This is a genomic window from Aeromicrobium tamlense, assembly GCF_013408555.1.
Taxonomy (GTDB): domain Bacteria; phylum Actinomycetota; class Actinomycetes; order Propionibacteriales; family Nocardioidaceae; genus Aeromicrobium; species Aeromicrobium tamlense.
Genome location: NZ_JACBZN010000001.1, coordinates 2,408,571 through 2,637,054 on the forward strand (window position 1 = coordinate 2,408,571; position 228,484 = coordinate 2,637,054).

General features: G+C 71.8%; 210 protein-coding genes, 2 tRNA genes and 1 riboswitch (2 of these 213 only partly in view). Of the genes, 89 read left to right on the plus strand and 123 right to left on the minus strand.

Annotation, left to right across the window (positions count from 1 at the left end; all coding sequences use genetic code 11):
• The 5 genes in view from BJ975_RS11965 to BJ975_RS11985 are tightly spaced (at most 52 nt apart) and all read left to right on the plus strand, a layout consistent with a single transcriptional unit that may run on beyond the window.
• On the plus strand, positions 1-623 hold the end of the coding sequence (locus tag BJ975_RS11965) for an acyl-CoA carboxylase subunit beta (protein ID WP_179426190.1). The gene continues 982 nt to the left of window position 1, outside the view; only the last 623 of its 1,605 coding nucleotides appear in the window; its start codon lies beyond the left edge, outside the window; the stop codon is at positions 621-623.
• Entirely contained in the window at positions 620-868 is a 249-nt protein-coding gene (locus tag BJ975_RS11970) for an acyl-CoA carboxylase subunit epsilon (protein ID WP_218845867.1), read from the plus strand. Before BJ975_RS11965 ends, BJ975_RS11970 begins: the two co-directional genes overlap by 4 nt.
• Before the next feature lie 52 nt (positions 869-920).
• Positions 921-1,580 carry a hypothetical protein gene (locus BJ975_RS11975; protein ID WP_179426192.1) on the plus strand — a complete coding sequence of 220 codons (660 nt, stop codon included), beginning with the start codon at positions 921-923 and terminating at the stop codon, positions 1,578-1,580.
• Positions 1,577-2,155 carry a Maf family protein gene (locus BJ975_RS11980; protein ID WP_179426194.1) on the plus strand — a complete coding sequence of 193 codons (579 nt, stop codon included), beginning with the start codon at positions 1,577-1,579 and terminating at the stop codon, positions 2,153-2,155. Before BJ975_RS11975 ends, BJ975_RS11980 begins: the two co-directional genes overlap by 4 nt.
• A 47-nt stretch (positions 2,156-2,202) precedes the next feature.
• A complete protein-coding gene (locus tag BJ975_RS11985) occupies positions 2,203-4,074 on the plus strand; it encodes a vWA domain-containing protein (protein WP_179426196.1) in 1,872 nt (623 codons plus the stop codon).
• Here BJ975_RS11985 and BJ975_RS11990 read toward each other — a convergent pair whose 3' ends face one another.
• A complete protein-coding gene (locus BJ975_RS11990) occupies positions 4,075-5,016 on the minus strand; it encodes an SPFH domain-containing protein (RefSeq protein ID WP_223303427.1) in 942 nt (313 codons plus the stop codon). It abuts the gene before it with no gap.
• A 129-nt stretch (positions 5,017-5,145) separates the two neighbouring features.
• Here BJ975_RS11990 and BJ975_RS11995 point away from each other — a divergent pair, with 129 nt between their 5' ends.
• Complete coding sequence (locus BJ975_RS11995; RefSeq protein WP_179426200.1) at positions 5,146-5,367, plus strand: hypothetical protein; 222 nt, start codon at positions 5,146-5,148, stop codon at positions 5,365-5,367.
• Between the two features lie 6 nt (positions 5,368-5,373).
• Here the strand turns inward: BJ975_RS11995 and BJ975_RS12000 are convergent, their stop codons facing one another.
• Positions 5,374-6,540: an acyl-CoA dehydrogenase family protein gene (locus tag BJ975_RS12000; RefSeq protein WP_179426202.1), complete on the minus strand. Its 1,167-nt coding sequence runs from the start codon at positions 6,538-6,540 to the stop codon at positions 5,374-5,376.
• A 99-nt stretch (positions 6,541-6,639) separates the two neighbouring features.
• On the opposite strand from BJ975_RS12000, the gene BJ975_RS12005 reads away from it, so the two are divergent.
• The gene (locus tag BJ975_RS12005) at positions 6,640-8,406 is read left to right on the plus strand and encodes an acetyl/propionyl/methylcrotonyl-CoA carboxylase subunit alpha (protein WP_317628330.1); all 1,767 of its coding nucleotides are present in this window, start codon (positions 6,640-6,642) and stop codon (positions 8,404-8,406) included.
• Positions 8,407-8,627: 221 nt separating this feature from the next.
• On the opposite strand, the gene BJ975_RS12010 is transcribed toward BJ975_RS12005, so the two are convergent.
• Complete coding sequence (locus BJ975_RS12010; RefSeq protein WP_179426204.1) at positions 8,628-9,017, minus strand: carboxymuconolactone decarboxylase family protein; 390 nt, start codon at positions 9,015-9,017, stop codon at positions 8,628-8,630.
• Between the two features lie 94 nt (positions 9,018-9,111).
• Here BJ975_RS12010 and BJ975_RS12015 point away from each other — a divergent pair, with 94 nt between their 5' ends.
• Both BJ975_RS12015 and BJ975_RS12020 read left to right on the plus strand, forming a co-directional pair.
• Complete coding sequence (locus BJ975_RS12015; protein WP_179426206.1) at positions 9,112-9,534, plus strand: DUF302 domain-containing protein; 423 nt, start codon at positions 9,112-9,114, stop codon at positions 9,532-9,534.
• Positions 9,518-9,778: a metal-sensitive transcriptional regulator gene (locus BJ975_RS12020; RefSeq protein ID WP_179426208.1), complete on the plus strand. Its 261-nt coding sequence runs from the start codon at positions 9,518-9,520 to the stop codon at positions 9,776-9,778. Before BJ975_RS12015 ends, BJ975_RS12020 begins: the two co-directional genes overlap by 17 nt.
• A 7-nt stretch (positions 9,779-9,785) precedes the next feature.
• On the opposite strand, the gene BJ975_RS12025 is transcribed toward BJ975_RS12020, so the two are convergent.
• From BJ975_RS12025 to BJ975_RS12060, 8 genes are all read right to left on the minus strand, one after another.
• On the minus strand, positions 9,786-10,223 hold the full coding sequence (locus BJ975_RS12025) for a phage holin family protein (RefSeq protein WP_179426211.1): 438 nt from the start codon (positions 10,221-10,223) through the stop codon (positions 9,786-9,788).
• A gap of 26 nt (positions 10,224-10,249) precedes the next feature.
• A complete protein-coding gene (locus tag BJ975_RS12030) occupies positions 10,250-13,213 on the minus strand; it encodes a SpoIID/LytB domain-containing protein (RefSeq protein ID WP_179426213.1) in 2,964 nt (987 codons plus the stop codon).
• Between the two features lie 162 nt (positions 13,214-13,375).
• On the minus strand, positions 13,376-14,746 hold the full coding sequence (locus BJ975_RS12035) for an NAD(P)H-quinone dehydrogenase (RefSeq protein ID WP_179426215.1): 1,371 nt from the start codon (positions 14,744-14,746) through the stop codon (positions 13,376-13,378).
• Between the two features lie 46 nt (positions 14,747-14,792).
• On the minus strand, positions 14,793-15,452 hold the full coding sequence (locus BJ975_RS12040) for a biliverdin-producing heme oxygenase (RefSeq protein ID WP_179426217.1): 660 nt from the start codon (positions 15,450-15,452) through the stop codon (positions 14,793-14,795).
• Between the two features lie 49 nt (positions 15,453-15,501).
• Complete coding sequence (locus BJ975_RS12045; protein WP_179426219.1) at positions 15,502-16,293, minus strand: heme ABC transporter ATP-binding protein; 792 nt, start codon at positions 16,291-16,293, stop codon at positions 15,502-15,504.
• Positions 16,290-17,330 carry a FecCD family ABC transporter permease gene (locus BJ975_RS12050; RefSeq protein ID WP_269305457.1) on the minus strand — a complete coding sequence of 347 codons (1,041 nt, stop codon included), beginning with the start codon at positions 17,328-17,330 and terminating at the stop codon, positions 16,290-16,292. Before BJ975_RS12050 ends, BJ975_RS12045 begins: the two co-directional genes overlap by 4 nt.
• A 7-nt stretch (positions 17,331-17,337) precedes the next feature.
• Positions 17,338-18,444 (minus strand): heme/hemin ABC transporter substrate-binding protein, encoded by a 1,107-nt coding sequence (locus tag BJ975_RS12055; protein ID WP_179426223.1) that lies wholly within the window; start codon positions 18,442-18,444, stop codon positions 17,338-17,340.
• On the minus strand, positions 18,441-21,311 hold the full coding sequence (locus tag BJ975_RS12060) for an HtaA domain-containing protein (protein ID WP_179426225.1): 2,871 nt from the start codon (positions 21,309-21,311) through the stop codon (positions 18,441-18,443). Before BJ975_RS12060 ends, BJ975_RS12055 begins: the two co-directional genes overlap by 4 nt.
• Positions 21,312-21,436: 125 nt before the next feature.
• On the opposite strand from BJ975_RS12060, the gene BJ975_RS12065 reads away from it, so the two are divergent.
• The gene (locus BJ975_RS12065; RefSeq protein WP_179426227.1) at positions 21,437-23,125 is read left to right on the plus strand and encodes a hypothetical protein; all 1,689 of its coding nucleotides are present in this window, start codon (positions 21,437-21,439) and stop codon (positions 23,123-23,125) included.
• Positions 23,126-23,334: 209 nt separating this feature from the next.
• On the opposite strand, the gene BJ975_RS12070 is transcribed toward BJ975_RS12065, so the two are convergent.
• Positions 23,335-23,898 carry a TetR/AcrR family transcriptional regulator gene (locus BJ975_RS12070; protein ID WP_179426229.1) on the minus strand — a complete coding sequence of 188 codons (564 nt, stop codon included), beginning with the start codon at positions 23,896-23,898 and terminating at the stop codon, positions 23,335-23,337.
• Positions 23,899-24,019: 121 nt separating this feature from the next.
• On the opposite strand from BJ975_RS12070, the gene BJ975_RS12075 reads away from it, so the two are divergent.
• The 3 genes from BJ975_RS12075 (at position 24,020) to BJ975_RS12085 (ending at position 27,834) form a co-directional block, all read left to right on the plus strand.
• A complete protein-coding gene (locus BJ975_RS12075) occupies positions 24,020-24,820 on the plus strand; it encodes a purine-nucleoside phosphorylase (RefSeq protein WP_442864685.1) in 801 nt (266 codons plus the stop codon).
• A gap of 105 nt (positions 24,821-24,925) precedes the next feature.
• Positions 24,926-26,182 carry an HNH endonuclease signature motif containing protein gene (locus BJ975_RS12080; protein ID WP_179426233.1) on the plus strand — a complete coding sequence of 419 codons (1,257 nt, stop codon included), beginning with the start codon at positions 24,926-24,928 and terminating at the stop codon, positions 26,180-26,182.
• Entirely contained in the window at positions 26,179-27,834 is a 1,656-nt protein-coding gene (locus tag BJ975_RS12085; RefSeq protein WP_396336578.1) for a phospho-sugar mutase, read from the plus strand. The genes BJ975_RS12080 and BJ975_RS12085 overlap by 4 nt, the downstream gene beginning before the upstream one ends.
• A 175-nt stretch (positions 27,835-28,009) precedes the next feature.
• On the opposite strand, the gene BJ975_RS12090 is transcribed toward BJ975_RS12085, so the two are convergent.
• Genes BJ975_RS12090 through BJ975_RS12115 form a run of 6 tightly spaced genes read right to left on the minus strand, consistent with a single transcriptional unit; the run spans position 28,010 to position 34,259 of the window.
• Positions 28,010-29,074 (minus strand): Gfo/Idh/MocA family protein, encoded by a 1,065-nt coding sequence (locus BJ975_RS12090; RefSeq protein ID WP_179426236.1) that lies wholly within the window; start codon positions 29,072-29,074, stop codon positions 28,010-28,012.
• On the minus strand, positions 29,071-30,477 hold the full coding sequence (locus tag BJ975_RS12095) for a xylulokinase (RefSeq protein ID WP_179426238.1): 1,407 nt from the start codon (positions 30,475-30,477) through the stop codon (positions 29,071-29,073). Before BJ975_RS12095 ends, BJ975_RS12090 begins: the two co-directional genes overlap by 4 nt.
• Before the next feature lie 10 nt (positions 30,478-30,487).
• Positions 30,488-31,399 carry a sugar phosphate isomerase/epimerase family protein gene (locus BJ975_RS12100; RefSeq protein ID WP_179426240.1) on the minus strand — a complete coding sequence of 304 codons (912 nt, stop codon included), beginning with the start codon at positions 31,397-31,399 and terminating at the stop codon, positions 30,488-30,490.
• A complete protein-coding gene (locus tag BJ975_RS12105; RefSeq protein WP_179426242.1) occupies positions 31,396-32,178 on the minus strand; it encodes an ATP-binding cassette domain-containing protein in 783 nt (260 codons plus the stop codon). The genes BJ975_RS12100 and BJ975_RS12105 overlap by 4 nt, the downstream gene beginning before the upstream one ends.
• Positions 32,175-33,152 (minus strand): ABC transporter permease, encoded by a 978-nt coding sequence (locus tag BJ975_RS12110; protein WP_179426244.1) that lies wholly within the window; start codon positions 33,150-33,152, stop codon positions 32,175-32,177. Before BJ975_RS12110 ends, BJ975_RS12105 begins: the two co-directional genes overlap by 4 nt.
• Positions 33,153-33,212: 60 nt before the next feature.
• Positions 33,213-34,259 (minus strand): substrate-binding domain-containing protein, encoded by a 1,047-nt coding sequence (locus tag BJ975_RS12115; protein ID WP_218845880.1) that lies wholly within the window; start codon positions 34,257-34,259, stop codon positions 33,213-33,215.
• A gap of 164 nt (positions 34,260-34,423) precedes the next feature.
• On the opposite strand from BJ975_RS12115, the gene BJ975_RS12120 reads away from it, so the two are divergent.
• The 7 genes from BJ975_RS12120 (at position 34,424) to BJ975_RS12150 (ending at position 43,021) form a co-directional block, all read left to right on the plus strand.
• A complete protein-coding gene (locus tag BJ975_RS12120; RefSeq protein ID WP_179426246.1) occupies positions 34,424-35,617 on the plus strand; it encodes an ROK family transcriptional regulator in 1,194 nt (397 codons plus the stop codon).
• 50 nt (positions 35,618-35,667) lie between these two features.
• On the plus strand, positions 35,668-36,819 hold the full coding sequence (locus BJ975_RS12125) for an ROK family transcriptional regulator (RefSeq protein ID WP_179426248.1): 1,152 nt from the start codon (positions 35,668-35,670) through the stop codon (positions 36,817-36,819).
• Positions 36,820-36,887: 68 nt separating this feature from the next.
• The gene (gene tkt / locus BJ975_RS12130; RefSeq protein ID WP_179426250.1) at positions 36,888-38,996 is read left to right on the plus strand and encodes a transketolase; all 2,109 of its coding nucleotides are present in this window, start codon (positions 36,888-36,890) and stop codon (positions 38,994-38,996) included.
• The gene (gene deoC / locus BJ975_RS12135) at positions 38,993-39,898 is read left to right on the plus strand and encodes a deoxyribose-phosphate aldolase (RefSeq protein WP_179426252.1); all 906 of its coding nucleotides are present in this window, start codon (positions 38,993-38,995) and stop codon (positions 39,896-39,898) included. Before tkt ends, deoC begins: the two co-directional genes overlap by 4 nt.
• A 6-nt stretch (positions 39,899-39,904) precedes the next feature.
• On the plus strand, positions 39,905-41,344 hold the full coding sequence (locus tag BJ975_RS12140) for an aldehyde dehydrogenase family protein (RefSeq protein WP_179426254.1): 1,440 nt from the start codon (positions 39,905-39,907) through the stop codon (positions 41,342-41,344).
• 76 nt (positions 41,345-41,420) lie between these two features.
• Positions 41,421-42,275 carry an aldehyde dehydrogenase family protein gene (locus BJ975_RS12145; RefSeq protein ID WP_179426256.1) on the plus strand — a complete coding sequence of 285 codons (855 nt, stop codon included), beginning with the start codon at positions 41,421-41,423 and terminating at the stop codon, positions 42,273-42,275.
• Between the two features lie 170 nt (positions 42,276-42,445).
• A complete protein-coding gene (locus BJ975_RS12150) occupies positions 42,446-43,021 on the plus strand; it encodes a uridine kinase family protein (protein WP_179426258.1) in 576 nt (191 codons plus the stop codon).
• Positions 43,022-43,039: 18 nt separating this feature from the next.
• Here the strand turns inward: BJ975_RS12150 and BJ975_RS12155 are convergent, their stop codons facing one another.
• From BJ975_RS12155 to BJ975_RS12195, 9 genes are all read right to left on the minus strand, one after another.
• Positions 43,040-44,125 (minus strand): adenosine deaminase, encoded by a 1,086-nt coding sequence (locus BJ975_RS12155; protein WP_179426260.1) that lies wholly within the window; start codon positions 44,123-44,125, stop codon positions 43,040-43,042.
• A gap of 1 nt (position 44,126) precedes the next feature.
• Positions 44,127-44,582: a MaoC family dehydratase gene (locus BJ975_RS12160; RefSeq protein ID WP_179426262.1), complete on the minus strand. Its 456-nt coding sequence runs from the start codon at positions 44,580-44,582 to the stop codon at positions 44,127-44,129.
• Between the two features lie 64 nt (positions 44,583-44,646).
• Entirely contained in the window at positions 44,647-45,933 is a 1,287-nt protein-coding gene (locus BJ975_RS12165) for a thymidine phosphorylase (protein WP_179426264.1), read from the minus strand.
• Positions 45,934-46,006: 73 nt separating this feature from the next.
• Complete coding sequence (locus tag BJ975_RS12170) at positions 46,007-47,185, minus strand: cytochrome P450 (protein WP_179426266.1); 1,179 nt, start codon at positions 47,183-47,185, stop codon at positions 46,007-46,009.
• Positions 47,182-47,604, minus strand: coding sequence for a cytidine deaminase (locus BJ975_RS12175; protein ID WP_179426268.1), 423 nt, complete (start codon positions 47,602-47,604; stop codon positions 47,182-47,184). Before BJ975_RS12175 ends, BJ975_RS12170 begins: the two co-directional genes overlap by 4 nt.
• Positions 47,601-48,863, minus strand: a complete 1,263-nt coding sequence (locus BJ975_RS12180; RefSeq protein ID WP_179426270.1) for an ABC transporter permease — start codon at positions 48,861-48,863, stop codon at positions 47,601-47,603. Before BJ975_RS12180 ends, BJ975_RS12175 begins: the two co-directional genes overlap by 4 nt.
• Positions 48,860-49,960: an ABC transporter permease gene (locus BJ975_RS12185; RefSeq protein ID WP_179426272.1), complete on the minus strand. Its 1,101-nt coding sequence runs from the start codon at positions 49,958-49,960 to the stop codon at positions 48,860-48,862. The genes BJ975_RS12180 and BJ975_RS12185 overlap by 4 nt, the downstream gene beginning before the upstream one ends.
• Positions 49,957-51,519 carry an ABC transporter ATP-binding protein gene (locus tag BJ975_RS17140; RefSeq protein WP_269305416.1) on the minus strand — a complete coding sequence of 521 codons (1,563 nt, stop codon included), beginning with the start codon at positions 51,517-51,519 and terminating at the stop codon, positions 49,957-49,959. The genes BJ975_RS12185 and BJ975_RS17140 overlap by 4 nt, the downstream gene beginning before the upstream one ends.
• A 98-nt stretch (positions 51,520-51,617) precedes the next feature.
• Positions 51,618-52,664, minus strand: a complete 1,047-nt coding sequence (locus tag BJ975_RS12195) for a BMP family lipoprotein (RefSeq protein ID WP_269305414.1) — start codon at positions 52,662-52,664, stop codon at positions 51,618-51,620.
• 161 nt (positions 52,665-52,825) lie between these two features.
• Here BJ975_RS12195 and BJ975_RS12200 point away from each other — a divergent pair, with 161 nt between their 5' ends.
• Complete coding sequence (locus BJ975_RS12200) at positions 52,826-53,299, plus strand: universal stress protein (RefSeq protein ID WP_179426274.1); 474 nt, start codon at positions 52,826-52,828, stop codon at positions 53,297-53,299.
• Positions 53,300-53,318: 19 nt separating this feature from the next.
• Here the strand turns inward: BJ975_RS12200 and BJ975_RS12205 are convergent, their stop codons facing one another.
• Together BJ975_RS12205 and BJ975_RS12210 are read right to left on the minus strand one after the other, a co-directional pair.
• Positions 53,319-54,485, minus strand: a complete 1,167-nt coding sequence (locus BJ975_RS12205; RefSeq protein ID WP_179426276.1) for an amidohydrolase — start codon at positions 54,483-54,485, stop codon at positions 53,319-53,321.
• A 129-nt stretch (positions 54,486-54,614) separates the two neighbouring features.
• Entirely contained in the window at positions 54,615-55,160 is a 546-nt protein-coding gene (locus BJ975_RS12210; protein ID WP_179426278.1) for a CGNR zinc finger domain-containing protein, read from the minus strand.
• A gap of 38 nt (positions 55,161-55,198) precedes the next feature.
• Here BJ975_RS12210 and BJ975_RS12215 point away from each other — a divergent pair, with 38 nt between their 5' ends.
• A complete protein-coding gene (locus tag BJ975_RS12215) occupies positions 55,199-56,203 on the plus strand; it encodes an EamA family transporter (protein ID WP_179426280.1) in 1,005 nt (334 codons plus the stop codon).
• Here BJ975_RS12215 and BJ975_RS12220 read toward each other — a convergent pair.
• From BJ975_RS12220 to BJ975_RS12265, 10 genes are all read right to left on the minus strand, one after another.
• The gene (locus tag BJ975_RS12220; RefSeq protein WP_179426282.1) at positions 56,135-57,433 is read right to left on the minus strand and encodes an MFS transporter; all 1,299 of its coding nucleotides are present in this window, start codon (positions 57,431-57,433) and stop codon (positions 56,135-56,137) included. The genes BJ975_RS12215 and BJ975_RS12220 overlap by 69 nt on opposite strands.
• Positions 57,430-57,846 carry a MarR family transcriptional regulator gene (locus tag BJ975_RS12225; RefSeq protein WP_179426284.1) on the minus strand — a complete coding sequence of 139 codons (417 nt, stop codon included), beginning with the start codon at positions 57,844-57,846 and terminating at the stop codon, positions 57,430-57,432. The genes BJ975_RS12220 and BJ975_RS12225 overlap by 4 nt, the downstream gene beginning before the upstream one ends.
• Before the next feature lie 102 nt (positions 57,847-57,948).
• The gene (locus BJ975_RS12230; protein ID WP_179426286.1) at positions 57,949-59,280 is read right to left on the minus strand and encodes a hypothetical protein; all 1,332 of its coding nucleotides are present in this window, start codon (positions 59,278-59,280) and stop codon (positions 57,949-57,951) included.
• A gap of 4 nt (positions 59,281-59,284) precedes the next feature.
• Positions 59,285-60,619, minus strand: coding sequence for a hypothetical protein (locus tag BJ975_RS12235; RefSeq protein ID WP_179426288.1), 1,335 nt, complete (start codon positions 60,617-60,619; stop codon positions 59,285-59,287).
• 73 nt (positions 60,620-60,692) lie between these two features.
• Entirely contained in the window at positions 60,693-62,036 is a 1,344-nt protein-coding gene (locus BJ975_RS12240; RefSeq protein ID WP_179426290.1) for a hypothetical protein, read from the minus strand.
• A 16-nt stretch (positions 62,037-62,052) separates the two neighbouring features.
• A complete protein-coding gene (locus BJ975_RS12245; RefSeq protein ID WP_179426292.1) occupies positions 62,053-63,423 on the minus strand; it encodes a hypothetical protein in 1,371 nt (456 codons plus the stop codon).
• 16 nt (positions 63,424-63,439) lie between these two features.
• Positions 63,440-64,531, minus strand: coding sequence for a hypothetical protein (locus BJ975_RS12250; protein WP_179426294.1), 1,092 nt, complete (start codon positions 64,529-64,531; stop codon positions 63,440-63,442).
• A 130-nt stretch (positions 64,532-64,661) separates the two neighbouring features.
• Positions 64,662-65,402 (minus strand): succinate dehydrogenase/fumarate reductase iron-sulfur subunit, encoded by a 741-nt coding sequence (locus BJ975_RS12255; protein ID WP_179426296.1) that lies wholly within the window; start codon positions 65,400-65,402, stop codon positions 64,662-64,664.
• On the minus strand, positions 65,399-67,351 hold the full coding sequence (locus tag BJ975_RS12260; RefSeq protein ID WP_179426298.1) for a fumarate reductase/succinate dehydrogenase flavoprotein subunit: 1,953 nt from the start codon (positions 67,349-67,351) through the stop codon (positions 65,399-65,401). The genes BJ975_RS12255 and BJ975_RS12260 overlap by 4 nt, the downstream gene beginning before the upstream one ends.
• A gap of 13 nt (positions 67,352-67,364) precedes the next feature.
• Positions 67,365-68,036: a succinate dehydrogenase cytochrome b subunit gene (locus tag BJ975_RS12265; RefSeq protein ID WP_325064614.1), complete on the minus strand. Its 672-nt coding sequence runs from the start codon at positions 68,034-68,036 to the stop codon at positions 67,365-67,367.
• Between the two features lie 126 nt (positions 68,037-68,162).
• On the opposite strand from BJ975_RS12265, the gene BJ975_RS12270 reads away from it, so the two are divergent.
• On the plus strand, positions 68,163-69,041 hold the full coding sequence (locus BJ975_RS12270; protein WP_179426300.1) for a LysR family transcriptional regulator: 879 nt from the start codon (positions 68,163-68,165) through the stop codon (positions 69,039-69,041).
• 1 nt (position 69,042) lies between these two features.
• On the opposite strand, the gene BJ975_RS12275 is transcribed toward BJ975_RS12270, so the two are convergent.
• Both BJ975_RS12275 and trpS read right to left on the minus strand, forming a co-directional pair.
• Positions 69,043-69,555, minus strand: a complete 513-nt coding sequence (locus tag BJ975_RS12275) for a 2'-5' RNA ligase family protein (RefSeq protein ID WP_269305393.1) — start codon at positions 69,553-69,555, stop codon at positions 69,043-69,045.
• Positions 69,552-70,571 (minus strand): tryptophan--tRNA ligase, encoded by a 1,020-nt coding sequence (gene trpS / locus BJ975_RS12280; protein WP_179426302.1) that lies wholly within the window; start codon positions 70,569-70,571, stop codon positions 69,552-69,554. The genes BJ975_RS12275 and trpS overlap by 4 nt, the downstream gene beginning before the upstream one ends.
• Before the next feature lie 42 nt (positions 70,572-70,613).
• Here trpS and galK point away from each other — a divergent pair, with 42 nt between their 5' ends.
• From galK to BJ975_RS12305, 5 genes are all read left to right on the plus strand, one after another.
• Complete coding sequence (gene galK, locus BJ975_RS12285; protein ID WP_218845883.1) at positions 70,614-71,717, plus strand: galactokinase; 1,104 nt, start codon at positions 70,614-70,616, stop codon at positions 71,715-71,717.
• A 132-nt stretch (positions 71,718-71,849) separates the two neighbouring features.
• Positions 71,850-72,704 (plus strand): DUF559 domain-containing protein, encoded by an 855-nt coding sequence (locus tag BJ975_RS12290; RefSeq protein WP_179426306.1) that lies wholly within the window; start codon positions 71,850-71,852, stop codon positions 72,702-72,704.
• Between the two features lie 124 nt (positions 72,705-72,828).
• Positions 72,829-73,659 (plus strand): prephenate dehydratase, encoded by an 831-nt coding sequence (locus BJ975_RS12295; RefSeq protein ID WP_269307020.1) that lies wholly within the window; start codon positions 72,829-72,831, stop codon positions 73,657-73,659.
• Positions 73,656-74,765 (plus strand): GNAT family N-acetyltransferase, encoded by a 1,110-nt coding sequence (locus BJ975_RS12300; protein ID WP_179426310.1) that lies wholly within the window; start codon positions 73,656-73,658, stop codon positions 74,763-74,765. The genes BJ975_RS12295 and BJ975_RS12300 overlap by 4 nt, the downstream gene beginning before the upstream one ends.
• Before the next feature lie 86 nt (positions 74,766-74,851).
• Positions 74,852-76,264: a DHA2 family efflux MFS transporter permease subunit gene (locus tag BJ975_RS12305; protein WP_179428282.1), complete on the plus strand. Its 1,413-nt coding sequence runs from the start codon at positions 74,852-74,854 to the stop codon at positions 76,262-76,264.
• A gap of 54 nt (positions 76,265-76,318) precedes the next feature.
• Here BJ975_RS12305 and BJ975_RS12310 read toward each other — a convergent pair whose 3' ends face one another.
• Complete coding sequence (locus tag BJ975_RS12310) at positions 76,319-78,535, minus strand: NADP-dependent isocitrate dehydrogenase (protein ID WP_179426312.1); 2,217 nt, start codon at positions 78,533-78,535, stop codon at positions 76,319-76,321.
• 176 nt (positions 78,536-78,711) lie between these two features.
• Here BJ975_RS12310 and BJ975_RS12315 point away from each other — a divergent pair, with 176 nt between their 5' ends.
• The 4 genes from BJ975_RS12315 to BJ975_RS12330 are packed head-to-tail and all read left to right on the plus strand — an operon-like array spanning position 78,712 to position 82,502.
• Complete coding sequence (locus BJ975_RS12315) at positions 78,712-79,788, plus strand: sulfate ABC transporter substrate-binding protein (protein ID WP_179426314.1); 1,077 nt, start codon at positions 78,712-78,714, stop codon at positions 79,786-79,788.
• Complete coding sequence (gene cysT / locus BJ975_RS12320) at positions 79,785-80,630, plus strand: sulfate ABC transporter permease subunit CysT (protein ID WP_179426316.1); 846 nt, start codon at positions 79,785-79,787, stop codon at positions 80,628-80,630. The genes BJ975_RS12315 and cysT overlap by 4 nt, the downstream gene beginning before the upstream one ends.
• Positions 80,623-81,453, plus strand: a complete 831-nt coding sequence (locus tag BJ975_RS12325; protein WP_179426318.1) for a sulfate ABC transporter permease — start codon at positions 80,623-80,625, stop codon at positions 81,451-81,453. Before cysT ends, BJ975_RS12325 begins: the two co-directional genes overlap by 8 nt.
• A gap of 14 nt (positions 81,454-81,467) precedes the next feature.
• Positions 81,468-82,502: a sulfate/molybdate ABC transporter ATP-binding protein gene (locus BJ975_RS12330; protein WP_179426320.1), complete on the plus strand. Its 1,035-nt coding sequence runs from the start codon at positions 81,468-81,470 to the stop codon at positions 82,500-82,502.
• A gap of 75 nt (positions 82,503-82,577) precedes the next feature.
• On the opposite strand, the gene BJ975_RS12335 is transcribed toward BJ975_RS12330, so the two are convergent.
• Complete coding sequence (locus tag BJ975_RS12335) at positions 82,578-83,777, minus strand: MFS transporter (protein WP_317628278.1); 1,200 nt, start codon at positions 83,775-83,777, stop codon at positions 82,578-82,580.
• Between the two features lie 97 nt (positions 83,778-83,874).
• Between BJ975_RS12335 and BJ975_RS12340 the strand changes: the two genes are divergently transcribed.
• From BJ975_RS12340 to BJ975_RS12350, 3 genes are all read left to right on the plus strand, one after another.
• The gene (locus tag BJ975_RS12340; protein ID WP_179426322.1) at positions 83,875-84,450 is read left to right on the plus strand and encodes a dihydrofolate reductase family protein; all 576 of its coding nucleotides are present in this window, start codon (positions 83,875-83,877) and stop codon (positions 84,448-84,450) included.
• A 116-nt stretch (positions 84,451-84,566) separates the two neighbouring features.
• The gene (locus tag BJ975_RS12345) at positions 84,567-86,033 is read left to right on the plus strand and encodes a gamma-glutamyltransferase (RefSeq protein WP_179426324.1); all 1,467 of its coding nucleotides are present in this window, start codon (positions 84,567-84,569) and stop codon (positions 86,031-86,033) included.
• 26 nt (positions 86,034-86,059) lie between these two features.
• Complete coding sequence (locus BJ975_RS12350) at positions 86,060-87,127, plus strand: glycerophosphodiester phosphodiesterase (protein WP_179426326.1); 1,068 nt, start codon at positions 86,060-86,062, stop codon at positions 87,125-87,127.
• Here BJ975_RS12350 and BJ975_RS12355 read toward each other — a convergent pair.
• Genes BJ975_RS12355 through BJ975_RS12365 form a run of 3 tightly spaced genes read right to left on the minus strand, consistent with a single transcriptional unit; the run spans position 87,045 to position 88,758 of the window.
• Positions 87,045-87,311: a PspC domain-containing protein gene (locus BJ975_RS12355; RefSeq protein ID WP_179426328.1), complete on the minus strand. Its 267-nt coding sequence runs from the start codon at positions 87,309-87,311 to the stop codon at positions 87,045-87,047. The genes BJ975_RS12350 and BJ975_RS12355 overlap by 83 nt on opposite strands.
• Complete coding sequence (locus BJ975_RS12360; RefSeq protein WP_179426330.1) at positions 87,308-87,493, minus strand: hypothetical protein; 186 nt, start codon at positions 87,491-87,493, stop codon at positions 87,308-87,310. Before BJ975_RS12360 ends, BJ975_RS12355 begins: the two co-directional genes overlap by 4 nt.
• Positions 87,490-88,758, minus strand: coding sequence for a PspC domain-containing protein (locus BJ975_RS12365; RefSeq protein WP_179426332.1), 1,269 nt, complete (start codon positions 88,756-88,758; stop codon positions 87,490-87,492). Before BJ975_RS12365 ends, BJ975_RS12360 begins: the two co-directional genes overlap by 4 nt.
• A gap of 132 nt (positions 88,759-88,890) precedes the next feature.
• On the opposite strand from BJ975_RS12365, the gene BJ975_RS12370 reads away from it, so the two are divergent.
• The 3 genes from BJ975_RS12370 to BJ975_RS16995 all read left to right on the plus strand — a co-directional run bounded on the left by BJ975_RS12370 (position 88,891) and on the right by BJ975_RS16995 (position 91,240).
• Positions 88,891-90,171, plus strand: a complete 1,281-nt coding sequence (locus BJ975_RS12370; protein ID WP_179426334.1) for an ATP-binding protein — start codon at positions 88,891-88,893, stop codon at positions 90,169-90,171.
• Positions 90,168-90,812 carry a LuxR C-terminal-related transcriptional regulator gene (locus BJ975_RS12375; protein ID WP_179426336.1) on the plus strand — a complete coding sequence of 215 codons (645 nt, stop codon included), beginning with the start codon at positions 90,168-90,170 and terminating at the stop codon, positions 90,810-90,812. Before BJ975_RS12370 ends, BJ975_RS12375 begins: the two co-directional genes overlap by 4 nt.
• Positions 90,813-90,988: 176 nt before the next feature.
• On the plus strand, positions 90,989-91,240 hold the full coding sequence (locus BJ975_RS16995) for an excalibur calcium-binding domain-containing protein (protein WP_218845886.1): 252 nt from the start codon (positions 90,989-90,991) through the stop codon (positions 91,238-91,240).
• Between the two features lie 6 nt (positions 91,241-91,246).
• Here the strand turns inward: BJ975_RS16995 and BJ975_RS12385 are convergent, their stop codons facing one another.
• Positions 91,247-93,382 carry a DUF4185 domain-containing protein gene (locus BJ975_RS12385; protein ID WP_179426338.1) on the minus strand — a complete coding sequence of 712 codons (2,136 nt, stop codon included), beginning with the start codon at positions 93,380-93,382 and terminating at the stop codon, positions 91,247-91,249.
• 97 nt (positions 93,383-93,479) lie between these two features.
• Between BJ975_RS12385 and pcrA the strand changes: the two genes are divergently transcribed.
• Positions 93,480-95,813 carry a DNA helicase PcrA gene (pcrA, locus tag BJ975_RS12390; protein ID WP_179426340.1) on the plus strand — a complete coding sequence of 778 codons (2,334 nt, stop codon included), beginning with the start codon at positions 93,480-93,482 and terminating at the stop codon, positions 95,811-95,813.
• A gap of 73 nt (positions 95,814-95,886) precedes the next feature.
• On the opposite strand, the gene BJ975_RS17145 is transcribed toward pcrA, so the two are convergent.
• Complete coding sequence (locus tag BJ975_RS17145) at positions 95,887-96,849, minus strand: M23 family metallopeptidase (RefSeq protein WP_218845888.1); 963 nt, start codon at positions 96,847-96,849, stop codon at positions 95,887-95,889.
• 376 nt (positions 96,850-97,225) lie between these two features.
• Here BJ975_RS17145 and sucC point away from each other — a divergent pair, with 376 nt between their 5' ends.
• Positions 97,226-98,389, plus strand: a complete 1,164-nt coding sequence (sucC, locus tag BJ975_RS12400; protein ID WP_179426342.1) for an ADP-forming succinate--CoA ligase subunit beta — start codon at positions 97,226-97,228, stop codon at positions 98,387-98,389.
• Between the two features lie 9 nt (positions 98,390-98,398).
• On the plus strand, positions 98,399-99,295 hold the full coding sequence (gene sucD, locus BJ975_RS12405) for a succinate--CoA ligase subunit alpha (protein WP_179426344.1): 897 nt from the start codon (positions 98,399-98,401) through the stop codon (positions 99,293-99,295).
• A gap of 225 nt (positions 99,296-99,520) precedes the next feature.
• On the opposite strand, the gene BJ975_RS12410 is transcribed toward sucD, so the two are convergent.
• Positions 99,521-101,335, minus strand: coding sequence for a SigE family RNA polymerase sigma factor (locus BJ975_RS12410; protein WP_179426346.1), 1,815 nt, complete (start codon positions 101,333-101,335; stop codon positions 99,521-99,523).
• A gap of 73 nt (positions 101,336-101,408) precedes the next feature.
• Between BJ975_RS12410 and BJ975_RS12415 the strand changes: the two genes are divergently transcribed.
• From BJ975_RS12415 to purH, 3 genes are read left to right on the plus strand one after another with little or no spacing between them, the layout of a single operon-like run.
• Positions 101,409-102,533, plus strand: coding sequence for a cell division protein PerM (locus BJ975_RS12415; protein ID WP_179426348.1), 1,125 nt, complete (start codon positions 101,409-101,411; stop codon positions 102,531-102,533).
• The gene (gene purN, locus BJ975_RS12420; RefSeq protein WP_218846786.1) at positions 102,508-103,152 is read left to right on the plus strand and encodes a phosphoribosylglycinamide formyltransferase; all 645 of its coding nucleotides are present in this window, start codon (positions 102,508-102,510) and stop codon (positions 103,150-103,152) included. The genes BJ975_RS12415 and purN overlap by 26 nt, the downstream gene beginning before the upstream one ends.
• The gene (gene purH / locus BJ975_RS12425; protein ID WP_179426352.1) at positions 103,149-104,705 is read left to right on the plus strand and encodes a bifunctional phosphoribosylaminoimidazolecarboxamide formyltransferase/IMP cyclohydrolase; all 1,557 of its coding nucleotides are present in this window, start codon (positions 103,149-103,151) and stop codon (positions 104,703-104,705) included. Before purN ends, purH begins: the two co-directional genes overlap by 4 nt.
• Here purH and BJ975_RS12430 read toward each other — a convergent pair.
• Together BJ975_RS12430 and BJ975_RS12435 are read right to left on the minus strand one after the other, a co-directional pair.
• Positions 104,677-105,357 carry a TetR/AcrR family transcriptional regulator gene (locus tag BJ975_RS12430; protein WP_179426354.1) on the minus strand — a complete coding sequence of 227 codons (681 nt, stop codon included), beginning with the start codon at positions 105,355-105,357 and terminating at the stop codon, positions 104,677-104,679. The genes purH and BJ975_RS12430 overlap by 29 nt on opposite strands.
• Positions 105,358-105,405: 48 nt before the next feature.
• Complete coding sequence (locus BJ975_RS12435; RefSeq protein ID WP_179426356.1) at positions 105,406-106,023, minus strand: hypothetical protein; 618 nt, start codon at positions 106,021-106,023, stop codon at positions 105,406-105,408.
• 102 nt (positions 106,024-106,125) lie between these two features.
• On the opposite strand from BJ975_RS12435, the gene BJ975_RS12440 reads away from it, so the two are divergent.
• Together BJ975_RS12440 and BJ975_RS12445 are read left to right on the plus strand one after the other, a co-directional pair.
• Positions 106,126-106,989, plus strand: a complete 864-nt coding sequence (locus tag BJ975_RS12440; protein WP_179426358.1) for a bifunctional methylenetetrahydrofolate dehydrogenase/methenyltetrahydrofolate cyclohydrolase — start codon at positions 106,126-106,128, stop codon at positions 106,987-106,989.
• Positions 106,986-107,252 carry a DUF3017 domain-containing protein gene (locus BJ975_RS12445; RefSeq protein ID WP_179426360.1) on the plus strand — a complete coding sequence of 89 codons (267 nt, stop codon included), beginning with the start codon at positions 106,986-106,988 and terminating at the stop codon, positions 107,250-107,252. The genes BJ975_RS12440 and BJ975_RS12445 overlap by 4 nt, the downstream gene beginning before the upstream one ends.
• Positions 107,253-107,318: 66 nt before the next feature.
• Here BJ975_RS12445 and BJ975_RS12450 read toward each other — a convergent pair whose 3' ends face one another.
• From BJ975_RS12450 to BJ975_RS12485, 8 genes are all read right to left on the minus strand, one after another.
• Positions 107,319-108,308 (minus strand): malate dehydrogenase, encoded by a 990-nt coding sequence (locus BJ975_RS12450; RefSeq protein WP_179426362.1) that lies wholly within the window; start codon positions 108,306-108,308, stop codon positions 107,319-107,321.
• 77 nt (positions 108,309-108,385) lie between these two features.
• Positions 108,386-109,033, minus strand: a complete 648-nt coding sequence (locus BJ975_RS12455; protein WP_179426364.1) for a hypothetical protein — start codon at positions 109,031-109,033, stop codon at positions 108,386-108,388.
• 9 nt (positions 109,034-109,042) lie between these two features.
• Positions 109,043-110,296 carry an RNA polymerase sigma factor gene (locus BJ975_RS12460; RefSeq protein ID WP_179426366.1) on the minus strand — a complete coding sequence of 418 codons (1,254 nt, stop codon included), beginning with the start codon at positions 110,294-110,296 and terminating at the stop codon, positions 109,043-109,045.
• Positions 110,297-110,298: 2 nt separating this feature from the next.
• Entirely contained in the window at positions 110,299-110,664 is a 366-nt protein-coding gene (locus tag BJ975_RS12465) for a YciI family protein (RefSeq protein WP_179426368.1), read from the minus strand.
• A 56-nt stretch (positions 110,665-110,720) separates the two neighbouring features.
• Positions 110,721-111,128, minus strand: coding sequence for a DoxX family protein (locus tag BJ975_RS12470; protein ID WP_179426370.1), 408 nt, complete (start codon positions 111,126-111,128; stop codon positions 110,721-110,723).
• A 123-nt stretch (positions 111,129-111,251) separates the two neighbouring features.
• A complete protein-coding gene (gene guaA, locus BJ975_RS12475) occupies positions 111,252-112,838 on the minus strand; it encodes a glutamine-hydrolyzing GMP synthase (RefSeq protein WP_179426372.1) in 1,587 nt (528 codons plus the stop codon).
• Positions 112,839-112,889: 51 nt separating this feature from the next.
• A complete protein-coding gene (locus tag BJ975_RS12480) occupies positions 112,890-113,921 on the minus strand; it encodes a hemolysin family protein (protein WP_179426374.1) in 1,032 nt (343 codons plus the stop codon).
• Complete coding sequence (locus tag BJ975_RS12485) at positions 113,918-115,279, minus strand: hemolysin family protein (protein ID WP_179426376.1); 1,362 nt, start codon at positions 115,277-115,279, stop codon at positions 113,918-113,920. The genes BJ975_RS12480 and BJ975_RS12485 overlap by 4 nt, the downstream gene beginning before the upstream one ends.
• Positions 115,280-115,353: 74 nt before the next feature.
• Here BJ975_RS12485 and BJ975_RS12490 point away from each other — a divergent pair, with 74 nt between their 5' ends.
• The 3 genes from BJ975_RS12490 (at position 115,354) to mscL (ending at position 116,767) form a co-directional block, all read left to right on the plus strand.
• Complete coding sequence (locus BJ975_RS12490; protein WP_179426378.1) at positions 115,354-115,623, plus strand: FmdB family zinc ribbon protein; 270 nt, start codon at positions 115,354-115,356, stop codon at positions 115,621-115,623.
• A gap of 67 nt (positions 115,624-115,690) precedes the next feature.
• The gene (locus BJ975_RS12495; RefSeq protein ID WP_179426380.1) at positions 115,691-116,278 is read left to right on the plus strand and encodes an SAF domain-containing protein; all 588 of its coding nucleotides are present in this window, start codon (positions 115,691-115,693) and stop codon (positions 116,276-116,278) included.
• A gap of 51 nt (positions 116,279-116,329) precedes the next feature.
• Positions 116,330-116,767 carry a large conductance mechanosensitive channel protein MscL gene (mscL, locus tag BJ975_RS12500; RefSeq protein ID WP_179426382.1) on the plus strand — a complete coding sequence of 146 codons (438 nt, stop codon included), beginning with the start codon at positions 116,330-116,332 and terminating at the stop codon, positions 116,765-116,767.
• A gap of 3 nt (positions 116,768-116,770) precedes the next feature.
• Here mscL and BJ975_RS12505 read toward each other — a convergent pair whose 3' ends face one another.
• Positions 116,771-116,965: a hypothetical protein gene (locus BJ975_RS12505; protein ID WP_179426384.1), complete on the minus strand. Its 195-nt coding sequence runs from the start codon at positions 116,963-116,965 to the stop codon at positions 116,771-116,773.
• Positions 116,955-117,848, minus strand: a complete 894-nt coding sequence (locus tag BJ975_RS12510) for an NAD-dependent epimerase/dehydratase family protein (RefSeq protein ID WP_179426386.1) — start codon at positions 117,846-117,848, stop codon at positions 116,955-116,957. Before BJ975_RS12510 ends, BJ975_RS12505 begins: the two co-directional genes overlap by 11 nt.
• A 123-nt stretch (positions 117,849-117,971) precedes the next feature.
• On the opposite strand from BJ975_RS12510, the gene BJ975_RS12515 reads away from it, so the two are divergent.
• The 6 genes from BJ975_RS12515 (at position 117,972) to BJ975_RS12540 (ending at position 123,354) form a co-directional block, all read left to right on the plus strand.
• Positions 117,972-118,044 (plus strand) — tRNA-Arg (locus BJ975_RS12515).
• 242 nt (positions 118,045-118,286) lie between these two features.
• Positions 118,287-119,057: a 23S ribosomal RNA methyltransferase Erm gene (erm, locus tag BJ975_RS12520; protein ID WP_179426388.1), complete on the plus strand. Its 771-nt coding sequence runs from the start codon at positions 118,287-118,289 to the stop codon at positions 119,055-119,057.
• Between the two features lie 91 nt (positions 119,058-119,148).
• The gene (locus BJ975_RS12525; protein WP_179426390.1) at positions 119,149-119,850 is read left to right on the plus strand and encodes a hypothetical protein; all 702 of its coding nucleotides are present in this window, start codon (positions 119,149-119,151) and stop codon (positions 119,848-119,850) included.
• A gap of 68 nt (positions 119,851-119,918) precedes the next feature.
• On the plus strand, positions 119,919-121,964 hold the full coding sequence (locus tag BJ975_RS12530; protein WP_179426392.1) for a histidine kinase: 2,046 nt from the start codon (positions 119,919-119,921) through the stop codon (positions 121,962-121,964).
• Positions 121,961-122,617: a response regulator transcription factor gene (locus tag BJ975_RS12535; protein ID WP_179426394.1), complete on the plus strand. Its 657-nt coding sequence runs from the start codon at positions 121,961-121,963 to the stop codon at positions 122,615-122,617. The genes BJ975_RS12530 and BJ975_RS12535 overlap by 4 nt, the downstream gene beginning before the upstream one ends.
• Before the next feature lie 359 nt (positions 122,618-122,976).
• Entirely contained in the window at positions 122,977-123,354 is a 378-nt protein-coding gene (locus BJ975_RS12540; protein ID WP_179426396.1) for an SHOCT domain-containing protein, read from the plus strand.
• Between the two features lies 1 nt (position 123,355).
• Here the strand turns inward: BJ975_RS12540 and BJ975_RS12545 are convergent, their stop codons facing one another.
• The 4 genes from BJ975_RS12545 to BJ975_RS12560 all read right to left on the minus strand — a co-directional run bounded on the left by BJ975_RS12545 (position 123,356) and on the right by BJ975_RS12560 (position 127,298).
• Positions 123,356-125,005 (minus strand): cation:proton antiporter, encoded by a 1,650-nt coding sequence (locus tag BJ975_RS12545; RefSeq protein ID WP_179426398.1) that lies wholly within the window; start codon positions 125,003-125,005, stop codon positions 123,356-123,358.
• Between the two features lie 28 nt (positions 125,006-125,033).
• On the minus strand, positions 125,034-126,080 hold the full coding sequence (locus tag BJ975_RS12550; protein ID WP_179426400.1) for an LLM class flavin-dependent oxidoreductase: 1,047 nt from the start codon (positions 126,078-126,080) through the stop codon (positions 125,034-125,036).
• Between the two features lie 18 nt (positions 126,081-126,098).
• Complete coding sequence (locus BJ975_RS12555) at positions 126,099-126,542, minus strand: PGPGW domain-containing protein (protein WP_179426402.1); 444 nt, start codon at positions 126,540-126,542, stop codon at positions 126,099-126,101.
• A gap of 69 nt (positions 126,543-126,611) precedes the next feature.
• Positions 126,612-127,298 (minus strand): metal-dependent transcriptional regulator, encoded by a 687-nt coding sequence (locus BJ975_RS12560; RefSeq protein ID WP_179426403.1) that lies wholly within the window; start codon positions 127,296-127,298, stop codon positions 126,612-126,614.
• Positions 127,299-127,417: 119 nt separating this feature from the next.
• On the opposite strand from BJ975_RS12560, the gene BJ975_RS12565 reads away from it, so the two are divergent.
• Together BJ975_RS12565 and BJ975_RS12570 are read left to right on the plus strand one after the other, a co-directional pair.
• Positions 127,418-128,761, plus strand: coding sequence for a cryptochrome/photolyase family protein (locus BJ975_RS12565; protein WP_317628277.1), 1,344 nt, complete (start codon positions 127,418-127,420; stop codon positions 128,759-128,761).
• A 9-nt stretch (positions 128,762-128,770) separates the two neighbouring features.
• Entirely contained in the window at positions 128,771-129,490 is a 720-nt protein-coding gene (locus tag BJ975_RS12570; protein ID WP_179426405.1) for a hotdog family protein, read from the plus strand.
• A gap of 134 nt (positions 129,491-129,624) precedes the next feature.
• Here BJ975_RS12570 and BJ975_RS12575 read toward each other — a convergent pair whose 3' ends face one another.
• Positions 129,625-130,890 (minus strand): MFS transporter, encoded by a 1,266-nt coding sequence (locus BJ975_RS12575; RefSeq protein ID WP_218845896.1) that lies wholly within the window; start codon positions 130,888-130,890, stop codon positions 129,625-129,627.
• Between the two features lie 157 nt (positions 130,891-131,047).
• Between BJ975_RS12575 and BJ975_RS17150 the strand changes: the two genes are divergently transcribed.
• Positions 131,048-132,949 (plus strand): acyltransferase family protein, encoded by a 1,902-nt coding sequence (locus tag BJ975_RS17150; RefSeq protein ID WP_179426407.1) that lies wholly within the window; start codon positions 131,048-131,050, stop codon positions 132,947-132,949.
• Here BJ975_RS17150 and BJ975_RS12585 read toward each other — a convergent pair.
• On the minus strand, positions 132,946-136,203 hold the full coding sequence (locus BJ975_RS12585; protein WP_179426409.1) for a CDP-glycerol glycerophosphotransferase family protein: 3,258 nt from the start codon (positions 136,201-136,203) through the stop codon (positions 132,946-132,948). The genes BJ975_RS17150 and BJ975_RS12585 overlap by 4 nt on opposite strands.
• 99 nt (positions 136,204-136,302) lie before the next feature.
• On the opposite strand from BJ975_RS12585, the gene BJ975_RS12590 reads away from it, so the two are divergent.
• Positions 136,303-136,893, plus strand: a complete 591-nt coding sequence (locus tag BJ975_RS12590; RefSeq protein WP_179426411.1) for an acyltransferase — start codon at positions 136,303-136,305, stop codon at positions 136,891-136,893.
• A 13-nt stretch (positions 136,894-136,906) separates the two neighbouring features.
• Here BJ975_RS12590 and wecB read toward each other — a convergent pair whose 3' ends face one another.
• The 8 genes from wecB to BJ975_RS12630 are packed head-to-tail and all read right to left on the minus strand — an operon-like array spanning position 136,907 to position 146,569.
• Positions 136,907-137,962, minus strand: coding sequence for a non-hydrolyzing UDP-N-acetylglucosamine 2-epimerase (gene wecB, locus BJ975_RS12595; protein ID WP_179426413.1), 1,056 nt, complete (start codon positions 137,960-137,962; stop codon positions 136,907-136,909).
• A 1-nt stretch (position 137,963) separates the two neighbouring features.
• Positions 137,964-139,247: a nucleotide sugar dehydrogenase gene (locus BJ975_RS12600; RefSeq protein WP_179426421.1), complete on the minus strand. Its 1,284-nt coding sequence runs from the start codon at positions 139,245-139,247 to the stop codon at positions 137,964-137,966.
• Entirely contained in the window at positions 139,244-140,083 is an 840-nt protein-coding gene (locus BJ975_RS12605) for a hypothetical protein (protein ID WP_179426423.1), read from the minus strand. The genes BJ975_RS12600 and BJ975_RS12605 overlap by 4 nt, the downstream gene beginning before the upstream one ends.
• On the minus strand, positions 140,080-141,594 hold the full coding sequence (locus BJ975_RS16825; RefSeq protein ID WP_218845898.1) for a glycosyltransferase family 4 protein: 1,515 nt from the start codon (positions 141,592-141,594) through the stop codon (positions 140,080-140,082). The genes BJ975_RS12605 and BJ975_RS16825 overlap by 4 nt, the downstream gene beginning before the upstream one ends.
• Positions 141,591-142,580, minus strand: coding sequence for a Gfo/Idh/MocA family protein (locus BJ975_RS12615; RefSeq protein WP_179426425.1), 990 nt, complete (start codon positions 142,578-142,580; stop codon positions 141,591-141,593). Before BJ975_RS12615 ends, BJ975_RS16825 begins: the two co-directional genes overlap by 4 nt.
• Positions 142,577-143,680 (minus strand): DegT/DnrJ/EryC1/StrS family aminotransferase, encoded by a 1,104-nt coding sequence (locus tag BJ975_RS12620; RefSeq protein WP_317628276.1) that lies wholly within the window; start codon positions 143,678-143,680, stop codon positions 142,577-142,579. Before BJ975_RS12620 ends, BJ975_RS12615 begins: the two co-directional genes overlap by 4 nt.
• A gap of 10 nt (positions 143,681-143,690) precedes the next feature.
• Positions 143,691-145,322, minus strand: coding sequence for a glycosyltransferase family protein (locus BJ975_RS12625; protein ID WP_179426429.1), 1,632 nt, complete (start codon positions 145,320-145,322; stop codon positions 143,691-143,693).
• Positions 145,319-146,569, minus strand: coding sequence for a hypothetical protein (locus BJ975_RS12630; protein WP_179426431.1), 1,251 nt, complete (start codon positions 146,567-146,569; stop codon positions 145,319-145,321). The genes BJ975_RS12625 and BJ975_RS12630 overlap by 4 nt, the downstream gene beginning before the upstream one ends.
• Before the next feature lie 78 nt (positions 146,570-146,647).
• Here BJ975_RS12630 and BJ975_RS12635 point away from each other — a divergent pair, with 78 nt between their 5' ends.
• Positions 146,648-147,730, plus strand: a complete 1,083-nt coding sequence (locus BJ975_RS12635; RefSeq protein ID WP_179426433.1) for an acyltransferase — start codon at positions 146,648-146,650, stop codon at positions 147,728-147,730.
• A gap of 116 nt (positions 147,731-147,846) precedes the next feature.
• Positions 147,847-150,492, plus strand: a complete 2,646-nt coding sequence (locus BJ975_RS12640) for a glycosyltransferase family A protein (protein WP_179426435.1) — start codon at positions 147,847-147,849, stop codon at positions 150,490-150,492.
• Position 150,493: 1 nt separating this feature from the next.
• Here BJ975_RS12640 and pdxH read toward each other — a convergent pair whose 3' ends face one another.
• Positions 150,494-151,129: a pyridoxamine 5'-phosphate oxidase gene (gene pdxH / locus BJ975_RS12645; RefSeq protein ID WP_179426437.1), complete on the minus strand. Its 636-nt coding sequence runs from the start codon at positions 151,127-151,129 to the stop codon at positions 150,494-150,496.
• A 201-nt stretch (positions 151,130-151,330) separates the two neighbouring features.
• Between pdxH and BJ975_RS12650 the strand changes: the two genes are divergently transcribed.
• The 3 genes from BJ975_RS12650 to BJ975_RS12660 all read left to right on the plus strand — a co-directional run bounded on the left by BJ975_RS12650 (position 151,331) and on the right by BJ975_RS12660 (position 154,888).
• Positions 151,331-152,446 carry a citrate synthase 2 gene (locus BJ975_RS12650; protein ID WP_179426439.1) on the plus strand — a complete coding sequence of 372 codons (1,116 nt, stop codon included), beginning with the start codon at positions 151,331-151,333 and terminating at the stop codon, positions 152,444-152,446.
• A 118-nt stretch (positions 152,447-152,564) separates the two neighbouring features.
• Complete coding sequence (locus BJ975_RS12655) at positions 152,565-153,551, plus strand: D-glucuronyl C5-epimerase family protein (RefSeq protein WP_223303231.1); 987 nt, start codon at positions 152,565-152,567, stop codon at positions 153,549-153,551.
• An 80-nt stretch (positions 153,552-153,631) separates the two neighbouring features.
• Entirely contained in the window at positions 153,632-154,888 is a 1,257-nt protein-coding gene (locus tag BJ975_RS12660; RefSeq protein WP_179426443.1) for an HNH endonuclease signature motif containing protein, read from the plus strand.
• Positions 154,889-154,890: 2 nt separating this feature from the next.
• On the opposite strand, the gene BJ975_RS12665 is transcribed toward BJ975_RS12660, so the two are convergent.
• The gene (locus BJ975_RS12665) at positions 154,891-158,220 is read right to left on the minus strand and encodes a CDP-glycerol glycerophosphotransferase family protein (protein WP_179426445.1); all 3,330 of its coding nucleotides are present in this window, start codon (positions 158,218-158,220) and stop codon (positions 154,891-154,893) included.
• 148 nt (positions 158,221-158,368) lie between these two features.
• On the opposite strand from BJ975_RS12665, the gene BJ975_RS12670 reads away from it, so the two are divergent.
• Positions 158,369-160,438: an acyltransferase family protein gene (locus tag BJ975_RS12670; RefSeq protein ID WP_179426447.1), complete on the plus strand. Its 2,070-nt coding sequence runs from the start codon at positions 158,369-158,371 to the stop codon at positions 160,436-160,438.
• Between the two features lie 170 nt (positions 160,439-160,608).
• On the opposite strand, the gene BJ975_RS12675 is transcribed toward BJ975_RS12670, so the two are convergent.
• Genes BJ975_RS12675 through BJ975_RS12695 form a run of 5 tightly spaced genes read right to left on the minus strand, consistent with a single transcriptional unit; the run spans position 160,609 to position 167,730 of the window.
• Entirely contained in the window at positions 160,609-161,403 is a 795-nt protein-coding gene (locus tag BJ975_RS12675) for a transglutaminase-like domain-containing protein (protein ID WP_179426449.1), read from the minus strand.
• A 43-nt stretch (positions 161,404-161,446) separates the two neighbouring features.
• Positions 161,447-162,430, minus strand: coding sequence for a methylmalonyl Co-A mutase-associated GTPase MeaB (gene meaB / locus BJ975_RS12680; protein WP_179426451.1), 984 nt, complete (start codon positions 162,428-162,430; stop codon positions 161,447-161,449).
• A 28-nt stretch (positions 162,431-162,458) separates the two neighbouring features.
• Positions 162,459-163,805, minus strand: coding sequence for a non-ribosomal peptide synthetase family protein (locus BJ975_RS12685; protein ID WP_179426453.1), 1,347 nt, complete (start codon positions 163,803-163,805; stop codon positions 162,459-162,461).
• Positions 163,806-163,837: 32 nt separating this feature from the next.
• Positions 163,838-165,949, minus strand: a complete 2,112-nt coding sequence (scpA, locus tag BJ975_RS12690) for a methylmalonyl-CoA mutase (protein WP_179426455.1) — start codon at positions 165,947-165,949, stop codon at positions 163,838-163,840.
• Entirely contained in the window at positions 165,946-167,730 is a 1,785-nt protein-coding gene (locus tag BJ975_RS12695; RefSeq protein WP_179426457.1) for a methylmalonyl-CoA mutase family protein, read from the minus strand. The genes scpA and BJ975_RS12695 overlap by 4 nt, the downstream gene beginning before the upstream one ends.
• A 74-nt stretch (positions 167,731-167,804) precedes the next feature.
• Here BJ975_RS12695 and serC point away from each other — a divergent pair, with 74 nt between their 5' ends.
• Entirely contained in the window at positions 167,805-168,914 is a 1,110-nt protein-coding gene (serC, locus tag BJ975_RS12700; protein ID WP_179426459.1) for a phosphoserine transaminase, read from the plus strand.
• A 6-nt stretch (positions 168,915-168,920) separates the two neighbouring features.
• Here the strand turns inward: serC and BJ975_RS12705 are convergent, their stop codons facing one another.
• Positions 168,921-169,439: a gamma carbonic anhydrase family protein gene (locus BJ975_RS12705; RefSeq protein ID WP_179426461.1), complete on the minus strand. Its 519-nt coding sequence runs from the start codon at positions 169,437-169,439 to the stop codon at positions 168,921-168,923.
• Between the two features lie 22 nt (positions 169,440-169,461).
• A complete protein-coding gene (locus BJ975_RS12710; RefSeq protein ID WP_179426463.1) occupies positions 169,462-170,493 on the minus strand; it encodes an SdiA-regulated/phytase-like domain-containing protein in 1,032 nt (343 codons plus the stop codon).
• 41 nt (positions 170,494-170,534) lie between these two features.
• Between BJ975_RS12710 and BJ975_RS16580 the strand changes: the two genes are divergently transcribed.
• The gene (locus BJ975_RS16580; protein WP_218845900.1) at positions 170,535-170,975 is read left to right on the plus strand and encodes a DUF2530 domain-containing protein; all 441 of its coding nucleotides are present in this window, start codon (positions 170,535-170,537) and stop codon (positions 170,973-170,975) included.
• Positions 170,976-171,012: 37 nt separating this feature from the next.
• On the opposite strand, the gene BJ975_RS12720 is transcribed toward BJ975_RS16580, so the two are convergent.
• From BJ975_RS12720 to cysC, 10 genes are all read right to left on the minus strand, one after another.
• Positions 171,013-171,735, minus strand: a complete 723-nt coding sequence (locus BJ975_RS12720) for a DUF3027 domain-containing protein (protein ID WP_179426465.1) — start codon at positions 171,733-171,735, stop codon at positions 171,013-171,015.
• 65 nt (positions 171,736-171,800) lie between these two features.
• A complete protein-coding gene (locus tag BJ975_RS12725) occupies positions 171,801-172,718 on the minus strand; it encodes an AEC family transporter (protein ID WP_179426467.1) in 918 nt (305 codons plus the stop codon).
• 3 nt (positions 172,719-172,721) lie between these two features.
• Entirely contained in the window at positions 172,722-173,117 is a 396-nt protein-coding gene (locus tag BJ975_RS12730; protein ID WP_179426469.1) for a cold-shock protein, read from the minus strand.
• Positions 173,118-173,192: 75 nt separating this feature from the next.
• Positions 173,193-174,167, minus strand: a complete 975-nt coding sequence (locus BJ975_RS12735; RefSeq protein WP_179426471.1) for a YihY/virulence factor BrkB family protein — start codon at positions 174,165-174,167, stop codon at positions 173,193-173,195.
• Positions 174,164-174,670 carry a type II toxin-antitoxin system PemK/MazF family toxin gene (locus tag BJ975_RS12740; protein WP_179426473.1) on the minus strand — a complete coding sequence of 169 codons (507 nt, stop codon included), beginning with the start codon at positions 174,668-174,670 and terminating at the stop codon, positions 174,164-174,166. Before BJ975_RS12740 ends, BJ975_RS12735 begins: the two co-directional genes overlap by 4 nt.
• Positions 174,671-174,674: 4 nt before the next feature.
• Positions 174,675-176,279 carry an AMP-binding protein gene (locus tag BJ975_RS12745; RefSeq protein WP_179426475.1) on the minus strand — a complete coding sequence of 535 codons (1,605 nt, stop codon included), beginning with the start codon at positions 176,277-176,279 and terminating at the stop codon, positions 174,675-174,677.
• A 151-nt stretch (positions 176,280-176,430) separates the two neighbouring features.
• Positions 176,431-176,859 (minus strand): DUF779 domain-containing protein, encoded by a 429-nt coding sequence (locus BJ975_RS12750; RefSeq protein WP_179426477.1) that lies wholly within the window; start codon positions 176,857-176,859, stop codon positions 176,431-176,433.
• Between the two features lie 17 nt (positions 176,860-176,876).
• A complete protein-coding gene (gene exaC, locus BJ975_RS12755; RefSeq protein WP_179426479.1) occupies positions 176,877-178,400 on the minus strand; it encodes an acetaldehyde dehydrogenase ExaC in 1,524 nt (507 codons plus the stop codon).
• A gap of 94 nt (positions 178,401-178,494) precedes the next feature.
• Positions 178,495-179,790, minus strand: a complete 1,296-nt coding sequence (locus BJ975_RS12760; protein ID WP_179426481.1) for a GAF domain-containing protein — start codon at positions 179,788-179,790, stop codon at positions 178,495-178,497.
• 58 nt (positions 179,791-179,848) lie between these two features.
• On the minus strand, positions 179,849-181,039 hold the full coding sequence (gene cysC / locus BJ975_RS12765; protein WP_179426483.1) for an adenylyl-sulfate kinase: 1,191 nt from the start codon (positions 181,037-181,039) through the stop codon (positions 179,849-179,851).
• A gap of 176 nt (positions 181,040-181,215) precedes the next feature.
• Between cysC and cysD the strand changes: the two genes are divergently transcribed.
• Complete coding sequence (cysD, locus tag BJ975_RS12770) at positions 181,216-182,136, plus strand: sulfate adenylyltransferase subunit CysD (RefSeq protein WP_179426485.1); 921 nt, start codon at positions 181,216-181,218, stop codon at positions 182,134-182,136.
• Positions 182,136-183,380, plus strand: coding sequence for a sulfate adenylyltransferase subunit 1 (locus BJ975_RS12775; RefSeq protein WP_179426487.1), 1,245 nt, complete (start codon positions 182,136-182,138; stop codon positions 183,378-183,380). The genes cysD and BJ975_RS12775 overlap by 1 nt, the downstream gene beginning before the upstream one ends.
• 78 nt (positions 183,381-183,458) lie before the next feature.
• Here the strand turns inward: BJ975_RS12775 and BJ975_RS12780 are convergent, their stop codons facing one another.
• The 9 genes from BJ975_RS12780 to BJ975_RS12820 form a co-directional block, all read right to left on the minus strand.
• Positions 183,459-184,907: a sugar transferase gene (locus BJ975_RS12780; RefSeq protein ID WP_179426489.1), complete on the minus strand. Its 1,449-nt coding sequence runs from the start codon at positions 184,905-184,907 to the stop codon at positions 183,459-183,461.
• A gap of 406 nt (positions 184,908-185,313) precedes the next feature.
• Positions 185,314-186,063, minus strand: coding sequence for an acyltransferase (locus BJ975_RS12785; RefSeq protein WP_179426491.1), 750 nt, complete (start codon positions 186,061-186,063; stop codon positions 185,314-185,316).
• 68 nt (positions 186,064-186,131) lie between these two features.
• Positions 186,132-187,769: a chaperonin GroEL gene (groL, locus tag BJ975_RS12790; RefSeq protein WP_179426493.1), complete on the minus strand. Its 1,638-nt coding sequence runs from the start codon at positions 187,767-187,769 to the stop codon at positions 186,132-186,134.
• A 117-nt stretch (positions 187,770-187,886) separates the two neighbouring features.
• Positions 187,887-188,090, minus strand: a complete 204-nt coding sequence (locus BJ975_RS12795) for a cold-shock protein (protein WP_179426495.1) — start codon at positions 188,088-188,090, stop codon at positions 187,887-187,889.
• A gap of 99 nt (positions 188,091-188,189) precedes the next feature.
• Complete coding sequence (locus BJ975_RS12800) at positions 188,190-188,468, minus strand: MoaD/ThiS family protein (RefSeq protein ID WP_179426497.1); 279 nt, start codon at positions 188,466-188,468, stop codon at positions 188,190-188,192.
• A gap of 32 nt (positions 188,469-188,500) precedes the next feature.
• Entirely contained in the window at positions 188,501-189,766 is a 1,266-nt protein-coding gene (gene thrC, locus BJ975_RS12805) for a threonine synthase (protein ID WP_269305220.1), read from the minus strand.
• Positions 189,767-189,774: 8 nt separating this feature from the next.
• A riboswitch (SAM riboswitch) is annotated at positions 189,775-189,887 on the minus strand.
• A 73-nt stretch (positions 189,888-189,960) separates the two neighbouring features.
• Entirely contained in the window at positions 189,961-190,734 is a 774-nt protein-coding gene (otsB, locus tag BJ975_RS12810; protein ID WP_179426508.1) for a trehalose-phosphatase, read from the minus strand.
• A 30-nt stretch (positions 190,735-190,764) separates the two neighbouring features.
• The gene (locus BJ975_RS12815; protein ID WP_179426510.1) at positions 190,765-191,325 is read right to left on the minus strand and encodes a LytR C-terminal domain-containing protein; all 561 of its coding nucleotides are present in this window, start codon (positions 191,323-191,325) and stop codon (positions 190,765-190,767) included.
• A gap of 1 nt (position 191,326) precedes the next feature.
• Positions 191,327-191,617, minus strand: coding sequence for a DUF3263 domain-containing protein (locus tag BJ975_RS12820; RefSeq protein ID WP_179426512.1), 291 nt, complete (start codon positions 191,615-191,617; stop codon positions 191,327-191,329).
• A gap of 112 nt (positions 191,618-191,729) precedes the next feature.
• Between BJ975_RS12820 and BJ975_RS12825 the strand changes: the two genes are divergently transcribed.
• The 4 genes from BJ975_RS12825 to BJ975_RS12840 are packed head-to-tail and all read left to right on the plus strand — an operon-like array spanning position 191,730 to position 196,457.
• Positions 191,730-193,154 carry an alpha,alpha-trehalose-phosphate synthase (UDP-forming) gene (locus tag BJ975_RS12825; RefSeq protein WP_179426514.1) on the plus strand — a complete coding sequence of 475 codons (1,425 nt, stop codon included), beginning with the start codon at positions 191,730-191,732 and terminating at the stop codon, positions 193,152-193,154.
• Positions 193,144-194,457, plus strand: coding sequence for an MFS transporter (locus BJ975_RS12830; protein ID WP_317628275.1), 1,314 nt, complete (start codon positions 193,144-193,146; stop codon positions 194,455-194,457). Before BJ975_RS12825 ends, BJ975_RS12830 begins: the two co-directional genes overlap by 11 nt.
• Positions 194,447-195,856, plus strand: coding sequence for a pyridoxal phosphate-dependent decarboxylase family protein (locus tag BJ975_RS12835; RefSeq protein ID WP_179426518.1), 1,410 nt, complete (start codon positions 194,447-194,449; stop codon positions 195,854-195,856). Before BJ975_RS12830 ends, BJ975_RS12835 begins: the two co-directional genes overlap by 11 nt.
• Positions 195,857-195,860: 4 nt before the next feature.
• Positions 195,861-196,457 (plus strand): GNAT family N-acetyltransferase, encoded by a 597-nt coding sequence (locus BJ975_RS12840; protein WP_179426520.1) that lies wholly within the window; start codon positions 195,861-195,863, stop codon positions 196,455-196,457.
• Positions 196,458-196,515: 58 nt separating this feature from the next.
• On the opposite strand, the gene BJ975_RS12845 is transcribed toward BJ975_RS12840, so the two are convergent.
• Complete coding sequence (locus tag BJ975_RS12845; RefSeq protein ID WP_179426522.1) at positions 196,516-197,766, minus strand: MFS transporter; 1,251 nt, start codon at positions 197,764-197,766, stop codon at positions 196,516-196,518.
• Positions 197,767-197,820: 54 nt separating this feature from the next.
• On the opposite strand from BJ975_RS12845, the gene BJ975_RS12850 reads away from it, so the two are divergent.
• The 3 genes from BJ975_RS12850 to BJ975_RS12860 are packed head-to-tail and all read left to right on the plus strand — an operon-like array spanning position 197,821 to position 200,819.
• Complete coding sequence (locus BJ975_RS12850) at positions 197,821-198,966, plus strand: MFS transporter (protein ID WP_179426524.1); 1,146 nt, start codon at positions 197,821-197,823, stop codon at positions 198,964-198,966.
• Positions 198,963-199,634 carry a uracil-DNA glycosylase gene (locus tag BJ975_RS12855; protein ID WP_269305206.1) on the plus strand — a complete coding sequence of 224 codons (672 nt, stop codon included), beginning with the start codon at positions 198,963-198,965 and terminating at the stop codon, positions 199,632-199,634. The genes BJ975_RS12850 and BJ975_RS12855 overlap by 4 nt, the downstream gene beginning before the upstream one ends.
• 9 nt (positions 199,635-199,643) lie before the next feature.
• On the plus strand, positions 199,644-200,819 hold the full coding sequence (locus BJ975_RS12860; RefSeq protein ID WP_179426526.1) for an AI-2E family transporter: 1,176 nt from the start codon (positions 199,644-199,646) through the stop codon (positions 200,817-200,819).
• A gap of 27 nt (positions 200,820-200,846) precedes the next feature.
• Here the strand turns inward: BJ975_RS12860 and purU are convergent, their stop codons facing one another.
• The 4 genes from purU to BJ975_RS12880 are packed head-to-tail and all read right to left on the minus strand — an operon-like array spanning position 200,847 to position 203,365.
• On the minus strand, positions 200,847-201,713 hold the full coding sequence (purU, locus tag BJ975_RS12865) for a formyltetrahydrofolate deformylase (RefSeq protein WP_179426528.1): 867 nt from the start codon (positions 201,711-201,713) through the stop codon (positions 200,847-200,849).
• Positions 201,714-201,726: 13 nt separating this feature from the next.
• Positions 201,727-202,662, minus strand: coding sequence for a sodium:calcium antiporter (locus BJ975_RS12870; protein WP_218845902.1), 936 nt, complete (start codon positions 202,660-202,662; stop codon positions 201,727-201,729).
• An 8-nt stretch (positions 202,663-202,670) separates the two neighbouring features.
• On the minus strand, positions 202,671-203,030 hold the full coding sequence (locus tag BJ975_RS12875; protein WP_179426530.1) for a DUF488 domain-containing protein: 360 nt from the start codon (positions 203,028-203,030) through the stop codon (positions 202,671-202,673).
• Complete coding sequence (locus tag BJ975_RS12880; RefSeq protein ID WP_179426532.1) at positions 203,027-203,365, minus strand: cupin domain-containing protein; 339 nt, start codon at positions 203,363-203,365, stop codon at positions 203,027-203,029. Before BJ975_RS12880 ends, BJ975_RS12875 begins: the two co-directional genes overlap by 4 nt.
• Before the next feature lie 60 nt (positions 203,366-203,425).
• Here BJ975_RS12880 and BJ975_RS12885 point away from each other — a divergent pair, with 60 nt between their 5' ends.
• Positions 203,426-204,358, plus strand: a complete 933-nt coding sequence (locus BJ975_RS12885; RefSeq protein ID WP_179426534.1) for an MBL fold metallo-hydrolase — start codon at positions 203,426-203,428, stop codon at positions 204,356-204,358.
• 8 nt (positions 204,359-204,366) lie between these two features.
• Here the strand turns inward: BJ975_RS12885 and BJ975_RS12890 are convergent.
• Both BJ975_RS12890 and BJ975_RS12895 read right to left on the minus strand, forming a co-directional pair.
• A tRNA-Thr gene (locus tag BJ975_RS12890) sits at positions 204,367-204,439 on the minus strand.
• 34 nt (positions 204,440-204,473) lie between these two features.
• Positions 204,474-205,253: a hypothetical protein gene (locus BJ975_RS12895; RefSeq protein WP_179426536.1), complete on the minus strand. Its 780-nt coding sequence runs from the start codon at positions 205,251-205,253 to the stop codon at positions 204,474-204,476.
• Between the two features lie 24 nt (positions 205,254-205,277).
• Here BJ975_RS12895 and BJ975_RS12900 point away from each other — a divergent pair, with 24 nt between their 5' ends.
• Positions 205,278-206,456, plus strand: coding sequence for an amino acid deaminase/aldolase (locus BJ975_RS12900; RefSeq protein ID WP_317628274.1), 1,179 nt, complete (start codon positions 205,278-205,280; stop codon positions 206,454-206,456).
• Positions 206,453-207,736, plus strand: coding sequence for a D-arabinono-1,4-lactone oxidase (locus BJ975_RS12905; RefSeq protein WP_179426540.1), 1,284 nt, complete (start codon positions 206,453-206,455; stop codon positions 207,734-207,736). The genes BJ975_RS12900 and BJ975_RS12905 overlap by 4 nt, the downstream gene beginning before the upstream one ends.
• 1 nt (position 207,737) lies before the next feature.
• Here the strand turns inward: BJ975_RS12905 and rlmB are convergent, their stop codons facing one another.
• Positions 207,738-208,682, minus strand: a complete 945-nt coding sequence (rlmB, locus tag BJ975_RS12910) for a 23S rRNA (guanosine(2251)-2'-O)-methyltransferase RlmB (RefSeq protein ID WP_179426542.1) — start codon at positions 208,680-208,682, stop codon at positions 207,738-207,740.
• Positions 208,682-210,088, minus strand: coding sequence for a cysteine--tRNA ligase (cysS, locus tag BJ975_RS12915; protein WP_179426544.1), 1,407 nt, complete (start codon positions 210,086-210,088; stop codon positions 208,682-208,684). The genes rlmB and cysS overlap by 1 nt, the downstream gene beginning before the upstream one ends.
• 103 nt (positions 210,089-210,191) lie before the next feature.
• On the opposite strand from cysS, the gene BJ975_RS17155 reads away from it, so the two are divergent.
• Positions 210,192-211,340, plus strand: a complete 1,149-nt coding sequence (locus BJ975_RS17155) for a peptidase C39 family protein (protein WP_179426546.1) — start codon at positions 210,192-210,194, stop codon at positions 211,338-211,340.
• Positions 211,341-211,359: 19 nt separating this feature from the next.
• Positions 211,360-211,830 carry a 2-C-methyl-D-erythritol 2,4-cyclodiphosphate synthase gene (gene ispF / locus BJ975_RS12925; RefSeq protein ID WP_179426548.1) on the plus strand — a complete coding sequence of 157 codons (471 nt, stop codon included), beginning with the start codon at positions 211,360-211,362 and terminating at the stop codon, positions 211,828-211,830.
• Positions 211,831-211,839: 9 nt separating this feature from the next.
• Here the strand turns inward: ispF and BJ975_RS12930 are convergent, their stop codons facing one another.
• Complete coding sequence (locus BJ975_RS12930) at positions 211,840-213,024, minus strand: oxygenase MpaB family protein (protein ID WP_179426550.1); 1,185 nt, start codon at positions 213,022-213,024, stop codon at positions 211,840-211,842.
• A gap of 44 nt (positions 213,025-213,068) precedes the next feature.
• Between BJ975_RS12930 and BJ975_RS12935 the strand changes: the two genes are divergently transcribed.
• Entirely contained in the window at positions 213,069-213,665 is a 597-nt protein-coding gene (locus tag BJ975_RS12935) for a TetR/AcrR family transcriptional regulator (RefSeq protein WP_218845904.1), read from the plus strand.
• 58 nt (positions 213,666-213,723) lie between these two features.
• Here the strand turns inward: BJ975_RS12935 and BJ975_RS12940 are convergent, their stop codons facing one another.
• Complete coding sequence (locus BJ975_RS12940; RefSeq protein ID WP_179426552.1) at positions 213,724-214,209, minus strand: CarD family transcriptional regulator; 486 nt, start codon at positions 214,207-214,209, stop codon at positions 213,724-213,726.
• A gap of 93 nt (positions 214,210-214,302) precedes the next feature.
• Here BJ975_RS12940 and BJ975_RS12945 point away from each other — a divergent pair, with 93 nt between their 5' ends.
• The gene (locus BJ975_RS12945; protein WP_179426554.1) at positions 214,303-214,875 is read left to right on the plus strand and encodes a hypothetical protein; all 573 of its coding nucleotides are present in this window, start codon (positions 214,303-214,305) and stop codon (positions 214,873-214,875) included.
• A gap of 63 nt (positions 214,876-214,938) precedes the next feature.
• Here BJ975_RS12945 and phoU read toward each other — a convergent pair whose 3' ends face one another.
• On the minus strand, positions 214,939-215,586 hold the full coding sequence (phoU, locus tag BJ975_RS12950) for a phosphate signaling complex protein PhoU (protein ID WP_179426556.1): 648 nt from the start codon (positions 215,584-215,586) through the stop codon (positions 214,939-214,941).
• A 133-nt stretch (positions 215,587-215,719) separates the two neighbouring features.
• Here phoU and BJ975_RS12955 point away from each other — a divergent pair, with 133 nt between their 5' ends.
• Positions 215,720-216,853: a sensor histidine kinase gene (locus tag BJ975_RS12955; RefSeq protein WP_317628273.1), complete on the plus strand. Its 1,134-nt coding sequence runs from the start codon at positions 215,720-215,722 to the stop codon at positions 216,851-216,853.
• On the plus strand, positions 216,850-217,527 hold the full coding sequence (locus tag BJ975_RS12960) for a response regulator transcription factor (RefSeq protein ID WP_179426560.1): 678 nt from the start codon (positions 216,850-216,852) through the stop codon (positions 217,525-217,527). Before BJ975_RS12955 ends, BJ975_RS12960 begins: the two co-directional genes overlap by 4 nt.
• A 79-nt stretch (positions 217,528-217,606) precedes the next feature.
• Here the strand turns inward: BJ975_RS12960 and BJ975_RS12965 are convergent, their stop codons facing one another.
• Genes BJ975_RS12965 through mshA form a run of 4 tightly spaced genes read right to left on the minus strand, consistent with a single transcriptional unit; the run spans position 217,607 to position 220,698 of the window.
• On the minus strand, positions 217,607-218,350 hold the full coding sequence (locus BJ975_RS12965) for a phosphoglyceromutase (protein WP_179426562.1): 744 nt from the start codon (positions 218,348-218,350) through the stop codon (positions 217,607-217,609).
• A gap of 34 nt (positions 218,351-218,384) precedes the next feature.
• Positions 218,385-218,957, minus strand: a complete 573-nt coding sequence (locus BJ975_RS12970) for a DsbA family oxidoreductase (RefSeq protein WP_179426571.1) — start codon at positions 218,955-218,957, stop codon at positions 218,385-218,387.
• 32 nt (positions 218,958-218,989) lie between these two features.
• The gene (locus BJ975_RS12975; protein WP_179426573.1) at positions 218,990-219,475 is read right to left on the minus strand and encodes a type III secretion system chaperone family protein; all 486 of its coding nucleotides are present in this window, start codon (positions 219,473-219,475) and stop codon (positions 218,990-218,992) included.
• Positions 219,472-220,698: a D-inositol-3-phosphate glycosyltransferase gene (mshA, locus tag BJ975_RS12980; RefSeq protein ID WP_179426575.1), complete on the minus strand. Its 1,227-nt coding sequence runs from the start codon at positions 220,696-220,698 to the stop codon at positions 219,472-219,474. Before mshA ends, BJ975_RS12975 begins: the two co-directional genes overlap by 4 nt.
• Before the next feature lie 26 nt (positions 220,699-220,724).
• Here mshA and BJ975_RS12985 point away from each other — a divergent pair, with 26 nt between their 5' ends.
• A complete protein-coding gene (locus BJ975_RS12985) occupies positions 220,725-221,465 on the plus strand; it encodes an SDR family NAD(P)-dependent oxidoreductase (RefSeq protein WP_179426577.1) in 741 nt (246 codons plus the stop codon).
• 20 nt (positions 221,466-221,485) lie between these two features.
• On the opposite strand, the gene BJ975_RS12990 is transcribed toward BJ975_RS12985, so the two are convergent.
• Together BJ975_RS12990 and BJ975_RS12995 are read right to left on the minus strand one after the other, a co-directional pair.
• Entirely contained in the window at positions 221,486-222,298 is an 813-nt protein-coding gene (locus BJ975_RS12990; protein ID WP_179426579.1) for a hypothetical protein, read from the minus strand.
• A 71-nt stretch (positions 222,299-222,369) separates the two neighbouring features.
• Entirely contained in the window at positions 222,370-223,263 is an 894-nt protein-coding gene (locus BJ975_RS12995; protein ID WP_269305188.1) for a sterol desaturase family protein, read from the minus strand.
• Positions 223,264-223,305: 42 nt separating this feature from the next.
• Here BJ975_RS12995 and BJ975_RS13000 point away from each other — a divergent pair, with 42 nt between their 5' ends.
• From BJ975_RS13000 to BJ975_RS13010, 3 genes are all read left to right on the plus strand, one after another.
• On the plus strand, positions 223,306-224,127 hold the full coding sequence (locus BJ975_RS13000) for an SDR family NAD(P)-dependent oxidoreductase (RefSeq protein ID WP_218845915.1): 822 nt from the start codon (positions 223,306-223,308) through the stop codon (positions 224,125-224,127).
• An 87-nt stretch (positions 224,128-224,214) separates the two neighbouring features.
• Complete coding sequence (locus BJ975_RS13005) at positions 224,215-225,291, plus strand: Glu/Leu/Phe/Val dehydrogenase dimerization domain-containing protein (RefSeq protein WP_179426581.1); 1,077 nt, start codon at positions 224,215-224,217, stop codon at positions 225,289-225,291.
• Between the two features lie 69 nt (positions 225,292-225,360).
• Positions 225,361-227,412 (plus strand): MMPL family transporter, encoded by a 2,052-nt coding sequence (locus BJ975_RS13010; RefSeq protein WP_218845917.1) that lies wholly within the window; start codon positions 225,361-225,363, stop codon positions 227,410-227,412.
• A 97-nt stretch (positions 227,413-227,509) separates the two neighbouring features.
• On the opposite strand, the gene BJ975_RS13015 is transcribed toward BJ975_RS13010, so the two are convergent.
• Both BJ975_RS13015 and purM read right to left on the minus strand, forming a co-directional pair.
• Positions 227,510-227,686, minus strand: a complete 177-nt coding sequence (locus tag BJ975_RS13015) for a DUF3073 domain-containing protein (RefSeq protein ID WP_179426583.1) — start codon at positions 227,684-227,686, stop codon at positions 227,510-227,512.
• Positions 227,687-227,810: 124 nt separating this feature from the next.
• Positions 227,811-228,484: the 3' portion of a phosphoribosylformylglycinamidine cyclo-ligase gene (gene purM / locus BJ975_RS13020; protein ID WP_179426585.1), read on the minus strand. 370 nt of this gene lie beyond the right edge of the window; only the last 674 of its 1,044 coding nucleotides appear in the window; its start codon lies beyond the right edge, outside the window; its stop codon occupies positions 227,811-227,813.

Below are 228,484 nucleotides of genomic sequence, written 5' to 3' on the forward strand. Positions count from 1 at the left end.
TCATCGGCTTCGGCCGCGTGGAGGGCAAGAGCGTCGGCGTCGTGGCCAACCAGCCGATGCAGTTCGCCGGCTGCCTGGACATCGACGCGTCCGAGAAGGCCGCGCGCTTCGTGCGCACGTGCGACGCGTTCAACATCCCGGTCCTGACCTTCGTCGACGTGCCCGGCTTCCTGCCCGGCACCGACCAGGAGTGGAACGGCATCATCCGCCGCGGCGCGAAGCTGATCTACGCGTACGCCGAGGCCACCGTCCCGCTCGTCACGATCATCACGCGCAAGGCCTACGGCGGCGCCTACGACGTCATGGGCTCGAAGCACCTCGGCGCCGACATCAACCTGTCGTGGCCCACCGGCCAGATCGCCGTCGTCGGCGCGTCGGGTGCGGTCAACATCCTGTACCGCCGCGAGATCGCCGCGGCCGACGATCCCGAGACGCTGCGCGCGGACCTGATGACCGAGTACGAGGACACGCTCTGCAACCCGTACGTGGCGGCCGAGCGCGGCTACATCGACGGCGTCATCAAGCCCAGCCAGACCCGCGCCGAGATCGTCAAGGCGCTGCGCCTGCTGGCGACCAAGCGCGAGACGCTGCCGCCCAAGAAGCACGGGAACATCCCGCTGTGAGCGACGCCGTGGACGAGACCACCGAGACCCCGGAGAGCAAGCCCGTGCTCCGGGTGGTCAAGGGCGACCCGACCGCCGAGGAGCTGGCGGCACTCGTCGCGGTCGTCGCCGCGCGCAACGCCGCCGCGGCCGCCGCGGCTGCCGACTCGAAGCCGAGGCCGCGCAGCCAGTGGGGTCACCCCACGCGCCAGCACCGCACGCCGCACCGCTTCGGCCCCGGCCAGTGGCGCGCCTCCGCCTTCTGACGCACGACTGACGGGGACCGTGTTCTCCGGGCACGTGTGGAACGATCGAGGCATGACCCTGCGACCCGAGCCCGACGTGTCGCACGCCGACTGGTTCACCGGTGCGGCCGAGGGCTGGCCGATCCTCGCCATGCAGGGCCCGCCGGGGTTCGAGGCCTACGCGACCGTCCCGTACGACGACGGCGAGTCCGAGACCTACCGCAGCGACGACGCGATCATGGCGATCGTCGTCGAGATCGCCGCACGGCACACGCGCACCCCGGACGACGTCTTCTTCGGCCTCTGGGACGGCTGGGGCGAGCTGACCGACGCCGGCCGCGCCTACACGACCCTGCGCGGCAACTGGCTGCGCGACCTGTGGTTCCGCCCCACCCCGCCGCGCATCAGGCCCGCGTTCGACGACGACGTCCTCGACGCCCCGAAGGTCGACCTCGAGGGCGAGCGCTCCTACCTGCTGTTCCGCGGCCCCGCTTCGGACGTGGGCGACTGGGGCGCGCGCCCGTACGGCACCGACGTCGAGCGCACCCTGCCGTCCGCCTCGCTGACGTGGCCCGCCGATCGCGCCTGGTTCGTCGCCGCCGACGTCGACCCCACGTGGCTGTGCGTCGGCGGGTCGCAGCGACTGATCGACGAGGTGCTGGCCCACCCCGACCTGAGCGCCGAGGTCGCCACCCACGGCGCCGTGCCCGCCCTCGACCCGGAGGACCGATGAGATTCGTCCTGGCCTCGCAGTCCCCCGCCCGACTCAGCACGCTGCAGCGGGCCGGCATCGACCCCGAGGTCGTCGTGTCGGGCGTGGACGAGGACGGCATCGCCGCCACCACCCCGGCCGAGCTGTCCACCGAGCTCGCGCGCCTGAAGTGCCGGGCCGTCGCGCCCGACCACCCCGATGCCCTCGTGCTCGGCTGCGACTCGGTGCTGGAGTTCGACGGGCGAGTCCTCGGCAAGCCCCACGACCCCGAGGTCGCCCGGCGCCGCTGGTACGAGATGCGCGGCAACGTGGGTGTCCTGCACACCGGGCACTGCCTGCGCCTGGGCGACGACGAGGTCGTGCGTCACGCCGCCACGCGCGTGCACTTCGCGCACGTCACCGACGAGGAGATCGAGGCCTACGTCGCCACCGGCGAGCCGCTGCACGTCGCCGGCGCCTTCACGATCGACGGCCTCGGCGCGGCGTTCGTGACCCGGATCGAGGGCGACCACCACAACGTGGTCGGCGTCAGCGTCCCCGCGGTCCGCGAGATGGCCCGGGACCTCGGAGTGGAGTGGACCGACCTCTGGCGCTGAGCATGGCACGATGGCGGCGTCACGCCGCTCGTCTCGGGGAGAGAACGTTGATCAAGATCGTCGCCTGCGCCGGCTCCGTCCTGCTCGCCATCACGGCCCTCAGCTGGCCCTCCACTGCCGAGGAGCCCGCGGCCGACACCGCGATGATGCTCGTCATGGACGCCTCGGGCTCGATGGCCGAGCGCACCGGCGGCGGGACCACACGGATCCAGGCAGCGAAGGATGGCCTCGAGGCAGTGATCGACGGCCTGCCGGACGAGCAGCGGGTGGGCTTTCGCGTGTACGGTGCCAGCGACGTCGCCGAGGACGACCCGGCGGCGTGCACCGACTCCGAGCGCATCGTCGACCTCGGCACCGACAACCGCGACGACCTGCGCCGGGCCGTGGCCGACTACGAGCCCGTCGGCTGGACGCCCACGAGCCATGCGCTCCGCGAGGCGGCGAAGGACCTCGGCGACACCGGCCAGCGCACGATCGTGCTGGTCTCGGACGGCGAGCCCACCTGCGACCCCGACCCGTGCGTGGTCGCTCGCGAGATCGCCGCGAACGGGATCGACATCCGCATCGACGTCGTGGGCTTCGACGTCTCCGGCAGGGCCAAGAAGACGCTCCAGTGCGTCGCGGACGAGGGCAACGGCACGTACTACGACGCCGACGATGCCGAGAGCCTGACCGACAGCCTGCGCGTCTCCTCCGTGCGGGCGGCACGCCCCTTCGACCTCACCGGCACGCCCGTACAGGGGACGCCCGGCGAGGACGGCGCGCCGCTGCTCGAGCGCGGCCAGTACACCGACACGATCGCGGCCGACGGCGCGGCGCACTACCGCCTCGCGCGCACGGCCCCGGACTCGACCCTCCACGTCGGCGCGGTGATCCGAGGCATCAGCGGCGACCTCGGCGCCGCCGCCACGCTGCGCGTCCAGCGCATCGCCGGACTCATGTGCGCAGCGTCCACCACCTACGGCCTCGACATGGCCAGCCGGGCTCCGGTCTACTACGGCGGCGTCGCGAGCTGGGTCAAGGACCCGGAGTCGCAGTGCCGCACGGACGAGGAGCTCGGCCTCCAGGTCGACCGCACCGTCGGCAACCTCGAGGGCCGCCCGATCGAGCTGTCGGTCTACGAGGAGCCGCCCATCACGTCCGACCTGGCCGCGGGGACCGCCGGCGACGAGCCCGGCTGGAAGGCACCGACCCCCGGCACCCCCACCGAGGCCGTCCCCGGCACGAGCATCGCCAACGCCCCCGAGGTCGGACCCGGCACGTACCAGCTCGACATCAGTGCGGGTGAGACCCAGGTCCTGGCCGTCCCCGTCGACTGGGGCGAGCAGGTCCGTGCGCAGGTCGACGCCCAGCTCACCGACGAGGTCCGCGAGGCAGCCAGCATCGGCAGCGGCCTGGAGGTCACGGTCATCAATCCGCTGCGCCGCGACGTCACGATCAGCCAGTACGCCAAGTGGCCCGGCGACTGGACGCGCGACCCGTGGGCGAACCTGCGGGAGAACGTCGCGTTCCGCACCGGCGCGATGTCGTGGCCGCTGCACCCGGCCAACCGCGCACAGAACGACCCTCGCCGCCAGGGGGCGTCGCTCGCCGGGATGCACTACGTCCTGGTGAGCCTCAAGCTCCGCGGCGACGAGACGAACCTTCCGTACACGCTGACCCTCGGCCGCGAGAACGTGCTCGGCGACGTGGCGCCCACCTACGCCGAGGTCGACGGCCTCACCGCGCCGGAGGCCGGCTCGCGACTCGTCGACTCGCCCGTGACGGCAGCCGACGACGAGCCCGCGGACGGAGCGGACGACGCACCGGACACGGCGTCCGACGAGTCGGGCTCGATCATCGGGTGGGTCGTCGGCGGAGCGGTCGCCCTCGGCGTGCTCGCCGCGGTGGTCGTGCTGGTCGCGCGTCGCCGCCGCTGATCAGCGGTCGTCGCTGGCGGCGGCCCTCCCGGCCTGCGGCAGGACCACCGAGGTGCCGGCGGATCCCGGCCAGCAGGAGAAGCCGATCGGCACCTCCTGGCCGGCCTTGACCATCTCCTCGAGCGTGTCGAGGCACTTCGAGACGAGCACGTTGGGATCGCGCGAGACCGAGCCGGCCAGGTTCTTGTTGGCCTGGGCCTGCGCCTTCGCGGTCGCCTCCCGCTGCTCGGCGATGCGCGTGTTGGCGACCTCGGCCTGGTAGGCGTTGATCTTCTCCTGCGTCTGCTGGTCGAAGCGCACGATCGGCAGGATCACGGACTTGACCTCGACGTCGTCGCCGACGCGCTTCGCGAGCGCCTCCTGCACGAGCTGGGAGAACGCGTTGAGGTCCACGCCGGCCGAGGTCGTGGTGCCGTCGGCCGACGTCCCCTGCTTGACCGAGGCCAGCGGGTCGTAGTCGCCGAGCACCTCGTTCAGCGCGGCCTTGAGCTCACGCGTGACGAGCGAGTCGCGGATGTTCTCCATCTGTCGGTAGTCCTGGTAGAGCTCCTTGCCGGCGTCGAGCTTGATGCGCCACCGGATCGTCGCGTCGACCCCGGCCGTGGACCCGTTGCCGATGCGCACGTCGATCGCGTGGTCCTGACCGGTGAAGTTGTCGGTCTGGATCGTCCCGTCGAGCTTGTTGACCTTCTCCCACGGCGCCTTGAGGTGCAGGCCGTTCGACAGGACGTCGACCGGGCGGCCGAACGAGGTGACGACGCCGATCTCACGAGTCGGGACGATCGCGGTCATCGACACGAACGCCACGACGAGCGCCAGCAGCCCGAGGCCGAGCGCGGTCCACGTGGCGGGAGCCGCGGACCTCCCGGACGACCGCAGCTGGCGACGCACCAGCAACGACACCACGAATCCCACGACCAGGACCACCAGCACGAACACCATGAACACCGCGAGACCTCCCGAGACGGCACGAGACAGAGCGCCCCACCCTATCCACGACGGGCCGCTGACCGGGCGAGGGACGGTCAAGTGGCCCACAGGTCATGGTCGACGTGGGACCATGGAGACATCATGGCTACGTCACAGCGTCCTCGACGCCACCTCGCAAGCAGCCCGTTCGCGCCCAAGCCGGTCGTCGTCGACGAGGTCTACGAGGCGGGCGCCCGCGTCTCCCACGACTCGTTCGGACTCGGCCGCGTGGTCAGCGTCCAGGGGTCCTCGTCGGTCCAGGTCGACTTCGGCTCCGGCGCCAAGCACGTGCCGCTGCCGTGCCGCTCGATGACCGCCCTCTGACGGTCCCTACTCCACCGGCAGGCCGAGCGAGCGTGCGATGAGCATGCGCTGCACCTCGCTCGTGCCCTCGCCGATCTCGAGGATCTTCGCGTCCCGGTAGAACCGGGCCACGGGGTACTCCTCCATGAAGCCGTAGCCGCCGAACACCTGAGTGGCCACGCGGGTCGCCGTGACGGCGGCCTCCGAGCTGTAGAGCTTCGCCACCGACGCCGCCTGCTTGAAGCGCTGGCCGGTGATGCCCGCGTCCTTCATCGCCGCGGCCTGGTAGGTCAGCGCGCGCGACGCGTCCGCCATCACCTTGAGGTCGGCGATCTGGAACGCCACGCCCTGCTTGCGGCCGATGGGCCCGCCGAACGTCTGCCGCTCCCCCGCGTACCGCACGCACTGCTCGAGGCACGCCTCGATGAGGCCCACCGCGAGGGCCGCGATCGCGACGCGACCGTCGTCGAGCGTCGCGAGGAACTGCGCGTAGCCGCGGCCCCGGTCGCCGAGGAGGTGGTCGGCCGGCACGCGCACGCCGCTGAAGCTGAGCGCGTGGGTGTCGCTGATGTGCCAGCCGAGCTTGTCGTAGCCGGCCTCGGCCACGAACCCGGGCGTGCCCGCCGGCACGACGATCGCCGAGATCTCCGGACGGCCGTCCTCGCGGGTGCCCGTGCGGGCCGTGACCGTGACGAGCGAGGTGATCTCGCTGCCGGAGTTCGTGATGAACTGCTTCGCGCCGTCGACGACCCACGTGTCGCCGTCGAGCACGGCCTTCGTCGCGGTGGCGCCGGCGTCCGACCCGGCCCCGGGCTCGGTGAGGCCGAAGCCGGCGAGCGCGCGGCCGGCGACGAGGTCGGGCAGCCACCGCTCCTTCTGCTCGGTCGTGCCGAAGGTCTGGATCGGGTTGATGCCCAGGCCGACGCCGGCCTCGAGGGTGATGCCGATCGACTGGTCCACCCGGCCGAGCTCCTCGATCGCCAGGCACAGGCTGGTGAAGTCGGCGTCGGAGCCGCCGTACTCCTCGGGCGCTGTCAGGCCGAACAGGCCGAGGTCGCCCATCGCGCGCACGACGTCGACCGGGAAGTGGTGGTCCTTGTCCCACTGCGCGACGTGGGGAGCGATCCGCTCGGCGGCGAAGTCCCGGACGACGCGACGGAAGTCCTCGTGCTCGCGTGACAGTTCGAAGTCCATGACCGAAGGTTAACAGGCGTTAACCTCGCTGGGGCGACGAAATGGCCTGCACCACACTCCCTTAGACTCGCGACTGCCGTTCAGACGCGAGGAGTATTCGTGAGCAAGCCCCTGCAGAAGGTCCTGGTCGCCAACCGTGGTGAGATCGCGGTCCGTGTGATTCGAGCCGCGAAGGATTCCGGCATCGGGAGCGTGGCGGTCTACGCCGAGCCCGACCGCGACGCGCTCTTCGTGCGTCTCGCCGACGAGGCCTACTCGCTCGAGGGTTCCACCCCGGGCGACTCGTACCTGTCGATCGAGAAGATCATCGCCATCGCGCAGCGCAGCGGCGCCGACAGCGTGCACCCCGGCTACGGCTTCCTGGCCGAGAACGCCGACTTCGCCCAGGCCGTCATCGACGCCGGGCTGATCTGGATCGGCCCGCCGCCGGCCGCCATCGAGAGCCTCGGCGACAAGGCGAAGGCCAAGCACATCGCGCAGATCGCCGACGCGCCGCTCGCGCCCGGCACCAAGGACCCGGTCAAGGACGCCGACGAGATCGTCGAGTTCGCCAAGGAGAACGGCCTGCCGGTCGCCATCAAGGCGGTCTTCGGCGGCGGCGGTCGCGGCCTCAAGGTCGCCCGCACGCTCGAGGAGATCCCCGAGCTCTACGACTCCGCCGTCCGTGAAGCCGTCAGCGCCTTCGGCCGCGGCGAGTGCCTCGTCGAGAAGTTCCTCGACAAGCCGCGCCACGTCGAGACCCAGTGCCTCGCCGACAGCCACGGCAACGTCGTGGTCGTGTCGACCCGCGACTGCTCGCTGCAGCGTCGCCACCAGAAGCTCGTCGAGGAGGCCCCCGCGCCGTTCCTGAGCGAGGACCAGCTGGCGCGCCTCTACTCGTCCTCCAAGGCGATCCTCAAGGAGGCCGGCTACGTCGGCGCCGGAACCTGCGAGTTCCTCGTCGCCCGCGACGGCACCATCAGCTTCCTCGAGGTGAACACCCGCCTCCAGGTCGAGCACCCGGTCTCCGAGGAGGTCACCGGCATCGACCTCGTCCGCGAAATGTTCCGCATCGCCGCCGGCGAGGAGCTGGGCTACGACGACCCCGAGATCATCGGCCACTCGATCGAGTTCCGCATCAACGCCGAGGACGGCGGCCGCGGCTTCCTGCCCGCGCCCGGCACCCTCACCAAGTGGGCTCCCCCGTCAGGCCCCGGCGTCCGCCTCGACGGCGGCTACGAGGAGGGCGAGACCGTCCCCGGCGCGTTCGACTCCCTCGTCGCCAAGCTGATCGTCACCGGCCGCACGCGTGAGCAGGCCATCGAGCGCTCGCGCCGCGCGCTGGACGAGTTCGTGGTCGAGGGCATGCCCACGGTCATCCCGTTCCACCGCGACGTGCTCGACAACGTGGCGTACAACGCCTCCGAGGGCTCGTTCGACGTCTACACGACGTGGATCGAGACCGACTACGACAACCAGCTCGAGCCGTACTCCGGCCCGCTGGCCGACACCGACGAGCCCGCCGAGCGCGAGCGCGTCACCGTCGAGGTCGGCGGCAAGCGCGTCGAGGTCGTCCTGCCGGGTGGCCTGGGCGCCAGCGCGGCGGCTGCGGGCGGCGCGAAGAAGGCCAAGCGCAAGGGCGGCAAGTCCGCCGGCGCGGCCGCCAGCGGCGACTCGCTGACCTCGCCGATGCAGGGCACCGTCGTCAAGCTCGCCGTCGAGGAGGGCCAGGAGATCGCCGAGGGTGACCTGGTCGTCGTCATCGAGGCGATGAAGATGGAGCAGCCCATCAACGCGCACAAGGCGGGCACCGTCACCGGCCTGTCGGCCGCGATCGGCGAGACCATCGGCGCCGGTGCGGTCATCTGCGACATCAAGGACGCCTGAGTCCCCACCACCGCATCGCGACGCCCCGGCCGAGGGCCGGGGCGTCGTGGCGTTCCGGGGTCAGCGGCCGAGGATGCGACGCAGCCAACCGTCGTTGTTCGGGTCGTCGTGGCCTCCGCACCACTGGCCCGGGGGCGTCGCCGCCTTGACCGCGGCGACGTGCTGGCCGCATCCGGCCCAGGTGGTCTTGCCACAGGTCCGGCATCGCGTCGGTCGGCACATCAGGACGCCGCCTCCCCCGCCTCGAGCGCGTCGGCGAAGTCGCACACCGCGCTGTAGGCGCGCGCGCCGTGGATCGTCGCCGGACCACCGTGCATGAGGAAGGTGACGCCGATGGCCTCAGCCGCCTCCTGGCGCGTCGCACCGGCCCGGACGGCCGCCTGCGCGTGCGAGGCGATGCAGCCGTCGCACCCTTCGACGACGCCGATCGCCAGCGCGATCAGCTCCTTCGTCCTGCGATCCATGGCGCCGTCGGCGAAGGCGGCGCCCGACAGCTCGCCGAAGCCTCGGTAGACGTCGGGGATCGCCCGGCGCAGCTGACGGTGCAGTGGCGACAGCTCCTTCAGGACGGCCGGGCCGTGCTGGCCGGGCTCGGGGGCGGGGTGGGTCATGTCGGTCCTCTCATGGGTTTGGTTCGATCCCCCCAGGGGGTTACGATGAAGCGTAACCACATCCCCCCAGGGGGTTCAAGCGAGAGGCCGCGACATGACGGACTTCACCATCGGCACACGCGTGCCGACGCCCTACGAGCAGACGGTCGAGCGCGTCCGCTCCCTGCTTGCCGACGCCGGCTTCGGGGTGCTCACCGAGATCGATCTCCGCGCGACGCTGATCGCCAGGCTGGGCGTCGAGACCCCGCCCCGCGTGATCCTTGGTGCGTGCAGGCCCGAGCTCGCCCACCGCGCCCTCGCGACCGACCCGCGGATCGCGACGCTGCTGCCGTGCAACGTCGTCGTGGCGCAGGACGGCGACGGCAGTCGGGTCGACGTCTTCGACCCGGCCGTCATGACCGAGCTGGGATCGTCACCCGAGCTGGCCGAGGTGGCCGCCGAGGCGCGCCGCCGCCTGACCGGCATGATGGACGCACTGGTCCACCACGAGGAGGTCGACGATGCAGCTCGAGCCTGACGAGGTCAAGGCGATCGCCACGCGCCTGAAGCGCGCGAACGGTCACCTCGCGTCGGTGATCCGGATGCTCGAGGAGGGCGCCGAGTGCGAGGACGCACTCACCCAGCTCGCCGCGGTCAACAAGGCGATCGCGCGCGGCGGCTACGCCCTCGTGGCGACCGGGCTGCAGAAGTGCCTCGCCGAGGAGGGTCCCGACAGCGTGGACGCCAAGAAGCTGGAGAAGCTCTTCCTCGCGATGGCCTGACCCGGGATCAGGAGGCGCGGCGGTCGCCCTCGCGCGCCGCGGCGCGGATGTCGGGCGACAGGCCCGGCGTGGCCGCCGGTGCGTGGTGGTCGACCTCGCCGAACGCGACGCCGGTGGCCCACACGATGAGCGTGACCACGACCCACGTTCCCCAGCCGTCGATCTCGAAGCCGGAGTCCGGCACGATCAGGTCGGTCAGCACGAGGGCGATCGCGGTGAGCGCCAGTCCCCCGGTGATCGTGTAGACGCGCAGCCACTTCGCGCCCATCATGCGCAGCGCCAGGGTGCGCAGCACGACGCTCAGCACCGTGAAGAGCGCGACCGCCGCGACCCACCAGCCGACCGTGAGGTCGAAGCCGTCGAACAGCCACGCCGCGACCCCGAGGGAGACGGCGTTGGCCAGGGCGGCCGAGACGATCGTGAGCCAGAGACGGGGGCTGCGCATGGGACCGATCATCCCATCCGCGACCCTCAGAAGCCGAACCAGTCCGACTTGAGTCCGAACGCCCAGCGCGCGTCGACGCCGGTGATGGTCCTGTTCGCCTTCGAGCCCTTGAGGGTGAGCGAGACGACGCGACCGCCCTGCGTGCCGTGACCGTTGCGCTTCGTGATCGAGATCGACTTCAGCGTGCCGATGTTCGGGTACTTCTTCTGGATCGCCGAGGCGGTGACGGTCTGGCTCCAGGCGTGGTTCTTGTTGCCCGACCAGTTGTCCCACGGATCGCTGACGGCCTTGAGGTAGGCCGTGGAGCCCTGGTTGGTGAAGCCGCCCGACGAGCTCGAGAACTGCGTCAGCGCGGGCGCGCCCTGGTAGGTCAGGATCTTGCCCTTCGTGCCCAGGATCGCGTCGTTCGTCCGCTTGGTCTCGTCGGCGTAGCCGCCGTAGACCTGGCACGAGACGGTGTCGCAGATGTCGTAGTGACGCGACGAGCCGAGGTAGCGCGAGCCGAACGTGCGGGCCGCGACGGACTGCGCCTTGAGCGCCTCCATGCTCCAGCTGGACGGCATCTCGCGTGCGACGACGCCGCGCGTGTAGGCCTCGAGACTCAGGACGTTCACGGTGTCACGCGTGGTCGTCGACGGCTTCGTCGAGCGCAGGGCACCTCGATAGGCCCGCGTGCTGCCGTTCGGCATGACGAGGCGGATCGTGGCCGGGCCCTCGAACTGGGCGTCGGTCTTGAAGGTGCGGAACGCGTACCACTTCGACCCCGACTTGTACGAGACTTGGTTGAGGCCGCGGTTGCTCGGCGAGGTGTCGATGGTCCAGTCCGAGACCGTGCGGCCGCTGACGCTGTTCGGCAGCGTCTGGACGGCGTTGTTCGCCAGCGTGCGCAGCTTGAGCCCGCTCTGGTGCTTCACCTGGACCGAGTTCGTCGTGTCGGCCGAGATCTGCACGCGGATCGTGGCGGACTTGAAGCTGAGCTTCGTGCCCGGGTAGTACTTCTTCAGGATCGCGTCGTACTTCGCGCCGGCGCGGGCGCCGCCCTCGGCGCCGTACTGGCTCATGCCGATGCCGTGGCCGTAGCCGTGGCCCTTGAACGTCACCTTGCCCGCCGAGGGCGTGACGGCGTTCTTCGCGCTCGGCGCGGGCGCCGGCTTGGGGGCGGGCTTGGGCGCGGACGGCTTCGGCGCCGGGGCGGGCGCCGAGGCGCCCTGGTAGCCCACGGTGGCACCGGCAGCGTACGGCTTGCCGGAGTAGGCGCTCACGCGCTCACGGGTCGGCGTCGACCACACCGAGACGCGCACCTGGTACATCGTGCCGCGCTTGAGGCCCTTGATCGCGACCGCGTTCTTGTAGGCCGTGACGTAGCGCTTCTTGCTGCTGCCGGACTCCCAGTACATGATCCGGTAGGCCGGAGCGCCCGACTGCGCCTTCCAGGCGAACCGCAGGCCGGTGGCCGTGCGCGTGGTCAGCTTGACGCCCGTGGGGGCCGTGAACGCGCGGGTGCGGGCCGTGGGCATGGGCTTGCCCGTGTAGGGGCTGACGCGCTGCTTCACGGTCGGGTTCCACACGGACACGCGGAAGACGTAGGTCCGGCGCGAGTTCAGGCCGTAGACGACGGCCTTGGTGCCCGAGACGTTGTAGTACTTCGCACCGGCCGAGCTGCCCGTCGGCGAGACCATGACGCGGTAGCCGGGGGCACCCGAGACGGCGCTCCAGCTGATCGTGGCCGCCGTCGTCGCGGGGGCGACGCGAACGTTCTTCGGGGTCGCGAACTGCTGCGGGGCGGTCGGCGTGGGTGCGCCCGCCGCCGAGGTCGCCTTCGAGATGTAGGTGGCCACGCGGTCGCGCAGGCCTCCCACGGCGCCGATCCAGGCGTAGCCGTACTTGCCCGGGCACGCGGTGGACTTCACGTCGCGGTGGCCGTTGATGACCGAGTACTTCTTGCCGCCGGCGGAGTAGGTGCCCTTCGGGTTCGCGCCGAAGTACTTCACGCGCCAGCCGACCAGCCGCACGACGGCGCTCTTCATCGCGTCGCTGGGCTTCACGTAGTCGAAGTGGCCCATCATCGAGACGCCCGTGGCGTACTGGTTCACGGCGTCGACGCCGGAGTGCGCGGCGCGGACCTGCTTGGTCATGCCACCCTTGCGGCCCTCGAAGATCTGGCCGAAGCGGTCGACGAGGAAGTTGTAGCCGATGTCACACCAGCCGTGGCCCTTGACGTGGTACGTCTGGTAGCTGCGCACGAGGCCCGCCGACTCGGACTTGCTGTAGGTGTTGGAGCCCGCCGTGTGGTGGATGACCACGCCGAGTGCCTTGGGGCGCGTGACCGGGGCGCTGCAGCTGGTGCCGGCGCCGGCCTTCCACTGCGCGCGCGTGATGATCGACGGCATCGGCACGACCTTGGGCGTGCCGTCGGCGGCGACGCTCTCGGTGGTGACGTCGTCCTCCTCGCCCTCGAACAGCGCCGGGCTGACGGGCGTGACGACCTCGGGCTTGCCCGGGTCGATCGTGGTGACCTTGACGTCCTGCGCGGCGCCCGAGGCGGCCTTCACCTCGACGGCGACGCCGTCGGAGGGAGCCGAGGTCCACAGGGGCGAGGTGCCGGGGCGGCCGCCCTCGACGCTGTCCTCGACGTCGAGCGTCTCCCAGTCGCTCCACTTCCCGTCCGTGCGCACCTGCACGCGCACGGTGACGTCGCTGGCGTCGGAGTCGGCGCTCCAGGTGACCCCGACCATCCGGAAGGGGTCGACCGACGTGCGCTCGACCGCGTCTCCACCGGCCTCGGGGTCGGGCTCGACCGCGGTCTGCTCGACCTCGACCTCCTCGGACACCGGAGCCGTCGTCGCGGCCTCCTCGGTGGAGGCGGAGGCATTCGGGCGCGACTCGACGATGTCGGTGCCCGCGGCCTGCGCGGGGGCAGGCAGCAGGAGAGCGCCGGCGACGGCGAGTGTGGTCAGACCGATGCTGCAGCGGGTCAGCCAGGAATGCATGGGGGAAGTCCATTCTGTGGCGTTGTACATCTGTTGCTCATGTTGCTGGGGAGCACAGGCATCAGAACACATATCTCGAGGCCGTTCCAGCAGTTCCGGTCTGACCTGCGAAACAACACGTGTGTGATTACAGCCGTGACGACCCGAAATTCAAGTACTGCTTCAGACTTGGCGGTGCAGCCGCCGCGCGACCTCGCCGACCGTGCCCGACATCGACGGGTAGACGCTGAACGCGTCGGCCACGTGGTCGACGGTGAGCGACGCCGAGACGGCGACCGACACGGTGTGGATCAGCTCGCTCGCTCGCGGGCCCACGACGACGCCCCCGATGAGCGCGCCGATGCCCTGGCGGGCGTACAGCTTCACGAAGCCGTCGTGCACGCCCTGCATCTTCGCGCGCGGGTTCGCCGCGATCGGCAGGATCGCCGTGTCGACCAGCAGGCCCTGCTCGTCGATCTCGCGCTGGCCCACGCCGACGGTGGCGATCTCGGGCGAGGTGAAGATGTTGCTCGAGACCTTGCGCAGGTCGAGCGGGTGCACGGCGTCGCCCAGCAGGTGCGCCATCGCGATGCGGCCCTGCTGGGCGGCGACCGAGGCCAGCATGAAGACGCCCGTGCAGTCGCCCGCCGCGTAGACGCCGGGGATGTTCGTCCGGGAGACCTTGTCGACCGCGATGAAGCCGCCGGCGTCGGTGTCGATGCCGACCTCCTCCAGGCCGAGGTCGGCCGTGTTGGGGATCGAGCCGAGGGCCAGCAGGCAGTGCGAGCCGGTGACCGTGCGCCCGTCGGTGAGCGTCACCACGACCTGGTCGCCCTCGCGGCGAGTGGACGCCATGCGGGACTTCCCGAGCACATTCATGCCGCGGCGGGTGAAGACGTCCTCGATGAGGTTCGCCGCGTCGGGGTCCTCCCCCGGCAGCACGCGGTCGCGGCTGGACACGAGCGTGACCTCGGCGCCGAGGCCGTTGTAGGCGCTGGCGAACTCCGCGCCGGTGACGCCGGAGCCGACGACGATCATGTGCTCGGGCAGCTCGCGCAGCGCGTAGACCTGCTCCCACGTGAGGATGCGCTCGCCGTCAGGCTGGGCGTCGGCGCTGACCCGCGGGTGCGCACCGGTGGCGATGAGGATGCCGTCGGCCGCCAGCCGCACCTCGCCGTCGGGCGTCTGCGCGATGACCGTGCGCGCGTCGGCGATGCGAGCGATGCCCGAGAGCACGGTGACGCCGGCCGAGACGACGCGCTCGGCGATGTCGTCGGACTGCGCCGACGCGAGCCGCAGGACACGGTCGTTGACCGCGGCCAGGTCGGCGCGCGGCGCCTTCGGGACCTCGACGCCCAGCTCGGCCGAGCGGCTGACCTCGTGCAGCAGGTCGGACGTGGCGATGAGCGTCTTGCTGGGCACGCAGTCGGTGAGGACCGTGGAGCCGCCGAGCCCGTCGCGCTCGACGAGCGTGACCTCGGCGCCCAGTCGCCGGGCGACCAGCGCCGCCTCGTAGCCGCCGGGTCCGCCACCGATGATCACGACATGGGTCATGACCCGATTGTCCCGCATGTGGGCGTCACCGCCCGCGGCGAGGGTCTCAGCGGGCGAAGCGCGGGAGCTGCGTGGACAGCTCCTCGAACAGGGCGCCGTTGAGGCCGAAGACCACCTTGACCTCGTCGACGACGCGCTGCTGGTCGCGCGGGGTCAGCGGGAGGGAGTCGAGACGGGCACGGTACGCGTCCTTGTACGGCTTGGGCTTCGGCACGGCGTCGAACTGGTAGAACGCGATGCCCTGGCCCTCGGGCAGCTCGAAGGTGCGCGCCAGGATCCGGCCGATGGCCTGGCCACCCGACAGGTCGCCGAGGTAGCGCGTGTAGTGGTGCGCGACGAACAGTGCGGGATCGGCGGCCGAGGCCTCGATGCGCGCGACGTAGCGGTCGACGGCGGCACTCTGCACCGGCGGCACGCCCGCGCCGCCGGACCAGTACGCGAGGTCCCGGTCGATCGCGTCGAGGCGGTTGATCGCCGGGTCGATCACGGCGCCGGCGATCGGGTCGTCGGCCAGGCGCGCACCCACGGACTCGAGCGCGGCGTAGATCGGTCGCAGCATCGCCAGGTACTCGGTGTAGCCGGTCTCGTTCACCTGGCCGTCGAGCAGGCAGGACATGAAGCTCGAGCCCTCGGCGTCCTTGTGCTCGGCCTGGGAGCCGTCGCGCATCTGGACGGACAGTCCGGTCTCGGTCGGCAGCACGGTCATGGTCGCGCCTCTCTGTGGGGGTGGGTCAATGATATGACACGTTGTCAGATCAAGGTGACACAGTGTCTGAAAGACCACGATGTGGGACGACGATCAGGTGGCCGTCGGGCGCCGGCAGCACGTGCACGCCGATCCCGTAGACCTCCTCGACCCGCTCGGGGGTCAGCACCTCGGCCGGTGTGCCGACGCTGACGATGCGGCCGTCGTGCACCATCGCGATGCGGTCGGCGCGGGCCGCGGCCAGCGAGAGGTCGTGCAGCACGACGACGACGGCACGGCCGGTGGCGGCCAGGTCGCGGGCGACGACCATGACCTCCTCCTGGTGGCGCAGGTCGAGCGCGGCGGTGGGCTCGTCGAGCAGCACCACGTCGGTGCGCTGGGCCAGCACGCGCGCGAGCGACGCCCGCGCCTTCTCGCCACCCGAGAGCGCCGTGAACGGCCGGTCGAGGAGGTGGGCGACGTCGCTGCGGTCGATGGCCTCGGCGATGGCCGCGTCGTCGTCCGCGGCCGAGGCGTGTCCGGTCCACGGGTTGCGGCCCATCTCGACGACCTCGCGGACCGTGAACGGGAAGCTGACCTGGTTGGCCTGCAGCAGCACCGCACGGGTGCGGGCGAGGTCGCCGGCGGACCAGTCGCCCAGCGGACGGCCGTCGAGGCGCACCTCCCCCTCGGCGATGGGCACGTCGCCCGTCAGCGCGCCGAGCAACGTGGACTTGCCGGCGCCGTTCGGGCCGACGAGCGCCAGCACCTCGCCGTGCCGGACGTCGAGGTCGACCCCGCGGACGATGGCACGCCCGCCGAGCCGGCAGACCAGGTCCCGGACCTCGTACGCCGCCGTCATGCCCAGCCTCCGGCCTTCGAGCGCGTGGCGCGCACCAGGTAGAAGAAGAACGGACCACCGATGAGCGACGTCAGCAGACCGATCGGGAGGTCGGACCCGGACACGAGGGTGCGGGCGAGCAGGTCGGCCCACACCAGCAGGGCGGCGCCGCCGATCACGCTGGCGAGCAGCAGGGTGCGGTGCGACGGCCCCAGCAGCATGCGCACGAGGTGCGGCACCACGAGGCCGACGAACGAGATGATGCCGGCGAACGCCACGGCCACGCCGGTGAGCAGCGCCACCAGCAGGATCGAGCCGATGCGCAGCCGCTCCACCCGCAGGCCGAGGTGGGCCGCGGTGCGCTCCCCCAGCGACAGCAGGTCGTAGCGACGCGCGAGCAGGCAGGCGACGACACAGGCCGGGAGGCCCACGGCGGCGACGATGAGGACCTCGCTCCAGCGCGAGCCGTTCATCGAGCCGAGCTGCCAGAAGACGATCTGCTCGCGCGAGCCGGTGTCGGACGCGAACATCACGAGCGCCAGGCCCGCCCCCGCGAACGCGTTCACGGCGATGCCGGTGAGCAGCAGGGTGACGACCTCGGTGCGGCCGCCCACGCGCGCGGTGGCGTAGACGAGGACCGTGGCCGCGAAGCCGCCGACGAACGCGAGGACCGCGACGCCCCAGCCCGCGAAGGCGGTGATGCCGAACGCGATCGCGATGGACGCGCCGAGGGCGGCACCGGCCGAGACCCCGACGACGCCGGGCTCGGCCAGCGGGTTGCCGAAGATCGCCTGCATGACGGCGCCCGCGACGGCCAGCGTGGCACCCACGAGGATGCTCATCGCCACGCGCGGGAAGCGAATCTGCAGGAGCGTCTGCTCGATGATCGTGTCGTCGGGACGCCACGAGGTGTCGATCCCGATGCCGTGCAGCATCGCCCCGGCCACGTCGCGCGGCCCGACGGGCAGCTGGCCGACCGAGGCCGAGACGAACGTGCCGACCACGAGGAGGACGGCGAACCCGGCCAGGACCAGGGTCCGCCGGCCGGTGCTCACCACGCCCGGATCACTGGTCCGCCTCCGGCACGTAGATCGCCCGGGCGAGCGCCTCGACGACACCGGCGGAGCGCGGGCCGAACGACAGGACGTCGCCGTCGGACATGTCGACGAAGCGCTTCGACTGGCCCGCGGGCGTCAGCGCGATCGCGGGCTTCTCGGCGAGCAGGCCGTCGACCCCACCGGTGGACTCCAGGCCGTGCGTCATCACCATGATGAGGTCGGGCTTGGCCTTCACGAGCGCCTCGTCGGTGAGCGGCTGCATGCCCTTCCAGCCCATCTCGCGCGCCACGTTGACGCCGCCGAGCGACTCGACGAGGTCGCCCACACCCGAGTCGTCGGCGAACAGGTAGTACACGCCGGAGTTGCCGCGCAGGTAGAGGAAGACCATCCGGAGCCGGTCGGACTCCCGCTCCGGGACGAACCGCTTCACCTCGGCCTGCGCGGCCGCGACATCGGAGGTGATGCGCTCGGCCAGCGCCTCGCCGGACTTCGGCAGGCCGACCGCGGCGCCCACGTCGCGGGCGAGCTGGGCGGCTCCCTCGAAGCTCGAGTCGTTGTCCAGGAAGACGACGGGCACGCCGGTGTCGGCGAGCTGCTCGACCACGTCGCGCGGGCCCATCGAGCCGTCGGTGATGATCACCGTGGGCTTCTGCGCCATGACGGCCTCGGCGTTCACGGCGTGGCCCTCCGACGTGATGAGCGGCAGGTCCTCGGCGCCCGGGAAGTCGGTGGACACGCCACGCGCGACGAGGCGGTCGCCCAGGCCCAGGCCCCACAGCGACGCCGCGATCGAGCCGGACATGTCGAACGCGACGATGCGCGAGGTGTCGGTGACGGTGACCTTCGTGTCGCCCGAGCGCACGTGCGAGACGACCGTGGCGGGCAGGCTGGCCTGCTCGTCGACGTCGACCGGCTCGATGTGGCGGTCGGTGAGCTTCGCCGTGCTGGGTCCGGTGATCTCCTTCGGGGCCTGCGAGGCCTCGAGCTCGGACAGGGGCGGCAGGTCGGCGCCGGAGCCGGGGTCGCTGCCCTCGCTGCCGGAGCCGCACGCGGCCAGGAGGGTCAGGCACAGGGCGGTCAGCAGCGCGGCGGCGCCGCGGGCGGGCCGCCTCATGCGTCGACCCCGGACGTCCGGCGGCGCATGACGAGCACCGTGCCGCCGATGGAGACGAGCACCGCCAGCACCGTGCCCGCGAGCCACGGCAGCCACGTGGTGGCCTCGGTGGGCGTGATCGGGTCGAGCACCACGGCGGCGGCATCGTCGGCACTCGCCGCGGGCGCGGCGGCGGGCGCCGCGCAGTCGCTGGCCACTGCGTAGGTGAGCGTCACGGGGTCGAGCGCGGCACCGGTCTCGTAGTTGGGGAACGCGGCGCTGCCGGCGCTGGTCAGGGTGGTCGGGACGTCGGAGATGGTGACCGTCTGACCCTCCTTCGAGACCGTGCCCGCGCTCAGGTCGAGATCCGCGAACGGCACGGCCGCGATCGTGCGGCGGTCGTCCTTGCCGGCCATCGCGGCGTCCATCGTGCCGCCGGTGTAGTCCACCGCGAGCGTGGCCTTGCTCTCGTCGACGATCGTCACGACGGGGTTCGCGATCGTCGTGTCGAGGGCGCCGTCGTGGCCCGTGAACTCGACGCCGCCCTCGAAGGAGAGCTCGCCGGCACCCGACTCCTCGTCGAGCACGCCCGTGCCCTGCGACCAGGAGAACTGCGGGGTCTCGTAGCCCGCGTTGCCCGTGGTGGTCCAGTCGCCGTTGGCGATCGAGCCGGAGACGTAGGCGCGGAACGACTCCTTGAAGCCCCAGTCGAGGCGGGCGTCGCTCAGCTCGCAGCCGACGATCGCGTCGGCGGCGGCGACGTCGATGACGACACCCCGGTCGACCGATCCCTGGAACGTGAGCGTGTGCTCGCCGGGCGCGATCGTGGGCGGGATGGCGCCCTTCCACGTGGCACGGCCGGTCGCGTCGGCCGTGACGTTCTCGGCCAGGACCAGCGGGGTCGAGTAGAGCACGACGCGGATGCCGGACTCGTTCGGCAGGAAGCCCGTGCCCGAGGCGGTGACCTCGTCGCCCGCCTTGACCTCGTCCTGCTCGAGCACGAGGCCGGTCGTCGCGGGCGGGGCGGTCGGCGGGGTCCACGCCGTCGTCGGCGTCGTCGAGCCGGCGACGGACGTGGCGCCCGAGCCCGAGCCGGCGGCGGCCGTGGAGCCGACCGAGAACGTGACGGGGTCGACGACCGTGCCGGCCGGGTAGAAGGCGTTGCCGTTGTAGGAGAACATCCCGGCGCCGGCCGACGTCAGCGCGGCGGGCGCGTTCGCGTACTGCGCCCAGCCCGTGTCGGTCGACCGCGAGGCGCGGCCGAGGTCGATGACGGCGACGTCGATGCGCCCGCGGCCCGTGACCTGGGCCGAGAGCGTGGCCGTCGTCGCCGAGGTCACGCGCACCGAGGGCGCGGTGAGGGACATGTCGAGCTGGCCGTGATGCCCGTGGAAGCGGACGGTGCCGCGGTAGCCGGTGGTCCCCTGCGCGCTGGGCGGCGTGGCCGACGTGGTGCTCTGGCCGAAGCGGTAGCCGCCCGACACGGCGGTGGCGCCGCCGGAGACGCTGACGGATCCCTGCGCGATCGGGCCGGTGATGTACGACCGGAAGCTGGCCTTGACGCCCCACGTCAGGTCACCGGCGCGGCCGGTGGTGGTCGAGGACTTCGCCGGCTTCGGGTCCTTCGGCGTCTTCGTGGGCTTCGTCGTCGGCTTCGGCGTGGGCTTCGTGGCCGGGGGCGTCGTGGGCACGACCGCACCCTCGACGGAGAGGGTCGCGCTGACGGGGTCGAGCTCGGTGCCCGCGGGGTACATGGCGCTGCCGCTGTAGGAGAACAGCGCGGTGCCCGCCGAGGTGAGCGTGGCCGGAGCGTTCGCGATCGTCACCTTGCCGCTGCCCGCGCTGATGCGGCCGGACAGGTCGAGGGTGGCGACGGCCAGGCCCGAGTGGGTGCGGCCGTCGCTGGTCCTCGCGTCGACGAGCAGGCGCGCGCCCGAGGCGTTGAGGACGACCCGCGGCGACGAGATCGTCAGGTTGAGCTCACCGTGGTGCCCGGTGAAGTTCACGCCGCCCGAGGCGCGCACGTCGGCGGCCTTGTCCGACCACGTGCCCTTCGCGCGGGCGAAGGTGGTGCGGGTGCCGTTGTCGGCGGCCGGAGCGGTCGTCGTGATCCTGCCGCCTGCGATCGGGCCGCGGATGTACGTGCGGAACGAGGTCTTCAGGCCCCAGGAGATCGAGCCGCCCGTGATCTGCGACGGGTCGGTCGTCGGCTCCGTGGTCGGCTCGGTCGTCGGCTCCGTCGTCGGCTCCGTCGTGGGCTCGGTCGTCGGCTCGGTGGTCGGCTCCGTGGCGGGCGTCTCGACCTGCAGGCTCGCGTCGAGCGGGTCGACCTCCTGACCCGCGCTGTAGGAGCCGCCCATGAACCCGGCTCCCGCGGCCGTCAGCGTGACCGGCGCCTTGTCGATCGTGACTGTGGTGCCGCTCCAGTCGACGCGACCGTCCAGCGCGACGTCGGCGAAGTGCACGCCGCTCGTGGTGCCCGACGCGTCGGTGACGTCGAGGACGAGGCGACCGCTGGTCCCGCTGACCTCGAGCCGCGGGTCCGCCAGCGTCAGGTCGAGAGCGCCGTGGTGACCCGTGAAGTTCACCGAGCCGCGGGCCGCGACGGTGGACGACTCGCTCCACTCCCCCGACGCCTGCGGGAACGTGGTCCGGGTGCCGTCGTCGGTGGCCGGCGCGGCCGGCGTGACCTTGCCGCCGGCGATCGGACCGGTGAGGTACGACCGGAACGAGGCCTTGAGGCCCCACGAGATGGTGCCGCCGGTGACTTTTGTTCCAGCCGGTGCAGCATCCGCACGGACGTTCGGCACCGCGAGAGCAGCCAGCGCGGCCACCATCAGCAGGACGAGGACACGCACGGGCATCGAGCGGTGGGCGTGGTCGATCACGGAGACTCCCGTCGGGATTCGGTCAGGATGCGGACCCGGTCAGGGCACCCTTACTCGCCGAGTATAAGGTGTGCCTTACCTACCGAGGTCGCCGGGTCGGCGACTTCTTTTCCGAAAGGATCTGCATGTCTCCCCAGACCCTGGTTCGCGGGCGTCGCCTGCTCGCCGGGACGACCGCCGCGGCCCTGTCCGCGGGCGTCCTCGCCCTGACCCCCACCACCGCACAGGCGGCCGACGACGTCGTCGCCCCCACGCTGCAGTGGAAGATCTCCGACCAGTTCGCGGCGCACTTCACGCCGAACCCCGCGTTCTCGCCCTTCACCACGCTCGAGGCCGCCGACGGCGCGACGATCGACCCCACCACGAAGGTCACGACCTTCGGCGGCGGCGTCGGCACGTTCGACTCCGGCAACGGCGCCACGTCGGTGGCCTACGAGGGCTCCATCACCGGCTCCTTCATCACCGGCACCACGGCTCCGGGCACGCTGCAGTACTCGCTGACCATCGCCGATCCCACCGTCACGGTGAACGCGGCCGGCGAGGGCAAGATCACCGCCGACGTCGCGTGGAACGTGCCGACCGCGACCACCACCACCGGCAGCACCGACGACGTCACCGTGGTGGAGTTCGACGCGACCGCGTCGGACTGGAGCACCGACGGCTCCGTCGCCTCCCTGACCGAGACGCCCGACTTCCTCGGCGTCCTCCAGCCCGGCTCGGCCGAGGCGCTCGACCTGGGCCTGCCCGCCGGCCGTCCCACCGACGGCGGCTCGTTCCACCCCGACTTCCTGCGGGCGCTGGACTCGGGCCTGCGCGCGCACTTCTTCCTGTCGGGCTCGGCCAGCGGCGATCCCCGCAAGCCCGCCTCGCCGTTCACCGCCACCGCCCCGCGTCCCCGCGTGACGGTCGACTCCCGTGCGGGCGCCACCGTGAAGGTCTCGGGCACCGGCTTCACGTGCCTCACCAACACCGGTGACGCCGGCATCTACGTGGGCGTCGCGCCGTCCGGCGAACTGCCCGACGTCTCGTCGCCGACCGGCACCGCGAACTTCGTGGGCGTCGCGGCCAAGTTCTGCTTCCCGCCGACCCCGTCCATCTCCGGCCCGGCCGGCACGTGGGACGCCACGCTGAACCTCGACCTCGACCAGGTCACGCCGGGCACCAGCTACTCGGTCTACACGTGGCGTGCGCACACGCACTCCACCACCAGCCAGGACACCGAGACCCCGCTGGGCGTGCTGAAGGAGAAGGCGGTCGCCCCGGCCGTCACCGTCAAGAGCCTGTCGACGAAGTACGGCAAGGGCGGCACGGTCGGCGTGACCTCGCCGACCGCCGGCTCGGTCACGGTCGCCGGCCTCGGCACCAAGACGGTCGCCGCGCGCGGCACCGCCTCGTTCGCGATCTCGAAGCGCCACGCCGTCGGCACGAAGTCGTACCGCGTGACGTTCGCCCCCTCGGACACGGCGGTCACGGCCCCGGCCGCCACCGCCGTGACGGTGAAGGTCGCCAAGACCGCCGCCTCGAAGGGCCGCGTGAAGGTCACCCGCAAGCCGACCTCGAAGAAGAAGGGTCTCGCGGTCGTCTCCGTCAAGGGCGCCTCGGGCGCCGCCGCGCCCACCGGCAAGGTGAAGATCAAGCTCACCCAGGGCAAGAGGAGCAAGTACGTCACCGCCAACCTGTCCGCGGGCAAGCGCACGGTGAAGCTGCCGAAGCTGGCCAAGGGCACGTGGGTCGTCCGCGTGGCCTACTACGGCAACGCCAACTACACGAAGCGCGGCTACGTGAAGGCGGGATCCCTCAAGGTCGCCAAGTGACCTGAGCTCCTCCGGCCACGGCCCCCGTCACCTCGGTGACGGGGGCCGTGGCGTTCCGGGGCGCGCCTCGTCGCCGCCTCCGCACCACTCCTCGGGACGCCGACTGGCGCAAGCCCGGGTCGCGAGTGGCGCGAAAACGCCCGCCACTCCTCGAGTGGCGGGCCGCTTTGCGCCACTCGCGAACAGGGAGGCGGCGGTGCAGTTGCGGGTCAGGAGGGGGAGACGGCGGCGAGGACGAAGCGGGTCGTCGTGTCGGCCGAGGCGTGGCGGGCCGAGAGGGTCGCGTGCAGCAGCGAGACGGTGGCGTCGACGTCGTCCACCGTGAACTCGCCGGAGGCGACGCCGTCGATCAGGATCTGCCGCAGCACCTGCTCGACCGCGACGACGTGCTCGCGCATCGCGGTGACGGACTCCGGCGACAGCATCGCGCGCAGCTCGGGGCCCAGGCCGATGTGGAAGTCCTTCGACGTGTCCACGTGGTGCCGCACGTAGGTCTCGAGGCGCTCGGTCGGCGTGGTCCGGTCGGCGAGAGAGGCGTTCAGCTGTTCGAGGTAGCGCGAGGTCTCGTCCGTCGCGAAGGCGACGACGACGGCCTCCTTGTCCTTGAAGTGGTTGTACAGCGAGGACCGGCCCACCCCGGCGTGCGTGGCCAGGTCGGCCATCGTGATGAGGTCGAACGGGCGCTCGCGCAGCAGCTCGACGAGGGCATCGAAGACCCGGCGACGCATCGTCGCCCGGTGCTCCTCCAGGGAGTCCCCGATGATCTTCGGCACGTCCGTAGAGTACGCGCCCTCCCCCGCGGGCGCCCTCCGCGGCGCAGCGCGCGAGCGGCCGCCGAATCGCAACCATTTCGTCATCGTCGGGCGTCTCCTGCGCCCGAACGCCGTCGGTAGGGTGACTCGGGTGAACGCCTACGACCTCGCCCGCGAAGCCGCCGACGCCCTGCGTGACCGCACCGGAGGCGGCGACCACGACGTCGCTCTCGTGATGGGGTCGGGCTGGCTGCCTGCCGCCGACGCGCTCGGCGAGCCCGAGTACGAGGTCCCCACCGAGGAGCTGCCCGGCTTCAGCAAGCCGGCCGTCGCCGGTCACGGCGGCACGATCCGCTCGGTCCGCGTGGGCGACCTGCGCGCCCTGGTCTTCCTCGGCCGCACCCACTACTACGAGGGCAAGGGCGTCGAGGCCGTCGTGCACGGCGTTCGCACCGCGGCGGCCGCCGGCGTGCGCACGATGGTGCTGACGAACGGCTGCGGCGGCCTCAACCCGGCGTGGACCCCCGGCACCCCCGTGCTCATCCGCGACCACATCAACCTCACGGCCACGTCGCCGATCGTCGGCGCGAACTTCGTCGACCTCACCGACCTGTACGCGCAGCGCCTGCGCGACCTCGTGCGCGAGGTCGACCCGTCGATCGACGAGGGCGTCTACGTGCAGTTCCCCGGTCCTCATTACGAGACGCCGGCCGAGGTGAGGATGGCCGGTGTCATGGGCGGCGACCTCGTGGGCATGTCCACCACGCTCGAGGCGATCGCCGCGCGCGAGGCCGGCATGGAGGTGCTCGGCATCTCGCTGGTCACGAACCTCGCCGCCGGCATCTCGGACGAGCCGCTCAACCACGAGGAGGTCCTCGAGGCCGGCAAGTCCGCCGCCACGCGCATGGGCGCACTGCTCGCCGACCTGCTCCCCCGCGTCTGATCCGGATCCGTCCCACATCCCGAAACGGCGCTCCTCAGGGCCCACTGCACATGGCCCAATGCGGTAGGCTTCGAACATCGGTTCGGAGGGGTTCGGGGGGATCTGGTGGACGTCGTCGGTGGGCTCAGGTCGGGGCAGCGGTTCCTCGCCGACGCGCGCTCGCGCGACCTGTCCGCCTTGTCGTCCGAGCAGCTCGCTGCTGAGGTGGCGGCGGTGCAGGCCATGCGTCGCGAGGCTGACGCACTGCACCTCGCGCTGGTGGCCGCTGCCGACCGGAGCGACGCCCACCGCGCGACCGATGCCGCGAGCCTGACCGCGCTGGTGGCGACCGGGTCTGGGGTGACGCGGCGCGAGGCCGCGCGGGAGATCCGCCTGGCGAACCGGATCGAGGCCGCCCCGCGGGTGCGTGAGGCGCTGGCCGAACCGGGCATGTCCACCACCAAGGCCGCGATCGTCACCGACGCGCTCGAAACGCTCCCGACCAACCTGACGACCGAGCAGCGTGACCTCGTGGAGGCCGACATGGTCGCGGCGGCGCGGGTGATGACCGCTGACCAGCTGCGTCGCAAGGCCCGCCGCGCGATCGAGGTCGTTGACGTCGCCCGGGCCGATCGGATCGAGAACGACCAGCTCACCCGCGAGGAAGCCGCCCAGCGGCAGCAGCGTGAGTTCTGGATCGGCCGTCCCGACCAGACCACCGGGCTGGTGCCGTTCGGCGGCAAGACCGACGCCCTCACCGCCGACATGCTGCGTGCCGTCGTGGAGTCCAAGACCGCCCCGCGCGCCTCGGCTGCCGAGAGCGCTGAGCTGAAGCCGCAGGAGAAGGCGGGCGAGGCATTCGCCGAGATCGTCCGCCACCTGCCGCGTGACGGCTACGGCAACCACGGCGGCGTCGCCGCCACCCTCGTGGTCACCGTCGACGAGCAGACCCTCCGAGGCCAGACCGACCGCGCCGGCGTCACCGAACTCGGAACACCGGTCTCGGCGGGACAGTTGAGGAAGCTGTCCTGCAACGCCGGCATCCTCCCAGTCGTGATGAACGGCCAGTCCCAGGTCCTCGACGAAGGCCGCGCCAAACGCCACCACACCGCCGCCCAACGCATCGCGCTCGCCCAACGCGACCAGGGCTGCGCGTTCCCCGACTGCGACCGACCACCCGGCTGGACCGAAGCCCACCACGTCATCCCGTGGAGCCACGGCGGACCCACCGACCTCACATCAGGGGTACTGCTCTGCGCGCATCACCACCACCGCGTCCACGACGCCCACATCGCCATCCGGTTCGGTCACGACGGCACGCCCGAGTTCCGCCTCCGCGACCAATGGCGCCGCAACCACCGCTACCGACCCGAGGCCGCCTGACGGGCGTCGATCCATCCCCCCGCTACGGTGGGCGGATGGACCCGATCCTTGCTGCCCGGGACTGGATCTCGCAGGATCCTGATGCACAGACCCGGAACGAGCTGACCGCCCTGATCGACGCCGGAGACGAGGCCGAGATCGCGGCCCGCTTCGCCGGCCGCCTGCAGTTCGGCACGGCCGGACTGCGCGGCGAGCTGGGCGCCGGCCCCATGCGGATGAACCGCGTGACCGTGGCGCGTGCCGCCGCCGGACTCGCCCGCCACCTGCTCTCCGAGGACCCCCATCCCAGCGTGGTGATCGGCTACGACGCCCGCACGAACTCCGACGTCTTCGCCCGCGACACCGCCGAGATCATGCAGGCCGCCGGCGTGCGTGCCATGCTGCTGCCCGAGCACCTGCCCACGCCCGTGCTGGCGTTCGCGATCGGTCACCTGAGCGCCTCCGCCGGCGTCATGGTCACCGCGTCGCACAACCCGCCCCGCGACAACGGCTACAAGGTGTACCTCGCGGACACGAGCCAGATCGTGCCGCCCGCGGACGCCGACATCGCGGCGCAGATCGACGCCGTCGGCCGGGTCGACGAACTGGCGCGCGACACCGACTACACGGTCCTGGGCACCGACGTGGCCGAGGCGTACCTCGACGCCGTCGCCGACCTCGTGCCGCCGGGCCCGCGCGAGCTGACGGTGGCGTACACGCCGATGCACGGGGTGGGCGGCCAGCTGCTGACCCATGCCGCCGAGCGCGCCGGCTTCCCCGCGCCCCACGTGGTCGAGGCCCAGGCCGACCCCGACCCTGCCTTCCCCACCGTCGCCTTCCCGAACCCCGAGGAGCCCGGCGCGATGGACCTGGCCCTCGCACTGGCGAAGGACCTGGACGCCGACATCGTCATCGCGAACGACCCCGACGCCGACCGGTGCGCCGTGGGAGTCCGCACCGTCGGCGGCCACCGGATGCTCACCGGCGACCAGGTCGGCGCGCTGCTGGCCGAGGCGCTGCTGCGCCAGGGCGTCGAGGGCACGTACGCCTCCTCGATCGTGTCGTCCGACCTGCTGGGGCGCCAGGCCGCCGCGCACGGCCAGCCGTGGCAGCAGACGCTCACCGGCTTCAAGTGGATCGGCAAGGTCGACGGGCTGGTCTACGGCTACGAGGAGGCGCTCGGCTACTGCGTGGCACCGCACATCGCGCGTGACAAGGACGGCATCTCGGCGGCGCTGCTGATCATGTCGCTGGCGTCCACCCTCCAGGCCGAGGGCCGCACGCTGCTGGACCTGCTCGACGACATCTACCGCCAGCACGGCTGGCACGCCACCGGCCAGCTCGCCGTGCGGGTCGAGGACCTCGCGATCATCGCCGAGGCGATGGAGCGGCTGCGGTCCGAGCCGCCCACGTGGCTCGCGGAGACCGAGGTCACCACGGTGGACGACCTCGCGAAGGGCTATCAGGGCCTGCCGCCCACGGACGGCATCCGCCTCGGGCTGGAGGGCGGCAGCCGGGTCATCTGCCGTCCGTCGGGCACCGAGCCCAAGCTCAAGTGCTACGTCGAGGCCGTCGTCCCGGTGGGCTCGTCACTCGAGGACGCGCGCACCCGTGCGGCCGACACCGTGCGAGCGATCATCGGCGACCTCAGGAGCTACCTCGGCGTGGAGTGAGCACGGAACCGCCGCCGAGGCGTCGGAGCCGGCGGCAGAGGAGCCGAGGGAGTGCGACTTTGCCGCGCTCACGACGAGGGAGTCCCCGGCGGCGGCGTCCATGGGCGAGCCGTGCGGCCCGCTGGGCGAAACGTCGTCGCCTTCCCATCCAGCGTCAGCGCCAACCATCGACCTGTCAATTCGAAATCGCCGTCGCCACGTCGATCCAGCGACCCTCCTCGGCGCTGCGTCGGGCCGCGTCGAAGATCTCCGCGACGTGCACGGCGTCCGCCGGCGGGACGGGCGGTGGTGTCCCCGTGCGGACCGCGGCGGCCACGGATGGGTAGAACGTGTCCCATCGCCCACGAGCCAGGGGGCGGCGTGCAGGGCCGTCGCCCTCCCAGTGCGCCGCGCGGGCGGGATCGTCGCTCCCCCATCGCTCGCCGAGGCTCGTCGGGGTCGCCCCCGCGAAGAGGTCCGCCTCCTGGGGGTCGAAGCCCTCGATGCGCAGCCCGCCCCGGGTTCCGGACACCCGGAACCGCGGTCCCTCAGCGGCCGCGTGCACCGACGCGACGATCGTGGAGCGGCTGCCGCTCGCGTGCCGCAGCATGACGACCGCGTCGTCCTCGCTGCGCCGGTCGTCGCCCAGGACCGCGAGGTCGGCGAAGACCTGCTGCACGGGTCCGAGCAGGTGCACGGCCTGGTCGATGAGGTGGGGGCCGAGGTCGACCAGGACGCCTCCGCCGTGGACCGAGTCGCGGTCCCGCGTCCAGCGCGGCAGCTCGGGGCGGAAGCGCTCGATCCGCGACTCGAGGCGGTCGACGCGGCCCAGCTCGCCGGACTCCACGAGCTCTTGGATCGTCAGGAAGTCGCCGTCCCAGCGGCGGTTCTGGTAGACGGTCAGCACGGTGCCGGGCGAGGCCGCGGCCACGATGCGGCGGGCGTCCTCCGCGGTGGTCGCGAAGGGCTTGTCGACCACGACGTGCAGGCCGAGCCCGAGCGCCTCGACGGCGAGGTCGGCATGGGTGCCGGCCGGGGTCGTGAGGGTGACGCCCTCGACGCCGGCGTCGCGCAGGCTCTCGAGGTCCGGCAGCGCCTCGAGTCCGGCCGACCTGGCGTCGCGGGCCCGGTCGGGGTTGGTCGAGACGACCGCCACCAGGTCGAGTCCGTCGGCGGCGGCGATCATCGGCGCGTGGAAGACGCGTCCACCGGCGCCCCATCCCGCGACGGCCCACCGCACGGGCTCGAACGGCGCCGTCATCGGTCGACCTCGTCGAGGAAGCGGGCGTAGCGCTGTTCCAGGGGTCCGGAGTCCCCTGGACGCACGCCCACGCCACGCCGCGGCGGTGGCTCGGGCAGGTCGAGTCCGGCACCGCGGAACGCCAGCAGGGCCGCGCCCACCGCGGTCGCGTCCTCGAGGTCGACGCGGCACAGCTCGCGGCCGAGCACGTCGGCGAGCAGCTGGGCGAACACGGGCGACCGGGTGCCGCCGCCCGCCACGTCGATCGCCGTGTCGGCGAGCTCGGGCATCGACTCGACGCCGCGGCGGATCGTGAAGCACAGGCCCTCCAGCGCGGCCGCGAACAGGTCGGCGCGCTCGGTCTCGAGGCCCAGGCCGAACCAGCGCCCGGAGTTCGGCGCAGCGGCCGTCGGCAGCCGCTCACCCGAGAGGAAGGGCACGAATCCCGGGACCGGCCGCTGCCGGTCGTAGTCGTGGTAGAGGTCGTCCCACGAGCCACCGAGCAGGCTGACGACCCGCGTCAGCGCGATGCCCGCGTTCATGACGGCGACCATCGCGTAGGCGCCACCGCTCGCGGCCCGATAGGTGTGGTGCGTGATCGGCCCGTCGAACGTCGGCGTGATCCCCGGCAGCACGACCTGGGCGCCCGAGCCGACGGTCACGACGAGGCGCCCCGGCGCGGAGGAGGAGCCCACGAGCGTCGCGGCGGCGTCGGCGCACCCCGCGACCACGGGGATGCCCGCGGGCAGGCCCCAGGCAGCCGCCTCGGTCGCGTCGAGCGTGCCGACGACCTCGTCCGACGGCACGACCTCGGGCAGCAGGTCCGCCCGGATGCCGGTGGCCGCGAGGACGTCCCGGCTCCACTCGTCGCGCTCGAGGTCCCACAGCAGCGTCGCCGAGGCGTCGGAGTGGTCGGTGACGAGCGCGCCCGGGACGAGCCGCGTGCGCAGCCAGTCCTTCGGCAGCAGCACCCGGTGGGCGCGCGCGACGACGTCGGGTTCGTGACGGGTGAGCCAGGCCAGCACCGGGCCGGTCATGCCCGGCGCCAGCGGGTTCGCCAGGGCGCGCAGCCGCTCGGGCGCCAGGGCCTGCCAGCGCGCCAGCTCGTCGCCCGCGCGGCCGTCGGGCCACAGGACCGCGGGTCGCACCGGCTCGCCGGAGGCGTCGACGAGGACGGTGCCGTGCATCTGCCCGTCGAGGCCGATCGCGACGACGTCGGCGTCGACGTCGGCCAGGACGGAGGCCACGGCGTCACGCGCCGCCGCCTCCCACTGCGCCGGGTCGGTCTCGGCCCAGCGCGGGTGCGGCGACGCGACGGCGTAGCCGCGGTCCGCGCGGGCCAGGACCGAGCCGTCGGTCGCCACGAGGACGGCTTTGACGCCGCTCGTCCCGAGGTCGAGGCCCAGGACGCACCGACGGCTCATGCCCGTGCCGTCACGCGTCGATCGAGGCGGACGCGGCGAGGTGCGTGTCGATGAAGCCGCGGGCCCGGCGGGCGAGGTCGTCGCCGTCGGTCCACAGCGAGCGCCACACCGCGAGGTCGTTCGACAGCGTCGGGCTGACGACGGCCGAGGAGAAGCTCTCGAACGTGATCGGGCCCGTGAAGCCCACCCGCGACAGCGCGTGGAAGAACGCCGGGAAGTCGATCGAGCCCGAGCCGAGGTAGCCGCGGTGGTTCTCGCCGATGTGCACGTAGCCGAGGCGGTCGGCGACGTCGAGGACGGGCGTCACGAAGTCCGACTCCTCGATGTTCATGTGGTACGTGTCGAGGTGGATGAAGACGTTGTCCTCGCCGATGTCGTCGGCGAGGCGCAGCGCGTCCCGCGCCGTGTTGACGACGTTCGTCTCGTAGCGGTTGCAGATCTCCAGACCGAGGCTCACGCCGCGACCCGCGGCCTCCTGCGCGAGGCTGCGCAGGACCGACACGACGTTGGCGCGGCCCGCGTCGCTCAGGGGACGGCCGTACTTGCCGAGGGCGCTGTAGAGGGCGCCGGTCAGGATCGTGCTGCCCAGGCCCGACACGACGTCGAGGGACTGGTGCAGGATCTTCTCGCCGCGCGCGACGACCTCGGGGTCGTCGCTCGAGACGTCGGCGTCGAACGCCAGGCCACGCGAGCAGGCGAGCGCGAGCCCCGCCTCCTCGGCGGCCGCGCGGGTGCCCTCGAGGTCGAGGGTCTCCATCTCGTGCAGCGACAGCTCGAGCAGGTCGAAGCCGGCGTCCTTGGTGCGCTGCACGGCCTGGGCGATCTCGTCGGGGCGGGTGCCGCCGACCCAGACGAGGGCGTGCACGCCGATGGGGTTGCGCTGGTCCACGGTGGGGGTCTCCTTGGGGTGGGTGGTGGTCATCCGGCGATCGCGCCCGTGATGAGGCCGACGATCTCCTCGCCGCTGGTCTCGGCGGTCCGGCGTCCGGCGACGCACCGTCCGGCGCGCATGACCCAGACCTGGTCGGACAGGCGCATGACCTGGTCGAAGTTGTGGCTGATGAGCAGGACCGCGTGGCCCTCGTCGCGCAGGCGCAGGATGAGCTCCTCGACGCGCGCGGTCTCCTGGACGCCGAGCGCCGCGGTGGGCTCGTCCATGATGACCAGCTTGGAGCTGAAGCCGGCCGCGCGGCAGATCGCCACGGCCTGGCGCTGGCCGCCCGACAGGCGCCGGACGGTGGAGGTCACGGCGGGCACGTTGACGGCGAGCTTGGACACCATCTCCTGGGCGCCCGCGCGCATCGTGCGCTTCTTCAGGTAGCTGAACGGGCCGACGCCGCCGGTGATCTCGCGGTTGAGGTAGAGGTTCTGCCACACCGTGAGGTCCTCGACGAGCGCGAGGTTCTGGTGCACGGTCTCGATCCCGGCGTCGCGCGCCTGGTCAGGCGCGTGGAACGCGACGGTCTGGCCGTCGAACCGGATCGTGCCCTCGTCGGCGGTGTGGACGCCGGCGACGACCCGGACGAGGGTCGACTTCCCGGCGCCGTTGTCCCCCACGAGCGCGGTGATCTCGCCGGCACGCACCTGGACCGAGACGTCGGCCAGCGCGCGGACGGAGCCGAAGGACAGCGAGAGTCCGTCGACCTCGAGCAGCACGTCGCCCATCGGGCGCGCCTGCTGTTCGGTGCTGTGGGTCGTCATTTCTCGAACCTCGTGAGGAAGGCCGCGCCGACGACGACGATGCCGACGGCGAGCGGTTGGTAGAACTGGGAGACGCCGAGCAGCGTGAGGCCGTTGGCCAGGGCGGTCAGCAGCAGCGCACCGAAGACCGGGCCCTTGATGGAGCCCTTGCCGCCGAACAGGCTGACGCCGCCGAGGACGACCGCGGCCACCGAGTTCAGCAGGAACGTGGTGTTCGCGGCGGGCTCGGCCGAGCCGACGCGGGCCACCAGCAGGATCGCCGCGAGTCCGGCCAGGACGCCGGCGATCAGGTAGACGGCCATCTTGATCCGGGCCGTGCGCACGCCGGTCGCCTGCGCCGCGTCGACCGATCCGCCGGTCGCCAGGACGTGCGTGCCGAACGGCGTCGAGAACAGCACGAGGTGGGCCAGCACGGCCACCGCGATCGCGATGAGGAACGTGTACGGGATCATCCCGAAGCCGCCGGCCGACAGCTTGAACAGCGGCGCGCTGATCACGGTGATCGGGCGCCCGTCGGAGAGGATCAGCGCGAGTCCGGAGGCCGCCGAGAGCGCGCCGAGCGTGACGATGAAGTCGGTGATGCCGCCCTTGGCGATGAGGAAGCCGTTCACCAGGCCGACGGCCGCGCCGGCGGCCACGGCGACGAGGCACGACAGGGCGAGGCCCTTGCCGCTCGTCATGGCCATGCCGAAGGTGACGGCGGCGAACGTCATCGTGGAGGCGATCGAGAGGTCGATGCCGGCGGTCAGGATGACGAAGGACTGGCCGACGGCCAGGATCGTGAGGATCGCCGAGGCCAGCAGCATCGCCTTGATGTTGCCCGAGCTGAGGAACCGCGGGTCGAGGGCCGTGAAGATCGCCACGAGGACGACGAGTCCGATCACGGACGCCCACTCGACCCAGAACGACGGCTGGCGCAGGCGGTCGGCGAGTGCCGATCCGCGGGTCGCCGGGGATGCCGTGGTGGTGGTCATGTGTTGTCTCCGGGTTGAGGTGGTGGGGTGCGGGCGACCGGGGCCGCCCGCACCGTCACGTCAGCGGCCGAGCATCTCCGCGAACGGGTTGTCGTACTCGTTCGGGGGCTCGGGGAACGCGTCCTGCGCGTCCTTGGCGTTGTCGGGGGTGATCAGCGCGATCGGGGTGTCGACCTTCTCCGGCAGCTTCTCGCCGAGCGCGGCCGCCTCGCACGCCTGCAGGCCCATCTTGCCCACGACGAACGGGTACTGGGCCACGGCGGCGTCGATGTCGCCCGAGGCGACGCCGTCGATGCCGTCGACCGAGACCACGAGTGTCTTGCCCTTCTTGTCCGCGGCGGCCACGGCGCGGGCGACGCCCATCGCCATGTCGTCGTTGGCGACGAAGAACGCGGCCAGGTCGGGGTTGGCCTGCAGGATCGTCTCGGCCTGCGTCTGGGCCTCCTGGCGGTCCCAGTTCGCGGCGACCTCCTGGACGACCTCGAAGTTGTCCGCGAGGCCCTCCTTGAAGCCGTCGATGCGCTGCGCGCTGGTGACGTCGCCGGCGATGCCGCCCACGGTGGCGACGTCGCCGCCGTCGGAGTCGAGCTTCGCGAGCTGGTCGGCGACCATCTTGCCGGCGGCGACGTTGTCGGTGCCGATGTACGTCGCGATCTCGGCGCCCGCGGCGTCAGCGGCCTTGGCCTCGACCGGGTTGTCGATGTTGACGATCGGCGTGCCCTTGGCCGCGATCTGCGCGATGCCCTGGATCAGGTTCGTGCCGCTGATCGGGTTCACCAGGTAGCAATCGAACTCCTGGTTCGCGAGGTTCGTCAGCTTGTCGGCCTGGCCGGAGGTGTCCGTGATCGAGGCCGCGGCCTGGATCTCGATGTCCGCGCCGGACTCCTTCTGCTCGGCGTTGATGCCGTCCTCCATGTGCTGGAAGAACGGGTTGTCGAGGCCCTTGATGACGATGCCGATGTTCGTGTCGGCGGCGTCCTTGCCGCCGCCGGAGCCGCCGTTGTCGCCGTCGTCCGACGATCCGCACGCGGCCAGCAGCAGACCCGCGCTGACGGCGACGACGCCGAGCGAGAGCCGCATCCTCTTCCTGGACTGGAAGGTGCTCATGTTGGTTCCTCTCACCATCGCGCGCCGGGCGACGCGGCTTTTGATCTTGAGTGTTGTTAATACGACACTTTCTGTCGTGTAATGTACGACACACCGTAGAACACGCGCAAGCAGCATCCGAAATCAGCCTCGGCCCGCTGCCGAGAACGCCAGAATGGGGGGCCATGGCCACCTTCGATGAGGGGATCAGCGAGACGCTGTCCCTGCTGCGACGCAAGGGCGGCATGACCCGCGCGGAGATCGTGGCCGAGACCGGCCTGTCCCGCAGCGGGGTCAACCTGCGGATCGACGCGCTCCTGGAGGGGCGCCTGGTCACCGGCTCGGCGCGTGAGGTGGCCACGAAGGGCCGGCCCGCCGAGGTCTTCTCCTTCAACAGCGAGCGCGGCAAGCTGCTCGCCGCCGACGTCGGCGCCACGAAGTTCCGCGCCGGCCTGTGCAACCTCGGCGGCGACGTCGAGTCCGAGATCGAGCGGCCGTCCGACGTCACGGCGGGGCCCGAGGTGCTGCTCGCCTCGATCCTCGAGTGCTTCGAGTCCTTCCTGCGCGACACCGGCACCGACGCCGACGAGATCCTCGGCATCGGCCTGAGCCTGCCCGCGCCGGTCAAGCGCGGCTCCGGCATGTCGGTGAACCCGCCGATCATGCCGCTGTGGAACCGCTTCGACGTCCCGGCCTGGTTCCACGAGCGCTTCGCCTCCTCCCCCGTCTTCCTCGAGAAGGACGCGAACGCGATGGCGTACGGGGAGGCGCGCTTCTCCCACCCCGAGGCCGACGACCTGCTGCTCGTGAAGATCGGCACCGGCATCGGCAGCGGCCTCATCCGCGAGGGCAGCCTCTACCGCGGCGCTGACGGGGCCGCCGGCGACCTCGGACACATCCCGATGACCCTGCCGGGCGACGACGAGGGCCCGCTGTGCAAGTGCGGCAACCACGGCTGCCTCGAGGCCCGCGCCGGCGGCTGGGCGATCCTGCGCGACCTGCAGGAGACCGGCTCCACGGCGACGTCCCAGGACGACCTCATCGCGGCACTCGCCTCCGGCGACCCCACCGCGGTCCAGCTGGCGCGCCGGGCCGGCCAGGTGATCGGCACCGCCGTCGCCACCGCCGTCAACCTGCTCAACCCCCGCGTGGTCGTGCTGGCCGGACACCTCGTCGCGGCCGGGGGCGACCACCTGCTGCCGGCGATCCGCGAGCGCGTGTACAGCCGGTCCCTGCCGCTGGCCACCTCCGAGCTCTCCATCGTCGCCAGCAGCCTGCACCCGCGGGAAGGGCTGGTGGGGCTGGCGCACCTGGTGAGCGACGGAATACTCGAGCCGGCCGAGATCGGACGGCTGGTCGACCGCGGCGGCTCCGCCTGACGTACTACGGTGTCGGCCAGAGATCACGAGGAACGACGAGAGGCGACGGGGTGTCCGGTCATGGTGGGGTCCTGGCACTGTTCCGCGCCCACGGGCCCCTGACCCGCGCACAGGTCGTCGAGCTGTCCGGCCTCTCGCGCGCCACGGCCACGCACCGACTGGAGGGCCTCGTGCGCTCCGGACTGATCCACGCGCGGGAGGACGACCGCACCACGGGCGGCCGCCCCGCCGGCGTCTTCGACCTCGCCGAGACCCGCGGCGCGCTGCTCGTCGCCGACATCGGCAGCAGCCACGCGCGCTACGGCATCGCCGACCTGACGGGCCGCGTCCTCACTGCACTCGACGAGGACATCGCGATCGACGACGGCCCCGACGTGGTCCTGGCCGGTGTCGCGCGCGCCTTCGAGCAGCTCGAGGTCGAGGCCACCTCCCCCGTGCTGGGCGTCGCGATCGGCGTGCCCGGGCCCGTCGACCAGCGCACCGGGCGGCTCGTGAGCCCGCCGACGATGCGCGGCTGGGACGGCGCCGACGTGGCCGCGCGCCTCGGTCCGCTCGTCAACGCGCCGATCGTGGTCGACAAGGACGCCAACCTCGTCGCGCTCGGCGTCCACCGCGCCCTGCGGGCCGACGCCGTGCCCGGCGCGGACGACCTGCTCGTCGTGAAGGTGGGCATGGGCATCGGTGCCGGCATCATCTCGCGCGGCAGCGTGCTGCACGGCGCGCGCGGCGGCGCCGGCGACCTCGGGCACATCCCCCACGACGACGGGCCCCGCTGCCGCTGCGGACAGCGCGGCTGCGCCGAGGCCTCGGCGGGGGCCTGGGCCATCGCGGCCCGCCTGCGCGAGCTCGGGCACCCGGTCCGCACGTCGGCCGACGTCGTGGCCCTGGCCACGAACGGCGACCGGGATGCCACCTCGGCCCTGCGCGCCGCGGGACGGCGGATCGGCGACGTCGTCGTCGAGGCCGTCGGGGTGCTCAACCCGGCGATGGTCGTGGTCGGCGGCGACCTCGCGGAGTCCGGTGACCTGCTGGTCGACGGTGTTCGCGAGCGCGTCTTCGAGCGCTCGCACCCGCTCGCGACGACCGACCTCAGCGTGATCGCGTCGCCCCTCGGCGCGGACGCGGGCCTGCTCGGCGCGGCCCAGATGGCGGCCGACGCGGCACTGGCGCCCGAGCGCGTGGACGCGCTCGTCGACGCCTGAAGCCCGGCACCCTCGGGACTTTTGCGCAACGTTAGACAAAAGCCCGCCGGACCTCTACGGTTGACCCCGTGGCCCCTACCGAGAACACCTCCCCGACCGGCTGGCGCGACCCCCTCGACCTCGAGGCGGTGCGGCACGCACGTGTCCTGCCCCTCGACGTGGTCCAGGCGAAGGGCAACGGGCACGCCGGCACCGCCGTCAGCCTGACCCCCGCCCTGTACGTCCTGTTCCAGGAGTACCTGCGTCACGATCCCGCCCACCCCGACTGGGAGGGCCGTGACCGGTTCGTCCTGTCGGCCGGGCACACCAGCCTCTCGCTGTACCTGCAGCACTACCTCAGCGGCTACGGCCTCGAGCTCGACGACCTGAAGAAGGCCCGCGCGCTCGGCAGCCTCACCCCCGGGCACCCCGAGTGGGGTCACACGCCCGGCGTCGAGACCACCACCGGTCCGCTGGGCCAGGGCGTCGGCAACGCGGTCGGCCTGGCGATGTCGGCCCGCCGCGTGCACGCGCTGCTCGAGCCCGAGACCACCCCCGACGAGGGCCTGTTCCGCTACCGCACGTGGTGCGTCGCGGGCGACGGATGCCTGTCCGAGGGCGTCTCGCAGGAGGCCTCCTCCCTCGCCGGCACGCTCGGCCTGGACGGGCTGATCCTCGTCTGGGACGACAACCGCATCTCCATCGAGGGCGACACCGCCATCGCGTTCACCGAGGACGTCGTCGCTCGCTACCGCGCCTACGGCTGGGCGATCGTGGAGATCGAGGACGCCGAGGACCCGGACGCGATCCGCGCCGGCTTCGACGCGGCGGTCGCCGTGACCGGCCAGCCCGTCTTCGTCCGCCTGCGCACCCGCATCGGCCACCCGATGCCCACCGTCGGCGGCACCGCCGGCGCCCACTCCGGCGCGCCCGGCGACGCCGAGGTGGCCGCCACCAAGGAGGCGCTGGGCCTGGATCCCGAGCAGTTCTTCGCGATGCCCGCCGAGGCCCTCGCCCACGCCCGCCGCGTGCGTGAGCGCGGCGCGGCCGCCCGGGAGGACTGGCAGACGCGGTACGACGCGTGGCGCAGCGCCGACCCCGAGCGCGCGGCCCTGCACGACCGCATGCGCGAGCGCGACGTCACCCCCGCCGCCCGCGAGAAGCTCTCCGCCCTGCGCGCCGAGCCGCAGAAGGTGGCCACCCGCATCGCCAGCGGCGCGGTCCTCAACACGGTGGCGGCCGAGCTGCCGTGGCTGTGGGGCGGCTCCGCCGACCTCGCCGAGACCAACAACGTGGTGATCTCCGGCGCCCGCAGCTTCACGCCCACCGACTACGCGGGCGACGAGTGGCCCGGCGGCCCCGACGGCAGCCTCGTCCACTTCGGCATCCGCGAGCACGCCATGGGCGCGGTCCTCAACGGCATCGCGCTCGCCGGGTACTCGCACCCGTTCGGCGCCACGTTCTTCGTCTTCTCCGACTACATGCGCCCGTCGGTGCGCCTGGCCGCGCTCATGGGCCTGCCCGTCACCTACGTCTGGACGCACGACTCGGTCGGCGTGGGCGAGGACGGGCCGACGCACCAGCCGGTCGAGCATCTCTGGTCGCACCGCGCCATCCCCGGCCTCGACGTCGTCCGCCCGGCCGACTGGACCGAGACCGTGGACGCGTGGACGCGGATCCTCACCGCCGACCGCCCGACCGCCCTCGTGCTGAGCCGCCAGGGCGTGCCGGTCGTGAGCGCGGACGTGCCGGCCGGCGAGGGCGCCCACCGCGGTGCCTACGTGCTGGCCGACGCCGACGCCACGCCCGACCTCATCATCGTCGCCACCGGCTCCGAGGTGGGCCTGGCGATGCAGGCGCGCGACCTCCTCACCGCGGAGGGCATCGGCGTCCGTGTCGTCTCGGCCCCGTGCCTCGAGTGGTTCGAGGAGCAGGACCTCGCCTACCGCGAGTCGGTCCTCCCCCGCGCCATCGCCGCACGAGTCAGCGTGGAGGCCGGAACCGGCACCGGTTGGCATCGCTACGTGGGCACCCACGGTGAGATAGTGAGTGTCGAGGAGTTCGGTGCCAGCGGAGCCGGCGATCTCGTGCTCGCCGAGCGCGGCATCACCGTCGACGCCGTCGTCGCAGCGGCCCGCCGCAGCCTCGACGCCACGCGACCCGAACAGAACCCGCTCTCCGAAGGGACCAACCGATGAGCACCAGCCTGAAGGCGGGACTCGACCGCCTCCCGGGCGTCGACCAGGTCGGCCTCGAGGCACGGGCCGCCCAGCTGGGCACGCGCTCGATCAAGACGACGTCCAAGCAGTGGGCGATCGACCTCGCCATCTCGATGGTCGACCTCACCACGCTCGAGGGTGCGGACACCCCCGGCAAGGTGCGGGCGCTGGCCACCAAGGCGCTGCGCCCCGACCCCACCGATCCCTCGTGCCCCGCTGCCGCGGCCGTCTGCGTCTACCCCGACATGGTCCCGTTCGTGCGCGAGGTCGTCGGCGACCGCCTGCACGTCGCGGCCGTCGCCACCGCGTTCCCGTCGGGCCGCGCGCCGATCGAGGTCAAGCTGGCCGACACCGCCGCCGCCGTGGCCGCGGGCGCCGACGAGATCGACATGGTCATCGACCGTGGCGCGTTCCTGTCGGGCGACCTCGAGAAGGTCCACGAGCAGATCGTGGCCGTCAAGGAGGCCTCCGGCAGCGCCCACCTCAAGGTGATCCTCGAGACCGGCGAGCTGCAGACCTACGACAACATCCGCCGCGCCTCCTGGCTGGCGATGGACGCCGGCGCGGACTTCATCAAGACCAGCACCGGCAAGGTGCAGCCCGCCGCGACGCTGCCGACCACGCTGCTCATGCTCGAGGCCGTGCGCGACTACCGCATCGCCACCGGCCGCCAGGTGGGCGTCAAGCCCGCGGGCGGCATCCGCACCTCGAAGGACGCGATCAAGTACCTGGTCGTCGTCAACGAGGTCGCGGGCGAGGACTGGCTGGACCCCGACTGGTTCCGGTTCGGCGCCTCGTCGCTGCTCAACGACCTGCTCATGCAGCGCCAGAAGATGCTCACCGGCCGCTACTCCGGCCCCGACTACGTGACCCTGGACTGATCAGACATGCCCAAGTTCGAATACGCCCCCGCACCGGAGTCGCGCTCCATCGTCGACCTCCAGGCCAGCTACGGCCTCTTCGTCGACGGTGAGTTCACCGACGGCGGCGGCACGGCGTTCAAGACCGTCAACCCCGCCACCGAGGAGGTCCTCGCCGAGGTCGCCGAGGCCAACGAGGACGACGTCGACCGCGCCGTCCGCGCCGCCCGTCGCGCCTACGACCGCGTGTGGGGACCCATGCCCGGCCGCGAGCGCGCCAAGTACCTGTTCCGGATCGCCCGCATCCTGGCCGAGCGCAGCCGCGAGTTCGCCGTCCTGGAGACGCTCGACAACGGCAAGCCGATCAAGGAGTCGCGCGACGTCGACGTGCCCCTGGTCTCGCAGTGGTTCTTCTACCACGCGGGCTGGGCGGACAAGCTCGATCACGCGGGCCTCGGCCCGAACCCGCAGCCGCTCGGCGTCGCCGCGCAGGTCATCCCGTGGAACTTCCCGCTGCTGATGCTGGCGTGGAAGGTCGCGCCCGCCCTCGCGGCCGGCAACACGGTCGTCCTCAAGCCGGCCGAGACCACGCCGCTGACGGCCCTGCTGTTCGCCGACGTGTGCCGCCAGGCCGAGCTGCCCGCGGGTGTCGTCAACATCGTCACGGGCGCCGGCGAGACCGGTCGCCACCTCGTGTCGCACCCGGACGTGAACAAGGTCGCGTTCACCGGCTCCACCCCGGTGGGCCGCGAGATCGCCCGCGCCGTCGCCGGCACGGACAAGCGCCTCACCCTCGAGCTCGGCGGCAAGGCCGCGAACATCGTGTTCGACGACGCGCCGATGGACCAGGCCGTCGAGGGCATCGTCCGCGGCATCTTCTTCAACCAGGGCCACGTGTGCTGCGCCGGCTCGCGCCTGCTCGTGCAGGAGAGCGTCGCCGAGGAGGTCCTCGACCGCCTCAAGACCCGCATGGCCACGCTGCGCCTGGGCGACCCGCTCGACAAGAACACCGACGTCGGCGCGATCAACTCGGCCGAGCAGCTGGGCCGCATCCGCGACCTCGCCGCCACCGGCGACGACGAGGGCGCCGACCGCTGGAGCGCTCCGTGCGAGCTGCCCGAGCGCGGCTACTGGTACGCCCCGACGATCTTCACCGGCGTCACGCAGGCGCACCGGATCGCGCGCGAGGAGATCTTCGGCCCGGTCCTGTCGGTGCTGACCTTCCGCACGCCCGCCGAGGCGATCGAGAAGGCCAACAACACGCCCTACGGCCTGTCGGCCGGCGTGTGGACCGAGAAGGGCTCGCGCATTCTCGCCATGGCCGACCAGCTGCGCGCCGGCGTGGTCTGGGCCAACACGTTCAACCAGTTCGATCCCGCCTCTCCGTTCGGCGGGTACAAGGAGTCCGGCTACGGCCGCGAGGGCGGCCGCCACGGACTCTCCAGCTACCTGGAGGCTTCCCGATGAGCGAGCGTCAGCGAGCGACCATGACACATCGAATGACGGCACCTGCGTACTGTGCCCTTTCTACGGAGGTGCCGGCATGAGCGAGCGCGTCGACGTCCGCAAGACCTACAAGCTGTTCATCGGCGGGGCGTTCCCCCGCTCGGAGTCCGGCCGCACGTACGAGGTCGCGTCCTCGCGCGGGAAGTTCCTGGCCAACGCCGCGAAGGCGTCGCGCAAGGACGCCCGCGACGCGGTCGGCGCGGCCCGCAAGGCCTTCGGCGGCTGGTCGAAGCGCACGCCCTACAACCGGGGCCAGATCCTCTACCGCGTGGCCGAGGTCCTCGAGGGCCGCCGCGACCAGCTGGTCGCCGAGGTCCGCGCCGCCGAGGGCGTCAACGAGCGTCGTGCCAACGCGATCGTCGACGCCGCCGTCGACACGTGGGTCTGGTACGCCGGCTGGGCCGACAAGCTCTCGCAGGTCACCGGCAACGCCAACCAGGTGAACGGGCCGTTCTTCAACCTCACCTCGCCCGAGCCCACGGGCGTCGTGGCGATCGCCGCGCCGCAGCAGTCGTCGCTGCTGGGCCTGGTCGAGGTGCTCGCCCCGGTGCTGCTGTCGGGCAACACGGCGGTCGTCGTGTCGTCCTACGAGCGTCCGCTGCCCGCCATCACGCTCTCGGAGATCCTCTCGACCTCCGACGTGCCCGGCGGCGTGGTCAACGTGCTGACCGGCGACATCGCGGAGATCGGCCCGTGGCTGGCCACGCACCTCGACGTCAACGCGCTCGACCTGACCGGCGTCGACGACGCCGACGTCGCGCGCGACCTGGAGGCCGAGGCCGCGGTGAACCTCAAGCGCGTCGTGCGCCCCGGCACCTCCACGGCCCAGGCGCTCACCCGCATCACGCCGTTCCTCGAGCACAAGACCGTCTGGCACCCGATCGGCGTCTGACGTCCCGCTGGAGCGGTGAGCTGTCAACCCTTCCCTCGGCGTGGCGGTGAGCCGTCAACCTCTTCGCACCTGATGCGGTTGATCGCTGACCGATACCCGAGTCGAGAGGTTGACAGCTCACCGCTCCCCGGGGCGAACGGCCGCCGACGCGTCTCGATACGCTCGCACCCATGCCGCACGTCGTGATCCTGGCCGGCCCGTCCGGGTCGGGGAAGTCCCACCTGGCCGAGCGGCTCGGCTGGACCGTGCTGCGGCTCGACGACTTCTACCACGACCACGACCACCCCGGGCTCCCGCTGAGCACGCTCGGGATCGTCGACTGGGACGACGTCCGCTCGTGGAACCTCGAGGCAGCCATGACGGCCATCGAGGAGCTCTGCCGCCACGGCCGCACCCAGGTGCCGGTCTACGACATCTCGGTGAGCCAGGCCGTCGGCACGCACGAGGTCGTGCTGAACGGCGACCGCTTCATCGCCGAGGGCCTCTTCGCCACCGACATGGTCGCGCCGTGCCGCGAGGCCGGCGTGCTCGACGCGGCGATCTGCCTCACCCGTCCGCGGCCCGTCGTCTTCTGGCTGCGGCTCGTGCGCGACCTGCACGAGTCACGCAAGCCGCCGATGACCTTGGTGCGCCGCGGCTGGCGCCTCATGAGGGACCAGCCGCGCGTCATCGCCGAGGCCGTCGCCGCGGGCTGCGTCCCGATGCACCCGCGCCGCGCCTACCGCTTCCTGACCTCACGCCGCTAGCGAGAGACGGGCGGGCGGTCAGTGGCCGAGGGCCGCGTAGCCGGGCTTGATGACCTCGTTGATGAGCGTGAGTCGCTCGTCGAACGGGGCGAAGGCGCTCTTCATGGCGTTGACGGTGAACCAGCGCAGGTCGCCCAGGCTGTAGCCGAAGGCGTCGGTCAGCAGGTTCATCTCGCGGCCGATCGAGGTGCCGCTCATGAGTCGGTTGTCGCTGTTGATCGTGACGCGGAAGCCCAGCTCGGCCAGCGGGCCGATCGGGTGGTCGGCGATCGACGTCATCCCGGCGACGGCGCCGGTCTGCAGATTCGACGACGGGCACATCTCCAAGGGGATGCGACGGTCGCGGATGTACGCCGCGAGGCGGCCGAGGTGCGCCGTCGGCGAGGCCGAGAAGTCGATGTCGTCGACGATCCGCACGCCGTGACCGAGGCGGTCGGCGCCGCAGCGCTGCACGGCCTGCCAGATCGACGGCAGGCCGAACGCCTCGCCGGCGTGGATCGTGAAGTGGGCGTTCTCGCGGCGCAGGTACTCGAACGCCTCGAGGTGCAGGATCGGCGGGAAGCCGTCCTCGGCGCCCGCGATGTCGAAGCCGAGCACGCCCCGGTCTCGGTACTCCACCGCGACCTTCGCGATCTCGAGCCCGCGCGACGCGTGCCGCATGGCGGTGAGCAGCTGGCCGACGACCATCGCCCGGCCCTGCTCGCGCACGAGCGCGACGCCCTCGTCGATGCCGGCCTGGACGGCCTCGACGGCCTCCTCGATCGACAGTCCGGCGTTCTGGTGCTGCTCGGGGGCCCAGCGCAGCTCGGCGTAGACCACGCCGTCGGCGGCGAGGTCGAGCACGGCCTCGCGCGCGACGCGGGCCAGGTCCTCGGGGCGCTGCATGACGCCCACGGTGTGCTGGAAGGTCTCGAGGTAGCGCACGAGCGAGCCCGACGAGGACGCCTCCTCGAACCAGGCGCCGAGGTCCTCGGGCGCGGCCGGCAGGTCGTGACCGATCTCGAGGGCGATCTCGGCGACCGTCTCGGGGCGCACTCCCCCGTCGAGGTGCTCGTGCAGGGCGACCTTGGGAGCGGCGGCGATCTGCTCCGGCGTGGCCCTCATGTCAGGCGTCCATCAGCAGGGTGACGGTCTCGGCGATGCACGCCGGCTTCTCGCTGCCCTCGATCTCGACGGTGTGCTGCAGCGTCACCTGCTGTCCCTTCTCGATGTCGCGGACGTCGAGGACCTCCACACGGTTGCGGACCTTCGAGCCGACCTTCACGGGCGCCATGAAGCGCACGCGGTTGAGGCCGTAGTTGACGCGGGCGCGGTCGCCGGCGAACGCGTAGACCTGGGCGCCGAGGAACGGCAGCAGCGAGAGCGTGAGGTAGCCGTGGGCGATCGTGGCGCCGAACGGGCCGTCGGCCGCGCGCTCGGGATCGACGTGGATCCACTGCCGGTCACCGGTCGCATCGGCGAACATGTCGATGCGGTCCTGGTGGATCTCGATCCATGAGCTGACGCCCAGCTCGGTCCCGGAGGACGCGGCGATCTCGGCTCTGTCGTTCAGGATGCGCATGGGTCCGAACCTACCGTGTCCCGCGCCACACCATGGGCCCCGGATGTCCCACGGGACGCTGCCGTCAGCCGCCGATGCGGTCGATGACGATCGGCGTCGCCCGGGGCCCCGAGGCACCGATCGACCAGCCGCCCTCGAGCGCCTCGCGTGCCCGCTCGAACCGCTCGGGCGTGTCGGTGTGCAGGGTCAGCAGCGGCTGCCCGGCCCGGACGGTGTCGCCGGGCTTGGCGTGCAGCTCGACGCCGGCACCGGCCTGGACGGCCTCGCCCGGACGCGAGCGGCCCGCGCCGAGTCGCCACGCGGCCACGCCCACGGCGTAGGCGTCGAGCGAGGTGAGCACGCCGTCGGCGTCGGCCGTGACGGTCTCGGTCTCGCGCGCGACGGGCAGCTCCGCATCGGGATCGCCGTCCTGCGCGCGGATCATGGCCTTCCAGGCGTCCATCGCGCGGCCGTCGGCGAGTGCGTCGGCCGGGTCGACGTCGGTGACGCCGGCCGCCTGGAGCATCTCCCGGGCCAGCGCGACGGTGAGCTCGACGACGTCGGACGGGCCGCCTCCGGCCAGCACCTCCACCGACTCGCGCACCTCGAGGGCATTGCCCGCCGTGAGGCCGAGTGGGATCGACATGTCCGTCAGCAGGGCCACGGTGCGCACGCCCGCGTCGGTGCCGAGCGCGACCATCGTCTCGGCGAGCTCGCGGGCGTCCGCCTCGTGCTTCATGAACGCGCCCGAGCCGACCTTCACGTCCAGCACGAGCGCGCCCGTGCCCTCGGCGATCTTCTTGCTCATGATCGAGCTGGCGATGAGCGGGATCGCCTCCACCGTGCCGGTGATGTCGCGCAGGGCGTAGAGCTTCTTGTCCGCCGGCGCCAGGCCCGAGCCCGCGGCGCAGATGACCGCGCCGAGGTCCTCGAGCTGGGTCATCATCTCGTCGTTCGACAGTGCCGCGCGCCAGCCGGGGATCGACTCGAGCTTGTCGAGCGTGCCGCCCGTGTGGCCGAGACCGCGGCCCGACAGCTGCGGCACGGCGACGCCGCACGCGGCCACGAGGGGCGCGAGCGGCAGCGTGATCTTGTCGCCCACGCCACCGGTGCTGTGCTTGTCGGCCGTCGGCCGCGACAGCGAGGAGAAGTCCATCCGCTCGCCCGTGGCGATCATCGCCGCGGTCCAGCGGGCGATCTCGCGACGGTTCATGCCGTTCAGCAGGATCGCCATCGCGAGCGCGGACATCTGCTCGTCGGCCACGACGCCGCGCGTGTACGCGTCGACGACCCAGTCGATCTGGTCGTCGGTCAGCTCGTGGCCGTCGCGCTTGGCGACGATGACGTCGGTGGGGGCGAACTTCTCTGTCATGCCGGCACCTCCGTGGAAAAAGCACGGTACGTCGGCACCGTCATGACACTTCTCATTTCTCGCTGCCGCTCGATCATGCAGACACCTGGATGCTCTCGTAGCCGCGCAGGACCCACGTGGGCCGACGCGGGGACTCGCCCGCGAGGACGAGATCGGGGAAACGGTCGAGCAGGGCACGCAGGGTGATGCCGAGCTCGAGGCGCGCCAGCGGCGCGCCGAGGCAGAAGTGGATGCCCAGCCCGAAGCCGACGTGAGGGTTCGGGTCGCGACCCACGTCGAACGTGTCGGCGTCCTCGAACACTGCGGCGTCGCGGTTGGCCGAGCCCATCAGGCACGCCACCTTCTGCCCGGCGGTGACGAGCTGGCCGGCGACCTCGACGTCCTTCGTGGCGGTGCGCTCGAAGAGCTGCAGCGGCGCGTCGAAGCGGATGAGCTCCTCCAGCGCGAGATCGATCGGCACCTCGCCGCTCGTGACGCGGGCGAGCTGGTCGCGGTGCGTCAGCAGGGCGTGGAAGCCGTTGCCGAACGTGTTGACGCTGGCCTCGTGGCCGGCGTTGAGCAGCAGCACCACCGTGGCGACGAGCTCGTCGTCGGTGAAGCCCTTGCCCGCGTCGGTCTCGGCGATGAGGTCGCTGACCAGGTCCTCGCCGGGCTGCGCACGACGCATCGCGATGACCTCGCGCACGTAGTCGGCGAACGCCGTGCTGGCCTCGATGGCCTCGGCCTTCGTGGCCTCGTCGATGTCCTTCTCGTACATGTGCACGATCGCCTGGCTCCAGCGGCGCAGGTCCTCGTGGTCCTCGCGCGGGACGCCCAGCAGGTCGCAGATGACGTAGACGGGCATCGGCTCGGCGTAGTCGGCCAGCACGTCGAACTGCTCGGGCAGCGCGGCGACCATGTCGGCGGCGAGCGACTCGATGCGCGGACGCATGCGCTCGACGTGGCCGCGGCCGAACGCGCCGGCCAGCAGGCGCCGCATGCGGGTGTGCGCGGGCGGCTCGTTCTCCATGAGCTGGTTGCGGTGGAGCGTGTTGAACGGCTCCATCTCCTCCACCGGCTCCCAGTCGTGCCACAGCCGCCCGAAGGCGCGGTTCTTCAGCACCGCGCCGACGGTGGCGTGATCGGTGGCCAACCACGTCGACCACGGCTCGTGCCAGACCAGGGATCCCTGCCTGCGCAGATCGGCCAGGGCCGGGTAGGGATCGCGCAGGAAGTCGGCGTCGGTGGGGTCGAAGGTGGTCAGCGTGCTCATGAGTCGTCCAGGTCCGTCACGTCGAAGGCGTCGGGGAGCACCTCGGCCATCGTCTTGACGCCCGAGGCGGTCAACAGCTGGCACTCGGGGCCGCCGTTCTCCCACAGCAATTGTCGGCAACGGCCGCACGGCATGACCGGGCGCCCCTGTCCCTCGACGCACACGACCGCACGGAGCTTGCCGCCACCGGTGGAGTGCAGGGCCGAGACCATGCCGCACTCGGCGCACAGGGCCACGCCGTAGGCCGCGTTCTCGACGTTGCAGCCCAGCACGACCCGCCCGTCCTCGACGAGGCCGGCGGCGCCGACCTTGTACTTCGAGTAGGGCGCGTAGGCGCGCTGCATGACCTCGACGGCGTACTTCGTGAGGGCGTCCCAGTCGACGGGCGCCTCGGCCGGGGTGAAACCGAATCCGCTCATCCGACACTGCCCTTCCGGTAGACCTTGCCGTCCGCCGCGGGCATCCTCAGGTTCTGGCTGAACACCGCGAGGACGAGCAGCGTGGTGACGTACGGCGTCATGGTGGCCAGCTCGTTGGGGATCTGGTCGGTGGTGAGGTAGATGCCCGCGACGATGACGCCCAGCACCGCGGCGATGAGCGCCGAGCGCTGGCCGTGCTGACGCCACTGCCAGACGGCCAGCATCACCAGGAAGACGGCCACGAGCAGCAGCAGCGCGTGCACGGTCTCGCCGCCGCCGCGCAGGCGCAGCGTGTCGGTGTAGCCGAACAGCGTGGCGCCGGCGAACAGGCCGCCGGGACGCCAGTTGCCGAAGATCATGGCGGCGAGGCCGATGTAGCCGCGGCCTCCGGTCTGTCCGTCGCGGAAGGCGTTCGCGGCCACCAGCGCCAGGAAGCCGCCGGCGAGGCCCGCGAGGCCGCCCGAGGCGATCACGGCGATGAACTTGTAGCGGTAGACGTTGACGCCGAGCGACTCCGCGGCCGCCGGCGACTCGCCGACCGAGCGCAGACGCAGGCCGAAGCCGGTGCGCCACAGCACCCACCAGGTCAGCACGAACAGGGCGATCGCGATGAGCGTCAGCGACGACACGTTGGTGACGAACGCGCGCAGCACCGCGGCGACCTCGGAGACGAAGAACCAGTTCTCCTGCTCGATCTCGCCCAACGGCTCGGACAGGCCCGAGATCGTGATGCTGGGCAGTCGCTCGATCGGCGGCGACTGCGTCTGGCCGCCACCGGGGACGCCCGAGAAGGCCATGCCCGCGAGGTACTGGACGGCACCCGCGGCGATGATGTTGATCGCGACGCCGGAGACGATGTGGTCGACGCCGAAGTAGACCGTGGCGACGGCGTGCAGCAGGCCGCCGGCGGCGCCCAACAGGATTGCGCCCACCACGCCCTGCCACGGGCCGTAGAAGTAGCCGAAGTAGCCGGCGCCGAACGTGCCGAGGATCATCATGCCCTCGAGGCCGATGTTGACCACGCCCGCACGCTCGGACCACAGGCCGCCGAGGCCGGCCAGGCCGATCGGGACGGCGGCGATCAGGGTGGCGCGGATCGTGCCCGACGAGCTGAGGTCGTCGACGCCGGTGATGATGCGCAGCAGCGACATGATCACCAGGACGCCGGCGATGCCGATGAGGATCCATGGCCAGCTCAGGCGGAAGCGGCCCTGCGGAGTGCCGTGGACGTTGGTCACGGGGTCGGTCGCCACGCTCATCGGGCCACCTCCTTCTCCTGGTGCTGGGAGTCCAGGGCGGCCGCCACCTGACGCTGCTCGAGCCGGACGCCGTAGCGGCGGACGACCTCGTAGGCGATGACGACGGCGAGCACGATGACGCCCTGGGTGACCTTGACGATGTCGGGCGAGACGTCGAGCAGGATCTGCAGCGGGTTGGACTGCTGGTCGAGGAACGCGAACAGGAGCGCGCCGATCGCGATGCCGACCGGGTGGTTGCGGCCCAGCAGCGCGATGGCGATGCCCGCGAAGCCCAGTCCGGACTGGAACGTGGAGCCGTAGGCGTAGTCCTGGCCGAACAGCAGCGGCATGCCCACGAGGCCGGCCACCGCACCCGAGAGCAGCATCGTCACCAGGATCATCTTCTTGACGTTGATGCCCGACGCGACGGCCGCGCTCTCGGACTGGCCCGCGGCGCGCAGGTCGAAGCCGAAGCGCGTGCGGTTGATGAGCAGCCAGTAGGCGATGCCCACGATGATCGCCACGACGATGAAGCCGTAGACCTCGCCGCCGAGGAACGGGATGCCGGGGATCCGGCTCCCCTCGGGCACCGGCTTGGTCGAGATGATGTTGCTGCCCTCCTCGCGGACGGCCACCTTGCGCAGCAGGTAGGCCACCACGGCGGTCGCGATCGCGTTGAGCATGATCGTCGAGATGACCTCGGAGACGCCGCGGGTGACGCGCAGCAGGCCCGCGATGCCGGCCCACATGGCGCCGACGAGCATGCCGGCCACGAGGGCGAGGGCGATGTTCAGGAAGCCCGGCAGCCAGGCCTCGCCGGCCACCCACGCGGCCGCGAAGGACGCGATCCGGTACTGCCCGTCGACGCCGATGTTGAACAGGTTCATCCGGAAGCCGATGGCCACCGCGACCGCCGACAGGTAGTACACCGTGGCGGCGTTGAGGATGTTGACCATCGTGCGGTTGCTGGGCCAGCTGAGGATCTGGCTCCACACGCCGATCCAGTCGTCGCCGGCCAGGATCAGCACGAGGCTGGTGACCACGAAGGCCACGACCAGGGCGAGCGCCGGAGCGGCCAGCGCCAGCCCGATCCGGGTCAGCCGCGACTCTGTCCTCATGCGGACTCCTCCTCGTCGGTGGCGCCGGTCATGGCCGAGCCGAGTTGCTGGGGCGTGACCTCGCCCGGGTCGAAGGTGCCGACCAGCTGTCCGCGCAGCAGCACGGCGATCGTGTCGGACAGGCCGATGAGCTCGTCGAGATCGGCCGAGATCAGCAGCACCGCCAGGCCGTTGCGGCGGGCGCGCTTGATGTGGTCCCAGATGGCGGCCTGGGCGCCGACGTCGACGCCGCGCGTGGGGTGCGCGGCGATCAGCAGGCTCGGGTCGCTGCTCATCTCGCGGCCGACGATCAGCTTCTGCTGGTTGCCGCCGGAGAGGGCGCGGGCGAGCGTGTCGATGCTCGGGGTGCGGACGTCGTACTCCGCGACGATGCGGTCCGTGTCCTTGCGGGCCCCGTTGCGGTCGATGAAGGGCCCGGCGACGTTGGGCTCGCGGGTCTGGTGGCCCAGGACGCGGTTCTCCCACAGCGGGGCGTCCAGCAGCAGGCCCTGGCGGTGGCGGTCCTCGGGGATGTAGCCGATGCCGGCCTCGCGGCGACGGCGCGTGGACCAGTCGGCGATGTCGGCGTCGTCGAGCTCGACCCGGCCGGTGGCCTCGGGTCGCATGCCCATGATGGCCTCGACGAGCTCGGCCTGGCCGTTGCCCTCGACGCCGGCGATGCCCAGGATCTCGCCGCGGTGGATCCTGAAGGAGATGCCGTCCAGCAGGGGGCGGCCACCGCGCGGGTCGGGCAGGCCGAGGTCGACGACCTCGAGCACCTCGACGTCGGTGACGGTGGACAGCTCGGTGCTGGGGCTCGGCAGCTCGGAGCCGACCATCAGCTCGGCCAGCTGGCGCGAGGTGACGCTGTCGGCGGCCACGGTCTCGACCGTGGTGCCACGGCGGACGACGGTGACGCTGTCGGCGACCGACAGCACCTCGTCGAGCTTGTGGGAGATGAAGATGACGGCGAGGCCCTCGGACTTGAGCTCGCGCAGGTTGTCGAACAGCTCGTCGACCTCCTGGGGCACCAGGACCGCGGTGGGCTCGTCGAGGATGATGATGCGCGCGCCGCGGTAGAGGACCTTGAGGATCTCGATGCGCTGGCGGGCGCCGACGCCGAGGTCGGCGACGAGGTCGTCGGGGCGGATGTCGAGGCCGTAGGTCTCCGACAGGCTGCGGATCTGCTCGCGGGCGCGGTCGCCGATTCCGTGCAGCTTCTCGGCGCCCAGCACGACGTTCTCCAGGACGGTGAGGTTGTCGGCGAGCATGAAGTGCTGGAAGACCATGCCGACGCCGTGCCCGATCGCGTCGGACGGCGAAGAGAACGAGACGTCGCTGCCGTCGATCTGGATCGTGCCCGAGTCGGGCTTCTGCACGCCGTACAGGATCTTCATCAGCGTGGACTTGCCGGCGCCGTTCTCCCCCACGATCGCGTGGATGGTGCCGCGGCGGACGTCGATGTCGATGTCGTGGTTGGCGATGACGCCGGGGAACGTCTTGCCGATGCCCCGGAGCCGGACCACGACGTCCGAGCCGCTGCTCGCGTTGGTGCCGGTTTCGGCCGATGTGATGCTCACGATGTCACCTTCTGGTGGTCGGCGGACCCAAAGGGGCGGCCCGGCCCCACGCTATCGCGCAGGGCCGGGCCGCGGGCCTCAGTGCTTCGAGGACACGCTCACTTCGAGGGCACCGTGATGGTGCCGTCGATGATCTGCTGCTTGTACTCGTCCAGCTTCTCCTTGATGTCGTCGACGTGACCACCGGTGGTGGAGTAGCCGACGCCGTCGACCTTGAGGTCGTAGACCTGCGGGCCGGTCTTGATGTCGCCCGCCTCGACGCCCTTGAGGAAGTCGAAGACCGCGACGTCGATGTTCTTCGTCATCGAGGTCAGGATGCTGTCGCGCACCGACTCGTCGGCGGTCTTGGCCTGGTCGGAGTCGACGCCGATGGCCCACTTGCCCGCGTCGGTGGCCGCCTGGAAGACGCCGCCGCCCGAGCCGCCGGCGGCGTGGTAGACGACGTCGGCCTCCTTCTCGAACATGCCGGTGGCGGCCGTGTTGCCCTTGGCCGGGTCACCGAAGCCGCTGAAGTCCGGCGGCGTGGTCAGGTAGACCGACTGGACCTTGATGTCGGGGTTGACGGCCTTGGCGCCGGCCTTGTAGCCCGCCTCGAACTTGTGGATCAGCTCGGTGTCGACACCGCCGACGAAGCCGACCGTGCCGGTCTCGGACTTGAGCGCGGCAGCCGCGCCGACCAGGAACGAGCCCTGCTCCTCGGCGAACAGCAGGTTGGTGACGTTGTCCGCGGCGACGGCGTCGTCGACGATCGCGAAGTTCACGTCGGGGTTGGCCTTGGAGATCTTGCCCACGGCGGCGGAGTAGGCGAAGCCCACGGCGACGACCGGGTTGTAGCCGGCATCGACCAGCTGCTGGAGACGCTCCTCGCGAGCCGACTCGGGCTCGCCGTCCTGCGCCTCGGCGTCCTTGACCTCGAAGCCCAGCTCGCACGCGGCCTTGTCGAGGCCCTTGGCGGCCGAGTCGTTGAAGGACTGGTCACCACGACCACCGACGTCGAAGGCCATGCCGACCTTGATGTCGCCCTTCTCGACGCAGTCCTCGCCAGCGGCGCTCTCGTCGTCGGTGCTCTTCTTCGAGCAGCCGGCTCCGGCGAAGACCAGGGCGGTCACGGCGGCCGCTGCGGTCAGCTTGTTCAATCGACGCACTTTTCCTCCTCAAGGGCTGCGCCCGACACGAGGGGCGCACGCGATGTCAGGACGACCCTAAGTGCTCGGAGGGCGACCTCGGACCGAGTCGGGTCCGACGAGGGCAACTGTCACCGAACCGTAATCAAAAGCCCGGCCCCCGAGGGTCCTAGGATCAGGACATGCCCTTCTCCGGACCCATCGTCGTCGGCCACGACGGCTCCTCCTTCGCCGACCAGGCCCTGCGCTGGGCGCTCGTGCTGGCCGAGCGCGCCCACATGCCGGTCACGATCGTGCGCGCGTGGACGATGCGCACCGCACCCAAGCCCAAGACGCACGAGTTCGGCTACGTGCCGCCGGCGTCGGACTACGCCGACGCGGTGCGCGAGCGCCTCGAGGAGCAGACCCGCGAGCTGCTGGCGGAGCACCCGGACGTCGAGGTGACGCTGAAGGTCGAGCGCGGCCAGCCCGCCACCGTGGTGGTCGAGGCCAGCGAGGGCGCGTCGCTGCTCGTCGTGGGTCCGCGAGGCCTCGGCGGCTTCAAGGGCCTCATGCTCGGCTCGGTCAGCGAGCACGCCGTGGGCTCGGCCCCGTGCCCCGTGGTGGTCGTGCGCGGCGCCGACGAGGACCCGGCGCAGTCCGAGCCCGAGGCCTGACCGCTCCCCCGCCGACGGGTCAGGCGATCGCGGCGTTGGCGAGCACGAGGGCGCCGACCGCGATCGCGCGCTCGTCGACGCGCAGGTTGCCCTGGTGCAGGTCGTACGTGGGACCACCCGGCGTGCGGGTGCCCAGGCGCGCCATCGTGCCGGGCAGCGTCTCGACGTACCAGGCGAAGTCCTCGCCGCCGAGGCTCTGCGCCGTGGTGGCCACGCCCTCGGGACCGAGCGCGGCGGTCACGGCGTGGCGCAGGCGCTCGGTGACGGCGAAGTCGTTGACCACCGGCGGCACGCCGCGCGTGTAGGTGAGGTCGACGCCCACGCCGAACGGCTCGACGATGTCGGCGATGATGCCGCGCACGAGGTGCTCGGCGTCGTGCCAGGCGGCGGCGTCGAGCATCCGCAGGGTGCCCTTGAGCTCGCCGACGGCGGGGATGACGTTGGCCGCGTTGCCGGCGCTGACCTGACCCCAGACGAGGCTCGCGCCCGCACGCGGGTCGAAGCGGCGCGAGAGCACGGCGGGCAGCTGGGTGATGAGGCTGCCGAGCGCGAACGTGAGGTCCTCGGTGAGGTGCGGGCGCGACGTGTGGCCGCCGCGGCCGTTGAGGACGACGTGGATCTGGTCGGACGCGCCGGTGATCGCGCCCTCGCGGATGCCCACGCGGCCCACGTCGAGCGACGGGTCGCAGTGCAGGGCGAAGATGCGGCTCACGCCGGCCAGGACGCCGTCGGACAGCAGTCGCAGTGCGCCGCCGGGCATGACCTCCTCGGCGGGCTGGAAGATCAGGCGGACGCGGTAGGGCAGGCCGATCGCGCGGTCCGCGGCGGCGAGCGCGGTGGCCGCGCCGATGAGCGCCGAGACGTGGACGTCGTGGCCGCAGGCATGCGCGACGCCCGGGTTCTTCGACCGCCAGGGGTCCTGTGTGGTGTCGAGGATCGGCAGCGCGTCGAGGTCGGCGCGCAGGGCCACGATGGGGCCGCCGCTCGGGCCGATGTCGACCGACAGGCCGGTGCCGTCGAAGCGCTGGGGGCTCAGGCCGAGCTTGTCCATCCACGCGTACACGAGGTCGGTGGTGCGCTCCTCCTGCCAGGACAGCTCGGGAAACGCGTGGAGGTCACGCCTCAGCTCGATGAGGTCGGGGGTCGCCGTCTCCACGGCGCGTGCGATGTGTTCCTGGAGCGTCATGACCTGTCCACTCTACGCCGCTCGACCCACCGGGGCCGGGCATCTCAGATCGAGGACACCGCGCGACTTCGCGAGGTTTCCTGTCACTTCACGAGGGTTGCAAACCTCGCGAAGTGACAGTTTCCCCGGTTAACCGGGGAAACTGTCACCCTGCCGAGCCCGGTAGGCGGCCTGCGCCTCGCGGTTGCCGCAGGTGGTGCTGCAGAACTTGCGGGAGCGGTTGCGGGAGAAGTCGACGACGACGCCGTCGCAGTCGGAGGCGGCGCAGATGCTCAGGCGCTCCATCTCGTCGGCGCGGATGACGTCGATCATCGCCATCGCCGTCTCGACGAGCACGCGCTCGTGCAGCGGTCGGTCGTCGGCGATGGCGTGGACGTGCCAGTCGAGCCGGTCGTGACGGACCAGCCGCGGGACGGCCTGCTGCTCGGCCAGGATCGCGTTGACGAGGTCGACGGCAGCGGCACGGTCGGCGCGCAGCAGCTCGCGCAGCCGGGGACGGATGTCGCGCACCGCCTCGAGGTCGGCCCGCGTGCGCGGCCGGGCGCCGGTGTAGCCCCAGCGGTCGAAGAACTCGGTGAGGTCGGACGGGGTCTCGAGCGTGTCGGGCTCCAGGGCCGAGTTGGCCAGCTCGGAGGCTGCGCCGAGGGCGTCGCTCACGTCAGGAGTGAAGACCATGTTGACACCTTACGACATGCGGTCTAGCGTCATGACCCATGAGCGTGGACACTCCTGACGCGGCCGTCGTCCGCCACACCCCCACCGGACTGCTCCTCGCGGTCACCTCGGCCCTGTCGTTCGGCACCTCCGGCACGATGGCCCGCGGCCTGATGGACGCCGGCTGGTCGCCCGGCGCCGCCTTCGCGGTGCGCGTCAGCCTCGCCGCACTCGTCCTCGCGATCCCGGGCCTGCTCGCGGTTCGCGGCCGCTACGGCCTGCTGCTCACGCACGCCCGCACGATCGTGCTCTACGGCCTGTCGGCGGTGGTCTGCGCGCAGCTCTTCTACTTCATGGCCGTGCAGCGGCTCGACGTCGGCATCGCCCTGCTGATCGAGTACACCGCGCCCGTCGCGGTGGTACTTTGGATGTGGCTCGCGCACGGCCAGCGCCCGGGGCGGTTCACCCTGATCGGCGCCGTCGTGGCCGCCGTCGGCTTGGCGCTGCTGCTCGACGTCTTCGGTGGCGCCGAGCTCGACCTGATCGGCGTGATGCTCGCGCTCGTCGCCATGGCGGGCGCCGCCGCATACTTCGTGATGTCCGCCGACGACTCCAGCGGCCTGCCGCCGCTGACGCTCGCCGCGGGCGGCCTCGTCGTCGCGTCGGTGACGTTCTGGATCGTCGCGGCCACGGGCCTGCTGCCCCTCACGATGACCAAGGAGCAGGTCACGTTCGCCACCGGCTCGGTTCCGTGGTGGGTGCCGGTGCTCGTGCTGGGCTTCGTCGCCGCCGCCCTCGCCTACGGCACCGGCATCGCCGCGGCCCGCCACCTCGGCGGGCGGCTCGCGTCCTTCGTGGCCCTCACCGAGGTCGCGGCCGGCCTGGGGTTCGCCTGGGTCCTGCTCGACCAGGTGCCCAAGCCCCTCCAGCTGGTCGGCGCGCTGCTGATCCTCGGCGGCATCGTGGTGGTCAAGCTCGGCGAGCGTGAGGTGGTCTCAGTCGGCGGCGACCAGGACCTCCTCGTCGAGCCGCTGCCGGCGCAGGAGCCTCCGCACCGCGGGTGAGACCCGGCCGCGGGCCGACAGGTGGTGCGTGCGGGCGTAGAGCGCCGCGGCGACGCCCACGCCGAGCGCGGACAGCGCACCGCCCACGATCATCGTCCAGCGCGCGCCGAACGCCTCGCCGATCCAGCCGATCAGCGGCGCCCCGAGCGGCGTGCCGCCCATGAACACCATGAGGTAGAGCGCCGCCACGCGGCCGCGCATCTGCGGGGTGGACGTCAGCTGGATGAGGCCGTTGGCCGACGTGACCATCGTCAGCGACGACAGTCCGAGCAGGGGCAGGACGAGCGCGAACGTGAGGTAGCTCGGCATGAGGCCGGCGAGGATCTCGCCGATGCCGAAGGTCATGCCGGCGACCACGACGAACAGCAGTCGCGGCCGCGTGCGGCGAGCCGCCAGCAGCGCACCCGCCAGCGAGCCGATCGCCAGGACCGAGCCGAGGATGCCGTACTCGCTGGCGCCCTTGCCGTAGACCTCGGTGGCCATCAGTGCGGACGTCATCTGGAAGTTCATCCCGAACGTGCCGACGAAGAACACGCAGGTCAGCAGTAGCACGAGGTCGGGTCGGGAGCGGACGTACCGCACGCCCTCGCGCACGGCGCCCTTGCGGCTGCCGGACACGGGCGAGGGTCGCAGCCGTCGCGTGTCGAGCGAGCTCAGCGACGCGATCACCGCGAGGTAGCTGGCGGCGTTCACGAGGATGACCCAGCCGGTCGCCTCGGCGCCGCTGCCGAGCCACGCGATCAGCAGGCCGGCCAGCGCGGGACCGATCATGCGGGCGGTGTTGAAGGACGCCGAGTTCAGGCCGACGGCGTTGGGCAGGTCCTCCTGCCCGACCATCTCGGCCACGAACGACTGGCGCGCGGGCGCGTCGAAGGCCGTGCCGACGCCGAACACGAAGGCGATGACGTAGACGTGCCAGGCCTCCACCGTCCCGGTGACGGCGAGCATGCCGAGCACCGCCGCAGGGATCGCCATCGCGAGCTGGGTGCACTTGAGCACCTGCTGCTTGGGGAACCGGTCGGCGACGACGCCGGCGACCGGGCTGAACAGCAGGGCGGGCAGCAGCTGCAGACCCGTCGTGATGCCCAGGGCGGTGCCGCTGCCGGTGAGGACGAGGATCAGCCAGTCCTGCGCGACGCGCTGCATCCAGGTGCCGACGTTCGACACCAGGGCGCCCATCGCATAGACGCGGTAGTTGCGGATCGAGAGGCTGCGGAAGGTGGGGCTCACGCGTCGTCCTCCGCGAGCCTGACCAGAAGGTCGGTGGCATCCCGGAGACGTGCGCGCTCGTCGGAGGTGAGGGAGGTCAGGCGGCTGTCGAGCCACAGGTCGCGGCGCTGGCGCTCCTCGGCGAGGACCTTCTCGCCGAGGTCGGACATCGAGATCAGGACCTGACGGCCGTCGTCGGGGTGGGGGTTCTTCAGGACGTAGGCGTCCTCGAGCAGGCACTTCAGGGTCCGGGCGACCGAGGGCTGGGACACGCGCTCGCGCGCGGCGATCTGGCTGGGCGTCGCGGACCCGAGGACGCGCACGGACCCCAGCACGGAGAGCTGGGTGGCGGTCAGGTCGGACTGGCGCTCCTGGCGCAGCCTTCGGTTGAGTCGGGCCACCGCCTGGGCGAGTCGCTGGGAGTCGGTGGGCATGTCCTTAGCATAGTTCATTAACCATGCTAAGGAAAGAGATCGCGATCACCCCCGGGCATGACGAAGGGCCCCGCCATTGCTGGCGGGCCCCTTCGAGACGACTCAGCGGATGGCGATCCTGGTCGACTTCGTCGCGGACGCGACTGAGGAGCTCCCCGACCAGCGGATCGTGTACGTGCGCTTGCCCTTCTTCTGCCGGTAGATCTTGATCGTCGCCCGGCCGTCGCGGACGTTCACGGTCTTGAGGCGCTTGCCCTTGGCGTAGACCGAAGCCTTCCCGTCGACCCGCTTGCGATCGACGCCCGGCGCATCGACCCTGATCGCGATGGCCGCCTTACGCTTGCCGGCCTTGGCCTTCACCGCGAGGGAACCCTGACTCCTGGCCACCACCTCGGGGGACGTGTGAGTGGGTCCCTCGTATCCGGTGAGGAGGGGCCGAGCGCGGAGGACGATCGAGCGGCCGACCTCAGCCGGAGTCACCGTGAAGGTGGGCCCTGTGGCCTCGAGGGTGTCGTACTCCCCTGCCCGAGTCGGGTCGCCGGTGTACCACTCGTAGACGATCGCCGACGGCGTCGGTGCGTACCTTCCCGGGACCGCGGTCATAGTGGCGCCGAGGCGCGCGGGGCCGGTGATCCTGGGAGCCGTCGCCACCGTGAAGTGCTTGGCAGGAGTCAGGGTGAGGTCGATCTCGTCGACATCGCCTGCGCGGAGGTCCACGGCCAGCGCCTGCTCTGCATTCAGGGTGCCGTACCGGCTGCCGTCCCAGTACGTCGTGAGCGCGACCGGAGCGGTCCCGAACTTGCACCCGAACTCTGGCAGGTCGGGGCACGGCGCCTGGCCGAACCGAAGACGAACCTCGTCGTACGGATGAGGGATCGACAGGACATAGACACCGGAGATGCTGACCGCACCATGGAGGATGTCCACCCACGTGCCGGAGTCGTAGGCCTGGACCGTGGCTCGGACTGGCATCTCGACATTCAGACCTCGGAGCGTGAACCCCTCGGCCGCGACCGTGCCGGAGATGGTGCGATTCGGCTTCACGAGCAGGTCCACTCCGGTGCGCGCGACCCCTTTCGAGACCGTCACGACTTTGAAGTCGGAGCTGCTGCTCAACTGACGCTCTGCGCGCACACGGTACGTACCAGGTGAGTCGACCGTGACGGTGTAGGTATGGCCTGGCCGCACCGCACGACTGGTCGCGGCCCAGACCCACGCCCCGGACGCGGTTCGGCGCTCCGCGGTCACGAAGAACGCCGCGTCGGTCGCCACTCCGGCGGACAGTGTCATCCGTCCGGAGATCGTCCCCCCGGCAGCAGGCGCTGACATGGCCGCATCACCGTGGGACAGGGTCGTCGCCCCGGCGGGCGCCATCAACAGGCTCGCGATGAGCGCGATGACTGCGACGAGCGCGGCGCGGATCACCGTCTTCATGACGTCAGCGGATGGCGATCTTGAACGACTTCTGGCTGGACACGATGACGCGATTGCCCGAGTAGCGCACCGTATACGTGCGCTTGCCCTTCTTCTGCCTGGCGACCTTGATCGTGGCCTTGCCATTCCTCACGTTCACGGTCTTGATCCGCTTGCCCTTGGCATAGATCGAGGCCTTGCCGTGAATCCGCGCCTGGCCAACGCCCGGCGCCTTGATGGCGATGGTGACCGTGGCCTTGCCCTTGCCCGGCTTGACCCTGTAGGCGAACGCGCTGCGCGCCCGTATCGTCCTCGGGGAGGCCAGCAGAACCGGGGCCTCGTATCCCAGGCGGGTCGGGGTGGCCCGGACGCTGATCTCCTGATCGACGTCTGCCTCGCGCACCCGGAACGTGCGGCCCGTCGCGCCGGGAATGGGGTACTCACCCCCGCCCGTGAACCATTGGTACTCCACCGCCGTGGGCGCGACCGGGACGAAGACGCCGGGGTTCGCCGTGAGAACGCTGCCGACGACGGCAGGTCCGGAGATCCACGCATCGCGCGTCGCGCGCAGCTGGACGGCCTTCTTCAGCGTGATGTCCCGCCCCGTGAGAGAGCCGCCACTCAGGTCGAGCAGCGTCGCGTCGGCCGCGGCGTAGACACCGTACGTCGTGCCGTTCCAGAACACGGTCTGCACCTCCCGCGCCGGGAGCTCCTCACAGTCGGCCACGACCTCCAAGTCGCACATGTCCTGCGAGAACTCCAGCCGAACGGCGTCGTAGAAGCCCGGCACGGCGATCGTGTAGGCGCCGTCGGGGCGGATCATCACGTCGGGCTCCTCGTCCCACGGCACCGGGTCGATCCGCGCGGCGACCTCCCACTGGCCGCCGAGACGACCGAAGGCCGTGACTCGCAACGACCTACTGCCCAAGGACGCGTGGTCGAACCCCTCCGTGGCGATGGTGCCCGAGATCGTCGGGTTCGCCTCCAGCACGACGTCGACGCCGGTGCGCTTCGTCCCCTTGGCGACCGAGACGGTGGCACTGGGCGCCGAGGTGAAGGTCGAGCCGACGCTCGCACGCACGTGATAGCTGCCGGTGGTGGGCGCCGACACGGTGTACGTGGCGCCGACCGTGGTGCGCTTCGCGGCGACCATCTCCCACGCGCCTCCGGCCGTGCGACGGTAGAGCCCGACGTAGAGCTCGCGCCCCGCCGGGACCGGGTCGGCGGCCGTCACGGTTCCGGAGACCGTCCCGACAGGGGCCGCGGCGGCCGCGCGTGGCGCGGCGTTCGCGGGCGCGATGAGCAGGCTCGCGGTGAGCGCGAGCAGTGCGACGACGATGCGCCGAGTGGTGGTGTTCATGGATCTCCCCGAAAACTCGCGGACTTGTACCGCTTTGCACACCCTAGGTCACGAGAGTGACATCGGACGACCCTCAGCGAATGGCGATCCGCAGTGAGGTGGTCGGCGACGTCACCAGGCGGTTTCCGGAGTACCGGATCGTGTACGTGCGCTTGCCCCGTGCCTGACGTGTGATCCTGATCGTGGCCTTGCCGTTCCTCACCTTCACCGTCTTGATCCGCTTGCCCTTGGCGTAGATCGAGGCCTTGCCGTGCAGCTGGGTCTTCGAGACGGCCGGCGCCGTGATCCGGAGCCTCACCGTCGCTCGTCCCTTGCCGGGCTTGGTCGTGACCGCGAGCCGGGCCGCGCTCTTCACCAGGTAGTAGCGGCTCTGCTGGACGGGCGCCTCGAAGCCGGAGCGGGCCGGCCACTCCTGGAGGGCGAGCCGGTGACCCAGCAGGCTCGCCGGCACGCGGTAGGTGCGTCCGCGGGCGAGGAGGCGGTCGGACCCGCGAACCTGGCCGATCCACTTGTAGTCGCGGGTCGTGGGTCCCGGGGCGTAGCTGCCGACGCGGGCCCTGACGACCTCGCCCACCCCGACCGTCCCGGCGATCCGAGGCTCCGCGACGGCACGCAGCTTCGTGGCGGCCTTCAGCGTGATGTCCTTGTCGACGACGGGTCCGGAGCGGACGTCGAGGTCGGCCGCGCCGGCGAAGGTCGGCCCTCCGTCCGGGGTGCCGTCCCAGTACGTCCGCGCGACCTCGGGCGCCAGACCGAAGCGGCGGCACGGTGCCCACGCGTCGCACACCGATTGGTAGAACTGGACGCGGACGGCCTCGTAGAAGCCCGGCACCGAGAATGAGTACCGACCGTCGTCTGCCACGAGCACGGGCGCGCCCTCGAAGGTGCCGAGTCGCGTACGGTCCCCGACGCGCTCCCAGTGGCCGTCGATGCGCCCCCACACATGGGCGTTCAGACCACGATCGTCGGCGTCCCCGCCGGGCTGCAGCAGCGCGAGGTCGAAGCCGTCGGCCGTGATCGTGCCCGAGACGGTCGGATCGGGGCGGATCGCGAGGTCGACTCCCGTCACGCGGGTGCCCTTCGAGACGGTGATCCGGCGGCTCGGCGTCGCGGAGTCGGAGAACGTCATCCCGGCGCGGACCTGGTAGGTGCCCGCGGTCGGGGCGCCCAGCGTGTAGGTCGAGCCCGCGCCCACGAGCGAGCTGGCGACCTCGACCCACTCCCCCTCGGCGCTCAGCCGTCGCAGCGAGACGTCGATGACCTTCCCGCCCGGGTAGCCCGCGGGAGCCGTGACCCGTCCGGAGATCGTGCCCACCGCCGCCCGGCTCGACGCCTGGGCCGTGCCGGACGGAGCGATGAGCAGGCTCGCGACGACGGCGAGCACGGCGACCACTGCGGCTCGGGTGGCGTTCTTCATCTCGGCTCTCCTCGTGTCAGCGGATGGCGATCTTGAGCGACTTCGCCGACGACGTGATGATCCGGTTGCCCGAATAGCGCACCGTGTACGTGCGCTTGCCCTTCTTCTGCTTCGCGATCGTGAAGGTCGCCTTCCCGTTCCGGACGTTCACCGTCTTGATCCGCTTGCCCTTGGCGTAGATCGACGCCTTGCCGTGGATCCGCGAGGTCGCCACGCCGGGCGCCTTGATCGCGATCGTCACCGTCGCCTTGCGCTTGCCGGGCTTGGCCTTCACCGCGAGCTTGCTCGACGTCTTGACCATCACGTAGGTCGACGCCAGCAGCGGGGCCTCGTGGCCCGCGCGACTCGCCGTCACGTGCACGAGGAGCTTCTGGTGCACGAGGCTGGGCGGCACCGTGAAGGTACGGCCGTGTCCGACGACCTCGTCCTGCTCGCCCTCCTGACCCACGGCGGACGACCGCCAGGTGTAGGTCGCTCCGGTCGCGGTCGGCACGTGGGAGCCGACGCGTGCGGTCAGCACCTTCCCCGGGGCGGCGACCCCGGTGATGGTCGGTCGCGCGGTGGCACGAAGCCGCGGCGCCGCCTGCAAGGTGATGTTCTTGTCCACGACCGAGCCCGCCGACACGTCGATGTCTGCCGCGGCGGCCAGGTTTGCCGCTCCGGAGGGCGTGCCGTTCCAGAACGCGCGAAGCGCGACGGGCGTCGCACCGAAGTAATCCCCGCAGTCGACCGGCTCGACGCAGTGCGGCTGGTAGAACTGCAGCCGGATCGCGTCGAAGTACCCCGGCACCGGCACGGTGTACGCGCCGCTCTGGGTGTCGAGGTCCACCCAGGGACCCAAGTAGAGACCGCGTACCGTACTGGAGCCGTACGTCCCGTACGTGCCGCCGAACCGCTCCCAGTGCCCGTCGAGCAGGCCCCACACCGCCGCGCGCAGGCCGGCCCGGCCCTCGCTGAGGTCGGGCCGGAGCTCGGCCCGGTCGAAGCCGGACGCGGTGACGACGCCGTCGACGGTGGGGTTGGGCGCCATCGCCAGATCGACGCCGGTCACCTTCGTCCCGTTCGCGATCGCGATCGACCGCGAGGGTGCGGCGGCATGCGTCAGATCGATGTTCAGCCTCGCTCGTACGTGGTAGGTCCCGGCGGACGGAACGCGCACCGTGTAGGCACCTCGGAGGTCGGCCTCGACCGCTCCCACCTCGCTCCAGCCGCCGGTCGCCGAACGGCGGTGCAGCGTCACGGTGGCAGGGGCAGGCCCGGTCACCGTGCCGGAGATCGTGCCCACTGCCGCCCGGCTCGACGCCTGGGCCGTGCCGGAGGGCGCGATGAGCAGGCTCGCGACGACGGCGAGCACGGCGACCACTGCGGCTCGGGTGGCGTTCTTCATCTCGGCTCTCCTCGTGTCAGCGGATGGCGATCTTGAGCGACTTCGCCGACGACGTGATGATCCGGTTGCCCGAATAGCGCACCGTGTACGTGCGCTTGCCCTTCTTCTGCTTCGCGATCGTGAAGGTCGCCTTCCCGTTCCGGACGTTCACCGTCTTGATCCGCTTGCCCTTGGCGTAGATCGACGCCTTGCCGTGGATCCGCGAGGTCGCCACGCCGGGCGCCTTGATCGCGATCGTCACCGTCGCCTTGCGCTTGCCGGGCTTCGCCTTCACCGCGAATCGGCTGCGGCTCTTCACGAGCAGATCCGCCGTCTGCACGAGCGGAGCTTCGAACCCGATCCGCGACGGCTCGACTTCAAGGGCGAGTCTTCTGCCGAGGTGCGCGGACGTGACCCGGAACGTCCGTCCCGTTGCGACGGTCGGGTACGAGTACGTGTACTCCCCGTTGTCGTACTCGCGGAGGGCCCATCGGTACGTCACGGAGGACGCTGCGGGAGCGTAGGTGCCGGGCTGTGCGGTGAGCACCTGTCCGGGCGAGGCCACGCCCGTGATCCGGGGACGGCTCGTGACGCGGATCTTCTCGGAGAGCCGCATCGTGATGTTCCGGTCGACCGCGGACCCGGTCCGCAGGTCGATGGGCTGGGCCTCGTCGATCGTGAGGGCGCCGCCCGGGGTGCCGTCCCAGAAGACCGTCTGGAGCTCCGCGGCCGGGGTGTCCGGTGCGGCAGGGGGATAGGGGATCCCGTAGTCCTCCAGGTAGCGGAGCTGCCGGGCCTTCAGCCGGACGTCCTCGTACGCGACCTTGAAGGCGAGCGTGTACGAGCCGTCCGAGCGAATACCCAGCCCGTCGGCGCCGCCGCCGACGGTGCTCGTCTCGCTGACCTTCGTCCAGCGGCCGCCCACCCGCGCGTACGCCTGCACGACCAGGGGCTGCTCCATGCTGACGCCCGGGAACGAGTCGGGGCCTGCGTAGCCCTCCATGCTGACGGTGCCCGAGATCGTGGCCTCCGCGGCAGGGGCCGCGGAGGCGGTCGCCGCCGGCGCCATCATCAGGCCGGCGAGCAGCCCGAGGACCGCGAGAAGGACGGGTCGTGCGTGGTGCGTCATCAGTTTCCCCCTGAGGAAAGTCGGCGGCAGCGTGCCGCCCTCGCACCCTACGTCACACCGGTCTCCTCACGAGGGGGATGACGAAGGGGCCCACCTCGCGGTGGACCCCTTCATGCGACTCAGCCGCTGCTCAGGCCTTGGTGAGGGCGTTGCGCATGTCGCGGTAGAGGTGGCTGATGACGTCCAGCGGGATGCCCTTGGGGCACGCCGCGGCGCACTCGCCGATGTTGGTGCAGCCGCCGAAGCCCTCGTAGTCCATCTGCTCGACCATGCCGAGGACGCGCGAGTCACGCTCGGGCTGGCCCTGCGGCAGCAGGCCCAGGTGCGTGATCTTCGCGGCCGTGAACAGCATCGCCGAGCCGTTGGGGCACGCCGCGACACAGGCGCCGCAGCCGATGCAGGTGGCGGCCTCGAACGCGTGGTCCGCATCCTCCTTCGGCACGGGGATGTTGTTGGCCTCGGGCGCCGAGCCGGTGGGCGCGGTGATGTAGCCGCCGGCCTGGATGATGCGGTCGAACGCGCCACGGTCGACGACGAGGTCCTTGACGACCGGGAACGCCCCGGAGCGCCACGGCTCGATGTCGATGACGTCACCGTCGTGGAACGTGCGCATGTGCAGCTGGCACGTCGTGGTGACCTCGGGGCCGTGCGGGATGCCGTTGATCACGACGCCGCACGAGCCGCAGATGCCCTCGCGGCAGTCGGAGTCGAACGCCACCGGCTCCTGGCCCTCGAGCGTGAGCTGCTCGTTGAGGACGTCGAGCATCTCGAGGAACGACATGTCCTCGCTGACGTCGTCCAGGCCGTAGGTGACCATCTCACCCTTGGACTCGGCGTTCTTCTGACGCCAGATACGAACGGTGATCTTCACTTGTAGCTCCTGGCCTTCATCTCGACGTACTCGTACTCCAGCGGCTCCTTGTGCAGGACGGGCTGGTTGTCGGCGAACTCCCAGGCCGCCACGTAGGCGAACTGGTCGTCGTGGCGCAGGGCCTCGCCGTCCTCGGTCTGGCTCTCGGCGCGGAAGTGACCACCGCAGGACTCGTTGCGGTTCAGCGCGTCGATGCACATCAGCTCGCCGAGCTCGAAGAAGTCGGCCACGCGGTTGGCGCGCTCGAGCGTCTGGTTGAGCTCCTCGGCCTCGCCGGTGACCTTGACGTTGCTCCAGAACTCGGCCTTGAGGTCGCGGATCATCTGGATGGCCTTGATCAGGCCCTCCTCCGTGCGCTCCATGCCGCAGTAGTCCCACATGATCTGGCCGAGCTCCTTGTGGAAGGAGTCCACCGTGCGGGTGCCGTTGATGGAGAGCAGCTTCTCGACGCGCTCCTCGACCGCCTGGCGCGCCTCGACGACGCGCGGGTGGTCCTCGGGCACCGGCTCGTACGGCGCGTGCGACAGGTAGTTCGCCAGCGTGTACGGCAGCACGAAGTAGCCGTCGGCCAGGCCCTGCATCAGCGCCGAGGCGCCGAGGCGGTTGGCGCCGTGATCGGAGAAGTTCGCCTCGCCCGCCACGAACAGACCCGTGAGGTTGCTCTGCAGGTCGTAGTCGACCCAGAGGCCGCCCATCGTGTAGTGCACGGCCGGGTAGATGCGCATCGGACGCGTGTACGGGTCCTCGCCGGTGATCCGGGCGTACATGTCGAAGAGGTTGCCGTACTTGGCCTCGACGGCCGGGCGGCCGAGTCGCTCGATCGCCTCGGCGAAGTCCAGGTAGACGCCCAGGCCGCCGGGGCCGACGCCCTTGCCGGCGTCGCACTGGTACTTCGCGGCGCGCGACGCGATGTCACGCGGCACCAGGTTGCCGAACGCGGGGTAGATCCGCTCGAGGTAGTAGTCGCGCTCGTCCTCGGGGATCTCCGCGGGGTGGCGGTCGTCGCCGGCCTTCTTCGGCACCCAGATGCGGCCGTCGTTGCGCAGCGACTCGCTCATCAGCGTGAGCTTGCTCTGGTAGTCGCCCGAGACGGGGATGCAGGTGGGGTGGATCTGCGTGTAGCAGGGGTTCGCGAAGTAGGCGCCCTTGCGGTGCGCGCGCCACGTGGCCGTGACGTTCGAGCCCATGGCGTTCGTCGAGAGGAAGAAGACGTTGCCGTAGCCGCCGGTGGCCAGCACGACAGCGTCGGCCAGGTGCGTCTCGACCTCGCCGGTGAGCATGTCGCGGACGATGATGCCGCGGGCGCGCTCGGTGCCGTCGGCGTCGGGGACCATGATCAGCTCGAGCATCTCGTGGCGGGTGAACATCTCCACCGTGCCGAGGCCGATCTGGCGCTCGAGGGCCTGGTAGGCGCCGATCAGCAGCTGCTGGCCGGTCTGGCCGCGCGCGTAGAACGTACGCGACACCTGGACGCCGCCGAACGAGCGGTTGTCCAGCAGACCGCCGTACTCACGGGCGAACGGGACGCCCTGCGCGACGCACTGGTCGATGATGTTCACCGACACCTGCGCGAGGCGGTAGACGTTCGACTCGCGGGCGCGGAAGTCGCCGCCCTTGACCGTGTCGTAGAAGAGTCGGTAGATCGAGTCGCCGTCGTTGCGGTAGTTCTTCGCCGCGTTGATGCCGCCCTGGGCCGCGATGGAGTGCGCTCGACGGGGGCTGTCCTGGTAGCAGAACGACTTGACGTGGTAGCCGGCCTCGCCCAGCGTGGCCGCCGCGGAGGCGCCGGCCAGGCCGGTTCCCACGATGATCACGTTGAGCTTGCGGCGGTTGGCCGGGTTGACCAGGTTCATGTGCGCCCGGTGCTCGTCCCAGCGCTTCTCGATGGGGCCCGCCGGAGCGGCGGTGTCGCGGATCTCGTCGCCGACGACGTGAAAGTCCAAAGCCATGTTCGTGTCTCTCTCAGTCGACGAGCCCGAGCAGGATCGCCCAGGGCGGGATCAGGAAGCCGATGGTGATGACGCCCGCGATGATCCACGAGAGCGGAGTCAGGCGGGAGCCGGTGCGGGTGCCGCTGTGGTTGGCGCCGAGGGTGGTCAGAGCACTCCACACGCCGTGCCACAGGTGCAGGCCGACGGCCAGCAGCGCGATCGTGTAGGACAGCACGACCCACCAGATCTCGAAGCCGTTGACCACGCGGTCGTACGGGCTGTCGCTGGCGCCGCCCGGGTGGATCTGGTTCCCGGTCAGGTGCAGGAGGTGGTAGATCACGAACAGCAGGATCACGACGCCGCCCCACCGCAGGGTGAAGGAGGCGTAGCTGCGCTGGATGCCCCGGCTGCCGCGCGGCGAGTGGTAGCGCTTGCCACCGACGAAGCCCGCGGCCTTGCGGTTGCGGCGCCACAGGGTGACGGCGGCGTACGCGTGCCCGATGATCGAGCCGAGCAGCACGACGCGGATGATCCACAGGGCGCCGCTGTAGGGCAGGTAGGGCTCGCCCAGGGTGCGCAGGTGGTGCGAGTAGTCGTCGAACGCGCTCTGGCCGGCGAAGACCTTGAGGTTGCCGTACATGTGCAGGAGCAGGTAGCCGACCATGATCAGGCCGGTCACCGCCATCAGGAATTTCAGCGCCACCGTTGACCGCTGAGCGGGCAGGCGCGTCATCTGGGAAGTGGCCACGGCCACAGATTAGGCGCGTTCCTCGATTCACGCGAAGTCGAAGTAAGGCGAACTTTCATAGACATCGGCTATGGTTGCCCCGTGCAATTGCGCCACCTCGCCTACTTCGTGGCCGTCGCCGACGAGCGCAGCTTCACCCGCGCCGCCGACACCCTCGGCATCTCGCAGCCCACCCTGTCGAAGCAGATCCAGGCCCTGGAGAACTCGCTCGGCACCCGGCTGCTCGTCCGCGACCGCGCCGGGATCGAGCTCACCAGCGCCGGCGAGGCCCTGCTCCCCCACGCGCAGCGCATCCTCATCGAGGCCGACAACGCCACGCGCTCGGTGCACGAGGTCGCCTCGCTCCAGCGCGGGCGCGTGCGGATGGGCGCGACGCCGTCGATGGTCGAGGGCCTGCTGGCTCCTGTGCTGGGACGGTTCCGCGCCGAGCACCCCGCGATCGACCTCGAAGTGCACGAGGCCGGCTCGCGCGACCTCACCGCCGAGCTGTCCTCGGGCCGCATCGACCTGGCACTGCTGATCGTGCCGCTCGCGTCCCAGATCCCCGACCTCGAGACCTCGATCGTCTACACCGAGCGCCTCGTACTGGCCAGTCCCGCCGACTCCGACATGCCCGAGGAGATGGACGTGGCCGATCTCGCCGGGCTGCCGCTCGTGATGTTCCGCGAGGGCTACGACCTGCGCGACGTCACGCTGCGCGCGTGCCAGGCCGCCGGGTTCGAGCCGCGGCTGTCGGTGGAGGGCGGCGAGATGGGCTCGGTGCTGCGGTTCGTCGAGTCCGGGCTCGGCCACGCCGTCGTGCCCGACATCGTCATGGGCACGCGCACCGGGCTGCGGCGCACGCGGCTGGAGAACCCACCGCTCTCGCGCAGCATCGCGGTGGCACACCGGCCGCTGGAGACCCTGCCGCTCGCGGCCCGAGCGTTCCGCGCCACCTTGGTGGAGGCGCTCGAGAGCTGACTCAGCCCAGCGGGAAGGTGGAGGTGGGCAGCCAGCCCTGCTCGGCGTCGTCGACGTAGAGGTGGAACGCGTCGACGTCGAACGAGCACCGGAAGTCGATGAGGTCGTGCAGGGCCTCGTCGAGCGCGGCGTCGGGCACGTTGTGCGCGATCGTCACGTGCGGGTGGAACGGGAACTCGGGCTCGGGCGCGCCGATCGCCTTGCGGACGCCCTCGGCGAGGGTCTCGATCTGGGCGATGCCCTCGCTCACGGCGATGAAGACGACGGGCGAGATCGGGCGGAAGGTACCGGTGCCGAGCAGGCTCACCGTGAACGGCTGGAAGACGTCGGCCAGCTCGGCCAGGTCGTGCGTCAGCGACTCGACGCCGCCCTCGTCCACCACGAGCGGCGGGGCCAGCGTGATGTGACTGGGGATCCGGTCGGCCATCTCGTCGCCGAAGGAGCGGCGCTTGTCGCGCAGCAGCTCCCCGTGGGGCTCCGGGATGGCGATCGAGACGCCGACGGTGATGGTCACGCCCGGCCGCCCAGCGGCTTCGTGAAGCCGGAGCGCTCGTAGACCAGGTCGAGCGTGGGCGCGGCGACCTCGCGGGCCCGGGCGGCGCCGGCGGCGAGGATGCGGTCGAGCTCGCCGCGGTCGTCGAGCAGCTCGCGGGTGCGGGCGCCGAAGGTGCCGACCAGCTCGCCCACGATCTCGGCGAGGTCGACCTTCAGGTGGCCGTACTGCTTGCCCTCGTACGCCTTGACGATGTCGTCGATCGTGCGGCCGGTGAGCACGGAGTAGATGGTGAGCAGGTTCGAGACGCCGGGCTTGGCCTGGACGTCGTAGCGGATCTCGGTCTCGCTGTCGGTGACGGCGGACTTGATCTTCTTCGCGGCCTGCTTCGGGGTGTCGGTGAGGTCGACGACGCCCGTGTGGACGGGGTTCGACCCGCTCATCTTGCTCGTCGGCTCCTGCAGGTCGTAGATCTTCGCGGTCTCCTTGACGATGTACGCCTCGGGGACGGTGAAGGTCTCGCCGAAGCGGTGGTTGAACCGCTGCGCCAGGTTGCGCGTGAGCTCGACGTGCTGGCGCTGGTCCTCGCCCACCGGGACCTTGTCGGCCTGGTAGATCAGGATGTCGGCGGCCATGAGGATCGGGTAGGTGAACAGGCCCACGCTGGCGAACTCGGTGCCGGCCTTGGCGCTCTTGTCCTTGAACTGCGTCATCCGGCTGGCCTCGCCGAAGCCCGTGACGCCGTTGAGGATCCACGCCAGCTGGGCGTGCTCGGGCACGTGGCTCTGCACGAACAGGGCGCTGCGCTCGGGGTCGACGCCCGCCGCGAGCATCTGCGCCGCGGCCACGTAGGTGCGCTCGGCGAGCAGCTGCGGGTCGTAGTCGACCGTGATCGCGTGCATGTCGGGGATGAAGTAGAACGCCTCGAAGTCGTCCTGCAGCGCGACCCAGTTCATGAACGCGCCGATGTAGTTGCCGAGGTGGTACGAATCGGCCGTCGGCTGGGCGCCGGACAACGCACGGGGGAGGCGTGACATGGGGTCGATTCTGCCAGCCGTCCGATGAGTAGGGTGAACGGCGTGGACGACGTGCGCCGTTGGCAGGTTCCCGGACGGGTGAACCTGATCGGTGAGCACCTCGACCACAACGGCGGCGCCGCGCTGCCCATCGCGATCGACCGCTCACTGCTGCTGAAGGCCCGCCGGCGCGACGACGGGGTCGTCAACGTGTGGAGCCGCGGCGAGCGCGCGTCACTGAACGTCGACGTCTCCCCCGGCGACGTCACGGGCTGGTCCGCGTACGTCGCGGGCGTCGTCTGGGCGCTGCGCTCCGCGGGCGTTCGGGTGTCCGGCGCCGACCTCGTGCTCGAGTCCACGCTGCCGGTCGGCGCGGGGCTCTCGTCGTCCGCGGCGCTGACGTGCGGAGTGGCGCTGGCGCTCGACGACCTGGCCGGGGCCGGGCGCTCACGCGAGGAGCTCGCGCTCGTCGCCCAGCGGGCCGAGAACGACTTCGTCGGCGCGCCCACCGGTCTGATGGACCAGTACGCGGTGCTGTTCGCGCAGGACGGGCACGCGGTGCACCTCGACTTCTCGGCCTCGCCTCCCGCCACCGAGGCCGTGCCGGCGGACTGGTCCGACGACGGGCTCGTGCTGGCCGTGATCGACACCGGCGCGCACCACGAGCTGGCGGGCGGCGAGTACGCCGAGCGGCGGCGCGAGTGTGCCGAGGCCGCGTCCTCGGCGGGCGTCGACTCGCTCGCCGCGATCAAGCTCGACGGTCTGCTCTCGCTGACGGACGACACGCTGAAGGCCCGCGCCCGGCACGTGCTCACCGAGACCACGCGCGTCCGCGGCGCCGTCACGGCGCTGCGCCGGCGCGACTGGGCCCAGTTCGGCGCGATGCTGACCTCGTCCCACGAGTCCCTGCGCGACGACTTCGCCGTCTCGTGCGAGGAGCTCGACGTCGCGGTCGACTGCGCGCTCGCCTCCGACGCCCTCGGCGCCCGCATGACCGGCGGCGGCTTCGGCGGCAGCGCGATCGCCCTCCTCCGCCCCGACCAGGTCGACCCCCTCCGTGCCCGCACCGAGGCCGCCTTCGCCGCCCGCTCCTGGGCTCCCCCGCACGTCTTCACCGTCCGCCCCTCCCCCGCCGCCGCCCGGGTGGACCGCGGGGACGAACGATGAGGCATTGGGGTACCTGAGCGGGGCGCAATGCATCATCGTTCGTCTTCCACAGGCGCGAGACCGACCGCGCGGGCGTCCACAGCCAACCGCTGACCTCTGGTCGGGCGTTCCCGCGGGCGCGACGGTCGGCCCATGCTCGACGTCCTCAGCACCGCCCGCGCCATCGCCTTCCACGGCCGATCCGTCGTCCGACAGCGCCTCCGCACCGGCACGTGGCAGCAGCCGATGCGCGGGGTGGTGGTCACGCACAACGGTCCGCTGACCCCCGATCAGCTGGAGCGCGCGTGGCTCGCCGCCAGTCCCGCGGGCAGTGCGCTCGCCGGGCTCACGGCGGCTCGCCGCGGGGGACTGCGCGGCTTCGACCCCGAGCGCGTGTCGATCGTCCTGCCGGAGGGAGGCCGGCGACCACCGGGAGACCTCGAGCTGCACTGGAGCACGCAGCTCGGCCCCGACGACGTCCCGCCGAACGAGCCGCGGCGCACCAGCCTCGAGCGCAGCATCGTCGACGCGGCCAGCTGGGCGGCCACGCCGCGGCGGGCGAGAGCGCTGGTGATCGCCGCGTTCCAGCAGCGACTGACGAGCGTCCGTCGGATGCGCGAGGTGCTGGAGCGGCGCGGCAACTGCAAGCGCAAGGCGCTGATCATCCAGTCGGTGCTCGACGCACGCGGCGGGATCCAGTCCCTCCCCGAGCGCGACTTCGACGGGCTTCGGAAGGCCGCGCGGTTGCCGAAGCCCACGCGCCAGGAACGCGCGAAGGGCAAGGACGGGCGGTACTACCTCGACGTCTGGTGGGCGCAGTTCAACCTCGCCGTCGAGATCCACGGGATCCCGCACCTCGCCGTCGAGCAGTGGAGCGACGACCTGCACCGGTCGAACGAGCTCGTCATCGACGGCCGCCGCGTGCTCGCGTTCTCGTCGTTCTCGCTCCGCCACGAGCCCGACCGCGTCATCGACCAGCTGCTCCGGGCCACCCGCGCCACCGCCTGAGGACGAACGATGAGGCATTGCGCCCCGCTCCGGTACCCCAATGCCTCATCGTTCGTCCCAGCCGTGGGCCGAATGCCTCATCCTTCGTCCCCCGGGCCCCCGATACGCTGAGCCGGTGACGCGGATTGCCTACCAGGGAGAGCCGGGCTCGAACTCGCACCTGGTCATCGACCTCCACCATCCCGATGCCGAGCCGGTGCCGTGCGCCTCGTTCGAGGACGCGTTCGCCGCGGTCAGCTCGGGCAGCTGCGACCTGGCGATGATCCCGATCGACAACTCCCTCGCGGGGCGTGTCGCGGACATCCACCACTTCCTGCCCACGAGCGACCTGCACATCGTGGGCGAGCACTTCCTGCCGATCCGGTTCTCGCTCATGGGCACGCCGGGCACGACGCTCGAGACGATCAAGACGGTCCACTCGCACGTGCACGCCCTCGGTCAGTGCCGCCGCATCATCCGCGAGCACGGCTGGACCCCGCTGATCTCCGGCGACACCGCCGGCGCCGCGCGCGAGATCGCCGAGGCGAACGACGTCACCGCCGCCGCCATCGCGCCGCCGCTCGCCGCCGGGATCTACGGCCTCGACGTGCTCGCGTCCGACATCGAGGACGAGCAGCACAACACCACGCGCTTCGTGCTGCTGTCGCGCGAGGACCGTCGCGCGCCTGCCGGCAACGGCCCCGTCGTCACGAGCTTCATCTTCAACGTCCGCAACCTGCCCGCGGCGCTCTACAAGGCGCTCGGCGGCTTCGCGACCAACGGCATCAACATGACCAAGCTGGAGAGCTACATGGTCGGCGGCGAGTTCACCGCCACGATGTTCCTCGCCGAGGTCGACGGTCACCCCGACGACCCGGGCCTGGCCCGCGCCCTGGAGGAGCTGCGCTTCTTCACCACCGAGATCAAGGTGCTGGGCGTCTACCCGGCCGACCCCTTCCGCGCCGAGCACCGATGACCGGGCCGGGCTGGCCGCTCAACGTCCCCGTCCTCAGCGACGGGATGGTGACGCTGCGCGCCCACACCCCGGCCGACATCGACCGCGCGCTGGAGATGGCGCACGACCCCGACATGATCCGCTGGACCGCGATCCCCACCCCGCACTCGCGCGCGATGAGCGAGCAGTTCGCGCTCGAGGTCATCCCGAAGGGCTGGAACGAGGGCACGGCCATGGGCTGGGCCGTCGAGTTCGAGGGCCGCTACGCGGGCAACGTCGACGTCCGCGGCAAGGAGGCGCTCGCCGACGTCGGCTACGCGCTGCACCCCGACTGCCGGGGCCAGGGCGTCATGACCGCCGCGGTCCGGCTCGCCGTCGACCACGCGTTCGTCGAGGCCGGCAAGGAGGTCGTCCAGTGGTCGGCCCACGTCGGCAACGTCGGCAGCCTGCGGGTCGCGCACGCCTGCGGGTTCCGGCTCCACGGCACCGAGCCCGACCGGCTGATCGAGCGCGGCCGCATCCTCGACGCCTGGACCGGATCGATCCGCTTCGGCGACGCGCCGATGCCGCGCACGCGCTGGCTCGAGTCCACGCTCGAGACCGAGCGGCTGCGGCTGCGTCCCCTCCGCGAGACCGACGTCCCGCGCATCGTCGAGGCGTGCAGCGACCCCTCCACGCGGCACTTCCTGTCGAACCTCCCCGATCCGTACGGCCCGGCCGAGGGACGCTCCTACGTCCACGACTCGTGGTGGCACGCCGCCACGGGCGACCGCGAGACCTGGGCGATCGCCGCACGGGACGACGACCGGCTGCTCGGCACGGTCTCGGTCATGGGACTCACCGGACCGACCCCCGGCACCGGCGAGATCGGCTACTGGATGCACCCCGACGCCCGAGCGAGCGGCCTCATGACCGAGGCCGTCCGGGCCGTCGTCGACCACGCGCTTGACGCGGACGGGCTCGACCTCGCGCGGCTGGCGATCGTGGCCGCCGAGGGCAACACGGCCAGCCTGCGGGTCGCGGAGTCGCTCGGCTTCGCGCGCTACGGCACCGAGCACGGAACCGCGCGCCTCGGCGACGGTGGAGTCACCGACCACCACCTCTTCGAGCGGATGCGCGCGCAGTAGTCGGTGCCCGGGCGTACATTCCCCGGGTGAGCGAAACGACCGCCGAGCGCGTCCTGCCGGCCAACCCGTGGCCGGCCCTGTGGGCCATGGTCATCGGCTTCTTCATGATCCTGGTCGACTCCACGATCGTGTCGGTGGCGACACCGGCCATCCGCGACGACCTGGCCACCGACTACAACTCGGTCATCTGGGTCACCAGCGCGTACCTGCTGGCCTATGCCGTGCCGCTGCTGATCACCGGACGCCTGGGCGACAGGTTCGGCCCGAAGAACGTCTACCTGACAGGCCTGGCCGTCTTCACCCTGTCCTCGCTGTGGTGCGGCCTGACCGACTCGGTCGAGTGGCTGATCATCGCGCGCGTCGTGCAAGGCCTCGGCGCCTCGATGATGACGCCGCAGACGATGGCGGTCATCACCCGCACCTTCCCGCCGGCCAACCGTGGCCGCGCGATGGCACTGTGGGGCGCCACGGCCGGCGTCGCCACGCTGGTCGGGCCCGTCCTCGGCGGCGTGCTGGTCGACAACGCCGGCTGGGAGTGGATCTTCATCATCAACGTGCCGGTGGGCATCGTCGGCTTCGCGCTCGCGTGGCGGCTGGTTCCGGCGCTGGAGACCCACAGCCACCAGTTCGACTGGGTCGGCGTCGTGCTCAGCGCCATCGCGATGTTCCTCATCGTCTTCGGCATCCAGGAGGGCGAGAAGTACGACTGGGGCGAGATCGAGGGCCTGCTCTCGGTGCCGCTGCTCATCGCCGCCGGCCTGGTGGTCCTCGCGGTGTTCGTGGCCTGGCAGGCCCGCAACCGGCGCGAGCCGCTCGTCCCGCTGAGCCTCTTCCGCGACCGGAACTTCTCGGTGTCCACCCTGGGCATCTCGGCCGTCTCGTTCTCGGTCACCGCGATGGCGTTCCCGTTCATGCTCTGGACCCAGACCGTGCTGGGCTTCGACGCCACACAGGCCGGTCTGCTGTTCGTGCCGATGGCCGTGGTCACCGCCGCGATGGCGCCGGTGGTGGGCCGCATGAGCGACCGGATGCACCCGCGCTGGCTGGCCTCGGTGGGCTTCGCCTCATCCTCGGTCGCGATCGTCGGCACGACCCTGGTGATGGCACCGGACACCCCGGTCTGGCAGCTGCTCGTGCTCAACGCGCTGCTCGGCTTCGGCAACGCGTTCCTGTGGGCGCCGCTGGCCTCCACCGCCACCCGCAACCTGCCGATGTCCTCGGCGGGTGCCGGCGCGGGCGTCTACAACACCACGCGCCAGGTCGGCGCCGTGCTCGGCTCGGCCGCGATCGCCGCGGCGATCTCCGCACGACTGGCCCACCACCTGCCGCAGGCCACGGGCTCGGCGGCCGAGGGCGCCGGCACGAGCAGCCTGCCCGACGCGCTCGCGGGCCCGTTCACCGACGCCATGGCCGAGGCACTGCTCGTGCCCGCGCTGGCGTTCCTCGTGGGTCTCGTCGTGGCGCAGTTCCTCGTCAAGCCCACGCACGACCGGGGCTGACACGCACGACGGCCGCGCCCCCGAGTGGGGAGCGCGGCCGTCGTGGCGTGGACGTCAGAACGACGCGAGCGCCTCGTTGAAGGTCGTGCTGGGACGCATGATCTTCGCGGCCTTCTCCGGGTCGGGCTGGTAGTAGCCGCCCAGATCGGCCGGCTGGCCCTGCACCGCGGCCAGCTCGTCGACGATGGTCTGCTCCGCGTCGGACAGCTTCTGTGCCAGCGGGCCGAAGACCTCGGCGAGCTCGGCGTCGTCGGTCTGCTGCGCCAGCTCCTGGGCCCAGTAGAGGGCCAGGTAGAAGTGGCTGCCGCGGTTGTCGATCGTGCCGAGCCGGCGGCCGGGCGAGCGGTCGTGCTCCAGGAAGCTGGCCGTGGCCCGGTCGAGGGCGTCGGCGAGGACCTGGGCCTTGGGGTTGTCGGTGGCCGTGGCGTACTGCTCGAGGCTGGGCACCAGGGCGAAGAACTCGCCGAGCGAGTCCCAGCGCAGGTAGTTCTCCTTGACGAGCTGCTGCACGTGCTTGGGGGCCGAGCCGCCGGCACCCGTCTCGAACAGGCCACCGCCGTTGATCAGCGGGACGACTGACAGCATCTTGGCGCTGGTGCCGAGCTCGAGGATCGGGAACAGGTCGGTGTTGTAGTCGCGCAGCACGTTGCCGGTGACGCTGATGGTGTCCAGGCCCTGACGGATGCGCTCGACCGACAGCTTCGTCGCCTCGACCGGCGACATGATGCGGATGTCGAGGCCGTCGGTGTCGTGCTCGCCGAGGTACTCGTTCACCTTGGCGATCAGCTGCGCGTCGTGGGCGCGGGTCTCGTCGAGCCAGAACACCGCCGGGTCGCCGGTGGCGCGGGCGCGGTTGACGGCCAGCTTGACCCAGTCGCGGACCGGGACGTCCTTGGTCTGGCACGCGCGCCAGATGTCACCCTGCGCGACGGTGTGCTCGAGGAGCACGTCGCCGGCGGCGTTCACCACGCGGACGGTGCCGGTCGTGGGGATCTCGAACGTCTTGTCGTGCGAGCCGTACTCCTCGGCCTTCTGGGCCATGAGGCCGACGTTGGGCACCGAGCCCATCGTGGACGGGTCGTACGCGCCGTGGGCCTTGCAGTCGTCGATCACGACTTGGTAGACGCCGGCGTACGAGCTGTCGGGGATCACCGCGAGGGTGTCGGCCTCCTGGCCGTCCGGGCCCCACATGTGGCCCGAGGTGCGGATCATGGCCGGCATCGAGGCGTCGACGATGACGTCGCTCGGCACGTGCAGGTTGGTGATGCCCTTGTCGGAGTCCACCATGGCCAGGCGCGGACCGTCGGCCAGCTCGGCCTCGAACGAGGCCTTGATGTCGGCGCCGTTGGCGACCTGGTCGAGGCCGGCGAGGATGCCGCCGAGGCCGTCGTTGGGGCTCAGGCCCGCCTCGGCGAGCGCGGCACCGTGCTCGGCGAAGGTCTTCGGGAAGAAGGCGCGCACGACGTGACCGAAGATGATCGGGTCGGAGACCTTCATCATCGTGGCCTTGAGGTGCACCGAGAACAGGACGTCGTCGGCCTTGGCCTGCGCGACCTGCGCCGCGAGGAACTCGCGCAGCGCGGCGACGTTCATGCTGGTGGCGTCGACGATCTCGCCGGCCAGGACCGGGATCGACTCCTTCAGCACGGTGGTGGAGCCGTCGTCGCCGACGAGCTCGATGCGCAGCGTGTCGTCGGACGCGAGGGTCACCGACTTCTCGTTGGAGCGGAAGTCGTCGACGCCCATCGTGGCGACGTCGGTCTTGGAGTCGCTGCTCCAGGCGCCCATCGAGTGCGGGTGGCCCTTGGCGTAGTTCTTGACCGAAGCCGGCGCGCGGCGGTCGGAGTTGCCCTCGCGCAGGACCGGGTTCACGGCCGAGCCCTTGACCTTGTCGTAGCGGGCGCGGACGTCGCGCTCCTCGTCGGTCTGCGGGTCCTCGGGGTAGTCGGGCAGGTCGTAGCCCTGCTCGCGCAGCTCGGCGATGGCCGCCTTGAGCTGCGGGACCGACGCCGAGACGTTCGGCAGCTTGATGATGTTGGCCTCCGGGCGCTTCGCGAGCTCGCCGAGCTCGGCCAGCGCGTCGGCCGCCCGCTGGTCCTCGGGGAGCAGGTCGCTGACCGCCGCGATGATGCGGCCGGCCAGGGAGATGTCCCGGGTCTCGACCTCCACGCCGGCCTTCGAGGCGTACGCCTCGATGATCGGGAGGAGGGAGTAGGTCGCGAGGGCGGGAGCCTCGTCGGTGTGCGTGTAGATGATCGTCGAGTCCGTCACGCCCCCAAACTACCCGGTGTGCAGGTCGCCGCTGCTCGCCGCACCCCGTATCGGACCGCCCATTGTCTAGTTGGTCAGTCCAGAATGTGAACAACGTCCACGACGCCGTTCCGCTCGCCTACGTTGGCTGCTCGAGCCCGCCGCACCGTGCGACGGACCGACCGAGAGGACCTCCCATGGCACATCGCTTGCGCCCCATCGCGGCCGCGGCCCTGCTGCTGACCGCTGCCACCGCTCTCACCGCCTGTGGGTCGGAGGCCGCCGAGGGGGAGCAGATCTCGATCGTCGGCTTCGCCGTGCCGGAGGCCGCCAACAAGAACATCCAGGAGGAGTTCGTCAAGACCGACGCCGGCGAGGGCACGACGTTCAAGACCTCCTACGGCGCCTCGGGCGACCAGAGCCGCGCCGTGGTGGACGGCCTCAAGGCCGACTACGTGCACCTGTCGGTGGGCACCGACGTCGACCGTCTGGTCGACGCGGGCCTCGTCGACGAGACGTGGGACGACGGCGAGAACAAGGGCATCGTGTCCAACTCGATCGTCGTGCTGGGCGTCCGCGACGGGAACCCCAAGAACATCAAGGGCTGGGACGACCTGGTGAAGCCGGGCGTCGAGATCGTCACCGCGAACCCGGCGTCGTCCGGCGCGGCCCGCTGGAACGCGCTCGCCGCGTGGGGTCACGTCACCGAGAACGGCGGCACCGAGGCCGAGGCCACCGAGTTCGTCAACGACCTGTTCGCCAACGTCGTCTCGCTGACCAACAGCGGTCGCGACGCCACGCAGAGCTTCCTCGGCGGCGCCGGCGACGTCCTGCTGGCCTACGAGAACGAGGCCATCCTGGCCGCGCAGAACGGCAACGGCTTCGAGTACGTCATCCCCGACACCACCCTGCTGATCGAGAACCCGGGCGCCATCCTCAAGGAGTCCAGCAGCGTCTCGCAGGACTGGCTCGACTTCGTCCTCGGCGAGGAGGGCCAGCGCCAGTTCGCGCTGACCGGCTTCCGTCCGCTGAACCTCGAGAGCCCCGGCACCGCCGACCTCGACGCGATCGGCCTCGAGCCCGGCGACATCAAGGGCGCGCCCGACGCGTCGGACCCGTACCCCGCCGTCAACAACCTGCTGACGCTGGAGAAGAACTTCGGCGGACCCGGCTGGGGCGAGGTCAAGGACAAGCTGTTCGGCGATGGCAAGGACGGCAAGCCCGTCGGCATCGTCACCGAGGCGATCGCGAAGTCCGGCAAGGCGTCCTCGTGACCTCTGCCGATCTGGCGACGCGAGCGGGCCGGCCGGGCGACTCCCGGCCGGCCGGCTCGCTGAACCGCGCCTCGGCCGTCGGCCTGGGCGTGACCATGACCTGGTTCAGCCTGCTCGTGCTGATCCCGCTCGCCGCCGTCGTCGCCACCGCGACCGAGGGCGGCGTCGGCGCGTTCTGGGACGCGGTCACGAACGCCCAGACCGCGCACGCCATCCGGCTGACGATCTCGTCGGCGCTGCTCGTCACGCTCACGAACATCGTCGTGGGCACGGCGATCGCGTGGGTGCTCGTGCGCGACAGCTTCCCCGGCAAGTGGATCCTCGAGATCCTCATCGACATCCCGTTCGCGCTGCCCACGATCGTCGCCGGCCTCGTGCTGCTGTCGCTCTACGGCAACGACGAGAGCCCGCTGGGCATCAACATCGCGAACACCGAGACCTCCGTGTTCCTGGCGTTCCTCTTCGTGACGCTGCCGTTCGTCGTCCGCACGGTGCAGCCGGTGCTGGAGGAGATCGACGTCGAGATCGAGGAGGCTGCGGCCTCGCTCGGTGCCAGCCGCCTCACCACGTTCACGCGCATCATCCTGCCGACGCTCACGCCCGCCATCGCCGCCGGCGCGACCCTGTCGTTCGCCCGCGGCGTCGGGGAGTACGGCTCGCTCGTGCTGCTGTCGGGCAACCTCCCGTTCGAGTCCGAGGTCGCCTCGGTGCGCATCCTCAGCGCGATCGAGAACGACAACCCGGCGGCCGCCGCTTCCGTGGCGACGCTGCTGCTGATCGTCTCGCTCGCGGTGATCCTGCTGCTCGACTTCATCCAGCGCCGGGTGGCTCGCCGTGGCTGACATCCGGCGCATCAGCCGCCGCAAGAGCCCGTTCACCTACGCGCTGCGGCTCCTCGTCATCGCCTACCTGTTCCTGCTGGTCGCGTGGCCGGTCTCGCTCGTCGTGACCAACACGTTCGAGAACGGCTTCGACGCGCTCAACGCCGTCTTCGCCGACGCCGACACGGTGGCAGCCCTGCGCCTCACCGCCACCGCGGCCGTCATCGCCACGGCGATCAACACGGTCTTCGGCATCACGATCTCGCTCCTGCTCGTGCGCACCACGTTCCCGGGCCAGCGACTGCTCGGCTCGCTGATCGACCTGCCGCTGGCGATCTCGCCGATCGTCGTGGGCCTGTCGCTCGTGCTGGTCTACGGCGGGCGCGGCGGCTGGTTCGGCCCGGCACTGGAGAGCGCCGGCGTCCAGATCATCTTCGCCACGCCGGGCATCGTCATGGCCACGGCGTTCGTGGCGCTGCCGCTCGTCGTGCGCGAGGTCGTGCCGGTGCTCGAGGAGATCGGCACCGAGCAGGAGCAGGCCGCGCGCTCCCTGGGCGCCAGCGGCTGGCAGACCTTCTGGCGCATCACGCTGCCCGGCATCAAGTGGGCCGTGGTCTACGGCGTCGTGCTCACCCTGGCCCGCTCGCTCGGCGAGTTCGGCGCCGTGAAGGTCGTCTCGGGCAACATCCTCGGCGAGACCCGCACCGCCACGCTCGCCGTCGAGGAGAAGTACCTCAACTGGGAGCAGGAGTCCGCGTACGCGATCGCGTTCCTGCTGGCCAGCGTCTCCGTCCTGTGCATCATCGTCGTGTCCCTCCTGCGCTCGCGCACCGAGCGGCACTGAAGCGAAAGGCCACCATGAGCATCGAGATCTCTGGGGTGAACAAGAACTTCGGCGACTTCGTCGCGCTCGAGGGCATCGACCTGTCGATCCCCACGGGCCAGCTGACGGCCCTCCTGGGACCCAGCGGCGGCGGCAAGTCCACCCTGCTGCGGATCATCGCCGGACTCGAGGACGCCGACTCCGGTCGCGTCGAGATCGAGGGCGTCGACGCCACCCGCCTGCCGGCGCAGAAGCGCAACGTGGGCTTCGTCTTCCAGCACTACGCCGCGTTCAAGCACATGACCGTGGCCAGGAACATCGCCTTCGGCCTGGAGATCCGCAAGCGCCCGAAGGCCGAGATCGCCGCGAAGGTCGACGAGATGCTCGAGCTGGTGCACTTGGGGCAGTTCCGCGACCGGCTGCCCTCGCAGCTCTCGGGCGGCCAGCGCCAGCGCATGGCCCTGGCTCGCGCCCTCGCGATCGAGCCCACCGTGCTGCTGCTCGACGAGCCGTTCGGCGCCCTCGACGCGAAGGTGCGCAAGGAGCTGCGCGACTGGCTGCGGCGGCTGCACGACGAGGTCCACGTGACCACGGTGTTCGTGACCCACGACCAGGAGGAGGCGCTCGAGGTCGCCGACTCGATCGTCGTGATCAACGACGGGCGCATCGAGCAGGTGGGCTCCCCCGACGAGCTCTACGACTCCCCCGCCACCGACTTCGTGCTGAGCTTCCTCGGCCCGGTCACGCAGCTCGGCGGTCTGCAGCTGCGACCGCACGACATCGACGTCGCGCTCGAGCCGCTCCCGGGCGCGGTCCCCGGCCGGATCTCGCGCTCGACGCGCATCGGCTTCGAGGTGCGCCTCGAGGTCACGCCCACCGAGGGTCAGCAGCCGCCGGTGCAGGTCACGGTCACCCGCGCCGAGGCGCGCGGGCTGCACCTCCAGCACGGCGACGAGGTCTGGCTGACGCCCACCGCGGGCGCCCAGGCGATCCGCCCGGCGAACGCCCCCGCATCGACCCTCGACGGGGCCGCAACTCATGGTTACAGTGTGACCCACGTCTCAGGCTGAGACGTCCATGAACTCCACGGGACGGTGGAGTACGAGGGCGGCCGGGCTTCGCGCCCGGTCGCCCTTCATGCATCCTCAGGCGTGGACGCCGATGCGCTCGCGCACCGGCGCGAACCGCAGGCCCACGAGGAAGACCACGAGACCGGCGGCGGCGAGTGCGACGCCCACCAGCGCGGGGGCCACGTAGCCCGCGCCCGCGGCGATCACGAGACCGCCGAGCCAGGCGCCGAGGCCGTTCGCGATGTTGAGGCTCGCGTGGTTGAGCGCGGCGCCGAGCATCTCGGCGTCGCCCGCGGCCGTCATCAGCCGGATCTGCAGGCCGATGGCCACGACGCTGCCGAGCGCGCCCATGAGGAAGACGCTCACGAGCGCGGCCGGGGCGAAGGTGGCGAGCTCGTAGAACGCGAGCAGCACCACGACCGTGAACAGCAGGCCACCCGTCACCTGGCGCACGTTGTCCCAGTCGGCGAGGTGCCCGCCGACCCACGTGCCCGACACCGAGCCGAGGCCGAACACCAGCAGGAAGACGGGGATGACCGCCGAGGGCAGGTCGACGACGTCGGTGACGATGGGCGCGATGTAGCTGTACATCGCGAACACGCCGCCGAAGCCGACGACGCCGGTCAGGAACGCCGCGATCACCGCTGGCTCGCGCAGGGCGCCGAGCTCGCCGCGGATCGTGACGCTGGGGTCGCCCGGCAGGTGCGGCACGAACACGATGACCAGCGCGGCCGCGACCACGGCGATCACCACGACGAGCGCGTACGCGGCACGCCACGAGAGGGCCTGACCCAGCCAGGCACTCACGGGGACGCCGGCCACGGTGGCGGCCGAGAGGCCCATCATCACCATGCTCACGGCGCGACCGCGGCGACCCGGCGGCACGAGCGAGGCGGCCACGAGCGACGCGACGCCGAAGTAGGCGCCGTGCGGCAGGCCCGCGACGAAGCGGGCGAGCATCACCGGGACGTAGCCGTCGGCGACGGCCGTGAGTGCGTTGCCGACCGCGAGTCCGCCGAGCAGCCACAGCAGCAGGGCGCGCTTCGGCATCCGCGCGGCCAGCGAGACGATGAGCGGCGCGCCGACGACCACGCCGAGCGCGTACGCGGAGATGATGTGGCCGGTCGTCGGGATGTCACGGTCGATGCTCTCGGCGACGTCGGGCAGCAGGCCCATCGTGACGAACTCGGTGGTGCCGATCGCGAAGCCGCCCAGCGCCAGGGCCAGCAGGGCGAGGCCGACGTGGCGGGCGGTCGGTTCGGTTCGCGAGGTCACCTCAGGTACAAGGCCCGCAGGGCGCGAACGATTCCTGACGTCCGTGCGACCCGAGTCACTGCTTGCCGCGCCCGGGCCGCGCGGGTCACCATCGGGTGTGACCCGCTTCGTCTTCAACACCGCCGCCACCCTCGACGGCTACCTCGCCGATCCCGACCACAGCCTCGCCTGGCTCTTCGCCGTCGAGGGCGGGACGCCCGACGCCCCCGAGCACGCCGACGCGTTCACCGCGTTCCTCGACTCGATCGGCGTCACGGTGCTGGGCTCGTCTACGTACGAGTGGCTGCTGCGCGAGACGCAGGCCCTCGAGAAGCCCGAGGCCTGGCCGGACGCGATGTCCGGCAAGCCGGCGTTCCTGTTCACCTCGCGCGACCTGCCCGTGCCGGCGGGCGCCGACCTGACGGTCGTGTCGGGCGACGTCCGCGACCACCTCGACGCGATCCGCGAGCGCGCCGGCGGCCGCGACGTCTGGGTCATGGGCGGGGGGGACCTCGTGGGTCAGTTCGACGACGCGGGCGCCCTCGACGAGCTGCAGGTCAGCGTCGCCCCCGCCACCCTCGGCGCCGGCTTCCCGCTCCTGCCCCGCCGCCTCGGCCCCGACCGCCTCCACCTCACCGACGTCGAGCGCCGCGGCCAGTTCGCCCACCTCACCTACGCCGTCTCGCGCGGGTGACGGTTTCCCCGGTTAACCGGGGAAACTGTCACTTCGCGAGGTTTGCGAACCTCGCGAAGTGACAGGAAACCTCGTTCAGTCGCGACAGGTGAGCCGCGCCGCCCTAGCCTGAGGCCGTGACCAGCGTTGCGATCGCCGCCCCGAACACCGCCGCGGCGGACGCGGCGGAGCAGATCGTCCGGGCCGGCGGCAACGCGATCGACGCGGCCCTCGCTGCCGCGTTCGTGACCATGGTGAACGAGGTCGGCCTGGTGTCGCCGAGCGCGGGCGGGTTCCTGACGATCCAGCCGCCCGACGGGTCGGCGCCGGTGACCATCGACGGCTGGATGGACATGCCCGGTCGCGACGTCCCCGACCGGCTCGGGCAGGGCACATGGGACGTCCACACCGAGTACGGCGGCGGCGTCACGGTGACGGTCGGACCGGGCTCGGTCGCCACCCACGGCGCCATCGCGGCGTTCGGGGAGGCGCACCGCCGCTGGGGGCGGCTCCCGTGGGCCGAGCTGCTCGCCCCCGCGATCGACGTGGCCCGCGGCGGCTTCCGGCTCAGCGCCGCGTCCCGGTACTACCTCGACTACGTGCACGAGTCGATCTTCGGCTGGGACGAGGCGAGTCACGCGGCCGTGCACGACGAGCAGGGCGCCATCGCCGGCCACGACATCGTCGTGCCGCACCTCGCGGCCTCCCTCGAGCGGATCGCCCGGCACGGCCCGGACGAGCTCTACACGGGCGAGCTCGGTCACGCGGTCGCCGACGACGTCCTGGCGCGCGGCGGCATCCTCGGCCCGACCGACCTCGCCGCCTACGAGCCGGCGGTCCGACCCGCCCTCACCGCGCGCATGGAGGGCTGGACGCTCGGCACGAACCCGCCGCCGGCGATCGGTGGCGTGAGCGTCGCCGCGATGCTGCGGCTCATGGCCGGCCACGGCCTGGACGACACCGAGCACCTGATCCGCGTGCAGCGGCGGGTGCTCGGCGAGCGGCTGCGGGTCTTCGACCACACCGACGACCTCGAGCGCGACGCCGCGGCGTTCCTCGACCTCGTCGACCGCGACGGTCTGGCGGCCCTGGAGTCGGGGTCGACGGCGCACGTCTCCACCGCCGACGCGCAGGGCACGGCCTGCGCGGTGACGATCTCGTCCGGCTACAGCTCGGGCATGATCGCTCGCGACACCGGCATCTGGCTCAACAACTGCCTCGGCGAGCAGGAGCTCAACCCGCGCGGTCTCCACGGCCTGCCGTTCGGCTCGCGCCTGCTCTCGAACATGGCCCCCACGGTGGGTCGTCACGCCGACGGCGGCGTGCTGGCGATCGGCTCGCCCGGAGCCGACCGCATCACCACGGCGATCGTGCAGGCGCTCACCGGCCTCGTCGAGGACGGCCTCAGCCTGCAGGAGGCGATCGACCACCCGCGGATCCACGTGCACCGCGCGGCGACGCCGGACGAGCAGGTCAAGGTCGAGCACCCCGACGACCTCACGATGTACTTCGGTGGCGTCTCGGGCACCCTCGTCACGGCCGAGGGCACCCTGGTGGCCGCGGCCGATCCCCGGCGCGACGGCGCCGTGCGCATCGTGTCCTGAGGGATGCCCGCCACTACGCTGACCGGATGACCGCCTCGCTCGTCGACGCGCCCGTCGTCATCGCCCACCGCGGCGTTCCCGGATCACGCCTGGAGCACACCCGGCCCTCGTACCTGCTGGGGATCGAGGAGGGCGCCGACTACATCGAGCCCGACGTCGTGGCCACGAAGGACGGTGCCCTCGTCGTGCGGCACGAGAACGAGATCGGCGGCACCACCGACGTCGCCTCGCGACCCGAGTTCGCCCACCTGCGCACCACGAAGTTCATCGACGGCGTTCCGCTGACCGGCTGGTTCACCGAGGACTTCACGCTCGAGGAGATCAGGACGCTGCGCACTCGCGAGCGCCTGCCGCAGCTGCGACCGCAGAATCTCGCCCTCGAGGGGACCGAGCCGATCCTCACCCTCGACGAGGTCATCGACATCGCGGAGGCCGAGAACACCCGACGCGGCGCGGGCGCCGACCCGATCGGCGTCTACGTCGAGACGAAGCACCCCACCTACTTCCGCGGGCTCGGACTCGACCTCAACGACCGGCTGCTCGAGGTCCTCGACCGCCGTGGCCTCAACCGCAAGGGCGCGAAGGTGGTCATCCAGTCGATGGAGACCGCCAACCTCAAGGCGCTGCGTGACCGCACCCCGCTGCCCCTCGTGCAGCTGATGGAGCGCAAGGGCGGTCCCTACGACCTCGTCGCCACGTACGACCCCCGCGACTACGCGGCGCTGACGCGCCCTGAGGAGCTGGCGAAGATCGCCGAGTACGCCCAGGGCATCGGCCCGAACAAGAGCCTCGTCATCGCCCGCGACCGCCACCAGAACCTGCTCGGCGAGACCGGCCTCGTCCGCGACGCCCACGAGGTCGGCCTGTTCGTCCACATCTGGACGATGCGCAACGAGAACAACTTCCTCCCCGTGCAGTGGCGCACGAGCCAGGACGAGGCCGACCCCGGCGACGCGACGGCCGAGCTGCTGGCCTTCTACGCCGCCGGGGTCGACGGGGTGTTCTCGGACTTCACACGGACGGCGGTGGCGGCGCGCTCGGCCCATCTGTCGTCGGCGGGCCCCACACGTCGGGCGCCTGCGCCTGGGGCATGAGCAGCCACGCCGCGAGGTAGACCAGCAGCGTCGTGCCCACGCCCACCACGACCAGCACGATCGTGATGATGCGGATGAGCGTGGCGTCCACGCCGGTGTACTCGGCCAGTCCTCCGCACACGCCGCCGAGCCACTTGTCGGTGGTGCTGCGGGCGAGCTTCTTGGGGCCCTGGTTCGGGTTCATGAGGTCCTCCTGAGGGTGAGGGCGATGCCGGCGAGTCCGGCGACGATGAGGGTGACGAGTCCGGCGACGGCCAGGCCGTCGACGCTCGCGAGGTCGTAGGTCAGCAGGGCCCAGCCCACGAGGACGAGTGCGAACAGGACGCCGAAGACGAGCGCGTCCCAGCGCAGCGGATGGGTGTTCATCGTCGAGTCACCTCGATCTCGCCCGCCGTGCCGGTGATGACGATGCGATAGGCCCCGGGGGCGTCGGAGGGCCAGTCGATCGAGGGGCGCTGGCCGTCGGACACGCGGCCGAAGACCTCGATCCGACCGCCGGCGGACAGGGACGTCTCGACGTCGACGTCGAGTCCCTCGGGCACGATCACGGTCGTCTCTCCCATGCCGTTGTCGATCTCCAGCGTACGGCCGGAGAGGCTCTCGAGGTCCTGGATCGCGGTGAGGTCGACCCGCACCCGGCCGAAGCCCTGCTCGATGGGCTCGGCGACCGCGGCGGCCGTGACGGGCCGCAGGTCGATGTCGCCGGCCGAGAGGTTCGGGGTCACCGAGGCGACCGCCAGCACGGGCAGGATCAGGACGCCCAGCGGCACCAGGGCGCCGGGGTGGCCGATCCTCGAGCCGACCAGCAGGCCGATCGTGACGATGCCGAGGGCGACGGCCGGGTAGATCGCGGCGTCGACCGGCTCCTGCGCGATGGACCAGAGGCCCAGGCCGCCCAGGGCGACGAGGATCGCCGAGAGGGTCAGCAGCAGCAGGGCGGGCGACCAGCGCTCGCGCGGCGGACGCGGGGGCAGGACGGAGGCCGGCGGCGCACCGGGCGGCGGGGCGGGCGGACCGGGCTCGTGGAGCACCGTCGTCGGCTCGTCAGCGCCCTGCGCGAGCGCCGGGTCGCCCGTGGACACGGGGGTGGTCATGACGTCGTCTCCTGTCGAGAAGGCGGGGGTGGGATCGGTGGGGGCCTGGGCGGTGAACGCGTCGGGCCGGTAGGGCGGGGGTGGCGCGTAGGCCGGCGGCGGGGTGGTGCGGGTGCGGTTCCTGACCACGAACAGCCAGTAGAGGAACCCGAACGGCAGCGCGATCCAGAACAGCGCCCACATCGGCCACCAGAACCAGCCGCCGACGCCCCAGGCGGTGTCGCCGAGGACGGCGGCCAGCGCGAGGACGCCGGCGACGATCAGGCCGACGGTGCGCAGCTGGGAGTCGGACTTGAGGTCGAAGGCCTCGGCCAGGACGCTGCGCTCGGACCCCTCGGCGGGGATGAGCAGCCAGCAGGCGACGTAGAGGATCGGACCGGCGAACCCGGCGACGGTCAGGACGACGAAGCCGATCCGCACGATGACGGGGTCGATGTCGAGTGCGCGGGCGATGCCGCCGGAGACGCCGCCGAGCAGCTTGTCTCCCGTGGTGCGCCGCATCGCATCGAGCTGCGAGCCGGAGGTCGGTGTGGTCATGGCTCCAGCCTGCCCGGGGGTCGGGGTCCGCCACCATCGGGTGAACCCCTGGTCCTCCCCCGAGGCGGCGTCGGCACGGACCGGGGTCGCACCTGATGGCGCCTGCGCGCGCCCGCGTGTGAGGGTGGTCCCATGACGACCGCTGCCCCCGACGCCGCCGGCGGCACCCGCCGCTCGGCCGACGGGTTCCGCCGGGCCTACCGGCCGGTGGACGCGCGCGTCGTCGCCGGCGTCAGCGCCGGTCTGGCCGAGCACCTGCGGCTGCCCGTGGTGTGGGTGCGGGTGGGCTTCGTCCTGGCCACGTTCGTGCACGGCACCGGACTGCTGGCCTACCTGCTGCTGTGGTGGTTCCTACCGCTGCAGGCCCCCGTGGACGGCTCCCCCGGCCTCGAGTCCGCGCGCCGTCGCGGCCTGCGCACGGGCTCGCGCGGACCGTCCCGCCGCGACGTCGTGCAGAGTGCCGCGATCGGCGCCGTGGGGCTGGGCGTCCTGGGCCTCATCGCGCTCGGCGGCGGCTGGCTCGAGGGCTGGATGCTGCCGCTGCTGCTGGTGGTCACGGGCATCGCGGTGGTGTGGCGGATGTTCGACGACGCCGCGTGGAACTCGTGGCTGCGGCAGACCGAGGGGCCCGCGTTCGCGATGCGGCTGCTCGTGGGCCTGGCGTTCATCGGCCTCGGCGCGATCTACATCCTCACCGTCAACCGCGGCTGGTCGGCCGCCGTGGACTTCTTCGCCGCGCTCGCCATCGCCGTGGTGGGCCTGAGCCTGATCCTCGGGCCGTGGATCCTGGGCCTCTGGACCGACCTCGGCACCGAGCGGCGCGAGCGCATCCGCTCGCAGGAGCGCGCCGACGTGGCCGCCCACCTGCACGACTCCGTGCTCCAGACGCTGGCCCTGCTGCAGAAGAACGCCGACGACCCCGCCACCGTGGCCACCCTGGCCCGCCGCCAGGAGCGCGAGCTGCGCGACTGGCTCTACGGCCGCCAGGACGACACCGCCACCTTCGCCACCGCCCTGCGCGACCTCGCCGCCGAGGTCGAGGCCAACCACCGCGTCCCGGTGGAGGTCGTCACGGTCGGCGACGCCGCGCCCGACGACGGCCTCCGTGCCCTGCTCGCCGCCACCGGCGAGGCCGTGGTGAACGCCGCGAAGCACTCCGGCGCGAGCCGGGTCGACGTCTACGCCGAGCGCGTCGCGAACGGCTCGGGCGACCGGATGGAGGTCTTCGTCCGCGACCGCGGCACCGGCTTCGACCCCGACGCGGTCCCCGCCGACCGGCTCGGCGTGAAGAACTCGATCATCGGCCGCGCCGAGCGCCACGGCGGCACGGCGCGCGTCCGCAGCACCCCCGAGGACGGCACCGAGGTCGCCCTCACCATGCCGGTCTCGCCCGGCGACAAGGAGAGCGCATGACCGTCCTGTCCGTGCTGGTCGTCGACGACCACGCGATGTTCCGCACCGGCGTCCGTGCCGAGCTCGAACGGCTCGGCAGCGGGCGCGTCGAGGTCGTCGGCGAGGCCGAGGACGTCGACACCGCCGTCGCCGCGATCTCGGACCTGCGTCCCGACGTCGTGCTGCTCGACGTGCACCTGCCGGGCGGCGGCGGCCCCGAGGTCATCCGGCGCGCGGGCGCGTCCACCACGTTCCTGGCGCTGTCGGTCAGCGACGCCGCCGAGGACGTCATCGGCGTGATCCGCGCCGGTGCGCGGGGCTACGTCACCAAGAACATCTCGGCGCCCGAGCTGCTCGACGCGATCGACCGCGTCGCCGGCGGCGACGCCGTGTTCAGCCCGCGCCTGGCCGGGTTCGTCCTCGACGCGTTCGCCGGCACGATCGCCGTCGCGCAGGTCGACGAGGACCTCGACCGCCTCACCGAGCGCGAGCGCGAGGTCATGCGGCTCATCGCGCGCGGCTACGCGTACAAGGAGGTCGCGAAGGAGCTGTTCATCTCCGTCAAGACCGTCGAGACCCACGTCTCGAGCGTGCTGCGCAAGCTCCAGCTCTCCAGCCGCCACGAGCTGACCCGCTGGGCCAACGACCGCCGCCTCATCTGACCTCGCGCGCCCCTCCCCCACTTTTGGAGCGGGATGCACGCTTTCGGGCACGAGGAAGGTTCATCCCGTTCCAGAAGTGGAGGGGGGTCCGGCGCGTAGGACTGACGTGACCGATTCGCCGGACAGGATCGCCGTGCCTTCGTACGGTGGACGTTCCCCCCGGAGAAGGAGCGAACGTGCGCAAGATCCTGATCGCCGTCATGATGACGAGCTCCCTCGTGCTGGCATCCGCGCCGGCCGAGTCGGCCCCGAAGTTCAAGAACTGCAAGGCCCTCAACAAGAAGTACCCGCACGGCGTGGGCATGCCCGGCGCGAAGGACAAGACCTCGGGCAAGCCGGTCACCAACTTCAAGCGCAGCAAGGCGCTCTACCAGGCCAACAAGGGCAAGGACCGCGACAAGGACAGGATCGCCTGCGAGAAGCGCTGAAACGCCTCAGGGCAGCGTGATCCGCAGGAACTCGGGGCGGTAGAGGCTCGGGTCGGCCTGGACGTCGCCGTCCTTGGTGTTACGGCTGACCGAGACGACCATCGTGCCCTTCTCGGGGAACAGCTGCGGGTGCGCGAGCGGCATGTAGCGCAGCTCCGATGCCGTCGAGGGGATCTTCGCCACCGGAGGCGCGGGAGTGAACGGTCCGGTGGGACCCGGCGCGGTCCAGACCACCAGGTCGGTGCCGACGAAGTCCGCGCGCTTGCTCAGGGCGTACCAGCGCTTGCCCTCGCGGAACACCGAGAAGGTCTGCGACACCCCGCCGTCCTGGCCGATCAGCTGCGCGGCCTGCTTCGCGTCGCGCTGCCACCGCTCGCCGTCCCAGTAGCGCCACTTCGACTGGTCGGTCACGTCCACCAGCCTGGTCTTCGCGACCGACACCGCCCACCCGAAGCCGCCGTCGCTCGTGCGGCTGGTGCCGTAGAGGTAGACGGAGTCGCCGACGACCGTGGCGGCCGCGCCCCACACGGGCCGGCTCGTGTCGGGGTCGTCCTCGCCCAGGTCGACGACTCGCTGGAGCACCGGCGCCCGGCCCGGCTCGACCTGGAAGATCGCCACGGCGGGCCCCAGGTTCCGGAACCCGAAGAGGTCGTCGCCGGTCTGCTCGACCCGCTGCGCCATGACCCCGACGAGGTCGCGCCCGAGGTCGACCGCCGCCACGGACATCGGCCAGTAGCCGACCCCGTCGGCGCGGTCCGGGATCACGGCGTCGCGGTCGCGGCGCTGCACCAGGCCCGCGCACGTCTTGTCGAAGATCAGCATCGAGTTCCGCACCATCGTGCGGCTCGAGTAGTCCGTCCGCCGGATCGTGTCGCCGAAGACGAACAGCCCGCGTCCGTCGGCCAGGAACGTGCTCGCCCCCACGTCGCCGCCGACGAAGCCGTCGACGTCGCTCACGGTCTCGATGCGCTCGTTGAGCTCCTTGACGTTCGTCGGCGTCCGGGTCGTCTGGCACGTGACGGTGACCGGAGGGTCGAGGTCGGTCGCGGTGAACGCGGGCAGCGCGGGCGTCACGACGAGGATGCCGGTGAGGACGAACGCGCCGATCGTGGCCCCGACGGGATGGGCGCGCAGCGACGGGTGCAGGTCGCGCAGGGCCCGCCGCGGCTCGACCGCCGTGGCCGCCACCGAGGTCGCGGTGAGGCCGATCATCGTCCAGAGCATCATCATCAGCAGGACCCGCTCGACGTCGACACCGTCGAAGTAGGCCAGGCCGCGGACGGCCCAGGTCGCCGCCCCGGGCGGGAGCCAGGCCAGCAGGGTGGGCCACACCACCGGCATCGGCGTGAGCGGCCAGGCGCCGATCGCGCCGGGGATGCCGATCACCAGTCCGACGATCGCCAGCGCGAGCCCCAGCCTGCCGAACCACGCGATGAGCGCCAAGGTCATCGAGCCGACTCCGAGGACGACGAGGGCGCCCAGGCCGGCGAGCGCGAGGAACGGCGCGTCGATCCGGCGCACGACGACCTCGCTCAGGAACGCACCGCCCAGACCGGCGACGACGGCGCCGGCCGCGAGTCCCGCGAACCGCACCACGACGAGCGAGGCCGACGCCGACCTGGCCCCGAACACCAGGCCGAGCAGCGCCGCGAAGGCGACACCGAGGATCGCCCACGCCGTGCCGAGGCGGAACGGTCCGACGCCGTGGGGGTCGCGCTCGGCGACCGGGATCCGGTCGACCACGCGCACGGTCTGCCCGCTGACCGCCAGCGTGCGGGACACGACCTCCTCGACCTTCTCCGCCTCGGCCGTGCCACCGCCGCTGGCGACCCAGAGCTCGTGGTCGGCGCCGTCGCCCATCACGACGACCGCGCTGACGGCGCGGTCGCGCAGGCTCGCCTCCGCGGCCTTCTCCGAGGGGCTGACCCGCGCGGCGACCGCGTGCTCGCTCGGGCCGTTGAGGGCGTCGCGCATCGTGGCGGCGTCGGGGTCGGGTCCGACGACCGCGACCGGGATCTCGCGCGGGGCGGCCTGGCTGAGGCCCGGCAGCTCGGACGCCGGGTCGACCCGGACCAGCACGGCGGTCAGCACCATGGCGATGACGAAGCCGGCCGCGGTGAGCCCGACTCCGCGCTGGCGCATGTCCGACACGGTAGCGCGGCGCGGCACCGGGGACGTCCCCGCGTCGCGCCCTCTCCCGCCCACGCTGTCGGAGCGCGCGACTAGGCTGGATCCTGCGATGACCCTGCCATTCCCCGTGCCCTCCGCCCGTCCGCCACGTCCCGGCCCGGGCGGTCCCGACGCCCCCTCGCCGAAGCGGCGCACCGCCCGCTCCGACGAGCTCCTCGAGGGACTCAACGACGCCCAGCGCACGGCCGTCTCGCACACCGGCGGACCGCTGCTGGTGGTCGCGGGCGCCGGATCGGGCAAGACCCGCGTGCTCACCCGCCGCATCGCGTGGCTCATCGCGGCTCGCGGCGCCCACCCCGGCTCCATCCTGGCCATCACGTTCACCAACAAGGCCGCCGCCGAGATGCGCGAGCGCGTCGCCGACCTCGTGGGCGGCCGCGCCCGGATGATGTGGGTCTCCACGTTCCACTCCGCGTGCGTGCGGATCCTGCGCCGCGAGGCCGAGAAGTTCAGCTACACCTCGTCGTTCAGCATCTACGACGCCGCCGACTCGCGCCGGCTCATGACGCTCGTGGTCAAGGACCTCGACCTCGACCCCAAGAAGGTCAACCCGCGCGCGGTCCTCAACTGGGTCTCGAACCACAAGAACGAGCTCGTCGACCACGAGGAGGCCGCCAAGCGTGCCTCCAACGGCACCGACGAGACCTACGCGCAGTGCTACGCCGAGTACCAGCGCCGGCTGCGTGCGGCCAATGCGATGGACTTCGACGACCTCATCATGAACACGGTCCACCTGTTCCAGGCCTGGCCCGAGGTCCGCGAGACGTACCGCCGCCGCTTCCGGCACGTGCTGGTCGACGAGTACCAGGACACCAACCACGCCCAGTACAGCCTCATCAAGGAGCTGTGCGACGAGGACTCCGACCTCATGGTGGTGGGCGACTCCGACCAGTCGATCTACGCCTTCCGCGGCGCCACGATCCGCAACATCCTCGAGTTCGAGGACGACTTCCCCGACGCCGACACCGTCCTGCTCGAGCAGAACTACCGCTCCACGCAGAACATCCTCGCCGCCGCCAATGGCGTCATCAGCCGCAATCCGGCGCGCCAGGACAAGAAGCTGTGGTCGGCCGAGGGCGACGGCGAGCTGCTGGTGGGCTACGTCGGCGACGACGAGCGCGACGAGGCCCAGTTCATCGCCGACGAGATCGACCGGCTCTCCGACCAGGGCATCGCCGCGGCCCGCGACGTGGCGGTGTTCTACCGCACCAACGCACAGAGCCGTGTGTTCGAGGAGGTCTTCATCCGCGTCGGCCTGCCCTACCGGGTCGTCGGCGGCGTGCGCTTCTACGAGCGCAAGGAGGTCAAGGACGCGCTGGCCTACCTGCGCGTGCTCGTGAACCCGCGCGACGCCGTGTCGCTGCGACGCGTGCTCAACGAGCCCAAGCGCGGCATCGGCGACCGGGCCGAGGGTGCCCTCGAGCGCTTCGCCTCGCGCCACGACGTCAGCTTCTGGGAGGCGATGACCCGCGTCGACGAGATCGACGAGCTGGCCACCCGCTCGCGCACCGCGATCTCCTCGTTCGCGCAGGTCCTGTCCGAGCTGATGGAGCTCGCCGCGTCCGGCGCCCCCGCCGACGCCGTGCTCGAGGCCGCCCTGACGAAGTCCGGCTACCTCACCGTGCTGGAGAACAGCACCGACCCGCAGGACGAGACGCGCGTGGAGAACCTCGCCGAGCTCGTCGCCTTCGCGCGCGAGTTCGTCGCCTCGGCCGCCACCCTCGACGAGGACGAGGAGCCCGACGACGGCGTCGTGCTCGCGGCAGGCTCGCTCGACGCCTTCCTCGAGCAGGTCGCGCTCGTCGCCGACGCCGACTCGGTGCCGGACTCCGACGACGGCGTCGTCACGCTGATGACCCTGCACACGGCCAAGGGTCTGGAGTTCCCGGTCGTGTTCCTCACCGGCCTCGAGGACGGGGTGTTCCCGCACCTGCGGTCCCTGGGCGATCCGGCCGAGCTCCAGGAGGAGCGCCGGCTGGCCTACGTGGGCATCACCCGCGCCCGCGAGCGGCTCTACCTCACCCGCGCCACCGTGCGCTCGGCGTGGGGCGCCCCCTCGTACAACCCGGCGTCGCGGTTCCTCGAGGAGATCCCGCCCACGCTGATCGACTGGAAGCGCGAGGCCAGCGCCCCCACCCAGTGGGCGCCGCGCACCCCCGCGGCCTCGTTCCGCACCTCCACGGTCGCCGCGCGCTCCAAGAAGAAGTCCACGGGCGAGGTCGTCTCGCTCTCGCCGGGCGATCGGGTCACCCACGACAGCTTCGGGCTCGGCACGGTGGTCACGGTCGAGGGCACGGGCCAGAACTCGGTCGCCAGCGTCGACTTCGGATCAGCGGGCGTCAAGCGCCTGCTGCTGCGCTACGCGCCCCTCGAGAAGCTCTGACCACCCAGACGTGAACGACGAGAGCCCCCGGCCTGGCCGGGGGCTCTCGGGTGTCGATCGGTGCTGACTGGTGTCAGGGGGTGACGCCGTGCGCGACGAGCGCCGCGTACGGGTCCGTGGGGCCGCCGCCGGCCGGGTGCACCTCGAGGTGCAGGTGCGGGCCGGTGACGTTGCCGGTGGAGCCGGTGGCGCCGATGACGTCACCGGGGGCGACCTGCTGGCCCACGCTGACCGAGACCGAGCTCTGGTGGCAGTACCAGATCTCGGTGCCGTCGGCGAGGGTGATGATCGTGCGGTTGCCGTAGGCGCCCTCGTAGCCGGTCGAGGTGACCGTGCCAGCCGCGATCGCGACGAGGGTCGAGCCCGACGGACCGGCGAAGTCCAGGCCGGTGTGACGGCCGCTGCTCCAGTAGCCGCCGCCCTGGCCGAAGCGGGCGGTGAGGCGGTAGCCGACGACCGGGATGACCCACTGGTTGCGGGTGATCTCGTCCTGGCGCTTCTCGGCCGACTTGGCGGCCGCCGCGTTGTACTGCGCGAGCGCCTTCTGGACCTGCTGGGCCTGCATCGGCTTCTGGATCGCGAGCTCGCGGTCGTAGCTGCGCGAGACGTCCACCGCGTTCGTGGCGTTCGCGCCGACGTAGTTCTTGGCCAGCGCGGCGTCGGCGCCGGCGAGCAGGCCGGGCGAGGTGACGCTGATCGAGCCGACCGCGGCGATCACCATGGCGGCGACGCCGGCGAGCAGCCGGGTGCGGCCCGTGGCCGCGGCCGCACGGCGTGCACGACGCGCGCCGGGGATGCGGCCCTCGGGGATCGCGCCGATCGCGGGGAACACGATGGTGTCCTCGGCCGGGACGGCGGCCACCGGCTCGGGGAGCGCGGCGGCGGGAATCGGGTTACGGTCGACGGGAGCGGCCGCGCGACGCGAGCCGGGCACCGGGGTGGGCTGCTTCGCACGGCGGCCCACGCTGTAGGTCTGCGAGGTCGACTGCGGGCTCAGGCCCTGCATGACGACGGTCGAGTCGGAGTCGTGCTCCACCGGCGCCTTGGCGCGCCGGGAGCCGACGGTCCGGGGTGCCTCGGGTGCATCCGGGGTCGACCGACCGCTCGCTCGGGAGCGATCGAATTCGGCCATACGTGAAGCCTCCGGGGGTCAGGCAAACGGACTCGCCGAGTCTAGGGGAACCCCGGTGTCCGATTCCAACCCTTTGGCGAAGTGACTCACGGTTCGGACACGGATAGCAGAGGAAACTCATGCCCGCACCTCCGTCGGAGGCCCCCGTGTTCCAACTCACGTTTACGCAACCCACGCCGAAGCACCCCTCTCCCGGCAGGTAGAGTCGCGAGGGCTTCGGCGACGTCGCGTCCACGGCGCCCGCCGAACCACAGCGAATCCCACCATTAAGGACGTCACCGTGGATCTGATGGAGTATCAGGCGAAGGAGCTCTTCGCCAAGCACAACGTTGCGACGACTCTCGGCACCGTGGTCACCACGGCCGAGGAGGCCAAGGCCGCCGCCGAGCAGATGGGCGGCGTGACCGTCATCAAGGCGCAGGTCAAGGCCGGAGGCCGCGGCAAGGCGGGCGGCGTGAAGCTCGCCAAGACCGCCGACGAGGCCTTCGAGCACGCCTCGAACATCCTCGGCATGGAGATCAAGGGCCTCACGGTCAACCGCGTGCTCGTCACGCCGGCGACCCCGCCCGTCGAGGAGTACTACTTCTCCTTCCTGCTCGACCGCGCGAACCGCAGCTACCTGTGCATCGCGAGCGTCGAGGGCGGCGTCGAGATCGAGGAGGTCGCCAAGACCAACCCCGAGGCCGTCCGCCAGATCCCCGTCGACGCCGGCACCGGCGTGGACGAGGCGAAGGCCCGCGAGATCGTCGCCGACGCGAAGTTCCCGGCCGAGCTGGCCGACCAGGCCGTCGAGATGATCCAGGCCCTCTGGAAGGTCTTCGTCGAGGAGGACGCCACGCTCGTCGAGGTCAACCCGCTGGCGCGCCTGGAGGGCGACAAGCTGGAGGCCCTGGACGGCAAGGTCTCGCTCGACGAGAACGCCGACTTCCGTCACCCCGAGCACGAGGCGTTCGTGGACAACGACGCCACCGACCCGCTCGAGGTCAAGGCCAAGTCGAAGGGCCTGAACTACGTCAAGCTCGACGGCCAGGTCGGCATCATCGGCAACGGCGCCGGGCTCGTCATGAGCACGCTCGACGTGGTCGCGTACGCCGGTGAGGCCCACGGCGGCGTCAAGCCCGCCAACTTCCTGGACATCGGCGGCGGCGCCTCGGCGCAGGTCATGGCCGACGGCCTGGACGTCATCTTGAACGACGAGCAGGTCAAGAGCGTGTTCGTCAACGTCTTCGGCGGCATCACCTCGTGTGACGCGGTCGCGAACGGCATCAAGGGCGCGCTGGAGATCCTCGGCGACGAGGCCACCAAGCCGCTCGTCGTGCGCCTCGACGGCAACAAGGTCGAGGAAGGCCGGGCGATCCTGAACGAACTGAACCACCCGCTGGTCACGCTCGTCGACACCATGGACGGTGCCGCCGACAAGGCCGCCGAGCTCGCGAACGCATAAGGACGAAACATGGCGATCTATCTCACCTCTGAATCCAAGGTCATCGTCCAGGGCATCACCGGCGGCGAGGGCACCAAGCACACCGCCCTGATGCTCAAGTCCGGCACGAACGTCGTCGGTGGCGTCAACGCGCGCAAGGCCGGCACCACGGTCACGCACGTCGACGCCGACGGCAACGACGTCGAGCTGCCCGTGTTCGGCTCGGTCGCCGAGGCGATCGAGAAGACCGGCGCCGACGTGTCGGTCGCGTTCGTCCCGCCGGCGTTCACCAAGGACGCCGTCGTCGAGGCCATCGACGCCGAGATCGGCCTGCTCGTGGTCATCACCGAGGGCGTCCCGGTCCAGGACACCGCGGAGTTCTGGGCCTACGCCCAGGGCAAGAAGACCCGCATCATCGGCCCGAACTGCCCCGGCATCATCAGCCCCGGGCAGGCGCTCGCCGGCATCACGCCGGCGACCATCGCGGGCGCCGGCCCGGTCGGCCTCGTGTCCAAGTCGGGCACGCTGACCTACCAGATGATGTTCGAGCTGCGTGACTTCGGCTTCACCACCGCCATCGGCATCGGCGGCGACCCGGTCATCGGCACGACGCACATCGACGCGCTCGAGGCGTTCGAGAACGACCCCGACACCAAGGCGATCGTGATGATCGGCGAGATCGGCGGCGACGCCGAGGAGCGCGCGGCCGAGTACATCAAGGCGCACGTGACCAAGCCGGTCGTCGGCTATGTCGCGGGCTTCACCGCTCCCGAGGGCAAGACCATGGGCCACGCCGGCGCCATCGTCTCGGGCTCCTCGGGCACCGCCCAGGCGAAGAAGGAGGCCCTCGAGGCCGCCGGGGTCAAGGTCGGCAAGACGCCGTCCGAGACCGCCGCCCTGATGCGGGAGATCCTGCAGGGTCTCTGACACCCGTCAGCACGACGCCCCCGCGAGCCTCGGCTCGCGGGGGCGTCGTCGTTCGTGGTGACAGTTTCCCCGGTTAAGCGGGGAAACTGTCACTTCACGGGGTTTGCGAACCTCGCGAAGTGACAGGAAACCTCGTTCAGTCGAGGTCGGGACGACCGCCCGGGGTTCTCGGTCACTCCCCGGGGATCGCGAACCCCGGTCAGTGACAGGTAACCGGGGAAACCGTCACTCCGGGACGTACGCGAGGCGCTCGCCGGCGCGCTTGAGGACGGCGCGGAACTCGCCGCCGGAGATGGCGTACTTGCCGGCGGGCGGGAAGAGCACCTGGGTGACGTCGGCCCCGCGGCGAACGACGCCCATCCGGTAGTGGACGGTGCGGTCCTTGCCGATCTCGAGACCGACGCGCCACGAGGTGCCGGCGAAGCCGCTGCCGCGGACGCGCTTCTCGTCGTCGACGGTGGCGGGCAGGTCGCCGTCCTCGCACTCGTCGATCCGCTTGGCGATCCCGTCGACGAACTTCTTCGCCGCCTTGGGGCTCGACATCCGCGCGACCGTCTGCGTGAGCGCGAACTGGTCGGGCAGCACCTCGGCCTCCGGGATCGCGAAGACGCGCGACTGGGCCGAGCTGACGGACTTGCCGGTGAAGGTGGTGTCGTCGCAGACCGTGGCGGTCGGGTTCTGGTTCGTGACCGCGGCGGGCGCGCTGGCGCTCCAGACGCTGTCGATCGTCTTGACCGGCGGCAGGTCGACGACGCCGAGGAACGACGGGTACTTGCCCACGGCCGGCGGCAGCGCCGAGGTCACGGTGAAGCGCTCGGTGCAGTCGCCGCCCGAGTCGGCGCAGACGCGACTGATCGACTCGTTGAGCACGCGCGCGAACTGACGCACGTCGGTGCGCTCGGTGCCCGGCGACTCGTGCACGAGCGTGCTGGTGAGGGTGCCCGACTGCGCCAGGCCCACGGTGATGAAGCGGGCCGGCGAGCGGTAGGACTGCAGGCGCAGGATCTGGAAGTCGCCGAAGGGGCGCTCGACGCGGTAGGCGTCGACGAGGCGCGTGCGCGGGTGCTCACACCCGGCGTAGAAGGAGACGAGGCGCGAGAACGCGGCCTCGGACGCCTCCTCCGAGCGCGAGACCTCGATCGCCTGCGCGACACGGTCGTCCGCGTCGTCGGTGAAGGCGCGCACGAAGACCTTGAGCGGGTCGGGGTCGGCGAAGCGGGTGGTGGGACACGTGGCGTACGGGGTCTGGTTGGCCAGGTCGGTGTCCGTGGCCTCGACCGACCAGGCGGCATCGGGGTTGAGGTTCGCGACCTCGCCACTGGAGAGCAGATCGTCGGTGCCGATGTTGTGCGAGTCGAGCACGACGTCGCGCGACTCGGCGCCGATCTTCTCGCGGTCGGGCAGCGAGGACTGCCGGGCCATCGCGTCGCCCTGCGCCACGAACGCGCCGCCGAACAGCGCCACGGCGAGCGCGGCGGCGACGAGCACGACCGCGTTGCGGCGAGCGCCGCGGGTGGCCGAGCGGCGAACCTCGCCGGCCGACGGCAGGTCGAGCCCGGCGGTGACCACCGCGAGGGCGCGCATGCGCTCGACGACCTCGTCGATCGTGACGCCGAGGCCCTCCTCGATGCGGCTGAACCCGCGCGACGCGAGCTCGAGCGCGGACTCGTCGTCGACGCCCACCTCGCGCGCCGCCTCGTCGAGGTCGACGTCGGCGATCGTCATGAGGCTGATCAGCCGGCGCGAGGGCTGGTCGAGGTCGGCCAGCTGCGCCAGCAGGGCGTGATCGGTGTCGTGGGTGCGGGTGCGGCGCCATGGGTGCGTGCCGCGGCTGAGTGCCGTGCCCTTCCACGCCTCCGCGCGTACGAACGACGCCGGATCGGCCGCGGAGACGCGCGACCACTGGCGCCACGCGTGGCGGTACGCCTCGATCGTCGCCTCGCGCGCGACCTCGCGATCACCGCACTTCGCATACGTCGTGACCAGCGTCACCCGCTGCGTCGAGGCGTAGAAGGCGTCGAACTCGTCGACCCGAGTCATGCTGCCTTCCTCCTTCTCTCCACCCCGGCGTGTGCTGTCACGATCCCCGCCACGATACCGGTTGGATGGTGAGGTGACCGAGTCCCGTGCTGCCGATCAGTGGCGCCCGGCGATCCTCACGGCCGTCGGATCGACGGTCCTCAGCCTCCTGATCGCCGGTTCCGCGGCCTCGGCGACGACACTCGCGGCGTCCACTCCCGACCTGCTCCGGGCCTCGATCCGCGCGTGGCTCGTGGCCGTCGGCGCGACCCTCACCACCGGCGACGAGCGCATCGACGTGGTGCCCCTGGGAGCGACGATCGTGGTGGTCGTCCTCGTCCTCGCGCTCACCCGGCTGGCGCTGCGGACGCCGATCGTCGACCCCGTGGCGTTCGGCGCCATGACGGGCGGAGTCGCCGGCGTGCTGGCCGGGATCTGCTCGGCCGCCACCAGCACCGAGACCACCTCCACCTCGTTCGTCCGGGCCGCGTTCGGCGCGTTCCTGGTCGTCGGACTGCCCGCGGCGTGGGGTGCCTCCCGGCGTTCCGGCATCGCGTGGATGGGCCTGCCCTCCCGCTGGATCCCGGTGGCCGACGGAGCGTCCAGCGGCGTGATCGGGCTGCTCGGCGGGGCCGCCGTCGTGACCTTCGTGATGCTCACGCTGCACCTCGACCGCGCCGCCGACCTCTGGGCCACGCTCGACCCGGACGGCCCTCTCCTGCTCGGCCTCATGTGCCTGCTGGCGCTGCCCACGCTGGTGCTGTGGACCACCGCGGTGATCCTCGGACCCGGCTTCACGCTCGGCGCGGACACCACCGTCGACCTCGCCGGCTCAGCACTGGGCCAGGTGCCCGGGTTCCCGCCGCTGGCCGCGCTGCCCGACCCCGGTCCCTTCGACGGCTGGGTCGTCGTGCTGACGCTGGTCCCGCTCGCGGCGGGCGTCGCAGCCGGCCTCGTCACGTACACGCGCACGACCGCCGAGCAGCGTGGCTGGGGCCGCGCGGCCGGCGACGGCGCGCTCGCCGGAGCCGTGGCCGGAGCGATCGTCGGCCTCTTGCTCGAGACCGCGCGCGGCGGCCTGGGCCCGGGACTGCTGCAGACCGCGGGCTCCCCCGCCTGGCAGGGACTGCTGGTCGCCGTCCCGCTGCTGGCGGCGGGCGGCGCCCTGGGCGCGATCGGCGCCCACTATCGTTCTGCACGTGACCGAGCCTCGTCCTGAGCCCGCCCGGCTCGTGGTGCTGGTGTCGGGATCCGGTACCAACCTGCAGGCACTGATCGACGCCGCCGCCGACCCCGGCTACGGCGCCCAGGTCGTCGCCGTCGGCGCCGACCGTGACGGGATCGAGGGCCTCGCCCGCGCCGAGCGGCACGGCATCCCCACGTTCGTCGAGCGGGTCTCCGACCATCCCGACCGCGCCGCCTGGGACGCCTCGATCGCCGAGACGGTGGCGTCGTACCGGCCCGACCTGGTCGTCCTGGCCGGCTTCATGAAGCTCGCGGGCCCGGCGTTCCTCGAGCGCTTCGGCGGCCGCACGGTCAACACCCACCCGGCGCTCTCGCCGTCCTTCCCCGGCATGCGCGGCCCGCAGGACGCGCTGGAGTACGGCGTGAAGATCACCGGCGCCACCCTGTTCGTCGTCGACGCCGGCGTCGACACCGGCCCGATCGTCGCGCAGGTCGCCGTGCCGGTCGAGGACGACGACGACGTCGAGACCCTCCACGAGCGCATCAAGACCCACGAGCGAGCCATGCTGGTCGAGTGGGTGGGCCGCCTCGCGCGCGAGCCCCACTCGATCGACGGCCGACGAATCCGCTTCCACCCGAAGGAACAGTCATGACCGACACCCGTCCCATCAAGCGCGCCCTCGTCTCGGTCTACGACAAGACCGGGCTGGCCGAGCTCGCGCAGGCGCTGCACGCCGCAGGCGTCTCGATCGTCTCCACCGGCTCCACGGCCAAGACCATCGAGGCCGCGGGCGTCCCCGTGACCCCCGTCGAGCAGGTCACCGGCTTCCCCGAGTGCCTCGACGGGCGCGTCAAGACGCTGCACCCGCGCGTGCACGCCGGCATCCTCGCCGACCTGCGCCTGCCGGAGCACCAGCGCCAGCTGGAGCAGCTCGAGGTCGAGCCGTTCGACCTCGTCGTGGTGAACCTCTACCCGTTCCGCGAGACCGTCGCCTCCGGCGCGACCCCGGACGAGGTCGTCGAGCAGATCGACATCGGCGGCCCCTCCATGGTGCGCGCCGCCGCGAAGAATCACCCGAGCGTGGCCGTCGTGGTCTCCCCCGACGCCTACGGCGAGCTCACCGACGCGCTGGCGCAGGGCGGCTTCACGCTCGAGCAGCGCAAGCGCCTCGCGGGTCGGGCCTTCGCGCACACCGCCGCCTACGACGTCGCCGTCGCCTCGTGGTTCGCCTCGGCCTACGCACCCGCCGACGACGAGCAGTTCCCCGCCTTCCTGGGCGCCACGTGGGAGCGCTCGGCCGTGCTGCGCTACGGCGAGAACCCGCACCAGCCCGCCGCGCTCTACACCGGTGATCACCCCGGCCTGGCCGGTGCCGAGCAGCTGCACGGCAAGGAGATGTCGTTCAACAACTACCTCGACACCGACGCCGCCCGCCGCGCCGCGTTCGCGCACGAGAAGCCCGCCGTCGCGATCATCAAGCACGCCAATCCGTGCGGCATCGCCGTGGGCACCGACGTCGCGCAGGCCCACGCCCGCGCCCACGCCTGCGACCCGGTCTCGGCCTTCGGCGGCGTCATCGCGGCCAACCGCCCCGTGAGCGTGGCGATGGCCGAGCAGGTGGCCGAGGTCTTCACCGAGGTCATCGTCGCCCCCGACTACGAGGACGGCGCCGTCGAGGTGCTCCAGGCCAAGAAGAACATCCGCATCCTGCGCTGCCCCGCCCCCACGCACGAGACGCCGGTCGAGTTCCGGCCCGTCAGCGGCGGCCTGCTGCTGCAGGAGCGCGACCGCGTGGACGCCGAGGGCGACGACCCCACCACCTGGACCCTCGCCGCCGGCGAGCCGGTCGACTCCGACACCTTCGCCGACCTCGTCTTCGCCTGGCGCGCGTGCAAGGCCGTGAAGTCGAACGCGATCCTGCTGGCCAAGGGCGGTGCCTCGGTGGGCGTCGGCATGGGCCAGGTCAACCGCGTCGACTCGTGCCGACTCGCGGTGGAGCGGGCGGGCGAGGAGCGCGCCCGTGGCGCCGTGGCCGCGTCGGACGCGTTCTTCCCGTTCTCCGACGGACCTCAGATCCTCATCGACGCGGGCGTCAAGGCGATCGTGCAGCCCGGCGGCTCGGTGCGCGATGCCGAGACGGTGGCCGCCGCCGAGGCCGCCGGCGTCACGATGTACGTCACGGGGACGCGTCACTTCTTCCACTGATCGCGCTGTCGCGCAGGTCCATCAGCATCTGCGTGCCCGTCTCGTCGTCGACGAGGTGGCCGATGATCATGCTCCGCATCGCGCGGACGACCTTCGCGGCCTCCTCGTCCTCCTCGTTCACGCCGGCCGTGCGCCGCAGCGCGACGCCGGCGATGAACGCGACCATGTCCTCGGCCAGGCCCTCGGGATCGGGGATGCCCGCCCGTCGCAGCACCTTCACCAGCACGTCCTGACCCGTGGTCAGGGCGGTGACGGCGGTCTCGCGCAGCTCGGGATCGCGGGCGGCGCCCAGGATCACGGAGAGCTCGCGCGTGGCCGTCTCGGGTGGCCGCAGGGCCAGGATGCTCGTGGCGAAGTGCACCGAGGAGTCGGCGGTGACCAGGCTCATCATGCCCTGGACGTCGACGTCGGCGAGGCTCTCCATCGTCGCGATCCAGGCCTCGATGTGGTGGTTGAGGGCCTCGCGCAGGAGCTCCTCGATCGTGGAGAAGTAGTAGGTCGTCGTGGCGGCCGGCAGGCCGGCCGCAGCGGCCACCGCGCGGTGCGTGACCGCGCGTGAGCCACCCTCGACGAAGAGGTCGACCGCGGCCTCCAGCAGCGCCTCACGGCGCTGTCGGCTCCGCTCCTGCGACAGTTGAGCCCTCGGTGCCATGCCGAGCAGTCTAGGGGTGCCGCGGCCTCCGACCGGGGCGGTTCGGCCTCAACCGGTCCACCAGGTGTCGGCGTCGAGCAGCCAGTGGTGGCGCATCGACAGCGCTCGCTCGATGATCGCGAGGACGCCCGCGACGGTCAGCGCCGTGGCCGCGGAGCCGCTCAGGGCGAGCGGCGAGGAGAAGGTCCAGCCGAGGGTGTCGGCGACCTGCGGCACGTCCGTGACGGTGTCGAGCAGGCTCATCCCAGCCACCACGAGACCCACCACGAGCACGACCACCGCGGCCGCGGCCATGAGCGCGCTCAGCGCCGGCCGGCGCTCGGCGAGCCGCTGGCGCCAGGCCTCGAGCGTCTTCGGATGCGGGCCCAGCGGGAGCTCGGTGCCCGTGCCCAGCACGAGATGCGCGCGCTTCACGCCGTAGAAGGTGGTGGCGAACTCGATCCGGCCGCCCGGCACCGGGAACGAGGCCGGCGCCTTGGCCGAGGCCGCGCGACGGCCGTCGCGGTAGAGCGACACCCGGTCGTCCCAGTCGAAGAAGTCGTAGTCGACGGCCCAGACGTGGCCGGCGTGCGTGATGCCCAACAGGCTCCGGTTCACCACCTGCAGCCGCGAGTACGGCTTCAGCGGCTCGTCGTCCCCGGGCTCGATCGCACCCTTGCGGCTCATGTCGGCGTTCCCCCTCGCGTCGGCACGGTCCCAGTATCCCCTTCGCCCTCCCGGGCCAAGGTGGCGACCGTGCCGGCCGGCGCACGTGAAAGACTCGGACCCGTGACCGCCCAGACCCTCGACGGCAAGGCCGTCGCCGCCACGATCAAGACCGAGCTGCGCGAGCGCGTCGACGCCCTCCGCGCCCGCGGCATCACCCCCGGCCTCGGGACCATCCTCGTCGGCGACGACCCGGCCAGCCGCTGGTACGTCGGCGCCAAGCACAAGGACTGCGCCGAGATCGGCATCGAGTCGATCCGCATCGACCTGCCGGCCACCGCCACCCAGGAGGAGGTCGAGGCCGCCGTCGACCAGCTCAACGCCGACCCGGCCTGCACCCTCTACATCGTGCAGCTGCCGCTGCCGAAGGGTCTCGACGAGAACGCCGTGATCGGCCGCATCGACCCGACGAAGGACGCCGACGGCCTGCACCCGACCAACCTCGGCTGGCTCGTCCTGGGCAAGCCCGCTCCGCTGCCGTGCACGCCGCGCGGCATCATCGAGCTGCTGCGGCGCCACGAGGTGGAGATCGCCGGCAAGCACGCCGTCGTCATCGGCCGCGGTATCACGGTGGGCCGCCCGATGGGCCTGCTGCTGACGCGCCGCAGCGAGAACGCCACCGTCACGCTGTGCCACACCGGCACGCAGGACCTCGCGGCCGAGGTGCGCCGCGCCGACATCGTCATCGCCGCCGCCGGCGTGCCCGGCATCATCACCGGCGACATGGTCAAGCCCGGGGCCGCCCTGCTCGACGTCGGCGTCAGCCGCGACGACGACGGCAAGATCGTGGGCGACCTCGCTCCCGACGTGTGGGAGACCGCCGGCTGGGTCACGCCGAACCCCGGCGGCGTCGGCCCGATGACCCGCGCGATGCTGCTGAGCAACGTCGTCGACTTCAGCGAGGCCGCGGCCGAGGACGCGGGGTGAAGCTCCCCCGCAGCCACGGCTCGCGGATCTACCTGCTGCACCTCGTCGCGGTGGCCGTGGGCCTGGTCCTGGTCGCCACGGGACCGTGGCGCGCCGGCGTCGTCGTCATCGGCGCGTCGTTCCTGGTCGCCGCGGCGTTCCGCCTGGTGATCCCGCTGGACCACACCGGGATGCTGCGCGTGCGCGGCAAGCTCTTCGACGTCGTCTGGATGTCGTTCCTGGGCGCGTCGCTGGTGCTGCTGGCGATCATCGTCCCGAGCTGAGCACCCCGAAGCACGAAGCAGGGCCGCCCGGATCGGGCGGCCCTGCTTGCGTAGGTGCTGCGTGGATCAGATGAGGCCCAGCTGCGAGACGGCGTCGCGCTCCTCGGCGAGCTCGGCCACGCTGGCGTCGATGCGCGCCCGGCTGAACTCGTCGATCTCGAGGCCCTGGACGATCTCCCAGTCACCGTTCTTCGTGGTGACGGGGAACGAGCTGATGAGGCCCTCGGGCACACCGTAGGAGCCGTCGGAGGCCACGGCCATGGAGACCCAGTCGCCCTCGGCCGAGCCCTGCAGCCAGTCGCGGGCGGCGTCGATCGTGGCCGAGGCGGCCGAGGCCGCGCTGGACGCGCCACGCGCCTCGATGATGGCGGCGCCGCGCTTGGCGACCGTGGGGATGAAGTCGTTCTCGATCCAGGCCTGGTCGCCCACGACCTCGGCGGCGTTCCGGCCGGCGATCTCGGCGTGGAAGATGTCGGGGTACTGGGTGGCCGAGTGGTTGCCCCAGATCGTCATCTTGCTGATGTCGGAGACCTTGGCGCCCGTCTTGGCGGCCAGCTGGCTGATCGCGCGGTTGTGGTCGAGGCGCGTCAGGGCGGTGAAGCGGTCGGCCGGGATGTTCGGCGCGTTCTTCATCGCGATGAGGGCGTTGGTGTTGGCCGGGTTGCCGGTGACGCCGATGCGGATGTCGTCGGCCGCGACCTCGTTGAGGGCCTTGCCCTGCGCCGTGAAGATGGCGCCGTTGGCCTCGAGCAGGTCGCCGCGCTCCATGCCCTTGGTGCGGGGGCGCGCGCCCACCAGCAGGGCCAGGTTGGCGCCGTCGAAGATGTGGTTCGGGTCGTCACCGATCTCGACCGAGTCCAGCGTGGGGAACGCGCAGTCGTCGAGCTCCATCACGACACCCTCGAGCGCCTTCAGCGCCGGGGTGATCTCGAGGAGTCGGAGCTGGATCGGGGTGTCCGGGCCGAGCAGCGAGCCGCTCGCGAGACGGAAGAGAAGGCTGTAGCCGATCTGGCCGGCGGCGCCGGTGACGGCCACCTTGACAGGAGAGGTGCTCACGTCGATGTGCTCCTTGGGGTGGGGTGTCTGCCCTCGAAACTAGCGCAGGACGGATTCGGGCCCGCCACCGCCCGGCCTCAGAGGTCGTCGGTCTCGTTGTCGAGCGAGATCCATTCCTTCGAGGGCTCGACCCGCGTCGTACCGTCGCGCGTGACGTGCAGCGAGCCGTCCACGGCGTGCAGCACGTAACGGTCCCCGTCGTGCGTGGCGACGTAGGCGTCGCGGCGCCAGTCGTAGGTGCCCGAAAGATCCAGCGTGTCGGACCCGTCGGGCTTGATCACGACGCGGAACCGGTCGCCCACCGCGTCCTTGCCGCAGATCGAGGCCTTCGAGCCGTTCGTCGTGGACTTGTAGAGGATCACGGGGTAGTCGCCGCCGCAGGCCAGCGAGAGGCCGTCGGTCTGCTGCTGGGCCTTCGTGACCGGCTGCTGGCCGCAGTCGGGCAGCAGGCTGTCGCCCTGGGTCCCGTCCGCGTTGAAGCGCGTGTTCTCGTCCTCGCAGGCCGTGACGGTGGGCTCGGTGGTCGGCTCGGTCGTGGGCGACGGGGCGGGAGCGTCCCGCGTGGGGTCGACCGAAAGGACCGGCGCACTAGGGGTGGAGGTGGTCGCCGGAGCCGCGGCCTCGTCGTCGGAACCGCCCCCGGACAGCAGCGACCAGCCGAACGCGCCGAGGGTGGCCACGACGGCCAGCACCAGCAGGACAGGACGTGCACCGCTCCAGCTCATCGGTCCAGCCTAACCGCCGTCGTCATGACGTCTGGCCCGCGCCCGCAGGAGTGTCCGCTCCCGGTCGTTCGTGGCGAGGTCGGCGGCGCGGTCGAACTGGGCCGCCGCCTCTTCGAGCCGGCCGAGCTGCTCGAGCAGGTCGCCGCGCACGCTCGGCAGCAGGTGGTACCTCGCGAGCGCCGGGGCGGTGGCGAGGTCCTCGACGACGGCCAGGCCCGCCTCCGGACCACGGGCGCGTCCCAGGGCGACGGCCCGGTTCAGCTCGACCACGAGCGAGTTCGTCGCCCGGGCGAGGCGCTCGTACAGGGCGGCCACCCGCTCCCAGTCGGTCGACTCGACCGACGCCGCGCGCGCGTGCTCCCAGGCGATCGCGGCCTGCAGGACGTAGGGGCCGTCACCGCCCAGCCGCACGGCGACGTCGAGTGCGGCCGCTCCGCGTGCGATCGCGTCGGCGTCCCACCGGGACCGGTCCTGGTCGGCGAGCAGGACCGGCTCGCCGGCCTCGTCCACGCGCGCGGCCAGGCGCGACGACTGCAGCTCCAGCAGCGCGAGCAGACCGTGGACCTCCGGCTCGCCCGGGACGACCGACGCCAGGATCGCGGCGAGCCGGACCGCCTCGCGGCACAGGTCGGGGCGGGTCCAGTCGGCGCCCTCGGTCGCCGTGTGTCCCTCGTTGAACACGAGGTAGACCGCGGCCATCACCGAGTGGAGCCGCTCGACCCTCTCCCGCCCGACGGGCTCGTCCATCGGGGCCCGGGCGTCGGCAAGCGTGCGCTTCGCGCGTGAGATGCGCGAGGCCACGGTGGACTCCGACGACAGGAACGCCCGCGCGATCTCACGGGTGCTCAGACCTGCGACCAGCCGCAGCGTCAGCACGGTGCGGCTCTCGGGGGTCAGCGACGGGTGGCAGCACGTGAACATCAGCCGCAGCACGTCGTCGCGCACGTGCTCGTCGGCGAGCGCCTGGTCGAACTCGGCCTCGTAGGCCTCGCAGGTGGACTCCCCCACCTGGGCATAGGCGCGCAGCTGCCGCTCACCCGCTCTGAACTGGTCGATCGCCCGCCGCTTCGCCGTGCTCATCAGCCAGGCGGCGGGGTTGTCGGGGACCCCGGTGCGCGGCCATGACTCGAGCGCCTGGGCCAGCGCCTCCTGCGCGAGGTCCTCCGCGCGGTCGACGCTGCGCGTGACGCGCAGCAGCGCGCCGAGCAGGCGCGACGACTCCTGTCGCCACACCTGCTCGACCACACGGGCCTCGTCGACCATGCTCAGGCCGGCGGCTCGAAGATCGCGCGGACCTCGACCCAGCCCTCCCAGCCCGGCCAGGCCTCGAGGTGGGCCTTCAGGAACGAGCGGGCCTTCTCCACGGCGGTCTCGGTGTCGGCCACGTCGTAGACGGCGTAGCCGCCGACCAGCTCCTTGACCTCGACGAACGGGCCGTCGGTCGTGCCGATGGACCCTCCGGTCAGGCTGACGATCGCGCCGGCGGCCGCCATGGGCGCCAGGCCGCCGGCCTGGACGAACGTGCCGTCGGCCGTGCTCTTGGCCTGCAGGGCGCCGATCGCGGCGAACAGCTCCATCGGCGGCTCGTCGGTCGGGCGGTGGGTCTCGTGAACCAGGGTCATGAACTTCATGGGTCTCTCCTTGTTTCGGGTGTGATCGTTCCGGATGGGATGGGGTGGGGCAAGGGTCAGCCGCGCACGAGCGCGCGCAGGCGGGCGTCCCGCGGCCAGGCGCCGGCCCAGACGAGGACGGCGGTCAGGATCGCGAAGCCCGAGTTGGCCCAGGGCTGTCCCGCGACGAGGTTCACGGCGACGGCACCGCCGAGGTACGCGGTGATGAGCACGACGGCCATCGCCCGGGTGGCCGGGACGAGGTGGGCGACGACGAGCGCGCCCAGCACCGCTCCGCAGAGCATGATCATGTCGTCGGGAATGCCCAGGTCGGCGCTGGCGTCGCGGACCTGCGGCACGCGCAGGAGGTGGGTCACGGCGTCGAAGCCCAGGAAGAGCGTGACGAGGCCGGTGACGATGCGGCCGGCGCGCTGGGCGGCGGGGCCGAGGGTCGCGGGTGCGTTCGGTGCGGTGGTGGTGGTCATGACGGTCTCCGTTCGGCGGGATGAGGGCGTTCTCATCCGTACGTCGCGCGAACGGGGACCTTCTTGACATGCGTCCGGAGCTTTTTCTCCGGACGCCTCCTCACTGCGTCAGCAGCGGTGTCGTCACTCCCACTCGATGGTGCCCGGCGGCTTGCTCGTGACGTCGAGGACGACGCGGTTGACCTCGTCGACCTCGTTCGTGATGCGGGTGGAGATCCGCTCGAGCAGCTCGTACGGCAGGCGGCTCCAGTCGGCGGTCATCGCGTCCTCGCTGGAGACCGGACGCAGCACGATCGGGTGACCGTAGGTGCGACCGTCGCCCTGCACGCCCACCGAGCGCACGTCGGCCAGCAGCACCACGGGGAACTGCCAGATGTCGCCGTCGAGGCCGGCGGCGGTGGTCTCCTCGCGGACGATCGCGTCGGCGCGGCGCAGGATCGCCAGGCGCTCCTCGCTGACGGCGCCGACGATGCGGATCGCCAGGCCGGGGCCGGGGAACGGGTGGCGCGACACGATCGCCTCGGGGATGCCGAGCTGGCGACCGACCTCGCGGACCTCGTCCTTGAACAGGGTGCGCAGCGGCTCGATCAGGCTGAACTCGAGGTCCTCGGGCAGGCCGCCGACGTTGTGGTGGCTCTTGATGTTGGCCGCGCCCTCGCCGCCGCCGGACTCCACGACGTCGGGGTAGAGCGTGCCCTGGACGAGGAACTTCACGGGTGGGCCGGGGGTCGCCAGCACCTCGCGCTCGGCGGCCTCGAACGTGCGGATGAACTCGCGGCCGATGATCTTGCGCTTCTGCTCGGGGTCGGTGACGCCGTCGAGGAAGCCGAGGAACTGGTCCTTCGCGTCGACGACCTTCAGGTCGACGCCCGTGGCGGCGACGTAGTCCTGGCGGACCTGCTCGGCCTCGCCCTCGCGCAGCAGCCCGTGGTCGACGAAGACGGCGGTCAGCTGGTCGCCGATCGCCTTCTGCACCAGGGCGGTGGAGACGGCCGAGTCGACGCCGCCGGACAGCGCCGAGATGACGCGGGCGTCGCCGACCTGCTGGCGGATGAGCTCGACCTGGTCGTCGACGATGTTGGCGCTGGTCCACGTGGGCGAGCAGCCGGCGATGTCGAACAGGAAGTGCTCCAGGATCTTCTGGCCGAACTCGGAGTGCATGACCTCGGGGTGCCACTGCACGCCGGCGAGGCGACGGTCGATGTTCTCGAACGCGGCGACGGTGGCACGGTCGCTCTTGGCGCTCAGGGTGAAGCCCTCGGGCTGGCGGACGACCTCGTCGCCGTGCGACATCCAGCTCACGAGCTTCTCGGGCAGGCCCTGGAGCAGGGTGCCGGGCTCGAGCACCGAGACGCTGGTGCGCCCGTACTCGCGCTGACCCGTGTGGGCGACCTCGCCGCCGAGCGCCTGCGCCATGGCCATGAAGCCGTAGCAGATGCCGAAGACGGCGGTGCCGGAGTCGACGAGGCCGACCGGCAGCTGGGGCGCGCCCGTCTCGTAGACCGACGAGGGTCCGCCGGACAGGATCACGGCCTTCGGGTTCTTGGCCAGGATCTCCTCGGACGTCGCCGTGTGGGGCATGATCTCGGAGAAGACCCGGGCCTCGCGCACGCGCCGTGCGATCAGCTGGGCGTACTGGGCACCGAAGTCGACGACGATGACGGTGTCGTGGTGGGCTTCGGCGACGGACTCGGGAGTATCAAGGGCCACGGCCCAATCCTAGAGCCGCCCGCCGTCCGTCCTGCGCGCGGTGCGGAGGGCTCAGACCTGCTCGCGGATCTCGCCGACGAGCTCCTCGAGGACGTCCTCGAGCATGACCACGCCGATGACCGTGCCGCTGGGGTCGGCGACGCGCGCCATGTGCGAGCCCTTCGCCTGCATCGTGCGCAGCGCGTCGTACAGGCCGCTGCCGACCCCCACCGTGGACAGCGGACGCAGCCACTTGTCGGCGATGGGGCGCACACGCGTGGCGTCCTCGGTCTCCAGCACGTCCTTGATGTGCAGGTAGCCGGTGAGCTCGCCGTCCTCGCCGGCCACCGGGAAGCGCGAGTAGCCGGTGCGGGCGCAGGCGTCCTCGACGTCGACCGGGGTGGCACCCGGCGGGATCGTGACGAGCCCGTCGCGCGGCAGCAGCACCTGCGCGACCGTGCCCTCGTGGAAGTCCAGGGCGCCGCTGACGAGGCCGTACTCGTCCTCGTCCAACAGGCCCTCGCGGCGCGACTCCTCGACCAGGCCGGCGACCTCGTCGTGGGTGAACGTGGAGGCGACCTCGTCCTTCGGCTCGACGCCCGCCAGACGGACCGCGCCGTTCGCGATCGCGTTGAGCGAGACCACGAGCGGCTTGAGCACGGCGATGACGACGAGCATGAACGGGCCGAGGATGAGCGCGGCGCGGTCGGGCGCGGCGAGCGCGATGTTCTTCGGCACCATCTCGCCGTAGACCACGTGCAGGAACACCACGAGCGACAGCGCGATCGCGAACGAGATCGGGTGGACGAAGCCGTGCGGCACGCCGAGGTACTCGAAGACGGGCTCGAGCAGGTGCGCGATCGCGGGCTCGCTGATGGCGCCCAGGCCGAGCGAGCAGATCGTGATGCCCAGCTGTGCCGCGGCCATCGCGAGCGTGACGTTCTCCATCGCCGTGAGCGCGAGCTTGGCGGTGCGCTTGCCGGCCTGGGCCTCCGGCTCGAGCTGGGTGCGGCGAGCCGAGATCAGCGCGAACTCGGCGGCCACGAACAGCGCGTTCAGCACCAGCAACAGAAGGGTGAGGGCGAGTGCCGGCCATCCGCTCATCGGTCCGCCTCCTCGTCAGGGGCGTCGATGGTGAGGGCGAGGCGGTCGATGCGCCGGCCCTCCAACCGCTCGACGGCGAGGTGGACGGTGAGCGGCTCGACGTCGTCCTCGTCGTTCTCGGGGGTCGAGTCGACCTCGAGCGTGACGACGTCGCCGCGCACGGCCAGGCGGCCGAGCTGCTCCAGCACGAGGCCGGCGATCGTCTCGTAGTCCTCGCTCTCGGGCAGCTTGACGCCCGTCTGCTCGAAGACCTCGTCGGGACGCAGCAGGCCCGACAGCGACCACGTGCCGTCGCGGCGGTGGCGGCTGCGCTCGGAGAGGCGGTCGTGCTCGTCGGCGATGTCGCCCACGATCTCCTCGACCAGGTCCTCCAGCGTGACGATGCCGTCGGTGCCGCCGTACTCGTCGACGACGATGGCCATCTGGTTGTTCTGCTCGCGCAGCTGCACGAGCAGGGGGTCGAGCTCGAGGGTGTCGGGCACCGTGGCGGCGGCCTCGGCGATCTCCGAGACGCGCACCGAGCGGCGGCGGTCGGGGTCGACCGCGACGGCCTGCTTGACGTGCACGACGCCGATGACGTCGTCGGCCGAGCGGCCGATCACGGGGAACTTCGAGTGCCCGGTCTGACGGGCGGCCTCGATGAGGTCCATCGCCGTGTCGCGCTCCTCGAGGAAGTGCACGCGCACGCGCGGGGTGCGCACGTCGGCGGCCGTGCGGTCGCCGAACGCGATGCTGCGCGCGACCAGCTCGGCGGTCTCGTCGTCGATCGCGCCCTCCTGCGCCGACCGCAGCACGAGCGAGCGGAGCTCCAGCGGCGAGCGCGCCGAGCGCAGCTCCTCCTGGGGCTCGACGCCGAGCCACTCCAGCGTGCGGTTGGCCATCGAGTTGAGGCCGCGGATCGGCCATGCCATCGCGTGCGTGAACGCGCGCTGCATCCACTGCGTGGTGGCAGCGGTCTTGCGCGGCAGCGACAGGGCCAGGTTCTTGGGGATCAGCTCGCCCACGAGCATCGTGACGATCGTGCTGAGGAACAGCGCGATCGCGTAGGACGCGACGCTCAGCCCGCTGCCGGACAGGCCCAGGCTCTCGAGCGGGCCGCGCAGCAGGCGGCCGATGGCCGGTTCGGCGAGGAAGCCGATCGCCAGGTTCGTGATCGTGATGCCCAGCTGGGCACCGCTGAGCTGCGTGGAGAGGCTGCGCAGGGCCTTGAGGGTTCCTTGTGCGCCGCGGTCGCCCGCCTGTGCCTCGCGCTCGACGGTGGCGCGGTCGACGGTGACGAAGGAGAACTCGGCGGCGACGAAGACACCACAGGCGAGCATCAGCAGGAACGACGAGAACAGCAGAAGCCATTCGGTCACAGTGGGTGGGTCCTCAGGTAGGCGTCGTGGTGGCTCAACGATAGCGCTGGGCGATGAAAGGTATCCTTCTCGTCGTGCCCACCTACCAGTACCGCTGCGTCGACTGTGCCGAAGAGCTCGAGGTCAAGCAGAGCTTCTCCGACGCCGCGCTGACGACGTGCCCCTCCTGCGGTGGTGACCTCCGCAAGGTGTTCGGGGCCGCGGGCGTGGTGTTCAAGGGCTCGGGCTTCTATCGCACCGACAGCCGCTCCGCCTCCTCCAGCTCCGGCAGCTCGTCCTCCAGCTCCAGCTCCAGCAGCTCCTCGTCGAGCTCGTCGAGCACCTCCGGCTCCGGCGCCGCCTGAGTCTCCTGCCGCGCAGGCCTGTGGACGACGCGGGCCGGGATCGTCCGATCCTGCCTAGCCTCGCGCCATGGAATCGGCCGTCCGCTTCGTCCTGACCCACCGGCGCGTCCTCGCCGCGACCCTCGCGGGGCTGGCCGTGTGGGCGGCGGTCACGGCCGTCACCCGCTCCCCCGACACCCGTGAGGTGCTCGTCGCCGCGCGCGACCTCGGCAGTGGCGCCACCGTGCTGCGCTCCGACCTCGAGACCCGCCGGCTGCCCGACTCCGCCGTGCCTGCCGGTCTCGCCGCCTCACCCGAGATCGTCGGCCGGGCGCTGGCCGGACCGATGCGGGCCGGCGAGGTGTTCACCGACCGTCGTGTCGTCGACCCGCGCGACCTCGGTCGCGGGCGCGTGCTCAGCACCGTCGAGGTCTCGTCCGCGACGGCCGAGCTGTTGCGACCCGGCGACGCCGTCGACCTGCTGGCCGTCGCCGAGGAGGGCGCTGCGGAACCCGTGGCCGAGGCCGTCGAGGTGGTCACCGTGCGGTCCGACCCCGAGCGCGAGACCGCCGTCCTCGGCGTCGCGGCCGATCCCGAGGTCGCCACCCTGGTGGCGCGGGCGTCCGTGACCGCGCGTCTCGCCGCGGTCGTGGTGACTCGTCACCGCGCGCCCTAGGTCCTAGGGTCGGGACGTAGCCTTCCCATCGCCCACCTACGAGGAGCGCCCATGCTTCAAGGTTTCAAGGACTTCCTGTTCCGCGGCAACATCGTCGACCTCGCCGTCGCCGTCGTCATCGGCACCGCCTTCACCGCACTGGTCGGCACCGTCACCGCGTCGGTGATCGAGCCGGTGATCAACTCGCTCGGCGGCACCAGCGTGAAGGGCCTGTCGTTCCAGATCGTCGACGGCAACCCCAAGACGGTCGTCGACCTGGCCGCCGTCATCAACGCGATCATCACGTTCGCCATCACTGCCGCCGTCGTCTACTTCGTCTTCGTCGTCCCGTCGAAGAAACTCATGGAGCGTCTCGCGAAGGGCGAGGAGGAGGAGCCCGAGGGTCCCAGCGAGGACATCCTCCTGCTCCGCGAGATCCGCGACGCGCTCGGCGGCGGCACGTTCCAGCGCCAGGCCGGTGGCGATCCGCGGGTGGATCCCACCCTCTAGGACTCAGTCCTTCCCGTGGTGAGGGGGCACGTCGCGTCGCAGCTCGTCGTCGCGCGACGTGCCCTTCGCCTCGTCACCCCATCCCTCGGAGGTCTCGTCGCGCGTCGTCGACGGCATGAGGTCGCCCAGCAGCCGTGCGGCCCGCTCGAGGCGAGCGCGGCGCTCGGCGGGCGTCTCGGCCTCGCGGTCACCCGGCACGGAACCACTCCGCCGTGAGGACCGGGCGCATCGGCTTCCAGCCGGTGGTGTCCATGAAGCGCTGCGAGGTCACCCGCTGCGACCGCGCGAGCAGCTCGAGCTTGTCGGCGGTGACGCTGAACAGCCAGCGGCGGAAGAACCGTCCCTCGCTGTGGCCGGCGGCGCGGGCGATCGCGTTGACGTAGTCGAGGCGCTTGAGCGGCTCGGCGCCCACGTTGTAGGCGCCGCTGGGCGCACCGAGCGCCGCGATGGCCGAGGTGCCCACGTCGAGCGGGTGCACGACGTGCATCCACGAGTCGGGGTCGCCCAGGCCGATCGGGCGGCGCTTGCGGGCCCTCCGGACGAGGAACTGCGAGTTCGGGTCGTCGCCGCAGATGAGGCCGTAGCGCAGGCGCACGGTCACTCCCCCGGCCTCCTCCACGCGCTGCGCGTGCTGTTCGGCGACGGTGAGCGGCTCGGTGACCATCGTGACGTCGATGGGGGTGGACTCGTCGATCCACTCGTCGCCGCGTGCGACGTAGATGTGGCTCAGGCTCTGCTGCACCATGAGGCCGATGCCCGACTCGATCGCGGCATCGGCGACCAGGCCGGCGCCGACCGTGCGGATGCGGTTGATGCGGTTGAGGGAGCCGGGCAGCATCGCCCGCGCGCCGACCGGGACGTTGGTGGCGAAGTTGACCACCGCGTCGCAGCCGATCATCGCCTTCATGAGCGAGCCGCGATCGAGCACGTCGCCGTGGATCGCCGTGGCCCCCGCCGACTGGACGAGCCGGGCGGCCGAGGGAGAGCGGACGAGTCCGACGACCTGGTGTCCCGCGTTCTGCAACGCCGGGATCGTCGCTCGTCCCATGACGCCGTTGGCGCCCGTGAGCAGGATCCGCACTCATCGAGTCTACGACCGCCATCCGCATCGTGAGACAGGTCCCGGTGCCACGCGCGCCACAGGCGTCACGCCGGGACCACTCGGCACCGTCACCGCGGGGCTCGTGGAAGGATGGACCGGTGCGCCCCCGTAGCTCAGGGGATAGAGCAACGGTTTCCTAAACCGCAGGTCGGAGGTTCGAATCCTCTCGGGGGCACCCGCATCCGCGTCACCGTCCGTTAGGGTCGCTTCCATGGGTCAGCTGATCAGCGTGTTCGCGGCGACGCACACGCTTGCCGTTCGCGACCGCCGCGCCTGACGGCGCGTCTCGCTCAACGCCTCACGCGCCGTCCGTCCGAGAGACCTTTCGCGTCTCGGGACGGCGATCCTGCGACCCATCCGGCCTGTTCGCCCACGTGCTCCCGAGACGCTCCATTCCACTCCCCCTGGAGCGCGAACGTGCCTCGTTCAACCCACGGCGGCCGACATGAGCTCGGCCAGAACTTCCTCGTCCACCCACCCACCATCCGTACGATCATCGAGCTCGTCGCCGCCACTCGAGGGTCCATCCTCGAGCTCGGCGCCGGCGACGGAGCCCTGACCAGACCCTTGGCCCGACTGGGCAGGCCGCTCACGGCCGTCGACCTCGACGAGCATCGGATCGCCAGCCTGGGGGCGTCGCTGCCCGCCGTGACGGTAGAGCACGTCGACGCACTGACTGTCCCCTTGGGCCATCCGGTGATCGTGGGGAACATCCCTTTCCACCTCACGTCCCCGATCCTTCGTCGCCTGCTCGCCGCCGACACCTGGAACGACGCGGTGCTGCTCACCCAGTGGGAAGTCGCCCGCAAGCGCTGCGGCGTCGGCGGCTCCACCCTGCTCACCGCGCAGACGGCGCCGTGGTTCACCTTCGCTCTCCACGGCCGGGTCCCCTCAACCGGGTTCCGGCCCCGGCCCAGCGTCGACGGGGGCGTCATCGGCATCCGCCGCCGCTCGGCTCCTCTCGTCCCGAACGGCCACCGTTCCCGCTACGAGCGCTTCGTGCGCGCGATCTTCACCGGGAGGGGCGGGACGTTCGACCGCATCGTCGAGCAGGCGACGCGAGCTCCCCACGGGCTGATCCACGTCGCGCTGCGCGAGGCGGGCGTTCGAGCGGGGACGCTCCCCCGGGACCTCTCCGCCGAGCAGTGGTCACGGCTGTGGCTCCGACTCCAGCGGCAAGGCGGGTGACGTTGTCCCACGGAGTGTGCCGCGGTGTCCCTGTCGGGCGGGACGGCCCGCCTTCCAGTGTGAGTGCATCACCACTTCGGAAGGACACACGATGACCACCCACATCACCACCGAGCAGCGCGTCCGGGACGACCTCCCGCAGGACAGCGCCGCCCGCCCCGGACGCGGCTGGGCCCTCGCGGGCGTCGCCGCCGGACTCCTCGGCTTCGCCACGACGATCCTCAGCGCGGAGGCCGGTGCGGCCTACGTCGACGGGAAGGTGCAGGAGGCCGACGGCGTCATCGCCTCGCTGAACGGGCACGTCCCGCAGCTGATCGCGTTCCACGTCGTCGCCACGCTCACCGTGCTCGCGCTGGTGCCGTTCGGCGTCGGACTGCACCGACGCCTGCGGGCCGCGCTGGGCGCTGACAGCCTGGTGCCCGGCGTCGCCGCGTTCGGCATCCTCGGCACGGCGCTCGTCGTGCTGATGGGCACCGCCCTCAACACGGAGTTCATCTTCGGGGTCGCCGGGGACACGCCCCTGGCCGTTCCCGAGGCCGCCACCGTGTTCAACCACTGGATCGCGACCGTGCCGTGGGTCTGGGGACTCACGGGCCTCACGGGCTGGGCGCTGTTCCGGGCCTGGCGCCAGGGCGCCGTCCGCGCCTGGCTGGGGATCGCCGCCGGCGTCCTGGGCACCCTGTCGCTGCTGCTGACCGTCGTGCCGCTGCAGTACATGGCCGGCTGGACCGGCTCGGTCATGGTCGTCCTGGTCGGCCTCGGGCTCGCCTTCGGGGACCGCGGCGCCCAGTGACCTCGCTCCTCGATCGCCAAGGCGGCGGTTCGCTCCCCTCGGACGCGAACCGCCGCCATGATCTACGCATGAGGTCCTCGCAGACACCGGTCGGCGGTCTCGCCGCGTTCGGCGTCGGCCTCGCGCTGTTCGCCGTGGCGGCGGCGCTGGACCTGCGCGTCGGCGACGCCGTGGTCCCGGAGTGGACCGAGGAGCCCGGCTGGACCTTCGCCGCGATCGGCCTGGTCCAGGCCGGGCTCGGCGTCGTCGTGCTGTGGCACCGCCACCGCCATCCGTTCGGCTGGGCGCTGATCGGCCTGGGGATGCTCTGGGTCCTCGACGGCCTGGCCCAGTCGTACGTCCGGCTCGCCGTCCACGAGCAGGAGGCCCTGCCGGGACTGACCTGGGTGCTGTGGTTCCTCTTCCGCTTCACCGCCGTGCTGCCCATGAACGCCGCCGCGGTCCTGCTGCTGTTCCCCGACGGACTGCCCCGAGGTCGCTGGCGTGCCGCGGGATGGACGAGTCTGGCCCTCATGGGAGCCGGTCTGGCCCTGTTCCTCGTCGTGCCCAGCACGCAGACCGAGATCGACGCGTCGCTCGCGGCGCTCGTGCCCGGGGTGGACACCGACCCCACCTCGATCGAGGCGCTGCGCCCCGCGGCCGAGCAGGTCGTGACCCTCTCGTGGGTGCTCGGGAGTGTCGGGTTCGTGCTCGCGCTGGTCACGGTGGTCGCGCGGTACCGCGCGTCGCGCGACCGCGAGCGCGAGCGGATGCGGTGGCTCGCCTGGGCCGTGCTGGTCATGGTGCTGCTGATCGCCACGAGCCTGATCGTCGACGTCCCGGCCCTGAACGCGATGCTCCTCGGCGCCGCCCTCCTGGTGGGCCCGGTCGCCATGGTCATCGCGATCGTGCGACCGGACGTCATCTCCGTCGAGAACCTGCTGGTCCGCACGCTCGTCTACGGCGGCATCAGCGTGGTCATCGTGCTGGTCGACCTGCTGGCCCTCGCGATCATCTCGGCCACGCTCGGCGACGCGTTCGGCCAGCGCGAGGTCGTGCTGCTCGTCCTGCTGCTCGCCGCGATCCTCTACGGCCCGATGCGGCTGCGCATCGAGGCGTGGGTGCGGCGGCTGGTCCTCGGCGAGCGCCGCGACCCGTACTCGGTCGTGGCGAGCCTGGCGTCGACCCTCGAGCGCACCGACGACGACGGGTCCCAGCTGGCGGCGGTCGTGGAGGCCGTCTCGACGGCGTTCGGGCTCTCCTACGTGCAGGTCGAGGTCGACCGCTCGGCCGGTGAGCGCCTCGTGGCGTCGCGCGGCGTCCGTCCGGACGACGTGCGGTCCTTCCCCATCGCCTACCGCTCGCGCACGATCGGCCGGCTCACCCTGCCGGCCCACGGCGTGCGCAACCACCTGACCTCACGCGACGAGATCCTGCTGGCCGACGTGGTGCGCCAGGCCGCGGGCGCGATCCGCGCGAGCCAGCTGAGCGACGAGCTGCAGCGCAGCCGCGAGGGCCTCGTGCTGGCGCGTGAGGAGGAGCGGCGGCGGATCCGGCGCGACCTCCACGACGGGCTCGGCCCCTCGCTCTCGGCCGTGGTGTTCCGGCTGGAGTCGGCGCGGCTCACCGTGACCTCCGACCCCGCGTCGGCCGACGAGCAGCTCGCCGAGACCCGCGACGTCGTGCAGGACATCATCAAGGACGTCCGCCGGCTCGTGCACGACCTGCGCCCGTCCGCGCTCGACGACCGCGGCCTCGTCGGCGCGCTGTCCCAGCTGGCCGAGCACGCCGACGCCGCGGTCGACGTGCGGGTCGTGGCCGACCTCGACGGCGCCCTGCCCGCCGCGGTGGAGGTGGCCGCGTTCCGCATCGCCTCGGAGGCCATGAACAACACGCTGCGGCACGCGCACGCGCGCACCTGCTCGGTCTCGCTGACGGCCGACCCGGACGAGCTGGTCGTCGAGGTCGCCGACGACGGCGTCGGCATCGCGGCCGACGCCAAGCCCGGCGTGGGGCTGCTGTCGCTGCGGGAGCGCGCCGCCGAGCTCGGCGGCTCGGTGGACCTGCGCTGCCCCGACCACGGCGGCACGATCGTCACCGCGCGACTGCCCCTGCACGCGAGGATGGAGCCATGAGCGAGCCCGTGCGCGTCGTCGTCGTGGACGACCACCAGATCCTGCGCGACGGCCTGGTCGCGCTGCTCGGCGCGATCGACGGGATCGCCGTGACCGGCACCGCCGGCGACGGGCGCGACGCGATCCACGTGGTCGACGCCGATCCGCCGGACGTCGTGGTGATGGACATCCAGATGCCCGTGCTGGACGGGATCGAGGCCACGCGGCACATCACCGGGCGTCACGACGACGTGCGCGTGCTGATGCTGACGATGAACGAGGACGACGACACGATCCTCAGCGCGCTGCGCGCGGGCGCCTCGGGCTACCTGCTGAAGGGCGCCGACGCGGCCGAGGTCCACCGCGCGATCCTCGCCACGGCGGGCGGCGGCATGGTGTTCGGCGCGTCGATCGCGGGACGCGTGGCCGGCCTGTTCGCCGGACGCACCCGGCACCGGCCGGAGCACCCGTTCCCCGACCTCTCCGAGCGCGAGCGGGCCGTGCTCGACCTGCTGGCCGCCGGCCGCAGCAACGACGCGATCGCGGCCGAGCTGTTCGTCTCGAACAAGACCGTCCGCAACGCCGTCTCGTCGATCTACGCCAAGCTGCACGCGGCCGACCGGGCCGAGGCGATCATCCGGGCCCGCGAGGCCGGGCTGGGCCGCGACCGCTGAGGCGAGTGGCTCAGGCGCGGCGGGTGGCGATGCCGCGCCGGAGCGCCCATGGGGAACGGGACCTCCGGCGCGGCACCTTCACGCCGTCTTGGGGGAAGAACGGCGCGCGTGGGTGCAGACACCCCCCGTGAGTCCGACCCACCGGCTCCTGGGAGGAGAGCCGACCGGACGTCACGATGCCCCAACCGTCACATGAGTCACATGCCCGGCACAAGTTCCCCGCGAGTAATGTCGCCCACGTGTCGCGCGGCGACGGCTCATCCCGTGCGGATGAGGCCCGCGGGTCCGCGCCTCGGCCATGCTGAGCGCGTGACGACTGCCGTCACCGGGCTGCGGCCCAGGGCATCGAAGGGACCCTCATGGACAGCTTCTGGGACTTCTTGTGGTTGACGATCTCCGTCTTCTTCTTCATGGCGTACCTCATGGTCCTGTTCAACATCATCGCGGACCTGTTCAGCGACCACGAGGCGTCGGGATGGGTGAAGGCCGTGTGGGTCTTCTTCCTCATCTTCGTGCCGGCGCTCACCGCGCTGATCTACCTCATCGCCCGCGGTGGCGGCATGGCCCGCCGCCAGCGTGCGAGGTACGACGCCGCTCGAGCGCAGAGCGACGCCTACATCCGCGAGGTCGCGTCCTCGTCGCCGGCCGACCAGATCAGCTCGGCCAAGTCGCTGCTGGACTCCGGCGCCATCAGCCAGCAGGAGTACGAGCAGCTGAAGGCGAAGGCGCTGGCCTGACTCAGGCCGAATCGCCCGAGCGTCGCAGCTCGATGCCGATCTGGTCGGCATCGAGCTGCGCCAGCATCCGGGTGAGGACCTCGCTGCTGTAGGTGCCCTCGGCGCGCTCCTGGAGCAGCACCTGACGCTGGCGCTCGATGATCTCGAGGCGCACGTCGTACATCACGGCGGGATCGAACGACTCGTCCTGCATCGCCTGCGTGACCCGGCCACGGACGTCGCCGAGCCCGGCCGGGAGCTCGACGTCGTCGAGCACGTCGCCCGCCGCCGCCATCATGCGAGCGTTGAGTCGCTGCCACTCGTCGTCGACGCCCTCCTCCTGCCCGGCGAGGCCGAGCCGGCGGACGAACCAGGCGAGCGTGCCGCCCTGCACGACCAGCGACGTCAGTGCGACGAAGAACGCGACGAGCACGAGCAGCGAGCGGTTCTCGGTGTCGGTGGGCAGGGTCTGCGCCGCGGCGAGCGTGACCGCGCCGCGCATGCCCGCCCAGACCAGGATGAATCCCTCGCGGCGGCCGAACCGCGACGCGTCGTAGAAGTCGATGTCCGCGGAGAACCGGCGCAGCCTGCGTCGGAGGCGCTCCGCCCGCGGGTGCTCGCTGCCCTCGACCTTCGTCGACCACTCGTCGAGCGCCTCGCGCAGCTGGGGCGAGCGTCGGTAGCGTCGCCGCTCCATCACGACGATCGCGAGCGTGTAGACGGCACGGATCGCCAGCGCCACGGCGAGCGCGACCGCGGCCAGCACCATCGCCCTGAGGACACCGCCCTCGGTGGTCTCCTCGACGTCCTGCACGAGCGCCGAGACCTCGAGGCCCATCACGAGGAACACCAGGCCCTCGAGGAGGAGCTCGATCGTGCGCCAGTTCTGGCGGTCGGAGAGGCGCTGCTTCGGGCCGAGGTGCCGCGCCTGGCCGTGGCCCATGACGAGGCCCGCCGTGACGGCGGCGACCAGCCCCGAGGCGCCCAGGTGCTCGGCGGGCAGGAAGGCCACGAACGGCACCGTGAACGAGATCGCCGTGGTGAGCGCGGCGTCCTCGATGCGGGCGCGGATGCGCAGCACGACGGCGCCCACGATCCAGCCGATCGAGACGGCGCCGACGACCGCCCACACGAAGTCGACGAGGATGCCCGCGAGGCTCACGCTCGCGGCCGTCGCCGCCACGGCGGAGCGCAGCAGCACGAGCGCGGTGGCGTCGTTGAGCAGACTCTCGCCCTCGAGCACGGTGACGACGCGCGACGGCACCCCGAGCCGCTTCGCGATCGACGTGGCCACGGCGTCGGTGGGGCTGACGATCGCGCCGAGCGCCACGGCCAGCGCGAAGTCCAGGCCGGGGATCACCAGCATGAACACGCCGCCGAGGACCAGCGAGCTGACGATCACGAGCAGCACCGACAGCCCACTGATCGTGCGGAAGTCCCGCCGGAAGTCCATCGTCGGCATGTTGACCGCCGCGGAGTACAGCAGCGGCGGCAGCAGGCCCGCGAGGATGAGCTCGGGATCGACCTCGAACTCGGGCGTGAACGGCAGCAGGCTGACGACGAGCCCGATGGCCAGCAGCACCAGCGGCGCGGCCGTGCCGATGCGTGGCGCGAGCACCGACGCCGAGACGATGGCGGTCACCACCAGGACGGCGACGAGGATCGAGTCCATCAGGTCAGCGTAGGCGGGCGGCGCCGGGTCAGGCGAGCATGTCGCGCACGAGCGGCGCGACCTGCGTGCCGTAGAGCTCGATGCAGCGCATCAGCTGGTCGTGCGGCATGGCGCCGTTGGCGTACTTGAGGTCGAAGCGGCTGACGCCGAGCGCCCGGAGGTTGGTGGCGATCTTGCGGGCCACCGTCTGCGGCGAGCCGACGTAGAGCGCGCCCTCGGGACTGGCGTCGCGCTCGAACTGGATGCGGGTGGTGGGCGGCCAGCCGCGCTCGCGGCCGATGCGGTCGCGCTGGGCCTGGAAGTGCCCGAAGAGCTCGTCGCGCGCCTGCTCGTCGGTCTCGGCGACGTAGCCCGGCGAGTGCATGCCGACGGGAAGCGGCTCGACGCCGTCGGCCGCGAGCAGCTCGCGGTAGTAGTTCGCGAACGGCACGAACTGCGCGGGCGGCCCCCCGATGATCGCGAGCATGAGCGGCAGGCGGTAGTGCGCCGCGCGGACGACCGACTGGGGCGTGCCGCCGACGCCGATCCAGACCTTGAGCCGGCCCGACTCGGTGGGCGGGTAGATGCGCTGGTCGGTCAGCGGCGGGCGGATCGAGCCCGACCACGTGACCGGCTCCTCGGTGAGGATCTGCGCGAACAGGTCGAGCTTCTCGGCGAAGAGCCGCTCGTAGTCCTCGAGCGCGAAGCCGAACAGCGGGAACGACTCGGTGAAGGAGCCCCGCCCGAGGATGACCTCGGCGCGGCCGCTCGACAGGGCGTCGAGGGTGGAGAAGCGCTCGAAGACGCGGATCGGGTCGTCCGAGCTGAGCACCGTGACGGCCGAGCCGAGCCGGATCCGCTCGGTGCGCGAAGCGATCGCCGCCAGCACGACGTCGGGCGCGGTGATGGCGAAGTCGTCGCGGTGGTGCTCGCCCAGGCCGATGAAGGCCAGGCCCACCTGGTCGGCCAGCACGGCCTGGTCGACGACGTGGCGCAGCACGACGGCGTGGTGCTCGGGCTGGCCGCTCGCGTCGAGGCTGACGTCGCCGAAGGTGTCGAGGCCGAGCTCGACGGAGGCGGGATCGATGGCGCTCATGAGCCCACCGTAGTCGGGTCAGCGCCAGCGACGGATGCTGTAGACCAGCAGCACGATCGCGATGAGGTCGGAGAACCAGATGCCGGTGGCGCCGACCCAGCCCGCGGCCGGCAGTTGGGGACCGAAGCCCACGCCGAGGATCTCGAACTCGGGGATGGTCGGCGAGATGAACCAGACCACGCCGACGGCGGCGACCCAGATGATGCCCAGGACGCTGACGATGATGCGCGGGATCGTGGCGACGCCGTACTTGGCGGCCTCGACGGCCTTCTCCTCGAGCGGGTCCACGAGCCGGTCGGCCCACGTGTAGTGGCGCGCCAGCAGCGCGATGCCGGCGAACATGCCCAGCAGGCCCGGGCCGGGCAGCACCAGCATGAACACGCCGAGCACGACCAGCGTCCAGCCCAGCGCCTCGGATCCCGTGCGGTTGAACCAGCCACGCACGCGGGCACCGAAGCTCATGGAGTCATCCTGCCAGCCCCGGACCAACCCCCCGGGCGGGTCGACGCAGGCGGAGGCATCGGCGGGGCCTCAGCGCGAGACGAAGATGTGGGCGGCGGCGTCGGCGTCGATCTCGGCCGTCTCGGACTGCCGCGCCACGACGAGGCCGTCGTGACCACGCGAGGCGAGCACGTCGTTGCCGGGCAGGGCGCCCACGCGACGCAGCACCGACATGACCTCGGTGTCCTTCTGCAGCTCCTCGGCGATGCGTCGCACGACGACGCGCACCGGCTCGCTGCCGACCGCCGCGGTGAGCAGCGACTCGACGCCGTCGAGGAACTCGGGGGGACGCACGACCTCGCCCAGCTCGCCCAGACCCGGGATCGGGTTGCCGTAGGGCGACTCGGTGGGGTGGCCCAGCAGCGCGACGAGACGACGCTCGACCTGCTCGGACATGACGTGCTCCCAGCGGCACGCCTCCTCGTGGACGTACTCGATCTCCAGTCCGATGACGTCGGTGAGCAGGCGCTCGGCCAGGCGGTGCTTGCGCATCACGCGGGTGGCAAGCGAGCGTCCACGCTCGGACAGCTCGAGGTGGCGGTCGCCCTCGACCGTCAGCAGTCCGTCGCGCTCCATGCGCGCCACCGTCTGGCTGACCGTCGGGCCACTCTGGTGGAGGCGCTCGGCGATGCGCGCGCGCAGCGGGATGATCCCCTCCTCCTCCAGCTCGAAGATGGTCCTCAGGTACATCTCGGTGGTGTCGATGAGCTCGCTCACGCTGGCCATTGTTCCATGGGGGGTCCCATGCTCGGGCCGGTGCGTCGAACCCGGGCCCCCGGCGCGATCGGCCCGTCGGCCCGGGTGCGGAGCCGCGGCGCGCGGGGGACGATGCGGTCGTGACCGTCTCCGTGATGTGGTTCCGTGCCGACCTGCGCCTGGCCGACCAGGGTGCCCTCCGCTCGGCGATCGAGTCCGGGCCCGACGGCGTCGTCCCGCTGTTCGTCCTCGACGACCACTTCGACCCGTCGAACATGCCCGTCCGATCCGCCTACCTGGCGCGACTGCTGGCCGACTTCGACGAGCGCATCGGCGGCCTGCACGTGGTGCGCGGGCGGCCCGAGGTGGAGGTGCCGCGCGTGGTCGAGCAGGCGAGCGCGAGCAGCGTGCACGTCACGGGCGGGCACACGCCCTACGCGATGCGCCGGGACCGACGGGTGGCCGACGCACTGGGCGACGTCCCGCTGGTGGACGCCGACTCGTCCTACGCCGTCGCGCCCGGCACGGTGCGCAAGGGCGACGGGACCTCCTACAAGGTCTTCACGCCGTTCTTCCGGTCGTGGCAGGCACAGGGCTCGCACCCGCCCGTCACGGCGGTCCGCTCCCACGCGGTGCCGTGGCTGCGGTCCGGGAGGTCGGCGGCGTTGCCCGAGGTCACCGAGACCGACGTGGACCTGCCGCCCGCCGGCGAGCAGGCGGCCCGCGCGCACTGGCGGCGCTGGCTCGACGACCACGTGGACGACTACGACGGCGAGCGCGACCGTCCCGACCTCGATTCCACGTCGCGCATGTCGGTGCACCTCAAGTGGGGCACGATCCACCCGCGCACCCTGCTGGCCGACCTCGCCGAGCGCTCCTCCGCCGGGGCGCGCGCCTACGAGCGGCAGCTGGCGTTCCGCGAGTTCTACGCCGACGTGCTGCACGAGTGGCCGCACTCGGCGTTCGGCTACTACAACCGCGACTACGAGCGCATGCAGTACGACGAGCCTGCCGGCGACTTCGAGGCGTGGAAGGAGGGCCGGACCGGCTTCCCGTTCATCGACGCCGGGATGCGGCAGATGCTCGCGCAGGGGTGGATGCACAACCGGGTGCGGATGGCCGTGGCCAGCTTCCTGGTCAAGGACCTGCACCTCGAGTGGACCCACGGCGCGCGCTGGTTCCGCGAGCGGCTCGTCGACGCCGACCTCGCCAACAACCAGCACGGCTGGCAATGGGTGGCCGGCTGCGGCACCGACGCCGCCCCCTACTTCCGCGTCTTCAACCCCGTGGGTCAGGGCAAGCGCTTCGACCCCGACGGCGCCTACATCCGGCGCTGGGTCCCCGAGCTGCGCGGGGTCGAGGGACGCGGCGTGCACGAGCCGTGGACCCTCGAGGAGCCGCCGGCCGACTACCCGCCCCCGCTCGTGGACCACGCGCAGGAGCGGCTGGAGGCCCTCCGCCGCCACGACGCGCTCGGAGGATAGCGTCGGGTCATGGTCACCATCCCCCGCCAGTTCAACGGTCCGCCCGACTCCGGCAACGGTGGCTGGGTGTCCGGCCTGGTCGCGCAGGCCCGTCTCGAGCAGGGCCACACCGGCCCGGTCACGTCGAGGCTGCGGATGCCGCCGCCGCTCGACACCCCGCTGGCGTGGGAGCACGACGCCGACGAGACCCGCCTGATGACCCACGGCGGCGCGCTCGTGGGCACGTCGGCACCCGGCTCGTTCACCCGCGAGCCCCCGCCGTTCCTCGACGCGAAGACGGTGCAGACCGGCTACGACGGCTACCCCGGCTTCACCACGCACCCGTTCGACCAGTGCTTCACGTGCGGCACGGGCCGCGGCGAGGGCGACGGCCTGCGCATCTTCACCGGGCCGGTCGGCGACGACCTCACCGGCGCGCCGTGGCACGTGCACGAGGCGTTCGGCGAGGACGACGGCGCGGTGGGCGTGCCGGTCGCGTGGGCCGCGCTCGACTGCCCCGGCGGGTGGGCGGCCGACTTCTCGGTGCAGCCGATGGTGCTGGGCACGATGACCGCCGAGGTCTACTCGGCTCCCGTCGTCGGCGAGACCTACCACGCGATCGGCCAGCTGGCGCAGCGCGACGGCCGCAAGTTCTTCACCAGCACGGCGCTGTACACGCCGGACGGCGAGCTCGTCGGCCGCTCCGAGCAGGTCTGGATCGAGATCGACGTCGCCACCTTCGGCCGCTGACCCTCGGGGAGCGGTGAGTCCTCAACCCTTCCCCCGTGCGGGCGGTGCGTCATCAACCTCATGGGGACCTCATGCGGTTGACCACTCACCGGGCCCCGCGGGGAAGGGTTGACAGCTCACCGCCCTCGCAAGGGTCAGGGCGTGGGATGGCGGCCGTCGTAGGCGAGGAAGCGGCGGCGCAGGGCGACCGAGACCAGGACGCCGGTGATGCACAGGGCGCCGCCGAGGACCATCGCCCAGGGCTCGCCGACGACCTCGGCGACCGAGCCGATGACGAAGTCGCCCAGGCGCGGCCCGCCCGCGACCACCACGATGAACAGGCCCTGCATCCGTCCGCGCATCTCGTCAGGAGCCGCGGTCTGCAGGATCGTGGAGCGGTACGCGGCGCTGATCATGTCGGCTGCGCCCGACAGCGCGAGGAACGACACCGCGAGCCACAGCAGGCCCGGCACGCCGATCGCCGAGAAGCCCGCCGCGGCCACGCTCGCCCCGTAGACCACGATCGCCACCACGATCGCGATGCCGTGGCGGTGGACCCGGCTGACCCAGCCCGAGACCACGAACGCGATCAGCGACCCGATCGCGGGCGACGCCTGCAGCAGACCCAGTGACGAGGCGCCCGCGTCGCTGCCGCTCGAGGTCGCGTAGACCGTGGCCGCGAGGGCCGGGAACAGCGCGCGCGGCTGGGCGAAGACCATCGCGCACAGGTCGACCACGAACGACATCGCGATGTTCGGGGCGGTGCGCAGGAAGCGCAGGCCGTCGACCACCGACTTCAGGCCGGGCACCGGCATCGGCGTGGCCGGCGGCAGCGGGGGCAGGCGCAGCACCGAGTAGAGCGCCGCGACGTAGAGCAGCACGTCGACGACGTACGCCGCCTCGACCCCGCGCCACGCGATCAGGGCGCCGCCGAGCAGCGGGCCGACCGTGAAGGACAGGTTGGTGGCCGCCATGCCCAGGGCGTTGGCGGCGGGCAGCAGGTGCCCCGGCAGCAGCTGCGGCAGCATCGCCGCGCGGGCCGGGTTGTTCACCGCGAAGAACAGCGCCTGCACGGCGACGACGCCGTAGAGGAAGGCGACGGACTCGACGTCGGCGACGCTGTGGACGACCAGCGCGATGGCCGACAGCCACAGCCCCATCGCGGAGGCGAGGGCGACCGTGCGGCGGTCGAACGCGTCGACCAGCGCGCCGCCGTAGAGGCCGCCGGCGATCAGCGGCAGCAGGCCCGCGAGGCCGACCAGGCCCACCGAGAACGAGGACTCGGTGAGGGTCCAGACCTCCCACGCGATCGCGACCACCGACATCTGCTGGCCGAAGCCCGACACGGCCTGCCCGATCCAGAGCCGCCGGTACGCCGCCGACGCGCGCAGCGGTCGGATGTCGGTGAGCAGCCTGGGCACCGCAGCAGCCTAGGCGCGTCCCCGGACGCCCTCGCCTTCGCGGTGCACGGAGTCGTGGCGAGGGCGCCTAGAATCGGTCCTCGTGCCCGAGAATCTCCGAACCGCCACGGACGCCGTCGCGCCGCGGTCGCGCGGTCACCGGAGGAAGGCACCGGCGGTGCGCACCGACATCCAGGCCCTGCGCGCGCTGGCGGTCACCGTCGTGGTGGCGTTCCACCTGTGGCCAAGCCGGGTCTCGGGCGGCTACGTCGGCGTCGACGTCTTCTTCGTCATCTCGGGCTACCTGATCACGCTGCACCTCGCGCAGCGGCCGCCCACGTCGATCGCCGGACTCGCCGACTTCTGGGCCCGCCGTGTGCGCCGCCTCATCCCGGCCGCCGCGGTCGTCCTCGTGGCCACCGTCGTCGCGTCGCGGCTGTGGCTGCCCGCCACACAGTTCGCCGACATCGGCCGTCAGGTCGTCGGCTCGGCGCTCTACGTGCAGAACTGGGTGCTGGCCGACTCGGCCACCGACTACCTCGCCGCCGAGAACGCGCCGACGCCCGTCCAGCACTACTGGTCGCTGAGCATCGAGGAGCAGTTCTACCTCTTCTGGCCGATCCTGATCGCCGCCGTCCTGGCGTTCCGTCGCGCGTGGCTGCCGCTCGTCACGGTCGCCGTGTTCGCGGCCTCGCTGGCGTGGAGCATCCGGCTGACCGACATCGATCCCGGCGCCGCCTACTTCGTCACCCCGGCCCGCGTCTGGGAGCTGCTGCTGGGCGCGCTCGTGGCGATCGCGGTGCACCGCGGTGTCACCCTCCCCCGCTGGCGCGGACCCGTGGCGCTCGTCGGCCTCGCGATGATCACGTACGCCGTCTTCTGGTTCGACCGCGCCACCGCGTTCCCGGGCTCGGCCGCCCTCGTCCCCACCGTCGGCGCCGCGCTCGTCCTGCTCGCGGCAGTGGACACGCGAGGCCCGTGGGAGGCCCGCTCGATCCAGCTCGTGGGCGACTGGTCGTACCCGATCTACCTGTGGCACTGGCCGCTCGTGGTGATCACGCCCCTCGCGCTCGGCGTCGACAAGACGCTGCGCACCGATGCGGTCGTCCTGGTCCTGACGATCGTCCTGTCGGGCCTCACCGTCCGCTTCATCGAGCGTCCGCTGCGGTTCCACCCGTATCTCGTCGCCCGCAAGCGCGCCACGTTCGCGATGCTCGCGGCCTCCACGGCGCTCACGTGCGGCGCCGCGTGGGCACTGACGGCGGCGCCGGACGGCACCGAGGACAGCGGCCTGGCGATGACGCCGGTCGATGCAAAGGCCGACCAGCCCGCCGTCTACCCCGACGACTGCTGGGCCAGCGCCCCGTTCACGACGCACCCGGTCTGCCACTACGGCGACGAGGACTCCGACCAGCGGGTCGCGCTGATCGGCAACTCGCACGCCGGGCACTGGCAGCCCGCGCTGGACGAGGTAGCCACCGAGCGCGGGTGGGCGCTCGACACCTACCTCGCGTCGCAGTGCTACACCGTCGACCTGGACATCGCGTTCCCGAACCCGAAGTCCACACGCAACTGCCGCGCCTGGAACGCCGAGAGCCTGCAGCGGATCATCGACTCCGACCCGAGCCTCGTCGTGATCTCGAACCGCACCCGCACGCTGCCGCTGGCGGGCCTCGAGCAGCCCGAGGCCGACCGTGTCGCCCAGGCCGCGTACGCCGACACCCTCGACACGCTGACCGACGAGGGCATCCCGGTGCTGGTCATCCGCGACACCCCGGCCGCGGCGGGCAGCGTGCCCGACTGCGTGGCGCTCAACGCCGACGACCCCGCCGTGTGCGAGCGCCCGCGCGACGAGGCCGTGGAGCCCGATCCGCTGGCCGCCGCCGGGCGCGCCGACGACTCGGGCCTGGTCTCGGTCCTCGACGTCACCGACCGCCTGTGCGACGACGAGACCTGCCGGTTCGTCGTGGGCGACCAGATCGCGTACTTCGACCACGGCCACCTGACGGCGACGTTCTCGCGCGAGCTGGCGCCCGAGGTCGACGAGGCGGCCCGGAAGGCGATCCGCTCGGCCGCCTAGGAGCCGAAGACCTCGTCCACGACGCGCTCGGCGGCGTGACCGTCGTCGAGCGGGGCGAACCGCTGCCGGAACTCGTGGCGACGGGTCGCGTAGGCGTCGCCGTGGCCCTCGGCCTCGAGCAGCGCCGCGCGCAGCTCCTCCTGCGTGGCCACGATCGGTCCCGGCGCCTCGGCCTCGAAGTCGAGGTAGAAGCCGCGCAGGTCGTCGCGGTAGTGCGCCAGGTCGTAGCAGAACAACACGATCGGCCGGTCGAGGATCGCGTAGTCGAACATCACCGACGAGTAGTCCGTGACGAGCACGTCGGCGACGCACAGCAGGTCCTGCATGTCGGGGTAGCTCGAGACGTTGAGCACCCGGTGCGCGAGCTCCGGCGGGATCTTCAGCGAGCCTCGCACGACGCTGTGGCGACGCACGAGGATCACCGTGTCCTCGTCGAGGCCCTCGACGAGCGGCTCCCACTCGAGCGCGCCGTCCCACACGAACTGCTTGCCCTGCTTGACGTCGTCGCGGAACGTGGGCGCGTAGAGCACGACACGGTCCTCGGGACGCAGGCCGAGACGGCGGCGGGTGACCTCGCCGACCTCCTTCGCATCGCGGGCCAGCACGTCGTTGCGCGGGTAGCCGGCCTCGAGGACGCGTCCCTCGTAGCGGAACGCCGAGCGGAACGCCTCCGTCGCGTACGGGCTCGGCGACAGCAGCATCGACCACGTGGCGGTCTTGGCCGAGACGCGCTCGAGGTAGCCCGGGGCGCGGCCCGTGGTGGAGACCGCGTCGTACTGCATCCGCTTGAGCGGGGTGCCATGCCACGTCTGGAGGTAGGTGGTGCCCTTCGCCGGCTTCACGACCGGGCCGAAGTTCTGGTTGTTGACCCAGTACCGGGCGCGGGACAGGTGCCAGTGGAACGCGGGCGAGCCCGGCTCGACCTTGCGCGTCGTGACGTCGAGCGGACGGAAGGTGCTGCGGGTGCTCCACACGTAGCGGAACGGGGCACCGCGACAGACCAGCTCCTCGTAGATCGCGCGCGGGCTGTCGGCGACGGCCCGGCCGGTGTCGCTCTCGAGGACCACGAGGTCGCGGCGTGGCAGCATCCGGCCCACGGCCGCGATCGCCTTCATCGACGGCTGGAAGAGTCGGCCCTTGCGGAACGCGCGGTACGTGCGGCGGCCGTACGACGAGTCGCGCAGACGCCACAGCGGCACCCACGCGGAGCGCGCGGTGCGGACGGACTCGAAGACCTGCTCGCTGTAGGAACCCGTGGCGGGCTCGAGGAACAGCGCGCTGCGGCGGGCGTGCTCGGCGTCCTGCGGGAAGCCGGCGCGCCACGAGGCGACCACGGCCTCGGCGAGCGGCTCGACCTCGCGGAAGACGTCGCCCGGCAGGTCGAGGTCGAGGTCGAGGTGGGACGGCCTCTTGCCGAGGAAGCGCTGCCGGTCGAACTGGTGGTAGAAGACCGGGCGGCCCTGGAAGCTGAAGTCGAAGCCCACCGAGGAGTAGTCGGTGACCATCGCCGCGTGGCTGCGCAGCAGGGTCTGCACGTCCACGTCGCCCTGGCGCAGGACGGTGGCGCCCTCGACGGCGAGCGCATCGCCGAAGAAGCGCATGTTCGGATGCAGGATCACCGTGACCGGCAGGCCCTCGGCGATCGCCTGCCGGATCGGCTCGGAGGTCAGGAAGGCGCGCCAGCGCTCCAGGAACTCGCTCTCCTCGAACGCGGCCGGGCGACTCAGCCAGTCGCGCCACGTGGGGATCACGAGGATGCCGCGCGGCGGCTGCTCCGTGGGCTCGAGGAGGCGGTCGAAGCGGCTCAGGCCCGTGACGCGCACCTGCTGCGGCCGGTACCGGAGGTCGTTGATCATCAGCTCGCGCTCGCGCGGGGAGCTGACGTGGACGAAGTCGGTGTGGAACGCCGGGCTGAGGCGGCCGTACGTCTCGGCCATGTTCTTCGTGCCGAGCACGCCGTGCTGGAGGAACACGCGGTTGCCGCGCATCCACCGGACCGCGCGGCGGTCGGACGTGGCCAGCACGAAGCTCGCGTTGTGCGTCGTGACGAAGCGACGCGCCATGAAGCACGCGCGGATGTGCTCGCGGGAGCGCACCGTGACGACGTTCCCGAGCGGGTCGACGTTGGCGCGCTCGGGGCTGTCCTCGGTGATGACGTAGTAGGCCCGCCGGCCGGGGTGCTGCTGCCGGACCCAGCGGAAGAGGTGGAACCCGGCGTCCTGCGCCTTGTACGGGGTCTCCCCCACCACCCACACCGACGAGAACGCGCGGATCACGGTCCACAGCGGGCCGAGCCGTCGCAGCCGCGTGAGGTAGCGGTGGGCGTCGCGGGTGAAGAGCTCGCGGGCGAACGACAGGTTCTTGGACTTGAAGGTCAGGAACGGCACGAGGACCTGCGTGAAGCCCTCGTCCGAGCCCGTGAGCGGCTTCAGTCGGCGGAAGCCGCGCAGGTCGCCCGGCACGGCGAGACCGCGGCGCAGGGGCGTGCCGTCGTTGCCGTCCACGACCACGGCGATGTCGACCGACTGCTCGTTCGCGGGCATCCCGGCGGCCACGAGGGCAGTGACGTCGATGGCGCCCGCGATCGGGTGCGTGATCTCACGGCTCAGCGGATCGCGGGTGCCCGCGCCGACCTGCAGCGGCAGCCGGTGGGCGAACTCGGTGGCACGGACCGTGACCTCGAGCTCGGCGTTCCGACCGTCCGCGTGCATCGTGATCAGGTCGGCCTCGAACGCGAAGCCATGGGCCGAGCCGCGCACCGCGGTGACCTTCGTGAGGATCTTCGGGATGCGCTGCACGCCCACGCGGATCGACAGGTAGCCGTCGCGGGTGGCGTACCACCAGACCGGGCGCTCGCGGGTCTCGCCGATCTCGGAGACGATCGCGGACCGGTCGCCCGGGCCCGCCGTGAGCCGGCGGGTGACCTTCTTGCCCGCGGCGCTCTTCAGGTGCAGCTGGACGTCGATCGAGTGGGAGCTGGTGGGCGCGCGGTCGGGCACGTCGGCCGTGACCGCGAACTCGGCGCGGCCGCTCGCGGGGACCTTGACCTTCGCGCCCCCGCCGCGGACCTGCAGCGTCACGGCGTCGACGACCATCCCGTCCCGGGCGGTGCCTGCGAGAGTGACCCGACCGTCGGCGTCCACCGCGACCCGGACCGCGTCGACGATCGGCGGGGCCGCGTCGTCGCCGCGGGTGACGGCACGCTTGACGCGGGCCAGTCGCGCCCTCAGGGCTGCGGGAATCCGTGGTGCCACCTGGTCGCCTCCGCCTCTTCTCGGTCGTGTCTCCCGGGGCCGAACGGCCGGAGCCAAGTCAAGCACGACGGCGTCTGCCCGGAGCGATAGCGTGGCGCCATGAGCGCCACCGTGAAGCCCACCGCCCAAGTCGACGACCGCGCCACGCTGGGGTCCGGCACCACCGTGTGGGAGCTCGCCCAGGTGCGCGAGAACGCCACGCTCGGCGAGCAGTGCATCGTCGGCCGCGGTGCCTACATCGGCTCGGGCGTGCAGATCGGCGACCGGGTCAAGATCCAGAACCACGCGCTCGTCTACGAGCCCGCGCAGGTCGCCGACGGCGTCTTCATCGGCCCCGCCGCCGTGCTGACCAACGACGAGTTCCCGCGCGCGGTCGCCCCCGACGGCTCGCTCAAGTCCGGCGCCGACTGGACGCCCGTGGGCGTCACGATCGACGAGGGCGCCTCGATCGGCGCGCGTGCCGTCTGCGTCGCCCCGGTGCGGATCGGCGCCTGGGCGCTCGTGGCCGCGGGTGCCGTCGTGACGAAGGACGTGCCCCCGCACGCGCTCGTGGTCGGCGTGCCGGCGCGACGCATCGCGTGGGTCGGCCGCGCCGGGCGCCCGCTCGACGACCAGGGCGACGGCACCTTCACGTGCCCCGAGACCGGCGAGACCTACCGCGAGACCGACGGGCGGCTCGCGCTGGCCTGAAGGCCCACCCCGCTCAGCGGCTGAGGGCCTCCACGACGCGCTGGGCGGCGCGGCCGTCGCCGTAGGGCGTGGCGTCCGTGGGCTGCGGGTCGAGGCTGGCCAGGGCCCACGCGATCGTGCGCGGGTCGGACGCCAGCACGTTCCAGCCCAGCTCCACCGTCTCGACCCACTCGGTCTCGGTGCGCACGGTGACGCACGGGACCCGCAGCAGGAAGGCCTCCTTCTGCAGGCCTCCCGAGTCGGTGATCACCGAGTGCGCGCCTGCCGCAGCGGCCACGAGGCGTCCGTACGGCAGCGGCTCGTGCACGCGCACCGAGCCCTGCTCGAGCACGATGCCGAAGTCGGCGCAGCGCTGCACGAGGCGCGGGTGCGCCAACAGCACGACCGGACGCTCCAGGCCCTGCAGGCCCTCGACGATCGCGCGCAGGCGCTCGGGGTCGTCGGTGTTCTCGGCCCGGTGGATCGTGGAGACGTGGTACTCCCCCGGCGTGACGCCGAGGTCGGGGATCTCGAGCTCGCCGGAGTCGATCCGGCGCTTGATGCCCGTCAGCACGTCGGTCATGACGTCGCCGACGAGCACGGAGCGCTCGGCGAGACCCTCGGTGGCGAGGTGCGCCATGGCCTGCTCGGTGGGCGCCAGCAGCAGGTCGGCGGCGTGATCGGTCAGAACGCGGTTGTGCTCCTCGGGCATCGCGCGGTTGAACGACCGCAGCCCGGCCTCGAGGTGCGCGAGCGGGACCTGCAGCTTCGCGGCGCTGACCGCTCCGGCCAGCGTGGAGTTCGTGTCGCCGTAGACCAGGACCCAGTCGGGACGGTGCTCGAGGATGACGTCGTCCATCCGCGCGAGCATCGCGCCGGTCTGGGCGCCGTGGCCGGCCGAGCCGATCTCGAGGTTCACGTCGGGCTCGGCGATGTCGAGCTCGCGGAAGAACTCGCCCGACATCCGCTCGTCGTAGTGCTGGCCGGTGTGCACGATGACGTGCTCGACGCCGGCCGCGCGGAACGCGTGGTCGATGGGCGCCAGCTTCACGAACTGCGGGCGGGCCCCGACGATGCTGAGGACCTTCACGTCAGCCGCCGATGACGACGCGGCGGACACCGGTCCAGCGCTCGGGATCGGTGACGCGGCGGCCGTCGACGATGACCTCGACGCCCGGGAAGTCCGAGGCCGCGAGCTCGCGGTACTCCGCGTGGTCGGCCTGGACGACGATCGCGTCGACGGGCTCGCCGTCGTACGCGGGCAGCTTGAGCGCCTCGAGCTCCTCGGGCTTGTACATCGGGTCGCTGACGTGGACCTCGGCGCCGCGGGCGCGCAGCTCGTCGACCGTGCCGAAGACGCCGGAGAACGCCGTCTCCTTCACACCGCCGCGGTAGGAGGCGCCGAGCACCAGGACGCGCTTGCCGGTGAGGTCGCCCGCGGCGGCCGCCAGCAGGTCGACCGCGTAGGCGGGCATCGCGGCGTTGGCCTCGCGGGCCGAGCGCACGACGGTGGCGTCGGGGTCGTTCCACAGGTACAGCCGCGGATAGACCGGGATGCAGTGGCCGCCGACGGCGATGCCCGGCAGGTGGATGTGGCTGAACGGCTGACTGTTGCAGGCCTCGATGACCTTGAGCACGTCGATGCCGTGCTGGTCGGAGAAGCGGGCGAACTGGTTGGCCAGGCCGATGTTGACGTCGCGGTACGTGGTCTCGGCGAGCTTCGCCAGCTCGGCGGCCTCGGCGGTGCCCATGTCCCAGACGCCGTTCGGGCGGGGCAGGTCCTGGCGCTCGTCGAAGTCCAGCACGGTCTCGTAGAACTCGACGGCCTTGGCCGTGGCGGCCTCGTCGAGTCCGCCGACCAGCTTGGGGTACTTGCGCAGGTCGGCGAAGACGCGACCGGTGAGCACGCGCTCGGGGCTGAAGACGAGGTGGAAGTCCTGGCCGGCGGTCAGGCCCGAGCCATCCTGCAGCATCGGCGCCCAGCGGGTGCGGGTGGTGCCGACCGGGAGGGTCGTCTCGTAGATGACGGTGGTGCCGGGCTTGAGGCCGCGCGCGATGTCCTGCGTGGCCGAGTCCATCCAGCCGAAGTCGGGCGTGCCGTCGGCGCCGACGAACAGCGGCACGACGATGACGACGAACTCCGACTGCGAGACGGCGTCGGCGGTGTCGGTGGTGGCGACGAGGTGGCCGGAGCCGACGACCTCGGCCAGCTTCTCGGCGAGGTGGGCCTCGCCGGGGAAGGGCTCGGTGCCGGCGTTCACCGTCTCGACGACGGTGGGGCTGACGTCGGCGCCGAACACCTTCTGGCCCTTCGAGGCGAACTGGACGGCCAGCGGGAGGCCGATCTTGCCCAGTCCGACGACGGTGATGTTCATGGGGTTCCTTCGAGGGTGGGGGTCGGGGCCGCGCCGTAGGCGGCGGCGAGGGTCTGCGGGTCGCGGGCCTTGACCGTGGCGTCGGCGCGGTGGCCGTACTCGGCGACCAGCAGCGGGCGCGCCTGGGCGGCCCACGGACGCTTCGGCTTCTTCTCGCCGGTGCGGTCCCACACGACGCGGACCGGGTGGTCGATCCGGGCGGCGGCCCGCACGGCGACGGACATCATCACGGGGCCCTCGGCGTGGATCACGTCGGGCGCGAGCTCGTCGAGGGCGGGACCGAGGTGCAGCTCGGGATCGAGCAGCGCGGGGTCGAGGCGTGCCCACGCGTGCTGACGCGACGTGGTGCGCCACAGGCGGCGGGCCGCGCGGTCGACGGGACGGCGACGGCCCTTGCGGACCTTGTAGGCCTCGCGGGTGGCCTCGGTGCGCTCGGCGACCCAGCGGCGCTCGGCGCGCGCCAGGAAGAGGCGAGCGCGCGGGACGAGGGGCACCTTGGTGTTGCCACTCTTCACGTAGGCGACGTCGCGCTGGAACATGGACTCGCTGACGCGCGCCTGCGCCGCGGCCTGGCGGACGCCGGCCTTCAGCAGGGTGCGGTAGCCCAGCGGCTTGGTCCAGCGCGGCGAGCGCGCACCGTGACGGCCGGCACCGAGCCACTTCGGCACTGGCACCGTGGAGACGGCAACGTCGTCGACGAGCAGCGGCCCGCCCTCGAGGGCGTCGCCCTTGGCCAGCACGTGCACCTCGAACCCGAGGTCGCGCAGGGCGGTGACGTGGGCGCCGAGGGGCTCGGCGGCGGTGTCGCGCAGGACGACGACGCGCAGGGCGCTCATGCGGTGGCTCCGATCACGGCGGGGTCGAAGCCGACCAGGTCGCGGTAGACCTCGTGCATCGCGTCGGCCTGGTGCTCCCAGGTCCACGCGTCGAGCAGGCCGGGCTGGTCGTAGGCCGCGACGTAGCGCTCGCGGTCGGCCAGCACGGCACGGACGGCGCGGACGAAGTCGTCGACGTCGCCGACGCGGAAGACCTCGCCCTGGCCCGTGCGGCGGATCGTCTCGGCCATGAACCTCACGTCGCTGCCCACGATCGGCAGGCGGGCCTGCGAGTACTCGTAGAACTTCGTGGCGAGCGAGATCTCGTGGTTCATCATGTGGATCAGCGAGTGCACGCCCAGCGTGGCCGACGACAGGTACGGCACGATCTGCTCGACCGGCACGTAGGGCAGGATGTGCAGCCGCTCGGCGGCGCCCAGCTCGGCGGCACGCTCCTGGAGCCCGAGCACGACCGGCGAGTCGGGCTGGCCGACGACGAGCGCGACGTGCAGGTCGGGCAGGTGGCCGAGGGACTCGATGACCACGCCGACGCCGCGGTTGGGGTCGACGTAGCCGCTGTAGACGATGAGCGGGACCTCGTCGGCCAGGCCGCAGCGGGCGCGGACGCTGGGCGCCTCGGGCGGCGGGTCCTGGACGATCGGCGTGTTGAGCACGATCGTGGGGCGCTCGGGCAGGCCGTGGTGCTCCTGCAGCAGGTCGGCGATCGGGTCGCTGACGGTGAGCACGGCGTCGGCATACTGCGCGTGCTCGGCCTCGAGCTGCTGCAGCGACGGGATCCAGCGCGGGTGCGCGGTGGCGTGCTCGACGCCGGGCATGAACTCGTGCGCGTCCCACACCAGCTTCACGTCGCGGCCGGCGGCGCGGGCGCGGAACGTGGCGCGCGCGGCGACGAACAGCATGCGGAAGTCGTTGGCGTGGATGAGGTCGGGCCGCAGCCGGTCGATCGCCGGCGCGAACGCCTCGTCCCACGACTCGATGTTGGGGTCGAGGTGGTTCCAGGACTTCGTGCCGAGGACCTTCATCCACGCGGCGGTGCTCAGGCGGTCGACCAGGCCGTGCATGCGGTGGCGCTTGCGGCGCACCTCGATCGTGCGCTCTCGACGGAAGCCGCGCCACGACGCGAGGGCCCGGTTGGCGGCGATGCGGGCCGACAGGACGACGCGCCCGGGGCCCGACGCGCTGCGGCGGCGGTCCTCCAGGACACGCGCCTGCGCCTCGCACCAGCCGAACAGCTGGTTGGCCCGCGCGCCCGTGCGGTACGCCAGCGGGTCGCGCCAGCGCGGCGACCGCGCGAGGTGCGCGCGCTCGATCCGCTCGGGGCGGTAGTCGACGAGCTCGACCGTGGCGTCGCCGACCTTCCACGGAGGGATGACGTCCTCGGTGCGGTTGATGCCCAGGAGCGTGACCTCCCAGCCGCGCTCGGCCATGGAGCGCGCCTGCTTCTGCACCCGCGAGTCGCGACGCACGTCGTTGTCGACGAGCATCACGACCTTGTTCGGCTGGCCGCTCACGCCAGATCGACCCGCTGACCGCCTCCGTCGGCGGAGTCGATCATCGCCTGCGCCACCTCGACGGTGCGGCGGCCCTGCGCGAGGGTGACGATGTCGGTGTCCTGACCGAGGACGGCATCGCGGAACGTCTCGTGCTCCACCAGCAGCGGCTCGCGCTTGGGGATCGCGAAGCGCGTGACGTCGCCCTCGGCGACGCCCCGGAAGGCGCTCAGCGCGTCCCAGTCGAGCGCGACGGTGGCGTTGCGGTGGAACGTCAGGTCGGCGGTGAGGGTGTCGGCCACGTAGGCGCCGCGCTCGCCGGTGATGACGGTGCAGCGCTCCTTCATCGGGCTGAGCCAGTTCACCAGGTGGCTGACGATGATGTCGCCCGACAGCGTGCCGACGGCGGCGACCATGTCCTCGTGCGGCCGGCCGCTCTTGGTGACGGTGCGCGCGCTGATGTCGAGGTAGGACTCGCCGGTGACGAACGACGCGATGTCGATGTCGTGCGTGGCGAGATCCTTGACGACGCCCACGTCGGCGATGCGGTGCGGGAACGGGCCCTGGCGGCGGGTGACGACCTGGTAGATCTGGCCGAGCTCGCCCTCCTCCAGCTTGGCGCGCAGCGCCTGCAGCGAGGGGTTGTAGCGCTCGATGTGGCCGACGCCGCCGACCAGGCCGGCGTCGCCGAACGCCTTCTCGAGACGGGCGGCGCCCTCGACCGTGGAGGCCAGCGGCTTCTCGATCAGCGCGTGGACGCCGGCGGACGCGAGCGCCAGGCCGACCTCCTCGTGCAGGCTCGTGGGGCACGCGACGACCGCGTAGTCGATGCCGAGCGCGATGAGCGACTCGACGTCGGGCACGACGTCGGCGCCGAACAGGCCGGCCTCGAGGGCGGGGTCGCTGATCGCGACGAAGTCGACGCCGTCGAGCTGGCCGAGGATCCGCGCGTGGTTGCGACCCATCGCGCCGGCACCGATGAGGCCGGCGCGCAGCGGGGCGCTCACGCGGTGGCTCCGGCCTCGTTGACGGCCGCGACGATGCGGTCGACGTCGGCGTCGCTCAGGCTCGGGTGCACCGGGATCGAGACGACCTCGGCGGCCGCCTGCTCGGTGGCGGGCAGGTCCCAGCGCGGGTCAGGGGCGCCGTCGACGAGGTACGGGCGCAGGCGGTGCACCGGCGTCGGGTAGTACACGGCGTTGCCGATGCCGGCGTCGGTGAGGCGCTTCTGGAAGCCGTCGCGGTCGTTCTCCACGCGCACCGTGTACTGGTGGTAGACGTGGCGTGCGCCCTCGGCGACCGGGGGTACGACGACCGAGGTGATCTCGGCGTCGAAGCGGGCGGCGATCGCGCGGCGGCGCTCGGTCCACTCGTGCAGGCGGGTGAGCTGCGTGCGGCCGATCGCGGCGGCGACGTCGGTGAGGCGCATGTTCACGCCGACGATCTCGTTGGCGTAGCGCTGCTCCATGCCCTGGTTGCGCAGCAGGCGGATCGTGCGCGCGACCTCGGCGTCGTTCGTGGTGACCATGCCGCCCTCGAGCGAGTGCATGTTCTTGGTCGGGTAGAAGCTGAACGCGGCGGCGGAGCCGAAGCCACCGACCGGCTTGCCGCCGATCGCGGCGCCGTGCGCCTGGGCCGCGTCCTCGACGACCGCGAGGCCGTGCGTGGAGGCCAGCTCCATGATCGTGGTCATCGCGGCGGGGTGTCCGTAGAGGTGCACCGGCATGATGCCCGCGGTCTTCGGGCCGATCGCGGCGCGGACGGCCTCGGGGTCGACGCAGAACGAGTCGAGGTCGATGTCGACGAACACCGGCTCGGCGCCGACGAGCTTGATCGCGTTGCCCGACGCGGCGAACGTGAACGACGGGACGATGACCTCGTCGCCCGGGCCGATGCCCAGCGCCATCAGGGCCAGCTGGAGCGCCGAGGTGCCGGAGTTGACGGCCACGGCGTGCTCGGAGCCGGCGACGGCGCTGAACTCCTCCTCGAAGGCCTTGACCTCGGGACCCTGCACGACCATGCCGCTGCGGAGCACGCGCACCGCGGCCTCGATGTCGACCTCGTCGATGATGGGCTTGGCGGGCGGGATGAAAGGCTGTTCAGACACGGGTAACACCCTACTTCGTATGTGGGGACGGGCCATGTTCCGGCACCGCCGCGGGGGCAGAGTTCTCGAACCAGCGCGCCAGCACCTCGGCCGAGCGGCGGCCGTCGTGGACGGCCTCCACGAAGGCCCGGCCGTCGCGGGCGGCGGCGCGGCCCGCCTCGCGGTCGGCGAGCAGCCCGAGGACGACGTCGCGCAGGGTCTCGGGGTCGGCCTGCAGGATCGGCACCTCGAGACCCGTCTCGGCGCGGACGTGCGCGCGCACGCCGGGCGACACGTGGCTGACCACGGTGCGGCCCGCGGCGAGGGCCTCGCACGCCGCGACGCCGTAGTCGGCGGCGCCGAACTGGTCGACGACGATGTCGGCGGTGCCGAACACCTGCGGCATCTCCTCGATCGGCACGCCCTGGACGCGGCGGTACTCGATGAGGCCCTGCGCGTCGAGGTCGGCGAGCACGGGGTCGATGTGGTGCGACCCCTTCTGCTTGCTGCTCGGGGCGTGCGCCACCACGGGGCGCTCGCGCTCGAGGACGGGCTCGTCGCTGTGCCAGCGGTCGACGTCGACCACGAGCGGCAGCCACGTGCCGTTCGGGACGAACTCGAGCAGACCGGGGGTGGAGAGGAAGACCGGTCCGGGGTCGCTCGTGTAGACCTCGACGTTGCGCCGCGAGGAGTGCTCCAGCTGTCGCACCCAGGCCGCGTCCATGCCGTCGTACTGGGCCCAGCGCTCGTTCGCCGCGTGCACCGACGGGATGCGGGCGTCGCTGCCGTGCGAGAGCAGCGCGACGCGCAGGCCGGCGTCGCGCAGCTCGGCGACGACGTGCTCGAGCGGCATGACGGACTCGCCCAGCACCGGCAGGCCGGCCTCGACGATCACGTGCGTGTAGGTGGCGAGGACGTGCTCGCGCCAGGCGCGGCGCCAGCCGAGGTCGCCCTGGAAGCGGCGACGGTCGACCGTGAGGTCGGCCGGGTACGGGTGCAGGAGGCGGCGGTCCTTGAAGTTCTGCGCGGCGGCGCCCGGGACGTGCGCGTCGACGGCGCGGGCCCAGGCGTGCGCCTGTCCGGCGTAGTTCGCGGGGGCGATCAGGAGCCGGGCGGGGCCGTCGGCGATCGGTGGCATCGTGGCGTCGGCGGCGTCGGGTCCGGCGGGTGGCGTGGGTGCGGGCACGTCGACGCGCTCGGCCTCGAGCGCCTCGCGGACCCGCGCGGCACGGTTGACGAACACGGTGCCCTCGACGCGGCGGCCGAGCTCCCACACGCTGCGGCAGGCGGCGTCGTCCATCGCGACGACGACGTCGGCCCACTGCGCCAGCTCGACGGGCCGGTCGTCCTCGCGGCACCACGTGGCGAGGCGCTCGCGCAGCTTCGGGGCGGGCGCGGGCTCGGGGGCCGGAGGCGGCGTGGGACGCGAGCCGGTGACCCGGCTCCACACCCGCGCGCCGAAGCCGCGCGGCGCGGGCTCGACCTTCGGCGGCTTCGGCAGCGGCGGCATCACCGCGAACTCGGCGTCGAAGGCGGGCTTGGGGCGCTTGGCCGCGAGGACGCGCACCTCGACGTCGCCGCCGAGGTCGAGCTTCTCCAGCAGGTTGTCCAGCCACGTCTCGGGGTAGCGGGCGCGGGCCGTGACGGCGAGGACGCGGGTCATCGACGGTCCTCCTTCGCGTCGAGGTCCTCGAGGGCCGCCGGCCAGGCCGAGACGCGCCACGTGGGCACGACCGTGGCGGGGTCGAGCGCCAGCGCGGCGCGGATCGCGTCGGTGATGGCCTGCGGGGTCAGGTCGGCGGCGCGGACCACCTGGCTGGCCTCCTCGAACGGGTGGCCCGGGCCCGGCTGCTGCGCCGTGCACCAGACCACAGGGACGCCCGCGGCGAGGTGGTCGGCGGTGCGGCCCGCTGGCAGGTCGCCGCGTGAGACGACGACCACGAGGTCGAGTCCGCGGTGCACCTCGGGCAGGTCGTCCACGGACGGCGAGGCCTCCGCGACGACGCCGGCCGGGGCGGCCTGCGCGAGCACCGAGGGGGCGACGCCGGCGGCTGGAGGGCGGCCGAACACCGCGAGGATGGCCTCGGTCAGGACGGGGTAAACGGCGCGGGCGGCGATCCAGCCCTCGACGACCTCGACGAACGCGCTCCAGGCGTCGGGCTCGACGAAGCAGCCCACACGCAGCGGCCAGTGCTCGCGGCGGGCCGGGAGCGCCGCGCCGGGCTCGGGCTCGGTGCCGAAGCCGTCGGGCACGACGAGCGCGCGCTCGGCGGCCGTGGGGTCGACGTCGCGCAGGCGTGCCCGGGTGCCCTCGTCGGGGCACCACACGGTGGCGCGGGAAAGGGCGTCGCGAACACGCTGGCCACCGATCTCGAAGTCGCCGCCGGTCGTGCGAGCGAGGTCGACCACGAGGTCCGCGCCGTGACGCGCGCTGACGTCGGCGGCGACGGCGACGGTGACCATCGGGGCCGCGACGGCCACGACGAGGTCGACGCCCTCGGTGTCCGCGACTCGCAGCGCCTCCTCGCGCAGGCGGTCGTGCACGTGGCCGAAGCCCGGCTCGTCGAACTGGGCGGCGGCGCGGGCCAGCCACTCGTCGCGCCAGCCGGCCGGGTCGAGGGCTCGCTCGTACGACCAGCGGTCGATCCGCTGGAGCTCGTCGGGGTGGTCGTCCGCGATGCGGATGATGCGGACGTCGTCGGGGATCCGGCGCGCGAGTGCGGGGTCGAGGCCGTCGTCGCGCACGGCGGCGGGGCTGTCGACCGTGATCACGGTGACGAGGCAGCCGGCGTCGGAGAGCGCCGCGACCAGATCGGCGGTGCGACGGGAGAGGGAGGAGTCGATCGGAGGGACACTCCACCCGAGGACGACGGCGCGCGAGACGGCCGCGCCTCCCCCTACAGATCGCACGACGCCCACCCTAACGGCCGGGTGCACGCCGCCCGCGACGGCCGCGCAGCCACCGCGTCGCGTTGTTACGTTCTTCGGGTGACGACTGCGACTACACCGACGGCCACCGAGTCCACGGTGTGGATCTCCTGGCTGCGCGCGATCGCCATCGTCGGCGTCGTCACGATCCACTCGGTGGCGCCCAACGCCGCCGCCGAGGACGCCCGCTCCACGACCGTGGGGACCCTGGCCATCTGGCTCGACATCGGCGCCGTGTGCGCGGTGCCGCTGTTCGTGATGCTCAGCGGCTCGGTGCTGCTCGACCCCCGCCGGTACGGCAGCCACTCGGTCTTCCTGCGCAAGCGCGCGGCCCGGCTCGTCCCGGCCCTGGTCTTCTGGCACCTCTGGTACTGGGCGCTGGTCACTCGCCAGGACGGCACCGCGCTGCCGTGGCGTGACGCCCTGCTGGAGACGGTCACCGGCGAGCTCTACACGGCGCTGTACTTCTTCTGGATCATCATCGGGCTCGCCCTGATCACGCCGCTCGTGATCGGCTTCGTCTCCACCTCGAGCCGCCGCGCCGTGCTCGTCGCCGGTGCCGCGCTCGCCACGATCCCCGCGCTCTCGCTCGCCACGATCCAGCCGCGCGAGGCATCGGTGGTCCTGGTCGAGACGGCCTGGACCTGGTGGTTCGGCTACCTCGGGGTCTACCTCCTGGGCTGGGGCCTGCGCGGGCTGCGGCTCCGCGGGCTCGCGCTCGCGGCGGTCTCGGCCGTGACCCTCGCGCTCGGCGCCCTCGGGTGCTGGCAGTGGCGCAACCCCGAGGCGCCTCAGTGGCTCCAGACGATCAGCCCGGTCAGCTACTACGGCGCGGGCACGATCCTCTACGCGATCGGCGTGTTCCTGGTGGCGCAGGCGCTCATCCAGCCCGACGGGCTGCTGCGCGTGCTGGCCCGCGGCATCGGCGCCCGCCTCGGCACCACGCTCGGGGCGGCCACGCTCGGCGTCTTCGGCCTCCACCTGACGTTCGTGTGGCTGCTGCCCGAGCTGGGCATCGGCGGCGACCTCCCCGCCGCCGAGGCCGTGGGTCCCCTGCTCGGACGCCTCGCGATCACCCTCGTCGCCAGCTTCGCCATCGTGCTAGTGCTGCGGCGGGTTCCCGTGGTCCGCTCCGTCCTGTGATCGCGGCGTCCGTCCGCCGCTCGTCGCCGTGGGTTCACCGTGACGCAGCATGGTGCCGATAACGTGAGGCGGGACCTCGACGCACGCGACGACCGGGAGAGGGTGGAGCAAGACCGATGGACGTGAGCACGATCCGCGACCTCGTCGACCCCTTCCCCGACGTCCATGCCGCGTCCACGCGCGTCTTCCTCGGCCCGGCGAACTCCGCCGGTCAGGCGGGTCAGTGGGCCAAGGCGCTCGGCCGGCTGGCTGACGACACGTGGGCGATCAGCTACCGCTACTGCGTGACGCCCCACCTCGCGCCGGCACACCTGCGGGTGGACTCGAACCTCGCCCGCTACTCGATCGACTGGAACCCGCGCCTGCGCGACTTCGTCGTCGAGAGCTTCACGCACGTGCTGATCGAGTCGAACCACGCGCTGTGGAGCGGGCCCGACCTCGACTTCGACAACCGCGCGGTCGTCGAGGAGCTGAAGGCGGCGGGCGTGTCCGTGGCGATGGTGGCGCACGGGTCCGACGTGAAGATCCCGAGCGTCTACCGGCACCTGCACCCCGACACCCAGTACGAGCAGCTCGACCCCGACCTCGTCGACACCCTCGAGACGATCGCGCGCCGCAACGTCGAGGACTTCGCCGCGTTCGACGGGCCCACCTTCGTTACGAGCCCCGTCCTCATCCCGTTCGTGCCCGGCTCGCGCTGGCTGCCCCTCACGCTCGACGTGGAGCGGTGGACGTGCGACCGGCCGGTGCTCGAGCGCGCCCGGCCGGTCGTCGTCCACAGCCCGAGCTCGGCGCAGAAGAACAGCGTGTGGATCGACCCCGTCCTGCAGGAGCTGCACGACGAGGGCGTCCTCGAGTACCGGCGGCTCCAGGGCATCCCTCACGACGAGATGCCCGACGTCATCCGCGACGCCGACATCGTCGTCGAGCAGCTCGGCGCCGGCGGCTACGGCGTGGCCGCGTGCGAGGCGATGGCGGCCGGGCGGGTCGTGGTGGGCACCGTCGACCCCACGATCCGGCGTCACATCAAGGCGGTGACCGGCCACGACGTGCCCATCGTGCGCGCCACCCGCGAGACGATCGCCGAGGTCGTGCGCGAGCTCGTCGCCGACCCCGAGCGCTCGCGCCGGCTGGGCGCCGAGGGCGTGGAGTACGTCAACGCCATCCACGACGGGCGGTACGCCGCCGACGTCCTGCGCACCTGGATCGACCCGGAGGGCGAGCCCCTCAGCGACGTGCGTCCCGCCGAGACCCCGCCCGAGCCGGACTGCACCGTGATCGTGGCGGTCCACAACACCGCCACCTACCTGCCCGAGGCGCTGGCCAGCCTCGAGCGACAGACGATCGGCCTCGACGCACTCCAGCTCGTGCTGGTCGACGACGGCTCCACGGACGACAGTGGCCGGATCCTCGACGAGTTCGCCGCGCGCCACGGCGACAACGTCGTCGTGATCCACCAGCCGCCGTCCGGGACCCCGGCCGTGCCGTTCAACCGCGGCCTCGAGCGGGCCACCGGGCGCTACGTGTTCTTCCTGGGCTCCGACGACGTGCTCGACGACGACGCCCTCGAGCTCCTCGTGGGCCACGCCGACGGGTGGGAGTCCGACGTCGTCTTCGGCCGGATGGAGCCGATCGGCGAGCGCGCCGTGCCGATCCTCATCTACCGCGCCGGGCGCGTGCGCGACATGGACCTCTACGCGTCGCGGCTGCCCTACAACCTCTCGAACACGAAGCTGTTCCGGCGCGAGCTCGTCGAGCGGCTGGGCCTGCGGTACCGCGAGGACATGCGTCAGCGCTGCGACCAGCCCTTCACGCTCACCGCCATGGTGAACGCGCGCCGGATCTCGATGATCGGCGACGGCGCGACCTACCACGCGCGCGAGCGGCACGACCGGTCCAACGTCACGTACACCGCCGACGCGGCCGAGAAGTACGCCTCGACCGAGATCGTCATGGAGACGATCGCCGACTGCATCCCGCCCGGCCCGCAGCGCGACCACGTGATGAAGCGCCAGTTCGACAACACGATCCGCGGCGACCTGCGCGACTCGCTCGCCCTGCGCGACGACGTCGAGCGGGCGTTCGTGTTCGACCGGATCGAGGACCTCGCGCAGCGCTACCTGACCGACAACCTGTTCCGCCGGATGCACGTGATCCACCGCGCGATCATCGCTGCGGCGCTGCGGCGCGACGTCGAGACGACGCTCGCGCTGCTGCAGGCGGACGAGGACAAGGGCCGCGGCGTCGACCTCCACGTCGTCGACGGGCGTGCGCACTTCGCCTACCCCGGCTTCGACCCTGCCGACGCGGAGTCGCGCCCGGCGTACGAGATCACGTACGAGAAGCCCGTGAAGCGGATCGCCTCGCTCTTCGGTCGCGCGAAGGCCCAGCTCGACGGCACGTCGGTCGTCATCACCGGACGGTCGCGCGTGCGGGGCGCGCCGACGTACGCGGGTCGCCTCGTGCGCGACTCCAGCGTGCCCAGCGAGGCGACGCACGCGAAGCGACCTCCCCAGCGCGGGCGCGAGATCGACGCGCACCTCGACACCGAGGCAGGGACGTACCGGCTCACGATCGACGCGGGCTCGCTGTCGGAGCGCGTCTACCGCCCGAGCATCGCGCTGCAGGTCGGCGACCTCTGGTACGACGTCCCGCTGCGGTTCGAGGGCGAGCACCCGCTGCGGACCGGCCTGCTGCGCAAGCGCACGATCGGCGTCGCCCGCGCGGACGACGCCGGGCACCTCGTCCTCGACGTGGAGTGACTCAGGGCGCCAGGCGGTCGCGCGCCCAGGCGTCGCCGTCGCGCGTGAAGCGGATGCGGTCGTGGAGACGGTTCTCGCGGCCGTGCCAGAACTCGAGGACCTCCGGCGCGATCCGGTAGCCGCCCCAGCCCTCGGGCCGGTGGTCGGCGGCTCCCCCGCGCTCGGCCTCGTGCCAGCGGCGGTCCAGCTCGTCACGCCCCTCGACGACCTGCGACTGCGGCGACGCCGCGGCGCTGATCCGCGCGCCCTCGGGTCGGGCGGCGAAGTACGCGTCGGACTCGTGCGCCTCGAGCCGGGTCACGGCGCCCTCGATCCGCAGCTGGCGGTGCAGCGCGTGCCACAGCAGCACGGCCGCGGCCCGCGGGTTCTCGGCCAGCTCGCGGCCCTTGCGCGAGTCGTAGTTCGTGAAGAACACCGCGCCCGACGCGTCGAAGCCCTTGAGCAGCACGATCCGCACCGAAGGCTCGCCCGCCGCCGTGGCGGTGGCCAGGGCCATCGCGTTCGGCTCGTGCACGCCCGCGGCCACGGCCTCGGAGATCCACGTCTGCGCCAGCGCGACCGGGTCGTCGCCCGCCGTGCCCTCGTCCAGCCCCACCCGCGCGTACTCGGTTCGCATCCGCGCCAGCTCGTCGCTCATGCGCCCACCGTAGCCAGCGACCGCGTCCTCCTCAGCGCCACTTCACGAGGTTTCCTGTCACTTCACGAGGGTTGCGAACCTCGTGAAGTGACAGTTTCCCCGGTTAACCGGGGAAACTGTCAGCGCTCCGCCGACCAACCGGCGGGGCGGGAAACGGACCGTGCCGCACGGCGTGAGACGCGCGCAGGGCACTATTGAGTCATGACTCAAGTGCACCACGGACTGGAAGGCGTCGTAGCGTTCGAGAGCGAGATCGCCGAACCCGACAAGGAAGGCTCCGCGCTCCGGTACCGCGGCGTCGACATCGATGACCTCGTCGGCCGCGTGCCGTTCGAGAAGATCTGGGGCCTGTTGGTCGACGGCACCTACGACCCGGGCCTGCCCCCGGCCGAGCCGTACCCCATCCCCGTGCACTCGGGCGACATCCGCGCCGACGTCCAGAGCGCGATCGCGCAGATGGCTCCCGTGTGGGGCCTGCGCCAGCTCTACGACATCGAGACCCCCGAAGAGGTCCGCGACGACCTCGCCCGCACCGCCGTCATGGTGCTCTCCTACGTCGCCCAGGCCGCCCGCGGCCTCGGCAAGCCGATGGTCCCCCAGAGCGAGATCGACAAGTGCGACACGATCGTCGAGCGGATGCTGACCCGCTGGCGCGGTGAGGTCAACCCCGACCACGCCAAGGCCATCGACGCCTACCTGGTCTCCGCCGCCGAGCACGGCATGAACGCGTCCACCTTCACGGCGCGCGTCATCTCCTCCACCGGCGCCGACGTGGCCGCCGCGCTGTCCGGCGCGGTCGGCGCGATGTCGGGCCCGCTGCACGGCGGCGCCCCGTCGCGCGTGCTGGGCATGATCGAGCAGGTCGAGAAGACCGGCGACGCCGAGGCGTACGTCAAGAACCTCCTCGACTCCGGCGAGCGCCTCATGGGCTTCGGCCACCGCGTCTACCGCGCCGAGGACCCCCGCGCCCGCACGCTGCGCCGCACCGCCAAGGAGCTCGCCGCGCCCCGCGCCGAGGTCGCCGAGGCCCTCGAGCAGGCCGCCCTCAAGGAGCTGCGCGAGCGTCGTCCCGACCGCGTCCTGGAGACGAACGTCGAGTTCTGGGCCGCGATCGTGCTGGACTTCGCCGAGATCCCGGCGAACATGTTCACCGCGATGTTCACCTCCGCCCGCACCGCCGGCTGGAGCGCCCACATCCTCGAGCAGTACAAGACCGGCCGCCTGATCCGCCCCTCGGCGATCTACACCGGTCCGGCCGAGCGCCGCGCCGACGAGGTCGACGGCTGGAACCCGGCCTGGGGCGAGTCCAAGGCCTGAGCCTCGCACGATCCCGCACGGGGTGTCGCCACGGTCGTGGCGACACCCCGTCGCCGTTTCCCCTCCCCTTGCAGCCGTTTCTGGCGGCAGGTGTGCTTCACTCCTGTCCGTGACCAGGATGCGCGCGGTGACGCTCGCCCTCGGCGCATTCCTGACCGCGGGCTACGCGCCCACCGTCGAGCGCACGACACGCCGCGGGGTCGCCGGCGTCCGCGACGACCTCTTCACGATCGCGCCCGGTCTCGACCCCGACCGGGTCCTCACGGTGGGTCCGCACCCGGGCTGGGAGCCCCGGCCGGGCCTCGAGCTCGACGCGCAGCTGCCCGTCCCGTGGCCCGAGTCCTACCTGACGACGTACCACCAGCACTTCGCCCCGTGGCCGTTCCAGGTCAACGCCTCCCTGCTCGCCTCTCACGTCCGCCGGCACCCCGAGAGCCGCGACCTCGTGCGGCCGATCGCGGAGGCCCTGTACGACCGGCTGCTGGAGCACACCGAGCAGGTCGGCGACGCACGCTTCGTCGTCTACCGGTTCGCCCGTCGGTACGAGGGCGTGCGGGTCAGGGCGCCGTGGACCTCCGGCCTCGGCAACGGCGCCGCGATCTCCGGTCTCGTCGCGCTCGACCACGCCTTCCACGACCCCCGCTACCTGCTCACGGCGCGTGAGCTGGCCGCCGCCTACCGCGTCCGCGGACCGTCGACCGAGCACCTGTGGTTCAGCCTCGTGGCCGACGAGGGCTACCTCTGGTTCGAGGAGCAGCCGCTCGACGATCCGGTCCAGCCGGTGATCCTCAACGGGCACGTCACCGCGCTGACCGGGCTGTACTACCTGTGGGACCGCGGCGGCCGCGATCCCGAGGTGCACGAGCTGCTCTCGGCGGGCCTGACCGCCGCCGCGCACTACACGCCGCGCTTCCGGGTGCCCGGCGCGGCGAACCGCTACCAGCTGCGCGAGCCCGGGCACGCCGACTACGGACCCGCTCGCACGGTGCGCCAGCAGCAGGTCATGTACGCGATGACCGGCGACCGTCGGTTCCTCCGGATGCGCGACCTGTTCGCCGCCGACATGGGCATCGATCCCGAGGCGTATCCCACGCCGCTTGCCTAGCCGTCCCTTCGTGGACCGTTGCCATATTGGGCCCAATGCAGTAGACTTCGAACATCGGTTCGAGGGGTTTGGGGGATCTGGTGGACGTCGTCGGTGGGCTCAGGTCGGGGCAGCGGTTCCTGGCCGACGCGCGCTCGCGCGACCTGTCCGCCTTGTCGTCCGAGCAGCTCGCTGCTGAGGTGGCGGCGGTGCAGGCGCTGCGTCGCGAGGCTGACGCACTGCACCTCGCGCTGGTGGCCGCAGCCGACCGGAGCGACGCCCACCGCGCGACCGATGCCGCGAGCCTGACCGCGCTGGTCGCCACGGAGTCCGGGGTGACGCGGCGCGACGCCGCGAAGGAGATCCGCCTGGCGCACCGGATCGAGGCCGCCCCGCGGGTGAGGGAGGCGCTGGCCGAGCCGGGCATGTCCACCACCAAGGCCGCGATCGTGACCGACGCGCTCGACACCCTCCCGACGGGCCTGACGGTCGAGCAGCGTGACCTCGTCGAGGCGGACATGGTCGCGGCGGCGCGGGTGATGACAGCCGACCAGCTGCGTCGCAAGGCGCGTCGCGCGATCGAAGTGGTCGACGTCGAACGGGCCGACCGGATCGAGAACGACCAGCTCACCCGCGACGAGGCCGCCCAGCGACAGCAGCGCGAGTTCTGGATCGGCCGTCCCGACGAGACCACCGGGCTCGTTCCGTTCGGCGGCAGGACCGACGCCGTGACCGCGGACATGCTGCGCGCGGTCGTGGAGTCGAAGACCTCCCCGCGCGCCACCACGGATGAGAACGCACGCTTGCGGCCGCAGGAGAAGGCGGGCGAGGCATTCGCCGAGATCGTCCGTCACCTTCCGCGTGATGGGTACGGCAACCACGGCGGCGTCGCCGCGACCCTCGTGGTCACCGTCGACGAGCAGACCCTCCGAGGCCAGACCGACCGCGCCGGCGTCACCGAGCACGGCACGCCGGTCTCGGCGGGACAGCTCAGGAAGCTGGCCTGCAACGCCGGCATCCTCCCCGTCGTGATGAACGGCCCGTCCCAGGTCCTCGACGAAGGCCGCGCCAAACGCCACCACACCGCCGCCCAACGCATCGCCCTCGCCCAACGCGACCAAGGGTGCGCGTTCCCCGACTGCGACCGACCACCCGGATGGACCGAAGCACACCACGTCATCCCGTGGAGCCACGGCGGACCCACCGACCTCACATCAGGGGTCCTGCTCTGCAGTCACCACCACCACCGCGTCCACGACGCCCACATCGCCATCCGCTTCGGAGACGACGGCCTGCCCGAGTTCCGCCTCCGCGACCAATGGCGCCGCAAGCACCGCTACCGACCGCTGGCGGCCTGACCTCAGTCGGGGATCGCGCCGCGCTCGGACTCGCTGAAGACCTCGTCGATGACGCGGTCCGCGGCGTGCCCGTCCTCCAGGCCGCCGAAGCGCTCGCGGAACGCCGCCAGGCGGTCGGCGTAGCGCGTCTCCAGCTCGGGCAGGCTCGCCACGGCGTCGATGACCTCGTCGCTCGTGCGCAGCACCGGGCCGGGCGCGATCTCCTCGAGATCGACGTAGAAGCCGCGCAGGTCGTCGCGGTAGTGCTCGAGGTCGTACACGTAGGAGATGATCGGCCGGCCGCGCTGGGCGTAGTCGAACATGATCGACGAGTAGTCCGTGATCAGGGCGTCGGCCACCAGCAGCAGGTCCTGCGTGTCCGGGTACTTCGAGACGTTGACGATGCTCGCGTCGAGGTCCTTCGGCCAGGCGAACTTCACCAGCGGGTGCAGGCGCACCAGCAGCGTGACGTTCTTGCCCAGCCGCTCCGCGAAGCGACCCAGGTCGAGCGCCATGTCGTGCGCCCACGCGCCCTTCGCGCCCGCGGCGCGACCGTCGTCGCGGAACGTCGGCGCGTAGAGCACCACCGTGCGGTCCTCGGCCAGACCCAGCCGCAGTCGCGTCTCCCGCGCCCGTTGCGCGCCCTTCACGGTGTGGAACACGTCGTTGCCCGGGTAGCCCGACTCGATGATCGGCCCGGTGAAGCCGAAGGCGCTGCGGAACGCCTCGGTCGCGTAGGGGCTCGGCGAGACGAGGCTGGACCAGCGGTCCACCAGCTCCTGCGCCTTCGCGTGATAGTCGTCGGCCCGGCCGTACATGACCGGCACGTCGTTCTGCATCCGCTTGAGCGGGGTGCCGTGCCACGTCTGCAGGTAGTGGGTGCCACGCGGCCGCTGGCAGAGGTCGTGCACGTTCTGGTTGAACACCCAGTACTTCGCCCGCGAGAGGGTCCAGAAGTAGCGCGGCGTCAGCCGGAACACCTTGTGCGTGCCCGGCGGCACCCGCAGCGTGGAGTTGTTGACGTACCAGAGGTCGAGCGACGTGCCGCGCTCGTGCAACCGCTCGAACAGGGCGCGCGGGCTGCCGCCGTAGGCGTTGCCGCGGTCGCTCTCGAACACCGCGATGTCGCGCCGCGGCAGCAGGCTGCCGAACCGGAACATCAGCGACATCGCGCGGTAGTAGTGAGGCCCGGCGCGGAAGCGCTTGAAGGCGTCGCGCACCCAGCGCTGGTTGCGCAGCCGCAGCAGCCGCGTGGACAGGCCGTCGGCCGTGCGGACCATCTCGTAGTTGCGCTCGCCGTAGCCCGAGGTCGGCAGCTCGAGGTACTTCGCCGCCCGGCGGGCGTACAGGTCGTTCATCGCGAACCCGGACTCGGCGGACGTCGCCACCTCGGCCGCGAGGTCGGCGGCACGGTGCGCGATCGGGCCGGGCAGCTCGGTGGCTGCGTCCACGAAGGGCGTGCGGGCGCCGGTCAGCACGGCGTCGTCGAAGCGGAAGAAGAACACCGGACGGCGCAGGAACGCGGCGTCCCACGCCACGCTCGAGTAGTCGGTGACGAGCGCGGCGCTCGTGCGGATGAGCTCCTGCACGTCGGCGTCGCGCGGCGCGATCGAGATGCCCTCGAGCGGCAGGTCGTCCACCAGCGCCCGCAGGTTCGGGTGCATCACCATGAGGATCTCGACGCCCTGCTGCTGCAGACCCTGGATCCGCGGATCGTTCAGGAACTCCAGCCAGTTGGCCAGGTAGGTGCTGGTCAGCACGCTCTCGCGGCTGGTCAGCCAGTCGCGCCACGTGGGCATCACCAGCAGGCGGCGCTGCACCTGCGGCTCGCCCTCGAAGAGCGAGTCGTAGCGGGCGAAGCCGGTGACGGCGACCTGCGACGGGAAGAAGTCGAGGTCCTCGATGAAGATCTGGCGCTCGGCCGCGGAGTTCACCACGACGCGGTCCGGCGGCATCTCCTGCATGTGCAGGCGGCCGTAGTTGAGGCGCACGTTCTTCATGCCGGTGACGCCGTGCTGGAGGAACACGCGCAAACCGCGCGCGTGGCGGGCCAGCCGCGGCGAGCGCGAGGCGTGCAGGTACTCGGCGTGGTGGCTGCCCACGAAGCGCGAGGCCAGCGCGGTGTACCGGATGTGCTCGCGCGAGCGGGCGGTGACGACCTGGCCGAACGGCTCCACCTTGTCGCGGTCGGGCGAGTCCGCGTCGATCACGTAGTACGCGCGGCGCTCGGGGTGATTCCGGCGGATCCAGCGGAAGAGCGCGAAGCCGTTGTCCTGCGCCTTGTAGGGCACCTCACCGACGAGCCAGATGCCCGAGAACGGTCGCAGCGGCGTCATCAGCCACGCCCACCGCGAGACCCGGCGCAGGTAGCGGTGGTTGTCGACGGTGAACCGCTCCGACCAGAAGGCGAGGCGCTTGGCGCGGAAGGTCAGGTAGGGCACCCACTGGTCGACGTGGCCGCCGCCGGTGGTGGGCACCGGCAGGTCGCGCAGCCGGAAGTGGCGGAAGCTCTTCTCCGCGAACGGCACGCGCACCGGCAGGTCGAAGCCGCTCAGGTCCATGATCAGGTGCGGGTCGATGATGCCCTCGCGCTCGTCGTCGGAGACGGCGTCGGGCATGAGGTCGAAGCTGATCGCGTACTCGTACAGGCCGTGCGTCGCGGTGGCGTCGCGCTCCACGATCTGCACGGGGATCTCCTGCGTGCTGCCGGAGAAGCGCCACTGCAGCGACAGCCGGATGTCGCTGGCGGGTCGCGAGAAGGTCTTGAGCAGCAGCTCGGTGGCGATGCCCCTCGGGCCGACGTCGAGGCGCGTGCCCTCCACCTCGAAGCGGCGGATCGGCTCGGCGGCATACCGCACCGAGACGTTGCCCTGGTCGGTGACGTGCGTCCAGGCGTGCACCTGCTCGCCGAACGGCGAGGCGGCGCCCTCGAGCTCGATGCGGTCGAGCGCGGCGGCCGTGTCGGTGTGGTCGAAGCGGCCCAGGCGGAGCTCGGAGCGCTTCGTGCCGCTGCCCTCGACCTCGACGAAGAGGTCGAAGCGGCCGGCGGCGCGACCGCCGAGCTCCCACAGCTGCACGGGGTCGAGCGTGAACTCGAAGCGGGCGGAGGCCGGCTGCTCGAGCCGCACCGCCACCTGGTCGAGGCGGCTGGCCGGCCGCACCACGAGGGCGACGACGCGCACCGGGTCGCGGAACTCGCCGGAGTAGTGGATCAGGCCGGCATCGTGCCGGATCGCGAGACGCGCGTGGGGGCGGGGCGCCGGACCGCGACCGAGAGCTCGGCGCAGGCGGTCCTTCGCGCGCTCGGGGACCATCGCCACGACGCGGCGACGCACTCGACCCACGTCAGGCATGCTCTCCTCGGTTCCCGTCGACATCACGGCGGGTCGACGCCCACCGGGTACGCAGGTGTCGATTCTAGTGGTGCGGACCCGACGGCTGCCCGTCACCCGCCGGACGGCGGATTGGGCGCGACGAGGTCCGGCCTCGTATCGTGGTGCGGTGCCCGCCAGCCCTCCTCGCGACCGTTTCCGGGCCGAGATCACGGCCCTGCGCGCCGTCGCCGTGATGCTCGTCGTCCTCTTCCACCTGTGGCCGGGGCGTCTGCCCGGCGGCTACATCGGCGTCGACGTCTTCTTCGTGATCTCCGGATTCCTCATCACGGGACACCTGCTGCGCGAGACGGCCGACACCGGCCGGGTCGACCTGGCGAGGTTCTGGGCCCGTCGGGCCCGCCGCCTGCTGCCCGCCGCGTACCTGGTGCTGGCCGTGTCCGCGATCGCCGTGTGGCTGTGGATGCCGCTGGTCTCGTGGCGCCAGAACTTCAAGGAGATCGTCGCGTCGGCGCTGTACGTGCAGAACTGGGCGCTCGCGGCCGACTCGGTGGACTACCTCGCCGCCGAGAACGACCCCACCGCGGTGCAGCACTACTGGACGCTCTCGATCGAGGAGCAGTTCTACCTCGTGTGGCCGCTGCTGGTGCTGCTCGCCACCGTGCTGGCCGTGCGGATGGGCCGCTCGCGCAGGCTCATGGTGGCGATCGTGCTCGGTGCCGCCACCGCCGCGAGCCTGGCGTACTCGCTCTGGATCACCCAGGCGAACCCGCCGGCGGCGTACTTCGTCACCCCGGCCCGCGCCTGGCAGTTCGGTGCCGGCGCGCTCCTGGCCCTCTGGATGGGCAGCGCCACGGTGCGCCGCGGCACCCCCACTGCGCTGCTGTCGTGGGCGGGCTTCCTGACCCTCGCCTGGTGCGGTTTCGTCTACGACGAGTCCACGCCGTTCCCCGGCACCGCGGCGATCGTGCCCGTCGTCGCGACGCTGGTGGTCATCTGGGCCGGCGAGCCGCGCGGCCTCCTCTCCCCCGCGCCGCTGATGCGCTGGCGTCCCACGCACACGCTGGGCGAGATCTCGTACTCGATGTACCTGTGGCACTGGCCGCCGATCGTCATCCTGCCGTTCGTCCTCGGCGCCGAGCTGGGCTTCTGGGAGCGCGTCGGGATCCTCGTGTTCACGATCGTGGTCTCGTGGGCGACGAAGCGCTGGGTCGAGGACCCGGTGCGGTTCACGCACCGGTTCGGCCTGCGCCGCCCGGCCACCACCGGCCTCGCCACCCTGGTCGGCGCGGCGCTGCTGGTCGGCGGCTCGATGGTGGGCGTCCAGTCGGCCGCCTCCGCCCAGGAGCGCGCAGCCAAGGTCGCCGCGCAGCTCGAGGAGGACGCGCCGCCGTGCTTCGGTGCCGCTTCTCGCGATCCCGAGAACCCGTGCCACAACCCCGACCTCGACGACCAGCTGATCCCGACGCCCGAGGCCGTGGTCACCGACTACGCGAAGGACTACCCCGGCTGCTTCGCCGGCGTCCACGACACCGAGCTGAACGACTGCACGTTCGGCGACCTCTCCGACCGCTCGCTGCCGCACGTGACGCTGCTGGGCGACTCGCACGCGCGCTCGTTCCTGCCGGCGCTGGTCCGGATGGCCGACCAGAAGCTCATCACGCTGTCGGCGCAGCTCAAGTCCAGCTGCTCGTGGACGCGCGACGAGATCCGCCACGACGACCCGCTGCGCGTCAGCAGCTGCCAGGAGTGGAAGCAGAACCTCCAGAAGTGGCTGCTCGACCGCACCGACTCCACCGACCTGATCCTGACCACCGGCTACGCCCAGATGCTCACCGGCTCGTACGACGAGCGGGTCGAGAGCATGGAGGCCGCCTGGCAGCCGGTCGTCGACCGCGGCGTGCGCGTCGTCGCGATCCGCGACAACCCGCGCCTGCCGCGCGCGCCGCAGAAGTGCCTGTCGCAGCTCGACGAGATCACGCCCGACGCCTGCGCGTTCACCCGCGAGGAGGCGCTGTCGAAGTTCGACGCGTTCGCCGCCACGGGACGCCGGGTGGACGGCGCGCAGACGCTCGACCTGAGCGACCTCTACTGCGACGACGAGACCTGCCCGGCGATCATCGGCGGCGTGAACGTCTACCGCGACATCACCCACCTGAGCGTCACGTACGTGCGCACGATGACGCCCTACGTGTACCGGCGCCTGGTGGACATGAACGCCCTGCCGCGACCCTCCTGAGGGCCGAACGGGCGGAGAAAGAACGATGCCGCGGCGCCGTATCACCCCCCCGAGGTGATGCGGCGACGCGGCGGTCGCATGAGGAGACATTAACCCATGCGCTAGTCCTTTGGAACTAGTTCCGTGGTTCTTTCCGGCGTGTTGTCACTGAGAGTTGAACCCTGAGGGACTCAGCCGAGGGCGACGAGCTCGGTCACGTCGTCCTGCGGCAGCTCGTCCACGACGGCCGTCACCGTCAGCCGGTTCAGGTTCACCGCGGCGTGGTGCTGCGACAGGAACGCCGTCTCCGAGGCGTCCATTCCCGTGGCGATCCGGACCATCGTCTCGCGGGGAGCCAGCGCTGTCGCGTCGACGACGTGCCACTCCCCGTCGATGTACGCCTCGGCGACCGCGTGGAAGTCCATCGGCTGCAGGCCCGGGGCGTAGACCGAGACCAGCCGGGCGGGCACGTCGTGGGCGCGCAGGAGGGCGATCACGAGGTGCGCGTAGTCGCGGCACACGCCCTGGCGCTTGAGCATGGTCTGGACGGCGCCGTCGGTCGGCCGGCTGCTGCCCGGCACGTAGGACAGATGGGTGCCGACCCACGACGTGACCGCGTCGAGCAGGTCCTTGCCGGCGAGACCCGTGAACTCGGCCTTGGCGATCGCGAAGAGCGAGTCCGAGGGCGCGTAGCGGCTGGGCCGGCGGTACTCGATGATGTCGAGCTCCTCCGTGGCGATCGGGCCCGCGTGACCCGTGACGACGGCCTCGTAGTCGATCGTGATGGGCCCGGCGGGAGCGTCGACGCGGTGCAGCCGGGTCTCGTGGCGCCCCGCGATCTCGCGGGCCTCGAGCGCGGTCCCGTCCTGGACCACCCGCAGCGTCTCGCGCTCGGTGGCGATGTTGGCGGCGACGGCGATCGAGAGGACGAGGTCGGCGCGGTCGAAGGCGTGCAGTTCGAGGTGGGCGGTGACGGTGCGCTTCACCGCACCATGCTGGCACGCACCTCCGCGTACCGCGATCCGGCGGTCAGGAGTCGAAGGCGGCGAGGATCTCGTCGGCGGCGGCCGCCGGCGAGAGGCGCCCCGCGAGGACCTCGTCGCGCACCTGCTGGCGGACCTGCGCGACGGACTCGTCGGTGGCGAGCCGCTGCTCGATCTCGTCGCGGACGAGCGTCCACGTGAAGTCGAGCTGCTGCTGCGCGCGCTTCTCCTCGACGCCGCGGTGGCCCATGAACTCGCGGTGACGCAGGACCCGGCTCCACACGGTGTCGATGCCGGTGCCCTCGAGCGCCGAGCAGGTCAGCACGGGCGGCACCCAGTCCTGCGTGCCGGCGTAGACCAGGCGCAGGGCGCCGGCCAGCTCGCGGGCGGTGGACTCGGCCTCGCGGGCGCGCTCGCCGTCGGCCTTGTTGACCGTGATGACGTCGGCGATCTCGAGGATGCCCTTCTTGATGCCCTGCAGCTGATCGCCGGTGCGGGCCAGCGTGAGGAACAGGAACGTGTCGACCATGCCGGCGACGGTGATCTCGGACTGGCCGACGCCGACGGTCTCGACCAGCACCACGTCGTACCCGGCGGCCTCGAGGATCGTCAGGGCCTGGCTGGTGGCGCGCGCGACGCCGCCGAGGCTGCCCGCGCTGGGCGAAGGCCGGATGTAGGCGTTCGGGTCGGTGGACAGGCGGACCATGCGGGTCTTGTCGCCCAGCACCGAGCCGCGCGTGCGCACGCTGGAGGGGTCGACGGCGAGGACGCCGACCCGGTGGCCGCGCTCGGTGAGGTGCACGCCGAGGGCCTCGATGAACGTGGACTTGCCGACGCCGGGGACGCCGGAGATGCCGACGCGGACCGCTCCCCCGACCTTCGAGTCGGGCGCCGAGGACAGGCCGGCGAGCAGCTCGCGGGCGGCAGCGCGGTGGTCGGTGCGGCGTGACTCGACGAGGGTGATCGCTCGCGAGACCGCTGCCCGCCGGCCGGCGCGGACCCCCTCGGCCACCTGCTCCACGTCGATCACGCCAGTGAGTCTAGGGCGTGGGCCGGAGTCACCACGGCAGAGGCGGTCCCAGGTCGAGCTCGTCGATCACGTCGTGCACGATCGCGAGGAGCGCCTCGTCGGAGTTGTCCCCGCCGGGCCGGAACGCGACGGCGTTGATCACCACGCGGCCGCCGGAGAACGTGACGCCCAGGAATCCCTGGCCACCCATCCGCACCAGCTCCGCGGTCGGCCGCCCCGGCTCGTTGAACTGGCCGAAGGCGTACTGGCACGGCTGGCCGTCGATCCGCTCCACCGGATCGGGCACGCGGCCGAGGTTCGAGCAGCCCACCGCGTTGACGTCGGCGCCCAGCGCGAACCGCTCGAGGCGGCGCAGCAGCCGGACGGGCACGAAGGGGACGAGCGGGAGCGCCGCCAGCAGGGGCAGCTGCTGCGCGTCCTGCGCGCTCAGGGCGGCCTTCATCGCCGCGCGCGCGGGACGGAGGTCGCGGGTCACCTCGGCGGGATCGAGCGTGACGACGACCGACGACAGGGCGTTGCCGCGCAGGTCGTCGTCGCCCTCGCGGACGCTGACCGGGATCGTGAGGTTGACCGTGCCGTTGCGCTGGACGCGCCCCAGGTGGTGACCGAGGCGGGCGGCCACCGCCGCCGCGAGGACGTTGGACGTGCCGCCGAGACGCTCCGCGCACGCGTCCCAGGCCGCCTCGGACACGAAGGTCACGATCCGTGCGGCGCCGTCGCGGTCGGGCAGCCGGGTCGTGCGGGTGTGAGTGGGCGTGGCCGGGAGCGCGGCCGTCGACTCGCGGTGCGGCAGACTCCGCTCGGCGCGCATCTGGCGGACGACGGCGCCCAGGGCCCGCGCCTTCTCGGGCAGCGATGCCAGCACCTCGCTCCACTGGGACAGGCGGCTGCCTTGCGCGGCCCCACGTCGCGGGTGGGTGAGACCGAGGTCGCGGCCCTCGACCGCCTCGCGCAGGCCGAGCAGGACGCCGACCCCGTCGGTGACCGTGTGGGAGACGACGATCGCGACCGCACTGCCGCCGTCGTCCAGCCGCACCACGCCGAAGCGCCACGGCGGACCCGAGACCGGGTCGATGGGCCGGCGTGAGACCTCGACCGACCACTGCTCGACCTGCGACCGCGGCCGCGGGGCGGGCTCCACCTCGATCGGCACCGGGCGGTCGGGACGGACCCAGCGCGCCCGGCCGCCCCAGACCTGCGCGGGCTCCACGACGCGGGCGAACCGCCCGTGCTGCAGCCGCTCCGACAGCCGCCGCAGCGCCGCGAGGTCGACCGCGCGGTCGTAGACCCACGTGTAGTGCAGCGTCGGGTGGTGCCCCATCGCACGGAACGCCAGGTACGAGGCGTGATCCATGTAGTCCAGACGCGTGTCCACGCCCGCAGGCTAGTGCAACCGACAGTTACACGTCACGCGTCGGAGGAGCGCAGCTTCTCCAGCAGGTCGAGCGCCGAGTCGGCGATGACCGTGCCGGGCAGGAACACCTCGGCCGCGCCCATCTCCTTGAGCGTGGGCACGTCGTCCGGGGGGATCACGCCGCCGATGACGACCATGATGTCCGGACGGCCCTGCTCCTCCAGTGCGGCCTTGAGCGCCGGCAGCAGGGTGAGGTGCCCCGCTGCGAGGGAGGAGACGCCCACGACGTGGACGTCGGCGTCCACGGCCTGCTGGGCGACCTCCTCCGGCGTCGAGAACAGCGGGCCCACGTCGACGTCGAAGCCCATGTCGGCGAACGCCGTGACGATGACCTTCTGGCCGCGGTCGTGGCCGTCCTGACCCATCTTCGCCACGAGGATGCGCGGGCGGCGACCCTCCTCGCGCTCGAACTCGTCGGTGGCCTCGATGACCCGGGCGATGTTGCCCGACTGGCCGGCCTCGCTGCGGTACACACCCGAGATCGTACGGATGACCGCTTGGTGACGCCCGTACACCTTCTCCAGCGCGTCGCTGATCTCGCCGACCGTGGCCTTGGCCCGCGCCGCGTTGACCGCGAGGTCGAGCAGGTTGCCGTCGAGCGAGCCGTCGCGGCGCGAGCCGCGCTCGGCCGAGTTCGTGAGCGCCTCGAGGGCCGACCGCACGTCGTCGTCGTTGCGCTCGGCGCGGAGGCGCTCGAGCTTGGAGATCTGCGACGCGAGCACGGCCTTGTTGTCGACCTTGAGGACCTCGAAGGGCTCCTCGTCGGGCACCCGGTAGGTGTTGACGCCGACGACGACCTGCTGGCCGGAGTCGATGCGGGCCTGCGTGCGCGCGGCGGCCTCCTCGATGCGCATCTTGGGGATGCCCTCGTCGATCGCCTTGGCCATGCCGCCGGCCGCCTCGACCTCCTGGATGTGGGCCCAGGCACGGTTCGCGAGGTCGTGCGTCAGCTTCTCGACGTAGTACGAGCCGGCCCACGGATCGATCGTCTGCGTGGTGCCCGACTCCTGCTGCAGCAGCAGCTGGGTGTTGCGGGCGATGCGGGCGCTGAAGTCCGTCGGCAGCGCGATGGCCTCGTCGAGCGCGTTCGTGTGCAGGCTCTGGGTGTGGCCCTGCGTGGCCGCCATCGCCTCGATCGCCGTGCGCTGGACGTTGTTGTAGACGTCCTGCGCCGTGAGGCTCCAGCCCGAGGTCTGCGAGTGCGTGCGCAGGCTCAGCGACTTGGGGTTCTTCGGGTCGAAGTCGCTGACCAGCCGGGCCCACAGCGCGCGGGCGGCGCGCAGCTTGGCGACCTCCATGAAGAAGTTCATGCCGATGGCCCAGAAGAAGCTCAGGCGGGGCGCGAAGGCGTCGATGTCCAGGCCCACGTCGAGGCCCGAGCGGATGTACTCGACGCCGTCGGCGAGCGTGTACGCCAGCTCGAGGTCGTTCGTCGCCCCGGCCTCCTGGATGTGGTAGCCGGAGATCGAGATGGAGTTGAACCGCGGCATCCTGGCCGCCGTGTACGCGAAGATGTCGGAGATGATCCGCATCGACGGCGCGGGCGGGTAGATGTACGTGTTCCGGACCATGAACTCCTTGAGGATGTCGTTCTGGATGGTCCCGGCCAGCTGCTCGGGCTTCACGCCCTGCTCCTCGGCCGCCACGATGTAGAGCGCCAGCACCGGCAGCACGGCGCCGTTCATGGTCATCGAGACGCTCATCTGGTCGAGCGGGATGCCGTCGAACAGGGTGCGCGTGTCGTAGATCGAGTCGATCGCGACGCCGGCCATGCCCACGTCGCCGACGACGCGCGGGTTGTCGGAGTCGTAGCCGCGGTGGGTGGCCAGGTCGAACGCGACCGACAGGCCCTTCTGGCCGGCGGCCAGGTTGCGGCGGTAGAACGCATTGGACTCCTCGGCGGTGGAGAAGCCGGCGTACTGGCGGATCGTCCACGGCTGGGTCGTGTACATCGCCGGGTAGGGACCGCGCAGGAACGGGGTCATGCCCGGGTAGGTGTCGAGGGCGTCGAGGCCCTCGAGGTCGGCCGGCGTGTAGAGCCGCTTGATGCCGATCCCCTCAGGGCTCTGCCACGGCTCACCGGCGAAGGACTTCGGTGTGGTCATGCGAGCACCTCACGCATCTGTCGGAGGAAGGCCAGCGCGTCGAGGCCCATGGCTGCGGACGCGTCCTGGCCGAGGTCGGTCTTGCCCGCGACGACGACGTAGGAGGCGCCGTTCTCGCGCAGGGCGGCGACCAGGTCGGCACCCCACTCGCCGTAGGCGGCGTCGGTGCCGGCGAGGCAGACCACCGGGGGCGCCCCGGCCTCGAGGTACTTGTCGAGGACCTCGGCGACGTCGGCGGTGGGGCCGGCCGAGCCGATCCCGATGCCGCCGGCGGCCAGCAGGTTGATCGCGAACGTGGCGCGGGCCGTGTGCGCGGCGATCGGACCGAGCGTGGCCAGGAAGACCGGCTGGGCCATCGGCTCGTCGCGCATCTGCTCGAACTCGCCGGCGTACCGGTGGACCTGCGGCGCGACGGGGTACGGCGCGCGCTCGGGCAGGGTCTCGGCGGCGTTCGGGAACTCGCTGATGCCCGTGATCGGGCGGCGACGCTGGGCGATCTGGAGGGCGCGGTCGTTGCGGACGGCCTCCACGAGGGGCACGAGGCGCTGGGCGGCGGCGTCGAGGTCGGCGACGCCTTCCAGCTCGTCGAGGCCGTCGAGCTCGGCGAAGAGCTCCCAGGCGGCCATCGCGAGGTCGTCGGTGAACTTCTCGACCGCGTAGGCACCACCGGCGGGGTCGGCCACCTTCGCCACGTGCGACTCGTGGATCAGCAGGCTCGACGTGTTGCGCGCGATGCGGCGGCTGAACGGCGTGGGCAGGCCGAGCGGCTCGTCGAAGGGCAGCACGGTGATCGCGTCGGCGCCACCGACGCCCGCGGCGAAGCCGGCGACGGTCGTGCGCAGCATGTTCGTGTAGGAGTCGTAGCGCGCCATCATCGGCCGCGACGTGACGGCGTGCTGGCGCTGGGCGCGGGCCTCCTCGCCGATGCCGCTCATCTCGCCGACCCGGTTCCACAGGGCGCGGGCGGCGCGGAGCTTGGCGATCGTGGGGAACTGCTCGTCGGTGGCGGCGTAGCGGAACTCCAGCTGCGCCGCGGCCTCGTCGGTGGTGAGCCCGGCGGCCTCGAGGGCGCGCAGGTACGTGACCGCGACCATCATCGACCAGGCCAGCTCCTGCACGTCGGACGCGCCCTGGTCGTGCAGCGCGCTGGCGTCGACGACGACGCCGCGGACGCCGGCCCCCTTCGCCAGCGTGGCGACGCGGACGATCACGTCGAGGTCGGCGCCGGTGGCGCCGAGGTTGGTCAGGGGATGCGGGTCGACGCCCTTGTCGCGGCAGACCGCGAGGAACGCCTCGGCGGCGGCGACGGGGTCCTCGGGCGCGTCGAGCACGACGGGCGCGAGGTCGAGGAAGACCGGCTCGAGCAGCTCGGCGAGGCGGTCGGCGGCGATGCCGCGCTCCCCCACCGTGAGCCACAGCGAGTTGCCGCCGTTCTCCAGCTCGGTGGTGAGGTCCTCGGCGCGCGTGGCCGGGTCGGTGAACCAGCCGCGCACGTCCCAGCCCTCGAGCTCGGGATCGGCGGTGCCGGAGCCGCGCGTGTACGGCGCCTCGCCCGGCAGGCCGGTCTCGGGGACGTCGGCGACGAGGTGGGCGGTGCCCAGCGGCGTGATGCTGAGCCCGTCGAGCGTCGTGGTGGTCAGCGCGGACCACACGTCGGTGTCGGGGGCGTCCTCGGCGAGCCGGCGCGTCTTGCGCAGGACGGCCGCCGTGGCCTTCTCCCACTCCGACAGGTCGTGCTCGATGCCCTCGGCCAGGGGCACCACGGGCTGGTCTGCTGCCATGCGTGGCATGGTATCCGTCCCCCTCGGCCGACCGTTCAACGCATCGTTCCCGGGCCTCCTGCGAGAATGACGCCGTGCAGATCCCCGACGAGCTCCTCCCCCGCGACGGCCGCTTCGGCTCCGGTCCCTCGAAGGTGCGCACCGAGGCGCTCGAGGCCCTGGCCGCCACCGGCACCTCCCTCCTGGGCACCTCGCACCGCGCGGCGCCGGTGAAGTCGCTCGTCGGCAGCGTCCGGTCCGGCCTGTCCGACCTGTTCTCGCTGCCCGACGGGTACGAGGTCGTGCTCGGCGTCGGCGGCTCGCACGCGTTCTTCGACGCCGCGATGTTCGGTCTGGTCGAGCGGCGCAGTCAGCACCTCGTGCACGGCGAGTTCACCGCCAAGTTCGCGCGGGCGGTCGCTGCGGCGCCGTTCCTGGAGGACCCCGAGCTCGTCGAGTCCGACCCCTCCACGCACCCCGAGCCGCACGCGACGGCGGGCGTCGACGCGTACGCGTGGGCGCACAACGAGACCTCGACCGGCGTCATGACCTCGGTGCGACGGCCCGAGGGGATCGACGACGGCGCGCTGGTGCTGGTCGACGCCACCTCGGGCGCGGCCGGTCTGCCCGTGGACGTGGCCGAGACCGACGTCTACTACTTCGCGCCGCAGAAGGGCTTCGCCTCCGACGGAGGCCTGTGGGTGGCGCTCATGTCGCCCGCCGCGATGGAGCGGGCGCGGAGGATCAAGGAGTCCGGCCGGCACGTCCCGGGCTTCCTCGACCTGCCCACGGCGATCGACAACTCGCTGAAGGACCAGACCTACAACACGCCGGCCGTGGCCACGCTGTTCCTCATGGACCAGCAGGTGCGCTGGCTGAACGAGAGCGGCGGCCTCGACTGGGCCGTCTCGCGCACCAGTGAGTCGTCGCGGCGACTCTACGCGTGGGCCGACGCCAGCGCGTACGCGACGCCGTTCGTGCCCGACCCCGCCGACCGCTCGCTCGTCGTCGGCACGATCGACCTCGAGGGCGTGGCCGCGGCCGACGTCGTGGCCGCCCTGCGCGAGAACGGCATCGTCGACGTCGCCGGCTACCGGGGCCTGGGCCGCAACCAGCTGCGCATCGCGATGTTCCCCGCCATCGACCCCGACGACGTCTCCGCGCTCACGCGCTGCGTCGACCACGTGGTCGAGCGCCTCGGCTGACTGGGTTCAGTCGACGACCGTCGCGTCGCGGTGGAGCTCGCGGTGCTCCTCATAGATCGCGGCATTGAGGTGCAAGGTGGCGACCTCGTCGTCGGTGAGCTCGCGGCGCACCTTGCCGGGGACACCGGCCACGAGCGAGCGCGGCGGGATGACGGCGCCCTGGGGCACGAGGGCGTTCGCGGCGATGAGGCACTCGTCGCCGATCTCGGCGCCGTTGAGGATCGTGGCGCCCATGCCCACCAGGACGTGGTCGCCGACGGTGGCGCCGTGGATGATCGCGCCGTGGCCCACCGAGACGCCCTCGCCGAGGGTCAGCGGCTTGCCCTGGTCGACGTGGAAGACACAGTTGTCCTGCACGTTGCTGCGCCGACCGATCGTGATCGGCTCGTTGTCGGCCCGCAGGACCGCGCCGTACCAGACGCTCGACCCCTCCTCGAGGACGACCGAGCCCACCAACGTGGCGTTGGGGGCGACGAACGCCGACTCGTGGACCTGCGGTGACCTGTCTCCCAGCGCGATCTTCATGGCCTCACCGTAGCGCTCGGCGTCAGGCTCTCGACCGCCCCCGCCGGGCCACGAACACGACCGCCAGCGCCAGCACCGCGGCGAGGCCGATCCCGCCCACCACGAGCGTGCGAAGGTCGATCGCGAACCCCTCGGACTGCTCCGAGGACCTGGCGGCCGGCTCGGCCGACGGAGTCGGCTTTGGCGTCGAGGTGGCCACCGTCGCGACGCGGTCGGCCGCGACCTCGGACACCGGAAGGTCGAGTCGGTACAGCGGTGAGGCCTCGCCCTCGCTGCCCACGAGGACCGCGTCGTCCGACACGAACGCGACGGTCTCGGACTGCTCGAGCGGCGGCAGCGACCCGCTGCCGACGGGGCTCCAGTCCGCGGGGTCCATCGACCACAGGGCGCCGTAGGACACCAGCGCCACGCGCGAGCCGTCGGGCGAGTAGGCGCCGTCGGTGACGAGCGGCGGCATGCCCGAGGTCGTCACCTCGAACTCGGTGGACCCGGCGGGATCGAGGTCGCCCTCGGCGAGGGTCAGGAGCGTGGCGTCGGCGACGGTCTTCGTGACGACCTGCAGCAGGTCGGACCCCGGCGGTGCGAGCAGCGTCTCGACGTCGGCCGGCCCGCCCTCCAGCGAGACCGCGAAGCGACGCGGCTCGACCGTGGCGGTCGCGCGACCGGGCTCGTCGATCGCGAAGAGCGCGAGGTCGTCGCGCTCGCGCCGGTTGTCGCCCACGTCGCCGATCCACAGCGTGCCGTCGCGCAGCGCGAGCGCCTCGACGTCGCGGAAGTCCGCGCGCACCGTGGTGACGCCGGCGACCTCGCCGGTCGAGAGGTCGACCGCGAAGACCTCGGCGGCGTTGCCGGAGTCGTTGACCGTATAGGCGAGGTCGTCGTGCTCGGCGCTGACCGCGAGTCCGCTGGACTCGGTGATGCGCGGGTCGCTCAGCACGACCTCGGGCTCGGCGCTGGCGGCGCCCGCGCGGTCGGCGAGCGAGGCCACCACGACCACGACGATCAGAGCGATGAGCAGGCCGGGGATCAGCAGCCTGCGGTGGCGGGGGTTCACAGGGTCACCTTCGTCCCTCGGGGGCGGGTTATCGTGGAGGCATGGCCCGCGACAAGCGCTCCCGCATCCCCGACCTGGGCCGTCCCGAGGTCACCGAGCTCGAGTTCGGCAAGACGACCCACCGGGTCGCCGCGGTCGAGCCGATGGACGTCGACGGCGTCCGCACGATGACCGTCGGCACGATCGGCTGGGGTGTCGTGGCGCTCGCGCTGCTGCCGTTCTGGGGCAACCTGCAGGACCAGGGCCGCACGTGGTGGCTGTGGACCGCGTTCGCCGGACTGGGACTGGGCCTCATGGGCATCGAGTTCTGCAAGCGCCGTCGCGACATGCTGGCCGAGCGCGCCGCCACCGCGCCGGTGCAGACCGTGATCCCGGCCGACGACGTCCCGTCGCCGATCGCCTCGCCCCTCGTGGAGACCACGAAGGAGCCCCCGACCAGCCAGTCCACCGACCGGCCCATCGGCCGGCGTCGCCGCAGCTGAGGCCACCCGGCCCCGCATCGCACCGCGCACGACCGGCTCAGAAGTCCTCGAGCTCGGCACGCATCGTGTCGAAGACCGGATCGGGCAGCTTCGAGGCCGAGGCCGAGCGCTTGGGCCGCGTGCCCGAGTGCGCGCCGCAGCCGTGCGTGAGGGCGACGACCCGGCCGTCGGCGTTGGCCATCTTGTTGGCGCACACGCCGAAGCGGTCGGACAGGTCGCCCGCGAGCGAGACCAGGAAGCCGCACGTGCCGCACACGCCCGGCGCCTGCTTGGCGATGGGGGTGTCGGGTCCGGACTCGCCCTCGTACCAGCGCTCGGCGGCGTCCTCGCGCCCCTCGAGCGACAGGACCCACTCGCGACCGAGACCGATCTCGCGCGCGTAGTGGCGGTCGACCACGCCGGTGCCGTCGCCGTCGCCCGCGGACCACGCGGGCACGAGGCGGATGTCGTCCTCCTCGGGCGGCAGGACGTCTCCGGGACCGAGGTCGCCGGGGCGGATGCGCTCGCGGTAGGGCGTCCACGCGGGCGCGACGATCGCGTCGTCGCCGGGCAGCAGCACGATGTCGTTGATCGTGACCTCGTCGCCGAGCACCGACGTGCTGACGGCCCAGTACCAGCCGCGGTAGCCCGGCAGCAGGCAGGCGAAGCGCTCGGTGACGAGGCCGGGCGCCTCCTCGGTGCTGCCGAGGTGGTCGCCGACCGTGCCGTCGTCGGCGCTGGCGTCGAGGGCCGCGCGTGCAGGAGAGGTCGACGTGCTCATGGCTCGATTGTCCCCCACCGCCCCAGAGCGGACCAACAGGGCCGACCCGTGGCGCGCGGCAGTCGTCAGGGCACCAGCAGACCCGCCAGCAGGACCATCACCGGAAGGGACACGAGGGTCGTGATGACGACGCTGTCGCGTGCCAGCACCTCGCCGCGGCCGAACTGGGCGGCGTAGACGAAGACGCTCTGCGCGGTCGGCAGGGCGGCCATGACGGTGACGCCGGCGACCTCGTAGGCGTCCAGCCCCAGAGCGTGCCGCGCCACGAGGTAGGTGACGAGCGGCTGCCAGACCAGCTTGAGCACGGTCACGAAGGCCACCTCCGTCCGGTTGCCGTGCCCGATCCTGGGTCCGAACCGCAGGGCGACGCCGAACGCCAGGACGGCCGACGGGATCGCCATCGCGCCCAGCAGGGAGATGGGCTCGTCGACGAACCGCGGCAGGTCGACCTCGCCCAGCGAGAGGGCGACGCCGATGATCGCGGCGATGGAGATCGGGTTGCTCAGTCCTGCCTCGAGGAAGCCGCGCACCGTCACCCGCCGGCCGTCCTCCATGCTCAGCAGGGTGACGGCGATCGGCGTCATGACCATCAGCTGCAGCATGATCGTGGGCAGCGCGAAGGCGACGTCGCCGGCCACGTAGGCGGCGATCGGCAGGCCCAGGTAGCCGGAGTTGGCGAAGGAGGACGCGAGTCCGCCCACGACCACGTCCTTGCCGGGATGGCCCCGCCACCGGGCCCACGGCACGTAGACGAGCAGCACCGCCACGACGCCGATCGCGGCGACCAGGAACCAGGGGCCGAACACCGTGGCCAGGTCCGTCGAGCCGAGGATCTCGATCAGCAGGGCCGGGGTGGCGACGAAGTACACCAGCCGCGCGAGCACGACCTGGCTGGACTCCTCCAGCACGCCCGTCGCCGCGAGGAGGTACCCCACCGCGATCAGGGCACCGATGACGGCGAACCCCTCGAGCGCGCCCGTCACGCGTCAGGCGTCGAGATCCGTCGCCAGGCGACGCAGCAGCTGCGCGACCTGGCGGGCGCGCTTGCCCTCGGGGTGGCGACCGTGGCGGTAGCCCTCGCCGAGGCCGTCGAGGAGGTTGACGAGGTCCTCGACGATGACGACCATCTCCTCGGGCGACTTGCGGCGGGCGTGCGCCTGGGCCTGGGAGACCGACGGGGTCGGGTCGAGCACGCGGACCTGCAGGGCCTGGTCGCCGCGACGGCCGGCCGCGATGCCGAACTCGACGCGCGTGCCCGCCTTGAGGGTGGTCACGCCGTTCGGCAGCGCGTCGGAGCGCACGTACACGTCCTCGCCGTCCTCACGACTGAGGAAGCCGAACCCCTTCTCGGGGTCGTACCACTTGACCTTGCCGGTGGGCATGACCGTTCCTTTGCGTTCTCTCGATGCGACGCCTGCAGTCTAGTCGGGCGGGCACCCGCGGCGCGCCCGCGACGCTCAGGCCTCTTCGTCGAAGTCGACCGAGATCGTCTGGAACCCCTTGTGCCGCTGCATGCGCGCGTACTGGGCGTAGGCGCGGCGGTCGCCCGCGGTCAGCACGACGTTGTCGGTGAACGGCGTCAGCAGCGCGCGCGGGTAGAGGTGGCGGCGGCGCACCACGTTGATCTGCAGCCCGATCACGATGGTCGAGGTGAGCAGGAAGAGCAGCGCGATGAGGCCGAGGACGACCGCGAAGGTCTGGTTCATCGACGAGGCGCGCACGACGACGCCCTGCACGTAGGCGTCCCCGCCGAACTGCAGGAGCTGCCAGCCCAGGGCGCAGAACAGCGAGCCGGGCAGGACCGACCGCCACGACGCCCGCTTGAGGCTGACGAGCTTGAAGACCGTGACGAAGATGCCCCACGAGACGAGGAAGCCGACCACGCGCATGACCCAGCCGAGGTCGGGCAGGTGGTCGATGCCGACGACCTGCGGGTTGTCGACGATGGACTGCAGGATCGCGATGAACGCGATGCCCAGGCCGCCGATGCCGAGGACGACGAAGCTGCGCAGCCGCATGACGATCGGGTTCGGCCGGCTGTTGCGTGGGACGCCCCAGGCCACGTTCGCCGCGTTCTGGGTGGACTGGCCCACGCCGAGCGCACCGTAGAGCGCGGCGAGCGAGCCGACGACGATCGCCGTCGTGCTGCCGGTCAGGCCCTCGGGCCGGCCGAGCTGGTCGCCGACGATCGGGAACTGGCCGAGCGCCGTGTCGAGCAGGCGCTCCTGCAGCTCGGGGTCGTCCTGCAGCACGAAGCCGAGGACCGACGAGGCGATCAGCAGCAGCGGGAAGATCGCGATGAACGAGTAGTACGTCATGATCGCCGCCAGGTACGGGCCCTGGTCGTCGAAGAACTTGTAGAGCACCGCGATCGGGAATCCGAGGACCGGGTGCTTCCGCTGGAAGCGGTCGACCCGGGCGACGATGCTCATGGCAGGTATTGTCGCGCAGCCTCCAGCACGCGTTCGTACACCCCGCGGGGAAGGATGGCTCCTTCTCGGCGGACGTCGGCCTCGCGGACCTCGATCAGCCGGTTCAGCCGCACCTCGCTGGGCCGGCCCTTCGCGTCCCACGCGCCCGAGCCGATGTCCATCCAGAAGCGCCCGGCTCGCGCCTCCTGGGCCCGGTCGCGGTCGTGGTCCTTCGAGGTCAGCTGGAGCGCCACGAGGGAGCCGTCGCCGCGGCGACCGATGATGAGGACCGGACGGTCCTTGCCCTGGCGGGGGTCGTCCTCGTACGGCACCCACGTCCAGACGATCTCGCCCGGGTCGGGGCGGCCGTCGTGGTCGCCGGCCCACGTGTGGTCGATCCCGGACGACCGTCGCGGACGCGCCGACGGCGCCCGCCCGGACGAGCCGGAGGGCGCCGACGACGAGACGGAGCGGCCGATCGCGACCAGCCGTCGCAGGACGGCGGGCAGGTCGGGTCGCGCCACGCGCTCAGGCGGTGGTCTCGAAGGCGGGCAGCTGGCGCTTCATGACCTTGCCGGTGGGGTTGCGCGGCAGCTCGTCGAGGAACATCACGCCACGCGGCACGGCCGAGCGGGCGACGTTGTCCTTGGAGAACTGCACGAGCTCGTCGGCGGTGACGTCGCTGCCCTCCTTGCGCACGACGTAGGCGGCCAGGCGCTGACCCCACTCGGGGTCGGCGATGCCGGTGACGACCACGTCGGCCACCTCGGGGTGCTCGACGAGGCAGTCCTCGAGCTCGCGCGGGAAGACGTTCTCGCCGCCGGAGATGATCATGTCGTCGTCGCGGCCGGCGACGAAGAGTCGACCGTCCTCGTCGAAGTAGCCGAGGTCGCCCGAATCCATGAGACCCGAGTGGAACGCCTTGTTGCGGCCGTCGGTGTAGCCGCCGAACGGCATGTCGTTGACCACGTGGATCACGCCGATGTCGCCCTGGGGCACCTCGTTGCCGTCGTGGTCGAGGATCTTGACCGTGGTGCGCCACGGGACGCGGCCGGCGGTGCCGGGCGCGGCGCGCAGGTCCTTCGGGTCGGCGATCGTGATCCAGCTGGTCTCGGTCGCGCCGTAGAAGTTGTAGATGGAGTCGGTGTACATGTCCATGAAGTGCAGCGCCAGGTCGCCGGCCAGGGCCGAGCCGCTGGAGGCGGTGATCGCCAGGCTGGACACGTCGGTCTCCTTGACCACCTTCGGGTCGGCCTTGACCATGCGCTGGAGCATGAGCGGCACGACCACCAGCACGCGCACCTTGTACTTCTCGATGTCGCGCAGGGTCTGCTCGGGGATGAACTTGCGGCGCAGCACGAACGTGGGGCACGTCGAGAGGCCGAAGCCCAGGTTGATCAGGCCCCACGAGTGGAACAGCGGCGCGCCGATCGCGACGACCGAGTTGCTCTGGTACGGGATCGCGCCGAAGTAGGCCAGCAGCGGCTTGAGGTCCTCGGGCTCCTTGCGCTTCGCGCCCTTGGGCAGGCCGGTCGTGCCGGAGGTGAAGATGATCATCTCGCCGTGCTTGGGCGGCACGGGCTGGTCGGCGCCGGGCTTGCCGGCCGTGACGGACTCGATGGAGGGGATCTCGGAGGGTGCGTCGGCGTCGGCCCAGGCGAGCAGCAGGCGGCTGCGGCGGACGTCCTCGACGAGGGGCAGGAACTCCTGGTCGAGGATGAGCAGCTCGGCGCCCTCGCGCTCGGCCAGGTCGGTCAGCTGGGCGCGGCTGGACATGGTGTTGAGCAGCAGGATGCGACCGCCCATCTGCACCACGGCGACCAGGGCGATGACGAGGTAGCGGTGATTGCGCGCCAGGACGGCGACCGAGTCGCCCGCCTCGATGCCGCGCTCGCGCAGCACCTCGGTGAACTGGTTCACCTGCTTGACGAGGTCCTCGTAGGTGATCTCGCCGGCGTCGTCGATGATGGCGATCTGCTTGGGGTAGCGCTTCGCCGCGGCGTTGATGCCGGACGGCAGGCCCGGTCCCCACTTCTTCAGGACGCGCGCCGCGCCGATGAGCTTGTGCGGCGGGAGCGCCTTGATGATGCCGATGCGCCGCAGGACCTTCAGCTTGTAACCCAAATCACCCATGGCGCAGAGCGTAACAGTCGAAATCCGTGGGTCTGAGGCTTTCCTCAGGCTTCCGACGTGGGACGTGTGCGCCCCGTGTGACTGATGGGAAAGATGCCTCGAACGGGTGGTCGTTCATGGTCCCGACGGGTCCGCGGTCGACGGGCTCGGATCAGCCGCTCACCCCGCCCCGCACCACGGGTCCCATCCGTGCCGTCTCCTCCTCGGTGAAGACCCGCGACCGGATGATGAACCGGTGCCCCGTCGGACCCTCGATCGAGAAGCCGGCACCGCGTCCCGGGACGACGTCGATCGTGATGTGGGTGTGCGACCAGTACGCGAACTGCGCCGCCGAGATCCACACCGGGACCGGCTCGGGCGTGCCCGGCTCGAGCTCGCCCAGCAGCACGTCGGCGGCGCCGATCAGCAGGGTGCCCCGGGTGTAGCACATCGGCGCGGACCCGTCGCAGCATCCACCGGACTGGTGGAACATCAGCGGCTGGTCGTGATCGGCCCGGAGGCGGCGGAGCAGGTCCGCCGCCTCCGGGGTCACGGCCACCCGGGCCGTCGGAAGGGAGGAGCCGACGGACTCGGGTGACATCTCGGCCTCCATGGGGATCAGAAGAAGCCGACGGCGTTGGGCGAGTAGCTGACGAGGAGGTTCTTCGTCTGCTGGTAGTGGTCGAGCATCTGCGAGTGGTTCTCGCGGCCGATGCCGGAGTTCTTGTAGCCGCCGAACGCCGCGTGCGCGGGGTACTGGTGGTAGCAGTTGGTCCAGACCCGGCCCGCCTCGATCGTCCGGCCCGCCCGGTAGGCGGTGTTGGTGTCGCGGCTCCACACCCCGGCGCCCAGGCCGTACAGGGTGTCGTTGGCGATGCCCATCGCGTCGTCGAAGTCGTCGAAGCCGGTCACCGAGACCACCGGGCCGAAGATCTCCTCCTGGAAGATGCGCATCTTGTTGTGGCCCTGGAAGATCGTCGGCGCCACGTAGTAGCCGCCCGACAGGTCGCCGCCGAGGTCGACGCGCTCGCCGCCGGTGATGATGCGGGCGCCCTCGTCCACGCCGATCTGGATGTAGGACAGGATCTTCTCGAGCTGGTCGTTGCTGGCCTGCGCGCCGATCATCGTGTCGGTGTCGAGCGGGTTGCCCTGCTTCACCAGCTTGGTGCGCTCGGTCGCCGCGGGCAGGAACTGCTCGAGGATCGAGTTCTGGATGAGCGCGCGGCTCGGGCACGTGCAGACCTCGCCCTGGTTGAGCGCGAACATCGTGAAGCCCTCGAGCGCCTTGTCGTAGAACGCGTCGTCCGCGCTCGCGACGTCCTCGAAGAAGATGTTCGGGCTCTTGCCGCCCAGCTCCAGGGTGACGGGGATGAGGTTCTGCGCCGCGTTCTGCATGATGAGGCGGCCCGTGGTGGTCTCACCGGTGAAGGCGATCTTGCGGATGCGGCTGCTGGACGCGAGCGGGGCGCCGGCCTCGGCGCCGAAGCCGTTCACCACGTTGAGCACGCCGGCGGGCAGCAGGTCGGCGATCAGCTCCATCAGCAGCATGATCGACGCGGGCGTCTGCTCGGCGGGCTTGAGGACCACGGCGTTGCCGGCCGCGAGCGCGGGGGCGAGCTTCCACGTGGCCATCAGCAGCGGGAAGTTCCACGGGATGATCTGGCCGACGACGCCCAGCGGCTCGTGGAAGTGGTAGGCGACGGTGTCGTCGTCGATCTGGCTGATCGATCCCTCCTGGGCGCGGATGCAGCCAGCGAAGTAGCGGAAGTGGTCGACCGCGAGGGGGAGGTCGGCGGCCAGCGTCTCGCGGACGGGCTTGCCGTTGTCCCACGTCTCGCCGACGGCCAGCATCTCGAGGTTCTCCTCGATGCGGTCGGCGATCTTGTTGAGGATGTTCGCCCGCTCGGTGGTCGAGGTCCGGCCCCAGGCCGGCGCGGCGGCGTGGGCGGCGTCCAGCGCCTTCTCGATGTCCTCGGCGGTGCCGCGGGCGACCTCGCAGAACACCTTGCCGTTGACCGGGGAGACGTTCTCGAAGTACTGACCCTTGGCGGGGGCGACGTACTCGCCTCCGATCCAGTGGTCGTAGCGCGGCTTGTAGGAAACGACGCTTCCCTCGGTGCCGGGTGCTGCGTAGACGGCCATCGGTGACTCCTTCGTCGGGGGGGGCAGGTGTGAGGGGGCTCACACCCGATGACCCGACGGTAGGCAGCGCAACGTTGCAGAAAGGTACGCGCGGTCAGCCCAGCTCGGCGTCGAGCCGCTCGAGGTGGTCGGCCACCTGCGCGAACCGCGGGGAGGAGGCCGGCAGGACCCGGGCGATGCGCTCCCAGATCTCGTAGTCGTCGCGGCCGTGGCCGGTGTCGGCGAACGAGAGCAGCGCGTCGGGGTCGTCGCCCACGAGCAGGTGCGAGCGCACCAGCTGGTGGAGGTCGTCGCGCGCCGCGGCGATCGCGGGCGACTGCGAGTCGGGCAGGATCGGCCCGCGGTAGCGCGCCACGGCCTGTCGCAGCCGGTCGGCGGCGAGGTCGTCGCGCACGCGCTGCACGTCGGTGTCGACGGCCGCGGCGAACCGGTAGGGGCGCGACTCCAGGCGCAGCCCGCCGAGGACCTGGCGCAGGCGCGACAGCTCGGCGCGGATCGTCACCTCGGGCAGCTCGTCGTCGCTCAGGGCGACCGCCAGCTCGGCCGTGGTGAGGCCACGGTCGGCGGCCGCCACGAGCAGGGCGATCTCGCTGTGCCGGGCACTCAGCCGGGTGGTGGTCGTGCCGTGGTGCAGCACCGCGCCGCGCACGCCCAGCACGTCGAGTCGCGGACGTCGCACCCCGGGCGTGCCGACCGTGCGCGAGGCCGCGGCGCCGCGGACGCGCTCCAGGCGCAGCTCGGCCTCCACCGCCGCCGCCGTGGCGCGCACGAGCCCGAGGCTGGTCGCGCTGGCGACCTCGGCCCCGCCGGTGAGGTCGATGACGCCGAGCACGGCGCCGGTGTCGGGGTCGTGGACGGGCGCGGCCGAGCAGCTCCACGGCGTGACGGGTCGGGCCAGGTGCTCCGGTCCCAGCAGCGAGACGGCGCGGTCGAGCGCGAGGGCGGTGCCCGGAGCGTTGGTGCCGGCGCTGGCCTCGCTCCAGTCGGCGCCCTCCACGAAGTTCATCTCCTCGGCCATCCGGCGCAGCCGGGCGGCGCCCTCGACCCACAGCAGCTGGCCGGCCGCGTCGCTCACCGCGACCAGCAGCCCGGCGTCGGCCGCGCTCTCGACGAGGAGCCGTCGCACCACGGGCATGCCGGCGGCGAGCGGGTGGTGGCGGCGGATCTCCTCGAGCCGCGCGGAGTCGAGCGTGATGGCGGCGAGGTCACGCTCGGGGTCGAGCCCGCCGAGCAGGCTGCGCCGCCACGACTCGCTGACCACCGAGCGGACCGGCCCGTCGACGGCGCCGGTGGAGAGGAAGGAGTCGTGGGCGTCCTGCAGCGCCCGCGCCAGCGCGTCGGGATCGACTCCCGGCGGCACGGCGAAGGGCGATTCGGTGGACCCCGGCATGAGGGGATCCTAACGCGTCGTGTGAAGCGGATCACACGATCGACTCGGGATCGCGGCCCTAGGACCCCGCGACGACACCCCGCTCGCGCAGCAGCCCCACGACCGCCTCGACGCACTCGCCGACTCCCATGAGGGACGTGTCGATCGTCAGGTCGGCGTCCTCGGGTCGCTCGTAGGGCGAGTCGATCCCCGTGAAGTCGCGGATCAGGCCCGCCCGCGCCTTGGCGTAGAGACCCTTGCGGTCACGGGCCTCGGCCACCGCCAGCGGCGTGGCCACGTGGACCACGAGGAACGGCGAGCGCGGCTCCACCCGCTCGCGCATCGCGTGACGGACCGCGGCGAACGGGGCGATCGGGGCGCAGACGGCCAGTCCCCCGGCCTCGGCGACCCGCGCCGCCACCCAGGCGATGCGGGTGAGGTTCCGGGCCCGGTCCTCGCGACTCCAGCCGAGACCGTCGGAGAGCTCGCGGCGCACGTCGTCGCCGTCGAGCAGGACGGCGTGCGTGAGGCCGCGCGCCGTCACCGCCTCGACCACGGCGCGGCCGACGGTGGACTTGCCCGCCCCGGAGAGCCCGGTGAGCAGCAGCACCGCCCCGCGGGCGTCGCGCACGTCCGGGCGGCGGAAGTCGAGCGGGTCGCTCACGCCGAGCGATCGCAGCGCGATCCCGAGCACCTCCTCGGGCGTCGTCGCGTCGTTCACCGCGGGGGCGGGGAGGTACCAGGCCTGCGCATGCGGGACCTGCTCCGCGCACCGCCGCAGCTCCTCCATGAGCGTCATGTCGCCGGCCCAGCCGTCCTGCGCCACCCCGACGAGGGCGAGCGGCCGGCCGTCCGCGGCGCTCGCCGCCCGCATCACGTCGGCGGCGCTGACCCGGCCGCCGAACAGCGCGACGACGTGGTCGCGCAGGTCGACCGGGACCACGAGCCGCGCCCGCCGGGCCGGCGGGTGCTCGGCCGCGCGCACGGCGCGGACCCGGCCGGCGACCCACGTCAGGCCGTCCTGCCCGGCACGCGTGTCCGACAGCACGAGCACAGCGAGCGGCGTGTTGTCGGGGTCGGTGAGGGTCAGCGAGCCCTGGTCGACCGCGTCGCGGGCGGCCTCGGCGGACACCGCGAGCTGCGGCGCGACGGGCCAGTCGGCGGGCGTCCGCCCCGGCAGGCAGTACCCGTCCACCGGGTCGAGGAAGCCACCGAGGATCAGCTCCAGCCCGTCAAGCTGCGCGCCCCGGAGCACCGCCGTCGCGCTCATCGGCACGTCCCGGCGGACCAGTCCGCGGACAGGGTGTCCACGTTGTGGGCGCGTCCGGGGAGCCACGGGTCCATGGGCGACGATTGTGGCACAGCCGATGCCCGCGGTCGGCCGCGTCCGAGCGCCCACCGATCGCACCCCCGGCACCGCTCGACCCCATGGGGAGGAACCCGTCGATGACCGACACGCGTGAGTCGCGTCGCTACGGCATGAGCCAGCTCGACCATCTCGAGGCCGAGGCGATCTACATCATCCGCGAGCTCGTCGCCGAGAACGAGCGCCCGGCGCTGCTGTTCTCCGGCGGCAAGGACTCGGTCGTGATGCTGAACCTCGCCGTCCGAGCCTTCGCGCCCGGGCCCATCCCCTTCCCGGTCGTGCACATCGACACCGGCCACAACTTCGACGAGGTCCTCGCGTTCCGCGACCGCGTCGTCGACGAGCTGGGCGTGCGCCTCATCGTGGGCTCGGTCCAGGACGCGATCGACGAGGGCTTCGTCCGCGAGGAGCCGAACGGCTCACGCAACCGCATCCAGACCCCCGTCCTGATCCGCACCGCCGAGCAGCACGGCCTCACCGCCCTGTTCGGCGGCGCCCGCCGCGACGAGGAGAAGGCCCGCGCCAAGGAGCGCGTCTTCTCCTTCCGCGACGACTTCGGCCAGTGGGACCCCAAGAACCAGCGCCCCGAGCTGTGGTCGCTCTACAACGGCCGCATCCACCCGGGCGAGAGCATCCGCTGCTTCCCGCTGTCGAACTGGACCGAGCTCGACATCTGGCAGTACATCGCCCGCGAGGGCATCGAGCTGCCCGACATCTACTACGCCCAGAAGCGCGAGGTCTTCCTGCGCGGCGGCATGTACTTCACGATCAACCAGCACTGCGCGCCGCGCGAGGACGAGGAGGTGTTCGTCGAGTCGGTCCGCTACCGCACGGTCGGCGACGCCACCCTGACCGCGGCCGTCCCCTCCACCGCCGCCACGCCCGAGGAGGTCGTGGCCGAGGTCGCGGCCACCCGCATCACCGAGCGCGGCGCCACGCGCGGCGACGACAAGGTCAGCGAGGCCGCGATGGAGGACCGCAAGAAGGAGGGCTACTTCTGATGGACATCCTGCGATTCGCCACGGCCGGCTCGGTCGACGACGGCAAGAGCACCCTGATCGGCCGGCTGCTGTTCGACTCGAAGTCGATCTTCACCGACCAGCTCGAGGCCGTCGAGGCCACCAGCGCCCAGCGCGGCGACGAGTACACCGACCTGGCCCTGCTGACCGACGGCCTGCGCGCCGAGCGCGAGCAGGGCATCACGATCGACGTTGCGTACCGCTACTTCTCGACGCCGAAGCGCAAGTTCATCATCGCCGACACCCCCGGGCACATCCAGTACACGCGCAACATGGTCACGGGCGCCTCCACGGCCGATCTGGCGATCATCCTCGTGGACGCTCGCAAGGGCCTGCAGGAGCAGAGCCGCCGCCACGCCACGCTCGTGTCGCTGCTGCGGGTCCCGCACGTGGTGCTGGCCATCAACAAGATGGACCTGGTCGACTGGTCCGAGGACGTCTACCGCCAGATCAGCGACGAGTTCGTCGACTTCGCCGCGCGGCTGGAGTTCACCGACGTCACCACGATCCCGCTGTCGGCGCTCACCGGCGACAACGTCGTGTCGCGCTCGGCGAATATGGGCTGGTTCGAGGGCCCGTCGCTCATGCACCACCTGGAGAACGTCTACATCGCGAGCGATCGCAACCTCGTCGACGTCCGCTTCCCGGTGCAGTACGTGATCCGTCCGCAGAACGGCCAGGGCGACTACCGCGCCTTCGCGGGCCAGGTCGTCAGCGGCGTCATGCGCCCCGGCGACGAGGTGCTCGTGCTGCCCAGCGGCCTGCCCAGCCGGATCAAGGCGATCGACACCGCGAAGGGCGAGCTGGCCGAGGCGTTCGCGCCGATGTCGGTCACGGTGCGCCTCGAGGACGAGGTCGACGTGTCGCGCGGCGACATGATCGTGCGGCCGAACAACCAGCCCGTCGTCACGCAGGACCTCGACGCGATGGTCTGCTGGATGGACGCCAGCGCGATGACCGTGGGTGGCAAGTACGCCATCAAGCACACCACCCGCTCGGCGCGCGCCCTGGTCAAGGAGATCAAGTACGAGCTCGACGTGAACACGCTGCACCGGAACCAGGCACCGGGCAGCCTAGGCCTCAACGCGATCGGTCGCGTGGTGCTGCGCACGACCCAGCCGCTCATGGTCGATCCCTACCAGCGCAACCGCCAGTCGGGCTCGTTCATCCTCATCGACGAGGCCACGAACCGCACCGTGGGCGCCGGCACGATCACCGAGCACTGATCCGCGCCGCGCCCACCGACGACGAACGGCCGTCGCTCCCCCAAGGAGCGGCGGCCGTTCGTCGTGGACCGGTGGGGCCTACCAGGCGCCCTTGCGCCCCAGGACCACGCCGACGGTCTTGAACAGGATCGACAGGTCCATGCGCAGGTTCCAGTTGTTCACGTACATCAGGTCGAGGCGGATCGACTCGTCCCACGAGAGGTTCGAGCGGCCGCTGACCTGCCACAGGCCGGTCATGCCGGGCTTGACGTGCAGCCGGCGCCAGACCCACTGGCTGTACTGCGAGGTCTCGCTCTCGATGGCCGGCCGCGGTCCGACGAGCGCCATGTCGCCGAGCAGCACGTTGAACAGCTGGGGCAGCTCGTCGAGCGAGGTCTGTCGCAGCAGCCGCCCGACGCGCGTGACCCGCGGGTCCTGCGTCATCTTGAACAGCGGGCCCGCGCCCTCGTTCATCTCGCGCAGCTCCTCGACGCGCTGGTCGGCGTCGACGACCATCGTGCGGAACTTGTAGATGACGAACGGGACGCCGTCCTTGCCCGTGCGCTCCTGCCTGTAGATCACCGGGCCGCGCGAGTCGATGCGGATCGCCAGCGCGAGCAGGCCCATCAGCGGGGCGCCGAACAGGATCGCCAGCAGCGCGAAGCTGCGGTCGAAGAACGCCTTGACGGCCTGGCCGACGAGGTGGCTGTTCGGCGGGTCGAGGGCCAGCGCCAGCTGGTCGCCGACACGCGTGGGTCGCACGAACTCGACGTAGTCGTTCATGTCGGTCAGCACGAGGCACTCGATCTCGGCCCGCTGCAGGCCCCACGCGAGGTGGCGCAGCGACGGGTCGCCGAGGGCCTGGTCGGCCGTGATGACGACGCGGGCCCCGTGGACCGTGCGCAGCAGCTTCGGGACGTCGCGGACCACCGAGTTCACCGTGGCGCTGCCGAGCGGCTGCGTGGAGTCCCACGTGCAGCGCCCGACCACCACGAGGTCGTGGCGGTCCTCCCAGCGGGCGGCCAGCCGGTTGACCGCGTCGGCCGGACCCACCAGCAGGGTGGGCACCCGGCGCATCGCGGCGCGGTGGGCCAGGGCGGAGCCCACGATCAGGACCGCGGTGACGCTCAGGACCACGACGGCCGAGCGCAGCTCGGCGGACACGACGTCGGACACCACGAGGGTCGCCAGCGCACCGAGGGCCAGGACGGCGATCAGTCGCTTGGCGGGGCGCAGCGAGCCCGCACGCTCGTAGGCCGGCAGCGCGGCCAGGCTCAGACCCAGCCAGCCGACGACGCCGGCGGCCAGGACCGCGAGCGCTCCGGGGGCCATCCCGACGGCCACGCCGGCGATGACGGTGCCCGTCAGCACGAGCAGGTGCCCGAAGAGGCCCTGGCGGATCAGGTTCTCCAGAGACGATCGCCCCGTGGGGATCGCCGTGAGTTCCCGGTGCACGGAAGGAGATCCGAGTCCGGGGTCGCTGGTGATGGGCTCCACCAGACGCAGCGGAAGGACGGTCTCATCTCGTCCGTCGATCGCTGAAGTCATTGCCACTCCCCAATGCAAGCCATCGGTGTCGAGCTGCGGACCCCTCCGCCTCACCGCTGACCCACGTGATGTCTGTGTGTCTGCGTACTCAGCCAAGAGCGACGTGGAGTGGTACCGATACATGTCCGTGGACAAGCCCCCCGGCCCGGCTCCAGGCCACTCGATGCTCTCCCTCGCCGGCTTCCCCCGCCGGCGGCCATCGACTGGCACGACGCCCCTGCTTTCCCCTCGAAAGTAGGCCATCGTCGAACGGCTGTCTGGTCATTTCAGAAATTCGCGGATGTCGTCCATGTCACACGATCTCGTCCTGCGGTTTACCGGTGCCCGTGCGGTCGCACGTCGACGAATCGGGCACGGGCACCTGGGGTAACTGGAAGTTTCGTGCAATGAGTCCCGAAATCGCGCCTCACGGCGTGTCGTCGAATGACCACGTGGTCCCCTCACGCACCACACGCCCCGGAGACCCCATCACGACCACGTTCGGAGGCACCTTCTGACCGCGCACGACGGACCGCATGCCGACGCACACGTGCGCACCGATCTCGACGTGTCCGGACACCACGGCCTCACGGCACAGCCACACGTGGTGACCGATGCGGATCGTGGCGCCGAACGGGTTGAGCCGCTCGCCCGTGGCCGCGTCCTCGAGGCGGTGCATGTCGTCGGTGGCGATGTAGACGCCCGCGGCCCACAGCTGGTCGCCGGCGGCCACGACGCGCCCCCCGTTGCGCGCGTCCACGACCGGCGACCGGGTGGCCACGAGGGGTCCGTGCAGCGCGATCGAGGAGCCGGGCCCGCAGTACAGCTCGCCGGCGGTCAGCACGACGCGCTCGTCGAGGAACACCGTGGCGTCGTCGCCGCCGACCAGCAGCGAGGTCAGGTGGTCCATCGGCGCCCCCACCACGAGGAGCGCGCCGGAGTAGTAGAAGGTCGTCAGGCCGGCCAGGACGTGGTCGGGCAGCCGGGCCCCGGGAGCGGCGTACAGCACGTTGCCGAGGTCGTTCCACCACGACGGCAGCGGACCGTCCATCCGGCGCCAGGCGACGGCGTCGAGCCGCTCGGGGTCGACGCCCGCCGCGACGAGCCGGTCCCGGTGCTCGGGGGTCAGCGCGTCGTCGGTGCGGGACAGGTCGGGCCACGTGGTCACGCCGGTCATCCTCCCATCCCCCGGACGCACAGGACCCCGGCACCGCGCGGTACCGGGGTCCTGTGATCAGGCGTGGCTCAGAAGCCCATGCCGCCCATGCCACCCATGTCGCCCATGTCGGGCGCACCGGCCGGGGCCGCGGGCTCCGGCTTGTCGGCCACGACGGCCTCGGTGGTGAGGAACAGCGCGGCGATCGACGCGGCATTCGCCAGCGCGGAGCGCGTGACCTTGGCCGGGTCGATGATGCCGGTCGCGATCATGTCGACGTACTCGCCGGTGGCCGCGTTGAGGCCCTGACCCTGCTCCAGGTTGGCGACCTTCTCCGCGACGACGCCACCCTCGAGGCCGGCGTTGACGGCGATCTGCTTCAGCGGGGCCGAGGTGGCGACGCGCACGATGTTCGCGCCGGTGGCCTCGTCGCCCTCGAGCTCGAGCTTCTCGAACGCGGCCTTGCTGGCCTGGACGAGCGCGACACCGCCGCCGGGGACGATGCCCTCCTCGACGGCCGCCTTCGCGTTGCGGACGGCGTCCTCGATGCGGTGCTTGCGCTCCTTGAGCTCGACCTCGGTGGCCGCGCCGACCTTGATGACGGCCACGCCGCCGGCCAGCTTGGCGAGGCGCTCCTGGAGCTTCTCGCGGTCGTAGTCCGAGTCGCTGTTCTCGATCTCGGCCTTGATCTGGGCGACACGGCCCTGGATCTGGGCCTCGTCGCCGCCGCCCTCGACGATGGTGGTCTCGTCCTTGGACGTGACGACCTTGCGGGCGGTGCCGAGCAGCGTCAGATCGGCGTTCTCGAGCTTGAGGCCGACCTCCTCGCTGATGACCTCGCCACCGGTGAGGATCGCGATGTCGGTCAGCATCGCCTTGCGACGGTCACCGAAGCCGGGGGCCTTGATGGCGACCGACTTGAAGGTGCCCTTCAGCTTGTTGACGATGAGGGTGGCCAGGGCCTCGCCCTCGACGTCCTCGGCGATGATCGCCAGCGGCTTGCCGGTCTGCATGACCTTCTCCAGCACCGGGACCATGTCCTTCACGGTGCTGATCTTGCTGTTGACGATGAGGATGTACGGATCCTCGAGCACGGTCTCCATGCGCTCGGGATCGGTGACGAAGTAGCCCGACAGGTGGCCCTTGTCGAAGCGCATGCCCTCGGTGAGCTCGAGGTCCAGGCCGAAGGTGTTGGACTCCTCGACCGTGATGACGCCTTCCTTGCCGACCTTGTCCATGGCCTCGGCGATGATCTCGCCGACCGTGGTGTCCGCGGCCGAGATGGAGGCGGTGGAGGCGATCTGCTCCTTGGTCTCGACGTCCTTCGCCATGGCGAGCAGCTGCTCGCTGATGGCCTCGACGGCGATCTCGATGCCCTTCTTCAGGCCCATCGGGTTGGCGCCGGCGGCCACGTTGCGCAGACCCTCGCGCACGAGCGCCTGGGCCAGGACGGTGGCCGTCGTGGTGCCGTCGCCGGCGACGTCATCGGTCTTCTTGGCGACTTCCTTGACGAGCTCGGCGCCGATCTTCTCGTAGGGATCCTCGAGCTCGATCTCCTTGGCGATGGAGACGCCGTCGTTCGTGATCGTGGGGGCTCCCCACTTCTTCTCCAGGACGACGTTGCGGCCCTTCGGGCCGAGGGTGACCTTGACGGCGTCGGCGAGCTGGTTCATGCCCCGCTCGAGCCCGCGCCGGGCTTCTTCGTTGAATGCGATGGACTTGGCCATGGGTGCGTGTCTCCGACATAAGTAGAAGTGGAACTAGCACTCTCACTATACGAGTGCTAATCCCGCCCGTTCAAGCGACCCCGCACCCGAGGTCGGCCGAGGCCCCGGCCCCGATGCCTAGTGCAGCGGCTGGACGTTCTCGGCCTCGCGCCCCTTGGGGCCGTCGACCACCTCGAGCTCGACGTTCTGGCCGTCCTCGAGGGTCTTGAACCCGTTGATCGCGATCTTCGACCAGTGGACGAAGACGTCGTCCTGGCCGTCGACGGCGATGAAGCCGTACCCCTTGTCGGAGTTGAACCACTTGACGGTGCCATGCACCATGAGACCACCTGTTCTGCGGGGGAAGGCCCGCTGCCGGACCCGGGACCAGCGTATCGGCAGGCGCGTGAATCGCCTACGGCGGACTGGCCGAAAGCCTGCTCAGCAGCCGCCGGCGACCGCGGGGATCACCGAGATCTGGGTGCCGTCGGGGGTCTTGGTGTCGAGGCCGTCGGCGAAGCGCACGTCCTCCTCGGCCACGTACACGTTGACGAAGCGGCGCAGCTTGCCGTCCTCGTCGACGATGCGGGCCCGGATGCCGGGGTAGGCGGTCTCGAGCGAGTCGAGCACGGCGCTGAGGCGGTCGCCCTCGGCGCTGACCTGCGACTCGTCGTTCGTGTAGCTGCGCAGGATCGTGGGGATGCGGACGGACACGGCCATGGGGGCTCCTCGGGTGGTTTCGGTCGGACGGCTCAGGCGATGCCGGCCGCGGCGAAGGCGTCGTAGGTGGGGGCGATCGTGGCGCGCGGGCCGACGGAACCGGCGACCGCGTCGAGCGTCTTGAGGCCGTGACCGGTGTTGATCACGACGGTCTCGAGCTCGGGGTCCAGCTGGCCCGTCTCGACGAGCTTCCTCAGCACGGCCACGGTGGTGCCACCGGCGGTCTCGGTGAAGATGCCCTCGGTGCGCGCGAGCAGGACGATCGCGTCGCGGATCTGGTCGTCGTCGACCTCCTCGACGCCGCCGCCGGTGCCGCGCGCGATGTCGAGCACGTAGATGCCGTCGGCGGGGTTGCCGATCGCGAGCGACTTGGCGATCGTGTCGGGCCGCACCGGCCGGATCGCGTCGACGCCGTCCTTGAACGCGGTGGCGACGGGGTTGCAGCCCTGCGCCTGCGCGCCGAAGACGCGGTACGGCTTGTCCTCGACCAGGCCCAGCGCGATGAGCTCCTGGAAGGCCTTGTGCACCTTCGTCAGCTGGGAGCCCGAGGCGACGGGGATGACGATCTGGTCGGGCAGGCGCCAGCCGAGCTGCTCGGCGATCTCGTAGCCGAGCGTCTTGGAGCCCTCGGCGTAGAACGGCCGCACGTTGACGTTGACGAACGCCCAGCCCTCGTCCTCGCCGGCGATCTCGCTGGCCAGCTTGTTGACGTCGTCGTAGTTCCCGTCGACGGCGACCAGGTTGTCGGTGAAGATCGCCGAGTTCACCTGCTTGGGCGTCTCGAGGTTGCTCGGGATGAACACGACCGTGCGGATGCCGGCGCGGGCGCCCGCGGCCGCGACCGCGTTGGCGAGGTTGCCGGTCGACGGACAGGCGAAGACCTTGCTGCCGAACTCGCGCGCGGCGCTGAGCGCGCAGGCGACGACGCGGTCCTTGAAGGAGTTGGTGGGGTTCGTGCTGTCGTCCTTGACCCACAGCTTCGACAGGCCCAGCTCGGCCGCGAGGTTGCGCGCGTCGAGCAGGCGGGTGAAGCCCGGCTCGAGGTTGGGGCTGTCCTCGATGTCGGCGGGGACGGGCAGCAGCGCCTTGTAGCGCCAGATGTTCGTGGGGCCGGCCTCGATCTGCTCGCGGGTGACCGTGCCGAAGTCGTAGGCGATCTCGAGCGGGCCGAAGCACTCGTAGCAGGCGTAGTGGGGACCGAGCTCGCGCGTGGCGCCGCACTCGCGGCACTTCAGGGCGGTGGCGGGGCCGAAGGCACCCTCGCGAAGGGTGGTGCGGTCAGGGATCGTGACACTCACGACGACTCCATTCATCTCTCCGGGCCGGCGTTCGACCGCGGACGGAATTAGCACCTGGCCGGTGGTCGGCTGGTTGCTGGGGCTTCGTCGGGCCGTGTCCCTCTGCCCCTCGGGATGAGTGATGCCAGCCTAGGGGCGCGTCTCACGATACGTCCACTTCGTCCGGATGCCGAGACGAGCGGGAGGGGCGAGCGTCAGACCGGGGCGAACCGGTCGGCGAGGTCGCCGAGCCAGGCCGCGACGTCGTCGGGCCCGTCGAGCACCACGTCGGCGAGCGCGACGAGCGCGTCCTGCTCCTCGGAGGCCGAGCACACGAGGGTGACGTCCATCCCCTGCTCGCGCAGGGCGATGGCCTCGCGGAACGCCGGCAGGTCGCCGAGGTCGTCGCCGGCGTAGATGACCGCACCGGGCGAGACGCGGCCGATGATGCCGCGCAGGGTCTGGCCCTTGTCGGTGCCCGAGGCGCGCAGCTCGATCACCTGGCGGCCGGGCTCGAGGTGCAGGCCGACCTCGGTGGCGAGCGCCTCGATCTGCGGAGCCAGCTCGTCGAGCAGGCCCGGCGCGACGCCGCGCGTGTGCAGCGCGATCGCCAGGCCCTTGTCCTCGACCCGGATGCGCGACGCATCGTGCTCGCGCATCCACTGCGGCAGGCGCGCGGCCAGCTGCGAGACGGCCTCGGGGCGCGACGGCCGGGTCAGCTCGCCCGTGGCGGCGTCCCAGCGCTCGGCGCCGTACTGGCCGCAGACGACCAGGTGCTCCAGGCCGTCGCCCTCCTCGAAGCGGCCGAGCCGGCGCACCTGGTCGACGGGACGTCCGGTGATGATCGCGATCGTCCCCAGGATCGGCCCGAGACGCCGCAGCGCCGCGAGGGACTCGGGGTGGATGTACGCCGACGCGGGGTCCTCGACGATCGGCGCGAGCGTGCCGTCGAAGTCCAGCGCGAGCAGGGTGCGCCCCGGATCAGTCATGGGAAGAGTATGGCGCGGCCGCACGAGGGGTCAGCGGGGGCTGGCCAGCACGACCGTCAGGTTGCTGGTGGACATGTTCCCCGTGGCGGGCATGAGGCGCACGATCCCGAGGTCGCTGCCGAGCAGCGCGGCCTCGGCCTGGCGTCCCGCCGGGTAGTAGACGGTGTCCTGCGGGACCCCACCGCGCCAGTCGGCCACGGCGCCGACGGTCCAGCCGGCGGCACGGGCCTGGCCGGCGACGCGGGCGGCGAGGCCGCCGATGCCGATCTGGTTGTAGACCGAGACGCCGATCGACCGGGTCGCGGTGGGCTCGGTGGTCGGCTCGGTCGTGGGCTCGGCGGTGGGCTCGGTCGTCTTCTTCGGCTTCGGCTTCGCGGAGGCCTTCTTCGTGGGCTTGGACGTCGGGCCCGTGCTGGTGCGCTGCGCGGACTGCGCGGGCGCCTCGTCCTCGCGGACGGCCTCGATGATCGCCCAGCCGCCGAGGGCACCGAGGATCAGCCAGACGGCGGGCAGCACGACGACGTGCCACGGGCGACGACGCTCGGGCTCACGCCGGTCGTCGCGCGGTTCGAGGGGCGGCTGCTCCTCCACCTCAGCGGTCGGAGCCGGTACGCCGGGCCTGGCGCTGACGCTGGCGCTGCGAACGGAGGCGGCGCAGGCGCTTGACGAGCAGCGGGTCGTGCGCGAGCGCGTCCTCGGAGTCGATCAGCGCGTTGAGGATCTGGTAGTAGCGGGTGGCGGTCATGTCGAACTTGTCGCGGATCGCCTGCTCCTTGGCGCCGGCGTACTTCCACCACAGGCGCTCGAGCTCGAGCATCTCGCGGTCGCGATCGGACAATGCGCCGTCGCGGACCGCTTGGTCGTGACTCTCCACCGCTGCCATGTGCCCGACTGTACCGGCGAAATCACACGCTTGTCATTCCCGTTCGCCGAAACCGTCGCCCCACCGCGTGAGGTCCGCGGCGGGCGGGCCCGTTCTCCTCTAGGCTGGCCGCATGGCGCCCGAGAAGACCGACTTCCTCGTGATCGCCAACCGCCTGCCCGTCGACCGCCGGATCGGCGACGACGGCGAGGTCTCGTGGCGCACGTCGCCCGGCGGTCTGGTCACGGCACTCGAACCGGTCATGAAGCTCCAGGGCGGGGCGTGGATCGGCTGGCACGGTGCCGCCGACGAGGACCTCCCCGAGTTCGAGCACGACGGCCTGCGACTCGTCCCGGTGCCGCTGACCGAGCTGGAGGTCGAGGAGTACTACGAGGGCTTCTCCAACGGCACCCTCTGGCCGCTCTACCACGACGTCGTCGTCACCCCGGAGTACCACCGCGAGTGGTGGGACGCCTACGTCACGGTCAACCGCCGCTTCGCCGAGAAGGCCGCCTCCCTCGCCGCGCAGGGCGCGGTCGTGTGGGTGCAGGACTACCAGCTGCAGCTCGTCCCGCAGATGCTGCGCGAGCTGCGCCCCGACCTGCTGATCGGCTTCTTCCTGCACATCCCGTTCCCGCCCACCGAGCTGTTCCAGCAGCTGCCGTGGCGCCGCCAGATCCTCGAGGGCCTGCTGGGCGCCGACCTCGTCGGCTTCCAGATGCCCGGTGGCGCGCAGAACTTCGCCCGCCTCGTGCGTCAGCGCGTGGGCCACCGCACCGTGCGCGACACCGTCTTCCTGCCCGACGGCCGCAAGGTCCTGGCGCGGGCCTACCCGATCTCGATCGACGCGCGCGGCTTCGAGCAGCTCTCGCGCACCCCCGAGGTCATCGCCCGGGCGCAGGAGATCCGCGACAGCCTCGGCAACCCGCGGCACGTGCTCATCGGCATCGACCGCCTCGACTACACCAAGGGCCTGCCCCAGCGGCTGCGCGCCTTCGGCGAGCTCGTGCGCGACGGCGTGATCGACGTCGACGAGGCCGTGTTCGTCCAGGTCGCCACCCCGTCGCGCGAGCGCGTGCACCAGTACCGCCTGCTGCGCGACGACATCAACCGCCTCGTGGGCCGGATCAACGGCGACATGGGCCGCATCGGCCAGCAGCCGATCCAGTACCTGCACGCCTCGTTCCCGCGCGAGGAGATGGCCGCGATGTACCGGGCCGCCGACGTCATGGTGGTCACCCCGCTGCGCGACGGCATGAACCTCGTCGCCAAGGAGTACATCGCCACGCGCTGGGACGACCGCGGCGCGCTCGTGCTCAGCGAGTTCGCCGGTGCCGCCGGCGAGCTCCGACAGGCGTTCCAGGTCAACCCGCACGACATCAACGGCATGAAGCAGGCGCTGCTCGAGGCCATGCAGGCGCCTCCGGTCGACCTGCGCAAGCGGATGCGCGCGCTGCGCAAGCAGGTGATGGAGAACGACATCGAGCGCTGGGCCACCACGTTCCTGGCCGAGCTCGCCGAGGCCCGTGACACCGGTCCGGCCGACGGTGACGACTGAGCTTCCGGCCCGGGTCCGGCGCGGCTACGCGCTCGGCAGCGTCGCCACCGGGACCTTCGGCACCGTCCCCGGACTGCTGCTGCTGCCCTACCTGACCGACGAGATCGGCATCGGCGCGGCGCTGGCCGGCGTGCTGGTGTTCGCGCCGAAGGCGTGGGACGTCGTCCTCAACCCGATCGCGGGGCGCATCAGCGACCGCTCCACGCATCCCGCCGGGCGGCGCCGTCCGTTCCTCGTGCGGGCCGGGCTCACCCTGGCCGTGCTGTTCGCGGTGATGTTCGCCGGTCCCACCGAGCCGCAGGCCCTGGCCGCCGCGTGGGTGGCCGTGGCGTTCCTGGGCTGCGCGAGCGCCTATGCGTTCTTCCAGGTGCCCTACGTCGCGATGCCGGCCGAGCTGACGCTCGACTACGCCGAGCGGACGCGCCTCATGACGTGGCGCGTCGTCGTCCTCGCGCTGGCGATCCTGGTCTCGGGCGCCACCGCCCCGATCGTGGCCGACCAGCTGGGGCACGCGGCGATGGGCGCGTACGTCGGCCTCGTCATCGCGCTCGGCGTGCTGGGCGCGTGGTGGGGAACGCGCGGCGCGCCCGAGCACCCCACCGAGACCGCGGGCGGCACGTTCGCCGACCAGCTGCGGCTCGTGGCCCAGAACCCCGACTTCCGCGCGGTGCTGCTGACGTTCGTCGTGCAGGCCGCCGCGATCGGCACGGTGCTGGCGGGCGTGGCCTACGTGGCCGACGACCTGCTCGACAGCACGGCCGCCAACACGTTCCTGTTCGTCGCCTTCGTCGGTCCCGCGCTGCTCGTCACGCCGCTGTGGGAGCGCTACGCCACCACCCGCGGCAAGCGGTCGGGGTACGCCGTCGCCACCGTCTTCCTCGTGATCGGGATGGCCGCACTGCTGGCGGCGCACGAGGGCTGGCTCGCGCTCACCTATGTCGCCGCCGCACTCGTGGGCATCGGGTACGCCGGGGCCCAGGTCTTCCCGATGGCGATGCTGCCCGACGTGGCCGCCGACGACGCCTCGCGCAGCGGGGCCAACCGCATCGGCGTGTTCACCGGCGTGTGGACCGCGGGCGAGACGCTCGGCCTCGCCCTCGGGCCCGGCATCTTCGCGCTCGTGCTGACGGCCGGTGGCTACGTGTCGTCGACGTCCGGCGTCACCGTCGACCAGCCCGACGGCGCCCGCCTCGCGATCGCGCTGGGCTTCTCGGTGCTGCCGGCCCTCCTGTCCGCGATCAGCCTCGTGCTGCTGCGCGGCTACCGACTCGACGACCGACTGAGGAGTGCCGATGTCGCCTGAGCAGGTCCTCGCCGAGCTCGCCGCCCGCCGCGAGGGCGACCTCCCCACCCACGGCGGCCGCACGCTGGCGTACGTCTACGACTCGGGACTGGCCGAAGCCGACGAGGTCGCCCGACAGGCCGTCGCGATGTACGCCGCCACGAACGGCCTCGACCCCACCGCCTTCCCCAGCCTGCTGTCGATGGAGGCCGACCTCGTCGGCTTCGCACGCTCGATCCTGCACGGTGGCGACGAGGTCGTCGGCACGGTGACGTCCGGCGGCACCGAGTCGATCCTGCTGGCGGTGCAGACCGCGCGCGATGCCGCCGGCGTGGAGCGCCCGGCGATGGTCGTGCCCAGCACGATCCACGCGGCCTTCGCCAAGGCCGCCCACTACTTCGGGGTCGAGCTCGTCGCGGTCCCGGTGGGAGCCGGACACCGCGCCGACGTCGACGCGATGACCGAGGCGATCGACCGTCTGGGCGACCGCGTGGTGCTGGTGGCCGCCAGCACGCCCTCGTATGCCCACGGCGTCATCGACCCCGTCGAGGAGCTGGCCGCCGTCACCCGCGAGCGCGGGCTGCGCCTGCACGTCGACGCGTGCATCGGCGGCTGGATCCTGCCGTGGACCCCCGACGCTCCCCCGTGGGACTTCGCGGTGCCCGGCGTCACCAGCCTCTCGGTCGACCTCCACAAGTACGCGTACACGCCCAAGGGGGTGTCGCTGCTGCTGCACGCCGACGCGTCGCTGCGCCGGCCGCAGTTCTTCGCGCACGCCGACTGGCCCGGCTACACGATGCTGAACTCCACCACGCAGTCCACGAAGTCCGGCGGACCGCTCGCCGCCGCGTGGGCCGTGGTCCAGCTGATCGGTGCCGACGGCTACCGCGACCTCGTCCGCCGCACGCTCGACGGCACCCGCGAGCTGGCCGACGGCATCGAGGCCACCGAGCACCTGCACCTCGTCGAGCGGCCCGACACCTCGCTCGTCGTCGTGGGCACCGACGACGCCGTCGACGTGTTCACGATCAGCGACCTCATGCTCGACCGCGGCTGGTTCGTGCAGCCGCAGATGCGGTTCGGCGACGAGCCGGCGAACCTGCACCTGACGATCTCGGCGGCCACGGCCGCGTCGGTGCCCGAGTTCCTCGACGCACTGCGCGCGTCGGTGGCGCAGGCGGCCGAGCAGGGACCGATCCACATCGACCCGCTGCTCGCCGAGGCGGCCGCGACGCTGGACCCGGACACCCTCGACGACGAGGCGTTCGACGGCCTGCTGGCGCTCGCGGGGCTGGCCGGCGAGGGCGGAGAGGTCGCGGTGCCCGAGCGCCTCGGACCGGTCAACGCACTCGTCGACGTCGCTCCGCCGCGGGTGCGGGAGGCGCTGATGATCGCCTTCCTCGACCGTCTGACACGCTGATCCCGTGACCGATCCCTGGACCACGCCGGTGCCGATCGCCGGGCGCCTCGTGCGCCTCGAGCCCCTCGGACCCGAGCACGCCGAGGGCCTCGCCGCCGCCGGCGACGACCCCGCCGTCTTCGAGCACCTGCGCCGCTGGGACGTCATGTCCCCCGAGGTCGCGGCCGCCCACATCGCGCGTGCCGTGGCCGACCCGGCGCTGGTGCCGTGGGCGCAGATCGACGCCCACACGGGCGAGGTGGCGGGGACGACCTCCTACTACGACGTCGACGCCGAGCTCCGCACCGTGGCGATCGGGCACACCTGGATCGGCCGGCGCTTCTGGCGGACCGGGCTCAACACCGAGGCCAAGCTGCTGCTGCTCACGCGGGCGTTCGACGAGCTCGGCTGCGTGCGCGTCGTGTGGCACACCGACATCCGCAACGACCGGTCACAGGCCGCGATCGCGCGGCTCGGCGCCCAGCGCGAGGGCGTGCTGCGCAAGCACAAGCTGCGCGACGACGGCAGCTGGCGCGACACCGTGACCTACTCGATGCTCGACGACGAGTGGCCCGCCGCGCGCGATCGGCTGACGGCGCGCCTCGCGGCCGACGCAGGATGAGGCATTCGGGTACCGGAGCGGGGCGCGATGCCTCGTCGTTCGTCCCGGCGGAGCCGCGTCAGGAGACGATCTTGGCGTTCCGCAGGATGCGCTGCGTGGCCAGCGAGAGCACAAAGGCGATCGCCATGGCCGAGATCGTGACCGCGAACGCGGGGGTGGGGCCCGAGGGGCCGAACGCGCCGTCGGCCGCGCGACCCGCGAGCGACGCGCCCGTCGCGTAGCCCAGGCCCGTGCCGCCGGCCATGAACGTCATGGCCGTGCCGATCCGGGCGGGCGGCACGATGAGGCCGGCCAGCGCGAAGGCGCTGATCAGGTAGGGCGCGACCGCGAAGCCCAGGACCGCGATCACCGCGACGACCTGCGGGATCGTCTGGACGAGCAGCAGCGGCAACGCCAGGACGACCATCGCGCCCGACGCCCACAGCATGCGCGTGGCGTAGAGGACGCTGGCCGGGACGGCCGCCAGCGACAGCGCCGCGACCATGCTGCCGATGCCGAGCACCGCGTGGATGAGGCCCGCCACGTCGGGGTGGCCCTGCTGCGTGGCCAGCACGGTGGAGCCGGCCTGGATGCTGCCGAAGAAGGTGCCCATGAGGAACACGGCCACGGCCAGGACGATGAACGCCGAGGTCCACATCCTGACGCCGTGGGTGGGCGCGTGCTCGCTGCCGCGCGGCACGAGCGCGGCGGTGCGGTGGACCGCGAACCACGAGCCGAAGACCAGCAGCAGCGCGGCCGCGGCGAGCAGCGCGCCGTCGGCGCCGATCAGCACGCCGAGGATGCCGACGAGCGCCGGACCGAGCACGAACGACGCCTCGTCGCCCGCGCCCTCGTAGGAGAAGGCCAGGTCGACGAAGCGGTCGACCTCGTCGGAGCGGATGCGGCCCTCGCTGACGCGCAGCGCGAGGACGGGGCGCCAGCGCACGCGGGCCAGCGGTCCGACCTGCGGCATGACCAGGCCGGTGGCGGCGGCGATGACGATCAGGGTCCCCGAGGACACGCCGTGGTCGGCCGCGTAGACGACCGTCACGAGACCGATCGCGCCGAGGATCGACTGGGTGAGCACGACGGGTCGCTGCCCGATGCGGTCGGCCGCGGCCCCGAAGAAGGGCGAGCCGATCGCGCTGGCGACCGCGAGCGCTCCGGCGGTGGCGCCGGCGATGCCGTACTTGCCGGTGGCCTGGGCCACGAGCATCAGGACGCCCATCTGGCTCATGGCCAGCGGGATGCGCCCCAGGAAGGCCACCGCGACGAACGAGAATCCAGCTGCGCCCCAGAGGCGGCGGTAGTCGGCGATGGCGGAGGACACAACCCGCCCATGCTACCCGTCGGCGCCACGGGTGGGCCTCCTAGACTCGGTGCAATGGTGGAGGCGACGATCGGGCGCGCCCGGGTGGCGACATCCGGACTGCTGTTCAGCAACGGATTCCTGCTCGGCGCATGGATCGTGCACATCCCCGTGGTCATGGACCGCACCGACATCACGGCCGCCACGCTCGGCACGCTGCTGCTGTGGATGGGCGCGTGCGCGTGGATCGGCATGCAGGCCGCCGGCTTCTTCGTCGACCGCACCGGCAGCGCCAAGGCGGTCACCGCCGCGCTGCTCGCGATGGTGCTCACCGTGACGCTGCCCGGACTGGCCACCGACCTGTGGACCCTCGCGGCCGCCCTCGGCGTGCTCGGCTTCGCCAACGGCATCGTCGACGTCGCGCAGAACGCCCAGGCCGTCACGGTGGAGCGCGCGTACGGCCGGCCGATCATGTCCTCGGTGCACGCCTGGTTCTCGGCCGGCGGGTTCGCGGCGTCGGCGCTCGGTGCGGGGATGCTCGCCCTCGGCTGGCCCATCCCGCTGAACTTCGTCCTGTTCGCGGTGATCGGCCTCGTCCTGCTGGTTGTCATCCGGCCCCACCTGCTCGACCACGACGTCCGCGACGCCGACGACCGTCCCGGCCGTCCGCCGTGGACCGCGCAGATCGTGCTGCTCGGCGCGCTCGCCTTCGCCCTGATGCTGGCCGAGGGGGTCGCCTACGACTGGAGCACCGTCCACCTGCGCGACGAGCTCGGCACGACCGAGGCGCTCGCGGCCGTCGCGTACGGCGCGTTCAGCCTCGCCATGTTCGTCACGCGACTGCTCGTCGACCGGGTCGTCGCGGTCATCGGACCCGGACGGTTCGTGCGCTGGGCCTCGCTGCTCGGCGCGGTGGGCCTGGCGATCGCGATCGTCGCGCCGACCCCCGCCGTCGCGATCGCGGGCTGGGCCGTGGTCGGCATCGGCCTGGCCGGCTGCGTGCCCCAGTTCTTCAGCGCCGCCGGCAACGTGGACCCCCGCCACGGCGCCGCGATCATCGCCCGGGTCACCGGTATGGGCTACGTCGCGCTGCTCAGCGGCCCCTCGGTGATCGGCCTGCTGACGCACTGGGTGCCGCTCACGACCGCGTTCCTGGTGCCGCTGGCGCTGTGCCTCGTGGCGAGCGCGCTGGCACCCTCGGCCCTCAGGAGGCACCCGTGAGCCTGCGCGACCTCATGGCGCCCGACTGGGCCGAGGCGATGGAGCCGGTGGCGCCCCAGATCGCCGCGATGGGCGACTTCCTGCGCGCCGAGGTCGCCGCGGGCCACACCTACCTGCCCGAGCCCGACGCCATCTTCCGCGCCTTCCGCACCCCGCTCGCGCAGGTGCGCGTGCTCATCACGGGGCAGGACCCCTACCCCACGCCCGGCCACCCGATGGGGCTCTCGTTCTCGGTCCGGCCCGACGTGCGCCCGGTGCCCCGCAGCCTGGCCAACATCTACCGCGAGCTGGAGGCCGACCTCGGCATCGCGCCCGCGTCGCACGGAGACCTCTCGGCCTGGGCCGACCGCGGCGTCATGCTGCTCAACCGCTGCCTGACCGTGCGGCCCGGCGAGGCCGCGAGCCATCGCGGACGCGGCTGGGAGGCGGTCACCGACCGCGCCATCGCGGCGCTCGTCGAGCGCGGCGGCCCGCTGGTCGCGATCCTGTGGGGTCGCGACGCCCAGTCGCTCGCCCCGCGCCTCGGCGACGTGCCGCGGATCGAGTCGGCGCACCCGAGCCCGCTGTCCGCCTCGCGAGGATTCTTCGGCTCGCGCCCGTTCAGCCGCGCGAACGACGCCCTGCGCGCGCAGGACGCGCAGCCGGTGGAGTGGGAACTGCCCCGCTAGGGTTGCCGCGTGAGCCAGACACGCATCCGCGACCGCGCCGTCCTCATCGACCAGGGCTTCGTGGTCATCCAGCGCTGGGGCCTGCGCATCATCGTGATCGCCGCCGCCCTCTACGTGCTGGGCTGGGGCGTCGGCCGCACCTGGATGATCTGGTTCCCCGTGTCGCTGGCGATCCTGTTCGCCACCGTCCTCGGCCCGCCCACCAAGCGCCTGCGCGAGCTCGGCGTCCCCGCGGCCGCCGCGGCGGGCGTCGTGATGCTCGCCTTCCTGGCCGCGCTGGGCTTCCTGTTCTCCATCCTCATCCCGCAGCTGGTCGACGAGGCCCCCGAGATCGCCGACCGCGCCGCGAAGGGCGTCAGCGAGGTGCAGGACTGGCTCGTCAACGGGCCGCTGCCGATCGAGGCCGGCCAGATCACGAACGCCCTGAACTCGGTGGAGGACTGGCTGCGCGACAGCGCCGGCGACATCAGCAGCGGCGTGCTCTCCACGATCGGCGTCGCCACCAACGTCGTCCTCAACACCGTCCTCGTGCTGATCCTGACCTTCCTGTTCATCAAGGACGGCCACCGCTTCCTGCCGTGGGTCGAGCGCCTCGGCGGCCACCGCGTCGGCGGCCACCTGCGCGAGATGCTGAACCGAGCGTGGAACACCCTCGGCGGCTTCATCCGCACGCAGGCGCTCGTGTCGTTCATCGACGCGGTGCTGATCGGCATCGCGCTCGCGGTGGTCGGTCAGCCGCTGTGGGTGCCGCTCGCGGTCATCACCTTCATCGGTGGCTTCATCCCGATCGTCGGTGCGTTCGCCAGCGGCGCCATCGCCGTGCTGGTGACCCTCGTGACGAACTCGCCGCAGGACGCGCTCATCATCCTCGTCGTGATCATCGTGGTGCAGCAGCTCGAGGGCAACGTCCTCTCGCCGATCCTGCAGGGCAAGAGCATGAACCTGCATCCGGCCGTCGTGCTGATGGCCGTCACCGCGGGCGGTTCGCTGTTCGGCATCACCGGCGCGTTCCTCGCAGTGCCCGTCACGGCCACCATCGCCGAGGTGCTGCGCTACGCGAACGACCGGATCGACTCCTCGCTCACCGCCGGTGGGGATCCGGTGGCGGCGATGACCGCGCCCACGGTGGCCGACGTCCAGGCCGACGAGGCCGACGCCGCGCAGGAGCGCGAGCGCGAGAGCTGACCGAGGCGCCGGCCTCGGCCGTCCGGCTCAGTCGAAGACGACCGTCTTCATCCCGTTGAGCAGCACCCGGTGCTCGGCGTGCGCCCGCACGGCGTGCACGAGCGCGCGGGCCTCGAGATCCTGGCCCATCGCGGCCAGCTCGGAGGCCGACGAGCGGTGGTCGACCCGGCGGAAGTCCTGCTCGATGATCGGACCCTCGTCGAGGTCGGCCGTCACGTAGTGCGCGGTCGCGCCGATCACCTTCACGCCGTGGCGGTGCGCCTGCTCGTACGGGCGCGCGCCCTTGAAGCTCGGCAGCAGCGAGTGATGGATGTTGATGGCGCGGCCGTGCACGTCGCGGCACATCTGGTCGGTGAGGATCTGCATGTAGCGCGCCAGGAGGAGCGCCTCGGCGCCCTTCTCGTCCATGAGGTCGAGCACGAGCTGCTCGGTCTCGCGCTTGGTCTCGGGCGTGACACGGATCTGGTGGAACTCGATGCCGTGCCACTCCACCGTCTCGCGCCAGTCGGGGTGGTTCGACACGACGGCGACGATCTCGATCGGCAGCTGGCCCTGGCGCGTGTGGAAGAGCAGGTTGTTGAGGACGTGGCCCTGCTTGGAGACCATCACGACGACACGCAGCGGCGCGGTGGCGTCGTGCAGGTCCCAGTCCATCTCGAAGGGCTCGAGCACGGGCGCCAGCGCGGCGCGCATGTCGTCGAGCGCCACCTGGCGGTCGGCGGCGAACCGCACGCGCATGAAGAAGCGGCGCGTGTCGGGGTCGGCGTACTGCTGGCTCTCGGTGATCGTCCATTCGTCCTGCGCCAGCGTGGAGGCGATGGCCGCGACGATGCCCACCCGGTCGGGGCAGGCGAAGGTGAGGATGAAGTCGCTGTGCGGCTGGGGGGTCTCCATGAGGTGCATCGTCTCAGGTGCGCACCGCGAGGACGACGCCCAGGTACAGGACGTAGGCGAGCACGGCCGCGACGCCCTCGGCACGCGACATCCGGCGCCCGGTGGCCAGCACCGGCAGCAGCATCACCGCGACGAACGCCATGAGCGGCAGGTCGACCCGGATCAGGTCGCTCGTGACCTCCAGCGGCGCGACGAGCGACGTCACGCCCAGGATCAGCGCGAGGTTGTAGACGCTCGAGCCGATGAGGTTGCCGACCGCGATGTCGCGGTTGCCGCGCAGCGTGGACACGACGGTCGTCACCAGCTCGGGCGCCGAGGAGCCGATCGCCACGACGGTGAGGCCGATGACGACCTCGCTCACCCCGAGGGAGGCCGCCAGGTCGACCGCGCCGTGCACGAGCCAGTCGGCGCCCAGCACGACGACCCCGAGTCCGGCGACCAGCACGACGAGGTGCCGGGCCAGGCCTCCGCCGGACGCGTCGGGCTCGGCCGGTGGCCGGGCGGGGTCGCGCACGGCGAGCACCACGACCGCCAGCGTGTAGACCGCGGCGATGACGACCAGCAGCGTGCCGTCGGCGCGCGAGAGCCGTCCGTCGAGCGCCAGCACCACCACGAGGATGGACACGGCCGCGACGACCGGCAGCTCGAAGACGATCGTGCGCGACTCGACGGCCAGGGGCACGAGCGCCGCGCTCAGCCCCAGGATCAGCAGCAGGTTGACGATGTTGGTGCCCGCGATGTTGCCCACGGCGAGCGGGCCCGCGTCGCGCAGCGCCGCGTCGATCCCGATCGCCAGCTCGGGCAGGCTCGTGCCGATCGAGACGACCGTGAGCCCGATGACCATCGGCGGGACGCCGAGCCGGGTCGCGACGGCGGCACCGCCGCGCACCAGCAGCTCCGCCCCGATCACGAGGGTCGCCAGGCCGGCCGCGACCAGCAGGACGGCCACGCGGCGGCCTAGTCGCGCTCGCCGCTGGACCGCTGGAGGCGGTCCTTCAGCAGCAGCGCGTGGTTGTGCTGCTCGTCGCGCGCGGCGTACAGGAGGGTCACGACGTCGTGCTCGGCGACCAGGCCGCGCAGCTCGTCGAGGGCCGGGTTGGCGTCGAGCTCGTTCGCGTACTCGTCGGCGAACGCCGAGAAGGCGATGTGCTCGTGGTGGAAGAGCTGGCGCAGCTCGGTGCTGGGCGCGACCTCCTTGAGCCAGACGTCGACCGCCGCGCGCTCCTTCGTCATGCCGCGCGGCCACAGCCGGTCGACCAGCACGCGCAGCCCGTCGTCGGGCGACGGGTCCTCCTGCACGCGGCGGACGCGGATCATGAGCCCGCGGGAACGAAGGTGGTCAGCAGGACGGCGGCGTCCTCGAGCGCCAGCAGGTCGTGGCGGTGGTCGGGGATCACCAGCAGCTCGCCCGCGGCGCCCTCCCAGGACTCCTCCCCCGCCGTCAGGCGGACGCGTCCCGACAGCACCTGCAGCGTCGCCTCGGGCGGCGCCTCGTGCTCGTCGAGTCGGCGGTCGGCCGCGAGCGCGATGACCGTCTGGCGCAGGTGGTGGTGGCGCCCCCGGTGCAGCGCGACGGCGCTGCGGCCGCTCGAGGCCTGGCCCGCCGCGGCGAGCTGGTCGCGGACGAGGGACGGGAGGTCGGTGGAGTCCATGACCCGACCGTAGCCCGAGCGGGGTGCCTCGCGCGCCGCCGCGTGAGAGAGTCCTGAGCCATGCGCATCAAGCCCGGCCGCCCCGACCTCTCCACCCACGCCGCCCTGTTCGACCTCCCGGAGGCGGCCGCGGGCGCACCCTCCGTGACCTTCGGCGGGGTCTCGACGCTCGCGTTCGACGACGGCCGCTCGGCCCTGCTCACGGACGGGTTCTTCTCGCGCCCGTCCCTGCTACGGGTCGGGCTGGGCCGAATCGCGCCCGACCTCGCCCGGATCGCCGACGGGCTGCGGCGGGTGGGTCTCGCCGGGCCCGAGGCCTCGCACCTCGAGGCGGTGCTGCCCGTGCACAGCCACTTCGACCACGTCATGGACGCGCCCGAGGTCGCCCGGCGGACCGGCGCCGCCCTCGTCGGCGGCACCTCGACGCTGAACGTCGGTCGTGGCGCCGGGCTGCCCGACGACCGCCTGCGGCCCGCGACGCCGGGCGTGCCGATGGAGCTGGGCCCCTGGCGCGTCACCGCCGTGCCGTCGGAGCACTGCCCGCCCGACCGCTACCCCGGCACGATCGACCAGCCGCTCGCGGTGCCCGCGCGCGCCGGCGCCTACCGCTGCGGGGAGGCCTGGTCACTGCTCGTCGAGCACGACGCGGTGGGCGCCACGCTCGTCCAGGGCAGTGCCGGCTTCGTACCGGGCGCCCTCGACGGGCTGCGCGCCGAGGTCGTCTTCCTGGGCATCGGCCAGCTCGGGCTGCTGGGCCCGGAGTACGTCGAGGGGTACTGGACCCACACCGTCCTCGCCGTGGGCGCGCGTCGCGTCGTGCTCACGCACTGGGACGACTTCTTCCGCCCGCTGGACCGGCCGCTGCGCGCGCTGCCGTACGCGGGCGACGACCTCGACGTGACGATGCGCGAGCTGCGGTACCTGGCGGGCCGCGACGGCGTCTCGCTGCACTTCCCGACGCTGGGGCGGCGCGAGGACCCGTGGCGGTCCTGACGGCCCGGAGCCCCCGACAGGATTCGAACCCGCGACATCCTCTTTACAAGAGAGGCGCTCTACCGACTGAGCTACAGGGGCGCGGCCGTGGCCGACCGCCTCATCCTAACGACGCTCAGACGCGGCCGGCCCGGCACGCTCGCGCGAAGTCCTCGTCGACCTGGTCCTCCTCCGGCAGGGCCGGCGTGACCGCCTCGTCGCCGTTGCCGATCTCGGCGAACTGCGTGAGGTCGGTGACCTGGTCGTCGGAGTCGCCGCCCGGCGTGAGGAACCCGTCGAGCACGATCGCGCAGTCGGCGGCGCCGAACTCCTGCCAGCCGGTGAGGGTGCCCCACTCGTCGGCGCCGTCGCTGGCGATGACCCCCTGGGTGCGCAGCACGCCGATGACGCGGACGAGCCCCTCGTCGTTCTCCACCTCGTAGGCGGTGCGGGTCTGCAGCGAGAGGTCGACCGACCCGGCGTCCTGCGAGGTCTCCCAGACCGCGGTCATGCGCGTGTCCCGCAGCTCGAGATCGGGGTCGAGGACGGTGGCCCGCGCCAGTGCGGGCTCGGTCTGCGCGTCCGCGGCGTCGTCGATCGCGGCGACGAGGGACTTCGGCAGGTCCTCGCCGACCGCCCCGGGGTCGGTGGCGGCCTGCAGACCCCACGTCGCGACCGCGTCGGTCATCTCCTCGTACTCCGCGGCGGACACGCCGTCGGGCCGGGCGGGCGGCTCGGGGATCGCGCCGTCGGGCGCGGGCCAGCCGGCGATCCCGAGGTCGTCGAGCGTGATCTGCTGCGTGGGCGCGGGCTGCGGATCCGGCGTCGCCGCGGTCTCCTCGGGCTCGTCCGACCCTCCGGTGCATCCCGCCAGCACGAAGGTCACCAACACGAGCAGCAGGACCGGTCGACGCACCCGTCCAGTATGCATACTGGCCCGGTGGCTCCTGCGAACCCGACTCCCCCGTACCCCCGCCTGCTGCGCGCCACGAGCCTGCTCGACACCCCGTACGCGGTGATCGACGAGGAGGCGCTGTGGGCCAACGCGTCCGACCTCGTCCGTCGCGCGGGCGGCAAGCCGATCCGGCTGGCCACCAAGTCGATCCGGGTGCGCTCGATCATCAAGAACGCGCTCACGCTCGACGGCTTCCGCGGGGTGATGACCTACTCGCTGGCCGAGTCCGTCTGGCTGGCCGACCAGGGCGTCGACGACATCCTGCTGGCGTACCCCAGCGTCGACCGCGAGGCCTACGCCGACCTGGTCGCCGACGAGCGGCGGCTCGCGTCCATCACCGTGATGGTCGACTCGATCGAGGCGCTCGACCTCATCGACTCGTTCCTGGGACCCGACCACCCGCCGATCCGGGTGTGCCTCGACGTCGACTCGTCGCTGCGGATGCTGGGCGCGCACCTGGGCGCCCACCGCTCCCCCGTGCACACCGCCCGCGACGCGAAGCGGATCGCTGCGACGATCACCGCCCGCCGTGGGTTCGACCTCGTCGGCCTGATGTTCTACGACGCACAGATCGCGGGCCTGCCCGACGGCGGCCCGGCCATCGCGATGGTGAAGCGGCGCTCCACGGCCGAGCTCCGGCGCCGCCGCCGCAAGATCGTCAAGGCGGTCGGTGCGATGACCGACCTGCAGATCGTCAACGCGGGCGGCACCGGCAGCCTCGACGTCTGGCGCGACGACGCGTCGGTCACCGAGCTCGCGGCCGGCTCGGGACTCTTCGTGCCCACCCTGTTCGACGACTACCGGTCCTTCACCCCGCGACCCGCGGCGTTCTTCGCCCTCTCGGTCGTGCGCAAGCCCAGCCGCGACGCGGCCACGTGCTTCGGCGGCGGCTACATCGCCTCGGGGCCGGCCTCGACGTCGCGCGTGCCCACGCCCGTGTGGCCCGAGGGCCTCGAGTACTACCCCAACGAGGGCGCCGGCGAGGTGCAGTCGCCGCTGCGCGGCAAGGTCGCCCGCACCTTGGCGATCGGCGACCGCGTGCTGTTCCGTCACGCCAAGGCCGGCGAGATGTGCGAGCGGTTCGACCGGGTCGCGATCGTCGACGCCGCCGGCCAGGCCTCGCTGACCCCCACCTACCGCGGCGAAGGGAAGAACTTCGGATGACCTCGTGGAGCAACTGGGCCGGCAACGTCACGGCCTCGCCCGACGCAATCGAGCACCCCGGCTCCACCGACGAGGTGGTGGCGCTCGTCCGCGCCCACCCGCGGGTCAAGGCGGTCGGCGCGGGCCACTCGTTCACGCCCATCGCGCAGCCCGAGGGCGTGCAGCTGCGGCTCGACCGCATGGACCGTGTGCTGAGCGCCGACACCCGCACGGGCCTCGTGCGCGTGCAGGCGGGCATCTCGCTGCACGACCTCAACCGCCGCCTCACGTCGCTCGGGCTGGCGCTGCCGAACCTCGGCGACGTCGATCCGCAGTCGGTCGCCGGCGCCACCTCCACCGGCACCCACGGCACCGGCGCGCGGCTCTTCGGCATCGCCAAGGCGGTCGCCGGGATCCAGCTCGTCACCGCCGACGGCGAGGTGCTCGAGATCGGACCCGACCACGAGCTCTTCGACGCCGCCCGCGTGGGCCTGGGCGCGCTCGGCATCGTCACCGAGGTCACGCTCCAGTGCGTCCCGTCGTTCCTGCTGCACGCACGCGAGGAGCCGATGGCGCTCTCGGACGTGATCTCCGGGCTCGACGCGCTCGTCGACGGCAACGACCACTTCGAGTTCTACTTCTTCCCGCACACCGACAAGGCCCTCACGAAGCGCAACAACCGCGTGCCCGACGGCACGACGCGCGCGCCGCTGCCCCGCTGGCGCCACGCGCTCGACGACGAGCTCCTGTCGAACACCGTCTACGAGCAGGTCCAGCGGCTCTCGACGCGCAAGCCCTCGCTGATCCCGCGCATCAACGCCCTCTCGGGCTCGCTGCTCGGCGCCCGCGAGTACACCGACGTGTCGCACGAGGTCTTCATCTCGCCGCGTCGCGTCCGCTTCCGCGAGTCGGAGTTCGCGCTGCCGCGGGCCGCCGCCGCCGACGCGATCGCCGAGATGCAGCGCTGGTACGCACGCACCGACCAGTACGTCTCGTTCCCCGTCGAGGTGCGCTTCACGGCGGCCGACGACATCTGGATGTCCACCGGGTACGAGCGCGACAACGTCTACATCGCGGTGCACCAGTACCACCGCACCGACCCGGCGGAGTACTTCGCGGCGATGCAGGACATCTTCGTCGCGCACGAGGGCCGGCCCCACTGGGGCAAGATGCACACCCTCGGGCCCGACCACTTCCGCGCGGTCTACCCGCGGTTCGACGACTTCGTCGCCGTGCGCGACCGGCTCGACCCCGAGCGCCGGTTCGGCAACGCCTACCTGCGCCAGGTGCTGGGCAGCTGACTCAGGCGCGCGCCTGGCTGATCGCGTAGAGCGAGATGCCCGCCGCGACGCCGGCGTTGAGCGACTCCAGCGTCGAGGACATCGGGATGGACACGAGCTGGTCGCACGTCTCGCCGACCAGTCGCGACAGTCCCTTGCCCTCGCTGCCGATGACGACCACGAGCGGTCCGTCGCCGAGGTCCATCTCGGGCAGCGCGACGTCGCCGTCGGCGGCCAGGCCGATGACCATGAGGCCCGCCTCCTGGTAGGCCTTGATCTGGCGGGTGAGGTTCGTGGCGCGTGCCACCGGGACGCGGGCCGCGGCCCCGGCCGAGGTCTTCCACGCGGCGGCGGTCATCTGGGCCGCACGACGCTCGGGGATGACGACGCCGTGCACGCCGAAACCGGCCGCCGAGCGCACGATCGCGCCGAGATTCCGCGGGTCGGTGATGCTGTCGAGCATGACGATGAGCGGCGGCTCACCGCGCTCGGCCGCGAGGTCGAGCAGGTCGTCGGGGTCGGCGTAGTCGTACGCCTCGAGCTTGGCCGCGATGCCCTGGTGGACGGCACCCGACGTGATGCGGTCGAGCTCGTTGCGGGCCACCTCGAGCAGCGGCACGTGCAGGTCGGCCGCGAGCTGGAAGATCTCGCGGACCCGGTCGTCGCGGTCGATGCCCTCGGCGACCTGGAGCGACACGACCGGCACGCTGGCGCGCAGCAGCTCCACGACGGAGTTGCGGCCCACCACCAGCTCGGGACCGTCGTCGCCCCGTCGCTTCGGCCGGCCCGACTGACGCCGTTCGGCCGCCTGGGCCATCTTGTACTTCTTGTGGTTCGGACGGTCCTCGGCGCGGGGCGTGGGGCCCTTGCCCTCCAGACCCTGTCGGCGTCGTCCGCCCGAGCCGGCGGTGGGGTTGCCCTTGCCGGTCTTCTTGATCGCGCCCTTGCGCTTGCTGTTGCCGGCCATCAGCGGCCACCCTTCAGGTTCCAGCGGGTCCCCGAGGGCGTGTCCTCGAGCTCGATCCCCGCAGCAGTCAATTGGTCGCGCAGCTCGTCGGCGCGACCCCAGTCCTTCGCGGCCTTGGCCTCCGCGCGCGCCGCGACGAGCGCGTCGACCAGCTGGCCGAGCGCGTCGGTGGCGACGCCCGAGCCGTCCTGCGTGCCCCACGTGAGCGGGTCCAGACCCAGCACGTCGAGCATCGCGCGGACCGAGGCCAGCGTCGCGGCGAGCGCCGCGGTGTCGCCGTCGGCGAGCTGGCGGTTGCCCTCGCCGATCTCGGCCTGCAGCACCGCGAGCGCCGCCGGGACCGAGAGGTCGTCGTCCATCGCGTCGGCGAACGCCTGCGGCACCGTGCCGGGCTCGCCCTCACCGACCAGCTCGGCGGCGCGCACGCAGAAGCCCTCGATGCGCTCGAACGCCGTGGCCGCCTCGGCGAGCGACTGCTCGCTGAACTCGATGATCGAGCGGTAGTGCGCGGCGACGAGGTAGTACCGCACCGCGATCGCCGGGACGCGCTTGACGACCTCCCCGACCGTGAGCGTGTTGCCGACGCTCTTGCTCATCTTGGAGTTGCCCAGGTTGAGCATCGCGTTGTGCATCCACACCCGCGCGAACCGCTGGCCGGCCGCGCGCGACTGGGCCAGCTCGTTCTCGTGGTGCGGGAAGCGCAGGTCGAGGCCGCCGCCGTGGATGTCGAACTCGTGACCGAGGTACTTCGCGGCCATTGCCGAGCACTCGAGGTGCCAGCCGGGTCGGCCGCGACCCCACGGTGTGGGCCACGAGGCGGACTCGGGCTCGTCGGTCTTGCGGCCCTTCCACAGCGCGAAGTCGCGCGGGTCGCGCTTGCCCTCGGGCGGGGCGTCGGGCGCGGCCTGCATGTCGTCGAGGCGCTGGTTGGACAGCTGGCCGTAGTCGGGCCAGGAGCGGACGTCGAAGTACACGTCGCCCGATCCGTCGGTGGCCGGGTAGGCGTGGCCGCGGTCGATGAGCTCGGTGATCATCTCGATCATCTCGGGCACGTGGCCCGTGGCGCGCGGCTCGTACGTGGGCGGGCGGCAGCCCAGCACCTCGTAGGCGGCGTGCAGCGCGCGCTCGTTCTCGTAGGCGACCTCGAACCACGGCTTGCCCTGCTCACGGCCCTTGGCGAGGATCTTGTCCTCGATGTCGGTGACGTTGGCGATGATCGTGACCTGGAGGCCCGCGTGCTCGAGCCAGCGGCGCAGCACGTCGAAGACCAGCTCCTTGCGGATGTGGCCGATGTGCGGCGGACCCTGCACGGTCAGCCCGCAGTGGTAGATGCCGACCTGGCCGGGCACGACGGGGTCGAGCGGTCGCAGCTCGCGGCTGGCGGAGTCGTAGAGGCGCATCGTCACGCCCCCAGCGTATCGGCCGCGGACAGGCCCACGGACCGCGACGAACCGCACCAGCGCCGTCACTTCGCTACCAACCGCCACAGTTTTCACTTAGCCTGATCCGGTGATCCGCCGACTCTTCCCCGTCGCGGCAGCGCTCACGGCCCTGCTGACGTCCGTCCTGATCGCGCCGGGCATGGCCACCGCGCCCGCCGAGGCCGCCTCCTACCCGCGCCCGAAGCTGACCCAGTTCACGCCGAAGCTGACGATCCCCGCCGGCGCGAAGGCCAAGTCCTGGCGCTCGCCGTGGGTCGCGACCCCGCAGGCCAGCACCGCGCTGATCCCCTCGTGGAACGTCACCCGCATGCCCAGCGGCACGTGGATCAAGGTCAAGGTGCGCGTGTCCAGCGGCTCCACCGTGTCGTCCTGGAAGACCGTCGCCCAGTGGCGCCACGCCCTCGCGGGCGGCCAGCGCCGCACGTTCGGCGCGCAGGCCGACCGGCTGGCCCGCGTCGACACCGACGTCGTCCGCGCGGTCACGGGCAAGACGTTCTCGAAGTGGCAGGTGCAGGTCTCGGCAGGCCGCAAGACCGTGAAGACCAAGACCCCGATCGTGCGCACCGTCGCCGGCGTCTCGTCGACGTACGTGAGCAAGACCGCGGGCACGTCGAAGACCACCATGACGAGCACGGTGGACCTCAAGGTCCCGGCGTCGTCGCAGATGATCCACTCCGGCCACTACCCGCAGTACGGCGGCGGCGGCGAGGCCTGGTGCTCGCCCACCTCGACCTCGATGGTGCTGCGCTACTACGGCCTCGGCCCGAAGGCCGCCGACTACGCGTGGGCGTCCGGCGCCGACCGCTGGGTCGACCACGCCGCGCGCTACTCCTACGACTCGTCCTACAAGGGCACGGGCACCTGGCCGTTCAACACGGCCTACGCGTCGATGTACAGCACCGACGCCGTGGTCCACCGCCTGGTGAACCTGCGCGAGATCGAGGCCTACGTCAAGAAGGGCGTGCCGGTCGTGACGTCCGTGGCGTTCGGCCGCGGCCAGCTGAGCGGCTCGCCGATCAGCGCCACGCCGGGCCACCTCATGGTCGTGCGCGGCTTCACGAAGGGCGGCGACGTCCTGGTGAACGACCCCGCGGGCCGCACGAACTCGCAGGTCCGCCGCACCTACGACCGGGCGCAGTTCGAGCGCGCGTGGCTGAAGGGCAGCGGCGGCGTCGTCTACGTCATCGCGCCGCGGAACAAGCGCCTCACGTTCTGAGCCCGACTAGGGTTCAGGCGTGAGCGCTCCCCGGGTCGGCATCGGAACCGACGTCCACCAGCTCGTCGACGGCCGTCCCCTCTGGGTGGCCGGTCTGCACTGGCCCGACGCTCCGCGCGGGCTGGAGGGCCACTCCGACGGCGACTGCGTCGCGCACGCGATGGTCGACGCCGTGCTGACCGCCGCAGGGTTGGGCGACATCGGCAGCCGCTTCGGCACGGCCGACCCGCGCTACGCCGGAGCGTCGGGCACCGAGTTCCTGCGCGCCACGGCCGACCTCGTCCGCGAGGCCGGGCTGTCCGTCGGCAACGTGAGCGTGCAGCTGATCGGCAACGAGCCGCGCCTCTCCGGCCGCCGCGACGAGGCCACGCAGGTCCTCTCGGAGGCCATCGGAGCCCCGGTCTCGCTCTCGGGCACCACCACCGACGGCCTCGGCCTCACCGGCCGCGGCGAGGGCATCGCCGCCATCGCCGTCGCCCTGGTCCTCTAGTAGGCACACTCAGGTCGGGAGGTCCGCGACGGCGCGGTCGTCGGACGCGTAGTACTCCGCGAGGATCCGCTGGGCCACCCGTGCGCCGCCGTCCTCGAGCCGCTCGCGGCCGCCGGGAAGGTGCCCCAGCACGCGGTGCCGGGCGCTGTTCGCGACCCAGAGCATCGCGTGCGCCCACGGCGGCCGCCAGGGCAGCCCGAGCTCGCGCATGCTCTCGCGGCCGAGGAACAGGCTGAGCATGCTCAGCGTGCGCTCGGTCTTCCAGCGGCCGTGCGGCAGCTCCCCGAGCACCGAGATGATGTCCTGCGAGAGCCGCGGCCCCGCCTCGGTGATGGTGTCCTGCGCCAGCACCACGTGGTAGTTGATCCGCTGACGCTCGCGCTCGCTGTCGACGAGCCACTGCTCGTCGACGCCCATGAGCCAGCCCACGTACTTCCACAGGTGCATCACGGCGTCGGAGTCGCGCCGGCTCACCGGGACACCGAGCGCCTTCACGCCGATCAGCACGGTGCCGTCGAACAGGCCGAGCGTGCCGGCCTGGTCGGCCTGGTTGATCGGCAGTCCCCACCGCGCGGTGTCCCAGCGCGACGCGAACGTGTGGTTCACCAGCGCGTGCATCGCGCGGACGTGTGCCGTCGTGCGCCAGCCCTCGCCGCGCACCGCCAGTCCGCCGGGCGTGGTCACCGCCACCGCCCACGACTGGGTCTCGGCCAGCCGCCGGCGGGTGGACGACCCGGCCAGCGCGCCCGTCGCCACGAGCAGGTCCGGCGGTCCACCGAACCGGTAGCCGCCGATCAGCGAGAGCTGCAGTAGCACGTCGGCGGCGTTGCGGCCGAACCGGCGGAACACCCGCGCGCCCTCGTCGACGAGGTCGCGGTCGAGCCACGGCGGGTCCTGCTCCAGCGTCCCCACGAATGCGGCGAGCGAGGGAGGCGTCGCGTCGTCCACCCCGTGCTCGAGTGCCGCGCGGAACTGCGCCATCGAGACCTTCTCGGGGTCGCCGGCCGGCAGCCGCATCGCCGCAGCCAGGCGCGCCCCCAGCTCGTCGCGCTCGGTGAACCCCCGCCCGATCCGCTCCATGAGGTCCTCGTCGACCTCGCGGACCCCGGCGAGCGTCCTCAGCACCCGCCCCAACCGCACATTGCGCTGTCCCCCGGCGCGAAACCGCGTGGGCGGGACCTGGACCGTCGTCATGGGAACACCGTGACACGAGCATTTGCTCGCATACAATTCGCGTCATGGCCCTGAGGAAGCTGCCGCGGCAGCAGCGCTCGCGCGAGATGGTGGACCGGATCGTCGCAGCGGCTCGCGACGTGCTCGTGGCGGACGGCTACGACCGGCTCACCACCAACCGCGTCGCCGACCGTGCCGAGGTCAGCCCCGGCTCGCTCTACCAGTACTTCCCGGACAAGGCGTCGATCGTCGAGGAGGTCACCGCCCGCTACGTCGACCGGTTGGCCGAGGACGTCGTGGCCTCGCTCGTGGACCACGTCCACGAGGACCCCGAGGCGATGGCCCGCGCGACGGCCGAGGCGCTGCTGTCGGCGCTCGAGCGCGACCCCACGCTGCTGCGGGTGGTCTGGGAGGAGCTCCCCGCCGCGCGGCACCTCGACGATCGGCTCGGGCTCGAGCGGCGCGTGCGCGACGTGCTGCGCGCCTACCTCGGCGGCCGGCAGTCCCCGGCGGCACGTCGGCGCGACCCCGCGCGCTCCTCGTGGCTGATCGTGCTGGCCGTGGAGTCGCTGGCCGTGCGCTTCGTGCTGGACGAGGACCCGCCGCTGACCCGCGACGAGCTCGTGGACGACCTCGTGGCCCTCGGCCTGGCCTGGTGGTGAGGCGCCCGCAGCGCACGAACGCCCGGCCGGAGCCGGGCGTTCGTGGTGCTGCTGGTGATCAGGAGGCGAGGACCTCGTCGAGACGGATCTCGGCCTTGTCCTCGTTCGTGTTCTCGGCGAGCGCGAGCTCGGAGACGAGGATCTGGCGAGCCTTCGCCAGCATCCGCTTCTCACCGGCCGAGAGGCCACGCTCGTGGTCGCGGCGCCAGAGGTCGCGCACGACCTCGGCCACCTTCAGGACGTCTCCGGAGTGCAGCTTCTCCAGGTTCGCCTTGTAACGCCGGGACCAGTTGGTGGGCTCCTCGACGTGCTCCGCACGGAGCACGCTGAAGACCCGCTCGAGACCGGCCTCGTCGACCACGTCTCGCACCCCCACCAGGTCGACGTTGTCGGCCGGCACACGTACGACCAAATCGTTCTGAGCGATGATCCGGAGGACGAGGTACGTGCGGTCCTCACCCTTGATGTTCCGGACCTCGATGTCTTCGATCACCGCAGCACCGTGGTTGGGGTACACAACGGTTTCGCCGACAGAGAAAGCCATGGAGAAAGCACCTTTCCTAGGTGACCAGAATAACATGCGCAGTGGAGTACCCTGCCTGCCTTCGTCCGCGGTGGGCCTCGGTACCATGCCAGCGTGAGCACACGTCGTCGCACCATCGCCGCCATCGCCCTGGCCGTCTCCGCCCCGTTCGCGCTCTCCGCCTGCGGTACGAGCTTCGGCGCCCAGACGAACCAGCAGTACCAGGCCGGAGTCGGCGCCAACCTGCGCACCGGCCCGATCGGGGTCTACAACGGCCTGTTCGTCGACAACGGCGACGGCACGGCCACCTTCTCCGGCGGCCTGCTGTCCGACGAGGCGCAGACCATCGAGTCGGTCACCGTCGACGGCGCCGCGAAGAAGCTCGCGCGCCCCATCTCGCTGGAGCCGAACGCGCTCCTCACGCTCGGCGCGGCGGGCGAGATCGTGGTCCGCAGCGACGTCGCGGCCGGCGACTACGTCACCATCAGCTTCGCCGCGACGCCCGGCGGCGACGTGAGCATCGAGGTCCCGGTCGTCACCCGCACCGAGATGTACTCCGACGTCGCGAAGCGTCCCACCTCCCCGGCCGAGGCCGAGGCGCCCCAGGCTCAGGAGTCCGCTCCCGCCGAGGGCGACGAGGGCCAGTCCGACACCGAGCAGGGCGACACCTCCCCCGGCGGCAGCTGAGACTCCCCCGACACACGACGAAAGGGCCCCGGCGGATCGCCGGGGCCCTTTCGCGTGCGGTCGTCAGGCGACGGGCAGCTCGCCCGTGACGAGGTAGACGACGCGGCGGGCCATGCTGACGGCGTGGTCGCCGACGCGCTCGTAGTAGCGCCCCAGCAGCGCGAGGTCGATCGCGGTGTCGACGCCGTACTCCCACGTGCCGTCGAGCAGGACGCGGAACAGCTCCTGGCGGAGACGGTCCATCTCGTCGTCCTCGACCTCCAGCTCGGCCGCGGCGTCGAGGTCGCGCTCCGACACGATCCGCGCCGCCGACCCGATCATCGAGTGGGCCACGCTGGCCATGTCGCGGATGAGCGGCTGCACCGGGAGCGGCACCGCCATCTCCGGCGCGCGGCGGCGCGCGATCTTGGAGACGTGGACGGCCAGCGCGCTCATGCGCTGCAGGTCGGCCACCATCCGCAGGGTCGAGACCAGCTGGCGCAGGTCGGTGGCGACGGGCTGCTGGGTCGCGAGCAGGACGAGTGCCCGCTCCTCGACCTCGTCGATGGCCTCGTCGATCCCCCGCTCGCCGGCGATGACGGTCTCGGCGGTGGCGATGTCGGTGTCGAGCAGGGCCCGAGTGGCGTCGGCCACGGCGGCTCGCACCCGGTCGGTGATGATGACGAGCTCGTCGACGATGAGGTCGAGCTGCTCGTAGTACTGGTCGCGCATGGGTCGACCGTAGGCGTGCTGCGTGAATGATCGGCGACCTGCGGTGAACGGGCGGTGAACGCCAGCGGAAAGCGTGCTCGCAGGGCCTGCCGCGATGGCGGTTCGGGCGGACGGTCGGCCTACGATCGGTCTCGTGGAGGTCTCAGAGATCCTGGCCGGCGCCGCCGGCATCGTGCTCGGCGCGCTCATCACCTATGTGTGGTGGTTCTCCGAGCGGTCCCAGGAGGCCGCCCCTCCCGCCCCCGTCCCGGCCGTGCCGCCGGACATCGCCACCGTGCTGTCGGTGCTGCGCTCGTCGGCGCTCGTGCTCGATCAGGAGGAGCGCGTGCTGCGGGCCTCCGCCGCCGCGATCGGCCTCGGCCTGGTGACCGACGACGACCGCCTGCGCAGCGAGGAGCTGCTCGACCTCGTCCGCCTGGTCCGCCGCGACGGCGAGGTGCGCGAGGACGAGTTCGAGATCCGCATCCGCCGCCGTCCCCCGGTCTACGTGCGCGCCCGCGTCGCACCTCTCTCCCACGGGCTCATGCTCGCGCTGGTCGAGGACCGCACCACCGAGCAGCGCGTCGAGACCCTCCGCCGCGACTTCGTCGCGAACGTCAGCCACGAGCTGAAGACCCCGATCGGCGCGATCAGCCTGCTGGCCGAGGCCGTGGGCGAGGCCAGCGACGATCCCGAGGCCGTCGTGCGCTTCGCGTCGCGCATGCAGGCCGAGAGCGAGCGCCTGACGCGCCTCGTGCAGCAGATCATCGACCTCTCGCGCCTGCAGGCCGACCTGGGCAGCGACGACGCGGCCGTGATCAAGGTGGGCGAGCTCGTCGCCGAGGCGGTCGAGCACTCGCACACCGACGCCGAGGCGAAGTCGATCACGATCTCGCAGGACGTCGAGCCCGACCTGTTCGTCCAGGGCGACCGGGCCCAGCTGCACGCCGCCGTCAGCAACCTCGTCGAGAACGCCGTCACCTACAGTCCCGAGGGATCGGTCGTCGCCGTGGGCGCGACCGGCGACGGCGAGGACGTCCGCATCACCGTGTCCGACCACGGCGTGGGCATCGCGCCGGAGGAGCAGGACCGGATCTTCGAGCGGTTCTACCGGGTCGACCCGGCGCGCGCCCGCGCCACCGGCGGCACCGGTCTGGGACTGTCGATCGTCAAGCATGTCGCCGCCGGCAACGGCGGCTCCGTCGAGGTCTGGAGTGAGCCGGGCCTCGGATCGTCCTTCACGCTGGTGCTGCCGGCGCGGGACGTCGATGAAGGAGAGCGCGAGTGACCAAGGTCCTGATCGTCGAGGACGAGGCCAGCTACAGCGAGGCCCTGTCCTACGTCCTGCGCAAGGAGGGGTACGACGTGGCCGTCGCCGAGACCGGCCCGGACGCGCTGACCGCCTTCGAGCGCGGCGGTGCCGACATCGTGCTGCTCGACCTCATGCTGCCGGGCCTGTCCGGCACCGAGGTGTGCCGCACGATCCGCCAGACCTCGTCGGTGCCGATCATCATGGTCAGCGCGAAGGACACCGAGGTCGACAAGGTGGTGGGACTCGAGCTGGGCGCCGACGACTACGTCACCAAGCCGTACTCGCCGCGCGAGCTCGTGGCGCGCATCCGCGCGGTGCTGCGTCGCGGTGCGCCCGAGGAGGTCGACGACGACAGCGTCATCGAGGTCGGCGGCGTGCGGATGGACGTCGACCGCCACCTCGTCACGGTCGACGGCGCCGAGGTGCGGCTGCCGCTCAAGGAGTTCGAGCTGCTCGAGTACTTCCTGCGCAACAGCGGCCGCGTGCTGACGCGCGGCCAGCTGATCGACCGCGTGTGGGGCGCCGACTACGTGGGCGACACCAAGACGCTCGACGTCCACGTGAAGCGCCTGCGCGCCAAGATCGAGGACGACCCCGCGCACCCCACGGTCCTCACGACCGTGCGCGGTCTGGGCTACAAGTACGCCTAGACCTGCGGGAGGGCGCTGGGCGTGACGTTTCGGGGCCGGATACGGCGTTTCGACCTCGCGAACGTCACTGCCAGCGTTCTCAGCGGCCCTGGTTGGCGACCGCGGCGATCGCGGCCGCGGCGGCCTCGGGGTCGAGGTACTGGCCGCCGCGCTGGGTGGGCTTGAGGTCGTCGTCGAGCTCGTAGACCAGCGGGATGCCCGTGGGGATGTTGAGGCCGACGACCTCGTCCTCGCCGAGCCCGTCGAGGTGCTTCACGAGCGCACGCAGCGAGTTGCCGTGGGCCGTGACCAGCACGGTCTTGTCGTCGCGCAGGTCGGGCACGATCTGGTCGTACCAGTACGGCAGCATCCGCACGAGCACGTCGGCGAGGCACTCCGTGCGCGGCAGCAGCTCGCTGGGCAGGTCGGCGTAGCGGGGATCCCCGGCCTGGCTGAACTCGGAGTCGTCGTCGAGCGCCGGCGGGGGCGTGGAGTACGAGCGGCGCCACGTCATGAACTGCTCCTCGCCGAACTCCTCGAGCGTGGCCTTCTTGTCCTTGCCCTGGAGGGCGCCGTAGTGGCGCTCGTTGAGGCGCCAGCTGCGCTTGACCGGGATCCAGTGGCGGTCGATGCCGTTGAGCGTGATCTCGGCGGTGCGGATCGCGCGGCGCAGCAGCGAGGTGTGCGAGACGTCGGGCGCGATGCCCGCGTCGTTCAGGAGCTGGGGCGCGCGGAGCGCCTCCTGGACGCCCTGCTCGTTGAGGTCGACGTCGACCCATCCGGTGAACAGGTTGAGGGCGTTCCACTCGCTGTGACCATGACGCAGCAGGACCAAGGTGCTCATGCCGACAGCCTAGTGCCGGGCGCGGGACCCCGACTCAGGGCTGCGCGCTGATGGACTGCAACGCGCGCAGGTAGTCGTCCTGCGAATGCACGCCCGCGAGCGTGTAGCGCGCGTCGACGACCACGAACGGCGACGCCTCGGCGCCGATCGCGCGGGCGGTCTCGCGCTGCTCGTCGACCTCGGCACCCAGCTCGTCGCTGGCCAGCAGCGCCTCGGCCGTCTCGAGCTCGAGGCCGACCAGCGCGGCCCGGCTCGCCAGGACGAAGCCGTCCGACACGTCGGCGCCCTCGAGGAAGTGCGCCCGCCACAGCTGGTGCAGCAGCTCGCGCTGGACCTCCGAGCCCGACTCCTCGGCCCACGTCAGCAGCCGCCATGCGTCGGTGGAGTCGGCCGGGACGACCTCGTCCACGTTGAGGTCGATGCCGGTGATGCGCGCGGCCGCGGCGACGTCGTCGGCCGTGCTGGCCGCACCGAAGGTCGCCGCGCGGTACGAGACGTCGATCGGCTCGCCGGTCAGGATCGTGTAGAGCGCCGCGGCCCGCTCGAAGCGCACCGCGCCCACGTAGGACCAGGCGTCGACGACGTCGGCGAAGACGATGGCTTTCACGCCGACCACGCTACGGGACGGGGCCCGGGGGCTCAGTCCTGCGGGCGCAGGTGGCGGAAGGCGTCGAGGTTGCGCGTGGACTCGCCGCGCGACTCGCGCCAGCGCCACTCCTTGCGGATGCTCGACGCGAAGCCCAGCTCGAGGATCGTGTTGAACGACTCGTCGGCGTAGGACAGCACCGAGCCCAGCAGCCGGTCGAGCTCGTCGGCCGTGACGGCCTCCAGCGGCAGCCGGCCGTCGAGGTAGATGTCGCCCGCGGAGTCCACCGCGAACGCGACGCCGTAGAGCTTGAGGTTGCGCTCGAGCATCCAGCGGTAGACGGCCTCGTGGTTCTCGTCGGGGTGACGCGCGACGAAGGCGTGCACGCCCAGCGCGTGCTGGTTGACCTCGAGCCGGCACGTGGTCTTGAGCTTGCGCTCGCCCGGCAGCTCGACCTCGAACACGTCGTTGCCGTGGCGCGTGTACTCCAGCCCGGCCTCGTCGAGCGCTGCCTCGATCACGTCGCGGACGTCGGTCATCGTGCCTCCTCCTGCGCCGCCACGCGGTCGTGCAGGGCGGCGGCGTAGACGTCGAGGGTGCGCTCCGCAGTGACGTCCCAGCCGAACGACTCGGCGTGGCGCACCGCCTTGGCACCAGCCTCGGCCCGGAACGCGGGGTCCGCCAGGTAGGGGCGGATCGCGGCGGCGTACGCGGCCGGGTCGTGGCCGTCGACGAGGGTGCCCGTGACGCCGTCGGCCACGGCCGTGGTCAGGCCGCCCACGGCGGCGGCCACGACGGGGGTGCCGCAGGCCTGGGCCTCGATGGCGACCAGCCCGAACGACTCGTTGTGCGACGGGACGCACACGACGGCGGCCCGCGAGTACCACTGTGCGAGCTCGGCCTGGCTGACCGTCGGGACGAAGTCGACGCGGTCGGCGATGCCGAGGCGGTGGGCGAGGTCGGTGAGCTCGGTGGGACGCTCCAGGCCGCTCCCCGAGGGACCGCCGATGATGGCGACCCGGTGCGGCTCGTCGATCAGCGCCGACGCGTGCAGCACGACGTCGGGCGCCTTGAGCGGCTGGATGCGACCGGCGAAGACGATCAACGGCGGCTCGTCGTCGGGCTGGGACGCGCTGAAGACGTCGAGGTCGACGCCGGGGTGCACGACCTCGACGGCGAGCGGGTCGGCCTCGTACAGGTCGATCAGCTCGCGGCGCTCCTCGGCCGTGTTGGCGATGAGGCGGTCGGCGAGGCGCACGATCTCCTCCTCGCCGGCGACGCGTCCGACGGGCTCGGGGGTGTCCCCCGTGGCCAGCGCCGCGTTCTTGACCTTCGCCATCGTGTGCATCGAGTGCACGAGCGGCACGCCCCAGCGCTCGCGCAGGACGGTGCCGACCTGACCCGACAGCCAGTAGTGCGAGTGGACGAGGTCGAAGTAGCCGGGCTCGTGCCGGGCCTCGACGCGCAGCACGTCGCGCACGAACGCACACAGCTGGCTGGGCAGGTCGCCCTTCGTCAGTCCCTCGAACGGGCCGGCGGCCACGTGGTGCACGCGGATGCCGTCGGCGGCCTCGACGACCGGGGGCAGGTGGCGCGAGGTGGCGCGGGTGAAGACCTCGACCTCGATGCCGCGCGCGGCGAGGCGCCGCGAGAGCTCGAGGACGTAGACGTTCATGCCGCCCGCGTCGCCGGTGCCCGGCTGGTCGAGCGGGGAGGTGTGCGCCGACAGCATCGCGACACGTCGGATCCCTCGGGCAGCCATGGGCTCCATTCTGGCACGCTGTCCCCATGCCCACCGCCGTCGTCACCGGAGCCAGCAGCGGGATCGGCGAGGCCACGGCCCGCGCCCTGTCGGCCGCCGGGTTCACCGTCCTCGCCGCCGCCCGACGCCGTGATCGCATCGAGCGACTCGCCGAGGAGATCGACGCGATCGCCCTGCCCTGCGACATCACGAACCCCGACGACGTGGCTCGTCTGGCCGACGCGGTCGGCGACCGGCTCGACCTGCTCGTCAACAACGCCGGCGGCGCGAAGGGGATGGTCGACGTCACCGACGCCGACCTCGACGACTGGCGCTGGATGTACGAGACCAACGTGCTCGGCACCGTCGCGGTGACCCAGGCGCTCGCGCCGGCACTCATCAACTCGGGCGCCGGCACGATCATCAACGTGGGCTCCACCGCCGGACGCGTCGCCTACGAGGGCGGCGGCGGCTACACCGCGGCCAAGCACGCGCTCGCGGTCGTCACCGAGACGCTGCGACTCGAGCTGAACGGCCAGCCGGTGCGGATCAGCGAGATCGCCCCGGGCATGGTCAAGACCGAGGAGTTCAGCCTCACCCGGTTCGAGGGCGACGTCGCCCGCGCCGAGGCCGTCTACGCCGGCGTCGACGAGCCGCTGCTCGCGCAGGACATCGCCGACGCCATCACGTGGGTGGCCACGCGGCCGCCGCACGTGGACATCGACCTCATGGTCATCAAGCCCGTCGCGCAGGCCGCGCAGCACAAGGTGCACCGCCGGCCCCAGTAGACCGAGGCCGGCGACGCGCCTCAGTCCGAGGCGGGCGTGTCCGCGCTCGCCGGGTTGTCCGGCGTGGCCGGCGGCGTCACGGGCGATGCGGCCGGCGTGGCGGCCTTCGTGGCCTTGCGCGCGGCGGTCTTGCGACCCTGGGCGCTCGCGCGCTTCGCGGTGGAGGTGGCGCCGGCCTTCTTCGCCGGTGCCTTCGTGGCGGTGGCGGTCTTCTTCGCCGGAGCCTTCTTGGCCGTGGTGGTCTTCGCCGTCGTCGCCTTCTTCGCGGGCGTCGCCTTCTTCGCGGTCGTGGCCTTCTTCGTGGTCGTCTTCCTCGCCGAGGTCTTCTTCGCGACGGGGGTGACCTCGGCGGCAGGGGCCGTGCCGGGGACCTCCGCGTCGACCGGTCCACTCGCGTCGGAGGCGGCCAGCGCCTCGCCGGCGAACGAGGTGGTCTCGTCGGCCTTCGCAGGAGCCTTCTTCGTCGTCTTCTTCGCGGGCGTCTTCCTGGCGCTGCGGGCGGCCGAGCCGAGGGGGTCGCCGTGCGCGGCCTCCACCGGGGAGTCCGTGGGTCGCGAGGGCTCGGCCGGCGCGGGGGTGGGCTCGGCCGGCGGCGGCGTCGCGGTGGAGCCCGGCTTGACCACGTCGGGCGCCAGGCGCGCCACCATCGCGGTGAGGTCGGCGATCTGCTTCGCCGTGGTCTCGCGCACCTGCGCCAGCTCCTCGCGGACCTTCCTGATCTCCGACGAGGTGGACTTGGTGGCCGCCTTGCGGACCTTCTTCAGCTCACCGCGGAGGTCGTTGATCGTGGAGATCGTCTCGCGGAGCTTCTTCTCGACCTTGCTCGTGGCCATCGGGGATCCTCTCGGTGGTGCGGAGTCGGTGCTGCCAGCCTAGGAGGATCGGGGCTCACCCGCCTGCCGCGTCAGCGCGTGCCGGCCTCGGTGCGGCCGCGGTCGATCGAGCCGTCGGGCTTCCACCCGGGCGGCCCGAGCACGTAGCCCACGCGCTCGCGCCACGACGACGCCGCACGGACGTCGGCGGCCATCTTGCGGTAGTCGCCGTACTGCAGCGTCAGCAGGTTGTACGTCTCGACCGGGTGGGTGAGGCCGTAACGCGGCCGGTGCAGCTCGGCCTGGAACGTGCCGAACAGCCGGTCCCAGACGATGAGGATGCCGCCGTAGTTCTTGTCCAGGTACTCCGGATCCGAGCCGTGGTGCACGCGGTGGTGCGAGGGCGTGTTGAACACCCACTCGATCGGCCGCGGCAGCTTCCCGACGACCTCGGTGTGCACGAAGAACTGGTAGATGAGGTTGATCGCGAAGGCGGCGAACAGGGTCCACGGCGCGAAGCCCAGCAGCGGCAGCGGCAGCCAGAAGAAGAACTCGAACCACGGATTCCACTTCTGCCGCAGGGCGGTGCCGAAGTTCATGAACTCGCTGGAGTGGTGCGCCTGGTGTCCGGCCCAGCCGATCCGCACGCGGTGGCTGAAGCGGTGGTGCCAGTAGTAGCAGAAGTCCAGGCCCACGATCAGGGCCGGCCAGTACCACCACGCACCGGTGTCGAGCTCGAACAGCGCGAAGTGCGCGAACACGAAGACGAAGGCGAAGAACGTGATGATCTTGAAGACCGTGAGGAACAGGATCGAGCCGACGCCCATCGAGATGGAGGTCCGTGCGTCCTTGAGCGCGTAGCCGGTGACGTTGTCGTCGTGGTCGAGCCACTTCAGGGCCGCCAGCTCGATCGCGATGCTCAGCAGGAAGAACGGCACCGCGTACGTCAGCGGGTTCTTCATCGGGTCCAGGAGTTCGGCCAGCACCCCACCACGATACGCCGTCGTCTGTGACTACGATCACAGCCCATGGGCATCGATCCGGCGGGTCAGGTCATCGTCATCACGGGGTCCTCGAGCGGCATCGGCGCCGCGGCCGCGCACCGGCTCGCCGCGCGGGGCGCCACCGTGTGCCTGCTGGCCCGTCGCGCCGACGAGCTGGCCGCCGTCGCCGAGGCGATCCGGGGTTCCGGAGGCGACGCGCACGCCTATCCCGTCGACCTCACGGACGACGCCGCCGCGCGCGATGTCGTCGGGCGGGTCCTGGCCGAGCACGGCCGCATCGACGTGCTCGTGAACAACGCGGCGCGCTCCATCCGGCGGCCGATCACCGCATCGCTCGACCGCCTCCACGACCACGAGCGCGTCATGGCCATCAACTACTTCGCGGCCGTGCGGCTCATCTCGCTCGTGCTGCCGTCGATGCTCGAGCAAGGGCGCGGGCACGTCACGATCAGCTCCACGCTCTCGACCCAGGTGCCGATCCCCCTGTTCTCGGCCTACCTGGCCAGCAAGAGCGCGCTCGAGTCCTACCTGCGGTCACTGTCGGCCGAGCTCGGCCACCGCGGCATCACCACGACGGTCGTGCACTTCCCGATGGTGCGCACCGAGATGTCGGGCGGCACCGAGATCTACCGCGCGATGAGGATGATGGGTCCGGACGAGGCGAGCCGCTGGATCGAGCGCGCCGTCGTCTCGCGGCCCTCGCGCGTGACGAGCGCGTTCGGCGTCGCCGGCGAGACCTCGATGGCGCTGCTGCCCGGCGTCGTCACGCGCGCGACGGCGCCGTTCTTCCGGCGCATGGACCGCAACCTCGCCCGTCGTGCCGCCGCCGGGGACGTGCACGAGTAACGTGGGTCACAGCGACCACCACCCCCGGTCGCGCACCAACCACACCGACAGGCCGGCACCACCCCCGCCGACCCAGGAAGAGGGAACATGAGCACGCCCAGCAGCTTCGGCACCCACCACGAGCAAGTGGTCTTCTGCCACGACGAGGCCTCCGGACTCCGGGCGATCATCGCCCTCTACTCCACGGCCCTCGGGCCCGGCCTGGGCGGCACCCGCTTCTTCCCGTACGCCAGCGAGACCGACGCGCTCGCCGACGTCCTCAACCTCAGCCAGGGCATGGCCTACAAGAACGCGCTCGCCGGGCTCGACCTCGGCGGCGGCAAGGCCGTCATCATCGGCGACCCGCACACCGACAAGTCCGAGGCGCTCCTGCGCGCCTACGGCCGCTTCGTGCAGACGCTCAACGGCCGCTACTTCACCGCGTGCGACGTGGGCACCTACTCGGCCGACATGGACGTCATCGCCCGCGAGTGCGACTACGTCACGGGCCGCACGGTCGACCACGGCGGCGCCGGCGACTCCAGCGTCCTGACCGCCTTCGGCGTCTACCAGGGCATGCGCGCGGCCGCCCAGTTCACGTGGGGCGGCACGTCGCTGGCCGGCAAGCGGGTCGGCATCGCCGGCGTCGGCAAGGTCGGCCGCCACCTCGCCGAGCACCTCGTCGAGGAGGACGCCCGGGTGGTGGTCACCGACATCGACGCCGAGGCCGTGGCGCGCCTGCGCGACCGCTTCCCGTCCCTCGAGGTCGCCGGCTCCACGGAGGAGCTGATCGCCGCCGACCTCGACGTCTACGCCCCGTGCGCGCTGGGCGGCGCGCTGAACGAGGTCTCCGTCGAGGCGCTGACGGCGAAGGTCGTCGCCGGTGCGGCCAACAACCAGCTGGCCCACGACGGCATCGGCAAGCTGGTCGCCGACCGGGGCATCGTCTACGCGCCCGACTACTGCGTGAACTCCGGCGGCGTCATCCAGGTGGCCGACGAGCTCGACCCGAGCGGCTTCTCCTTCGACCGCGCCAAGGCGCGCGCCACCGGGATCTTCGACACCACGCTCGCCGTCCTCGAGCGCTCCGCCGCCGAGGGGATCACCACGGCCGAGGCCGCCGACCGCCAGGCCGAGCAGCGGATCCGCGAGATCGGGCGGCTGAGCCAGATCCACCTGGGCTGAGCCGAGGGGCGGGCGGGCGGGGCCCGCCCGCCGTCAGCGGGAGATAGTTAGATCGCTTAGCCTTCTAGCGTGAAACCCGTCGACCATCGGTCCTTCCCCCTCGCGCGCCTCGTGGGCCCGCGCCGATCCATCGTCGTGGTGCTGCTGGGACTGATCGTCTCCGGTCTGGTCATGGCCTTCGCCCCCGAGCCGACCTCGGGCAACGAGGCCGGCTCGAACCTCCCCGACTCGGCCGAGGCCTCGCGTGCCGCGGCGCTGCTCGACCAGCTGCCCGAGGCCGACGAGTCCCCCGCGATCGTCGTCTACTCGCGTGACGGGGGCCTGTCGCCGCAGGACCTGCAGGCGCTCGGCGAGCGCGCGCAGACCCTGGGCTCCGAGCTCGACCTCCAGGCCAGCCCGCCCGTGCCGTCGGAGGACGGCGCCGCCGCGATCGTCGCGATCCCGGTGAAGTCCGGCCTGAGCAACGACGAGAACGCCGAGCTGGTCGACCGCATCCGCGAGGTCGCCAAGCAGGACCTGCCCGACGGCGTCACGGCCGAGGTGACCGGCGCCCCTGCCGTCCAGGCCGACCTCGGTGCCGTGTTCGACGGCGCCGACGTGCGCCTGCTCGCCGTCACCGCCGCGGTCGTCGCGGTGCTGCTGATCGTCACCTACCGGAGCCCGTGGCTGTGGCTCGTGCCGCTCACCGTCATCGGCATCGGTGACCGCGTGGCCGCGAAGGTGCTCGAGGGCGCCTCCGGCCTCTTCGGCTTCGAGATCGACGGCTCGATCACCGGCATCACGTCGGTCCTGGTGTTCGGCGCCGGCACCAACTACGCCCTGCTGCTCATCGCCCGCTACCGCGAGGAGTTGCGTCGCCACGAGTCCCGCCACGAGGCGATGCGGACCGCCGTCGGCGGCGCCGCACCGGCCATCCTGTCGAGCTCGGGCACCGTGATCCTCGCGCTGCTCTCCCTGCTGATCGCCGACTCCCCCTTCGTGAGCGGCATCGGCCTGGCCGGTGCCATCGGCCTGGTCATCGCGGTGGCGTTCGCGCTGCTGATCCTGCCGTCGGCGATGGTGCTGCCGGGCCGCTGGCTCTTCTGGCCGTTCGTGCCCCGCAATGGCGACGACGACCCCAGCGAGCGTGGCTGGTGGTACCGCGTGGGCAGGACCGTCACGTCGCGCCCGTGGCCCGTCGCGATCGCCTCGATCGCCGTGCTCGGCGCCATGGCCGCTGGCGCGCTGACCCTCTCGACCGGTCTCGGCCAGAGCGAGCAGTTCCTCGACACGCCGGAGTCGATCCAGGCCCAGGAGACGCTGCAGGACGCGTTCCCCGCCGGCATCTCGGCGCCCACCACCGTGGCGACCACGCCCGACAAGGTCGAGGACGTCACGGCCGCCGCGAACGAGGTCGAGGGCGTCGAGAGCGCCCGCCCCGCCGGCGCCTCCGACGACGTCGCCGAGGTGCAGGTCGTGCTCTCGGTCGCGCCCGAGAGCGAGCAGGCCCTGAGCACGATCGAGGACCTCCGCAGCGCCGTGAAGGACGCCGATCCCGACGCCCTCGTCGGAGGACCGGACGCCCAGGCGCTCGACGAGGCCCAGACCGCCGCCGACGACCGCCTCAAGGTCATCCCGGTGGTGCTGGTGATCGTCCTGCTGATGCTGCTGATCCTGCTGCGCTCGGTCGTGGCCGCGGTGGTGCTCTGCGCGACCACCGTGCTGTCCTACCTGTCGGCGCTGGGCGTCGGCTGGCTGCTGTTCGACCACGTGCTCGGCTGGTCGGCGATGGACGTCAGCACGCCGCTGCTCGCGTTCATCTTCCTGGTCGCCCTGGGCGTGGACTACAACATCTTCCTCACCGCGCGGGCGCGCGAGGAGATGGCGCTGACGCACGACGCCACCGAGTCGATCGTCAAGGCGCTCGCCGTGACCGGCGGCGTCATCACGAGCGCCGGCGTCCTGCTGGCCGCCGTGTTCACCGTGCTGGGCGTGCTGCCGCTCGTGCTGCTGGCACAGCTCGGCGTCGTCGTCGGCTTCGGCGTGCTGCTGGACACCGTGCTGGTGCGCGGTGTCGCGACGCCGGCGCTGGTGGCCCTGTGCGGCCGCCGGTTCTGGTGGCCCAGCCAGCTGTCGCGCTGAGGGAGCAGCACCGAGACCCGTGGGGCACACAGGTGCCCCACGGGTGACGATTCGGTGGGTTCCGCCCGAGGGCGGGGAGAGACGTCTGCCCTACCGCTCAACTGGCGGCAGGGCCTCCCAGTTTCTTGGCGAGATCAGCGTACTGATCCGGGATGGGATCCCCGGACTCTCCGTGAAGTTCTCGTTCGAGATCATTGAAGTCAGTGTCCAATGTCCGATACTTGAGATCGCGAGCGACCTTGGTCTGCTTCGCTTTGGCACGGCCGCGGCCCATGGGCTCGACCCCCTCGCACTCAGTGGTCCAGTATGTCGTGGTACCAGCGTACCCAAACACTCCCAGATCGCATGAAGCGGCCCCGGCTCGGCGAGTGCGGGAGCCGGGATTGCAGCGAATATTCTCAGCCGAGGGTGACGGAGCCGCCCTTGCCGTGCACATCGGCCGCCGCGACCTCGCCCGCGATCCACGCGTCGACGCCCTGATCGGACAGCAGCGAGACCGCCGCGTCGGCCGCGTCCTGCGCGACGATCGCGACCATGCCGACGCCCATGTTGAGCGCCTGGTCGAGGTCGGCCTGGGATACGCCGCCGAGCTCGCCGACGAGGGTGAAGACGGGCGCCGGCGTCCACGAGGACCGGTCGAGCCGCACCGACACCGTGTCGGGCAGCACGCGCTCGAGGTTGGCCGCGAGGCCGCCACCGGTGATGTGGGACATCGCGTGGACCTCGACGCCGTCGGCCAGCGCCAGGCACGGCTTGGTGTAGAGGCGAGTGGGGGTCAGCAGCTCCTCGCCGAGGGTGCGGCCGAACTCGGGCACCTCGCGGTCGAGCTCCCAGCCGGCCTTCTCGAAGAAGACGTGGCGCACGAGCGAGTAGCCGTTGGAGTGCAGGCCGGACGAGGCCATCGCGATCACGACGTCGCCGTCGCGCACGAGGTCGGCGCCGAGCAGGCGGTCGGCCTCGACCACGCCGGTGGTGGAGCCGGCGACGTCGTACTCGTCGGCGCCCAGCAGGCCCGGGTGCTCGGCGGTCTCGCCGCCGAGCAGCGCGGTGCCGGTCTCGGCGCACGCCGCGG

Coding starts and splice junctions, on each gene's coding strand:
- BJ975_RS11975 (WP_179426192.1), top strand. CDS start 921: ATGACCCTGCGACCCGAGCCCGACGTGTCGCACGCCGACTGGTTCACC.
- BJ975_RS11980 (WP_179426194.1), top strand. CDS start 1,577: ATGAGATTCGTCCTGGCCTCGCAGTCCCCCGCCCGACTCAGCACGCTG.
- BJ975_RS11990 (WP_223303427.1), bottom strand. CDS start 5,016: ATGGTGTTCGTGCTGGTGGTCCTGGTCGTGGGATTCGTGGTGTCGTTG.
- BJ975_RS11995 (WP_179426200.1), top strand. CDS start 5,146: ATGGCTACGTCACAGCGTCCTCGACGCCACCTCGCAAGCAGCCCGTTC.
- BJ975_RS12000 (WP_179426202.1), bottom strand. CDS start 6,540: ATGGACTTCGAACTGTCACGCGAGCACGAGGACTTCCGTCGCGTCGTC.
- BJ975_RS12010 (WP_179426204.1), bottom strand. CDS start 9,017: ATGACCCACCCCGCCCCCGAGCCCGGCCAGCACGGCCCGGCCGTCCTG.
- BJ975_RS12015 (WP_179426206.1), top strand. CDS start 9,112: ATGACGGACTTCACCATCGGCACACGCGTGCCGACGCCCTACGAGCAG.
- BJ975_RS12020 (WP_179426208.1), top strand. CDS start 9,518: ATGCAGCTCGAGCCTGACGAGGTCAAGGCGATCGCCACGCGCCTGAAG.
- BJ975_RS12025 (WP_179426211.1), bottom strand. CDS start 10,223: ATGCGCAGCCCCCGTCTCTGGCTCACGATCGTCTCGGCCGCCCTGGCC.
- BJ975_RS12030 (WP_179426213.1), bottom strand. CDS start 13,213: ATGCATTCCTGGCTGACCCGCTGCAGCATCGGTCTGACCACACTCGCC.
- BJ975_RS12035 (WP_179426215.1), bottom strand. CDS start 14,746: ATGACCCATGTCGTGATCATCGGTGGCGGACCCGGCGGCTACGAGGCG.
- BJ975_RS12040 (WP_179426217.1), bottom strand. CDS start 15,452: ATGACCGTGCTGCCGACCGAGACCGGACTGTCCGTCCAGATGCGCGAC.
- BJ975_RS12045 (WP_179426219.1), bottom strand. CDS start 16,293: ATGACGGCGGCGTACGAGGTCCGGGACCTGGTCTGCCGGCTCGGCGGG.
- BJ975_RS12055 (WP_179426223.1), bottom strand. CDS start 18,444: ATGAGGCGGCCCGCCCGCGGCGCCGCCGCGCTGCTGACCGCCCTGTGC.
- BJ975_RS12065 (WP_179426227.1), top strand. CDS start 21,437: ATGTCTCCCCAGACCCTGGTTCGCGGGCGTCGCCTGCTCGCCGGGACG.
- BJ975_RS12090 (WP_179426236.1), bottom strand. CDS start 29,074: ATGACGGCGCCGTTCGAGCCCGTGCGGTGGGCCGTCGCGGGATGGGGC.
- BJ975_RS12095 (WP_179426238.1), bottom strand. CDS start 30,477: ATGAGCCGTCGGTGCGTCCTGGGCCTCGACCTCGGGACGAGCGGCGTC.
- BJ975_RS12100 (WP_179426240.1), bottom strand. CDS start 31,399: ATGACCACCACCCACCCCAAGGAGACCCCCACCGTGGACCAGCGCAAC.
- BJ975_RS12105 (WP_179426242.1), bottom strand. CDS start 32,178: ATGACGACCCACAGCACCGAACAGCAGGCGCGCCCGATGGGCGACGTG.
- BJ975_RS12110 (WP_179426244.1), bottom strand. CDS start 33,152: ATGACCACCACCACGGCATCCCCGGCGACCCGCGGATCGGCACTCGCC.
- BJ975_RS12115 (WP_218845880.1), bottom strand. CDS start 34,259: ATGAGCACCTTCCAGTCCAGGAAGAGGATGCGGCTCTCGCTCGGCGTC.
- BJ975_RS12120 (WP_179426246.1), top strand. CDS start 34,424: ATGGCCACCTTCGATGAGGGGATCAGCGAGACGCTGTCCCTGCTGCGA.
- deoC (WP_179426252.1), top strand. CDS start 38,993: ATGAGCACCAGCCTGAAGGCGGGACTCGACCGCCTCCCGGGCGTCGAC.
- BJ975_RS12140 (WP_179426254.1), top strand. CDS start 39,905: ATGCCCAAGTTCGAATACGCCCCCGCACCGGAGTCGCGCTCCATCGTC.
- BJ975_RS12145 (WP_179426256.1), top strand. CDS start 41,421: ATGAGCGAGCGCGTCGACGTCCGCAAGACCTACAAGCTGTTCATCGGC.
- BJ975_RS12150 (WP_179426258.1), top strand. CDS start 42,446: ATGCCGCACGTCGTGATCCTGGCCGGCCCGTCCGGGTCGGGGAAGTCC.
- BJ975_RS12155 (WP_179426260.1), bottom strand. CDS start 44,125: ATGAGGGCCACGCCGGAGCAGATCGCCGCCGCTCCCAAGGTCGCCCTG.
- BJ975_RS12160 (WP_179426262.1), bottom strand. CDS start 44,582: ATGCGCATCCTGAACGACAGAGCCGAGATCGCCGCGTCCTCCGGGACC.
- BJ975_RS12165 (WP_179426264.1), bottom strand. CDS start 45,933: ATGACAGAGAAGTTCGCCCCCACCGACGTCATCGTCGCCAAGCGCGAC.
- BJ975_RS12170 (WP_179426266.1), bottom strand. CDS start 47,185: ATGAGCACGCTGACCACCTTCGACCCCACCGACGCCGACTTCCTGCGC.
- BJ975_RS12175 (WP_179426268.1), bottom strand. CDS start 47,604: ATGAGCGGATTCGGTTTCACCCCGGCCGAGGCGCCCGTCGACTGGGAC.
- BJ975_RS12180 (WP_179426270.1), bottom strand. CDS start 48,863: ATGAGCGTGGCGACCGACCCCGTGACCAACGTCCACGGCACTCCGCAG.
- BJ975_RS12185 (WP_179426272.1), bottom strand. CDS start 49,960: ATGAGGACAGAGTCGCGGCTGACCCGGATCGGGCTGGCGCTGGCCGCT.
- BJ975_RS12200 (WP_179426274.1), top strand. CDS start 52,826: ATGCCCTTCTCCGGACCCATCGTCGTCGGCCACGACGGCTCCTCCTTC.
- BJ975_RS12205 (WP_179426276.1), bottom strand. CDS start 54,485: ATGACGCTCCAGGAACACATCGCACGCGCCGTGGAGACGGCGACCCCC.
- BJ975_RS12210 (WP_179426278.1), bottom strand. CDS start 55,160: ATGGTCTTCACTCCTGACGTGAGCGACGCCCTCGGCGCAGCCTCCGAG.
- BJ975_RS12215 (WP_179426280.1), top strand. CDS start 55,199: ATGAGCGTGGACACTCCTGACGCGGCCGTCGTCCGCCACACCCCCACC.
- BJ975_RS12225 (WP_179426284.1), bottom strand. CDS start 57,846: ATGCCCACCGACTCCCAGCGACTCGCCCAGGCGGTGGCCCGACTCAAC.
- BJ975_RS12230 (WP_179426286.1), bottom strand. CDS start 59,280: ATGAAGACGGTGATCCGCGCCGCGCTCGTCGCAGTCATCGCGCTCATC.
- BJ975_RS12235 (WP_179426288.1), bottom strand. CDS start 60,619: ATGAACACCACCACTCGGCGCATCGTCGTCGCACTGCTCGCGCTCACC.
- BJ975_RS12240 (WP_179426290.1), bottom strand. CDS start 62,036: ATGAAGAACGCCACCCGAGCCGCAGTGGTCGCCGTGCTCGCCGTCGTC.
- BJ975_RS12245 (WP_179426292.1), bottom strand. CDS start 63,423: ATGAAGAACGCCACCCGAGCCGCAGTGGTCGCCGTGCTCGCCGTCGTC.
- BJ975_RS12250 (WP_179426294.1), bottom strand. CDS start 64,531: ATGACGCACCACGCACGACCCGTCCTTCTCGCGGTCCTCGGGCTGCTC.
- BJ975_RS12260 (WP_179426298.1), bottom strand. CDS start 67,351: ATGGCTTTGGACTTTCACGTCGTCGGCGACGAGATCCGCGACACCGCC.
- trpS (WP_179426302.1), bottom strand. CDS start 70,571: ATGTCACGCCTCCCCCGTGCGTTGTCCGGCGCCCAGCCGACGGCCGAT.
- BJ975_RS12290 (WP_179426306.1), top strand. CDS start 71,850: ATGCTCGACGTCCTCAGCACCGCCCGCGCCATCGCCTTCCACGGCCGA.
- BJ975_RS12300 (WP_179426310.1), top strand. CDS start 73,656: ATGACCGGGCCGGGCTGGCCGCTCAACGTCCCCGTCCTCAGCGACGGG.
- BJ975_RS12305 (WP_179428282.1), top strand. CDS start 74,852: ATGGTCATCGGCTTCTTCATGATCCTGGTCGACTCCACGATCGTGTCG.
- BJ975_RS12315 (WP_179426314.1), top strand. CDS start 78,712: ATGGCACATCGCTTGCGCCCCATCGCGGCCGCGGCCCTGCTGCTGACC.
- BJ975_RS12330 (WP_179426320.1), top strand. CDS start 81,468: ATGAGCATCGAGATCTCTGGGGTGAACAAGAACTTCGGCGACTTCGTC.
- BJ975_RS12350 (WP_179426326.1), top strand. CDS start 86,060: ATGACCGCCTCGCTCGTCGACGCGCCCGTCGTCATCGCCCACCGCGGC.
- BJ975_RS12355 (WP_179426328.1), bottom strand. CDS start 87,311: ATGAACCCGAACCAGGGCCCCAAGAAGCTCGCCCGCAGCACCACCGAC.
- BJ975_RS12360 (WP_179426330.1), bottom strand. CDS start 87,493: ATGAACACCCATCCGCTGCGCTGGGACGCGCTCGTCTTCGGCGTCCTG.
- BJ975_RS12365 (WP_179426332.1), bottom strand. CDS start 88,758: ATGACCACACCGACCTCCGGCTCGCAGCTCGATGCGATGCGGCGCACC.
- BJ975_RS12370 (WP_179426334.1), top strand. CDS start 88,891: ATGACGACCGCTGCCCCCGACGCCGCCGGCGGCACCCGCCGCTCGGCC.
- BJ975_RS12375 (WP_179426336.1), top strand. CDS start 90,168: ATGACCGTCCTGTCCGTGCTGGTCGTCGACGACCACGCGATGTTCCGC.
- BJ975_RS12385 (WP_179426338.1), bottom strand. CDS start 93,382: ATGCGCCAGCGCGGAGTCGGGCTCACCGCGGCCGGCTTCGTCATCGCC.
- pcrA (WP_179426340.1), top strand. CDS start 93,480: ATGACCCTGCCATTCCCCGTGCCCTCCGCCCGTCCGCCACGTCCCGGC.
- sucD (WP_179426344.1), top strand. CDS start 98,399: ATGGCGATCTATCTCACCTCTGAATCCAAGGTCATCGTCCAGGGCATC.
- BJ975_RS12410 (WP_179426346.1), bottom strand. CDS start 101,335: ATGACTCGGGTCGACGAGTTCGACGCCTTCTACGCCTCGACGCAGCGG.
- purH (WP_179426352.1), top strand. CDS start 103,149: ATGACCGACACCCGTCCCATCAAGCGCGCCCTCGTCTCGGTCTACGAC.
- BJ975_RS12430 (WP_179426354.1), bottom strand. CDS start 105,357: ATGGCACCGAGGGCTCAACTGTCGCAGGAGCGGAGCCGACAGCGCCGT.
- BJ975_RS12435 (WP_179426356.1), bottom strand. CDS start 106,023: ATGAGCCGCAAGGGTGCGATCGAGCCCGGGGACGACGAGCCGCTGAAG.
- BJ975_RS12455 (WP_179426364.1), bottom strand. CDS start 109,033: ATGAGCTGGAGCGGTGCACGTCCTGTCCTGCTGGTGCTGGCCGTCGTG.
- BJ975_RS12460 (WP_179426366.1), bottom strand. CDS start 110,296: ATGGTCGACGAGGCCCGTGTGGTCGAGCAGGTGTGGCGACAGGAGTCG.
- BJ975_RS12465 (WP_179426368.1), bottom strand. CDS start 110,664: ATGAAGTTCATGACCCTGGTTCACGAGACCCACCGCCCGACCGACGAG.
- BJ975_RS12470 (WP_179426370.1), bottom strand. CDS start 111,128: ATGACCACCACCACCGCACCGAACGCACCCGCGACCCTCGGCCCCGCC.
- BJ975_RS12480 (WP_179426374.1), bottom strand. CDS start 113,921: ATGAGCGGATGGCCGGCACTCGCCCTCACCCTTCTGTTGCTGGTGCTG.
- BJ975_RS12495 (WP_179426380.1), top strand. CDS start 115,691: ATGGAATCGGCCGTCCGCTTCGTCCTGACCCACCGGCGCGTCCTCGCC.
- mscL (WP_179426382.1), top strand. CDS start 116,330: ATGCTTCAAGGTTTCAAGGACTTCCTGTTCCGCGGCAACATCGTCGAC.
- BJ975_RS12525 (WP_179426390.1), top strand. CDS start 119,149: ATGACCACCCACATCACCACCGAGCAGCGCGTCCGGGACGACCTCCCG.
- BJ975_RS12530 (WP_179426392.1), top strand. CDS start 119,919: ATGAGGTCCTCGCAGACACCGGTCGGCGGTCTCGCCGCGTTCGGCGTC.
- BJ975_RS12535 (WP_179426394.1), top strand. CDS start 121,961: ATGAGCGAGCCCGTGCGCGTCGTCGTCGTGGACGACCACCAGATCCTG.
- BJ975_RS12540 (WP_179426396.1), top strand. CDS start 122,977: ATGGACAGCTTCTGGGACTTCTTGTGGTTGACGATCTCCGTCTTCTTC.
- BJ975_RS12545 (WP_179426398.1), bottom strand. CDS start 125,005: ATGGACTCGATCCTCGTCGCCGTCCTGGTGGTGACCGCCATCGTCTCG.
- BJ975_RS12550 (WP_179426400.1), bottom strand. CDS start 126,080: ATGAGCGCCATCGATCCCGCCTCCGTCGAGCTCGGCCTCGACACCTTC.
- BJ975_RS12555 (WP_179426402.1), bottom strand. CDS start 126,542: ATGAGCTTCGGTGCCCGCGTGCGTGGCTGGTTCAACCGCACGGGATCC.
- BJ975_RS12570 (WP_179426405.1), top strand. CDS start 128,771: ATGGTCACCATCCCCCGCCAGTTCAACGGTCCGCCCGACTCCGGCAAC.
- BJ975_RS12590 (WP_179426411.1), top strand. CDS start 136,303: ATGAGCGCCACCGTGAAGCCCACCGCCCAAGTCGACGACCGCGCCACG.
- BJ975_RS12600 (WP_179426421.1), bottom strand. CDS start 139,247: ATGAACATCACCGTCGTCGGACTGGGCAAGATCGGCCTCCCGCTGGCC.
- BJ975_RS12605 (WP_179426423.1), bottom strand. CDS start 140,083: ATGAGCGCCCTGCGCGTCGTCGTCCTGCGCGACACCGCCGCCGAGCCC.
- BJ975_RS12625 (WP_179426429.1), bottom strand. CDS start 145,322: ATGACCCGCGTCCTCGCCGTCACGGCCCGCGCCCGCTACCCCGAGACG.
- BJ975_RS12640 (WP_179426435.1), top strand. CDS start 147,847: ATGGACGTGAGCACGATCCGCGACCTCGTCGACCCCTTCCCCGACGTC.
- pdxH (WP_179426437.1), bottom strand. CDS start 151,129: ATGAGCGACGAGCTGGCGCGGATGCGAACCGAGTACGCGCGGGTGGGG.
- BJ975_RS12650 (WP_179426439.1), top strand. CDS start 151,331: ATGACTCAAGTGCACCACGGACTGGAAGGCGTCGTAGCGTTCGAGAGC.
- BJ975_RS12655 (WP_223303231.1), top strand. CDS start 152,565: ATGCGCGCGGTGACGCTCGCCCTCGGCGCATTCCTGACCGCGGGCTAC.
- BJ975_RS12665 (WP_179426445.1), bottom strand. CDS start 158,220: ATGCCTGACGTGGGTCGAGTGCGTCGCCGCGTCGTGGCGATGGTCCCC.
- scpA (WP_179426455.1), bottom strand. CDS start 165,949: ATGACCACACCGAAGTCCTTCGCCGGTGAGCCGTGGCAGAGCCCTGAG.
- BJ975_RS12695 (WP_179426457.1), bottom strand. CDS start 167,730: ATGGCAGCAGACCAGCCCGTGGTGCCCCTGGCCGAGGGCATCGAGCAC.
- BJ975_RS12705 (WP_179426461.1), bottom strand. CDS start 169,439: ATGAAGATCGCGCTGGGAGACAGGTCACCGCAGGTCCACGAGTCGGCG.
- BJ975_RS16580 (WP_218845900.1), top strand. CDS start 170,535: ATGGCCCGCGACAAGCGCTCCCGCATCCCCGACCTGGGCCGTCCCGAG.
- BJ975_RS12720 (WP_179426465.1), bottom strand. CDS start 171,735: ATGAGCACGTCGACCTCTCCTGCACGCGCGGCCCTCGACGCCAGCGCC.
- BJ975_RS12730 (WP_179426469.1), bottom strand. CDS start 173,117: ATGCCCACCGGCAAGGTCAAGTGGTACGACCCCGAGAAGGGGTTCGGC.
- BJ975_RS12735 (WP_179426471.1), bottom strand. CDS start 174,167: ATGAGCATCGTCGCCCGGGTCGACCGCTTCCAGCGGAAGCACCCGGTC.
- BJ975_RS12745 (WP_179426475.1), bottom strand. CDS start 176,279: ATGGGTGATTTGGGTTACAAGCTGAAGGTCCTGCGGCGCATCGGCATC.
- BJ975_RS12750 (WP_179426477.1), bottom strand. CDS start 176,859: ATGTCACCCGAGTCCGTCGGCTCCTCCCTTCCGACGGCCCGGGTGGCC.
- exaC (WP_179426479.1), bottom strand. CDS start 178,400: ATGGCCGTCTACGCAGCACCCGGCACCGAGGGAAGCGTCGTTTCCTAC.
- BJ975_RS12760 (WP_179426481.1), bottom strand. CDS start 179,790: ATGCCGGGGTCCACCGAATCGCCCTTCGCCGTGCCGCCGGGAGTCGAT.
- cysC (WP_179426483.1), bottom strand. CDS start 181,039: ATGAGCGCGACGGCGGTGCTCCGGGGCGCGCAGCTTGACGGGCTGGAG.
- cysD (WP_179426485.1), top strand. CDS start 181,216: ATGACCGACACGCGTGAGTCGCGTCGCTACGGCATGAGCCAGCTCGAC.
- BJ975_RS12775 (WP_179426487.1), top strand. CDS start 182,136: ATGGACATCCTGCGATTCGCCACGGCCGGCTCGGTCGACGACGGCAAG.
- BJ975_RS12780 (WP_179426489.1), bottom strand. CDS start 184,907: ATGACTTCAGCGATCGACGGACGAGATGAGACCGTCCTTCCGCTGCGT.
- BJ975_RS12785 (WP_179426491.1), bottom strand. CDS start 186,063: ATGACCGGCGTGACCACGTGGCCCGACCTGTCCCGCACCGACGACGCG.
- groL (WP_179426493.1), bottom strand. CDS start 187,769: ATGGCCAAGTCCATCGCATTCAACGAAGAAGCCCGGCGCGGGCTCGAG.
- BJ975_RS12795 (WP_179426495.1), bottom strand. CDS start 188,090: ATGGTGCATGGCACCGTCAAGTGGTTCAACTCCGACAAGGGGTACGGC.
- BJ975_RS12800 (WP_179426497.1), bottom strand. CDS start 188,468: ATGGCCGTGTCCGTCCGCATCCCCACGATCCTGCGCAGCTACACGAAC.
- otsB (WP_179426508.1), bottom strand. CDS start 190,734: ATGACTGATCCGGGGCGCACCCTGCTCGCGCTGGACTTCGACGGCACG.
- BJ975_RS12820 (WP_179426512.1), bottom strand. CDS start 191,617: ATGGCAGCGGTGGAGAGTCACGACCAAGCGGTCCGCGACGGCGCATTG.
- BJ975_RS12825 (WP_179426514.1), top strand. CDS start 191,730: ATGGCGCCCGAGAAGACCGACTTCCTCGTGATCGCCAACCGCCTGCCC.
- BJ975_RS12835 (WP_179426518.1), top strand. CDS start 194,447: ATGTCGCCTGAGCAGGTCCTCGCCGAGCTCGCCGCCCGCCGCGAGGGC.
- BJ975_RS12850 (WP_179426524.1), top strand. CDS start 197,821: ATGGTGGAGGCGACGATCGGGCGCGCCCGGGTGGCGACATCCGGACTG.
- purU (WP_179426528.1), bottom strand. CDS start 201,713: ATGGAGACCCCCCAGCCGCACAGCGACTTCATCCTCACCTTCGCCTGC.
- BJ975_RS12875 (WP_179426530.1), bottom strand. CDS start 203,030: ATGATCCGCGTCCGCCGCGTGCAGGAGGACCCGTCGCCCGACGACGGG.
- BJ975_RS12880 (WP_179426532.1), bottom strand. CDS start 203,365: ATGGACTCCACCGACCTCCCGTCCCTCGTCCGCGACCAGCTCGCCGCG.
- BJ975_RS12885 (WP_179426534.1), top strand. CDS start 203,426: ATGCGCATCAAGCCCGGCCGCCCCGACCTCTCCACCCACGCCGCCCTG.
- BJ975_RS12905 (WP_179426540.1), top strand. CDS start 206,453: ATGACCTCGTGGAGCAACTGGGCCGGCAACGTCACGGCCTCGCCCGAC.
- rlmB (WP_179426542.1), bottom strand. CDS start 208,682: ATGGCCGGCAACAGCAAGCGCAAGGGCGCGATCAAGAAGACCGGCAAG.
- BJ975_RS12930 (WP_179426550.1), bottom strand. CDS start 213,024: ATGACGACGGTCCAGGTCCCGCCCACGCGGTTTCGCGCCGGGGGACAG.
- BJ975_RS12935 (WP_218845904.1), top strand. CDS start 213,069: ATGGCCCTGAGGAAGCTGCCGCGGCAGCAGCGCTCGCGCGAGATGGTG.
- BJ975_RS12940 (WP_179426552.1), bottom strand. CDS start 214,209: ATGGCTTTCTCTGTCGGCGAAACCGTTGTGTACCCCAACCACGGTGCT.
- phoU (WP_179426556.1), bottom strand. CDS start 215,586: ATGCGCGACCAGTACTACGAGCAGCTCGACCTCATCGTCGACGAGCTC.
- BJ975_RS12965 (WP_179426562.1), bottom strand. CDS start 218,350: ATGAGCACCTTGGTCCTGCTGCGTCATGGTCACAGCGAGTGGAACGCC.
- BJ975_RS12975 (WP_179426573.1), bottom strand. CDS start 219,475: ATGACCGACGTCCGCGACGTGATCGAGGCAGCGCTCGACGAGGCCGGG.
- mshA (WP_179426575.1), bottom strand. CDS start 220,698: ATGGCTGCCCGAGGGATCCGACGTGTCGCGATGCTGTCGGCGCACACC.
- BJ975_RS12985 (WP_179426577.1), top strand. CDS start 220,725: ATGCCCACCGCCGTCGTCACCGGAGCCAGCAGCGGGATCGGCGAGGCC.
- BJ975_RS12990 (WP_179426579.1), bottom strand. CDS start 222,298: ATGGCCACGAGCAAGGTCGAGAAGAAGCTCCGCGAGACGATCTCCACG.
- BJ975_RS13000 (WP_218845915.1), top strand. CDS start 223,306: ATGGGCATCGATCCGGCGGGTCAGGTCATCGTCATCACGGGGTCCTCG.
- BJ975_RS13005 (WP_179426581.1), top strand. CDS start 224,215: ATGAGCACGCCCAGCAGCTTCGGCACCCACCACGAGCAAGTGGTCTTC.
- BJ975_RS13015 (WP_179426583.1), bottom strand. CDS start 227,686: ATGGGCCGCGGCCGTGCCAAAGCGAAGCAGACCAAGGTCGCTCGCGAT.